The sequence below is a fragment of the Streptomyces sp. SudanB5_2050 genome (genome assembly GCF_964272335.1).
GTDB lineage: Bacteria > Actinomycetota > Actinomycetes > Streptomycetales > Streptomycetaceae > Streptomyces > Streptomyces rochei.
In genome coordinates this window covers 4476589-4702198 of the sequence record NZ_OZ186760.1, presented here as the reverse complement: position 1 = coordinate 4702198, position 225610 = coordinate 4476589, and the positions used below count along the sequence as shown (strand labels likewise).

Sequence of the window (225610 nt, the reverse complement as noted above, 5' to 3'; positions counted from 1 at the left end):
CAGTGCCCTCGATCTCGATGGCACCTTGCTTCTTGGCCACGCTTCGCCCTTCGAATCGACTACCTTGATCGACTCCCGTGCGTTGTAGCGTTCGCACGCGGACATGCGGGTGCACCAGAGCCGACGAGTCAGTCTACGTCAGCGAACCCGGAAAGGCGAAACGGGGAAGTCTGCCCCGGATACCTGATCGTTATGCGAGCGGGTCCGGCGCCGCCGTGATCCCCAGTTCGGCCAGCTTCGCCTTGCCGCCGTCGACCGCCGTCAGGACCAGCGGGCCCTGCTCCGTCAGGGCCACGGAGTGCTCCCAGTGCGAGGACCAGGTGCCGTCGGTCGTCACGACCGTCCACTCGTCCTCGAGGACCTCCGTGCGCGGGGTGCCGAGGGAGACCATCGGCTCGATGGCCAGGCAGAAGCCGGGGACCAGCTTGGGGCCCTTGCCGCGCTTGCGGTCGACGTAGTTCAGCAGGTGCGGGTCCATGTGCATCTCGGTGCCGATGCCGTGGCCGCCGTAGTCCTCGATGATCCCGTACTTGCCGCCGCCGGGCTTGGGCTGGCGGCGGATGTAGGTCTCGATGGCGCGGGAGACGTCCACGAGGCGGTTGCCCTGCTTCATCGCCGCGATGCCCGCCCACATCGACTCCTCGGTCACCCGGGACAGCTCGACCAGCTCCGGGGAGTGACCGGAGCCGACGAAGGCCGTGTACGCGGCGTCGCCGTGCCAGCCGTCGATGATGGCGCCGCAGTCGATGGAGATGACGTCGCCGTCCTTGAGGACCACGTCGTCGGAGGGGATGCCGTGGACCACGACCTCGTTCACCGAGGTGCAGATGGTGGCGGGAAAGCCGCCGTACCCGAGGAAGTTCGGCTTGGCGTCGTGCTCCGCGAGGACCTTGCGGGCGACCTGGTCCAGGTCCCTGGTGGTCGCGCCGGGCACGGCCGCCTCGCGCGTGGCAGCGTGGATGGCCGCGACGACCAGCCCCGCCTCACGCATCTTGGCGATCTGCTCGGGGCTCTTGATCTGCACCATCTGTGCTGCCGCCTCCTGCCGCGGGTTTACGTCGATCCCCTCCACGATACGCGTCCGCGCGCACCGAAGTCGGGGCGGAGGCACCCCGAACGGCCTCGCGCGGCCGGTCTCCGCCCTGCCCGCCGGGGCCGCCGAAGCTGTAGCCACGCCTGCACCCTGGGCAACTAAATTCGTTGACGAGCCTAACTGGCCACTCTAGCCTCGCAGTTGCCATCCGGCGACGCCGGCCGGCAGCACGCACCTCCCTACGTGGGCCGGTCACACGGTCCCCAGAAACAGAGGTACAAGTGATCAGGAAGACTCTGTCCCGCCTGGCCGTGACCGGTGCCGCCGCCGCTCTGGTCGGCATCACCGCCGCCTCGCCCGCCCTGGCCGCCGACGAAGGGCCCCTCTGGTACGGCAACCGGGGCACGGTGACGTTCAAGGACGACGGTGACGACATCACGGTCTGCGACGAACTGGCGGACGGCTACGGCGTCACCGGGTACCTGGAGCGGCTCAACAGCACGGGCACCGGCCTGGTCTACGTCATCAAGGAAGACGACGGCGGGGACGCCGGCTGTGACCGGTCCGACAACGGTTACGACATGATAGGCAACATCTCGCACGGCCTGGCCATCTGCTGGCACGGCACCGGCTCCTGCGTCCGCTCGAACTGGTACTTCGACGAGTAGGCCCACCCGGCACCGAGTGGTGCGAGGTCTCCACGTCTCTACGCGGACACGTAGACCCTGACGCTCCGGCCGGTACGGACGAACGATTCGTCCGTACCGGCCGGAGCTGTTGGTGTGCGCGGTCCCGGGCGCGCGTCCGCCCGGGACCGCGCACACCGTCAGCGCTTGGTGAAGACCGGGTTCCAGCGGCCGGCGTAGTCGGCCTCGGCCTTGCGGAAGCCCGAGAGCGGGGTCACCTCGTCGCTGTCCAGGCCGACCAGGATCAGCTGGTTGCGGAACTCCCCCTTGCCCGGCCGGCACTGGTCCGGGTCGCACCGCCAGGCGATGAGGTGGGTGTCGTCCGCCCACGCGAGCAGCTGCTGTCCGGGGACGACCGCGCTCCGCTCGCCGGTCTTCGCGTCCAGGACCGCCGAGACGATCCGGCCGTCCTTGCCGCCCGCGAAGCCACCGGTCACCAGCTTCCCGTCCGGGGAGGCGACCACCGGCGGGAAGATCGAGTCGGTCTTCTGCCGCTGCAGCGGCTTCGGCCTGCCGTTCAGGTCGTAGTAGTTCCTGCCCGGCTGGTCGAGCCTCTGCTCCCACAGCAGCTCGCCGTCATGGCTCCAGCCGAAGTCCTGACGCCCGGTGCCGGCCATGGCCGCGAGACTGTCCTTCTCGGCCGGGCGCTCGGCGAATTCGGCCCGGCCGGAGTCGACGTCGATGACGTAGAAGCCGGTACGGCTCTGCTTCGGCCCCGGCACCTCCTGAGCATCGACGCCCTTGGACGCGTCGCCTTCCACCCGCACCGGCGCGTCCCGGAAGAGGCCGTCCGGGTGGTGGCTGTACGCCGTCGCCACCAGGCGCTCGCCGTCCGGCGAGAACTGCACGCCGCCCACGCTCTTGTCGACCTCGATCCAGCGCTGGACCTTGCCCGTCGACAGGTTCAGCAGGCCGATGCGGTTGACGGGCAGATCGCCCTCCAGTACCGCGGCCGTCTTCATCCCGGGAGCGACGTCGAGCCAGGCCCAGTCGGTCTTCTCGTACCGCTCGGTCCCGGCGTCGTACAGACTCCACTCCCGCGCGTTCACCGCGTCCCCGCCCGGCTTCTGGACCAGCTTCGTCGTGTAGTACGCCGAGACGGCGACCTCTCCGGCGGCTATCAGCTCGCGCGGCGGGGACTGGTCCGGACGGGCCATGACGTCCGCGACCTCGGGCTGCCGCTCTTCCTCCGGATCACCGCCCGTCACGGCCAGGGACACCCCGATGGCCGCAGCGACCACGACGACCGCGGCGACCGCGAGGGCGCGGCCCCGGCGGCGGAGCGACGACGGCTGCTCCCGCTCGCTGGATTCATCGGGACATGACAACTGTTCGCGCTTGATGGCCGTACCTCCAGAGCACTTCGGGGTCCCCAAGAAGCAAGGCAGCGGCCCCCCGGCGGGGGGCCGCTGCCTTTCTGAGCAAGCTGTTACGAACCGGGCAGTGCCGCCATGGCCCGCTTCGTGACGTCCGCCACCTTCCCCATCGCGGAGACGGTGGTCACCAGGCCCTGGGCCCGGTAGTAGTCGATGATCGGCTCGGTCTGCGTGTGGTAGACCTCCAGGCGCCGGCGCACCGTGGCCTCGCTGTCGTCGTCACGCTGGTAGAGCTCGCCACCGCACACATCGCACACACCCTCCGCCGCGGGCGGGTTGTAGGTGAGGTGGAAGACGTGCGCCGAGTCGTTGCGGCAGATCCGCCGGCCGGCGATCCGCTTGACGACCTCGTCCTCGGGGACCTCCAGGTCCAGCACCGCGTCGATCTTCATGTCCGCTTCACGGAGCATCTCGTCGAGCGCTTCCGCCTGGGCCACGTTCCGCGGGAAGCCGTCGAGGAGGAAGCCCCCGGCGGCGTCCGGCTGCTCCATGCGGTCCTGCGCCATGCCGATGGTGACCTTGTCGGGCACCAGCTGTCCCGCGTCCATGTACGACTTCGCACGCAGCCCGAGCTCTGTGCCCTGGCTGATGTTGGCCCGGAACAGGTCGCCGGTGGAGATGTGCGGGATCTGCAGCGTCTCGGCAAGGCGGGTGGCCTGCGTTCCCTTTCCGGCACCCGGTGGCCCGACGAGGACGATTCGCATCAGCGGAGGAACCCTTCGTAATTGCGCTGCTGGAGCTGGCTCTCGATCTGCTTCACCGTCTCGAGTCCGACACCCACGATGATCAGGATGCTGGTCCCGCCGAACGGGAAGTTCTGGTTTGCCCCGAAACCGGCCAACGCCATTGTCGGTACGAGAGAGATCAGGCCCAGATACAGCGAACCCGGCCAGGTGATCCGGTTGAGTACGTAGCTCAGATACTCAGCGGTCGGTCGGCCAGCCCGGATGCCCGGGATGAACCCACCATACTTCTTCATGTTGTCCGCGACTTCCTCGGGGTTGAACGAGATGGCCACGTAGAAGAAGGCGAAGAAGACGATCAGGAAGAAGTACAGGATGATGTGCGGCGTCGCCCCGGTGTCCGCGAGGTTCTTGTTGATCCAGGTGGCCCAGCCCGACGTCGAGTTCGAGAACTGGACGACCAGCGCCGGGATGTAGAGGAGCGACGAGGCGAAGATGACGGGGATGACGCCCGCCTGGTTCACCTTGAGCGGGATGTAGGTCGAGGTGCCGCCGTAGGAACGCCGGCCGATCATGCGCTTCGCGTACTGCACCGGGATGCGGCGCTGGGCCTGCTCCACGAAGACCACCAGGCCGACCATGACGAAGCCGACCAGCATGACCGTGCCGAACTCGATCCAGCCGTCGGCCAGGGTGCCCTCCTGCTTGATGGCCCACAGCGCGGAGGGGAAGGTCGCGGCGATCGAGATGAACATCAGGATCGACATGCCGTTGCCGATGCCGCGGTCGGTGATCAGCTCGCCGAGCCACATGACGACGGCCGTACCGGCGGTCATGGTGATGACCATGACGATGGTGGTGAAGATGGCCTGGTCGGGCACGATCTGACCGGCGACGGTGCAGTTGGGGAAGAGCGCGCCGCTGCGGGCGGTGGCCACCAGGCCGGTGCCCTGGAGGATGGCCAGGGCGATGGTCAGGTAACGGGTGTACTGCGTGATCTTCGCCGTACCCGCCTGACCCTCCTTCTTCAGGGCCTCCAGACGCGGGATCACGACGGTGAGCAGCTGCAGAATGATGCTCGCCGTGATGTACGGCATGATGCCGAGCGCGAAGACCGTGATCTGCAGCAGCGCGCCACCGCTGAACATGTTGACCAGGCCGAGGGGACCCTGGCTGCCGGACGCCTGGTCCACGCACTCCTGGACGCTCTTGTAGTCGACGCCTGGAATGGGGATGTGGGTACCGAGGCGGTACACCACGATGATGCCGAGCGTGAAGATCAGCTTCTTGCGCAGGTCGGGCGTCTTGAACGCCCGGGCGAACGCGGTGAGCACGGTGCCTCCTGCGACCCCCGCGCTACTGCGTCAAGGGTGACGGTCTTGAGGTTCGACTGACGACAAAGTAAGTAACGGTCAACTGCCGCTCAGGGTGCCTCATGTGACGCACCCGTGAAAGAGGGCAGCGCAGGCCACCTTACCGGCGGGACCTATGCCCTTGGAACGACCAACCGGGGATACCCCTTTTGTGGGGCATCCCCGGTCGGGATCGCTCAAGTCATCGAGACGCCTGATGGGTTCAGACGAGCTCGGTGACGGTACCGCCGGCGGCGGTGATCTTCTCCTTGGCGGAGCCGGAGACGGCGTCGACCGTCACCTGCAGCGCCACGGAGATCTCGCCCTGGCCGAGGACCTTGACGAGGCTGTTCTTGCGAACGGCACCCTTGGCCACCAGGCCCTCGACGGTGACCTCGCCACCCTCGGGGTACAGCGCGGCCAGCTTGTCGAGGTTCACGACCTGGTACTCGGTCTTGAACGGGTTCTTGAAGCCCTTCAGCTTCGGAAGACGCATGTGGAGGGGCATCTGGCCACCCTCGAAGCGCTCCGGAACCTGGTAACGGGCCTTCGTACCCTTCGTACCACGACCGGCCGTCTTACCCTTCGACGCCTCACCACGACCGACACGGGTCTTGGCGGTCTTGGCGCCCGGGGCGGGACGGAGGTTGTGGATCTTGAGCGGGTTCTGCTCACCCATGATCAGTCGACCTCCTCGACCGTCACGAGGTGGCGGACGGTGTGCACCATGCCGCGGAACTCGGGGCGGTCCTCCTTGACGACCTGCGTGTTGATGCCCTTGAGACCAAGGGAGCGCAGGGTGTCACGGTGGTTCTGCTTGCTGCCGATGTAGGACTTGACCTGCGTAATCTTGAGCTGCGCCATGATTACGCACCCGCCCCGGCACGCGCACGGAGAAGAGCCGCGGGGGCGACGTCCTCGAGCGGCAGACCACGGCGGGCCGCGATCTCCTCGGGACGCTGCAGGCCCTTGAGGGCCTCCACGGTCGCGTGCACGATGTTGATCTGGTTGTCGGAGCCGAGCGACTTCGACAGCACGTCGTGGATACCGGCGCACTCGAGCACGGCGCGCACCGGACCACCGGCGATAACACCGGTACCGGGGGACGCGGGCTTGAGCAGCACGACGCCGGCAGCCTTCTCACCCTGGATGGGGTGCGGGATGGTGCCCTGGATGCGGGGGACCTTGAAGAAGTGCTTCTTGGCCTCCTCAACGCCCTTGGCGATGGCGGCCGGCACCTCCTTGGCCTTGCCGTATCCGACACCCACGGTGCCGTCACCGTCGCCCACCACGACCAGCGCGGTGAAGCTGAAGCGACGACCACCCTTCACAACCTTGGCGACACGGTTGATCGCGACGACGCGCTCAACGTAAGCGGTCTTCTCGGCGGCAGCTGCGCCGCCGTCACGGCCCTTCCGGTCCCGCCGCTCGCCGCCACCGGCACCGCCACCGCGGCGCTGGGGTCCAGCCATTGGAATTACCTCTCTCTGTTTCCGCTAGCGATACGGAACCGGCTCAGAACTTCAGTCCGGCTTCGCGGGCGGCGTCCGCCAGGGCGGCGATGCGCCCGGCGTACTGGTTACCACCACGGTCGAACACGACGGCCTCGACACCGGCGGCCTTGGCGCGCTCGGCGACCAGGGCACCGACCTGCTTGGCCTGCGCGGACTTGTCGGCCTCGCCACCGCGGATCGAGGAGTCCAGGGTGGACGCCGACGCGAGGGTGTGACCCTTCAGGTCGTCGATCACCTGGGCCACGATGTGGCGGTTCGAGCGAGTAACGACCAGACGGGGACGCTCCGCCGTACCGGCGATCCGCTTGCGGATCCGGATGTGACGGCGCTTGATCGCGGCGCGCTTGTAGGCGTCGCCCTTGAGGATCTTCTGCCCGTATGCCATGGCTTACTTACCCGCCTTTCCGACCTTGCGGCGGATGACTTCGCCCTCGTACTTGACGCCCTTGGCCTTGTACGGGTCGGGCTTGCGCAGCTTGCGGATGTTGGCCGCAACCTCGCCGACCTTCTGCTTGTCGATGCCCTCGACCGAGAAGCGGGTCGGGGACTCCACCTTGAAGGTGATGCCCTCGGGGGCCTCGACGGTGATCGGGTGGCTGTAACCGAGGGAGAACTCCAGGTTCGAACCCTTGGCGACAACGCGGTAACCGACACCGCTGATCTCGAGCTTCTTCACGTAACCCTGGGTCACGCCGGTGATCATGTTCGCCACCAGCGTGCGGGACAGGCCGTGCAGGGCCTTGCTCTGACGCTCGTCGTTGGGGCGGGTGACGTTCAGAACGCCGTCCTCACCCTTGGCGATGTCGATCGGCGCCACGACGGTGTGAGTCAGCGAACCCTTGGGGCCCTTGACCGAGACCGTACGGCCGTCGATGGTGACGTCCACGCCGGCGGGAACCGCGATGGGGAGCTTGCCGATGCGCGACATAGCTGTTTCCTCCGTTCCCTTCCGCTACCAGACGTAGGCGAGGACTTCCCCACCCACGCCCTTCTTGCCGGCCTGCTTGTCGGTGAGGAGCCCGTGCGACGTGGAGATGATCGCCACGCCGAGGCCGCCCAGCACCTTCGGCAGGTTGGTGGACTTCGCGTACACCCGGAGACCGGGCTTGGAGATCCGCTTGATGCCCGCGATGGAGCGCTCACGGTTCGGGCCGAACTTCAGCTCGAGAACGAGGTTCTTGCCGACCTCGGCGTCCTCGACCTTCCAGCCCGTGATGAAGCCCTCCTGCTGGAGGATCTCCGCGATGTGAGACTTGATCTTGGACGCCGGCATCGTCACGGAGTCGTGGTACGCCGAGTTCGCGTTCCGCAGACGCGTAAGCATGTCTGCGATCGGATCAGTCATGGTCATGAATTGGCCTTCGGCCTCTCTCGCCGGGGTTTCCTGGTGCGCCATCCCTCTCCCCGATCCGAGACGGGACGGGTGCGGCGCGGTGGACCTACGGCGTAGTAAGTCGTACGGGCGGCAGACGCCCAACCCCACAAGCCTAAGGCATGTGAGGACGGGCCTCTGCCGACCCAGATGCTTACCGAGAGTCTGAGTAACCCGGGATTACCGGATTACCAGGAGCTCTTGGTCACGCCCGGCAGCTCGCCGCGGTGAGCCATCTCACGAAGGCACACGCGGCACAGGCCGAACTTGCGGTAGACGGAGTGCGGACGGCCGCAGCGCTGGCAGCGGGTGTAGCCACGCACACCGAACTTGGGCTTGCGAGCAGCCTTAGCGATCAGAGCCTTCTTCGCCATCTCGCTCACGCCTCCTTGAACGGGAAGCCGAGGTGACGAAGGAGCGCGCGGCCCTCAGCGTCGTTGGTCGCCGTGGTGACCACGGTGATGTCCATACCCCGGACGCGGTCGATCTTGTCCTGGTCGATCTCGTGGAACATGACCTGCTCCGTGAGACCGAAGGTGTAGTTGCCACGGCCGTCGAACTGCTTGGGGGACAGGCCGCGGAAGTCGCGGATGCGCGGGAGCGCCAGCGACAGGGTGCGGTCCAGGAACTCCCACATGCGGTCGCCACGGAGCGTGACGTGGGCACCGATCGGCTGACCCTCGCGCAGCTTGAACTGCGCGATGGACTTGCGGGCCTTGGTGACGGCCGGCTTCTGACCGGTGATCGTGGTGAGGTCGCGGATGGCGCCCTCGATCAGCTTGGAGTCGCGGGCGGCGTCGCCCACACCCATGTTGACCACGATCTTGACGAGGCCCGGAACCTGCATGACGTTCTCGTAGGAGAACTCCTCACGCAGCTTGCCGGCGATCTCCTCGCGGTACTTCGTCTTCAGACGCGGAGTCGTGGTGGTAGCCATCAGATGTCCTCACCCGTCCGCTTGGCAACGCGGATCTTGTTGCCCTCGTCGTCGAAGCGGTAACCGACGCGCGTGACGACCTTGTTGCCGTCCTTCTCCACGACCAGCTGGACGTTGGAGACGTGGATCGGGGCCTCGGTGGTCACGATGCCGCCGGCCTGCGAACCGCGAGCGGTCGGCCCGGCCTTGGTGTGCTTCTTGACCCGGTTGACACCCTCGACCAGGACGCGGTCCTCGCGGGGGAAGGCCGCGATGACCTTGCCCTGCTTGCCCTTGTCCTTACCGGTGATGACCTGAACCAGGTCGCCCTTCTTGATCTTCATGCTCACAGCACCTCCGGCGCGAGGGAGATGATCTTCATGAACTTCTTCTCGCGCAGCTCACGGCCGACGGGGCCGAAGATACGGGTGCCGCGGGGGTCGCCGTCGTTCTTCAGAATGACGGCGGCGTTCTCGTCGAAGCGGATGTACGAGCCATCCGGACGGCGACGCTCCTTGACGGTGCGAACGATGACCGCCTTGACGACGTCACCCTTCTTCACGTTGCCACCGGGGATCGCGTCCTTGACGGTGGCGACGATGACGTCACCGATGCCCGCGTAGCGGCGACCGGAGCCACCGAGCACACGGATGCAAAGGATTTCCTTCGCACCAGTGTTGTCGGCGACGCGCAGTCGCGACTCCTGCTGGATCACGTCTATCTCCTGATTGTCTGCCGGTTCCCGGCAGGGGCCTCAGTACGAGGACCCCTGCCGAGCCTGGCGGAACTGACCTGCGTGGGTTTGCCCCGCAGGAATTACTTGGCCTTCTCGAGGATCTCGACGACGCGCCAGCGCTTCGTCGCGGACAGCGGCCGGGTCTCCATCAGGAGGACGCGGTCGCCGACACCGGCGGCGTTCTGCTCGTCGTGGGCCTTGAGCTTCTCGGTACGGCGGATGACCTTGCCGTACAGCGCGTGCTTGACGCGGTCCTCGACGGCGACGACGACGGTCTTGTCCATCTTGTCGCTGACGACCAGACCCTCACGGGTCTTGCGGAAGCCGCGGGCGGCCTTCGTCTCTTCAGTCACGTTGCTCTCGCTCATCAGGCGCTCTCCACCGTCTCGATGCCCAGCTCGCGCTCACGCATCAGGGTGTAGATCCGCGCGATGTCCTTACGGACGGCCTTCAGCCGGCCGTGGTTCTCGAGCTGACCCGTGGCCGCCTGGAAGCGGAGGTTGAACAGCTCTTCCTTGGCCTCGCGGAGCTTCGCGAGAAGCTCCTCGTTGCCCAGCTCGCGCAGCTCGGACGCCTTGGTACCGGCCGACATCACGCTTCACCTGCCTCGCGCTTGACGATCCGGCACTTCATCGGCAGCTTGTGGGCCGCACGGGTCAGCGCCTCACGGGCGATCTTCTCGTTGGGGTAGGACAGCTCGAACATGACCCGACCCGGGTGCACGTTCGCGATCCACCACTCCGGAGAACCCTTACCGGAACCCATGCGGGTCTCGGCCGGCTTCTTCGTGAGCGGGCGGTCCGGGTAGATGTTGATCCAGACCTTGCCGCCACGCTTGATGTGGCGGGTCATCGCGATACGGGCCGCCTCGATCTGGCGGTTGGTCACGTACGCCGGCGTGAGGGCCTGGATGCCGTACTCGCCGAACGCAACCTGCGTACCGCCCTTGGCCAGACCACGGCGCTTCGGGTGGTGCTGCTTGCGGTGCTTGACCCTACGGGGGATCAGCATGACGGTCAGGCCTCCGTTCCGGTGCTCTCAGCCGGAGCGGCAGCGGCGGGCGCCTCGGCCTTGGGGGCCTCGGCGGCCGGAGCCGACTGCTGCTGCGGCTTGCGCCCGCGACGCTCGCCACCGCGGCCACCACGGGCCGGGCGGTCGTTGCCACCACGTGCCGGGCGGTTGCCCGCACGGGCGGCGGCGTTCTCGGCGCGGACCTCGGCGATGTTCTTGACGTCGCCCTTGTAGATCCAGACCTTCACACCGATGCGGCCGAAGGTCGTCTTGGCCTCGAAGAAGCCGTAGTCCACGTTCGCGCGGAGCGTGTGCAGGGGCACACGGCCCTCGCGGTAGAACTCCGAGCGGGACATCTCGGCGCCGCCGAGGCGGCCACCGCACTGGATCTTGATGCCCTTGGCGCCGGCCTTCATCGCCGACTGCATGCTCTTGCGCATGGCACGGCGGAAGGAGACGCGGGAGGAGAGCTGCTCGGCGACGGCCTGGGCGACCAGCTGAGCGTCCGTCTCGGGGTTCTTGACCTCGAGGATGTTCAGCTGGACCTGCTTGCCCGTGAGCTTCTCGAGGTCACCGCGGATGCGGTCGGCCTCGGCGCCGCGGCGGCCGATGACGATGCCCGGACGAGCGGTGTGGATGTCCACACGCACGCGGTCACGGGTGCGCTCGATCTCGACCTTGGAGATGCCGGCGCGCTCCATGCCGGACGTCATCATCCGACGGATGGCGACGTCTTCCTTGACGTAGTCCTTGTACAGCTTGTCGGCGTACCAACGCGACTTGAAGTCGGTCGTGACACCGAGCCGGAACCCGTGCGGGTTTACCTTCTGGCCCATTACCGGGTTCCTTCCTTGCTGCTGACGACCACGGTGATGTGGCTGGTCCGCTTGCGGATCCGGTAGGCACGGCCCTGCGCGCGCGGCCGGAACCGCTTCAGGGTCGGACCCTCGTCGACGTACGCCTCGGAGATGTAGAGGCTGTCGGCGTCGGTGTGGTCGTAGTTGTGCGCGGCGTTGGCGATGGCGCTGTCCAGCACCTTGCCGACCGGCACGCTCGCGGCCTGCGGGGCGAAACGCAGGACCGCCTGAGCCTCCGTGGCATCCATGCCACGGATGAGGTCCACCACGCGGCGGGCCTTCATGGGCGTGACGCGGATGTACCGCGCCTGGGCCCTGGCTTCCATGGTTGTCCCTTCAGTGTTTGTCATGGTCTTTCACACCCCGCTGACTAGCGGCGCTTCGACTTCCGGTCGTCCTTGACGTGACCCCGGAAGGTGCGCGTCGGCGAGAACTCGCCGAGCTTGTGGCCGACCATGGACTCGGTGACAAACACCGGGATGTGGGTCTTGCCGTTGTGCACCGCGATCGTGTGGCCGAGCATCGCCGGGACGATCATCGAGCGACGGGACCAGGTCTTGATGACGTTCTTGGTGCCCGCTTCGTTCTGGGCGTCCACCTTCTTGATCAGGTGGTCGTCGACGAAGGGCCCCTTCTTCAAGCTACGAGGCATCTCAACCCGTCCTTAGCGCTTCTTGTTCGTCTTGCGGCGGCGGACGATGTACTTGTTCGACGCCTTCTTGGGCGAACGAGTACGGCCTTCCTTCTTGCCCCACGGTGACACGGGGTGACGACCACCGGAGGTCCGGCCCTCACCACCACCGTGCGGGTGGTCCACCGGGTTCATGACCACACCACGGACGGTCGGGCGAACGCCCAGCCACCGCTTGCGGCCCGCCTTGCCCCAGTTGATGTTCGACTGCTCGGCGTTGCCGACCTCGCCGACGGTGGCGCGGCAGCGCACGTCGACCAGGCGGATCTCTCCGGACGGCATGCGCAGGTGGGCCATCTGGCCCTCCTTCGCGAGCAGCTGCACGGAGGCGCCGGCGGAGCGGGCGAACTTGGCACCGCCACCGGGACGGAGCTCGATCGCGTGGATCGTGGTACCGACCGGGATGTTGCGGAGGGCCAGGTTGTTGCCCGGCTTGATGTCGGCCCCGGGACCGTTCTCGACGCGGTCACCCTGCTGCAGGTTGCGCGGGGCGAGGATGTAGCGCTTCTCGCCGTCGGCGTAGTGCAGCAGCGCGATGCGCGCGGTGCGGTTGGGGTCGTACTCGATGTGCGCGACCTTCGCCGGCACGCCGTCCTTGTCGTGACGACGGAAGTCGATCACGCGGTAGGCGCGCTTGTGTCCGCCACCCTGGTGGCGAACGGTCACACGACCGGCGTTGTTACGGCCGCCCTTGCTGTGCAGCGGGCGGACCAGCGACTTCTCCGGCGTGGACCGCGTGACCTCGACGAAGTCGGCGACGGAGGAGCCACGGCGGCCCGGCGTCGTCGGCTTGTACTTGCGGATTCCCATTTCTCAGTCCTCGTCCGATATTCGGACGATCCGGACCTCCGTCAGGAGGTCGGACCGCCGAAGATGTCGATACGGTCGCCCTCGGCAAGGGTCACGATCGCGCGCTTGCTGTCGGCACGCTTGCCGAAGCCCGTGCGGGTCCGCTTGCGCTTGCCCTGGCGGTTGATCGTGTTGACCCCGGTGACCTTGACCGAGAAGACCGCCTGGACGGCCTCCTTGATCTCGGTCTTGTTGGAGCCCGGCGCGACGATGAACGTGTACTTGTTCTCGTCGAGGAGCGCGTAGCTCTTCTCGGACACGACCGGCTTCAGCAGCACGTCACGGGGGTCCGTGAACGCCTTGCTCGCCGGGGTGACGACGGTGTTCTTGCCTTCGGCGGCGTGCCGACGCGCCTTCTTGACGCGCGCTTCCTTGGCCTTCTTCGCGGCCTTGGAGGCGATAGCGGGGTGACGGATAGCCATCAGGCCTCGCTCCCTTCGGTGTCATTGGCCTTCGGGCCGGACACGAAGGACTCGAAGGCGGCCTGGGTGAAGACCACGTCGTCCGAGACGAGAACGTCGTACGTGTTCAGCTGGCCCGGCTCCAGGATGTGGACCTGGGGCAGGTTGCGGGCGGACAGCCACGCGGCCTCGTCGGCGCGCTCGACGACCAGGAGCAGGTTCTTGCGCTCGCTGATCTTGCCGAACAGGCCCTTGGCGGCCTTGGTGCTGGGGGTCTCGCCCTCGACCACGCCGGAGACGACGTGGATGCGGTTGTGACGCGCCCGGTCGGTGAGGGCGTGACGCAGAGCGGCAGCCTTCATCTTCTTCGGGGTGCGCTGCGAGTAGTCGCGCGGCACGGGACCGTGCACGACGCCACCACCGGCGAACTGCGGCGCGCGGGTCGAGCCCTGACGGGCGCGGCCGGTGCCCTTCTGGCGGTACGGCTTCTTGCCACCGCCGCGGACTTCGCCACGGGTCTTGGTCTTGTGCGTGCCCTGGCGGGCAGCGGCCAGCTGTGCGACGACGACCTGGTGGATCAGCGGGATGCTGACCTTCTCGACGTCGAAGATCTCCGCGGGGAGCTCGACGGTACCGGCCTTGTCGCCCGCCGGCGAAAGGATGTCAACAGTGCTCATCGGTTACCTCAGGCCCCCTTGGCCGCGGTGCGGACCAGGACGAGGCCGCCGTTCGGACCGGGAACCGCGCCCTTGATGAGCAGCAGACCCTTCTCCGCGTCAACGGCGTGGACGGTCAGGTTCTGGGTGGTGACCCGCTCGTTGCCCATACGGCCGGCCATGCGGAGGCCCTTGAACACGCGGCCCGGGGTGGCGCAGCCACCGATGGAACCGGGCGAGCGGTGCTTGCGCTGGGTGCCGTGTCCGGCGCCGAGGCCCTTGAAGTTGTGACGCTTCATGACACCGGCGAAGCCCTTGCCCTTGCTCTTGCCGGTCACGTCGACCTTGATGCCGGCCTCGAAGACCTCGGCGGTGACTTCCTGGCCGAGCGTGTACTCGGAGGCGTCGGCCGTGCGGATCTCGACGAGGTGGCGGCGGGGGGTGACGTCGGCCTTGGCGAAGTGACCCTTGAGGGGCTTGTTCACCTTGCGCGGGTCGATCTCGCCGAACGCGATCTGGACGGACTCGTAGCCGTCGACGTCGTTCGTACGGACCTGGGTGACGACGTTGGGGCCGGCCTTGACGACGGTGACCGGAACAACACGGTTGTTCTCGTCCCACACCTGCGTCATGCCGAGCTTCTCGCCCAGGATGCCCTTGATCTGCTTGGTCATCTCTCAGATCACCGGCCTCAGAGCTTGATCTCGATGTCGACACCGGCCGGGAGGTCGAGTCGCATCAGAGAGTCAACGGTCTTGGGGGTCGGGTCGAGGATGTCGATCAGGCGCTTGTGCGTGCGCATCTCGAAGTGCTCGCGCGAGTCCTTGTACTTGTGCGGCGACTTGATGACGCAGTACACGTTCTTCTCAGTGGGCAGCGGCACCGGGCCCGCGACCGACGCACCAGTACGGGTCACCGTCTCGACGATCTTCTTCGCCGAGCTGTCGATGACCTCGTGGTCGTAGGCCTTGAGCCGGATGCGGATCTTCTGTCCCGCCATGGCTACTTCGTAGTCCTGTCTCTCGTAACGCTCTGGAACCCGGCAGTTCCTTGCTGCTGCCCTCCCCCTCCGACCCACGCGGTCGGGCGTGTCGCACTCCCGCTGACACAGATGCCCCTTGTTCGAACATCCCTGCTGGGGGAAGTGCGGGCCCTTCCGGAACCGCGGACCGGGAGCGAGAGGCCCACCGGGCGCCTGGCCGGTACCCCGCTGACACTTCCCGGAAGATTCCCGTACGTCCGCCCCTGATCAGGAGCGACGAGTACTGTGGGACTCGCTTCCGGTCCCCCCGGCGGGAGGCGCGCAGCATCGGCACTCGACCGAGCAACCCCGCTAGTCTGCCATACGGGGCGTGCCGCTGGCCAATCGAGCCGGAGAGAATACCCCGGGGGTGACGGAGATCAAACCCGGGCCCTTGCGGATGCGTCCTCCTCCTTCGGCGGCCCCACCGCCGCTACAACCACTCCCCGCCGTCGTCCTCCGCTTCGGCTGAGCTGTCGCGCACCACCACGACCAGTTGCACGGGCGCGTCCGTGTCGTCGTGCTTGACTCCGGCCAGGACGACCTTGCCGGAGATCCGCCACGCGGTGTGGTCGATGTAGTCCGCGCCGTCGGTCAGGTCGTCGTCGACGCGCTGCAGCCGATCTCCGGGTACACCGGCTTCCAACTGGGCGACAAGCCCGGGAAGCTCCGCGGTGGCCGCGTCGTAGAGCTCGTCGATGTAAGTGTCCGGATCCGACCACTCCTCATCGACGTCTCGGTGCCAGACGGTGAACTCCAGCTGCACCACGGGCCCCGGGCCCTGGATCCATGCATGAGCATCGGCTCGCCGCCATGTCGTCGCCCACTCCTTCGCCGGATTCTTGCGCTCACCCGTCCAGCCCGCGGCGTCGAGAACGGCCGCCGCCGCCAGTCCCGTGAGCCGGTCGAGCTCGGCCAGCTGCCGCACTTCCGCGCCTACGTCGAGCATGGGCGCCACTCGGGAAGCGAAGACAGGAAGGACTCCACCTCGTCCCGGACGTAGCGTGAGGGGTCGCCGAGCGCCCCAACGGCCGCCTTCACCTCATGAGCCAGTTCGGGCGACTGTTCCCACACCTGCGGCCTCCGGGTCACGACGGCGTACAGCAAGTCGTCGTCGTACCAGCCTCCGGCGGCCTGCGACGGGTCAGGGCAGCGCTGCCCTTCGAGCTGTTCAAGGGACTGTGCGGGATCAGCTTGCCGGGGCACCGACGGCATCCTCTCGTAGTGATCTGGCGGCGAATCGGTCGACTCAGGGGCGGTGGTGCTCCAGGAAGCCGTCGATCACGCCGGGCGGGTTGACGGCCTCGGTGGCCTCCACCTCCCAGCCGGGGCGGTCCATGTCGAAGAGGACGACGGGCAGCGCCCTGCCGAAGACTCGACGCAGGCAGCCGTCGGCGTGCAGGCTACGGGCGGCGGCGGCACAGGCGATGTCGAACGCGTGTACGAGCCGATCGCCACGTTCCTCGTCCTCCTCCTCGTCCTCCTCGTACCAGAGTCCCTCCGCCTCGGCCTCGGCCAGGTGGAGTGCGCTGCCGGTCCGGTCCTCGGGGACGTGGCCGACCCTCGCGAACCCCTCCAGCGGCCAGTACGCGTACTCCCAGGCGGCCGTTCCCTCGTGCGAGCACTCGTGGGCCAGCACCCGACGGACCTCACGACGCGTGTTGTAACCGACGGCGACGTAGGGAAACCGGGGGTCCTGGTCGACGTGGTCGACGCGGAGGGACACGACGTAGATGTCGGGACGAAGTCCAGCCGGAAACGCTTCGACCAGGTGCCGCACGCCACGGACGACATGCTCCTGGAAGCATGCCGCGGCCGTTTCGGGAGGCATGTCAGAAGCCCCAAGGGTCGGGATGGGGCTTGTGTGAGGGGTCCTCCGACCAGATGAGGCGGGCTTCCAGGTCCGCGCCCAAGATCTCCCGAAGGCGTTCGACGGCCCACCCGTTCCACTGCACGGCTCCTGGGAACTCCGGCACCCGAAAAGCGGGTAGCGCGGCGGGCACGGCTTCGGGCAGGAAGATCGTCGTCTTCATCTGGCCCGTCCCCCTCTTCGGCTTGGACGACCGGCGCCGATCGACACAGTCGATGACCTTCTCCGCCAGGAACAGGAGGTAGTCGGGCTCGGCATCCGGGTCGCTGCCTTCCGGGAAGACCGGAAGGTACCGTCCCGCCGTCGACAACTCGTCCGCGAGGAGCATGGCGACGCGATGGCTGAACACGGGGGCTCCGGGATACGCGCACGGGAACTCCGCCGGCCGCAGCCGCGGATTGCCGACCCACTCCGCGGTGAACGACTCCGGGAGGTCCGCGCGGTCCCCGGTGCGCAGCCAGCGGATCAGCCCGCGGTGGGCGTACTCCTCCAGGGACAGGGCCCGGAAGTCTCCCAGGCTCGGCATCAGACGGTAGACCGCGAGGGGCCCACCGAGGCGGTCAGTGGTCATCACGCCGTCCAAACCGCGCCAGGCCCCGGTGCGCCGGTGGCCAGCTCCCCCTCGACCTGGCGACCGATGCCGCGCAGCTCCCGACGGAGCTGGGCGCGGATGGCACGGACACCCATTCCCTGGTCCACGCCATCACGCACGACCTGTTCGAGGTGTTGGTTGACTCGGCGCAGGAAGGGCTCACGGTGGGTGTAGTTGTGGGGCGACGGGTGACCGAGCGGGATTCCGTTGGCCGCGTCGTTGACATCGACTCCATACCTCTCCAGCAGTGCACGACTGCGGGCTCCGGGTACCCAGTGGCCCGCAGTGCCTCCGGACGGAACGATATGGGCAGCGGCATGGCCGCGCGGAACCTGGCGCCCCTCGAGCCTCATGTTCCTCCGCAGTCTCCGTGCGTTCTGCCGACACGTGAGAAGGCCCAGGTAGTCGATCCAGAGCAGCGGGTTCAGGGCGTAGCGGTACGGATTCGGGCCGGCCTCCGTCCCCAAGGGGTCGGGACTGATATAGGCCCCCGTCGCCGGGTCGTACAGCCGGAAATAGTTGTGGTGGAGCCCTGTCTCCTCGTCGAAGTACTGCCCGGGAAAGCGCAGCGGCGTGTACGCCGTGGCGTCCGGGTCGGGGGCAGTGAGTCCCCAGAGTGTGCCCTTGGAGCGCCACACGAGGTCGCCCTCTTCGGAGACGAGCTCAGTCGGCGTACCGACGAGATCGGTGACGACGGCAAAGAACCGTTCGTCGACGACTTCCTGAGGGGCGTGGGCCAGTGTGACGCGTTCGGTCTGCGCGACGGGGCGCACTCCTTCGCGGTCCCAGGTGAGCGAGTGCTCCTCCGGACCGTCGTGCGTGCGCGTGCTCTGCTCCACCAGGTGCGGGCCGTCCCAGGTGAAGCGGGTCTCCTCCACCACCGTCGTTCCGTCGGTGTCCATGCGGAACTTCGCGACGCGGCGCCCGAGGGAGTCGTATCGGTAGCGCCACAGCGTCCCGTCGGGCGTGACTACGGAGATCAGGCGGTCCTCGGCGTCCCAGGTGTAACGCCAGACGTCGGGTTTGCGGGAGAGACGGATCTTACGGCGAATGGTCACGCGGCCCGCCGCGTCGTACTCGTAGCGGACCGAACCGGCTCGCAAGACCCGGTGACCCGAGTGTTCGCGCTCCCCGCGCTCTTCCGGGACGGGCTGCCCCTCGGGCCACGACGCCCAGGTCTGGTTGCCCGCCTCGTCGTACGCGTAGGTCTCGGTCCAGTCCGGCGCGCGGACGGCGGTGACGCGTCCCATCGTGTCGACGTCGAACGTGCGCCGTCCGGCTCCCTGTTCGTCCAGCGCCGTCACGCAGCCGTCGGCCCGGTAGGTGTACGTCTGCTGCTTGAGGGGCCTGGCCGGCGGCGCGCCGGACACCGTCTGGCCCGTGAGACGGTCCTCGGTGTCCCAGGACTGCGCGAGGACGAGGCCGGACCGTCCCAGCCGCCGCGTGGTCTCCCGTCCGGCGGCGTCGTACGAGGAGACCAGGGCCCGTCCGGAGGCGGTGAGAACGGTGCGGTTGCCCGCCGCGTCGTATGCGTAGCGGGTGGTGACTCCGCTCGGCGTCGTACGGCGCGTCCGCCGGCCGAGCCCGTCGTACTCCGTCGTAGTCGCGCGCCCGTCGATCGATTCGCTCGTGATGCGTCCGGCGGCGTCGTAGACGTAGCCGAGCGTGGCGTCCGCTCCGGTGGCGCCGAGGAGCCGACCGGCGGCGTCGTGGGTGAAGACGGTCGTGGCCGAGTCGTCGACCGTCTTCTCCACCTGGTTGCCCACGCTGTCGTAGCGGAAGGCCGTCGTCTGACCCAGCGGGTTGGTACGGCTGAGCAGTTGCCCGGCCGCGTCGTACACGTACGTCAGCGTCCGGCCCTCGAAGTCCGTCTCCGCGACCAGTCGGCCTGCCGCATCGTGCACGTAGTCCCAGGTGGCTCCTCGCGGACCACCGACCTGGACGAGACGCAGCTCGGTGTCGTGGACGAAGTCGTACCGGGCGCCGTCGGATGTCGTCCGGGACGTCAGCAGGTCGAACGGGCCATAGGTGAAGCGGGTGACCTGGCCCAGCGCGTCGGTGTGGGCGACGCAGTTTCCCTCGCCGTCGTAGGTCCAGTGTTCACCGTTGCCGTCCGGGTCGCGCCGGGATGCCTGATGGCCCTCGATGGTCCAGGTCGTCACGGTGGTCGAACCCAGGGGATCGGTGACGGTGGCACTGCGGCCGAAGGTGTCGTAGGTGTAGTGCCAGACGGATCCGAGCGGGTCCGTCGCGGACAGTGGCTGCCCGGCCGCGTTGTTGGTGAAGGACTGCACCGCTCCCAGTTGGTCGGTGAGAGAGGTGAGGGCACCCGTCCTGTCGTGGGTGAACGTCACGGTCGATCCGTCGGGTTGGGTCACGGCCGTGCAGTTGCCCCGGTCGTCCCACTCCTGGCGGACCACTGACCCGTCGTAGCCGGTCAGCTCGACGAGAAGGTTGAGCTCGTTGAATCGCGCGGTGGAGGTGGAGCCGTCGGGCAGGTGGATGGCTTCGAGATTCCCGGCCGCGTCCCACTCCATCCGGGTGGTCCGGCCCAGCGGGTCGGTACGGGAGACGAGTTGATCGCGCCGGTTCCATTCCTGCCGGACCACGTGCCCCAGCGAATCCGTCTCGGCGACCAGTTGGAAGGCATCGTTGAACTGGTAGACCGTGATGTGGCCCAGCGAGTCGACGGCGGTGGTGCGGTGCGCCTCGTCGTCATAGGTGAACGTGTAGTCCAGGAACCCGTTGGTCCCCTGGCCGGCGGTGCAGCGTCCGGCGTCGTCGTAGGCGAAGCGGTACCAGGCTCCGTTCCGGTCCTCCCAGCGCGTCATGCGGCGACGCTCGTCGTAGTAGAAGCGCAGCGGGAGACCCGAGGAGTTGATGACCGAGGCGAGGTTGCCGACCGTGTCGTAACCGTAGCGGATCAGAACGGGCCGTTCCGGATCGCTGTCCAGGGACAACGCTGTGATCCTGCCGCTTTCACAGGTCACGCCGATGCGGTATCCGCCGTGGTGTGCGATCTCCTCCGGAGTGCCGTCGGCCGTGTACGAGACCCTGATCGTGTTGTCGTTGCGGTCCCTGATGGCCATGAGCGGGAGTTCGGCGGGCGGGCACTGCGGCAGGGGCCGGAAGACCATGGTCCGCCCGTCCTCGGGACGGTGCACGGTGACCTCGCCCTCGGGAGTGCCGTCCCAGGCCATGGGCCACGGCGGGCCCTCGACCGGGAGTACGGGCACGTCGGGCTCCGGAACCGGGTAGGTAAGGATCATTCCGTCCTCGGCCACGTAGCGCACCCCGGACGGGTCCAGGACGAGACGCTGGTCGAGTGTCGTGGTCCAGGTCCGTCCGAGCAGCCGCCCACCCTGAGTGCCGGTGCGGTAGTGCCGTTCGAAGAGCAGCGGCAGCATCCCGTCCAAGGACACATCGGTCGCCGACATGACCATCTCGCCGGTGGCCATGTCGACCGGGTCGCCGCGCGTCAGCAGCTTCTTCATCTGCCGGCCGAGCGACCGAGTGCTCCTGCCCAGCCCCTTCACACCGAGAGCCATGCCTTTGAGCCCGGTCTTGCCCAGTGCCTTCGCGCCCTTGGCGAGTCCGCCCAGCGTGGTCAGGCCCTTCATGCCGGGTATGCAGTCCAGGGCAGCGAGCCCCACGTCCCACAGGGACGCTTGCCCCTTGCTGTATTTGTAGAGCGTGTCGGCCAGGACGACGAGGGCGGCGACCAGCACGATCGCGCCGAGGATCGGGCCGCCGATGATCATCGCGACGATGCCGACGACCGCGACGACGACCTTGCAGACGGCGACGATCTCGTCCCAGTTGTCGGTGAACCAGTCGCCGACCTCCTCCCACCAGGAGCGGTTCTGGATGCCGGCGTCCGACGCCTCGTCGATCTTCGTCTTGGCCTCGCGGGCCGCGTCCTCGCGCATCTTGCGCGCGTCCTCGGCCATCTTCTTCGCCGCGTCCAGCGCGCTCTGCGCGTCGTTCACGGCCGACTGGGCGTTGGTCTGGGCGGTCTTGGCGTGCTGGACGTCGCGGGTGGCGGCGCGGACCTTCGCCTCGTCGGGCTTGTCGGCGTCCGACTTGCTGCCGGTCGGGTCGTCCTTGTACTTGTCGGCCTCCTTCGACGCCCGCGTCACCCAGGACTCGGCCGAGGACAGCCTCGACTGGGCGGAGGTGAGGTCCTCGCGGGCCTCACGCGCCTTGCGCAGCGCCTTGTCCGCCAGGGCCTGCGCCCGCTCCAGCTTCGGCCAGAAGTCGGCGAGGGCGTCGCCGCACATGCCGTAGGACTTCTCGAGCTTCTTCAGGTTCTTCGGTACGCCGGAGAACTCCTCCTTGAAGACGGTGGCCGACTTGCCCGCCCACTCCTCGAGCGCGCCATCCCCCGCCATGCCCTTCACCAGACGCAGCGCCTCGGACACGTCGTCGGCGAAGTCGTGCAACGTCTTCGCGAGCGTGCGCACCCGCTGCGGATCACCGGGGGTCGGGTCCTTGTCCAGGTCCAGGACATGCCAGTCACTCGGCCTGTGGCCCGCCATTCCGCAACCCCCGTCAGCTCACGCCTCTCCGTACGCACAGGTGAACTTACAAGGCACGGACGTTCGATGAGAACGCCGCCGATGCAGGCGCGGCGGAGTCGGTCAGTGCCACACGTCCGGGTTCAGGGCCGCCGCGACCCGGTCGGCTCCCGTGGTGACGGTCAGGTCGGGTCGGCGTACACGGTGCGCGATCCTGTCGGAATCGAAGTCGCGGAACTCGAAGTGGAAGTGCTCGGAGAGGGCGGGGCGGTCCGCAGGGATTCCGTCGAGGTCCGCCGGCGCGTTGGCACGGTCCGCGCCCTGGCAGAGGACCGAGACGAAGAGGGGGAAGTGCTCCGCGTCCAGGATCAGATCGGCGTCGTGGAGGACGACCACGACCCCGACACCACCCGTGACCGCTCCGCACAGGTCGCTCAGGCAGTCGACCAGGGCGTCCCAGTTGGCGCCGTAGTAGCCGGGGAATCCGAGAGTCTCCGCGAAGGATCGGTGGATCCCCTGCTCGGTCACCAGGGTGCCGGAGTCGAGATGGTGGACGCGTCCTCCTGCGGCTTCCAGGTCCGCGGCCCTCGCGCGGAACGAACGTGCGCCGGTGGGGCCGAAGACCACGAAGGGCGCTGGGCGGGACACCGCGGGACGGGTGCGTGGAGTACGCGAGCTCATCGTCTGCGCGCCGCCCGCCGGGCGTCCGTCACCGCGCAGGCGCAGTGATCCGCCGACGTCCAGAACGGCGAGTCCTTCGCGGGGGCCGGGTGGACCGGCAGTCGGGAGAAGTCGATGTGCGCGTCGGCGTCCGGGTCGCCGGTCGGGAGACGGCCGTGCTCGTCCCGGCCGTAGTAGGCGGGCAGGGCCCAGAATTCCGGGTGTTCGTGGCACATGAGGTCCGGGTACGGGCCGATCTCCAGCTTCGCGTACTGCCGGTTGATCCTCGCGACGGCCTCCGCGCGGGAGATGCCGCAGCGTTCGACGAGTACGTCCGCCATCTCCCGGAAGTACCCCAGCATGCCCTCGTCCAGGTCGAGTACGAACTCCTCGGTCACGGGCTTCGCCCCTCTCCTCAGTCCACGAAGCGGAACGTCGACGTGATCGCGTCGAAGATGTCGAAGAAGGAGTCGGCGAGGTCGAGGACCTGGCTGCTGCCGGCGACCAGGGCGACCTTGCCCTCCTGGCCGGGGACGGGGATGTACGTCTGCATCAGGACGGCGCGGACCGTGCGGTTGAGGGCGTCGCCGGGGACGGGGACGTCCTCGATGCCCTGGGTGCGGGCGGCCGGGCCCACGCCGGGGATGTCGACCGTCGTCACCTTGCGCCAGGAGTCGCCGGGCTTCTTCGCCTCCTTGACGGCGAGCCGGGCGGCGATCGCGGCCGGGTCGGTGGGGAGGGGGTCGCCGGTGGACGTGCGGCCGCCGACCAGCGACACCGTCACCGAGCCGGTGATCGGGGTGTCGCCGCCGAAGCTCTCCGCCATGCAGCCGCAGTACAGCGCGCCCGACTTCCACGCGTCGGACGCCGCCTTCTGGAGGAAGGTGACGTAGGCGGAGCGGGAGGGCCGCAGCTCGGGGTGTTGGCGTATGCGGTCGTCGACCATGCGGCGGATCGAGTCGTCGCGGGACTCCGGGCGTACGTCGAACTCCCACCAGGTCTCCGGGACCTTGATCCGGAATCCGCCGCGCTCGACGGTCAGTGCCTCCGTGTAACGGGCCATGCGGGCCATCGTCCCATTGGCCCGGTGCGGCGGGCGCGGGGCCGGTCGCACGGACCCGGTACGGGAGAGGTGAGTACAGACAATCGTTCACCCGGCGGGAGAGAAATCTACAGTGGTCGCTGTAGACATTCGGCGGTCGTCGGGGTTACCGTGGAGATGTAGACGAGAAGTCCGTGAGGCGTGGCAGAGACGGACTGCCCGCATGCAGGAAGGTCGGCCGTGCAGTAGGCCGACGGATGGTGTTAGAAATCCCTCGGGGCCTTGGTGCCGTACGGCACCAAGGCCCCTCGACGCATTCCTCCGACCCGGCTCCCCTACGCAGTTCCCCGACGAAGGTGCAGATGACCGCAGACACACCGCTCGACCGCATCGATGACGACGACTACCCCGCCTACACCATGGGACGGGCGGCCGAGATGCTGGGCACCACCCCGGCCTTCCTGCGGGCGCTCGGCGAAGCCCGGCTGATCACGCCGCTGCGCTCGGAGGGCGGGCACCGCCGCTACTCCCGCTACCAGCTCCGTATCGCCGCCCGCGCCCGGGAGATGGTCGACCAGGGGACCGCCATCGAGGCGGCTTGCCGCATCATCATCCTGGAGGACCAGCTGGAAGAGGCCCGGCGCATCAACGAGGAACTGCGACGCGGGAAGGCAGGGGCCTCGGGGGGCGGGACGGGGAAAGACCGTACCGCCGAGTAGCCCGCCGCCTCTCGGTCGGACCGCGTGGACCGGTACATTGCGGTTTCATGCCGAAGCCTGACGAGCTGATCGTTGACATCGCCGCCCTCGTGGAGTCCGGGCGGAGCAGCCGGATGTCCCTGACCGTGGTCACCGACGGTGCCGTGATCACCGGTCGCCTGGCCCCCGAGGCCGTGTGGCGGCAGCGGGTGTCCGAAGTACTGACGGGCTCCACGGACCTGGCCGAGTTCTCCGCCGTCTTCGACGGTCCCGCGCGCAAGGACGGGCCACCCACCCACCTGCACTTCCACGTCGCCCGCATTCTCCAGGGGACGATGGGCATCCCCGAGACCGGCGGTATGTACCGCGTGGCGATCGAGGACGTCAGCGCCTGGACCGTCGGCGATTTCAGCTACTCCGACCAGTGACCCGTCCCCGCGCCCGATAGCGGCGCGGAACGCGGTGAGGGCCCACCGGCAGACCGGTGGGCCCTCACTGTTTCGTCCTGCCGCTCAGAGGCCGGCGCAGGTCCCGGCGACGTCGCGCAGGCGGAGCCGGTCCGTGTATCCGACACCGGCGCGCACGGCGGTGAGCCGGTCCCGGGTGACCAGGCCGGTGCGCCGGCCGTCCTCGTCACAGACGGCGAGGTGGGCCGTGCGGGCGGCGGCCATGACGGACAGGGCCACCTCGACGGTCATGTCGGCCCAGACCTGTGGCCCGGTCACGTCCACGGTGTCGGCGACCGTCCTGGGCGCGCCGTGGGCGCGCGGGGAGCCGGGGTGCGTCTGGAGCAGCGTCAAGAAGTTCCTCCTGCGGTGAGCGGGTCGGCGGGCCGGTCGGGCGGGCCCTAGGCCGCGGAGTCGGTGGCGGTGCGCCGGGCGGGTACCCGGCGGGCCGCCGCGGGGCCGCGTCGGCCGCGTGAGGCGGCGCGCCGCTTGGGGCGCTCCACGACCGGCGCGGTGATGACGACCGGGACGCCGGAGGGGGTCTGGGCGCCGGTGATGCGGTGCAGGGCCTCCGCGCCGGCGCGGACCTGGGTGATCTGCGGCACGATGCCGGCCGTCGCCATGAGGCGCGTCATGGCGCGGCGCTGGTTCGGGGTGACCAGGGTGACGACGCTCCCCGACTCGCCGGCGCGGGCCGTGCGGCCGCCGCGGTGGAGGTAGTCCTTGTGGTCGGTCGGGGGGTCGACGTTGACGACGAGGTCCAGGCTGTCGACGTGGATGCCGCGCGCCGCGACGTTGGTCGCCACCAGCACGGTGACGTGCCCGGTCTTGAACTGCGTCAGCGTACGGGTGCGCTGCGGCTGCGACTTGCCGCCGTGCAGTGCGGCGGCCCGCACCCCGCTGTTCAGGAGGTGCTCGGTGAGGCGGTCGACCGCGTGCTTGGTGTCCAGGAACATGAGCACCCGGCCGTCGCGGGCGGCGATCTCGGTGGTGGCCGCGTGCTTGTCGGCGCCGTGGACGTGCAGCACATGGTGCTCCATCGTCGTGACCGCGCCCGCCGAGGGGTCGACGGAGTGCACGACGGGGTCGCTCAGGTAGCGGCGCACGAGCAGGTCGACGTTGCGGTCGAGGGTGGCGGAGAACAGCATCCGCTGGCCGTCGCGGCGCACCTGGTCGAGGAGTTCGGTGACCTGCGGCATGAAGCCCATGTCGGCCATCTGGTCGGCCTCGTCCAGGACGGTGACCCGCACCTGGTCCAGTCGGCAGTCGCCGCGCTCGATGAGGTCCTTGAGGCGTCCGGGGGTGGCGACGACGATCTCGGCGCCGCCGCGCAGCGCCGACGCCTGCCGGCCGATCGACATTCCGCCGACCACCGTGGCCAGCCGCAGCCGCACGGAGCGGGCGTACGGGGTGAGCGCGTCGGTGACCTGCTGCGCCAGCTCACGCGTCGGTACGAGGACCAGTCCCAGCGGCTGCCGGGGTTCGGCCCGTCGCCCGGCCGTACGGGCCAGCAGGGCCAGCCCGAAGGCGAGGGTCTTCCCGGATCCGGTGCGGCCCCGGCCGAGGACGTCGCGGCCGGCGAGGGAGTTCGGCAGGGTCGCGGCCTGGATCGGGAACGGCACGGTCACGCCCTGGGCGCCGAGTGCGGCCAGCAGCTCCGCGGGCATGTCCAGCTCGGCGAAGTCCGCCGCGGCGGGCAGCGCCGGGGTGACGGTCTCGGGGAGGGCGAACTCGCCCTGGGGTGCGGGCCGGCGGCCCCGGCCGCCCTGTGCGCGGTTCGGCCCGCCGGTACGGCTCGGGGGCGGGGAGCCGAATCGCCCGCCGTTCCGGCCCGGGACGGCGGCGCCGTTCCGGGTGCGGGCGTAACGGTCGTTCGTGCGTGTGCGGTTCATGCTGAACCTTCCTCGATACGGCACGTATCAAGGAATTCCCGCAGCAGGAGCGCAGGGGGAAACGCAAGAACGAACCGAATGGAACGGGAATCCCTCTTCACGAGTCAATGGATTCCGCGCTGTCGCTCCGCAGTGGGATTCACCACGGAACATGAATACAGCTGGGGCCCGCACCCCGAAGGATGCGGGCCCCAGCTGCGAGGCGCGCCCGGAGGCACGCCGGAAAATCAGGCGACGACGATGTTCTCGGCCGTCGGGCCCTTCTGGCCCTGCGCGATGTCGAAGCTCACCTTCTGGCCTTCGAGCAGCTCGCGGAAGCCCTGGGCGGCGATGTTCGAGTAGTGGGCGAACACATCGGCGCCGCCACCGTCCTGCTCGATGAAGCCGAAGCCCTTTTCCGCGTTGAACCACTTCACGGTGCCAGTAGCCATGTCTTGCTCTCCTTCGGGGCAGTGCATCGGCGCCCGCACTTTACGGACGCCGTGTCGCCGCGATGATTACCCCGACCGGAAAAGAAAGACCGGTGTCAAAAAACTTCGGGAACCACAACTGCAACTGATATCGACAGTAGCACGTTGCGGCGGCCCGTGCATGCTCCGTAATTACACTCCGGTGCGGGCGGCAGGGAAACTGTCCGCCCGTTCCGTGAAATCCTCACCTCGCGGCTGCAGATTTCGGGTCCCGGAATTCGACGGATTCGTCAGATGACACCCTGCGCCAGCATCGCGTCCGCCACGCGCTCGAAGCCCGCGATGTTCGCGCCGGTGACGTAGTCGCCGGGGGCGTCGTAGCGCTCGGCGGTCTCGTGGCAGGTGGTGTGGATGTCGTTCATGATGTGCGTCAGCTCCTCCTCGACGCGCGCCGCCGACCAGGAGGTACGGGCGTGGTTCTGCGCCATCTCCAGGGCGCTGACCGCGACACCGCCCGCGTTGGCCGCCTTGCCGGGGCCGAAGGCGACGCCGGCCTTCTGGAGCAGGTGGACGGCCTCGGGGGTCGCCGGCATGTTGGCGCCCTCGGAGACCGCCTTGACGCCGTTGCGGATCAGGGTGGCGGCGTCGTTCTCGTCGAGTTCGTTCTGCGTGGCGGAGGGGAGGGCGATGTCGGCCGGGACGTCCCAGACGCGGCCGCCGGGCACGAAGCGGGCCGAGGCGCCCCGGCGCTCCGCGTACGCGTCGACCCGACCGCGCTCGACCTCCTTGATCTGCTTGAGCAGGTCGAGGTCGATGCCCTTCTCGTCGACGACGTAGCCCGAGGAGTCCGAGCAGGTGACGGCGTTGGCGCCGAGGGCGGCCAGCTTCTCGATGGTGTAGATCGCCACGTTGCCGGAGCCCGAGACGACCGCGGTCTGGCCCTCCAGGTCCTCACCGCGCTCGCGCAGCATCGCCGCCGCGAAGAGGACGTTGCCGTAGCCCGTCGCCTCGGGGCGGATCAGCGAGCCGCCCCAGCCCTGGCCCTTGCCGGTGAGGACGCCGGCCTCCCAGCGGTTGGTGATGCGGCGGTACTGGCCGAAGAGGTAGCCGATCTCCCGGCCGCCGACGCCGATGTCACCGGCCGGGACGTCGGTGTGCTCGCCGATGTGCCGGTACAGCTCCGTCATGAAGGACTGGCAGAACCGCATGACCTCCGCGTCGCTGCGCCCGTGCGGGTCGAAGTCGCTGCCGCCCTTGCCGCCGCCGATGCCGAGGCCGGTCAGGGCGTTCTTGAAGATCTGCTCGAAGCCCAGGAACTTGATGACGCCCAGGTTCACGGACGGGTGGAAGCGCAGACCGCCCTTGTACGGGCCCAGCGCGCTGTTGAACTCCACCCGGAAGCCCCGGTTGACGTGGACGCGGCCCTGGTCGTCCTGCCACGGCACCCGGAAGATGACCTGGCGCTCGGGCTCGACCAGCCGCTCGATGAGGCCCGGCTCCGCGTACTCGGGGCGGGCCGCGATCACCGGCGCGAGCGTTTCCAGGACCTCGTGGGCGGCCTGGTGGAACTCGGGCTGGGCCGGATTGCGGTGTTCGATCTCGGTGAGCAGGTGGTCGAGCGCGGTCCTGGTCTCGCTACGCGTCGTCACGGGGGCCCTTTCTGGCACGGCTGACACCGGAGACCGGCGATGCCCCCGGAGGAGGGGTGGGGCCTGGATCCGGTCGGTCCGGTGGTGGGCGCTCGGCGCCGTTGCCGCGCGCGGGACACTTCAGTGTTACGCCCATGTAAACGTCCTGGCCAGCACTCGGTGCCCCGCGCGACCACTATGTGAGACCGCGCTTTCGTATATCGGGGGTTTTCATGATGTATGAGACGAAGGTCACCCGGGCGTCCCGGGCGACCCGGGCGGCTCCGTCAGCCGTCGCCGTTGAGCATCGCGGCCGTCAGGACGTTCCCGGCGACACCCCAGCCGCCGTCGGGGATCTCGTCGACGAGGACGACGGTGGTGGGGCGGGCGCGCTCCCCGTAGATCTCGGCGTAGAGGTCGGTGGTGCGTTCGACGATCTTCCGCTTGTCCTCCGGGGTGAGCGTGCCCTCGGGGACCTTGAAGTGGGCGAAGGGCATCTCAGATCATCCCTCCGTTGGCGCGCAGGATCTGGCCGTTCACCCAGTGTCCGGCGGGGCCGCTCAGAAAGGCGACCACCTCGGCGATGTCCTCGGGGGTGCCCAGCCGTTCCAGGGGCGGCGTCTTGGCGAGCCGGTCGATCTCTTCCTCGGTCTTGCCGGTGAGGAACAGGTCCGTGGCCGTGGGGCCGGGGGCGACCGTGTTCACGGTGATGTCCCGTCCGCGCAGCTCCCGGGCGAGGATCAGGGTCATCGCCTCCACCGCTCCCTTGCTCGCCGCGTACGCCCCGTAGGTCGGGAACTGCGTGCCGACGACGGAGGTCGAGAAGCCCACGAAGGAGCCGCCGGTGCGCAGCCGCCGGGCCGCCTCCCGGGCGACCACGAAGGTCCCCCGGATGTTGGTGCGGTGCATGGCGTCCAGGGCGTCCAGGTCCAGGTCGGCGATCGGGGACAGGGCCATGCGCCCGGCCGAGTTCACGACGACGTCGACGCCGCCGTACTCCGCCTCCGCCCGGTCGAACAGGGCGGCGACCTCCTTCTCCTCCGCCACGTCCGCCGGTACGGCGACCGCCCGGCCGCCGGCCCCGGTGATCGCCGCCACGGTCTCCTCGGCCGACGCGGCGTCGCGGGCGTAGTTCACGACGACGGCCAGGCCGTCCCGGGCGAGCTTCTCCGAGACGGCGCGGCCGATGCCGCGTGATCCACCGGTGACGACGGCGACGCGCGGGTCCGCCGGCGCGGGTGTGTCGGGTGTGTTCTGGTGCGTGGTCATGCGTCCACGATGCGCCCGGCCGCCCTGCGCAACCAGGGGATGCCATCCCCTGGGTCACGGCCCCCGCCCGGCACACAATGGACGGCATGAGCGCTGTGAAGTACGCCGAGCTGGGAGCGTTCCTGCGGTCGCGGCGGGAGCGCATCCGCCCGGCCGACGTCGGGCTCCCGGCCGGGCCGCGCCGCCGGGTCCCGGGGCTGCGCCGCGAGGAGGTCGCCCAGCTCGCGGGCGCGTCGGTGGACTACTACAACGAGCTGGAGCGCGGGGCCGGATCGCAGCCCTCCGAGCAGATGATCGCCGCGCTGGCGAGGGCGCTGCGGCTCTCCGCCGACGAGCGGGACTACCTGTACCGGCTCGCGGACCGTCCGGTGCCCGTGCAGGGCGGGGCCGCCTCGCACGTGCACCCGGGCATGCTCGACCTGCTCGGGCGGATGCCCTCGACCCCGGCGCAGGTGATCACCGACCTGCACGTCACGCTGGTGCAGAATCCGCTGGCCGTCGCGCTGGTCGGAGACCAGACCGGGTTCCGGGGGCCGCGGGCCAGCTTCGTCCACCGGTGGTTCACCGAGCCCGACACGCGGCTCCTGTACCCCGAGGCCGACCACGAGGGCCAGTCCCGCGCCTTCGTCGCCGACCTGCGGGCCGCGGCGGCACGGAGGGACGCGAAGGACCCCGAGGCCGGGTCGATGATCCGCACGCTGCTCGCCGTCTCCCCCGAGTTCGCCGCGCTGTGGGCCGACCACGACGTGGCCTTCCGACGGGACGACCGCAAGCGGATCGTCCACCCCACGATCGGTCTCATCGAGGTCAACTGCCTCAACCTCTTCAGCGAGGACGGACGGCAGCGGTTGCTCTGGTTCACACCGGCCGTGGGGACGGAGAGCGCGGGGCTGCTGGAGTTGCTGGGGGTGGTGGGGACGCAGGAGGTGGTCAGTTCTCCGAGGCGTACGGGAGGAAGCTCGCCCACGCGGTCGGGGTGACGGCCAGGCGGGGGCCGCCTTCCACGTGCTTGGAGTCGCGGACGTGAACGGTGCCGGGGGTCGTCGCGATCTCGACGCAGGAGTTGCCGTCCGTGCCGCTGCTGTAGCTGCTCTTGAACCACGCCAGTTCCGAGGCGTCCGTGGTGGAAGCCTTGCGAATCATGTCTCTCCCAGCAGTTGTTCGATGAAGGCGAGCGACGCTCTCGGCGGGAGAGCCTGCGCCCGGATGGTGCCATATCGCAGCTCAAGGATGCGCAGGTCTTTCGGCTCGGTGATCGGCCGCCCGTTGAACGCGCCATCGGACCGCCCGACTGCCGTGCCGTCCGGGAACTTCAGAAGCTCGATCTTGCCGTCCACCCCTGGATGGGCATCGGTGTGGGTCGGCATCACCTGAAGTGTGACGTGGTTCAACCTCCCCACCTCCAGCAGACGTTCGAGCTGGCGCTGCCAGACCATTGTGCCGCCAACCGGCCGACGCAACGGCGCCTCTTCCAGCACGAAGTGGATCGATGGGGCCGGATCACGTTCCAGCACTGTCTGGCGAGCCACGCGGGCGGCCACCATGCGCTCCACGTCACTTGAGGAGTACGGCGGCTGAGCCGCCTCCATCAGTGCGCGCGCGTGGTCCTGTGTCTGCAGCAGCCCATGCACGCTGTTGCACTCATAGATGCCGATCTCGACCGCCTTCGCCTCCAGCTTCCCCAGCTCCCGCACCTTCTTCGGGTACCGGACCTTCTTCGCGTCCTCCCAGGTCGCCGCGATGAGTCCGCCCGCGCCCAGCACCTCGTCGGCCCTGTCCAGATACTCCTGCCGGGGAATCCGCTTGCCTCCCTCGACCTTGTAGACGAGGTCCTCCCCGTACCCGACCGCCACGCCGAAGTCGGCCGCCCGCATGCCCACCGCCTCGCGCCGGAGCTTCAACTGCCGCCCCACCGTGGCGATGACCGCGACGCCCCACTCGTCGTCGGGGTCGACCTCCCACCCCGGCTCGTCCGTCTCGACCGTCATCCCGCGCCCCTTCGTCGCACTCCCACCGTCGCCCCAGCGCCTTACCCCCGGGCCCCTCCCGACAGCACCGACACCGCCGGACAACATCCGGACAGTCACCGTACGTACCCGCTGAGTCACTTCTCACGGTACGCACACGCCGCCACGCTGAGTGACGTGAACCAGAAATCCGCCGAACTCCCCGCCTGCCTGCGCAACTTCAGCGTGCAGCTCTCCCCCACTCCGCGCGGCGCCCGGCTCGCCCGCCTGCTGGCGACGGAACAGCTCCGCGCGTGGGGCCTCCCCCTGGACCCCGCTCGTCAGCTCATCGCCGAGCTGGCGAGCAACGCGGCGGCCCACGGACGCGTCCCCGGCCGCGATTTCCGGCTCACGCTCTACGTCGTCGGCACGACCCTCCGCATCGAGGTCACCGACACCCGAGGTGAAGCCCTCCCCCGCCCGCAGACACCCGCCCCCGACGCCGAACACGGCCGGGGCCTGCTGCTCGTCGAGGCGCTGGCGCACCGCTGGGGCGTGACCGAGGGACGCTTCCCGCGCAAGACGGTGTGGGCGGAACTGCGGTGCGCGCCACCGGGACCCACGATCTGAGGTTCCGGTGGCTCCGGTGCCCTTCCACACAAGAACCCGGGGAGAAAGCACCCCACCGAGCCCCACCCCTCCGCCCGAGGCCGGCGATCACTCACGCGGGTGAACATCACCGCCTCGGCTGGATTTCCGTGCCCCCGGCTCCCCTACGCTCAGCGCACACAACCGAAGAAAGACATCGGCCCCCGCCGGGACGGCAATCCCAGTGCGAGGGCCTGACCACCAAGGAAGAACGCAGCTTCCCGATGGATACCCAAAACCCTAGCGCGCCCTCGCGCGCCCGGTCAGCCTCTGCCGCCAACCCGACCCGTACGCGTCACCACGGCGGCGGCATCGTCCACGAGAACACCCGCCACACCACCCGCTTCGTGGTGATCGGCAACCATCTGGTCCAGCACAAGGAGCTGTCGCTCCTCGCGATCGGCCTCGGCTGCCACCTCCAGTCGCTGCCCACGGGCGCGGGCGCCGACATCAAGTCGCTCACCGCCCGCTTCCCCGAGGGCCCGACCCGTATCGCCGCCGCCCTGCGCGAGCTGGAGGCCCACGGCTACCTGCGCCGCGAACGGGTGCGCACGCCCACCGGCCGCATCATCACCCGCACGATCTCCTGCAACCAGCCGGGCAGCCGACCGGCCAACCGGCCGGGCAACCCGCCGAAGGCACCCCTCCGTGAGGCGGCCGACACCGGGTGCCCCGACCGCCGGCCCGCACGACCGGCGGCGACGGACCGCCCCTCCCGGCCCCGTGAGCCGCGTCCGCGCAAGGCGCTGCCCGCCGTCCCGCAGCCCGACTGCACGCTCCCCGGCCTGCTGCGGACGGCCGTCGACCTCCTGACCGACCTGCGCCGACACGACTCCCGGCTGCTGCTCTCCGCCGCCGACACCGCCCACCTGGCGCCCGGCGTCGCCGCCTGGCTGGAACGGGACGTCCTCCCCTCCGCCGTACGCCGCGTCCTGACCGCCGACCTGCCGGACGAGCCCCTGCGCCGCCCGGCCGCGCTCCTGGCCCACCGCCTGTCCGACCGGCTCCCGCCCCCGGCGCCCTTCCGCGCCCCGGCCCCGCCACCTCCTGTCAGGCTCCCGCTCCACAACTGCGACGGCTGCGACCGCGGCTTCCGCGCCCCGGAGCCGGGCCTGTGCCGCGACTGCCGTCCGACGACGGGCCCGGGCGGGTGCGTCCCCGCCTGATACCCCCCTCTCCTCCTCGCTGACCAGGAGAAACACCTCACGATGTTCGCGTCTCAGTACCCCGACCGCCCCGGACGGCTACCCTGGCCAGTGCACTCCCGGGAGGTCTCCATGAGCACACAGGCCGATCACGGGCACGGGTTGGTCCCCCGCCCCGAGCAGACGCCGGACGCTTTGCGGGCCGCGCTCGCCGCCGTCGACCCGAAGCGCCTTCCGGAGATGCAGCGGACCAAGGACGAAGCCTTCGCCAAGGCCGTGGAGTGGCAGTCGCTCAGCCCCGTGCGGAGCTGGGTGCTGACCTGGGCCCGCGACATCGAGATCGCGCGACGTCCCGACCTCGCCGCCCGACACGCCCATGCCAAGAACAACCTGGAACACGAGGACGCGGACGTTGCCCGGGAGGCGCTGCGAGAGCTGAGTGCCGTACTGGACGAAGCGATGAAGGCTGTTCACGCTTGAGCTGGGCAACGCGTCTACGTCGTGCAGATCACCCACCTGGGCTTCTGAAGCCTCGCGCGGCCTGACCGTCACAGGTCCGGACCAACCTCTTGCCCCTGGCCCTCCCCCGACGCAAGCTCCCCGTATGGAGCTGGAGTTGCGGCATCTCAAGACGGTCCGGGCCATCGCCGACGCCGGCAGCCTCACCAGGGCGGCGACGGTGCTCGGCCTAGCGCAGCCCGCGTTGAGCGCACAGCTCAAGCGGATCGAACGGGCCCTGGGCGGGGCGCTGTTCGAGCGGGGACGGCACGGGGTGCGGGCGACCGCGCTCGGGGAACTGGTGCTGGAACGGAGCAGGATCGTGCTGCCCGCGGTGACCGAGCTGCAGCAGGAGGCGGCACGGTTCGCGCGGGCACCGCGTACGGCGCGGCACCTGCGGCTGGGCGGGACCCACGGGCCCTTGCTGGGCGCCCTGGTGGACCGGCTGGCGGACGTGGCGCCGGACGCCCGGATGACGACCTGCACCTCGTGGTCGGAGCGTGAGCTGGCCGAGCAACTGGCGGACGGGAGACTGGACTTCGCGCTGGCCGGGACGTGCGGATCCGCCGAGCCGCCGGGCGCGGCGGGGCTGGTGTGGCGGGAGGTCGCCGTCGATCCGGTGTTCGTGATGGTGCCCGAGGTCCACCCGGTCGCCCGGCGGGCGGAGGTGGACCTGACGGAGCTGGCGGGAGAGGAGTGGGCCTGCGTGCCCGGCGACGGCTGCTTCGGCGACTGCTTCACCGCCGCCTGCGCCCGCGCCGGGTTCACACCGCGCCGCATGTACGAGACGGACACCGCCTCACTGGTGCACCTCGTGCAGGTGGGGCGGGCGGTGGGGCTGTGCCGGGCGACCTTCCCGACCACGCCCGGCATCGCCACCCGGCCGCTGACCGGGACGCCACTGGCCTGGCGGCACCTGCTGGGCTGGCACGCGCTGACCGGTCGGCCGGACACCGCCGAGACGGTGCTGGCACAGGCCCGCATGGCGCACGCGGGGGTGGCGGCGAGCAGCGACAGCTACACCGAGTGGATGGCCGCGCACCGGGTGCCCTGACACCCCCGCACGCCTCCCATAACGCCGGGGGGAGGGCCGACCGACGTCTTACGGCGCCCGGCCGGCCCTCCCTACGGTTTCGGCACCTCCCCACCGAAACCGAGGAGATCCCCCATGCCCCACCGTCACCGACACACCAGAGCCGTGGCGGCCGCCGCCGCGGCGACGGCCGCCCTGCTCGTGGCCGGGCTCAGCGGCTCCGCGAGCGCCGGGACGGCACCCGCCGACTCCGCCTCCACCGCGGCCGAGACCCTGCGCACCGACGCCGCGCCGCCCGCCCTGCTCCGGGCCATGGAGCGCGACCTCGGCCTCGACCGGCGGCAGGCCGAGCGCCGGCTCGTCAACGAGGCCGACGCGGGTGCCGTCGCGGGCCGGCTCCGCGCCGCGCTGGGCGCCGACTTCGCGGGCGCGTGGGTGCGGGGCGCCGAGTCCGGCACGCTGACGGTGGCGACGACCGACGCGGCCGACGTCGCGGCGATCGAGGCCCAGGGCGCCGTGGCGCAGGTCGTACGGCACTCGCTCGCCGACCTCGACGCGGCCAAGGCCCGCATCGACCGGGCCGCCGCCGAGCGGGGCGCGGACGCCGCCGACGCGGCCGTCCGGTACGTCGACGTACGGACGAACACGGTCACCGTGCAGGCCGTGCGGCCCTCCGTCGCCCGTGCCCTGGTCGCCGCGGCCGGGGTCGACGCCTCAGCCGCGCGCGTCGAGAAGGCGGCCGAGAAGCCGCGCCCGCTGTACGACCTGCGCGGTGGTGAGGCGTACTACATCAACAACAGCGGGCGCTGCTCGATCGGCTTCCCCGTCACCAAGGGCAGCCAGGAGGGCTTCGCCACGGCCGGCCACTGCGGGCGCACCGGGGCGAGCACCACCGGGTACAACCGCGTGGCGCAGGGCACCTTCCAGGGCTCGACCTTCCCGGGCCGGGACATGGCATGGGTGGCGGTGAACTCCAACTGGCGGGCCACCCCGTACGTCAGCGGCGCCGGCGGTCAGAACGTCCAGGTCACCGGGTCCACCCAGGCCCCGGTCGGCGCCTCCGTGTGCCGCTCCGGTTCCACCACCGGCTGGCACTGCGGCACCGTCCAGCAGCACAACACCAGCGTGACCTACCCCGAGGGCACGATCAGCGGCGTCACCCGCACCACGGTGTGCGCCGAGCCCGGCGACTCGGGCGGTTCGTACATCTCCGGCAGCCAGGCGCAGGGCGTCACCTCGGGCGGCTCCGGTGACTGCCGCAGCGGCGGCACGACGTTCTTCCAGCCGATCAACCCGCTGCTGCAGACCTACGGCCTCACCCTGAAGACGACCGGTGACGGCGGCGAGGAGCCGCCGCCCGGCGAGGGCGGCACCTGGGCGGCCGGCACCGTCTACCAGCCGGGCGACACCGTGACCTACGGCGGCGCCACCTACCGCTGCCTCCAGGGCCACCAGGCCCACGCGGGCTGGGAGCCGCCGAACGTTCCGGCGCTGTGGCAGCGCGTGTGAACGGCTGAATGACCCACGGGGGACGGCCCCTGGGACGGCCCGCGGGGGGTACGGCCCACGGGGACGACGGGGACGGGCCCGGGCGCGCGAAGGGAGAGCGCCCGGGCCCGCTCACGTCGTCCGCATGCCGCGGTCGGGCGCGGGCGGCCTCGCCGCGAGCGGTGCTCCCGTACGCGCGGACGGACGCGTCACGCCCGCAGGAAGGCCAGGACCGCCAGCACCCTGCGGTGCGTGTCGTCCGCCGGGGGCAGGTCGAGCTTGGTGAAGATGCTGCCGATGTGCTTGCCCACGGCCGCCTCGGAGACGACGAGCTGGCGGGCGACGGCCCCGTTGGACTTCCCCTCCGCGACCAGCGCCAGCACCTCCCGCTCGCGCGGACTGAGCCGCTCCAGGGGGTCCCGGCGGCGGCGCAGCAACTGGCGTACCACCTCCGGGTCGACGACCGTGCCGCCGTCCGCCACCTCGGCCAGCGCCTCGACGAACTCCTCGACCTGGCCGACGCGGTCCTTGAGCAGGTAGCCGACGCCCGTGCCGTCGCCTGAGTCCAGCAACTCGGCGGCGTAGGAACGCTGCACGTACTGGCTGAGGACGAGCACCGGCAGACCGGGGCTCCGCTCCCGCAGCCCCACCGCGGCGCGCAGACCCTCGTCCTGGAAGCCGGGCGGCATCCGCACATCGGTGACGACGACGTCCGGGGCGTGCTCCGCGACGGCCGCGACCAGCGCCTCCGCGTCGCCCACGGACGCCACGACCTCGTGGCCGAAGCGGGCGAGCAGACCCGTGAGACCGTCCCGCAGCAGGACGCTGTCCTCGGCCAGCACTACGCGAAGCGTTCGGTCCACTCGCAAGGAATCTCCACGCGCAACAGGGTCGGGCCGCCCGGTGGGCTGGACAGCGAGATTCTGCCATCCAGCACCGACACCCGGTCGGCGAGCCCGGTCAGGCCGCTGCCCCCACGAGCCCGCGTGCCGGTACCGGCCTCGGCACCGCCCCGGCCGTCGTCGCGGATCTCCAGGCGCAGCCGTCCGTCGCGGTGCCCGCCGGTCACCTCGGCGCGGTCGGCGCCGCTGTGCCTGGCGACGTTGGCGAGGGCCTCGCAGACCACGAAGTAGGCGGCGGCCTCTACGGCCTGGGGCAGCCGACCGGGCAGCTCCAGGCGCACGTCCACGGGGACGGCGGAACGGTCGGCGGCGTCCTCCACCGCCGCCGCCAGACCGTGGTCGGCGAGCACCTTGGGGTGGATGCCGTGGATCAGCTCGCGCAGCTCCTCCAAGGCCCGGCCCGCCTCCCCGTGGGCCTTGGCCAGCTGGTCGGCGAGCGGGCCGGGCGGCGCGTCGAGGCGGGCCAGGCCCAGGGTCATCGTCAGCGACACCAGGCGCTGCTGGGCGCCGTCGTGCAGGTCGCGTTCGATGCGGCGGCGCTCGGCCTCGAAGGCGTCCACCAACCGGACGCGGGAACGGGTGAGTTCGACGACGCGGGCGTCCAGGTCCGGCTCGCGCCCGGTGCCCAGCAGCACGCGGGCGAGGGCGGCGCGGGCGCCCGCCGCCAGGGCCAGCGCGTAGGCGCCCGCGGCGAGCAGCAGCAGCCCGAGGACCGCCACGCCGAAAGCCGTCGGCCAGGTGGTGACCGTCCACAGCTTGAGGACCTTGGCCTCCTCGCCGCCCCCGGCCGTGGCCATCACCAGGGGCGTGGCGGCGGTGGCCAGCGGGAAGGCGAGGGCGGCGGTGACGAGGAGGGCGTCCAGCGGCCAGAGCACGAAGGCCAGCAGCAGGGCGTGGCCCAGGTCCCGCCAGGTCGCGGGCTCGCGCAGCCGGGTGGTGAGCCAGGGCCAGGGGCCGTAGGCGGTGGGCTGCCGCCGGGGCCGGTCGGGTGCGGGGGCGCGGTCGGCCAGGCGCAGCCGGAGCCTTTCCAGCCGGGCCACCGGCAGGCCCGCGAGGGCGGTGAACAGCAGGAGCGGAAGTCCCACCACGACGACGGAGAGCACCGCCCCGACGGTGACCGCGACCACAAGCCCCACCAGCGTCACCGCCCCGGCGACCGCGCCGGTCAGCAGGTAGGCGACCGCGCGCCAGGGCCACGCCGACCGCAGGAAGCCGGGGGCGGACATGGCCTGCCACACGTTTCGGGGATGCATGGCGATCACCGTAGGACTCCGGTGCGCGGCGCGGCCATCGGCCTGGGCGGAGGAACGGGGGTAGGGCCTGCCCTACCCCCGTTCTCGCCCCTGCCGCACTGCGCCGGGGCGGCCCCGCGCGGTTTCGTGAGGGCACCGATCACGACACCGGGCGGACCGGTGCCCGACGAGTGGGGACAGATGACCGACCACACGAGCCACGCGATCCGACTGCGCTCCGTCAGCAGGCGGTACGGCGCGGGCGACAGCGCCGTCACCGCCCTGGACGGCGTCTCCCTGGACTTCCCGCGGGGCACCTTCACCGCCGTCATGGGCCCCTCCGGCTCGGGCAAGTCGACGCTGCTCCAGTGCGCCGCCGGCCTGGACCGGCCCACCTCGGGGTCGGTCGTCGTCGGCGGCACGGAGCTGACGGGGCTCAGCGAACGGCGGCTGACCCTGCTGCGCCGCGAGCGCGTCGGCTTCGTCTTCCAGGCGTTCAACCTGCTGCCGTCCCTGACCGCAGCGCAGAACGTGGCGCTCCCCCTGCGCCTGGCCGGCCGCCGCCCCTCCCGGTCCCGGGTGCGCGAGGCGCTGGCCCGGGTCGGCCTGGCCGACCGCGCGGGACACCGGCCCACCGAGCTGTCGGGCGGCCAGCAGCAACGCGTCGCCCTGGCCCGCGCCCTGATCACCCGCCCCGAGGTCCTGTTCGGCGACGAACCGACCGGCGCCCTCGACACGCGGACCGGCCGGGAGGTGCTGGCCCTGCTGCGCTCCATGGTCGACGGCGAGGGCCAGACGGTCGTCATGGTCACGCACGACCCGGTGGCCGCCTCCTGCGCCGACCGTGTGGTCTTCCTCGTCGACGGACGGCCGGCCGGCGAGCTGACCGGCGCCGGCGCCGACGCCATCGCCACCCGGGTGACCCGGCTGGAGGCCGCCCCGTGCTGACCGTCACCCTGCAGACCCTGCGCACCCGCTGGGCCACCTTCACCGGCAGCTTCGTCGCCCTGTCCCTGGGGGTCGCGCTGCTCGCGGCGACCGGGCTGGCGCTCGCCTCCTCGCGGGACGCGCCGGACCGGGTGCCGGAGCGGTTCGCCGCCGCGCCGGTCGTGGTCCGGGGACAGGACGCGCTGCGGGTGCCGACACCGGTCGGCGACCGCACGGAGCGGCTCGCCCGTCCGCGCGCCGTGCCCGCCGCGACGGTCGCCGGGCTGAGGCGCCTCGGACGGGTGGTGGAGGACCGTTCCTTCGCGGTCCGCGCCGAGGGCGGTCCCGCCGATCTGGTGGGCCACCCGTGGTCGACCGCGGCCTTCGCCCCGTACCGGATCGACGCGGGCCGGGCGCCGCGCGCCGCCGGCGAGGTCGTCGTCAGCGGCGACTGGGCCGCGCCCGGCCAACGGGTGCGCACGGACCGGGGTGTCGTGCGGGTCGTGGGCACCGTGCCCGACCGGGGCTTCGAGAACGCCGTCTTCTACGCCGACACCGAGGCCGCCCGGCTCTCCCCCGTCAGCGTCCAACTCGCGGTCGACGCGGACGCGTCGGCGGTACGGGACGCGGTGCGCGGCACCACGGGCGTGCGGGTGCTCACCGGCGACGACCGCCGGTACGCCGATGCCGACCCCGAGCGGGACGGCGAGGCGCTGACCGCGATGAACGCCCTGTTCGGCACGGCCGGTGGCGTCTCCGCCTTCGTGTCGGTGTTCGTCGTGGCGTCCACCTTCGCCTTCGCGGTGGCCCAGCGGCGGCGGGAGTTCGGGCTGCTGCGCACCGCCGGGGCGACCCCCGGGCAGGTGCGCCGGACCGTACTGGCCGAAGGGCTGGTGGTGGGCGTGCTCGCCTCCGCGGCCGGGTGCCTGCTCGGCGCGTACGGCGCCCCGCACCTGGCGGCGTGGGTCGTCGACGAGGGCCTGGCACCGGCCTGGTTCACCATCGGCGCCCACACCTGGCCGTACCACCTGGCCTTCTGGACGGGCCTGTGCGTCGCCCTGGCCGGCGTGGTCGCGGCCTCCTGGCGGGCAGGGCGGACCGCCCCGACGCAGGCGCTGCGCGAGGCGTCCGTGGAAACACGGGCCATGACCCCAGGGCGGTGGCTGTGCGGCGGGGGCCTGCTGCTGACCGCGCTGGTGACGCTCGCCGTCGCCCTGGCCGGCGACCCCGGAGACCTCCTGCACCGCAAGACGTACGTGAGCCGTCCGATGCTGCTGATCAGCGCGGCGGCGCTGCTCGCCCCCGTCGCGGTGCGTCCCCTGACCCGGATGCTGACCTGGCTGCCGGCCCGGCTCCCCGGCGCGGCGGGCCTGCTGGTGCGGGAGAACGCCGCCGCCGGGACCCGCCGCACGGCGGCCGTGGCGGCACCGGTCCTGGTGACGGTCGCCCTCGCGGGCTCCCTCCTCGGCGCCACCGCGACACTGAACGAGGCCGGCGCCGCCGAGACCCGTGAGCGGACCGCCTCCGACTTCGTGATCACGGCGGCGGACGAGGGCGGCTTCGACGCGCGGACCGTGGACCGGCTGCGCGCGGTGCCGGGGACGGCGGCCGTCGCCCCGTCCTCCTCCACCGCCGTGTACGTCCTGGAGGAGGGCGTGGCGCTCATCCGGTCCGACGCCCGCGCCGTCACCGACCCCGCCGCCCTCGCGGCCACCACCCGGTTGCCGCTCACGGCGGGCAAGGCGTCCGGCCTCGACGACGGCTCGATCATCGTCAACGAGGAGTGGGAGCGGCACTCCGTCGGCGAGCGCGTACGCGTGTGGCTCGGCGACGGCACGGAGCGGACGCTGCGCATCGCCGCCGTCATGGCCACCGGCACCGGCGACAACGGCGTCTACGTCACCTCCGCCAACGCGCCGGGCGCGCCGGTCGACCGGGTGGACGTCACCGTGGCGGTGGGCGCGGACGCCGGTGCGGTGGCCGAGGCGCTGCGCGCGGCGGCGGGACCGGCCGGCGGTCAGGTGTCGGACCGGGACGCGTGGCTGGCGTCCACGCACCCCGGGACCACGCCCACGAGCCGGGCGGGCATCCTCCTGGTCCTCGGCATCGCCCTGCTCTACACCGGGATCTCCCTGGTCAACACCACGGTGATGGCCGCCTCCGACCGGGTGCGCGACCTGGCGGCGCTGCGGCTGGCGGGCGCCACCAGGGCGCAGATCCTGCGGCTGATCGGCGCGGAGTCGCTGACGGTGGTCGTGGTCGGGGCGGTACTCGGACTGGTCGTGGCCGGCCTCGAACTCGCCGGCCTGGGCTGGGCCCTGCGCCTGCTCTCCGTCCCCACCACCCCCGACGTACCGTGGACGGCCCTCACCGGCATCATCGTCACCTGCGCAGCACTGACGGTGACCACATCCCTGCTGACAACGACCCTGTCCCTACGCCCCCGCGCGGTGGACCAGCCAGGATCACGCAAGTGACCCTCCACTCCCCCACGACGCCTCAGTCCCCTTCGGGCCCGAACACCTCAGCCACCGACGAGGCCGTGACGGCCCGCAGCTGACGCCCGAGCCACCCGAGCGCGGCGTCCCCGGGCATGCGGAAGGGGCCCGCACGACCGAAGTCGTGCGGGCCCCTCCTCAGGCATCAGCCCATGTCAGGTCAGGTGACCGACAAGCAAGCGGAACTTACTTGTTGATCTTGGTGACCTGGCCGGCGCCGACCGTCCGGCCACCCTCGCGGATGGCGAACTTCAGGCCCTCTTCCATGGCGACGGGCTGGATGAGCTCCACCTTCATCTCGGTGTTGTCACCCGGCATGACCATCTCGGTGCCCTCGGGGAGGGTCACGACGCCGGTCACGTCCGTCGTACGGAAGTAGAACTGCGGACGGTAGTTGTTGAAGAACGGCGTGTGGCGGCCACCCTCGTCCTTGGACAGGATGTAGGCCTGGGCCTCGAACTCGGTGTGCGGGGTGACCGAGCCCGGCTTGATGATGACCTGGCCGCGCTCGACGTCCTCGCGCTTGATGCCGCGGAGGAGCAGACCGACGTTCTCACCGGCCTGGCCCTCGTCGAGGAGCTTCCGGAACATCTCGATGCCGGTGACCGTGGTGGTGGTCTTCTCCTGCTTGATGCCGATGATGTCGACGGTCTCGTTGACCTTGAGGACACCACGCTCGATGCGGCCGGTGACGACCGTACCGCGACCGGTGATGGTGAAGACGTCCTCGATCGGCATCAGGAACGGCTTGTCGACGTCGCGCTCGGGCTCCGGGATGGCCTCGTCCACGGCCTTCATGAGCTCGAGGACCGAGTTGCCCCACTCCTTGTCGCCCTCGAGGGCCTTCAGAGCGGAGACCTTGACGACCGGAACGTCGTCGCCCGGGAACTCGTACTCGGAGAGGAGCTCACGCACCTCGAGCTCGACGAGCTCCAGGATCTCCTCGTCGTCCACCATGTCGGCCTTGTTCAGGGCGACGACGATGTACGGAACGCCGACCTGGCGGGCCAGGAGCACGTGCTCCTTGGTCTGCGGCATCGGGCCGTCGGTGGCGGCGACCACGAGGATGGCGCCGTCCATCTGCGCCGCACCCGTGATCATGTTCTTGATGTAGTCCGCGTGACCGGGGCAGTCGACGTGGGCGTAGTGACGCGTCTCCGTCTGGTACTCGACGTGCGCGATGGAGATGGTGATACCGCGCTGGCGCTCCTCGGGAGCCTTGTCGATCTGGTCGAAGGCCGAGGCCTCGTTCAGGTCGGGGTACGCGTCGTGCAGCACCTTGGTAATGGCGGCCGTGAGGGTCGTCTTACCGTGGTCGATGTGACCGATGGTGCCGATGTTGACGTGCGGCTTAGTCCGCTCGAACTTCGCCTTCGCCACTGGGGTCCTCCTGTGGAGTGGTTCTGTACGCCTTACTCATCGGCGCCAGGTGATCTTTGCTGGAAAGCCCGGGTGCCGGGGGCATTCCGCCGGGTTCACGACGGAATGCCCCATGCAGGCTCCGGGGTCAAGCCTAAAGCGTGAGAACGGGGTCCGTTAAACGGAGTAGCCCGTTACTCGCCCTTGGCCTTCGCGATGATCTCCTCGGCGACGTTCCGGGGAACCTCGGCGTAGGAGTCGAACTGCATCGAGTAGCTTGCGCGACCCGACGTCTTGCTGCGGAGGTCGCCGACGTAGCCGAACATCTCCGACAGGGGCACGAGGCCCTTGACGACGCGGGCGCCCGCACGCTCCTCCATGGCCTGGATCTGGCCACGGCGGGAGTTGATGTCGCCGATGACCTCACCCATGTAGTCCTCGGGCGTGGTGACCTCGACGGCCATCATCGGCTCCAGGAGCACGGGCGAAGCCTTGCGCGCGGCCTCCTTGAAGGCCTGCGAACCGGCGATCTTGAAGGCGAGCTCGGAGGAGTCGACCTCGTGGTAGCCACCGTCGATGAGCGTGACGCGGACGCCCGTCATCTCGTAGCCGGCCAGGATGCCGAACTGCATGGCCTCCTGGGCACCGGCGTCCACCGAAGGGATGTACTCCTTCGGGATGCGGCCACCGGTCACCTTGTTCACGAACTCGTACGAGGCGTCGCCGCCCTCGATCGGCTCGATCGCGATCTGCACCTTGGCGAACTGACCGGTACCACCGGTCTGCTTCTTGTGGGTGTAGTCCACGCGCTCGACGGTCTTGCGGATCGTCTCACGGTACGCGACCTGCGGCTTGCCGACGTTGGCCTCGACCTTGAACTCGCGCTTCATCCGGTCGACCAGCACCTCGAGGTGAAGCTCGCCCATACCGCCGATGACGGTCTGGCCGGTCTCCTCGTTGGTGTGCACCTGGAAGGAGGGGTCCTCCTCCGCGAGACGCTGGATGGCGACACCCAGCTTCTCCTGGTCGCCCTTGGACTTGGGCTCGATCGCGACCTCGATGACCGGCGCCGGGAAGTCCATGGACTCCAGGATCACCGGGTTCTTCTCGTCGGACAGCGTCTCACCGGTGGTGGTCTGCTTCAGGCCCATGACGGCGACGATGTCGCCGGCGCCCACCGACTCGATCTCCTCACGCTTGTTGGCGTGCATGCGGTAGATCTTGCCGATGCGCTCCTTCTTGCCCTTGACGGAGTTCAGCACCGCGGTGCCGGACTCCAGGCGGCCCGAGTAGACCCGGACGAAGGTGAGCTTGCCGAGGTGCGGGTCGCTCATGATCTTGAACGCCAGCGCGGCCAGCGGCTCGTCCTCGGACGGCTTGCGCTTGATGACGACCTCGGGGTCCTTGACGTCCTGGCCCTCGATGGCCTCGACGTCGAGCGGGGTCGGCAGGTAGCGCACGACCGCGTCGAGCAGGGGCTGGACGCCCTTGTTCTTGAACGCGGTGCCGCAGAACACCGGGGTGACGGTGGTGTCGTCGGACTTGCCGGAGGCGATGGTGATACGACGGATCGCGGCGTACAGCTGCTCCTCGGTGGGCTCCTGGCCCTCCAGGAACAGCTCCATGATCTCTTCGTCGTTCTCCGCGACGGCCTCGACCAGCTTGCCGCGCCACTCCTCGGCGGCCTCGGTGTGCGTGGCCGGGATGTCGACGGTGTCGTACATCTCGCCCTTGGCCGCGTCGGCGGACCACACGAGCGCCTTCATGCGGACGAGGTCCACGACGCCCTGGAAGTCGGCCTCGGCGCCGATCGGGAGCTGCATCACCAGCGGCTGGGCACCCAGGCGGTCCGAGATCATGTCCACGCAGCGGTGGAACTCGGCGCCGGTGCGGTCCAGCTTGTTGACGAAGCAGATGCGGGGCACGCCGTAACGGTCGGCCTGACGCCACACCGTCTCGGACTGCGGCTCCACACCGGCGACACCGTCGAACACGGTCACGGCACCGTCGAGCACACGCAGGGAACGCTCCACCTCGACGGTGAAGTCGACGTGCCCCGGGGTGTCGATGATGTTGATCGTGTAGTCGTCGTTCTCGAGCGGCCAGTGGCAGGTGGTGGCAGCGGACGTGATCGTGATGCCACGCTCCTGCTCCTGCTCCATCCAGTCCATCGTGGCGGCGCCGTCGTGGACCTCACCGATCTTGTACGACACACCCGTGTAGAACAGGATCCGCTCGGTGGTGGTCGTCTTGCCCGCGTCGATGTGGGCCATGATCCCGATGTTGCGGACCTTGGCCAGGTCAAGTGAAGTGGTAGCCATAAGGCTTCAGTCTTCTCTCGGTCTCGATGTGGGTAGCGACTACCAGCGGTAGTGCGCGAAGGCCTTGTTGGACTCGGCCATCTTGTGCGTGTCCTCGCGCTTCTTCACAGCGGCACCCAGGCCGTTGGAGGCGTCGAGGAGCTCGTTGAGCAGACGCTCGGTCATGGTCTTCTCGCGACGGGCGCGGGAGTAACCGACCAGCCAGCGCAGGGCGAGCGTGTTCGCACGGCCCGGCTTGACCTCGATCGGGACCTGGTAGGTCGCACCACCGACACGGCGGGACTTGACCTCGAGGGTCGGCTTGATGTTCTCGAGAGCGCGCTTGAGCGTGATGACCGGGTCGTTGCCGGTCTTCTCGCGCAGACCCTCCATGGCGCCGTAGACGATGCGCTCGGCGGTGGAGCGCTTGCCGTTCAGCAGCACCTTGTTGATCAGGGAGGTCACCAGAGGAGAACCGTAGACCGGGTCGATGATGACCGGGCGCTTCGGGGCGGGGCCCTTACGAGGCATTCTTACTTCTCCTTCTTGGCGCCGTAGCGGCTGCGAGCCTGCTTGCGGTTCTTCACACCCTGGGTGTCAAGCGAACCGCGGATGATCTTGTAGCGAACACCCGGCAGGTCCTTCACACGGCCGCCGCGCACGAGCACGATGGAGTGCTCCTGCAGGTTGTGCCCCTCACCCGGAATGTAAGCGGTGACCTCGATCCCGCTGGTCAGACGCACACGCGCGACCTTACGCAGGGCCGAGTTCGGCTTCTTCGGGGTAGTCGTGAACACACGCGTGCAGACGCCGCGACGCTGAGGGGAACCCTCGAGTGCGGGCGTCTTGTTCTTCTCGACCTTGTCCTGCCGGCCCTTGCGGACCAGCTGCTGGATCGTAGGCACTACTTCTCCGGTTTCTGTGTGCCGAATGGTGAAGCTAACCTGGAACGTCACCGACCCACGCGGTCGGGTGTGTCGAAGCCGCGAACCCCTGCCGCAAGGCGGAAGAACAGCGCGGATTGCGGTGGCCGGTCACGACCTCCGCTGCGGCTGTAGACACGCGCGGAGGCCAGGGCACACCCCAGGCACAAGGTCTGAGCGTACCTACCGCACTCGCTGCGGTCAAAACAAATGGGCGGGACCGACAGCGGCGCCCGGAATGCGCCTTTCCGCCCGGTCGGCTCCGGCGTCCGGCTCGGGATCTCAGGCCCTCGGAGCAGGGACCCGCGCCTCGCTCCCCGCCCCCTCGCCGGCGTCCCCCGCCGCGGGCGCCCCGGGCGCCGCCGTGTCGTGCCGGACGAAGTACGTCGGCCGGTTCTGCACGGCCGTGTAGATGCGGCCGACGTACTCCCCGAGCAGACCCACGCAGATCAGCTGCACGGCCCCGATGAACACGATGCCGGTGAACAGCGACGTCCACCCGGGCACCGTACGGCCCAGCGCGAAGGCGGTCAGGGTGTAGACCAGCAGGCCCAGGCAGACCACGAAGGCACCGGCGCCCAGCCAGGTGGCGATGCGCAGCGGGGCCGCGGAGAAGCCGGTGACGCTGTCGACCGCGAGGCGGATCATCCGGCCCAGCGGGTACTTGGTGCGGCCGGCGACGCGCGGGGCGCGCTCGTACGTCACCTGCCCGCTGGGGAAGCCCAGCCAGGGCACGAGGAGGCGGTAGACCCGCTGCTGGTCCGGCAGCGCCTTCAGGGCGTCCACGGCGGCGCGGCTGAGTAGCCGGAAGTCCCCGGCCTGCGCGGTGACCGAGGGGCCCGCCAGGCGCCGCATCAGCCGGTAGTAGACGCCGGCCGTCCAGCGCTTGAAACCGGTGTCGCTGCTGCGGTCGACGCGGACCCCGTAGACGATGTCCAGGCCCTCGCCGCGGGCCAGCGCCAGCATCTCGGGGATCTTCTCCGGCGGGTCCTGGAGGTCCGCGTCGAGGCTGACCACGAAGGAACCCACCGCCCGGTCCAGACCGGCGGTCAGCGCCGCCTGGTGGCCGGAATTGCGCCGCAGCGCCACCACCCGCAGCTCCGGCCAGCCCAGCCGGAACGCCGCCAGCAGCTCCGCCGTACGGTCCGTGCTGCCGTCGTCCACGGCGACGACCTCGTGGGCCGCGCCCAGCCCGTCCAGGACCGGCCGCAACCTGCTGACCAGCGCGGGCAGGACCTCTTCCTCGTTGTACATCGGGATGACGACCGACAGCACGACCGTCTCGCGCCGTTCCGCGTCCGGTTCCTCGGGCACCGCGCCTCCCCTCCCCCGAACACTGAGCACAGATGTGCGACTCTTGTGCGATCTTATGGCAGCAATTGACGCTTGAGGGCGGACCGAGGGGGATGACAGCCATGGACACGGCTGCCGACGACACCGTGACCGACGGGTCGCGCGGCGCCCCGGACGGGCCGCCCGACGACTCCCGCACGAAGCGCCCGCCACGGGACCGGTGGACCCGGCTCCCCACCCTCCCGGACGGCGCCCGCCCGTACCTGCCCGCGCTCGCCCTGTACGGCGTCACCAAGCTGGTCGGCCTCGCGGTCTTCGCCTCCCTGCTGGAGTACGCCGGGGACTACAAGGGCAAGAACCCGCGCTTCGGCGGCGGCGCCCACTGGTGGGACGTCCTGGGCACCTGGGACGGCTGGTGGTACCTCCAGGTCGCCGAGCACGGCTACAGCCCCTCCCTGGTGCGGCTCGGCGGCGACGGGCTGTTCACCGTCCAGCAGAACTCGGTCGCCTTCTTCCCGCTCTATCCGGCGCTGATCCGCATGGTCTCGGAGACCACGGGCCTCGGCCTGTACGGCTCGGGCATCCTCGTCTCCGTCGTCTTCTCGTTCGTCGCGGCGGCGGGCATCTTCGCCGTGGTGCGCCTGGTCGCCGGGGCCCGCGCCGGCACCGTCGCGGCCGGCCTGTGGGCCGTGGCCCCCGGCGCCGGCGTCGAGTGGGCGGTCTACTCCGAGTCCCTCTTCGTCGCCATCGCCGCCTGGGCCTGCTACGCCGTGATGACCAAGCGCTGGGTCGCGGCCGGCCTCCTCGCCTTCACCGCGGGCCTGAACCGCCCCACCTCCGCCGTCCTCATCGGCGCCGTGGGCCTCGCCGCCCTGGTGACGCTGGCCCGCCCGGCGTCCCGCCGCGAACACGGGATACGGGGCCCGGTCTACGCCATGGTCGTGGCGCCCCTGGGCCTGCTCTCCTACATCGCCTGGGTCGGCTACAGCACCGGCGAGGCCACCGCCTACTTCACCCTCCAGCGCGAGGGCTGGGCGCACTTCTTCGACTACGGCGCCTACACCCTGGACGTGCTGCGCAACCTCGCGGTGGGCAAGGGCGACTACGTCTTCGCGTTCTCCACCCCGGACCTGCTCTCCGTCCAGCTGGTCCTGGCGCTGCCCTTCCTCATCGCCCTGATGCTGCGCAAGAAGCCCCCGCTGGTCCTGGTCGCCTACACGCTGGCCACGATCATCACGGTCCTCGGCACCCAGCAGATGTTCGGCAACACCATGCGCTATCTGCTGCCGGCCTTCCCGCTGCTCCTCGCCCCGGCCGCGGCCCTGGCCCGGCTGAAGCTCCCGAGCCTGGCGGTCTTCTTCACCACGGCCGCGCTCGCCTCCGGCTGGTACGCGCACTACGTCATCTTCGAGTTGGGCGTGCCGTAGAACCCCCGGTCCGAGAACGCCGAAGGGCGGCCACCCACTCGGGGTGACCGCCCTTCGGTCGTATCAAGCCGCTCGCTTACTGGTTGTACGGACCGTAGTCGTAGTCCTCCAGCGGAACGGCCTGGCCGGAGCCGGTGCCGAACGGCGAGTAGTCGATGTCGTCGTAGCCGACGGCCGAGTACATCGCGGCCTTGGCCTCCTCGGTCGGCTCGACCCGGATGTTGCGGTAGCGGGACAGGCCCGTACCGGCCGGGATGAGCTTACCGATGATGACGTTCTCCTTGAGGCCGATGAGGCTGTCGGACTTGGCGTTGATCGCCGCGTCCGTCAGGACTCGGGTCGTCTCCTGGAAGGAGGCGGCCGACAGCCAGGATTCCGTCGCCAGCGAGGCCTTGGTGATACCCATCAGCTGCGGACGACCGGAGGCCGGGTGACCGCCCTCCTGGACCACACGACGGTTCTCGGTCTCGAACTTCGACCGCTCGACCAGCTCGCCGGGCAGCAGCTCGGCGTCGCCGGACTCGATGATCGTCACGCGGCGCAGCATCTGCCGGATGATGATCTCGATGTGCTTGTCGTGGATCGACACGCCCTGCGAGTTGTAGACCTTCTGGACCTCGCCGACCAGGTGGACCTGGACGGCACGCTGACCCAGGATGCGCAGCACGTCGTGCGGGTTGGTGGCACCCACGGTGAGCTTCTGGCCCACCTCGACGTGGTCGCCCTCGGAGACCAGCAGACGGGCACGCTTCGAGATCGGGAACGCCGTCTCGTCGCTGCCGTCGTCCGGGGTGACGACGATCTTCTTGGTCTTCTCGGTCTCCTCGATCCGGACGCGGCCGGAGGCCTCGGAGATCGGGGCGACACCCTTCGGGGTGCGGGCCTCGAAGAGCTCGACGACACGCGGCAGACCCTGGGTGATGTCGTCACCGGCCACACCACCGGTGTGGAAGGTACGCATCGTCAGCTGGGTGCCGGGCTCACCGATGGACTGGGCGGCGATGATGCCGACCGCCTCACCGATGTCGACCAGCTTGCCGGTGGCCAGCGAGCGGCCGTAGCACATGGCGCAGGTGCCGACCTGGGACTCGCAGGTCAGGATCGAACGGGTCTTGACCTCCTCGACACCGTGGCGCACCAGCTGGTCGATGAGCACGTCACCGAGGTCGACGTTGGCCGGCGCGATGACCTTGCCGTCGATGACGACGTCCTCGGCGAGCATGCGGGCGTAGACGCTGGTCTCGACGTCGTCCGTCTTGCGCAGGACACCGTCCTCGCCGCGCTCGGCGATCCGCAGCCGCAGACCGCGCTCGGTGCCGCAGTCCTCCTCGCGAATGATGACGTCCTGGGAGACGTCGACCAGACGACGCGTGAGGTAACCCGAGTCGGCGGTACGCAGAGCGGTGTCCGCCAGACCCTTACGGGCACCGTGCGTGGAGATGAAGTACTCCAGCACGGACAGGCCCTCACGGAACGACGCCTTGATCGGACGCGGGATCGTCTCGTTCTTCGCGTTCGACACCAGACCACGCATACCGGCGATCTGACGCATCTGCATCATGTTGCCTCGTGCACCCGAGTTCACCATCATGAAGATCGGGTTGGTCTTCGGGAAGTTGTCGTTCATCGCCTCGGCGACCTCGTTGGTCGCCTTGGTCCAGATCGCGATGAGCTCCTGCGTGCGCTCGTCCTTGGTGATCAGACCGCGCTCGTACTGCTTCTGGACCTTCTCGTCCTGCGCCTCGTACCCGCGGACGATCTCCTTCTTCGCCTCGGGAACGACGACGTCGGAGATGGCCACGGTGACGCCGGAACGGGTCGCCCAGTAGAAGCCGGCCGCCTTCAGGTTGTCGAGCGTCGCCGCCACGATGACCTTCGGGTAGCGCTCGGCGAGGTCGTTGACGATCTCGGAGAGCTGCTTCTTGCCGACCTCGTAGTCGACGAAGGGGTAGTCCTCGGGCAGCAGCTCGTTGAAGAGCGCGCGGCCCAGCGTGGTCTTCAGGGTGAAGGTGTCACCCTGCTGCCACTCCGGCTCACCCTCCTCGCGGGCCGGGGGCTCCCAGCCGCGGGGCGGGATGGTGCCCACCGGGAAGCGGATGTCGACCTTCGACTGGAGCGACAGATCGCCCGCGTCGAACGCCATGATCGCCTCGGCGGCGGAACCGAAGGCACGACCCTCGCCCTTGAGGTCGCGGCCCTCGCCGTCGGTGGTGAGGAAGAACAGACCGAGGACCATGTCCTGGGTCGGCATCGTCACCGGACGGCCGTCGGCCGGCTTGAGGATGTTGTTCGAGGACAGCATCAGGATGCGGGCCTCGGCCTGCGCCTCCGCGGAGAGCGGCAGGTGGACGGCCATCTGGTCACCGTCGAAGTCCGCGTTGAACGCGGTGCAGACGAGCGGGTGGATCTGGATGGCCTTGCCCTCGACCAGCTGGGGCTCGAAGGCCTGGATGCCGAGGCGGTGCAGCGTGGGCGCACGGTTCAGCAGAACCGGGTGCTCCGCGATGACCTCTTCCAGCACGTCGTACACGACCGTGCGGCCGCGCTCGACCATGCGCTTGGCGCTCTTGATGTTCTGCGCGTGGTTCAGGTCGACCAGGCGCTTCATCACGAACGGCTTGAAGAGCTCCAGCGCCATGGCCTTGGGCAGACCGCACTGGTGCAGCTTCAGCTGCGGGCCGACGACGATGACGGAACGCGCCGAGTAGTCGACTCGCTTACCGAGCAGGTTCTGACGGAAACGACCCTGCTTGCCCTTGAGCATGTCGCTCAGGGACTTCAGCGGGCGGTTGCCCGGACCGGTCACCGGGCGACCACGACGACCGTTGTCGAAGAGGGCGTCCACGGCCTCCTGGAGCATGCGCTTCTCGTTGTTCACGATGATCTCGGGCGCGCCGAGGTCGAGAAGCCGCTTCAGGCGGTTGTTGCGGTTGATCACACGGCGGTACAGGTCGTTCAGGTCGGAGGTCGCGAAGCGGCCACCGTCCAGCTGCACCATCGGACGCAGGTCCGGCGGGATGACCGGCACGCAGTCCAGCACCATGCCCTTGGGGCTGTTGCTGGTCTGCAGGAACGCGGAGACGACCTTGAGGCGCTTGAGCGCACGGGTCTTCTTCTGGCCCTTGCCGGTGCGGATGATCTCGCGGAGGCGCTCGGCCTCCTCGTCGAGGTCGAAGGACTCCAGGCGCTTCTGCAGCGCGGCGGCGCCCATCGAACCGTCGAAGTAGGTGCCGAAGCGGTCGCGCAGCTCGCGGTAGAGCAGCTCGTCGCCCTCGAGGTCCTGGACCTTGAGGTTCTTGAACCGGTTCCACACCTCGTCGAGGCGGTCGATCTCGCGCTGCGCACGGTCGCGCAGCTGCTTCATCTCACGCTCGGCACCCTCGCGCACCTTGCGGCGCACGTCGGCCTTGGCGCCCTCGGCCTCCAGCTCGGCGAGGTCCGTCTCGAGCTTCTTGGCGCGGGCCTCCAGGTCGGCGTCGCGACGGTTCTCGATCTGCTGACGCTCGACGGAGACGTGGGCCTCCAGCGAGGGCAGGTCACGCGTGCGGCGCTCCTCGTCCACGTACGTGATCATGTACGCGGCGAAGTAGATGACCTTCTCGAGGTCCTTCGGGGCGAGGTCGAGCAGGTAGCCCAGCCGCGACGGAACGCCCTTGAAGTACCAGATGTGGGTGACGGGAGCGGCCAGCTCGATGTGGCCCATCCGCTCACGGCGCACCTTGGCGCGCGTGACCTCGACGCCACAGCGCTCACAGATGATGCCCTTGAAGCGGACGCGCTTGTACTTGCCGCAGTAGCACTCCCAGTCCCGGGTCGGACCGAAGATCTTCTCGCAGAAGAGTCCGTCCTTTTCGGGCTTGAGGGTGCGGTAGTTGATGGTCTCGGGCTTCTTGACCTCGCCGTGGCTCCACTGACGGATGTCGTCAGCGGTGGCCAGACCGATCCGGAGCTCGTCGAAGAAGTTGACGTCGAGCACTATGCGTCAATCCCTCTCAGGGTTGTAAGTCTTGGGGTCTGATACGGGGGTCCTGGGGCCGGCCGGAGGCTCAGGGATCTTCATCGCTGAACCTCCGGACCGGACTCCCGTCAGACCTCTTCGACGCTGCTCGGCTCGCGCCGGGACAGGTCGATGCCGAGCTCCTCCGCTGCGCGGAAGACGTCCTCGTCGGTGTCACGCATCTCGATGGACATACCGTCGCTGGACAGCACCTCCACGTTGAGGCACAGGGACTGCATCTCCTTGATGAGCACCTTGAAGGACTCGGGGATGCCGGGCTCAGGGATGTTCTCGCCCTTGACGATGGCCTCGTAGACCTTCACGCGGCCGGTGACGTCGTCGGACTTGATGGTCAGCAGCTCCTGGAGGGCGTACGCGGCGCCGTAAGCCTCCAGCGCCCACACCTCCATCTCACCGAAGCGCTGGCCACCGAACTGGGCCTTACCACCCAGCGGCTGCTGGGTGATCATCGAGTACGGGCCGGTCGACCGGGCGTGCAGCTTGTCGTCGACCAGGTGGTGCAGCTTGAGGATGTACATGTACCCGACCGAGATCGGGTCCGGGAACGGCTCACCGCTGCGGCCGTCGAACAGCCGGGCCTTGCCGGACGGGAGCACCATGCGCTCGCCGTCGCGGTTCGGGATGGTGTGCTCCAGCAGACCGGCCAGCTCGTCCTCGCGCGCACCGTCGAAGACCGGCGTGGCCACGTTGGTACGCGGCTCCACCTTGTCGGCGCCGATGTTCTGGAGGCGCTGCGCCCACTCGTCCGCGAGGCCGGAGACGTCCCAGCCCTGGCTGGCGAGCCAGCCGAGGTGGATCTCCAGGACCTGTCCCGGGTTCATTCGGGACGGGACACCCAGCGGGTTGAGGATGATGTCGACCGGGGTGCCGTCCTCCAGGAACGGCATGTCCTCGATCGGGTTGATCTTGGAGATGACGCCCTTGTTGCCGTGACGGCCGGCGAGCTTGTCACCGTCGGTGATCTTGCGCTTCTGCGCGACGTAGACGCGGACCAGCTGGTTCACGCCCGGGGGCAGCTCGTCGCCCTCTTCGCGGTCGAAGACGCGGACGCCGATGACCTTGCCGATCTCACCGTGCGGCACCTTCAGGGAGGTGTCGCGCACCTCGCGCGCCTTCTCACCGAAGATCGCGCGGAGCAGGCGCTCCTCCGGGGTCAGCTCGGTCTCACCCTTGGGCGTGACCTTGCCGACGAGGATGTCGCCGGCGACGACCTCGGCACCGATGCGGATGATGCCGCGCTCGTCGAGGTCGGCGAGGACCTCCTCGGAGACGTTCGGGATGTCCCGGGTGATCTCCTCGGGGCCGAGCTTGGTGTCACGGGCGTCGACCTCGTGCTCCTCGATGTGGATCGAGGAGAGGACGTCGTCCTGCACGAGGCGCTGCGACAGGATGATCGCGTCCTCGTAGTTGTGACCCTCCCACGGCATGAAGGCGACCAGCAGGTTCTTGCCGAGCGCCATCTCGCCGTTCTCGGTGGCCGGACCGTCGGCGAGGACCTGGCCCTCGATGACCCGGTCGCCCTCGTTGACGATGACCTTCTGGTTGACCGAGGTGCCCTGGTTGGAGCGGGCGAACTTGGCCAGGCGGTACGTGATGTACGTGCCGTCGTCGTTGGTGGTGGTGATGTAGTCCGCGGAGACCTCCTGGACCACACCCGCCTTCTCGGCCTTGACCACGTCGCCGGCGTCGGCGGCGGAGCGGTACTCCATGCCGGTGCCGACCAGCGGGGACTCGCTCTTGATGAGCGGCACCGCCTGACGCATCATGTTCGCGCCCATGAGGGCACGGTTGGCGTCGTCGTGCTCGAGGAACGGGATCATGGCGGTCGCGACCGACACCATCTGGCGCGGCGAGACGTCCATGTAGTCGACGTCGTCACCGGGGACGTAGTCGACCTCGCCGCCACGACGGCGGACCAGGACGCGGGCCTCGGCGAACCGCATGTCGTCGTTGAGCGTGGCGTTGGCCTGCGCGATGACGAAGCGGTCCTCCTCGTCGGCGGTCAGGTAGTCCACCTCGTCGGTGACCTGGCCGTCGACGACCTTGCGGTAAGGCGTCTCGATGAAACCGAACGGGTTGATCCGGCCGTACGAGGCGAGCGAGCCGATCAGACCGATGTTCGGGCCTTCGGGCGTCTCGATCGGGCACATGCGGCCGTAGTGCGACGGGTGGACGTCACGGACCTCGAAGCCGGCCCGCTCACGGGAGAGACCACCCGGGCCGAGGGCGTTCAGACGACGCTTGTGCGTCAGCCCCGACAGCGGGTTGTTCTGGTCCATGAACTGGGACAGCTGGCTGGTGCCGAAGAACTCCTTGATGGAGGCGACGACCGGCCGGATGTTGATCAGGGTCTGCGGCGTGATCGCCTCGACGTCCTGGGTCGTCATGCGCTCGCGCACGACGCGCTCCATACGGGCGAGACCCGTACGGACCTGGTTCTGGATCAGCTCGCCGACGTTGCGGATGCGGCGGTTGCCGAAGTGGTCGATGTCGTCGGTCTCGACGACGATCTCCCGGCCCGACTCGCCGACCGTCTCGGTCTCACCGGCGTGCAGCTTCACCAGGTACTTGATGGTGGCGATGATGTCGTCGGTGGTGAGCACGCCGGCGTCCAGCGGCTCGTCCGCGCCGAGCTTCTTGTTGACCTTGTAGCGGCCGACCTTGGCCAGGTCGTAGCGCTTCGGGTTGAAGTACAGGTTCTCCAGCAGCGTCTGCGCGGCCTCACGCGTGGGGGGCTCGCCCGGACGCAGCTTGCGGTAGATGTCGAGCAGCGCGTCGTCCTGGCCCTGGGTGTGGTCCTTCTCCAGGGTGGCGCGCATGGACTCGTACTCGCCGAACTCCTCGAGGATCTGCTCGGTGGTCCAGCCGAGCGCCTTGAGGAGGACGGTCACGGACTGCTTGCGCTTGCGGTCGATGCGGACACCGACCATGTCGCGCTTGTCGATCTCCATCTCCAGCCAGGCACCCCGGGACGGGATGATCTTGGCGGAGAAGATGTCCTTGTCGGACGTCTTGTCGATCGAGGAGTCGAAGTAGACGCCCGGCGAGCGGACGAGCTGCGACACGACGATACGCTCGGTGCCGTTGATGACGAAGGTGCCCTTGTTGGTCATGAGCGGGAAGTCGCCCATGAAGACCGTCTGGGACTTGATCTCGCCGGTCTCGTTGTTGGTGAACTCGGCGGTGACGAAGAGCGGCGCCGCGTACGTGAAGTCGCGGTCCTTGCACTCGTCGATGCTGTTCTTGGGGGGCTCGAAGCGGTGGTCGCGGAACGTCAGCGACATCGACCCGGAGAAGTCCTCGATCGGCGAGATCTCCTCGAAGATCTCCTCCAGACCGGACTTGGTGGGGACGTCCTGACCGGACTCCAGAGCCGACTCGACGCGAGCCTTCCAGGCGTCGTTGCCGAGGAGCCAGTCGAAGCTCTCGGTTTGCAGCGCGAGAAGGTTCGGAACCTCGAGGGGCTCCTTGATCTTTGCAAAGGAGATGCGCAGCGGGGCGGTGCTGGCAGCGTTGTTCGTATTCGCGGTCGAGGCATTGCGCGAGGCGGCCAAGAGGGGGTCCTTCCGAGGGCTCGGACTCACTACGCGCGTACCGGCCCCTCTTCCTCACACGGAGACAGGGGGTGTCTGATGTGGCTGAAGTGCCAGGTCAGACATGCTCTGGTCGTCAGTGCTCGGGCGAGGGCAGACCCCTGGTGACGGGCAGGGGGCAGCTAACAGGCAGCGCAAAGGGTCAGTGTAGCCACTTGGCACACTGATGTCCAGTGCGGTTCTCGGGGACCGTGTTCGCTCCTCGTTGTTCTCACCACCTGTGCGGCAAGGCCTCGCCCTCAACGCACCCAGATACTGCCCTCTTCGCCGTCGATCCATGCCTCGGATTCGGATCCTTTGACGACGCCCTGAGAATTGCGCGCTGCGTGCGGTTCGTCAAGGCCCCCCTTGGCCCGAACCGGTTGCCTCCAGCGGCTCTCAGGGCCCCGGAGACGGCACGACGAAGATCACCATACTCTTCGCCGCGACGCGCGCAAGGCAGCCGCCGCCGGACCCCCGGCACGCCGAAGAGCGACCACCCGGATGGATGATCGCTCTTCGGTGCTACGGCGTTACAGACCCCGGAGGATCCGTGGTGCCGGTGCGGTCTTACTTGACCTCGACGGAGGCGCCGGCGCCCTTGAGGGACTCGGCGGCCTTGTCGGCGGTCTCCTTGTTGACCTTCTCGAGGACCGGCTTCGGGGTGCCGTCGACGAGGTCCTTGGCCTCCTTCAGACCCAGGGAGGTCAGCTCACGCACGACCTTGATGACCTGGATCTTCTTGTCGCCGGCGCCGGTGAGGATGACGTCGAACTCGTCCTTCTCCTCGGCGGCCTCGGCGCCACCGGCGGCGGCACCGCCACCGGCGACGACGACCGGCGCGGCAGCGGCGGCGGTGACGTCGAACTTCTCCTCGAAGGCCTTCACGAACTCGGAGAGCTCGATGAGGGTCATCTCCTCGAACTGGGCGAGGAGGTCTTCCTGGCTGAGCTTCGCCATGATGGCGGTCCTTCCACTAATTCGGCAGGTGCCGGATGTACGGGGTGAGGCGGGCGTACGTCGGGCCCGCTGCGACCCGTGCCGCTAGGCGGCGTGGGTCAGAAAGCGAGCCGAATTACTCGGCACCGCCCTGCTCGTCCTGCTTGGCACGGAGCGCGTCCACGGTGCGGACGAGCTTCGACGGCAGCGCCTGGAAGACAGAGGCAGCCTGGGACTGCTTGCCCTTCATGGCACCGGCCAGCTTGGAGAGCAGAACCTCGCGGGACTCGAGGTCCGCAAGCTTCTTGATCTCGTCGGCGGACAGCGCCTTGCCGTCAAGGACACCGCCCTTGATGACGAGGTTCGGGTTTTCCTTGGCGAAGTCGCGCAGACCCTTCGCCGACTCCACCGGGTCACCGGTGACGAAGGCGACGGCCGTCGGACCAGCGAAGAGCTGGTCGTCGAGCGTGATCCCGGCCTCGTTGGCCGCAATCTTGGTCAGCGTGTTCTTCACCACGGCGTACTGGGCGTTCTCACCGAGCGACCGGCGCAGCGTCTTGAGCTGCGCCACGGTGAGACCGCGGTACTCGGTCAGCACGGCGGCGTTGGAGCTGCGGAACTTGTCCGTCAGCTCGGCAACCGCGGCAGCCTTTTCGGGCGTCGCCATAGAGCCTCGGCCTCCTTCCGGGTGATTCGGACCGCGCGGACCCGAAGGAGGACTGGGGAAAACGAAACGCCCCGGCGCAGGCGCACGGGGCGTGACTCGACCGGTCGGCACACGCGTGAGGCGTGCGCTCCGGGAGCTCATCCACAGTCACCTGCGCGGGTCGTCCGCAGTTCAGCGGATCCTTCGGCCACCGTGACTCTTGCGAGCACACGGCAACGACCAGCGGTCTTTGGCTTCGTCGGAGAGCGTACGCGAACGGGTCAGTGTCAAGCAAATCCGCCCGTACGGCGACCCGACCCGGGCGAACCCGGCCCGGGCGGCCCGCGGCTCAGCCCTGCTGGGACTCCATCATCTCGGCCAGGTCCATGGTGTCCTTGGCCGGCGGAGCGGTGACCTTCACGGGCTCGTTGACGCCGAGGAAGGTGATGGTCATGTCCAGCGGGCCCTTCTCGGCGTCACCGCGCATCCGGAACTGCTTGGTCCGGTCGTCGCCGTCGACCCACATGTCCATCGTGAGTTTGTCGACGCCCATCTGCTCGTACTGCTCGATGCTCTTCTGGCGCTTGTCCCGGGTGGCCTTGTCCTCGTCCGCGAGGGACTTCTCCAGGGCGGCGAGGGAGACGGTGCCCTTGTAGTGGGTGGTCTCGACGCCCTCGACGGTCTCGGTGCCGACCTTCTCGACGTCCTCGGCCCCGGTGAGGAAGGTGGACTCGGTCGCCGGGTTCTTGTCGGCCTGGGAGGCGCCGCCGAGCTGGTTCAGCTCGTCGCCGGCGCCCATCGCGGCCAGGTCGAACTTGAGCCAGCTCTTGCCGTCCATCTCCTTGGCCGCTTCGGCTCCCCCGCCGATGTACATGGCCTTGTCGACGATCCGGATCTCCGCCTGGGCGTCGGGACCCTGGTCGAGCGCCGTCATCTTCATGCTCATCGCGAGGGTCGGCTTCATCCGCATCCGGGCCTCGGCCTCGACGCGCCCCTCTTCGGGCGCCCGCCCGGTCAGGCGGTAGTGAAGGGAGTCGATCTCCTCGGTGTTCTTCGCCGCCTCGGCGACGGCCGCCGCCGGCGTCATCTCCGGGGACTCCTCGGCCTTGTCCTCCTTGGAGCAGCCCACCGCTCCGGCGGCGAGCAGCAGGGCGGCCAGGCCGGCGCCGACGGGCATGCGTACGGAAGTCTTCATGCTTTCCCCCCACGGGAATCGATGAGCACAGGAGACCAACGGCTTCTCCACAGCACGGAGATCGCTGCTCCACAGCAAGGACGCGAGCGTATCCGGAATGGTTCGAACGATCTTGTGATTTACGGGATGTGCCGTGACAGGGGTGGCTCAGCCGTGGTCCTCACACGGGTGGCTCAGCCCTGGTCCCTCGTCCGGCCCAGCAGCTCCGTGAAGTCCGCGGTGTCGGCGGCCGGCGGGCGCTCGGCGGAGACCGCGGCCCCGTAGTCGCTGTAGTACGCCGTCTGGGTCAGCTCCCCGCTCTCCGTCCGTCCCCGCTCGACCTTCTTGACCAGCAGGTCCCGGTCGTCGACCCAGATGTCGACGGTCTGCTCGGTCTTCCCGGCCGTTCCGCCCACGGTGCCGGTCCAGTGCGTGGTGCGCCGGCCGCGGGTCGTCGCCTCCCCCACCCTGCGTACGTCGTCGGAGGCCAGGAGCCGCTTCACCGTCCGGTCGGGCGTGGTCTCGCGCATCCCGTCCGCGACGCCGGCCGCGCCGCTGCCGAGGCCCTCCAGGTCGGCGTAGCCGTACTTGATCCAGTGCCTGCCGCCCACCCGGGCGGCGAAGCCGTCGCCCATCCGGGCGTAGTACGCGTCGGGCAGGTACCGGGCCTCCATGGCCGTGGTGCCCAGCTCGCGCATGGTCGCGGCGGTCGTCCCGCCCGTATAGGTGATCTTCAGGGTGCCGGTGAGGCCGTTCTTCCAGCCGAGGGTCCCCGTGGCGTCCAGGGAGAGTTCGTCGCCCATGACGGTCGTGGACTCGACCCTCGCGGACCCCGCCCGCGCGGTGGCCCGCTCCACGGCGCGCAGCGGCTGGGTCGACGGGTCGGCGGACGGCGCGGGGTCGGCGGTCCCGCCCGAGGACGTGCAGGCCGTGCCGCACGCCAGCGCGACCGTCACCGCGATCACCACGACCGTACGGCGTGCTCCGCTGCTCCTCGCGCCCCTCATGCGCCACCCCCTGCCCGCACGTTAACGCAGTGCTGCGACACCTGTACGGGAAAGGGAACGGGCCCCGCACCTCGAAAGGTGCGGGGCCCGTGAACCGGTGGGGCGAGCCGTGGGCTCAGACCGCGGCCGGGTCCTCCTCGACGAGGAGGTTGCGGGTGCGGTTGGAGTCGACCGGGATGCCGGGGCCCATCGTGGTGCTGATGGCGGCCTTCTTGATGTAGCGACCCTTGGCGGCGGACGGCTTCAGGCGGAGGATCTCCTCCAGGGCCGCGCCGTAGTTCTCCACCAGCTTGGTGTCGTCGAACGACGTCTTGCCGATGATGAAGTGCAGGTTCGAGTGCTTGTCGACGCGGAACTCGATCTTGCCGCCCTTGATGTCGTTGACAGCCTTGGCGACGTCCGGGGTCACGGTGCCGGTCTTCGGGTTCGGCATGAGACCACGGGGACCGAGCACGCGGCCGAGGCGGCCGACCTTGCCCATGAGGTCCGGGGTGGCGACGACGGCGTCGAAGTCCAGACGGCCCTTCGACACCTCGTCGATCAGCTCGTCGGCGCCGACGATGTCGGCGCCCGCGGCACGCGCGGCCTCGGCACGGTCACCGGTCGCGAAGACCAGGACCCGGGCGGTCTTGCCGGTGCCGTGCGGGAGGTTCACGGTGCCACGGACCATCTGGTCGGCCTTGCGCGGGTCGACACCCAGGCGGAAGGCGACCTCGACGGTGCCGTCGAACTTGGTCGTGGAGGTCTCCTTGGCGAGACGGACGGCCTCGAGCGGGGCGTAGAGCTTGTCCCGGTCGATCTTGGCGTCCGCAGCGCGGAGAGACTTGCTGCGCTTGCTCACTACTGCTCCTGTTGGCTTCTTAGGAGTCGTGGTCCGGGCCGAGCAGGCCCTGCCACACTGTCCTGACCATGCGGCTACCGCCGCGTGGCGTGCTTACGGGGGTGGAGGTCAGCCCTCGACCGTGACGCCCATGGAACGGGCGGTGCCGGCGATGATCTTCTCGGCGGCGTCCAGGTCGTTGGCGTTGAGGTCGGGCATCTTGGTGGTGGCGATCTCACGGACCTGGTCACGCGTGATCTTCGCGACCTTGGTCTTGTGCGGCTCGCCGGAGCCCTTCTCCACACCCGCGGCCTTGAGGATCATCTTCGCGGCCGGCGGGGTCTTGGTGATGAAGGTGAAGGAGCGGTCCTCGTAGACCGTGATCTCCACCGGGATGACCCAGCCACGCTGCGACTCGGTCGCGGCGTTGTAGGCCTTGCAGAACTCCATGATGTTGACGCCGTGCTGACCCAGCGCGGGGCCGACCGGCGGAGCCGGGTTGGCGGCACCGGCCTGGATCTGGAGCTTGATGAGCCCCGTGACCTTCTTCTTCTTGGGAGGCATAGCTCTCCGGGTCCTTTCGATTCGGGTCCTGCCCACCTCCGGGGAACCACCCGGAGACAGGCATACCGCACAACGATAACGGGTATGGATGCGCGGCCAAAAACCGAGCAGGTCAGGCAGTCCCCGAGGGTCCTGCCTGACCTGCGCGGAAGCGTACGTCCGAGAAGAACTAGTTCTTCTGGATCTGGTCGAAGCTCAGCTCGACCGGGGTCTCGCGGCCGAAGATCTCGACGAGGCCCTTGACCTTCTTCGAGTCGGCGTTGATCTCGTTGATCGTGGCCTGCAGCGTCGCGAACGGGCCGTCGGTGACGGTGACCGAGTCGCCGACCTCGAAGTCCAGCACCTGGACCTCGACCTTGCGCTGCGGAGCCGGCTTGCCCTCGGCCTCGGCGGCCTCGCGGGCGGCCTTCTCCTCGGCCTCCGGGGCGAGCATCTTGACGATCTCGTCCAGCGTCAGCGGGTACGGGTCGTAGGCGTTGCCGACGAAGCCGGTGACGCCGGGGGTGTTGCGGACGACGCCCCACGACTCGTTGGTCAGGTCCATGCGGACCAGGACGTAACCCGGCAGCTTGTTCTGGCGGATCGTCTTGCGGTCGCCGTTCTTGATCTGGACGACCTCTTCCTGCGGCACCTCGGCCTGGAAGATGTAGTCCTCGACGTTGAGCGAGACGGCGCGCTGCTCGAGGTTGGTCTTCACGCGGTTCTCGTAACCGGCGTAGGTGTGGATGACGTACCACTCGCCGGGGAGGACGCGCAGCTCGCGGCGGAGCGCCTCGATCGGGTCCAGCTCGGGCTCCTCGGCCGCGGCCTCCTCCGCCTCGGCGGACTCCCCGGCCTCGCCGTCGGCGGCCTCGTCCTCGCCGGCCTCGTCCTGGTCCTCGGCGCTCTCGTCCTGGTCCTCGGCGCTCTCGTCCGCGTCCGCGGCGGCGTCGTCGGCAGCCTCGGTCTCGGCGGAGACCTGGGTGTCCTCGTTGTCGGCGCCCTCGACGGTGCCGAGCTCGTCCTCGACGGACTCGACCGGCTCGATGGCGTCGTTCACGTTCGGGTCAGACACGGTGGCTGCTTCTTCCTGGATACATAGGGGTGGAACACGCGAAAGGGGCGCCGGGTACCTCGGCGCCCTTCGCTCTCGACTCAGCCGAAGATGTACTTGGCGGCGTGAGAGAAGCCATAGTCAATCAGAGTCACCAGGCCGATCATGATGACCACGAAGATGATCACCACGGTGGTGTACGTCGACAGCTGGCTCCGGCTCGGCCAGACGACCTTGCGGAGTTCCGCGACGATCTGGCGGTAGAAGAGCGCGAGGCGCTTCAGCGGGCCCTTCTTGGCGCGCTTGCCGCCCTTGCGGGACTTCTTCTTGGAGTCCGGAGCCTCGTCCTCGGCATCAGGCATGTCGATGGAGCCCACGGCGTCCGTCACTCGTCCTCACCTGATTCCGGGTCGTGGCCGTGCCGCGCCCGGTCTGAGCCGCACGGCGGTGCATTGCTGTACGTACATGCGCACACATCCTGGCGAAGGTGTGTGTAGCAGGGCCGGAGGGACTTGAACCCCCAACCGCTGGTTTTGGAGACCAGTGCTCTACCAATTGAGCTACGACCCTTTGTGTGTCCCCAACGTACCGCATCCGCCCGAGTGCTCGGTGTGCACCGGATGAGTGCGGGCCGCTGAAGGCCAACGAGGTGAGAGTGTACGTGCTCAACGGCCGGGCGTCGAACAGAAAGCGCGTCCGGACTGATGTTCAGGGCTCCGCCCGGTGCGGTGCCGGGTCGGGGGCGGGGGTGGTGATGGGCCGGGGGCGGGTGCGGTGCCGGGCCGGGGCGGGTGTGGTGACGGGGGTGGTGCGGGGCCCGGTCCAGGGAAGGTGCGGGGTCCGGTCCGGGGGCGGTGCGGGGGCCGGTCCGGTTTGTTCAGTCCGTGAAACCCCTGTGCCCGGGAGGTTTCCGGTCTGGAACGATGGGGGCCATGAGCGCTGCAACCCCTCCCACCGAGCGCCGGGTCTCCGCCCGAGTCGGCGCGATCTCCGAGTCCGCCACCCTCGCCGTGGACGCCAAGGCCAAGGCCCTCAAGGCCGCCGGGCGACCGGTGATCGGCTTCGGCGCCGGTGAGCCCGACTTCCCGACGCCGGACTACATCGTCGAGGCCGCCGTCGAGGCGTGCAAGAACCCGAAGTTCCACCGCTACACGCCGGCCGGCGGTCTGCCGGAGCTGAAGGCCGCGATCGCCGCGAAGACGCTGCGCGACTCCGGCTACGAGGTCGACCCGTCGCAGATCCTGGTCACCAACGGCGGCAAGCAGGCCATCTACGAGGCGTTCGCCGCGATCCTCGACCCGGGCGACGAGGTCATCGTCCCGGCCCCGTACTGGACGACGTACCCGGAGTCGATCCGGCTGGCCGGCGGTGTCCCCGTCGAGGTCGTCGCCGACGAGACCACCGGCTACCGCGTGAGCGTGGAGCAGCTGGAGGCCGCGCGCACCGAGAAGACGAAGGTCGTCCTGTTCGTGTCGCCGTCCAACCCGACGGGCGCCGTGTACAGCGAGTCCGAGACCGAGGCGATCGGCAAGTGGGCCGTCGAGCACGGGCTGTGGGTGCTGACGGACGAGATCTACGAGCACCTCGTCTACGGCGACGCGACCGCGGTCTCCATGCCGGCGGTCCTGCCCGAGCTGCGCGACAAGTGCATCGTGGTCAACGGCGTCGCCAAGACCTACGCGATGACCGGCTGGCGGGTCGGGTGGGTCATCGGCCCGAAGGACGTCGTCAAGGCCGCGACGAACCTCCAGTCGCACGCCACGTCCAACGTGTCCAACGTCGCCCAGGCGGCGGCGCTGGCCGCGGTCTCCGGTGACCTGGACGCCGTGGCGAAGATGCGGGAGGCGTTCGACCGGCGCCGCAGGACGATCGTGCGGATGCTCAACGAGATCGACGGCGTGCTGTGCCCGGAGCCGGAGGGGGCGTTCTACGCCTACCCGTCGGTGAAGGCGCTGCTCGGCAAGGAGATCCGGGGCAAGCGCCCGCAGGACACGGTGGAGCTGGCCGCGCTGATCCTGGAGGAGGCGGAGGTCGCGGTGGTGCCGGGTGAGGCGTTCGGTACGCCCGGGTACCTGCGGCTGTCGTACGCGCTCGGGGACGAGGACCTCGTCGAGGGTGTCTCCCGGATCCAGAAGCTGCTGGCGGAGGCGCGGGACTGATCCCGCCCGCCGCGACAGGGCACCCCGTGACGTCACGGGGTGCCCTGTTTGTTTGTGCGAGCAAGACCACGTACGGGGAAAGTGCTGTCGGGTCGGGCGTGTCGTGCGGCAGGATCACGGAATGGAGCGTGTACGTGATCTCTCTGAACTGCCGAAGGCCCATCTGCACCTGCACTTCACCGGGTCGATGCGGCCCACGACCCTGCTGGAGCTGGCCGACAAGCACGGCGTGCGGCTGCCCGATTCGCTGACCGAGGCGCTGGAGCGCGGGGAGTCGCCGAAGCTGCGGGCGACGGACGAACGGGGCTGGTTCCGTTTCCAGCGGCTGTACGACGCGGCGCGGTCGTGTCTGCAGGAGCCGGAGGACATCCAGCGGCTGGTGCGGGAGGCGGCGGAGGAGGATCTGCGGGACGGGTCGGGGTGGCTGGAGATCCAGGTGGACCCGACGTCGTACGCGCCGCGGCTGGGCGGGCTGATTCCGGCGCTGGAGATCATCCTGGACGCGGTGGAGACGACCGTGCGGGACACCGGGATCGGGATGCGGGTGCTGGTGGCCGCGAACCGGATGAAGCATCCGCTGGACGCGCGGACGCTGGCGCGGCTGGCGGTGCGGTACGCGGACCGGGGGGTGGTGGGGTTCGGGCTGTCCAACGACGAGCGGCGGGGCATGGCCCGGGACTTCGACCGGGCGTTCGCCATCGCGCGGGAGGGCGGGCTGCTGTCGGCTCCGCACGGGGGTGAGCTGACCGGGCCGGCGTCGGTGCGGGACTGTCTGGACGACCTGGAGGCGGACCGGATCGGGCACGGGGTGCGGGCGGCGGAGGACCCGCGGCTGCTGAAGCGGCTTGCCGACCGGCAGGTGACGTGCGAGGTGTGTCCGGCGTCGAACGTCGCGCTGGGGGTGTACGAGAAGCCGGAGGACGTGCCGCTGCGGACGCTGTTCGAGGCGGGGGTGCCGATGGCGCTGGGCGCGGACGATCCGTTGCTGTTCGGGGCGCGGCTGGCGGCGCAGTACGAGATCGCGCGCGAGCACCATGGGTTCACGGACGCGGAACTGGCGGAACTGGCGCGGCAGTCGGTGCGGGGGTCGGCCGCGCCGGAGGACGTGAAGGGGAAGCTGCTGGCCGGGGTGGACGCGTGGCTGGCGGGGTAGGCGCCGCCTACGGGTGCCTCCGGCGGTTGGGCGGGGGTGCCTGCGGGTGCCTCCGGCGGTGGTGCGGGGATGCCTGCGGCGGCCTGTGCGGGTTCGTGGGTGGGATGCCTGCGGCGCCGCTGCGGCTTCGGTGGGGGTACGCGTAGCGCGATCCGTTGTGGGGTGGGACGGGGCCGCGCCGGGGGGTGTCCGTCCTCGGAACGGCGCGAAATCGGTCGGCCACAGATCTGAACGGCGCGGACGCGCCAACCGCTGCGGGCGGACACCCCCCGACACGTCCCCTCCCGCCGTACGCGGCTACCCCGCCATGCCGCCTGAGCTGCGGGCAGTCCTCCCACCCAGCTGCGGGCAGTCGTGCCGCTGGGGCGGCACGGGTGGGCGCAGCGGCACCCCGGTAGCGCCGGGCTGCGCACCCACCCCCCGGCCCGCACCCACGCCGGGCGCGAAGTAGGCGTCGGGTGCCGTCATCCACTCACCCCGCCGATCCCCACCAGCACCGTCCGGACCAGGCGTCGCGCGAACGCGTCGGCGGGCGGCAGCCCACCCTCCCCCAGCACGTCGTACGCGAACGCCCGCTGCGCACACGCCCCCAGCAGCAGCGACGCCGCCGCGAAGGCGTCCGCGTCCTCCCTCACCCGCCCCGCCTCCTGCTCGGCACGGAGATAGGCGGCCAGGCCCTCGATCGGCAGGTGCGGGCCGGTGCCCAGCTCCCGCATGGCCTCGTCGTGCCGTCGCTTCAGTTCCGTCTGGGCGTACAGCGACGCGGCGATCGGGAAGCTCTGTTCGTAGAAGAGCGCGGCCTGGCGGACGATCTCCGTGAGGTTCTCCTCCAGCGGCGCCCGGTCCGGCTCGGCGGCGAGGCTCCGCAGCAGGGGTCCCAGCCGGGGCAGCCGCTCGGAGAGGACCCGGATGAACAGCTCCTCCTTGCTCGCGAAGTGCTTGTACAGCGCCGCCTCGGAGCAGTCCGCCCCCTTGGCGATCTCCTTGGTCGTGGCGCGGGCGAGCCCGACGGTGAGCATCAGCTCGTGGGCGGCGTCCAGGATGCGCTCCCGGGCCGGCTTGGCGGACGGCATGCGTTCTCCAGTCGGGCTTGACCGGCGTGTGAGTACTTACTCACCATAGAGGAGAGAGGGGTGAGTGAGTACTCACCCACCGCAGCTTCGGATGGGGATCGCCATGAAACTGACCGTCTTCGGCGCCACGGGGGGCATAGGCCAGGAGGTCGTCCGGCAGGCGCTCGGCGCGGGTCACCAGGTCACGGCTGTCGTACGGGACCCGGCACGGCTGTCGGTGACCGGCGAGGGCCTGGAGGTGTTCCGTGCGGATCTGAGCGAGCCGGAGTCGGTGCGTCCGGCGGTGGCCGGGCGGGACGCCGTGCTGTCCGGACTCGGCGCCCGCACCCGCAAGGACGCGGGAGTCGCGACCCGGCTGACCCGGACGGTGCTCGCCGCGATGCGGGCGGAGGACGTGCGCCGGCTGCTGGTGGTCAGCGCCGCCCCGGTGGGCCCCGCCCCGCAGGGTGACGGCGCCCTGGACCGCGCGGTGCGCGGCATCGTCTCCGCCGTGCTGAAGGACACCTACGCCGACCTGCGCGCCATGGAGGAGGAGCTGGCCCGCAGCGGCCTGGACTGGACGGTCGTGCGGCCGCCGCGGCTGCAGGACAAGCCGCTCTCCGGCCGCTACCGGACGGTGGTCGGCGGCTCCCCGGCCAAGGGGCGTTTCGTGGGCCGCGCCGACGTCGCCCACGCGATGCTGGCGATGACCGAGGACCCGGCGACCGTGCGGCAGGGGGTCGGCGTCGCCTACTGAGGGGTCACAGGGTCACGCCGACCGTCACCGGCTCGTTGACCAGCGTGACGCCGAAGGCGTCCCGGACCCCGGCGACGACCTCGCGGGCCAGGGCGAGGAGGTCCTCGGTGGTCGCCTCGCCGCGGTTGGTGAGGGCGAGGGTGTGCTTGGTGGAGATGCGGGCGGGGCCGGTGCCGTACCCCTTGGTGAAGCCCGCCTTGTCGATCAGCCAGGCGGCGGAGGTCTTGATGCGGCCCTCGCCCGCGGGGAAGGCGGGCGGTTCCACGGCGTCGCCCAGGCGTTCGGCCACGCGGGCGCGGAACGCGGTGAACTCGGTGTCGGTGAGGATCGGGTTGGTGAAGAACGACCCGGCCGACCAGGTGTCGTGGTCCTCGGGGTCGAGGACCATGCCCTTGCCCGCGCGGAGCTTCAGCACGGTGTCGCGGGCGGCGGCCAGCGGGACCCGGTCGCCGGCTTCGACGCCCAGGGCGCGGGCGGTCTCGGCGTAGCGGAGGGGCGCGGAGAGACCGTCGGCGTCCTCCAGCTCGAAGCGGACGCCGAGGACGACGTACCGCTCGGGCTCCGCCTTGAAGCGGCTGTGGCGGTAGGAGAAGGCGCAGTCGGCGCCGGTGAGCGTGACCGTCTCGCGGTTCCGGCGGTCGTAGGCGGTGACCTCGGTGATCGTCGAGGAGACTTCCTGGCCGTACGCGCCCACGTTCTGGATGGGGGTCGCGCCGGCCGAGCCGGGGATGCCGGCCAGGCACTCGACGCCGGCGAGTCCGGCCTCGACGGTGCGGGCGACGGCGTCGGTCCAGATCTCGCCCGCCGCCACCGTGAGCGTCGTGCCGTCGAGGGAGAGGCCGCGGGTGGCGATGTGCACGGCGGTGCCGTCGAAGCCCTTGTCGCCGATGACCAGATTGGAACCGCCGCCGATGAGCAGCAGCGGCGTGCCGGCGTCGTCGGCCTCGCGGACGGCGGCGATCAGCTCGGCGTCGGTGGTGGCCGTGATCAGCCGGGTCGCTGGGCCGCCCAGCCGGAAGGTGGTCAGCGGGGCGAGGGGCGCGTCGTGGAGTTCCTGCACGCGGTCAAGAGTACGAGACGGCACCGACGGGGTCCGGCAGCGGGAAACGCCCCGGCCGGCGGGCCGGGGCGTTCCTCGGTTCAGGCCAGGCGCTTTCGTACGTCGGTCCAGTCCACGGGCAGGTCGTCGCTCGACGCCGCCCAGGAGGCGAACGCGGAGTCCCGCATCTGTGCGGACAGGCCGCGGGAGGCGGGCGCGTGGGTTCCGGAGCGGGCGAAGTCCCTGAGGGCCGCCGGCGACTCCCAGGCGGACAGGGTCCAGAAGGTGCGTTTGAACGGTTCGGCCTTGAGCGAGGCGCCGTACGCACCGGGCGCGGCCTTGATCTGCCGCCACACGCCCGGCGTGCGGGCCAGGAACTTCAGCGCTCCCCACAGGGTGCGCGTCTCGAAGCGGGAGGCGAAGACGTGGACCTCCGTCCCCGGCGGCGGCTGGTTGGGCACGGTCCAGGGCAGGGTGGGCATGTCGGGCTCCTTTCGCGTCGGGCGGGCGGGTCAGCGGGTGGCCGGCGCGGCGGCGGGGAGGGGCGCCTGTTCGGCGGGCGGCAGGCTCGCGGGGTGGCCCGTGGGCGTGTCCGCGTCGCGTCGGCGGGCCGGGATCAGCAGGGCCGCGACACCGGCGAGGGCCACGACCGCGGCGCCCACCGCCACGGCCGGCCGCAGCCCGTCGACGAAGGTCTGCGCGGACTCGTAGCTGCCCCGGGCGGCGAAGATCGAGGACATGACCGCGATGCCGAGCGCCCCGCCCACCTCCCGCAGGGCGTTGTTGGCGCCCGAGGCGATCCCCTGCTCCTTGGCGACGACGCTGGACATCACCAGGGCGGAGGCCGGGGCGAAGAACAGGGCCATGCCGATGCCGCTGATGATCAGGCCGGGCAGCTGGACGGCGTAGGAGGCGTCGGCCGTGACCACGGAGGCGAGGTAGCCGAGGCCGGCCGCTTGGAGGAAGAGGCCGGTGGCGACGACCGGGCGCCCCCCGATCCGGTCCGAGAGGAGGCCGGCGATCGGTGCGACCAGCATCGGCATGCCGGTCCAGGGCAGCATGCGCAGCCCCGCCTCGGTGGGCGTGTAGCCGAGCACGCCCTGCATGTACTGGGCGAGCAGGAAGATCGAGCCGAACATCCCCAGGAACATCAGCAGGCTCGCCGCGTTGACGCCGGCGAAGGCGCGGGAGCGGAAGAGGCGCATCGGGAGCATGGGGTTCTTCGCCCGGGTGCTGTAGAGGACGAAGCCGACGAGCAGCGCGGCGCCGGCGAACAGGCTGGTCAGCACGACCGGGCCGGTCCAGCCGTCGACCGGCCCGCGGACCAGCCCGTAGACGATGCCGAAGAGTCCGCCGCTGGCGAGCAGGGTGCCGGGCACGTCCAGTGGCGCGCCGGTGCCGTGCGACTCGGCGAGGCGGAGACGGGCGAGCGGCAGCAGGGCCAGGCCCAGCGGAACGTTCAGCCAGAAGATCCACTGCCAGGAGATGTGCTCGGTGAGGCTGCCGCCGACCAGCGGCCCGGAGGCGACGGCGAGCCCGTTGACGGCGCCCCAGATGCCGTACGCCATCCCGCGTCGTTCGGCGGGCACGGCGGCCGTCAGCAGGGTCAGTGTCAGCGGCATCATGATCGCCGCGCCCACGCCCTGCACCGCGCGGGCGGCGATCAGGGAGTCGAGGCCGGGGGCCAGGGCCGCGGCGGCGGAGGCGGCGGTGAAGACGGTGATGCCGACCAGGAAGAGCCTGCGGCGGCCGAAGCGGTCGCCGAGGGCCGCGCCGAACATCAGCAGGACGGCGAAGGTGAGCGTGTAGGCGCTCACGGTCCATTCGAGGTCGTGCAGCGCCCCGCCCAGGTCCTCGCGGATGGAGGGCAGGGCGGTGGTGACGACGAGGTTGTCCAGGGCCGCCATGAATCCGGCGACGCTGGTGATGACGAGGGCCCAGGCCGTTCCCCCACGGCGGGTGCCCGGTCGTGCGCCTTGCTGTGACATCTCTCCCCCAGAGGGTGTGCACTGCTGCGTCGGACGTTCTTCGATGAGTTATTTAGTTATTGCTGACTAACTTTTGCGGGCATACGGAAGGGCCACTCCCGCGCGGCACCGCGGGCCTAGGCTTCGTCGCCCTGGCCCGGCTTCGCCCGCGCCGAGAGGTAGAAGCCCTCCCAGACCCGGTGCCCCGGCGGGAAGCCCATGCCGGCCAGGGCGTTGACGAGCATGCCGTACGCCATGAAGGTCGTCGTCTCGTTCACGTCGCCGCCGAGCGGCACGTGGACGGCGTCGAAGATCTCCATCCAGCCCTTGCGCACCATCTCGCCGAACTCGTGGTCCCCGGCGGCCTCGGCCGCCGACACCGCCACATAGGTCTGCAACTGCATCTGGAGCTTTTCGGGCTGCTCGGCGATCAGCCGCGTGTAGGCGTCCGCCATGGCGTGCAGCGCCTCTTCGCCGTGGAGCCCCTTCGAGGCTTCCAGGAAGACCTCGCGCGTCTCCCGCAGGCATCGCTGCGAGGCCGCCAGGAAGATCGCCTTCTTGCCCGGGAAGAGCCGGAAGAGATACGGCTGGGAGACCCCCACCCGCTTGGCGATGGCCTCCGTGGACGTGCCGTAGTAGCCGCCCCGGGAGAACTCGCTCATCGCCGCGCGGATGACGCTCTCGCGCCGCTCCTCTGCGCTCATCCTGACCATGAAGGTAAGTTAGTACTCAATCACTAACTACGTCAAGGGTCACACCGACGTGGATACGCGTGAGGGGCGCGCCTCCCCCGGAGGGCGCCCCTCTTTCCTCGGGTCCGTCAGGCGAGCCGCACGACCGCGCGGGACATGCCCAGCACCTTCTGCCCGGCGCTGGTGGCCGTGAGGTCGACGCGGACGGTGTTGTCGTCGAGCTTGGCCGCGACCTTGGCGCTCACCTCGATGAGGGCGCCCTTGTCGTCGTCAGGGACGACGACGGGCTTGGTGAAGCGGACGCCGTACTCCACGACCGAGCCGGGGTCGCCGGTCCAGTCGGTGACCACGCGGATCGCCTCGGCCATGGTGAACATGCCGTGCGCGATGACGTCCGGCAGGCCGACCTCCTTGGCGAACCTCTCGTTCCAGTGGATGGGGTTGAAGTCGCCGGAGGCCCCCGCGTACCGGACGAGTGTGGCGCGGTCCACGGGGAAGCTCTGGGCGGGCAGTTCGGTGCCGACCTCGACGTCGGAGTAAGCGATCTTCGCCGTCATCGGAATGCTCACGCCCCCTCGGCCGCTCGGGCCACCAGCTTGATCCAGGTGGTCACGACGTGCTCGCCGGCCTCGTCGTGGACCTCACCGCGGATGTCCAGGATGTCGTTGCCCGCCATCGACTTGATCGCCTCGATGGACGAGGTGACGCTCAGCCGGTCCCCGGCGCGCACGGGGCGCGAGTAGGCGAACTTCTGGTCGCCGTGGACCACCCGGCTGTAGTCCAGACCGAGCTGCGGGTCCGCGATGACCTGCCCGGCCGCCCGGAAGGTGACGGAGAACACGAAGGTCGGCGGCGCGATCACGTCCGGGTGACCGAGCGCCTTCGCGGCTTCCGCGTCCGTGTACGCGGGGTGGGCGTCCCCCACCGCCTCCGCGAATTCGCGGATCTTCTCCCGCCCCACCTCGTAGGGCTCGGTGGGCGGATAGGTCCGCCCGACGAAGGACTGGTCGAGCGCCATGGGCTCGGCACCTCCTGCTGTGTCTGTCGGCCTGCTGCCGTGTGCTGCGGTTGGCGAAACGACGTGAGGCCGCCCCCGGTGTTTCGGGGACGGCCTCACGTACGAGCCTGATTTATCGCGTTTCGCGGTGCGCGGTGTGCGCGTTGCAACGCGGGCAGTGCTTCTTCATCTCCAGTCGGTCCGGGTTGTTACGCCGGTTCTTCTTGGTGATGTAGTTCCGCTCCTTGCACTCCACGCAGGCCAGCGTGATCTTCGGGCGGACGTCGGTGGCAGCCACGTGAGTGCACTCCTTGACGAACGGATTGATGGTATTAACGCAAGAAAGAGTAGCCGACTGAAGGACCGACCCCGCAATCGGCTACTGAGAGTAGCGGTGACCGGACTTGAACCGGTGACACAGCGATTATGAGCCGCTTGCTCTACCGACTGAGCTACACCGCTGCGATGCGATCGGGCCCCGCCTTGCGGCGGGAACCTCTCACACCAGAGCCCCAAAACGGAATCGAACCGTTGACCTTCTCCTTACCATGGAGACGCTCTGCCGACTGAGCTATTGGGGCGAGCGATGAAGACATTACACGGTCGCCCGCCGTTCGCCCAAATCCGTTTCGCCGCCCCTGCCCCGGCCCGTCCCGAGCACCCCCCTGGGGCGGCCGCACCGGTACGACTATTCCGCTCCTCCGCGCCAGGGACTGATCACCGTCCTAGGCTCGACTCACTCTGCGTGATCTTGCGTCCCCCACTGCGCAGTCCCGAGCCCAGAGGAGCGCGATGCCCGACAGCCAGCCGCAGCCGTCCCCCTCGCCCTCCCCTTCGGGCCCGGCGGGCCCCGGCTCGCTGCTGCTGGCCGGGGCCCGCCTGACCGACGGCCGGACCGTGGACGTACGGCTGCGCGGCGGACGCATCGAGGCGGTCGGCACGGCCGGCAGTCTGACGCCGGCCCGTTCCCGCGTCCCCGGCGCCCGCGTCGACCTCGCCGGCTACCTGCTCCTGCCCGCCCCCGCCGACCCCCACGTGCACGGCGACACCGCGCTGACGGCCGACGCGCCCGGCCCCGCCTCCTGTGACCCCCCGGACGTCCAGCGCCGGGCCACCGAGGCCGCCCTGCTCCAGCTGGGGCACGGGGCGACCGCGCTGCGCGCGCACGTGCGCGTGGGCGACGTTCCGGGGCTCGGCGCGCTGACGGGCGTCCTGCGCGCCCGGCGTTCCCTGCACGGGCTGACGGACGTGACCGCGGTGGCGATGCCGCGGGTGCTGACCGGGGCGGCCGGCGCCGAGGGGCTGGCGCTGCTGCGGGACGCGGTCAAGATGGGCGCCGACGTGGTGGGCGGGTGTCCCGACCTGGACCCCGATCCGGCGGGGTACGTGGAGGCGGTCCTCGAGGTCGCCGCCGAGCACGGCCTCCCGGTCGACCTGCACACGGACGCCGCCGACCCGGCGCGGCTGGCCCGGCTGGCGGCGATGGCGGGCGGGCTGCGCCCCGGGGTGACCATCGGCCCCTGCGACGGCCTGGGCCGGCTTCCGTCCGAGGTGGCCGCCCGGACGGCGGACCGTCTCGCGGCGGCCGGGGTGACCGTGGTGTGCCTGCCGCAGGGCGCCTGCGGGGCCGTGGAGGGCGGTGACGGCACCACGCCGGTACGGCTGCTGCGGGCGGCCGGGGTGCCGGTGACCGCCGGGAGCGGCGCCCTGCGGGACGTCTCGAACCCGGTCGGGCGCGGCGACCCCCTGGAGGCGGCGTACCTGCTGGCCTCGCGCCACGGGCTGCGCCCCGAGGACGCCTACGAGGCGGTGAGCGCGGCGGCCCGCAAGGCCCTCGGCCTGCCCGAGGTACGCGTGGAGGCGGGCTTCCCGGCCGAACTCCTCGCGGTGCGCGGGGACCGGCTGGCGGGGGCGCTCTCCCTGGCGTACAGCCGGATCGTGGTGCACCGGGGTCGGGTGGTGGCGCGGACGAGCGCGGTACGCGAGTACGGCGACTCGGCGACCGCGACGGACCTGGGCCTGCCGCGGCAGGGGCGCGGGGAGGCGGGGCGGGGGTGAGGGGCGGCCCCGGGGCTGAAGGGCTCAGCAGCCGACAGGAGGTGCGGGGTTGAGGGTCGCGGGGAGCCGGAGACGGCCGCTCCCGCGACTCTCGGCGCTTCTCGGCTCTTCTCGGCTTCTCTCGGCTTCTCTCGGTGATCGGCAGCGGCTGAAGCGCCCGTGGGGCGAGCGGTGGGAGGCGACGGGAGTCGTGCGGCGCGGGCGGCCGACGGGAGGCGGCGCACGTCGTTCGGCGCGGGCGGCCTGTGCGGCGTACGGTCGAAGGCATGCGCATTGTCATCGCTGGTGGTCATGGTCAGATCGCGCTGCGGCTGGAGCGGTTGCTCGCCGCGCGCGGTGACGAGGTGGCGGGCATCATCCGCAAGGCCGAGCAGGCCGACGATCTGCGGGCGGCCGGCGCCGAACCGGTCGTCCTGGACCTGGAGTCGGCCTCGGTGGACGAGGTCGCGGAGCGGCTGCGGGGCGCGGACGCGGCGGTCTTCGCGGCGGGCGCCGGGCCCGGGAGCGGGGCGGCCCGCAAGGAGACGGTGGACAAGGCGGCGGCGGTCCTCTTCGCGGACGCGGCGGTCCGGGCGGGCGTCCGGCGCTTCGTGGTCGTCTCGTCGATGGGCGCCGATCCGGAACATCGGGGCGACGAGATCTTCGACGCCTATCTGCGCGCCAAGGGCGAGGCCGACGCACACGTGCGCGCGCTGGACGGGCTGGACTGGACGATCCTGCGGCCGGGACAGCTGACGGACGACGCCGGTACCGGCCTGGTCCGCCTGGAGGCCCACACCGGCCGCGGGCCCGTGCCGCGCGACGACGTCGCCGCCGTGCTGGCGGAGCTGGTCGACACCCCGGCCACGGCCGGCCTGACCCTGGAGCTGATCTCGGGCTCGGCGCCGGTGTCGGTGGCGGTGAAGTCGGTGGCAGGCAACTGAGGAGCCGGTGCCCGGGGGTGCGGGGCCCTGGATACGAGGCCCTGGACGCCGGGCCCGTCGTACACCGGTCAGAACAGGGGCAGTTGCCCGGGGAAGTCGGGGACGGCGTACCCGTCCAGGGACGGCTGCACGGCACCGAGTTGGGCCGGCCGACGTGACCCCGGGCAGGAGACCAGCTCCCCGCTCCCCCGCGCGCCGGGAGGATCGTGGCGCGCGTAGCGGCCCGCGACGACGGCGATCTCGCGACGGCACTCGGGGCAGTTTCTGCGGCGGGACGACAGGGCCATGCCCCCAGTCTGCCCCCAACGCACCCGGCGCCGGTCCCCGCACACGACGAAGGGCCCCGTGACCTGCTGTTCGGACAGGTCACGGGGCCCTTCGATCCCGTGTGGCGGCGCCAGGATTCGAACCTGGGAAGGCTGAGCCGGCAGATTTACAGTCTGCTCCCTTTGGCCGCTCGGGCACACCGCCGGGGGTCGCTGCCCTTCGAACCGCTTTTCGGCGGTGCTCCGTGGCAACGACGTAAACAATACCCGATGTGGAGGGGTGCTTCGCCACCCGATTGATCGCCGCCCGGGGGACGGCGGGTGGCTAGGCTTGTCCGGATGCGGCCGGGGACCTCTGCGGAGTTCGGCGGCCGCCGCTGCATGCCGGTACGGAGCCGATACGCGGCCCGACACGCACCCAGATACAAGGAGCCACAGGACATGGCCGACTCCAGTTTCGACATCGTCTCGAAGGTCGAGCGGCAGGAGGTCGACAACGCCCTCAACCAGGCCGCCAAGGAGATCTCGCAGCGCTACGACTTCCGGGGCGTGGGCGCCTCGATCGCGTGGTCCGGGGAGAAGATCCTCATGGAGGCCAACTCCGAGGACCGGGTCAACGCCGTCCTCGACGTCTTCCAGTCCAAGCTGATCAAGCGCGGCATCTCGCTGAAGGCGCTGGACGCGGGCGAGCCCCAGCTCTCCGGCAAGGAGTACAAGATCTTCGCGTCGATCCAGGAGGGCATCTCCCAGGAGAACGCGAAGAAGGTGGCCAAGCTCATCCGTGACGAGGGCCCCAAGGGCGTGAAGGCCCAGGTGCAGGGTGACGAACTGCGGGTCTCCTCCAAGAGCCGGGACGACCTGCAGGCCGTGATCGCCCTGCTGAAGAACCAGGACTTCGACTTCGCGCTGCAGTTCGTGAACTACCGGTAATCCGCGCAGAGGGCGGGTGCCGGTGCGGGCCCGCCCTTCCGTGTGCCGTGGCTCCGTGGCTCCGGTCGTCGTCGGGGGCGCCCGGGCCCTCGTCAGTCGCGCGAGTGGCCGAAGAGGAGCCGGTAGCCGATCAAGAGGACCAGGGAACCGCCGATGGCGGCCGCCCAGGTGGCCCCGTCGTAGAAGTCCTTGCTGATCGGGTGGTCCAGCCAGCGGGCCGATATCCAGCCGCCGATGAAGGCGCCCGCGATGCCGATCAGGGTCGTGCCGACGAGCCCTCCCGGGTCGCGGCCCGGCAGCAGGAACTTGGCGACGGCCCCGGCCAGCAGTCCCAGGATGATCCAGCTGATGACGGTCATGACCCGACCCTGCCCCTTCTCGCTGTGTCCGCGCCGTCCCGGTGCTGTGGGCTCTTTCCTCCGCGCGTGTTCCTGACGTCTTGATCGAGAAGACGCCGCCGAGCCGTCCGGCGGTTGCGCGGCGGCGGCTCCTACCAGCCGGTCCGCTGGGTGCCGGCGGTGGCGGTGAACGGCTGGTCCGTCCGTACGATCTCGCGCCCCATCGGGAGCAGGGAGACCGGGATCAGCTTGAAGTTGGCGATGCCGAGCGGGATGCCGATGATCGTCACGCACAGCGCGAGGCCGGTGACGATGTGGCCGATGGCGAGCCACCAGCCGGCGAGGATCAGCCACAGGACGTTGCCGATGCAGGAGGGGGCTCCCGCGTCCCGCCGCTCGACCGCCGTGTACCCGAAGGGCCACAGGGCGTACACGCCGATGCGGAAGGCGGCTATGCCGAACGGGATGCCGATGATCGTGACGCAGAGCAGCGCGCCCGCGACGACGTAGCCGAGGAACAGCCAGAAGCCGCTGAGCACGAGCCAAATGACGTTCAGAATGGTCTTCACTGCTGACGACCTGCCATCTTTTCGAGTCGGGCGATGCGCTCCGCCATCGGTGGATGGGTGGAGAACATCTTCGAGAGGCCCTGCCCGGGACGGAACGGGTTCGCGATCATCATGTGGCTCGCGGTCTCGATCCGGGGCTCCGGAGGCAGCGGGAGCTGCTTGGTGCCGTGTTCGAGCTTGCGCAGGGCTCCGGCGAGGGCGATCGGGTCTCCGGTGAGCTGGGCCCCGGAGGCGTCGGCCTCGTACTCCCGGGAGCGGCTGATCGCCAGTTGGATGACGGTGGCGGCGAGCGGTCCGAGGAGCATGATGAGGAGCATGCCCAGCAGACCGGGTCCGTCATCGTCGTTGGAGCGGCCGATCGGGATGAGCCAGGCGAAGTTGACCAGGAACATGATCACGGAGGCGAGGGCGCCGGCGACGGACGAGATCAGGATGTCGCGGTTGTAGACGTGGCTCAGCTCGTGGCCGATGACGCCGCGCAGCTCCCGCTCGTCGAGCAGGCGCAGGATGCCCTCGGTGCAGCAGACGGCCGCGTTGCGCGGGTTGCGGCCGGTCGCGAAGGCGTTCGGCGCCTCCGTCGGCGAGATGTACAGGCGGGGCATGGGCTGGCGGGCCTGGGTGGAAAGCTCGCGCACCATGCGGTACAGCGCCGGGGCCTCGAACTCGCTGACCGGGCGGGCGCGCATCGCGCGCAGGGCGAGCTTGTCGCTGTTCCAGTACGCGTACGCGTTCGTCCCGAGCGCGACGAGGACGGCGACGACGAGCCCCGCTCGGCCGAAGAAACTGCCGATGACGATGATGAGCGCGGACAGTCCCCCGAGGAGGATCGCGGTCCTGAGCCCGTTGTGCCGGCGGTGCACGGTACGCCCTCCAAGTGGTGCAGCAGGGGAACCCTTTGCTTGCTGGTGTCGCTCGCTGTGGTTGCTTCCTGGTCTCCGAAGCCACCGGTGCCGTGGCATCACGACCAGTGGACCCTTCCGTACTGGTCAACGCCAGGCGAGGGCGCCCAGTTCCCCGGCGCCCACGGCGGCGCGTGTGGTCCGTACGGGTGACGGGCGCGGCGGGCGGTGCGCGGGCGTGCCGGGGACGCGGCGGCTCAGAAGAGACCGGTGGCGGCGAAGCGCAGGATCAGCTGCGGGGCGCCCGAAACGGCGACGGCGAGGACTGCGGTCACGCCGATCGCGGCGGTGAGGGGCGCCGGGGCGCGGTGCCGGGCGGTCGCGGCCGCCTCCTCGGGCGCCCGGAACAGCAGGGCCGTCCACTGGAGGTAGTAGACGAGCGCGATCACGACGTTGGCCGCCATGACGACGGCCAGCCAGCCGAGCCCGGCGTCCACGGCCGCGGAGAAGACCGTGACCTTGGCGAAGAGGCCGATGACGCCCGGCGGCAGCCCGGCCAGACAGAGCAGGAAGAAGGCCAGGAGCAGCGCGGTGAGCGGGTTGGAGGCGTACAGGCCGCGGTAGTCGGCGACGCGGTTGCGGGCCCGGGTACGGCCCACCAGGGCGGCCACCGCGAAAGCGCCGAGGTTCACGGCGGCGTACATGAGGGCGTAGGCGACGGTGGAGCCGATCGAGCGTTCCGGGTCGTCGGAGTACGCGGCGGCGGCGATCGGCACCAGGAGGTAGCCGGCCTGCCCGACGGACGACCAGGCGAGCAGCCGTACCGCGCTGTACGCGCGCGTCGCCCGCTGGCGCAGGGCGCCGACGTTGCCGACGGTCATGGTGAGGGCGGCCAGGACCGCGAGGGCGGGACCCCAGACGTCGGCGTAGGACGGGAGGGCGATGACGGTGACGAGGATCAGGCCGGAGAAGCCGACCGCCTTGCCGATCACGGACAGGTAGGCGGCGATCGGCAGGGGCGCGCCCACATAGGTGTCGGGCACCCAGAAGTGGAAGGGCACGGCGGCCGTCTTGAAGGCGAAGCCGACGAGGGTGAGGACGACGCCGGTCTGGGCGAGCGTGGCGAGCTGCCCGTCGACGTCCTGGACGCGTTCGGCCACCTGGGTGAGGTAGAGGGTGCCGGTGGAGGCGTAGACGAAGCTGATGCCCATGAGGCTGACCGCGGTCGCGGTGACCGAGGACAGGAAGAACTTCAGGGCCGCTTCGGAGGACCGTCGGTCGCCCTGGCGCAGGCCCACGAGGGCGAAGGCGGGCAGGGAGGCGACCTCCAGGGCGACGATCAGGGTGGCGAGGTCGCGGGAGGCGGGCAGCAGCGCGGCGCCGGCCGCGGAGGAGAGCAGCAGGAACCAGAACTCGCCCTCGGGGAGTCCGCGGTCGGCGTCCTTGACGGCGGTGACCGAGAGCAGGGCGGTCACCAGGGCGCCGCCGAGGACCAGGAACTGGAGGGCGAGGGTGAAGGTGTCGGCGGTGTAGCTGCACACGTCGGCGTCGCCGGTCAGGCAGAACGTCGAGCGGTCGTCGTTCACCAGGGGCAGCAGCGTGAGCGCGGCGGCGGCGAGTCCGGCGACCGAGATCCAGCCGAGCAGGGACTTGCGGGCGTCCGGGACGAACAGGTCGGTGACGAGGACGACGAGTCCGACGACCGCCGTGACGGTCGGCGGCGCGATGGCGAGCCAGTCGACGGACTGGACGAGGTTCTGGGCCAGGGGCTGCGACAGGGCCTCGGCGAGGGGCTGGGCCGGGGTGCTCATCGGGTGCCTCCTGAGAGGAGCTGCTGCACGGCCGGGTCGGTCAGCCCGAGGAGGGTCCTGGGCCAGAGTCCGGCGACGACGGTGAGGGCGACGAGCGGCGTCCAGGCGGCGAACTCGTAGGTGCGTACGTCGGTGAGCTTCGGGGCCTCGCGCGGTACGGCGCCCATGCAGACGCGGCGGACCACGATCAGCATGTACGCGGCGGTCAGCAGCGTGCCGAACGCGGCGATCGCCATGAAGGTGAGGAAGGCGGGGCGGCTGAGGTCCTCGTGCGGGTCGAAGGCGCCGAACAGGGCCAGCATCTCGCCCCAGAAGCCGGCCAGGCCGGGCAGGCCGAGGGAGGCGACCGCGGCGAAGGCGAGGAGGCCGCCGAGGCGGGGCGCCTTGCCGTACAGGGCCGCGCCGGTCTCCTCGGCCAGGGTGTCGAGGTCGGTGGTGCCGGTGCGGTCCTTGAGTGCGCCTACGACGAAGAAGAGCAGGCCGGTGATGAGGCCGTGGGCGATGTTGGCGAACAGGGCGCCGTTGACGCCGGTCGGGGTCATGGTGGCGATGCCCAGCAGGACGAAGCCCATGTGGCCGACGGAGGAGTAGGCGATGAGGCGCTTGAGGTCGCCCCTCGCTCCCTTCTTGGCGAGGGCCAGGCAGGCGAGGGAGCCGTAGACGATGCCGACGACGGCGAAGGCGGCGAGGTAGGGCGCGAAGGTGCGGAAGCCCTCCGGTGCGACGGGGAGGAGGATGCGCACGAACCCGTATGTGCCCATCTTCAGCAGGACGCCGGCCAGCAGGACCGAGCCGACGGTCGGGGCGGCTGTGTGGGCGTCGGGCAGCCAGCTGTGCAGCGGCCACATCGGGGTCTTGACCGCGAGCCCGATCCCGATCGCCAATACGGCGATGACCTGCACGGACGCGGTGAGCGACCGGCCGTTGTCAGTGGCGAGTGCCACCATGTCGAACGTGCCCGCGCTGAGTCCGACCAGGAGCAGGCCGAGCAGCATGACGACGGAGCCGAGGAGGGTGTAGAGGATGAATTTCCAGGCCGCCCCGGCCCGTCCCTCGCCGCCCCAGCGGGCGATGAGGAAGTACATCGGGATCAGGACCATCTCGAAGGCGAGGAAGAACAGGATCAGGTCGAGGACGGCGAAGGTCGCGAGGGTGCCGGACTCGAGGACGAGCAGCAGCGCGACGAAAGCCTTCGGGGACGGGCCCGACGGCATGTTGAAGTACGAGTAGAGCGCGCAGAGGAAGGTCAGCAGCGCGGTCAGGACCAGCAGGGGGAGGGAGATGCCGTCGATGCCGAGGTGGATGCGCACGTCGAGTGCGGGGATCCAGCTGATGTCCGTGCCGGCCTGCATCCTCGACGGGTGGTCGTGGTCGAAGCCGAGCACGAGGACGATCGCGGCGACGAGGACGGCACCGGTGACGGTGACGCCGTGCCGCAGGACGGCCTGGTCGGGTGACTTCCCCTTCAGCCCCGGAGGGGCGGGCAGGAGAGCGGCGGCGGCACCGATGAGCGGGCCGACGACGACCAACGCCAGAAGGAACTGCATCACGGACTCGTTGATATCGATCACGCCTGCTCACGCTCCCGTGGCGACGAGGACGGCGGCGACCGCGAGGACGACGGTGCCGGCGAGCAGCGCGCTCACATAGGTCTGCACATTGCCGGTCTGGGCCCGGCGTACGGCGGTTCCCAGGACCCGCGGCAGGGCTCCCGCCCCGCGGACGTAGGTGTCGACGACCTCCCGGTCGAGGAACCGCACGAGACGCGCGCCGGCCTGGACCGGGCGGACGAAGAGGGTCGTGTACACCGCGTCCAGGTGGAAGCCGACGGCCGCGTGCCGGTGCAGCGGGCCCAGCAGGAGCCGGCCGGGGTCGGACGGGTCGGGGGCGTGGGCGATGTCTCCGTAGGCCGGTTCATGACTGGCGATGGCCTCGGCCTCCACTAGCGCGGCGTCGCCCTCCGGGTGGGCCGCGACCGCGCCGAGCGGCGGGCGGGCGGCGAGCGACGTGGTGTGGCGCCAGGCGGCGTAGGTGACGATGCCGCCGACCAGGGCCACGCCCGTGCCGAGCACGGAGGTGGTGAGGGTCGGCGTGAGGTCGTGGCCGTCGAACCAGTCGGGCAGGAGGCGGAAGGCGAGCCCGCCGAGGGCGAGTGACGGGATCGCGAGGACCCAGAGCACGGCGTTCATGGCCACGGGCTGCCGGCCGTGGTCGGGGGCTTCGGCGCCCCGTCCGCGGAAGGCCAGGAGCCACAGGCGCGTCGCGTAGGCGGCGGTGAGCAGGGCCGTGACCAGGCCGGCCAGGAGGACGGTCCAGCCCGCGGCGCCGGGCGCCTGCCCGGTGTGGCCGGTGGCGGCGTGTTCAGCGGCGACGAGGACGGACTCCTTGGAGAAGAAGCCGCTGAAGGGCGGGATCGCGGCGAGGGCGAGCAGCGCCACGGTCATCGTCCAGTAGGCGTCCGGGACGCGGTCGCGCAGGCCCCGCATGCGGGACATGGCGGCCAGCGAGTTGGTGCCGGCGGCGTGGATGATCACGCCGGCGGCGAGGAACAGCAGGGCCTTGAAGGCGCCGTGGGTGAGGAGGTGGAAGACGGCGGCACCGCGGTCGCCGACGGCGAGGGCGCCGGTCATGTAGCCGAGCTGACCGATGGTCGAGTAGGCGAGGACGCGCTTGATGTCGTCCTGGGCGAGCGCGGCGAGCGCCGAGCCGACCATCGTGACGGCCGCCATCACGGCGAGGACGACCATCGCGGCGTGCGAGGTCTGGAAGAGCGGGAGGAGCCGGGCGACGAAGTAGACGCCGGCGGCGACCATCGTCGCGGCGTGGATGAGCGCGGAGACGGGTGTCGGGCCCGCCATCGCGTCGGGGAGCCAGGTGTGCAGCGGGAACTGCGCCGACTTGCCCGCCACACCGGCCAGGAGCAGCAGCGCGATCAGCGTCGGGTGGTCGAGCGAGCCGCTCGCGACCGCGCCGAGGATCTTGATGATGCGGAAGGAGCCGGCCTCGGTGGCCAGCGCCAGCAGACCGATCAGGAAGGGGACGTCACCGAGCTTGGTCACCAGGAAGGCTTTGAGGGAGGCGGCGCGGGCCTGCGGGGTCTCCCAGTAGTGGCCGACCAGGAAGTACGAGCAGATGCCCATGATCTCCCAGCCGACCAGCAGCACCATGAGGTCGCCCGAGTAGACGACGAGGAACATGGCGGAGGTGAACAGGGAGACGAGAGCGGCGTACGAGGGGTAGCGCGGGTCGTCGCGCAGGTAGCCCGTCGAGTAGATCTGCACGCAGGTGGCGACGGAGCCGACCAGGACGGCGACCAGGGCGGCGAAGCCGTCGATGTGCAGGGCGAGTTCGACGGGGACCGATCCGGTGGGGGTCAGCTCGGTGACGGCGTCCACGGCACGGCCGCCGCCCTGGCGGGCCGCCACGAGTACGGCGAGGACGAGGGACGCCAGGGTCGGCAGTACGGCGAGGGGCCGGACGAAGCCGGGCGCGGCGCGGCCCAGCAGGAGACCGGCGGCTGCCCCGAGGAACGGGAGGACGGGGACGAGTACGGCGAGGGTGGTCGTGGTCACGCGGTGGCCTCAGCCTTCTCGGCGGCCGGCCCGGCCGCGGGAGTACCGGTGCCGGGTCCGTCGTCGTCGGGGCCGTCTTCGTCGGGGCCCTCGGCGGTGTCGCGGAGCTTGTCGATGTCCGAGGTGCCGCGGTTGCGGTGGACGGCGAGCACGATCGCCAGGCCGATGCCGATCTCGGCGGCCGCGATGGCGATGGTGAACAGGGTCAGGGCCTGCCCGGAGTGCAGGGTCTCCTCGGCCGCCTTGCTGAGCCAGACGTCGAAGGCGACCAGGTTGAGATTGACGGCGTTGAGCATCAGCTCGACCGACATCAGGACCAGGATCGCGTTGCGGCGGGCGAGGACGCCGTACAGGCCCGTGCAGAAGAGGAGGACGGAGAGAACGGCGGGATAGGCGAGGTGCATCAGCGGACACCGCCCTTGTCGGAGCCGTTCGGGGTGGTGGGCCGGCCGGTGTCGGTCGCGCGGTCCGCCTTCGCCCTGCGGGAGAGGACGATGGCGCCGACCAGGGCGGCGAGGAGGAGGACCGAGAGGGCCTCGAAGGGGAGGACCCAGTTCTGGAACAGGCTCGCCCCGGTGACGGCGGTGGAGCCCGCCGCCGGGCCGTCCAGGTCGATCCAGGTGGTGCGGAAGGCGTCGACGACGACCCACACGAGGGACGCGGCGGCGGCCACGGCCACCGTGAGGGCGGCCCAGCGGTTGCCGGAGTCGGCGTCAGGGGAGCGGCCGATGGGGGCTCTGGTGAGCATCAGGCCGAACAGGAGGAGGACGACGACGGCGCCGACGTAGATGAGGACCTGCACCCAGGCGATGAACTCGGCGGTGAGGAGGAGGTATTCGACGGCGAGGCCCCCGAGGGCCACCACGAGCCAGAGGGCGGCGTGGACCAGCTGGCGGGTGGTGACGGTGACGACGGCGGCGCCCAGGGTGACCAGGCCGACGAGGACGAAGGCGATCTCCACGCCGGTCGGGGAGAGGAAGCCGTGCGTTGCGGCGGCCAGGGGCGTCGGGCCCGCGGCGAGGTGCCCGGCGGTCGCTGCGAGGGTCATTCCCGGCCCTCCTGCTCGGGGCGGGCCGCGTCCCGCGGGGCGGCTTCCCGCTCTCCGGCCTCCCGCTCTGCGGCCTCCTGCTCTGCGGCCTCCCGCTGGGCGGCCAGCTTGTCGGCGGTCTTGCGGGCGGCGGCGAGTTCCTTCGGCTCCTCCGCCCCGGGGTCCAGGGCGGGCGGGGCCGGCACCGTCCACATCCACTCGCGGAGCTTGTCGCGCTCGTGGGTGAGGTCGCGGATGTCGGTCTCGGAGTACTCGAACTCCGGGGACCAGAACAGGGCGTCGAAAGGACAGACCTCGATGCAGATGCCGCAGTACATGCACAGCGAGAAGTCGATGGCGAAGCGGTCGAGGACGTTGCGGCTGCGCTCGCGCCCGCCGGGGGCGGCCGCCGGGACCGTCTCCTTGTGGGAGTCGATGTAGATGCACCAGTCCGGGCACTCGCGGGCGCACAGCATGCAGACCGTGCAGTTCTCCTCGAACAGGCCGATCACGCCTCGGGTGCGGGGCGGGAGTTCGGGCTGGACGTCGGGGTACTGCTCGGTGACGGTCTTCTTGGTCATCGTGCGCAGGGTGACGGCCAGGCCCTTGGCCAGACCCGAGCCGGGGATGGGGGGCATGGTTACTGGATCACCACCTTGACGATGCCGGTGAGGGCGATCTGGGCGAGGGAGAGGGGGACGAGGAGGGTCCAGGAGAGTTTCTGGAGCTGGTCCTCGCGCAGGCGCGGGTAGGTCACCCGCAGCCAGATCACCACGAAGGCGAGGACGGCCGTCTTCAGCAGGGTCCACACCCAGCCGAGGCCGTCGGCGCCCCAGGGGCCGTGCCAGCCGCCCAGGAACAGGACGGTGGTCAGGCCGCACAGCACGACGATGCCGGCGTACTCCGCGAGGAGGAACAGCGCGAAGCGCAGGCCGGTGTACTCGGTGTAGGCGCCGAAGATGATCTCCGAGTCGGCGACCGGCATGTCGAACGGGGGACGCTGGAGTTCGGCGAGACCGGCGACGAAGAAGACGATCGCGCCCACGATCTGCCAGGGCAGCCACCACCACTCGAAGGCGTCGAGGATGCCGACGAGCGAGACGGTGCCGGCCGCCATGGCCACCGAGGCGGCGGTGAGCAGCATCGGCAGCTCGTAGGCGAGGAGCTGTGCGGCGGTGCGCAGGCCGCCGAGGAGGGAGAACTTGTTGGCGGAGGCCCAGCCGGCCATGAGCGAGCCGAGGACGCCCACGCCCATGACGGCGAGGACGAAGAAGATCCCCGCGTCGACCACCTGGCCGACCGCGCCCTCTCCGGGGCCGACCGGGACGGCCAGGAGGACCAGCAGGTACGGCAGCAGGGCCACGGCGGGGGCGAGCTGGAAGATCCGGCGGTCCGCGTCGGCCGGGACCACGTCCTCCTTCTGCGCGAACTTCACGCCGTCGGCGACGAGCTGGGCCCAGCCGTGGAAGCCACCGGCGTACATCGGGCCGAGACGGCCCTGCATGTGGGCCATCACCTTGTGCTCGGTCTGACCGACGATCAGCGGAAAGGCGAGGAAGACGACGAAGACGATCAGGAGGCGCAGGGTGACGTCGAGCGCGTCGTTCACTGCTCGCCTCCTTGGGGGTCCGGGCGGTTCTGCCGGTTGTCGTGGTCCTCGGCGGCCTCCGTGGTCTCCGTGGACGCCGCGGTCTCGGTGGTCTCGGTGGACGCCGCGGTCTCCGTGGACGCCGCGGTGTCCGTGGTCTCCGGGCTCTCTGTGTCCTGCGTGTCCTTCGTCGTCGGCGTCTCCGAGGGTGTGTCCGGGCCTCGTTCCGTGCCGTCGTCGCGCCGCTCCGGCTCGGTGTCGTCGAAGGCGGGGCGGGCGTGGTGCCACGGGGCGTCCGGGCTGCGCGGTGCGGCCGGGGCCGCCGGCTTCGGCGCCGTTGTCCCGGCGCTCGCGGACGTGCCCGTGTCGCGGTCGGCGGGTCCCTCGGGGCCGGGGGCCCGCGTACCCGTGTCGGGCGCGGGGGTGCCGGAGGCGGCGCGCTGCGACGCCGAGCCCTCACCGGCGGTGCGTGCGCGCCGCGCCGGGGCGTTCGGGGCGGCGGCCGCTCGGCCGCTCCCCGCACCGGTGTCCGTCCCGGCGGTGGGCGCGGCTTCCGCGGCCCCCGTCCGCTGGGACGCGGAGCCCTGGCTCGCGCTGCGCGCCCGCCGGGGCGTGCCCGGCGCCGCGGCGGCCTGACTGGCGGAGCCCTCCGCCGCCGTACGGGAGCGGCGGACCGGGCGGTCGCCGGCCGTGCGGGTCGGGCGCTCCCCCGCCGGGCGTCCCGCTCCGCGCGCCGGACGGGCCGGGGCGGGCGGCAGCTGGCCCTTGAGCGGGCCCCACTCGTTGGGGTCGGGGACGCCGGGCGGCAGCATCTGGCGGCGCCGGGGACCGCCGTGCTCGGACTCGCCCGGCTCCTTCGCGCCGGGCCAGGCCTTGGCGACGCGCGCGGCGAGGACGAAGTCCTTCCGCAGCGGGTGGCCCTCGAAGCCCTCCGGCAGGAGCAGGTGGTCCAGCGCCGGGTGGTTCTCGAAGGCGACGCCGAACATCTCGTGGGTCTCGCGCTCGTGCCAGGCCGCGCCCGCGTAGACCGCGACGGCGGTGGGCAGCACCGGGGACTCGTGCGGGACCGTGGTGCGCAGCAGCAGCCGGCGCACGGGTCCCAGCGCCACGACGTGCGCGGCGACGCGGAAGCCCGTGCCCGGTTCGTCGACCGCGCTCAGCCAGTCGAAGTAGGTGCAGCCCAGCCGGTCCCGCGCGGTCTCCAGGGCGGGGATCCAGGACGCCGGCGGTACGTCCACGGTCAGGACGTCGTACGACTCGTCGGCCGTGGCCTGCGGACCGAAGAGCTCGGTGGGGTCGGCGGGCAGCCACCCGGCGGCGGTCATCGGCCCTCCCCCGCGCCCGGGTCCGAATCCACGCCCGGATTCGACTCCACGCCCGGGTCCGAACCCACGCCCGTGTCCGCCCCCGTGCCGGTGCCCGGGCCGGTGCCCGGGCGGACGTCAGGCGCCGGCGGACGTACCAGGCCGCTCTGCAGTGCCGCCGCCGACGGCCGGTGCGACGTGCCGTACCGCTCCTCCAGCGACTCCCGCGCGATCTTCTCCTGAAGCTTCAGGATGCCCTGGAGCAGCGCCTCGGGCCGGGGCGGGCAGCCGGGGACGTAGACGTCGACGGGGATGATCTGGTCGACGCCCTTCGTCACGGAGTAGGAGTCCCAGTAGGGGCCGCCGCAGTTGGAGCAGGCGCCGAAGGAGATGACGTACTTGGGCTCGGGCATCTGCTCGTAGAGGCGCTTGACGGCCGGCGCCATCTTGTCCGTGACCGTGCCGGACACGACCATCAGGTCGGCCTGGCGCGGGCCGGGCGCGAAGGGGATGACGCCGAGCCTGATGAAGTCGTGGCGGGCCATCGACGCGGCGATGAACTCGATCGCGCAGCAGGCGAGGCCGAAGTTGAAGACCCACAGCGAGTACCGCCGGCCCCAGTTCAGGACGACCTTCATCGGCTCGGGGGCGAGGCGTGCGAGGGCGCCGAGCCGCTTGGGCTCGGGGAGCAGCACCGGCTCCGCGGGGCTTTCGGCGGGGTTCACGTCCACGACAGGACGCCCTTCTTGTATGCGTAGAGCAGGCCCACGGCGAGGAAGCCGAGGAAGACGAACATCTCCACCAGGGTCGTCGCTCCGTAACCAGGATCGGCGAAGACCGTCGCCCAGGGGAAGAGGAAGATCGAGTCGACCGCGAAGATGACGTAGAGGAACGCGTAGACGTAGTAGCGGACCTGGGTGTGGGCCCAGCCCTCGCCGACCGGGTCGACACCGCACTCGTACGTCAGCAGCTTCTCGGGGGTCGGGACCACGGGCCGCAGCAGACGGCCGGCTCCGAAGGCCACGGCGACGAAGAGCACGCCGACGACGGCGAGCAGCCCGACGACCGAGTACGTCTGGAAGTAGTCCGCGGCGAGGCCGACGGTCGCGTCGGCGGCGGTGGGGGCGGTGCCGTGGGCGGCGGGCCCCACGGGCACGTCGCCGGCGCTCACGGCACCGGCGGTCACGGCACCGGCGGTCACGGCACCGGCGGTCGGTTCCGGCACGTCCGTCCCTCGCTCCCTGCGCTGGCCGCGCTCCCGGTCGTGGGCGCCGCGGTTCGACGATCTGTACGCACGGGAGTCTAGGGCCTGATAAAGAGACGGTAAGCAGCCCGTCACACCTTGGGACGCGGGCGGGCCGCGGGGTGGGGTTTTCCTCAGTGCGTCCTGGCGGTCCACCTCATGGCGCGGCGTCGCGCCGCACGGCACGCTGACTCGTATGACCGAACGCCTCTCGACACCGAGCCCCCGCGGGCAGGCCGGCGCAGCGCCCGGCGACCGTCCGCCGCCGGCCCGTTTCGCCTACGACCGGCACACCTGGAAGGAGATCGCCCACCTGCTGGCGAATCTCCCGGCGTCGCTGCTCGGCTTCCTCTACGTGATCACGATGCTGTTCACCGGCGCCATGCTCACGGTCACGGTGATCGGGTTCCCGCTGCTCGCCGCGGGGCTGATGGGCGCGCGGCAGTTGGGCAAGCTGGAGCGGGGCAGGGCCCGGGCGCTGCTCGGGGTGCGGGTGGACGAGCCGAGTCCGCTGCCGTTGCGCGGCCGGGGCGGCTTCTTCGCCCAGTTGTGGATGGCGCTGAAGGACCCGGTGGGCTGGCGCACGGTCCTGTACGACTTCATACGGCTCCCCTGGGGCATCCTGACCTTCGTCGTCACGCTGGTGTCGCTGTTCGTGCTGTGGCCGGTACTGCCGTTCATCGCCCGGGGCCTGGCCAACGCGGACCGGGCGATGGTGCGCGGCCTGCTCTCCCCCTCGGACGAGCTGGAGCGGCGGATCGCGGAGCTGGAGTCGGACCGGGGCGTCGTGGTCGACACGGCGGCCGCCGATCTGCGGCGCATCGAGCGCGACCTGCACGACGGCGCCCAGGCCCGCCTGGTCAACCTGGCGATGGGACTGGGCCTGGCCAAGGAGAAGCTGCTGGAGGACCCGGACGCGGCGGCGGCCATGGTCGACGAGGCGCACGGCGAGGTGAAGCTGGCCCTCCAGGAGCTGCGGGACCTGGCACGCGGCATCCACCCCGCGGTGCTGACCGACCGCGGCCTGGACGCGGCGCTCTCCTCGGTCGCCTCGCGCTGCACCGTGCCGGTCAAGGTGACCGTCGACCTCGCGGAGCGTCCCGCCGCGGCCATCGAGGGCATCGCCTATTTCACCGTCTCCGAGCTGCTGCAGAACGTGAGCAAGCACAGCCGGGCCAAGTCCGCCACCGTGGAGGTGTGGCGGTCCTCCGACCGGCTGCTCATACAGGTGGGCGACGACGGCCGCGGGGGCGCGCGCCTCGACGGCGGTACGGGGATGAAGGGCCTGGCCGACCGGCTGGCCGCCGTCGACGGACTCTTCGTCGTCGACTCGCCGGAGGGCGGCCCGACGGCGATCACCGCCGAGCTGCCCTGGCGCGACCGCACCGCCGCCGACGCCGCCGGCACCTCCCCCGGGCGCTGACCGGCCCGGGCGCGGGGCTCCCCACCCGCCCAGGGGGTGGGGAAAACCCCCCTCTCCAGACGCCGACGGGCTCCATGGCCCGCAGGCGCGCGGTCGAGGAGGGTGGTGTTACGAGAGCACAGCCGTAGGACGAGGAGAAGGACGGCACCGATGGCCACGGATTACGGACACAGCTACGGGTTCGGGAGCGGGCCCGGCTTCCCCGAGGACACCGCCGCGCGCCGCCACCGGCTGCCGGCGGGGCTGCGGGCGCCGTTCGAGGGGCGCAGCTGGCGGGAGTTCGGCTATGTGCTGCTGGGCCTGCCGGTCGGCATCCTCCTGTTCACCTACGCCGTCACGATGGTGTCGCTGGGGGCGGGCCTGCTGGTGACCTTCCTCGGCGTGCCGGTCCTGGCGGCGGCGCTCGCCGGCTGCCGGGGGTTCGGCGCCATGGAGCGGGCGCGGGCCCGCGCGCTGCTGGGTCTGCGGGTGTCCGACCCGGAGCCGCTGCGGGCGAGGAAGCAGGGCGCGATGGGCTGGATGGGGGCCGTCCTGAAGAGCGGCGCGTCCTGGCGGAGCCTGCTGTACGCGGTGCTCCAGTTCCCCTGGTCGGTGTTCTCGTTCGTCGTCGCCGTGAACGTCTGGGCGTTCGGCTGGGCGATGCTGACGTACCCGCTGTGGTTCTGGGTGTTCCCGATGTACGCCGGCCAGGACGGGCTCCAGCTCTACGGCGACGAGACGCACCGGGTCTATCTGGACAACCCCTTCGAGATCACCATGACCGCGCTGGTCGGCCTGTTGTTCACGCTGGCGACGCCGTGGATCGTCCGGGCGCTGACGACGGTGGACCGGGTGATGGTGCACGGGCTGCTGGGTCCGTCGCGGCTGGCCACCCGGGTGGTGGAGCTGGAGTCGGACCGCGGGGTCGTGGTCGACACGGCGGCGGCCGATCTGCGGCGCATCGAGCGCGACCTGCACGACGGCGCCCAGGCCCGCCTGGTCAACCTGGCGATGGATCTCGGGCTGGCCAAGGAGAAGCTGAAGGAGGACCCGCGGGCGGCCGCGATCATGGTGGACGAGGCGCACGGCGAGGTGAAGACGGCGCTGCAGGAGCTGCGGGACCTGGCACGCGGCATCCACCCCGCGGTGCTGACCGACCGCGGCCTGGACGCGGCGCTCTCCTCGGTCGCCTCGCGCTGCACCGTGCCGGTGCGGGTGGAGGTCGATCTGGCGGAGCGCCCGGCGTCGGCGATCGAGGGCATCGCCTACTTCACCGTCTCGGAGCTGCTGCAGAACGTCAGCAAGCACGCGCGGGCCACGTCGGCGTCCGTGGAGGTGTGGCGCGTGGAGAACCGGCTGATGCTCCAGGTCGTGGACAACGGCGTGGGCGGTGCGGACGTGTCGGCCGGGTCGGGTCTGGCCGGGCTGGCGGAGCGGCTCGACGCCGTGGACGGCATCCTCGTGGTGGACTCGCCCGCCGGGGGGCCGACGCGGGTGACGGCGGAACTGCCGTGGCGGAGCGAGCCGGCGGCGGCGGGCCACTGAGGCGCACGCTGCCCGTCGCGGCGGAGCGGGCCCCCGGCGACATCGCGCCGGGGGCCCGTGCTTCGCGTCCTCTTCCCCCGGCCCGAGCGCATTCGGTCTCCGATGCTGGGATGCTGGCCCTGTCACACGGGCGGGTTCGTGGACGCGGCGCGGGCCGCGCGGACCGCTCGGTGGACGGGCTGTGGGGGGCCGAGGATCGTGGAGGACAGGGTGCGGGTGGTCATCGCCGAGGATTCAGTGCTGCTCAGAGAGGGGCTGACCCGGTTGCTGACCGACCGGGGGCACGATGTCGTGGCCGGGGTCGGCGACGGTGAGGCACTGATCAAGACCATCACCGAGCTGGACGCGCAGGGCGAGCTTCCGGACGTGGTGGTGGCGGACGTGCGGATGCCGCCGACGCACACCGACGAGGGCGTGCGGGCCTCCGTGCAACTGCGCAAGGCGCACCCCGGTCTCGGCGTGCTGGTGCTCTCCCAGTACGTGGAGGAGCGGTACGCGACGGAGCTGCTGGCCGGCTCCAGCCGGGGCGTCGGCTATCTGCTCAAGGACCGGGTGGCCGAGGTGCGGGAGTTCGTGGACGCGGTGGTGCGGGTGGCCGAGGGCGGCACGGCCCTGGACCCCGAGGTGGTGGCCCAGTTGCTCGGGCGCAGCCGCAAGCAGGACGTGCTGGCGGGGCTCACCCCGCGCGAGCGGGAGGTCCTGGGGCTCATGGCCGAGGGCCGGACGAACTCGGCGATCGCCAGGCAGCTGGTGGTGAGCGACGGGGCCGTGGAGAAGCACGTCAGCAACATCTTCCTGAAGCTGGGGCTCTCCCCCAGCGACGGGGACCACCGGCGGGTGCTCGCCGTCCTCACCTATCTCAATTCCTGACACCGGAAGGTCACATCCCGGAAGGCCGCGTGCCTCCCGTCCCCGCCGGACCCGCGGCCCGACAGCGCGTCGGCCCGACGGTCCGGCGGCCGCCGCTCATCCGAACGAATGAGAAACCGGAGCGCGGCCCACAGGCGTCCCCACAGGCGGAAGGGGGCGGGAAATCCGTGGGCCGACGGGGCGGCCGGCCGTCTCGAGGTCGTGTCCATCATGCGAATGTCCACCGGAAGCCAACCCTTGCGGACGTAGGGTTGATCTGGGATGGCCGGTGGGAGACCACGGCCGGACAGCCGCCTCGAGGGAGGTCCAGTTCAGTGACCAGCCAGGTCAGCAGCCCAGCGGAGCAGGCCGACGGAACCGTCGTGGGAGAGCAGCGCAAACCGGCCGGGGCGAAGGACGTCCGCCGGCTGAACCGGGTGATCATCCGGTTCGCGGGGGACTCGGGCGACGGGATGCAGCTCACCGGCGACCGCTTCACCTCGGAGACCGCGTCGTTCGGCAACGACCTGTCGACGCTGCCGAACTTCCCGGCCGAGATCCGGGCGCCCGCCGGCACGCTGCCGGGTGTCTCGTCCTTCCAGCTGCACTTCGCCGACCACGACATCCTCACCCCCGGCGACGCCCCGAACGTCCTGGTGGCGATGAACCCGGCGGCGCTGAAGGCGAACATCGGCGACATGCCCCGCGGCACGGAGATCATCGTCAACACGGACGAGTTCACCAAGCGGGCGATGCAGAAGGTCGGCTACGACACCTCCCCCCTGGAGGACGGTTCCCTCGACGGCTACCACCTGCACCCGGTACCGCTGACGACGCTGACCGTCGAGGCCCTCAAGGAGTTCGACCTCACCCGCAAGGAGGCCGAGCGCAGCAAGAACATGTTCGCGCTCGGGCTGCTGAGCTGGATGTACCACCGGCCGACGGAGGGCACGGAGAAGTTCCTGAAGTCGAAGTTCGCGAAGAAGCCGGACATCGCCGCCGCGAACATCGCCGCCTACCGGGCGGGGTGGAACTTCGGCGAGACCACGGAGGACTTCGCGGTCTCCTACGAGGTGGCGCCGGCGGCGAAGGCGTTCCCGCCGGGCACCTACCGCAACATCTCCGGGAACCTGGCCCTGTCGTACGGCCTGGTCGCCGCCTCCCGCCAGGCCGACCTGCCGCTCTTCCTCGGCTCGTACCCGATCACCCCGGCCTCGGACATCCTGCACGAGCTGAGCCGCCACAAGAACTTCGGTGTGCGGACCTTCCAGGCCGAGGACGAGATCGCCGGGATCGGGGCGGCGCTGGGCGCGGCGTTCGGCGGTTCGCTCGCCGTCACCACCACCTCCGGTCCGGGCGTGGCGCTCAAGAGCGAGACGATCGGGCTCGCGGTCTCCCTGGAGCTGCCGCTGCTGGTCGTGGACATCCAGCGCGGCGGCCCGTCCACCGGCCTGCCGACCAAGACCGAGCAGGCGGACCTGCTGCAGGCGATGTACGGGCGCAACGGCGAGGCGCCGGTCCCCGTGGTCGCCCCCCGCACCCCGGCCGACTGCTTCGACGCCGCCCTGGAGGCGGCACGGATCGCGCTCACCTACCGCACCCCGGTCTTCCTGCTCTCCGACGGCTACCTGGCCAACGGCAGCGAGCCGTGGCGCATCCCGGAGACCGGTGAACTTCCGGACCTGACGGTGCAGTTCGCCCAGGGACCCAACCACACCCTGGACGACGGCACCGAGGTGTTCTGGCCCTACAAGCGCGACCCGCACACCCTCGCCCGCCCCTGGGCCGTGCCCGGCACCCCCGGCCTTGAGCACCGCGTCGGCGGCATCGAGAAGCAGGACGGCACCGGGAACATCTCCTACGACCCGGCCAACCACGACTTCATGGTCCGCACCCGCCAGGCCAAGGTCGACGGCATCGACGTCCCGGACCTCGAGGTCGACGACCCCGACGGCGCGAGGACCCTGGTGCTGGGCTGGGGCTCGACCTACGGCCCGATCACCGCCGCGGTGCGCCGGCTGCGCGCGGCCGGGGACGCGATCGCCCAGGCCCATCTGCGCCACCTCAACCCCTTCCCGCACAACCTGGGGGACGTGCTGCGGCGGTACGACAAGGTCGTGATCCCCGAGATGAACCTCGGCCAGCTCGCCACCCTGGTCCGGGCGAAGTTCCTGGTGGACGCCCAGTCCTACAACCAGGTCAACGGCATGCCGTTCAAGGCGGAACAGCTCGCCACCGTGCTGAAGGAGGCCATCGATGGCTGACGCCAACGCACTGCTCCAGCTCGTCCCGAGGGCCGAGGGCAAGCAGTCCATGAAGGACTTCAAGTCCGATCAGGAAGTGCGCTGGTGCCCCGGCTGCGGTGACTACGCCATCCTCGCCGCCGTGCAGGGCTTCATGCCCCAGCTCGGCCTGGCGAAGGAGAACATCGTCTTCGTCTCCGGCATCGGGTGCTCCTCCCGCTTCCCGTACTACATGAACACGTACGGGATGCACTCCATCCACGGCCGCGCCCCCGCCATCGCCACCGGGCTCGCCGCCTCCCGCCGGGACCTGTCCGTCTGGGTCGTCACCGGTGACGGCGACGCCCTGTCCATCGGCGGCAACCACCTCATCCACGCCCTGCGCCGCAACGTCAACCTGAAGATCCTCCTCTTCAACAACCGGATCTACGGCCTGACGAAGGGGCAGTACTCCCCCACCTCCGAGGTCGGCAAGATCACCAAGTCGACGCCGATGGGTTCGCTGGACGCCCCCTTCAACCCGGTCTCCCTCGCCCTGGGAGCCGAGGCGTCCTTCGTCGCCCGGACCGTCGACTCGGACCGCAAGCACCTCACCGAGGTCCTGCGCCAAGCCGCCGACCACCCCGGCACCGCCCTGATCGAGATCTACCAGAACTGCAACATCTTCAACGACGGCGCCTTCGACGCCCTGAAGGACAAGCAGCAGGCCGAGGAGGCGGTGATCCGCCTCGAGCACGGGCAGCCGATCCGTTTCGGCGCGGACGGCGCCAAGGGAGTCGTGCGGGACCGGCAGACCGGCGACCTGAGGATCGTCACCGTGACCGCGGACAACGAGGCGGACGTCCTCGTCCACGACGCCCACGCCGCCTCCCCCACCACCGCCTTCGCGCTCTCCCGTCTCGCCGACCCCGACACGCTGCACCACACCCCCATCGGGGTGCTGCGCTCCGTCGACCGGCCGGTCTACGACACGCTGATGTCCGACCAGCTCGACACCGCCGTCGAGCAGAACGGCAAGGGCGACCTCGCCGCCCTGTTCGCCGGCGGCGACACCTGGACGGTCGTCGGCTGAGTCCGGCCATTGCGACGGCACAGGGAGAGGCCCGGGCAGCGATCTGCCCGGGCCTCTCCCTGTTTCACGACCGCTTCACGACCGCTTCACGCTCGCGACCTGGATACTTACCAAGACGTAAGTACCTTACTCCAAAGTGGGCGCTTTCCAATAGAAAGCGCACGTCCTAGGGTTAGTTGCATCGACCCCCACAAGGAGTGCTGAACCCATGAGCATCGTCGTCACCGGAGCCACCGGACACCTCGGCCGCCACGTCGTGCGGCAGCTGCTGGAGAAGGTGCCGGCCGACCGGGTCACCGCGGTCGTCCGCGACCGCGACCGGGCCGCCGACCTCGCCGCGCTCGGCGTACGCATCGCGGTCGCCGACTACAACGCCCCCGAGTCCTTCGACGGCGTGTTCGCGCCCGGCGACCGGGTGCTGCTGATCTCCGGGAACGAGTTCGACAAGGGCCGCGTCCGACAGCACACCGTCGTCATCGACGCGGCGAAGAAGGCCGGCGCCGCCCTGCTCGCCTACACCAGCGCCCCCAGCAGCCTCACGGCCGCGCTCGCCGACGACCACCGCGCCACCGAGGAGGTGCTGGTCGGCTCGGGCGTGCCGTACGTGCTGCTGCGCAACGGCTGGTACCACGAGAACTACACCGAACAGCTCGCCCCCGTCCTGGAGCACGGCGCCGTGGTCCAGGCGGCGGGCGACGGACGCGTCTCCTCCGCCTCCCGCGCCGACTACGCGGCCGCCGCCGTCGCCGTACTGACCGGTGAGGGCCACGAGAACAAGGCGTACGAGCTGGGCGGCGACGAGGCGTGGAGCTTCGCCGAGTACGCCGCCGAGCTGAGCCGGCAGACCGGCAAGGAGATCGTCTACACCCCCGTCTCGACGGAGGCGTACACCGGCATCCTCACCGGCGCCGGGGTGCCCGGCCCGCTGGCCGACGTCCTCGCGGGCGTGGACACCGCCATCGAGAAGGGCGAGCTGGTCGTCACCACCGGCGACCTCGCACGGCTGGCCGGCCGCCCCACCACGCCGCTCGCCGAGGCCGTCGCCGCGGCACTCGCCGGCTGAGGACCGCGGAGGACGGCTGTCATGACCGTATGCCGATACGGGCATGACAGGGTGCCGGGTACGGCGTTACCTTCGTCCTGGCATGCTTCCGTCCCGCATGCCAGGTGTGAGAAGGAGGTGCCTGTGGCCGGGTCGTCCAGGAGCGAGCAGCGCATAGGTCTGCTGAACGGCTTCGCCGCGTACGGGATGTGGGGCCTGGTCCCGCTGTTCTGGCCGCTGCTCAAGCCCGCGGGCGCCGGGGAGATCCTCGCCCACCGGATGGTCTGGTCGCTCGCCTTCGTCGCCGTCGCCCTGCTCGTCGTACGGCGCTGGGCCTGGGCCGGTCAGCTGCTGCGCCAGCCGCGCAGACTCGCCCTGGTCGCCGTGGCCGCCGCGGTCATCACCGTGAACTGGGGCGTCTACATCTGGGCCGTGAACAGCGGCCACGTCGTCGAAGCCTCGCTCGGGTACTTCATCAACCCGCTGGTCACCATCGCGATGGGCGTACTGCTGCTCAAGGAGCGGCTGCGGCCCGTGCAGTGGGCGGCGGTCGGAACGGGCTTCGCGGCCGTGCTGGTCCTCACCGTCGGCTACGGCCGGCCGCCGTGGATCTCGCTCTGCCTCGCCTTCTCCTTCGCCACGTACGGCCTGGTCAAGAAGAAGGTCAACCTCGGCGGCGTCGAGTCGCTGGCCGCCGAGACCGCCATCCAGTTCCTGCCCGCGCTCGGCTATGTGCTCTGGCTGAGCGCGCAGGGCGAGTCGACCTTCACCACCGAGGGTCTCGGCCACTCGGCGCTGCTGGCCGCCACCGGCCTGGTGACCGCCATCCCCCTGGTCTGCTTCGGCGCGGCGGCGATCCGCGTGCCGCTGTCCACGCTGGGGCTGCTGCAGTACCTGGCCCCGGTCTTCCAGTTCCTGCTCGGCATCCTCTACTTCGGCGAGGCCATGCCGCCCGAGCGCTGGGCCGGCTTCGCCCTGGTCTGGCTGGCGCTCTCGCTGCTGACCTGGGACGCCCTGCGCACGGCCCACCGCAACGCCCGCACGCTGCGGGCCCAGCTGGACCGGGCGGGCGGCGGCGTACCGCCGGCCAAGGACGGCGCCGACCGGGAGAAGGGGATCGTGGCCTCCGGCGTCCCGGCCCAGGACACGACCGGGAGCGAACAGATCGACGCCCCGGCGGCGAAGCCTTAACCCCCTCTTCTCGCCCTCTCCGCGCCCCGGTCGTGCCGCCTCACCCCGTGCCGGGCGCCTGCCGGGCGCGGTGCGCCCTGGCCTTCTCGCGGTTGCCGCAGTGTTCCATCGCGCACCAGCGGCGGCGGCCCGGGCGCGAGGTGTCGACGAAGAGCAGCCGGCAGTCGTCGGCGCCGCATTCCCGCACACGGTCGGCGTACGGTCCGGTGAACAGGTCGATCGCGTCCCGCGCGACCGTCGACAGCAGCCGCGCCCCCGTGGCACCGGGAGCCCAGCCGCGGGTGCCGTCCGCCTCGATGCGGGCGGCGAGCGGCGCTTCGGCGGCCGCCGCGTTGACCACGGCAACGTGCTCGGGGCGCAGCGGGCGCCCGTGGGCCCGGTCGGCGGTGAGCAGGAACAGGGCGTCCCGCAAGGTCCGGGCCCGCCGCACGTCGGCCTGCTCCACGGTCAGCTCCAGCCCGCCCGGCAGCCGGCTGCGGCCGACCCAGTCGACCAGGTCCTCGGGGCGGTGCAGCACCTCCCACCGCGCGTAGGCGCCCGGCCCGCCCGTCGTCAGCAACTCCAGGCACAGCGCACCCGGGTCGAAGCGGTACGGCTTGCCCTCGCGCGTCAGCAGCGTCAGTCCGGGGGACGGTTTCGGCGATTCCATTGCCCGCTCGATCACGTAACCACTATAACTGGTTACATGACATCGACCCCGGGGCACGCACCCCTCCACTTCAAGATCGTCATTGATGCCACCGCGCCGCACGCACAGGCGGACTTCTGGGCCGCCGCCCTGCACTACACGGTGGAGGACCACAGCGCGCTCATCGAGAAGCTGCTGGGCTTCGGGGCCGTGCCGCCCGAGCTGACCGTCGAGTCCCACGGCCGCCGCGCCTGGCGGGACCTGGCCGCCGTACGACACCCCGACGACCCGTACCAGGAGGAGAGCGGCACCGGGCTGGGGCGGCGGCTGCTGTTCCAGCGGGTGCCGGAGGCCAAGACCGGGAAGAACCGCGTCCACCTCGATGTGCACGCGGCCGAGGGGCGGCGCGCGGAGGAGGTGGCCCGGCTGGAGGCCCTGGGGGCGAGCGTGCTGCGCCAGGTGAAGGAGCCCGGCGGGGAGTGGGTCGTGATGGCGGACCCCGAGGGGAACGAGTTCTGCGTGCACTAGGGGGCAGAGGGGGCCCGCGCGTCGGCACAGGTGACCGACCGGGACTTCCGATATGCGCGACACCATGGCCGGATACCGGTCTTGACGCGCAGTCAGTCCCGGCCACACCATCCAGGCACCCCATTCACAGCGGAGTCCCCTCCCCAGGGACCCCCCAGGAATCCGGAGCCCCCCACATGAAGCTCCCCCTTTCCGGGCGTGCGCTGACGGCCGGTGCCGTCGCCGTGGCCACCCTGATGACCGGCGGAGCGGTGGCCGGCGCGGCCCCCGCCACCGCTCCCGCGCCCGCTTCCGCGGCAGCCGCCGCGCCCGACATACCGATAGCCAACGTCAAGGCGCACCTGGCGCGGTTCCAGTCCATCGCCCAGGCGAACGGCGGCAACCGCGCCCACGGCCGCCCCGGCTACCAGGCGTCGCTCGACTACGTGAAGGCCAAGCTGGACGCGGCCGGGTTCACCACCACCGTCCAGCGGTTCACCGCTTCCGGCCGCACCGGCTACAACCTGATAGCCGACTGGCCCGGCGGCGACGCCAATCAGGTTGTCATGGCCGGGTCACATCTGGACAGCGTCTCCTCCGGTCCCGGCATCAACGACAACGGCTCCGGCTCGGCGGCCGTCCTGGAGACCGCCCTCGCCGTGGCCCGCTCGGGCCACCAGCCCGCCAAGCACCTGCGCTTCGCCTGGTGGGGCGCCGAGGAGCTGGGCCTGGTCGGCTCGCGCCACTACGTCAGCAGCCTCGGCTCCACCGGCCGCGCGAAGATCAGCGGCTATCTGAACTTCGACATGATCGGCTCGCCGAACCCCGGCTACTTCGTCTACGACGACGATCCCGTGATCGAGAAGACCTTCAAGGACTACTTCGCCGGGCTCGGCATCGCCACCGAGATCGAGACCGAGGGCGACGGCCGCTCCGACCACGCGCCCTTCAAGAACGCGGGCGTGCCCGTCGGGGGCCTCTTCAGCGGCGCCGACTACCGGAAGACGTCCGCCCAGGCGGCCAAGTGGGGCGGCACGGTGGGCCAGCCGTTCGACCGGTGCTACCACTCGTCGTGCGACACGACGGCCAACATCGACGACACCGCCCTGGACCGCAACAGCGACGCCATCGCCTACGCGATGTGGGAACTGTCGCGGTAGCCGCGCGCGGCGGGTGAGCCCGGGCCGGTCGGCCGTCCCGGCCCCACGTCAGCCGGCCCGGGTGCACTTCGGCCGACCCGGGCGCACGTCAGCCGGCCCGGGCGCACGTCGGCCGGCCCGGACGCGCGTCAGCCGACCTGGGCGCGCGCGGCGCGCTCGGTGAGGCGGCCCATGCGGGTGCGGGCCACCTCCAGTTCCTCGGCGTCCTGGGCGGCCGGACCGTCCTCGGCGGCGAGTTCGTCCCACAGGTCCACCAGGTCCCGCCCGAGTTCCAGTCCGCGGGCCGGATCGCGCACCGCGCGCCAGGCGGTGGCCGCGCTCTGCACGTTGCCGTAGGCGGCCTCCGCGTCGCCCGCCCGGCGGTGTATCCGGGCCAGCTCCAGCGAGAGACGGAACGCCCGGCCGGGGTCGCCGGACAAGTAGGCGATGTAGGCGGTCAGTTCACGGAGCCGGAGTACCTCGGGGTGCTCCGGCCCCAGCGTCCCGGAGGCGTCCGTCACGGTCTGCTCCGCCAGCCGCGCCGCCTCCTGGGTACGTCCCTCCTTGACGGCCTCGTTGATGCGCCCCGTCGGCTCCGCCAGGAGCGCGGGGGCGGTGGCGTCACCGGGGGCGGTGACCGGCCCGTCCCCCAGCACGGCCTCGGCGACGGCGTCGAAGCCGCGCGCGGGGGTGGGCGTCCGCTTGGGGTCGGGCTCGGGGTCCGTGTCGGGTACGACCAGCAGCGGCCTGCGGGCCGCCGGGGTGCCGCCGGCCGTGGTCCCGGTCGCGGCCTCGTCACGGCTCTGGCCCCCGGACGTCTCCGCGGACGTGTCGGCGGCACCGGCCGCAGCCCCGCCCCCGCTCCCGGAGCCCCCGTTCACCACGTCGTCGTTCGCGGCGCCGCCGTCCATCCGGGGCGGTGGCCCGAACTCGCCCGTCGGCGGCGCCACCGTGCCGGGCGCGGCTCCCGGCAGGGTCCGGAGCGTGAAGGTCGGCGCGCCGTCCCCGGCGACCGGCGTCGGCCGGGGCTCGGCCACCGACGACAGGCGGAAGGTGGGGGTGCCGTCCCGTGCCGGTTCCACCGCGCGCAGGACGTGCGTGGCCCGGTCCTGCCGCACGGGGGTCGTGGGCGCCGTGGCCCGGTCCTGCCGCACGGGAGCCGCCGGCGTCGGGTCCCCGGCGAGGTGGCTGGAGCCGTCCGGGTCGATCCGGAGCGGGACCGAGCAGCCGATGCGCTCGTCGTGGATCGTGGCGTGGACGGGGTGACCGGCTGCGACGGCGAGGCGGTGGAGGCGGTCCAGGACGACGTTCTGGATCTCCTCGCCGGGCGCGGCGACGACGAGCGCGCCGTCGACCGAGGCGCTGCGCGCGCCGGACCCGGCCGACGCGTCCGCCGGCACCCGGACGTCGATCGGCGCCGCCGCAGGGCCGGGCGGACGCTCGGCGTCCTCGCGTCCCCGTTGCCTGTCGCGGCCGAGTCGAGACATCGTTCCCCCACTCATCGGCGGCTTCCGTCGGCGGCTTCCGTGCCCGTCCGTCCAGAGCCTGTCATGCCCGTCGTACACCTACCGTCGAGTTTCGCCGCTCCCTGGCGATCCTCGCGTCACCGGGGTGTCACAGGCTCGTTCCAGCTGCTGGGCGGCGCCTTGCGCGCGGCTCGCGCGCCGGCGGAACGCGCCCGCGCGAGCGCCCCGAAGGTACCCTCCACGCAGCCCGGCGCCCCTGCCGGTGGAGGAGGAGACCGCGATGCGCTGGACCGTCCACACCGAACGCGAGATCCACGACACCCCGTGGGTCCGGCTGCGGTCGCTGGACGTGGAGCAGCCGGACGGCACCCGCACGGACTACCACGTCGTGCGGCTGCGCGACGTGGCCGTGACGGCGGCCGTCGACGAGGGGGCCGACGACGGGCGGCGCGTCCTGATGATGTGGCGCCACCGCTTCGTCACGGACACCTGGGCGTGGGAGCTGCCGATGGGGCTGGTCGAGGACGGCGAGGAGCCCGCGCGGGCCGCCGCGCGCGAGCTGGAGGAGGAGACGGGCCGGCGCCCGGGCACGCTGCGTGAACTGGTCTACGCGGAGCCCGCGGCCGGCATCACCGACGCCCGCCACTTCGTCTTCCGCACGGACGACGCCGCACGGGCCGGCGACCCGACCGAGCGCAACGAGTCCGACCGGCTGGAGTGGATCCCCCTCTCCCGGATCGGCGGCATGATCGCCCGCCGGGAGATCGTCAGCAGTGCCACGCTGGTCGGTGTCATGGCGCTGCTGCTGGACGTCGGCCCCGCGGCGGGCTGAGACGGCCGTCGCCCGGGGGGCGGGGGCGGAGGGTGGCGCCCGGGGCAGGGGGTGCCGGCAGGGGGAGCGGATGGCGCCTGGGGCAGCGGGTGCCGAGCGGCGTCAGGCCGTGATGTCCTTCGTCGTGAACCGCGCCCACGCCGCCGAGCCGAAGACCGCCGCGTAGAGGGCCTGGAGGCCGAGGTTCCGGGTCAGGTCGTCCCAGTAGACCGGTTCGCGCATCAGGTCGGCGAAGGACAGCCAGTAGTGCGAGAAGAAGTACGGCTGGACCGCGTCGAGCTGCGGGATCTGGTCGAGGATCTGGACGGTGATCAGCAGTCCCACGGTGGTCGCCATCGCCGCGATGCCGCTGCCGGTCAGCGTGGAGACGAACAGGCCGAGGGCCGCGACCCCGATCAGTGAGGCGGCGACGACGAGGGCGATCAGGAGGGCGCGTCCCAGGCCCTCGGCGTAGGAGATCCGGGTGCCGGAGATGGTGATCAGATCGCCGACCGGGAACAGCAGCGCGCCGACCAGCAGCGCGGAGACGGCGACGACCAGGGTGGCGGCGAGGCAGAAGGCGATCACCGTGGCGTACTTGGTGAGCAGCAGCCGGGTCCGGCCGGCCGGGGCCACGAGCAGATAGCGCAGGGTGCCCGCGCTCGCCTCGCCGGCGATCGCGTCGCCCGCGACGACGCCCACGGCCATCGGCAGGAAGAACGGGAGGGTCGCGGCGAGCGCGGTGAAGACCAGGAACAGGCCGTTGTTGCTGATCTGCGAGATGAAGGCGGGTCCCCCACCACCGCCGCCGCCCCCCGGTCCCAGGGACGAACCGTCGCTGGTCTCGATCCTCACGGCGATGCCCACCAGGACCGGCACGGCGGCCAGCACGCCCAGCAGGGCGAGGGTGCGCCAGCGCCGGAAGGTGACGGACAGTTCGCTGCGGAGCAGCCCGAGGGACCACAGCGGGCCGGGAACCCGCACCGGCAGCCGCGCCTCAGCCCGCGACATCGAAACCCTCCCCGGTCAGCGCCACGAACGCGTCCTCCAGGGACGCCCGTTCCACTCCGAACCCGCGGACCCGGACGCCGGCCGTGACGAGCGCGGCGTTCAGATCGGCCAGGTCCCGGCCGGGTGGCTCGGCGGTCACCCGGTCCTCGGCGACGACCACGTCACCGGCCCCCTGCTCCTTCAGCACCCGGGCCGCCTCCCCCACGTCCGGGGTGGTCACCACCAGCCGGCCGCGGGCACCGGCCGACAGCTCGGCGACCGGGCCCTGGGTGATCAGCCGCCCCCGCGCCATCACGGCGGCGTGGGTGCACACCTGCTCGATCTCGTCCAGCAGGTGGGAGGAGAGGAAGACGGTGGTGCCGTCGGAGGCGAGTTCGCGCACCAGGGTGCGGATCTCCCGCATGCCCTGGGGGTCCAGTCCGTTGGTGGGCTCGTCCAGGACGAGCAGGCGGCGCGGCTGGAGCAGCGCCGCGGCGAGTCCGAGGCGCTGCTTCATGCCGAGCGAGTACGCCCTCGCCTTCTTGCCGGCGGCGGCCGCCAGGCCCACCCGGTCCAGCGCGGCCCCGACCCGCTCGCGCCGGGTGCGCGGGTCGGCGGTCGGGTCGGCCGCGTCGTAGCGCAGCAGGTTGTCCCGGCCGGAGAGGAAGCCGTACAGGGCCGGTCCCTCGATGAGGGCGCCGACCTGGGGCAGTACGGCGCGGGTGTCGCGCGGCACCGGTCTGCCGAGGACGGCGGCGGTGCCCGAGGTCGGCTCGATCAGGCCCATCAGCATGCGGATGGTGGTGGTCTTGCCGGATCCGTTGGGGCCGAGGAAGCCGAAGACGCTGCCCGCCGGGACGGTCAGGTCGAGACCGTCCACGGCGAGCTGTCCGCCGCGGTAGCGCTTGGTGAGCGCGCGGGTGGCGATGACGGCCTCGGCGTCACCTTCCCGCCGCGGGTGCTCCGTGCGCTCCGGCTCCGCGGTGGACGCTTCGGCCATCGGCTCCCTCTCCTCCTCGCTCCCGCTCCACACCGTCCGTACTGCCTCGTGCTGCCTCGGACCGCCTCGGGCTGCCTCGTACTGCGGCGTGCCGCTGCCGTCCGCCGCCGCGGGCGGGGAGGCTACTCGGCCGCGTCGGCCGCCTTCACCAGCGCCTCCTTGGTGACCGCGCCGGCGTAGACCTTGCCGTCGTCCGTGATCAGGGCGTTGACCAGACGGGTCTTGAAGACCGTGCCGGAACCGAAGTCGCCCTTGACCTGGTCGCCGAAGGAGCCGAGGAAGCCGGAGAGGGCACCGGCGTCACCGCCCGCGGAGGCGGTGGGCAGGCCCTGGCCGCCGGTGTCGAAGGCGGCGATCGAGTTCCAGCCCTCGCCGATGACCTTCAGCCCGTCCAGCCCCTCGGCGGCGTCGCCGCCGACCGGCTCGCGCCCGTGCTCCGGGGCACCGGCCGTCTCGTCGGCCTCGGTCACCTTCGCACCCTCGGGCGGGGTGAAGTCGAAGGTCGACGCGTCCGGCTTCGCGAAGCTGACCTGGGTGAAGCCCGCGTCCACGACGGCGGCGCCGCCGCTCGCCGGAGTGAGCGTGAACTTCAGCGGCATGCCCGTCTTCGCGTCCACCGCAATGCTGACCGCGCCGACCGTGGAGTCCTCCTGCTTGGGCTCGATCACCAGCCGGTACGCGTCCCGGCCGGCCACCTGGGCGGTGCCGTCGACGGTGACCGAGGTGGTGTCGTCGACCGCCTTGAGTGCCTGGTCGGCGAAGTCCTTCGGCGTGGCCGGCACGTCCTTCTCCGGCTTCGCCTGCTTCTCCGGCTGCCCGGGCGCCTCGGACGTGGTCGCGTGGTAGACCTCGTTGGACGCGCTGTCGTAGCCCCAGACGTCCTTGCCGTCGTGGATCAGGCTGTACTCGGCGGCGTTCTCCAGCAGCGACAGCTTCTGCCGGTCGGGGCCGTCCGCCGCGACCCGCAGCGTGTGGGTGCCGGAGACCAGCTCGGTGAGCTTGGCCGACGGGTCGGCGGCGGAGCCGTCCTCGCCGCCGGACGCACCCGGCTTTCCGGACATGCCGGACATCAGCCCGCTCTCCAGGCCGCCGAGGTCCGGCAGGCCCAGGTCCGTGCTGATCTTGACCGTGCCGGACAGCTGCTGGACGTCCGACTTGGCGATCTTCTCTATGAGTTGCTCCGCCGTGACCTTCGGGAGGTCGGGGTCCCCGGAGTCGGCGATCGCGGGGACCAGCCCGATCGTCACGGCCGCCACCCCCATCACCGCGACCGGGACGACGTAGCGCGCGGCCTTGCGCCGTCCGGCGCGCAGGCCCTCGCCCTCTTCGGCGGTCCTGTTGTCGTCGGAATCGATCGGTGCCATCTGTGCCCTACCTCCGTCGTCGGCGGCGGCTGTCTCGCGACCTCGCACTCGCTGTCTCACCCGTGAGCCGCCATTCTCACCCGAATCGGTGAGGATTGGTGTTTTCCGTGGTGTCCATCTGACCAAATCGGCCGGGAAGAAGCGTCAGACCGCGGGCTCAACTCCGCGTACTCCTGCGGGATGACACGGAGGGGCCCCGCCTCCCCCCGCCCGTAGGGGGTGGCGCACCCCGGGCGCGCGAACGCACCCGTCGGCCGTGACCCAGGTCACTTCGGCCGCGGGTGCGGTGGGAGGTTCAGCCGGCCCGGTGCACCACGGCGTCGCACAGCTCCACCAGCGCCGACTTCGCCTCGCACTCCCGCAGCGGGGCCAGCGCCGCCCGGGCGTCCTTGGCGTAGCGCACGGTGTCCTTGCGCGCCTGCTCCAGCGCGGGGTGGGCGCGCAGCAGCCGCAGGGCCTCCGCGTGCCGCGCGTCGTCGGACAGGTCGGAGTCCAGCAGCTCGCACAGGGCGACGTCCTCGGCCAGCCCCAGCCGGGCCGCCCGCTCGCGCAGCCGCAGCACCGGGAGGGTCGGGATGCCCTCGCGCAGGTCGGTCCCGGGGGTCTTGCCGGACTCGTGGGAGTCGGAGGCGATGTCCAGGACGTCGTCCGCCAGCTGGAAGGCGACGCCGAGCCGCTCGCCGTACTGGGTGAGGACGTCGACGACCGTCTCGTCGGCGCCGGACATCATCGCGCCGAACCGGCAGGAGACCGCCACCAGCGATCCCGTCTTGCCGCCGAGCACGTCCAGGTAGTGGTCGACCGGGTCCCGCCCGTCCTGGGGGCCCGCCGTCTCCAGGATCTGGCCGGTGACCAGCCGCTCGAAGGCGAGGGCCTGCACGCGGACCGCCTCGGGACCGAGGTCGGCGAGGATCTGGGAGGCGCGGGCGAAGAGGAAGTCGCCGGTGAGGACCGCGACGGAGTTGCCCCAGCGGGTGTTCGCACTGGGCACGCCGCGCCGCACGGACGCCTCGTCCATCACGTCGTCGTGGTACAGCGTGGCGAGGTGGGTCAGCTCCACCACGACCGCCGAGGGCACGATGCCCGGGGCGTAGGGGTCGCCGAACTGGGCCGAGAGCATCACCAGCAGTGGCCGGAACCGTTTGCCGCCGGCCCGCACCAGGTGCTGGGCGGCCTCCGTGATGAAGGGCACCTCGCTTTTGGTTGCCTCAAGCAACCCTTCCTCGACCGCGACCAATCCGGCCTGGACATCGGCTTCCAGAGCCTGGTCCCGCACGCTCAGCCCGAACGGCCCGACGACGGTCACGAGGGGTCTCCTGTCTGCTGGTGTCTACTGGCGATTACCTGGTTTGTCGATAGGTCGCTGCCACCACTCAAGTCAGCGTATCCGGTCACGTTTCGATCACCGCTAGCGCCCACCGTTACAGGCCGGTCGGTATCGGATCATGCGCGGTATGTTTTTGATCAGGAGATATGAGCAGATATTGATCGACATCCTCGGAGCCGAAAGCCGCCACCGAAGATCACATCACCCCTCCCAACGGCCCGCACTCCGAGTACGTCACCCACCCGGCCCTCCCCTCCGTCCCGAACGCATGCCCGCACGGCGCACGGACGAACACGAGACGGGACAACGGCCGATTCCGGAGCCCGCCCGGCGAGACCCCCGGCCCGACACCCCGCTCCGTAAAGCCCTCGCACCCTGCCTCCGTGAAGCCCTCCCGCCCTCCCTCCGTGAAGCCCTCCCGCCCTGCGGCCGATTGACTCACACTTAGCCTGAATGCCCGATTTGGGCGTCTTGTTGGAGCCCGTGAGTTGGCTCACTTCACGCCACCTGTAGGCAACCCGGCCGCCGACTGTGCCCTCCCTTTGCCCCGCAAGCGAGTTGACGCTTGGCAGCCGCAAAGGATCAAGCACCCCAAACCCCCCAGACCAAGGTCAACATGCGCGTTGGGTGATTCCTGCACTTGTTCCGGACATGTGCTCTCGCATACGTTCCCGGCCTGTCGGGCGGACGCCGAATCCTGCCACCGCCCGGACGCACAGTCATCCGCCAACACACTCGCCGGCAGGAGCGGGGGACCCAGGTAAGTCGCCGTACCGGTCACCACCGGAACGGCTAGGGGTGAAGCCGTGCCCGCGAGGGCCCGGCCGGGCACCTCCCCGCCCGAACCCGACAGCTCACCTCGCAGGCGTAAGGAGAGGGACTCAAGCATGTCTGCCAACGGTCAGAACCGTCACGCCCGCACCGCCCGCCTCGCCCGCAAGCTCGCCGTGGCCGGCACCGGCGCCGCCGTGCTCGCCCTGCCGCTCATCGGCGCCACCAGCGCCTCCGCGGCCACCCCGGCCGCCGCGCCGGCCGCCGCCACCGCGACGACCACGTACTCGAACACCCTCGACGGGTGGATCCGGGAGTCGCTCGACATCATGGCGCAGCACGGCATCCCCGGCACGTACGAGGGCATCCACCGCAACATCCTGCGGGAGTCGTCCGGCAACCCGCTCGCCATCAACAACTGGGACATCAACGCCGTCAACGGCACCCCGTCCAAGGGCCTGCTCCAGGTGATCGACCCGACCTTCCAGGCGTACCACGTCGAGGGCACCTCCTGGGACCCGTACGACCCGGTCGCCAACATCACCGCCGCCTGCAACTACGCGGCCGACCGGTACGGCTCGATCGACAACGTCTTCGGCGCTTACTGAGCCGCGGCGCGCCGCGGCGCGCCGCACGGGGACGTAGGGAAGATCCGCTCGAGGACGACGGCCACGCCGTCGTCCTCGTTCGTCGTGGTGACCTCGTCGGCGACCGCCTTCAGCTCGGGGTGGGCGTCGGCCATGGCGACGCCGTGGGCCGCCCACTGGAACATGGGGATGTCGTTGGGCATGTCCCCGAAGGCGATCGTCCGCCGCCGGCTCACCCCCAGGCGCTCGGCGGCCAGCGCCAGCCCGGTCGCCTTGGTGATGCCGCAGGGCTGCAGCTCCACCGTCCCCGGCCCCGACATGGTGACGGTGGCGAGGGAGCCCACCACCGCGCGCGCCGTCGCCGCCAGCTCGTCGTCGGACAGCTCGGGGTGGCGCAGCAGCACCTTGCTGATCGGCGTGGCCCACAACTCGTCGCGCCGGTCGACGCGCACCGCGGGCAGCGTCGGGTGGGGCATCAGGTATCCCGGCTCGATGAGGGTGAGGCCGTCGACGCCGTCCTGGTCGACCGCGGCGTGCACCTGCCCGACCTCCGCCTCGATCTTGCCGAGCGCGGTCTCGGCCAGCTCCCGGTCCAGGGTGACCGACCACAGCATCCGGTGCGCCCCCGCGTCGTACACCTGCGCGCCCTGCCCGCACACCGCGAGCCCGGTGCAGCCGAGGCGTTCCAGCAGGGACCGCACCCGGGGTGCCGGGCGCCCGGTCACCACCAGGTGCCGCGCACCGGCGCCGGCCACCCGGGCCAGCGCGGCCAGCGACCGGTCGGAGACGGTGTCGTCGCCGCGGAGCAGCGTGCCGTCGAGGTCGGTGGCGACGAGTGAATATGCGGTGCGGTCCATGATCAGAGAATACGGACGCGGCACCTGCCCGACTCACCGGCGACCGCTTCCGAACGAGGTGGCGGCGAGTACGTCCGAGTACGCACGACGACGCCCGATCGTGTCCGAAACCTGGCACATCATCGGCTAAAGCCGGTTAAGGGCCTGTGCACCGGTTGGCAACAACATGGCCCGCTACCTACCGGCCGGACGGCCCCGGGGGTACCTTCCTTGTGTCCAGGGGGGACTTGATCGGGGGGTCGGGTTGAACAGCGGACGTGTGCGCGTGCTCAGGCCGGAGGAGCTGGGCGAGGGGGAACGGGAACGCTGGCGCGAGCTGCGCGCCAAGTCGACGGCTCCGCGCAATCCGTTCATGGAACCGGAGTTCACCGACGTCGTGGGCCGGGTGCGGCCCCGCGCGCGGGTGGCGGTGGTCTACGACGGCGGCGAGGCGGCGGGTTTCCTGCCGCACGAACGCGGACCCCTGGGGCAGGGCCGCGCGATCGGGCTCGGGGTGTCCGACTGCCAGGGCGCGGTGCTGCGCCAGGACCTCGCCCCGGACACCCGCCGGCTGCTGCGGGCCTGCTCCCTGTCCAGCTTCGCCTTCGACAACCTGGAGGCGGAGCAGGGGCTGTTCGTGCCGCACGCCGTCGAGGAGCACACCACCTACGTCATCGACGTGGAGCAGGGGTACGAGGCGTACGAGAAGGCGCTGCGCGCGCGGTCGCCGAAGTTCCTGAAGACCACCCTGGCCAAGGAGCGGAGGCTCGGCCGCCAGGTCGGGGACGTGCGCTTCGTCTTCGACGAGCGCGATCCGGCCGCGCTGCGCACGCTCATGGCGTGGAAGTCGGCGCAGTACCGCAGGACGGGGCGCCGGGACCGGTTCGCCCAGGAGTGGATCACCCGGCTCGTCGGACGGCTGGCCGGGACCCGGGCGCCGGAGTGCACCGGCACCCTGTCGGTGCTCTACGCCGGCGGCCGTCCCCTGGCCGCCCACTTCGGGCTGCGCTCGACGACGGTCCTGGCGTGCTGGTTCCCGGCGTACGACCCGGACTTCGCCAAGTACTCGCCGGGGCTGATCCTGCACCTGCGGATGGCCGAGGCCGCCGCCGCCGAGGGCATCGGCATGCTCGACATGGGGCGGGGCCCGGCGGAGTACAAGGACTCGCTGAAGACCGGCGAACTCCCCGTCTACGAGGGCGCGGCGACGCGTCCGGGGGCGGGCGCCGCGCTGCAGTGGCTCGGCCGCGAACCGGTGCGCCGCGCGCACGGCTTCGTGCGCGCGAGGCCGCGGCTGGCGTCGCTGGCGGTACGGACACTGCGGGGCGCGGCCCGGCTGCGCCGGTCCTGACGACGGGCACCACGGAGGGCAACCACGAGGGGGTGGGCGCATGGCCGGTGGGCGGCGTGCGCGGCAGGAGACACGGCGGGAGATCGAGCAGTTCCTGAGCATCGGGCCGGTGCAGGTCGCCGAGCTGGATCTGCCCGGCGCCCGGGGCGCGGAGGGCAGGGGGGCAGCGGACACGGAAGGCGTGGAGCTGAGACCGGGGCCGGGCGGCGCACCGATCACGTCCGGCTCGGTGTTCGTCCTGGTCAGGCGGGCGGGGCGGCCCGTCGGCACCCTCCTCGGGCAGGTGCCCGACGGCGCGGATCCCGTGGCGGTGCTGGCCGGGCTCGCCCGGGAGCTGCCCCCGCAGGCGCCGCCGGAGCCGCTGCCCGTGCCGCCGAGCGCCAGTGTGGTGGTCGCCACCCGGGAACGCGCCGGGCGGCTCGCCCGCGCCCTGGACTCGCTGCTCGCCCAGGACCACCCGGACTTCGAGATCGTCGTCGTCGACAACGCGCCCGTGACCGAGGAGACGCGGGAGCTGGTCGAGCGGAAGTACGGCGAGCGGGTGCGGTACGTGTGCGAACCGGTGCCGGGGCTGGCGATCGCGCACAACCGGGGCCTGGCCGCCGTGCACGGCCGGGTGGTCGCCTTCACCGACGACGACGTGGTCGCCGACCCGCGCTGGCTCACCGAACTGACCGCGCCCTTCGCCGCCGATCCGGGGCTGGGCTGCGCCACGGGCCTGATCCTGCCCGCGCGGCTGCGCACCCCCGCCCAGGTGCTGCTGGAGAGCCACGGCGGCTTCGCGAAGGGCTTCGTCCCGCGCACGTACGACCCGGCGCGTCCGCCCGCCGACGAGCCGCTGTTCCCGTTCACCGCGGGCCGCTTCGGCTCCGGCGCCAACATGGCCTTCCGTACGTCGGTGCTGCGCGCGGTGGGCGGCTTCGACCCGGCGACCGGCGCGGGCACGCGGGCGCGGGGCGGCGACGACCTCTACGGGTTCGTCCGCGTCCTCGCCGAGGGCCGGCGGCTGCGCTACACGCCGAGCGCTCTGGTGTGGCACCACCACCGGGAGACCTGGCACGACCTGGAGACCCAGGCGTACGGCTACGGCGCCGGCCTCACCGCCTACCTCACGGCGATCCTCGTGAACCGGCCCGCGCTGCTGCCTGCCTTCCTCGCCCGGGTGCCGGGCGGGCTGGCGCACGCACGGGGACTGACCGCCGTGCGCGGCCCGGAAGCCGGTGCCGGTGCCGGTGCGGCGGACGGGGGTGCGGGCGCCGGGGTGCCGGGCGGGGGCGCGGGCGCCGGGGTGCCCGGTGGGCACGACTCCCGTACGCATCCCTGGCCACGCCGGCTGTCCCGGCTGCAACGCCGGGGCATGCTGTACGGCCCGGTCGGCTATCTGCGCGCCCGCCGGGCGCTGCGCACGGTCGGGCTGGAGGCGAGATGAACGAGGGCGCCGCGCACACGTCCGACGGGGCGGACGGGCACATACCCGTCTTCCTCTACCACGCGGTGACGGACGACCCGCCCGCGTGGATCGCCGAGTTCACCGTCTCCCCCAAGGAGTTCGCCGCGCATCTCGACGCGATCGTCGACAGCGGGCGCACCCCCGTCACGATCAGTGTGCTCGCCGACCACCTCGCCGGGCGGGCACCGCTGCCGCCCAGGCCGGTGCTGCTCACCTTCGACGACGGCTTCGCCGACCTGCCCGGTCCCACGGCCGAGGCGCTGGCCGAGCGGGCGCTGCCCGCCACCGCCTACCTCACCACCGGGGCCATCGCCCCGGGCGGCCGGAGCCTGTTGCCGCCCGCGCCGATGATGACGCTGGGCGAGGCGGCGGAGCTGGAACGTTCCGGCATGGAGATCGGCAGCCACACCGTCACCCACGCCCAGCTCGACACCCTGTCCGCCAGGGAGCTGACGTACGAACTGCGCGAGTCCAAGGCGGTGCTGGAGGACGCCCTCGGGCACCCGGTGCGCCACCTCGCCTATCCGCACGGCTACAACAGCGCGAAGGTGCGGTCGCTGTCGGCCCGCGCCGGGTACGAGACGGCGACCGCGGTGCGGCACGCGCTCAGCTCGGACCGCGACGAGCGGTACCGCATCGCGCGGCTCATCGTGCGGCAGAGCCACACCCTCGCCGATGTGACGGCGTGGCTGGACGGAGGGGGCGCCCGGATCGCCCCCTACCGCGACGGCCCCCGGACGGTCGCCTGGCGCTGGTACCGGCGGGGCCGGGCGGTGCTCCGGGGGCCCGAGTTCGCGGGGTGAGGGCGCGGGTCAGCGGAGCGGCTGGTTGAGGTGCGGGTCGGCGGCCACCTCGCGCAGGCTGGCCCACGCCCGGTCGCCCGCGACGGCGAGATCGCAGTGCGGTCCCGGGTCGCGGTAGTTCCACTGGAGGGCCGCCTTGACGCCCTCCAGGTCCTTGAGCACCGCGGGCACCTGCGCGTACCACTCCGCCTGCCGGTCCGGCCGCTCCGGGTCGGAGGCGCTGCCGAACTCCGACAGCATCAGGGGCTTGTCGTCGGAGATGTTGGCCCGGACCCAGTCGTGGGTGGCGTACTGGGTCTGCGCGAAGCTGAGCCAGTCCGTCTTGTGGCAGAGGTAGTAGTTGTACTGGTTGTAGCCGATCCAGTCGACGTACTCGTCCCCCGGGTACATCTGCTCGAAGAGGTCGGCGTGGTCCAGGTAGCCGGTGATGATCCAGGTCCACACCACGTTGTCGACGCCCAGCTCGCGGAAGCGGTCGTGGATGTGCCGGTAGGCCCGGACGTAGTCGGCCGGGGAGCCGTTGCCGGGGGTGCGGGTGTCCATCTCCAGGTCGAAGGAGAGGAACACCTTCTTCCCCGTGCGCTCCCCGTACTCCTTGACGCGCCGCGCCTGGACGTCGATCACGGAGTCGTCCAGGTCCCCGGCGGCTATCCGCCTCCAGGTGGGCTGCTGCGCCTTCGTGCCGCCCCACCACTTGCTCTCCCAGGACAGCAGCAGCATCCGGTCCTCGCCCACGCGCTGCTCCTGCTCGGTGAGCAGCTGCCCCTCCAGGCGGGTGTCCGTGACCGCGGACATGTCGTGGTACGTGTACACGATGTCGAGTCTGCGGCCGACGTTCTTCTCGTAGGCCCGCACCTTGTCGGCGAGGTTCGTCTTGTCGTGCGGCACGAAGGCGCCGAACCAGGCCCCGCAGGGCGGCTCCAGCAGTTCGGTGGGGCGGCACTTCGGATCGTCGGCCGGGCCGGCCGGGCCGGAGGCGTCGCGCAGGGCGAGCACCGCGACCAGGACCGCGCAGGTGGCCGTGACGGAGGTGAGCAGCAGCCGGCGCCGGCCCCTGGCCCGGCGTTCCTCCGGGGTCCTGGGCCGGCGGTGCTGTCCGGTCGTCGTCGAGTCCCCGCGTGTACGGCGAGCGGGACGGGCGAACCTCACAGAGCGGAACCCTTCCGTGTCCTCGGCGCCGCGCCCGGCGCCGTGCTGGGCATCGGGGAGGCACGCAGGCGCGGGCAGAACGCGGCCAGCGTGGTGAGCAGGGTGAGCGTCAGCAGGACGCGGTCGCCGCTGAAGGCCCGAGCGGCGATCAGCACCGTGGCGACGAGCATCGCGGCGCACAGGCTCAGCAGGACGGCCAGCATCACGCGTTCCAGCCGATCGGAGTCGCGTGCGAAGTGGTCGTCCCGGTGCTCGACGGGGCCCCGCGCGCGACGGGACCGCAGCGCCGGGCCGCAGACGCCGACCAGGGCCGCGCCCGGGCCGACGGCCAGGAAGGTGGCGACGGCCGCGCCGCGCAACGGCGAACCGCCGGGCAGGGCGAGCGCGGCCAGCGCCAGCCAGCCGCCGAACGGGGGCAGCATGCGGATCACGAGGTCCTGCGGTGTCATGGCTCGCGTCCCTCCTCAGCTCGCCGGTGTCAGGACGTAGAGCACGCCGCCGTCGTTCTCGGCGACCAGCTCGAACGCGGGTGAGGACGCCACGGACTCCCGGATGCGGTCCAACTGGGCCCTGTCGAGCTGGCCGTTCATCTCCGAGTTGGCCGTCTGTCCCCGCGTGAGCAGGAAGTAGGCGCGGGCCGGTGGCTCCACGGCCGCCATGTCGCGGGCCAGGACGGTGGCCGGGTCGCGCACGATCTCGTCGACGTGGCGCCGGTCGTCGTCGAGGAACCAGTAGTGGTCGACCCGCCAGTACTGCTCGTAGGCGAGGGGATAGTTCCGGTTGGCGGCGACGACCAGGGAGTCGTCCGGTGCCTGGTCGAAGAGCTGCTGGACCAGGGCGACCTCACGGGGCGGGAAGTAGTTGACGCGGTCCTTGCCGGAGTAGCTCGGCACGAACGCCAGGGTCCCGGCGAGCAGCACGAGCAACGGCACCCACACGCCGAACCGCGGCCGGGACAGGGCGGGCAGCGGGACGCGGCGCGGCCGGGCCCGCGTGGCCGGCGAAGGCGGGGCCGTGTCCCGCGCCGCGGCGTCGGCGGCCAGGGTGCGGACCTTGGGCAGCAGCGCGGCGGCGGCGAAGAAGGCGGCGCCGGGCAGCATGAACATCAGCACCCGGAAGATCATCTCGCTGCCGTAGCTGCTCGCCGCGAACATCGGCAGCGGCGCCGCGGCGATCAGCAGCAGGGGCAGCGCGCGGTGCCGCAGCACCCGCTGGCGCACCACACCGGCCAGCGCGAGCAGCAGGACCGAACCCGACAGCAGCCGGGCCGCCCAGGAGGTCGCCACCGCACCGGTGCCGGTGGGCGTGGTCCCGTACCCGGTCTCCACGTTGGCGCCGATGTCGCCGATGGAGCGGATCATGTCCGGCATGGCGGCGGACAGGAAGGGCAGCGCGGCCGTGAGGCACCAGGCCAGGAAGATCACCACGGTGGTCACCGCCGGGACCCAGTCCCGGTACCGGCGGGTGAGGGCCAGGGCGACGAGGGTGACGACGAGCATGCCGGGCGTCAGCTGGTGGGAGACGACGATGGCGGTGACCAGCACGCTGAGCAGCACGGTCCACACCGCCTGCCCCTGCCGGCCGTGCGGCCCGCCGGAGCGGCCGTAGCGGCGCAGCACGACCGCGAGGACGCCCAGGTGCAGGGCGAAGGCGACGGACTGCGGGGAGAAGTAGTCCTGGCCGACCCAGTTGCCGACGCAGAACAGCCAGACGGCGGTCCAGATCAGCCGCCGGTCCTCGGTGAAGGTCCGGTAGATCAGCAGCAGCGGGAGCAGCAGCAGGACGCTGGAGACCAGCGGCCACCAGGCCATGTACATCGCCGCGTTGTCCACGCCCAGCAGCCGCACCAGCGCGGCCTGGGCGGCGAAGAAGCCGGGCCACTGGTCGTAGACCGCCATGTCGCCGAGCCGGTCCGCGCCCTGGAGGCCGCCGGAGGTCAGCAGGTGGTCGATGACGGCGTCGTGCTTCCACGCCCACGCGTAGAGCGGGGTCGGGTAGAGGAGGGCCTGGGTGGCCCGTTCCATCACCAGCAGGACCAGGACGTACGCGAGCGACCAGGCGCCCGGGCGGCGCCGGTCGCGGACCGTGAACCAGAAACCCGCGGTGAGGACGGCGAGACCGGCCCAGAAGGTGGGGTGCAGGGCGCTGACCAGGCCGAAGTCGTCCAGGGCGGACACGTCGGTGTGCCGTGTCGCGTAGACCCACAGGGCGAGTGCGACGAGCAGCGGCAGCGCGGGCCAGGCGGCGGCCGCGCGGGCCGGCCAGGCGGCGGGGGCGAGGTCGGACAGATCCGTCACGGACGGCTCGGGGGCGGAGCCGGAGGGCTCCGGGGTGGTGGTGGGTGCCGGGGCGGTGGAGGGCTCCCGGGCGGTGGGGTGGTGGGCGCGCGCGGTGGCCGCCCGGCCGGGCCGGACGGACGCCTCCTCCGAGGCTGTGGCGGCCGACTCCTGCGAGGCCGCGGTGACCGGGTCCGAGGCGGTCGCGGTGGGCGGCTGGGTCGCGGTCGCGGCGGGCGGCTGGGTCGCGGTCGCGGTGGGCGGCTGCGGTGAGCGCCCGGTGGTCGGGTCCGGCGAGGTCGCCGGTGTCGGCGTCTCCTGCGCCGCGCGGGGTGCCGGGTCGCTCGTGGCGCCGGTCCCGTCGGCGGTTTCCGTGGCGTCCGGAGGCGTCGGTGCGGCCCGGTGCGACCCGTCCGTGGCTTCCGGCCCGGGCGCGGGCTCTGGTACGGATCTCTCCCGTGGTGTTGCTGGCGGACGCACGACGGTTCCCCCCTGACGATTCGGCTCTGTGCTCGATCAGTCCCTGGATGTGCCGTTCGGTCTGGTGCGGTGCGGGTGGTGCTCCGTGCCGTCCGGGGTGCCCGCCGGCACCGGGCGGCGCAGCGACAGGAGCAGGGCGGCGAGGCCCAGCAGCAGGAGGAGCGGCGGCGCCAGGGGCGCCAGCTCCGCACGCCAGACCCAGCCCGCCACCGCGGCGAGATACAGAACCCCCCAGCGCCCCTGCCACGACACCCGGTCGCCGGCCGCCTTCGCGAGCAGCGTCCACAGCGGTACGAGACAGAGCAACTGCAGGACGAGCGGCGCCCAGCGCAGCAGGGGGCCGGGACCGTCCAGACCCGCCGCTTCCGCCAGAAAACCGGCCGTCCCGGTGTAGAACGCCCCACCGACTGCCTCCGGTTCCCGGCCGAGGGCGACGGGTGCCGCGTACAGGGTCAGGACGGCGGCCCCCAACGCGGCGCCGGGCAACCGGGCATCGGTCGCGACGCACAGCGTCACGGACGCCACGAACACCACGAGGAGCAGGGCGCCCGCGACCAGTGCCGGCAGGGGCAGCCCCCGCAGCAGTTCCCGTCCGGTCAGCTGGGTCTCGGTCACGCCGCCGCCCAGCCACGGCAGTTCACGCGCGGCCACCAGGAGGACGACCGCGGCGATGCCGAGCAGCAGCCACAGGGCGGGGCGCAGCAGCCGCTCGGGAACCGGGCCGATCCCACCGGCCTCGGCCCCGCCCGCCGCTGCTCCTCCGGCCGGGACGGCGGACTCAGCGGACTCAGTTGGCTCAGCCGGCTCGGAAGGCTCGGCGCGCCGCGCGGCCGTGGCGTCGTCGTGGACCGCGTCGGTCTCCGCCCCGGGCGTCACCCCGGTGTCCCGGTCCCGGGGCCGCCGGACGATCACCGCGAGGGGGTCCGCCTCCAGGGCCTCCCGCTCGTACCCCGGGCGCCCTATGAACAGCGTGACCGTGTCCTCCCGCGCCGCATCCTCCGGGGAGCCGTGCTCGTACGCCGCCCGCCGCGCCCAGCTCGTGCCGTACCCGGCGGTGGCGTTCAACCGGGCCCACCGGGTGCCGTAGGCGGCGTCGGGTCCGCTCTCGTGGCCGGCCCCCACACCGGCGCCCTCGGACGGTCCGGAGCGTGTGGGCCCGGCCCCGGGCCCGCCGCCGTCGCCGCCCCGCAGGACCGCGCGCAGCCCGGGAACGCAGCCGACGGCGACCACGGTCATACCGCCCAGCACCGCCCATCCGGCGCCGGCGATCCCGGCCGGCGTGAACAGCATCGCCGCGCTGCCCAGGACGAGGACGCACATGGTGCCCTGCACCGCGGCGAGCACGCCGGTGCGCCCCTGGACGCGGAGCACGCCGATGTACAGCTCGACCACGATGCGCGGCAGCGCCCCGAGGGCCAGCAGCCGCAGCACCGTGGAACCGTGCTCGGCGTAGTCCTCGTCGAAGGGCGCCAGGATCTGCGGGGCGAGGACGATCAGCACCAGGACGACCGGCACCAGCAGCAGCGTCATGCGGCGCAGCGCCCCGCGGACGCCGTCGGCGAGGCGGCGCGGGTCGTGCGAGGCGTGGGCGGTGAGGGAGGAGGCCATGTTGATGGCCATGAACTCCATGGTGCCGCCGACGGTGTAGGCGACGTAGAAGTAGCCGTTCTCCGCGGCGGTGAAGTTGACCGCGACCATCACCGGCAGCAGGTTGATCATCGCGAGGCTGAAGAGCGCCCCCAGCGAGTCCCCGGCCAGGAAGCGCCCCATCTCGCGGACCTTGGGCGGCTCCACGTCGTGGTCGGCGGCGGCCTGACGCGGGATGAGGCGCCGGAAGATCAGCCAGCCGAGCGGCAGCGTGGAGAAGGCGATGGCCACGGCCCAGGAGACGAAGATGCCGAGCACCGGCAGCGTGGTGGCGAAGACGGCGAGCAGGACCAGCTTGCCGACCGAGAACACCGCGTTCCCGGCGGGCACCCACTCCGCCTTGCGCAGCCCGGTCAGCACACCGTCCTGGAGGGTGAGCAGCGCCCAGGCCACACAGGCCGCGACGAACAGGGCGCCCGCCCCCGCCGAGCCCAGCGGGGCGTACGACGCGCCCCACAGGTCGAGGGTGAGCAGGAAGACGACGGCGGCCAGGGCGACGACCACCGAACTGGCCGCGTACGCGCGCCATACCAGCCCCCCGGTCGCACGGCCGGCCCGCGGCACGAAGCGGACGACGGCGCCGATCATCGTGGTCGCCGTGATGCTGGCCAGCAGCCGCATCGCGGCGATGGCGGCGGAGCCCTGCCCGACGGCCTCCTCCGAGTAGTAGCGGGCGGCCACGAGCCAGAAGCCGAGGCCGAGCACGGCGGACACACCGGTGCTGAGCATGAGGAAGTAGGCGTTCTTGAAGAGCGAGTCACCGCCGCGCCCGTCGGCGGCCGGCGTCGGACCGTCGCTCGCGGGCGCCGCGGCCGTCTCGTGCACCTGGGTCTCAGCCACCGGACGGAACCAGCCCTTCCGGTGCCTCGGCCGGCCCCACCCCGGACTCCTCCAGCGCCGCGATCACCGCACGGGCCCGCAGCGGGTCCACGGGCAGCGCGTGCCGCGCGAACCAGCGCGCCCCCTCGGGCGACGGGGACGGGTCGGTGAAGGCCGCGCCGGCGTAGTCGTCCAGCGGTGGGTCGTAGAGGTAGCCGACGACGATGCCGCGCCGGGCCAGCGCACGCATCGCGGCGTCCCGGTCGGCCACGAGCAGCGGCACCCGGAACAGCGGCTGCGCCGGAGCGTCCGGTCGTCCGCCGGCGGGCTGCCCCCAGCGGGTCGACCGCAGCAGTTGTGTCCCCGACCGGCAGGCGTCGAGGACGTCGTCCAGCCGGTCGAGCCTGCGCTCGATACGCCGCAGCCGCAGCCGGCCGGACCGCAACCGGTAGTCGTGCATGTCGACGCGGACCCAGGGGTCGTGCGCGTCCAGGCCGGGCGCCGAGGCGACCGCGCGGGCCAGCTCCCGCGGCCGCAGCGGCATCCGGATCTCCTCGCGCTCCATCAGTCCCAGCAGCCGCATCGTGGCCCAGGCGGCCCGCCGCAGCCGCAGACCGCGCACGGCGGCCTCCGCGTACGGACGGACCAGATAGGCGAGTTCGGCGGTGGCGCGGCGCGGCAGCAGCAGGTCGTCGCCGGCCTTCTCCAGGGCCTCGCGCAGTCCCGGGTCGGCGACCGCGAGGATGCCCCCGGCCTTGGCCCCGACGTGCTTGGACAGACTGAAGACGGAGGCGTCGCCCCAGGAGCCGACCGGCCGCCCGCCCACCTCGCTGCCGATGGCGTGCGCCGCGTCCTCCAGCAACGGGATGCCCAGCGCGTCGCAGCGGGCCCGCAGGGCGGGCGCAGGGTCCGGATTGCCGTACAGGTTCGTCGTCACCACGGCGGACAGGGAGCCCCACACGTCCTCGGGCACGGCGTCGATGTCGATGGACGCGTCCCGCGGATCCAACGGCGCCTGCACCGGCCGCAGTCCGGCCGCGAGCACGACGAAGAAAATCACGTCGTCGTTGACCGGCGACATCAGCACCCGGCCGCCCGGCGGGCACCAGTGCCGCAGTGCCGCGTACAGCCCGAAACGGCACGACGGTACGTACACGCATTCCCGGCCGAGCCGGCCGCGCATGGTCTCTTCCAGCCGCTTCTCCGGCCGCGAACCATCCCGCGCCGCACCCGGACCGGCCTCCCCAATGGCCATCCGCCCCCCTGGTGTGCCGTCGAAGGCCCCCTCCCCGAGGCCCTCCGGCACCCGCCCAGAGTCGCCCCGTTCGCACCGCTCCGTCAAGATTGCGTACCGGCCTGTGGACAACTTCCCGCACTCGAACGGAAGCGGAGCGCAACGAATCCCCGTCTTCACGCGGGCGTACGCCGACCACGCGGGCACCGTCCCACCGTGCCCTCTCCCCGTCTCCCCCCGTCCCCGCACCGACCGCCGGTCCACTCCCCGCACGTCAGCAGCCCTGCGCGCACCCTCCCCGCCACCCACCGCCCCCACTCGACACACTGCCCAAGACCGGTACGTCACCCGTAACGTGTGGCCGTGCCACGGACCATGTGGCACACCCGGCGCGCACGGCGCACATGGCGAGCACGAAAGCGAGGCAGCACCCGATGCCCCCCTTCGATGTCCCCGAGGGCGACCCCTTCGGCCCGCACAACCTTCCGTACGGCGTGTTCTCGATCCCCGGCACGCAGGACCGGACGGTGGGCGTCCGGCTCGGCGACCACGTCCTCGACGCCGGCGCGGCGGCCCACGCGCTGGGCTCGCCGTACGCCTCCCTGCTCGCACGGCCCACCCTCAACCCGCTGCTGGCGGCCGGCCGCACGGCCTGGTCCGACGTGCGGCGGGCCCTGACCGCCTGGGTGACGGTCCCCTCCCACCGCGCGACGCTCGAACCGCTCTTCCACCCCCTGTCCTCGGTGACCCTGCACCTGCCCTTCGAGGTCGCCGACTACGTCGACTTCTACGCCTCCGAGAACCACGCGCGGAACGTCGGCCGGATCTTCCGCCCCGACGCCGCCGACTCCCTCACCCCGAACTGGAAGCACCTGCCGATCGGCTACCACGGCCGGTCCGGCACGGTCGTGGTGTCCGGGACGGACGTCGTGCGCCCGTGCGGGCAGCGCAAGGGGCCCGCCGACGCCGCTCCCGTCTTCGGCCCGTCCGTCCGCCTGGACATCGAGGCCGAGGTCGGCTTCGTGGTGGGCGTGCCGTCCGAGGCGGGCAGCCCGGTGCCGCTGGGCGACTTCCGCGAGCACGTCTTCGGGCTGTGCCTGCTCAACGACTGGTCCGCGCGCGACGTCCAGGCATGGGAGTACGTCCCCCTCGGCCCGTTCCTCGGCAAGTCGTTCGCCACGTCGGTGTCGGCGTGGATCACGCCGCTGGACGCCCTGGACGAGGCGCGGGTGGCGCCTCCGGAGCGCACCCACGCACTGCTGCCCTACCTCGACGACACGGACCCCGAGCAGGACGAGCCCGGCGGCTACGACCTGCGGATCTCCGTCGCGATCAACGGGCACGTGGTCTCCGAGCCGCCGTTCTCCACCATGTACTGGACGGCCGCCCAGCAACTGGCCCACATGACGGTCAACGGCGCCTCCCTGCGCACCGGTGACCTCTACGGCTCCGGCACGGTGAGCGGGCCGGCCGAGCGCGAACGCGGGTCCCTGCTGGAGCTGACCTGGAACGGCCGCGACCCGCTGGAACTCCCCGACGGCAAGCGGACGTTCCTGGAGGACGGTGACGTGGTGACCCTGTCGGCCTGGGCTCCCGGCCCGGACGGCGTCCGGGTGGGTCTGGGCGAGGTGACCGGCCGGATCACCGCACCGCGCACCGGGCGGTAGCCGACGCGGGCCGCACGACCGGCGGCCCCCGCCGCGCCCGCCGGGAGTGGCGGGGGCGGGACTCGGATCTGCCCGGGGCCGGGATGTGCCGGGGCCGGGATGTGCCGGGGCCCGGCCCCGATGCGCCGGGCCCCGATGCGCCGGGCCCTGATGTGCCGGGCGGCCCGGGCCGCCCGTCACCGGTCCGGATCTGCCGGCGGTCCCGCTCTCCCGCCGGCCGGGAAATCCCCGCCCCGGGGGAACCGGCGCCCGCCAGGGCCTGACTCACGCCGCCCGACACCGTCATACTGGCGTCGGGGGGTGTGCCCGGCACGTCCGCGCCCGCGTCGGGGCGCTCTCGCCGGGCAGCCGCCGGGCCCGTCGACGTCGGCCCGGCACCGCCCACCACAACCGCACCACAGCCAGAGCCGCCCCTTCCGACCAGGATCCGGAGCCCGTGGCATGACCTTCTGCCTGCTCCTGCTGTTCGTCGTCGCCGTGACCGCCGCGGTACCGGTACCGCGCGCGCTGACCCGTTCCGCCTGGCCCGAACGTGATCCGGTGGTCGCGCTGTGGGTGTGGCAGTGCCTGGTCGCCACCGTCCTGCTGTGCTGCCTGACCGCTCTCGTCCTCGGGGCCGCCGCCGTCTTCGGCACCGTCCGCGCCCAGCTCTTCGCCCCGGCGCCGCCCGCGGTGACCGCGGCCTACAACCTCTCCGCCGGCCCGCCGTGGGCCGCCGCCCTCACCCTGCTGCTGGCCGGTGGCGCCGCCTGGACCACCGCCATGCTCGCCCGCGAGCTGGTCGAGGCACGCCGGCGTCGGGCCCGGTCCCGCGCCCACCTGCGCGAGCGCGCCCCCGATCTGCCCGCCGGGCTCCCCGCCGAACGCGGCCCCCTGCTGGTCCTGGAGGACGAGTACCCGGACGCCTGGTGGATGCCCGGCAGTCCCCCGCAGCTGATCGTCACCACCGGCGCCCTGCGACGCCTCACCGACCACCAGCTCGACGCGGTCCTCACCCATGAGCGCGGCCACGCCCGCGCCCGCCACGACTGGCTGCTGCACCTGTCCTCCGCGCTGGCCACCGGCTTCCCCCGGGTCCCGCTCTTCGCGCACTTCTGCGACCAGACCCACCGCCTGGTCGAACTGGCCGCCGACGACACGGCCTCCCGCCGCTGCGGCCACCTGACCACGGCGCTGGCCCTGATCGAGCTGAACCAGCACCGGGGCGTCCTGTCCTGCGCCTCCAGCCACCGCCTCCTCGGCGAGCGGGTCGACCGCCTCCTCGAACCGCCGCCCCGCCTGACGCCGCGTCACCGGGCCCTCACCACGGCGACGGCCGCTCTCGTCCCCCTCGTCCCCCTGCTGATCACCTTCGCTCCGGGACTGACCGCGCTGGCGTAGGGCCTGCCTCCCCGGGTGCGACAAGCCGCCCGGCGTCCGGTCGCGGCCGTCCGCCGCTGTGTGCCGCTGTATACCGCCGTACCGCTATATCCAGTCGTCCGGCTCGGGCTCGGGCTCCATGTCCGGCCAGTCGTCCGCACCCGGGCCGGAGACGGAACCGGCCGACGAGCCGCCCGGGGCGGGGTCCGCCGCGGCGGCCGGTCCCTCCAGCGCGGCCAGCACCGCCAGCACTCCCTCCCCGTACGTCGCCAGCTTCTTCTCGCCGACGCCGCTGATGCCGCCGAGCTGCCCGATCGAGGTGGGCCACGCGGTGGCGATCTCCCGGAGGGTCGCGTCGTGGAAGATGACGTACGCCGGAACGCCCTGCTCCCTGGCCTGCTCGGCGCGCCAGGTGCGCAGCGCCTCGAAGGCGGGGACCAGCTCCGCCGGCAGTTCGGCGGCGGCCGCCTTGGCCTTGCGGTCGCCGCGCCCGCCGCCCGACGCCCGTGTCGAAGCGGGCTTCTTGGGCTCCTTGCGCAGCGGCACCTCGCGCTCCCGGCGCAGGACCTCCCCGCTGGCCTCGGTCAGCACCAGCGTGCCGTACTCGCCCTCGACGGCGAGCAGGCCCTGGGCCAGCAGCTGCCGGGCGACGCCGCGCCACTCGCCCTCGGTCAGCTCCTCGCCGATGCCGAACACGGAGAGCTGGTCGTGGTCGAACTGGATCACCTTGGCGGTGCGCTTGCCCAGCAGGATGTCGATGATCTGACCCGCACCGAACTTCTGCCCGCGCTCCCGCTTCAGCCGCACCACCGTCGACAGCACCTTCTGCGCCGCGACCGTGCCGTCCCAGGTCTCCGGCGGGGTGAGGCAGGTGTCGCAGTTGCCGCAGCCGGCCGGGTCGGGCTCCTGTCCGAAGTAGGCGAGGAGCTGGCCGCGGCGGCACCGGGCGGTCTCGCACAGCGCGAGCATCGCGTCCAGGTGGGACTGCGCCCGGCGCCGGAACGCCTCGTCGCCCTCGCCGGACTGGATCAGCTTGCGCTGCTGGATGACGTCGTTGAGGCCGTACGCCATCCAGGCCGTGGAGGGCAGGCCGTCGCGACCCGCGCGGCCGGTCTCCTGGTAGTAGCCCTCGACCGACTTGGGCAGGTCCAGGTGGGCGACGAACCGCACGTCCGGCTTGTCGATGCCCATGCCGAAGGCGATGGTCGCCACCACCACCAGGCCCTCCTCGCGCAGGAACCTGGACTGGTGCGCCGCGCGGGTGCCCGCGTCCAGGCCCGCGTGGTACGGCACCGCCTCGATGCCGTTGCGGGAGAGGAACTCGGCGGTCTTCTCGACGGAGTTGCGCGAGAGGCAGTAGACGATGCCCGCGTCGCCCGGGTGCTCCTCCCGCAGGAAGCTCAGGAGCTGCTTCTTGGGGTCCGTCTTCGGCACGATCCGGTACTGGATGTTGGGCCGGTCGAAGCTGGCCACGAAGTGCCGGGCCGTCGGCATGTTCAGCCGCTCGGTGATCTCACGGTGTGTGGCGTGCGTGGCCGTCGCCGTGAGCGCGAGGCGGGGCACGTCCGGCCAGCGCTCGCCGAGCAGGGACAGGGCGAGGTAGTCGGGCCGGAAGTCGTGGCCCCACTGCGAGACGCAGTGCGCCTCGTCGATCGCGAAGAGGGAGATCTTGCCCCGGGAGAGCAGGTCGAGGGTGCCCTCCAGCCGCAGCCGCTCCGGCGCCAGGTACAGCAGGTCCAGCTCGCCGGCGAGGAACTCGGCCTCGACCACGCGCCGCTCGTCGAAGTCCTGCGTGGAGTTCATGAACCCGGCCCGCACGCCCAGCGCCCGCAGCGCGTCCACCTGGTCCTGCATCAGCGCGATCAGCGGCGAGACCACGATGCCGGTGCCGGGGCGGACCAGGGACGGAATCTGGTAGCACAGCGACTTGCCGCCGCCGGTCGGCATGAGCACGACGGCGTCGCCGCCCGCGATCACGTGCTCGACGACCGCTTCCTGCTCGCCGCGGAAGGTCTCGTACCCGAAGACCCGGTGCAGCGTGGCCAGCGCCTCGCTGTCCAGCTCCCTCGCCTGTGCTGTCTCTGTCATCTCGCCGATCACGCCCGTCCCGCCCATCGCCTGGTCCCCCGTACGTCCTGCCTTGCCTGCCCGGGCCTTCTCGTCCCGTCCCGTCCGTCTGGTCCGCCCTGCCCCGACCACTGCCTCAACGATAGGGGGCCGCGCCGACAGCCCAGGAGTTGTCCACAGGCTGTCCGACGCGTACCGCGTCAAGGACACGACGATCGTTCACACGTTCGCGGGAGACCCGCCCGTTTCCGGCGGATAGTCTGATTGCACCCGCGAGACTCCGTCCCATGGGAGCACTGATGAGCGTCGCACCGAAGGCGTCCACGCCCGACTGGCCCGTCCCGCCGGAAGGCGGCTGGACCGCGGACGACCTGGACCGGCTTCCGAACCTGCCTCCGCACACGGAGCTGATCGACGGGAGCCTCGTCTTCGTGAGTCCGCAGACCCTCTTCCACTCACGCGCTGTCGACTTCTTCAACTGGCAGTTGCAGTCCCTCGCCCCGGCGGAGTTCGAGGTCATCCGCGAGTTCACCATCGACATCGACCGGCAGAACCGGCCCGAACCGGACGTCATCGTCGTGCGCGGCGACGTCGTCGACGACCCGGAGCAGACTCGCTATCCCGCCGACGCCGTCACCCTGGCCATCGAAGTCGTCTCCGCCGAGTCCGTCTCCCGCGACCGCGAGACCAAGCCCCTGAAGTACGCCCGGGCGGGCATCACCCACTACTGGCGCGTGGAGAACGAGAAGGGGCTCGCCGTCGTCCACGCCTTCGAGCTGGAGCCCGCCACCGGGGCGTATGTCGCCGTCGGCATCTTCCGTGAGCGGATGAAGCTGAGCGCTCCCTTCCCGTTGGACCTGGACCTGACCGCCATCAGGGCCCGCCGCGGCGGCGAGTGACCCGCGCACACCGCAGCGGTGGCCCGGCACCCTCGGGGGGTGCCGGGCCACCGCTCCACACACAGGCGGGCGCCGCGTCAGCGCACGAACACCCCCGCCTGTCCCGCCAGGTCCAGGAAGTACTGCGGCGCCACACCGAGCACCACCGTGACCGCGACGCCGACGCCGATCGCCGTCATCGTCAGCGGTGACGGCACCGCGACGGTCGGGCCCTCCGGACGCGGCTCGCTGAAGAACATCAGCACGATCACGCGGATGTAGAAGAACGCCGCGATCGCCGACGAGATCACGCCGATCACGACCAGCGGGGCCGCCCCGCCCTCCGCCGCCGCCTTGAAGACGGCGAACTTGCCGGAAAATCCCGAGGTCAGCGGGATGCCCGCGAAGGCCAGCAGGAACACCGCGAACACGGCCGCCACCAGCGGCGACCTGCGTCCGAGACCCGCCCACTTCGACAGGTGGGTCGCCTCGCCGCCCGCGTCGCGCACCAGTGTCACGACCGCGAAGGCGCCGATGGTGACGAAGGAGTACGCGGCCAGGTAAAAGAGGACGGACGAGATGCCCTCCGGGGTGGTCGCGATGACACCGGCGAGGATGAAGCCGGCGTGCGCGATCGACGAGTACGCCAGCAGCCGCTTGATGTCGGTCTGCGTGATGGCGACGATGGCGCCGGCCAGCATGGTGACGATCGCCACCGCCCACATCACCGGCCGCCAGTCCCAGCGCAGGCCGGGCAGGACGACGTAGAGGATGCGGAGCAGGGCGCCGAAGGCGGCCACCTTGGTCGCCGCCGCCATGAAGCCGGTCACCGGTGTCGGCGCGCCCTGGTACACGTCCGGCGTCCACATGTGGAACGGCACCGCGCCCACCTTGAAGAGCAGGCCCATGACGATCAGCGCGGACCCGACGAGCAGCAGCGCGTCGTTGCCCATGGTGTCGGCGAGCGCCGGGGTGACGTTCTGCACGGTGCCGTCGACGACCGAGGCGATCGTGCCGTACGACATGGAGCCCGCGTAGCCGTAGAGCAGGGCGATGCCGAACAGGGTGAACGCGGAGGCGAACGCGCCGAGCAGGAAGTACTTGACCGCCGCCTCCTGCGACATCAGCCGCTTGCGGCGGGCCAGCGCGCACAGCAGGTACAGCGGGAGGGAGAAGACCTCGAGGGCCACGAAGAGCGTCAGGAGATCGTTGGCCGCCGGGAAGATCAGCATGCCGGCGACGGCGAAGAGGAGGAGCGGGAAGACCTCCGTCGTGGTGAAGCCGGCCTTGACCGCCTTCTGCTCGCTCTCGCTGCCCGGCACGGCCGCCGCCTGCGCGGCGAAGGAGTCGACGCGGTTGCCGTGCGCCTGAGGGTCGAGCCGCCGCTCGGCGAAGGTGAACAGGCCCACCAGCGCCGCCAGCAGGATCGTGCCCTGGAGGAAGAGGGCCGGGCCGTCGACGGCGATGGCGCCCATCGCCGCGATGCCGGCCTTGGTCGTCCCGTATCCGCCCGCCGCCAGCGCGACGACCGCGGCGAAGGCGGCGACGAGCGCGACGACGGACAGGAACATCTGCACGTAGTAGCGGGACCTGCGCGGCACGAAGGCCTCGATCAGGATGCCGATGATCGCCGCGCCGATGATGATCAGGGTGGGCGACAGCTGCCCGTACTCGATCTTCGGCGCGTCGATCTTCCCGATCGGGTCGGCCGCCGTCGCCGCCGTTGTCCACAGGCTGTGGACGGCTGTTGCGCTCACTTGGCCGCCTCCACCTCAGGCTGGGGGTCCTTCTTCTGTACGTCGGACATGGTCTGCTCCACCGCCGGGTTGACGATGTCCGTGAGGGGCTTCGGGAAGACGCCCAGGAAGATCAACAACGCGACCAGGGGAGCCACCACCACCAGCTCCCGCACCCGCAGGTCGGGCATGGCCGACACCTCCGGCTTCACCGGGCCCGTCATCGTCCGCTGGTAGAGGACGAGGGTGTAGAGCGCGGCGAGCACGATGCCGAAGGTGGCGATGATGCCGATCACCGGATACCGCGTGAAGGTGCCGACCAGGACCAGGAACTCACTGATGAACGGTGCCAGGCCCGGCAGCGAGAGGGTCGCCAGGCCGCCGATCAGGAAGGTGCCGGCGAGCACCGGGGCGACCTTCTGCACTCCCCCGTAGTCGGCGATGAGCCGCGAGCCGCGCCGGGAGATCAGGAAACCGGCGATCAGCATCAGGACGGCGGTCGAGATGCCGTGGTTGACCATGTAGAGCGTCGCGCCGGACTGGCCCTGGCTGGTCATCGCGAAGATGCCCATGATGATGAAGCCGAAGTGCGAGATGGACGCGTAGGCGATCAGCCGCTTGATGTCGCGCTGGCCGACCGCGAGCAGCGCCCCGTAGATGATGCTGACCAGTGCCAGCACCAGGATCACCGGCGTCGCCCACTTGCTGGCCTCCGGGAAGAGCTGGAGGCAGAAGCGGAGCATCGCGAAGGTGCCGACCTTGTCGACGACGGCCGTGATCAGCACGGCGACCGGCGCGGTCGACTCCTGCATGGCGTTGGGCAGCCAGGTGTGCAGCGGCCACAGCGGCGCCTTCACCGCGAAGGCGAAGAAGAAGCCGAGGAACAGCCAGCGCTCGGTGCCGGTCGCCATCTCCAGCTCACCGCTCGCCCGGGCCTCGGCGATCTCGGTGAGGGAGAAGTTCCCGGCGACCACGTAGAGGCCGATCACCGCGGCCAGCATGATCAGACCGCCGGCCAGGTTGTAGAGGAGGAACTTCACCGCGGCGTACGACCGCTGGGTCGCCGCCGTCTTCTCGCCGTGCTGGTGGGCCCGGTCCCCGAAGCCGCCGATGAGGAAGTACATCGGGATGAGCATGGCTTCGAAGAAGATGTAGAACAGGAAGACGTCGGTGGCCTCGAAGGAGAGGATCACCATCGCCTCGACCAGCAGGATCAGGGCGAAGAAGCCCTGGGTCGGCCGCCACCGGCTGCTGCCGGTCTCCAGCGGGTCGGCGTCGTGCCAGCCCGCCAGGATGATGAACGGGATGAGCAGCGCGGTCAGCGCGATCAGCGCCACCGCGATGCCGTCCACGCCCAGCTCGTACCGGACGCCGAAGTCCGCGATCCAGGAGTGCGACTCGGTGAGCTGGTAGCGGTCGCCGCCGGGGTCGAAGCGGACCAGCACCGCGACCGCCAGCGCCAGGGTGGCCAGCGAGAACATCAGCGCCAGCCACTTGGCCGCGGTGCGTTTCGCGGCCGGTACGGCGGCGGTGGCGATGGCCCCGACGGCCGGGAGCACCGCCGTGGCTGTCAGCAGGGGAAAGGACATCGGTATCAGACCGCCCTCATCAGCAGGGTCGCGGCGACGAGGACCGCCGCACCGCCGAACATCGAGACCGCGTAACTGCGCGCGAACCCGTTCTGCAGCTTGCGCATCCGCCCGGACAGGCCGCCGACCGAGGCCGCCGTGCCGTTGACGACGCCGTCGACCAGGGTGTGGTCGACGTAGACCAGGGAGCGCGTCAGGTGCTCGCCGCCGCGGACCAGGACGACGTGGTTGAAGTCGTCCTGGAGCAGGTCGCGCCGGGCGGCCCGGGTGAGCAGCGAACCGCGGGGGGCGACGGCCGGGACCGGGCGCCGTCCGTACTGCGCCCAGGCCACCGCCACGCCGATCACCATCACGGCGACCGTGGAGATCGTGACCGTCAGGGCGCTGATCGGCGGGTGGCCGTGGTCGTGCCCGGTGATGGGCTCCAGCCAGTGCACGAAGCGGTCGCCGATGCTGAAGAACGCACCGCCGAACACCGAGCCGACGGCCAGCACGATCATCGGGATCGTCATGCTCTTCGGCGACTCGTGCGGGTGCGGCGGGGTGTACTCGCCGCGCGTCTCGGCCGCCGGCTCGACATCGGGCTTCGCGGGCGACGGCGTCGGCGCGTTCCGCCAGCGCTCCTCGCCGAAGAAGGTCATCAGCATCACGCGCGTCATGTAGTACGCGGTGATGGCGGCGCCCAGCAGGGCGCAGGCGCCGAGGATCCAGCCCTCGGTGCCGCCCTTGGCGAAGGCCGCCTCGATGATCTTGTCCTTGGAGAAGAAGCCGGACAGACCCGGGAAGCCGATGATGGCGAGGTAGCCGAGGCCGAAGGTGATGAAGGTGACCGGCATGTACTTCCGCAGTCCGCCGTAGCGGCGCATGTCGACCTCGTCGTTCATGCCGTGCATGACGGAGCCGGCGCCGAGGAACAGCCCGGCCTTGAAGAAGCCGTGGGTCACCAGGTGCATGATCGCGAAGACATAGCCGATGGGACCGAGACCGGCCGCCAGCACCATGTAGCCGATCTGCGACATGGTCGAGCCGGCCAGCGCCTTCTTGATGTCGTCCTTGGCGCAACCGACGATCGCACCGAACAGCAGCGTGACCGCGCCGACGATGGTGACGACCAGTTGCGCGTCGGGCGCGCCGTTGAAGACGGCTCCCGACCGGACGATCAGGTACACGCCCGCCGTCACCATGGTCGCCGCGTGGATGAGGGCCGAGACCGGGGTCGGGCCCTCCATCGCGTCCCCGAGCCAGGACTGCAGCGGCACCTGGGCGGACTTGCCGCAGGCGGCGAGGAGCAACATCAGGGCGATCGCGGTGAGCTTGCCCTCGTCGGCCGAGCCCGCGAGCCCGGCCTCCCCGTGGCCGCCGAGCACCGGCCCGAAGGCGAAGGTGCCGAACCACAGGAACATCAGCATGATCGCGATGGACAGGCCCATGTCGCCGACGCGGTTGACCAGGAAGGCCTTCTTCGCTGCGGTGGCGGCGCTGGGCTTGTGCTGCCAGAAGCCGATCAGCAGGTAGGAGGCGAGACCGACGCCCTCCCAGCCGACGTACAGCAGCAGGTAGTTGTCGGCGAGGACGAGGATCAGCATCGCCGCGAGGAACAGGTTCAGATAGCCGAAGAAGCGGCGGCGGCGCTCGTCGTGCTCCATGTACCCGATCGAGTACAGGTGGATGAGCGAGCCGACGCCGGTGATCAGCAGCACGAACGTCATCGACAGCTGGTCGAGCCGGAAGGCGACGTCGGCCTGGAAGCCCTCGACCGGGATCCAGCTGAACAGGTGCTGCGTCAGGGTGCGGTCCTCGGCGCCGGCGCCGAGCATGTCGGCGAAGAGGACCACGCCGATCACGAACGAGGCGGCCGCCAGCACCGTGCCGATCCAGTGGCCGACGGCGTCCAGCCGGCGTCCGCCGCACAGCAGGACCGCCGCTCCGAGCAAGGGCGCCGCCACCAGCAGCGCAATCAGATTCTCTGCGTTAGTCACGGTTCTAGCGACCCCTCACAGCTTCATCAGGCTGGCGTCGTCGACCGAGGCCGAGTGGCGGGAACGGAACAGGGACACGATGATCGCGAGCCCGACCACGACCTCCGCGGCGGCGACGACCATCGTGAAGAAGGCGATGATCTGGCCGTCGAGGTTGCCGTGCATCCGGGAGAAGGCGACGAAGGCGAGGTTGCAGGCGTTGAGCATCAGCTCGACGCACATGAACACCACGATCGCGTTGCGCCGGATCAGCACACCGGTGGCGCCGATCGTGAACAACAGGGCCGCGAGGTAGAGGTAGTTCACGGGGTTCACTTCGACGCCTCCTCGGACCGCTTGAAGGTGGCCGGCTCGACCGCCGCGCGCTCCAGGCGCTCCTCGGCCCGCTGTTCCAGCGCCTTGAGGTCGTTGAGCGCGTCCGTCGACACGTCGCGGATCTGCCCCCGGTCGCGCAGCGTCTTGCTGACGGTCAGCTCGGAGGGGGTGCCGTCGGGCAGCAGGCCCGCGATGTCGACCGCGTTGTGCCGGGCGTAGACACCGGGCGCGGGCAGCGGCGGCAGGTACGTGCCCTCGCGGACGCGCTTCTCGGCCAGCTCCCGCTGGGTCGCCGCCCGCTCGGTGCGCTCGCGGTGGGTGAGGACCATGGCGCCGACGGCGGCCGTGATGAGCAGGGCGCCGGTGATCTCGAAGGCGAAGACGTACTTGGTGAAGATGAGGGAGGCGATGCCCTCCACGTTGCCGTTCGCGTTCGCCTGGCCGAGGCCGGTGAACTCGCTGACCGAGGCGTTGCCGATGCCGCCGATCAGCAGGATGCCGAAGCCGAGCCCGGACGCCAGGGCCAGCCAGCGCTGGCCCTTGATGGTCTCCTTCAGGGAGTCCGCCGCGGTGACGCCGACGAGCATCACCACGAAGAGGAACAGCATCATGACCGCGCCGGTGTAGACGACGATCTGCACGATGCCGAGGAAGTAGGCGCCGTTGGCGAGGTAGAACACCGCCAGGACGATCATGGTCCCGGCGAGGCAGAGGGCGCTGTGCACGGCCTTCTTCATGAAGACGGTGCACAGGGCACCGATCACCGCGACGGTGCCGAGGATCCAGAACTGGACGGCCTCCCCGGTCGAGGTGCCGGCGGACAGCGTCGCCGCGGCGGCCAGCTGCGCGCTCATCGGCGGATCACCTCCTCGGAGGCCGGCTCGGTCCCGCCGAAGGTCGAGTCGCCCTCCTGGACGACCTCGCCCTGGGAGTGGGCGACCTGCTGGACGGTGCCGGGCGCGGCCTCGGTGACCAGGCCCCGGTAGTAGTCCTGCTCGTCCGTGCCCGGGTAGATGGCGTGGGGCGAGTCGACCATCCCCTCCTCCAGGCCGGCGAGGAGCTGGTCCTTGGTGAAGATGAGGTTGGCCCGGCTGGAGTCGGCCAGCTCGAACTCGTTGGTCATCGTCAGCGCGCGCGTGGGGCACGCCTCGATGCACAGGCCGCACAGGATGCAGCGGGCGTAGTTGATCTGGTAGACGCGGCCGTACCGCTCGCCCGGCGAGTAGCGCTCCTCGTCCGTGTTGTCCGCGCCCTCCACGTAGATGGCGTCGGCGGGACACGCCCAGGCGCACAGCTCGCAGCCGACGCACTTCTCCAGGCCGTCCGGATGGCGGTTGAGCTGGTGCCGTCCGTGGAATCGGGGAGCGGTGGTCTTCTGCTGCTCCGGGTACTGCTCGGTGAGCCGCTTCTTGAACATGGCCTTGAAGGTCACGCCGAAGCCGGCCACGGGGTTCAGGAAACCGGGGTCGGTCCCCTTCGGTTCTTCAGCCATCGGACGCCTCCTTTCCATCCGTAGATCCACCCGCGGATCCACCCGTAGATCCGTCACTGTGAGTATCGGGCCCGCCACTGACAATCAGCTCCCGCTCCCGGCGCGGGCGGCGCCTGGGCACCGGAGGCAGCTCCTGCCCGGGCAGCGGCGGTACGGGGAAGCCGCCGGCCATCGGGTCGAAGGCGGCCGGTTCCTCGGCCGGTTCCTCGGCCCGCTTGCCCTTCTCGCGGTACATGTCGACGACGAAGGACAGCACCAGCAGGACCAGGACGCCGCCGCCGATGTAGAGGGCGATGTCGGTGAACTCGTAGTTCTCGTTCCTGAGGGCCCGTACGGTCGCCACGAGCATCAGCCAGACCAGGGAGACCGGGATGAGGACCTTCCAGCCGAGCTTCATCAGCTGGTCGTAGCGGACGCGCGGGAGCGTGCCGCGCAGCCAGATGAAGAAGAACAGCAGCAACTGGACCTTGACCACGAACCAGAGCAGCGGCCACCAGCCGTGGTTGGCGCCCTCCCAGAAGGTGCTGACCGGCCAGGGCGCCCGCCAGCCGCCGAGGAAGAGCGTGGTGGCGACCGCCGAGACCGTCACCATGTTCACGTACTCGGCGAGCATGAACATCGCGAACTTGATCGACGAGTACTCGGTGTTGAAGCCGCCGACCAGGTCGCCCTCGGACTCCGGCATGTCGAAGGGGGCGCGGTTGGTCTCGCCGACCATGGTGACGATGTAGAGGATGAAGGAGACCGGCAGCAGCACGATGTACCAGCGGTCGGTCTGCTGGGCGACGATCTCCGAGGTCGACATCGACCCCGAGTAGAGGAAGACCGAGGCGAACGCGGCGCCCATGGCGATCTCGTAGGAGATCATCTGCGCGCAGGAGCGCAGACCGCCCAGGAGCGGGTACGTCGATCCGGAGCTCCACCCGGCGAGGACGATGCCGTAGATGCCGACCGAGGCGACCGCCAGGATGAACAGCATCGCGATCGGCAGGTCGGTGAGCTGCATCGCGGTGCGGTGGCCGAAGATCGACACCTCGTTGCCGGCCGGGCCGAAGGGGATCACCGCGATCGCCATGAAGGCGGGGATGGCCGCGACGATCGGCGCGAGGACGTACACCGCCTTGTCGGCGCGCTTGACGACGACGTCTTCCTTGAGCATCAGCTTGATGCCGTCGGCGAGCGACTGGAGCATGCCCCAGGGGCCGTGCCGGTTGGGGCCGATGCGCAGCTGCATCCAGGCGACGACCTTGCGCTCCCACACGATGGAGAACAGCACGGTCACCATCAGGAAGGCGAAGCAGAAGACCGCCTTGACGACGACCAGCCACCAGGGATCGGTGCCGAACATCGAGAGGTCTTCAGCGGCGAGGTACGGGCTCATGCCTCCACCTCCTTGGGGGCCTCGCCCGCGAGCGTGGCCGGGCCGATGCGGACGAGGGTTCCGGGCAGCACCCCGGCGTCGGAGGCGACGCCGGTGCCGGCCGAGTTCAGCGGGAGCCAGACCACCCGGTCGGGCATCTCGGTGACCTGGAGCGGGAATTCGACGGCACCGCAGGGCCCGGTGACGGCCAGGAGGTCGCCGTCCTTGACGCCCGCCTCGGCGGCGGTCGCGGCCGACAGGCGTGCCCGTGCGGCGTGCCGGGTGCCGGCCAGCGCCTCGTCGCCCTGCTGGAGCAGCCCCTGGTCGAGCAGCAGCCGGTGTCCGGCCAGCACCGCCTCACCGGCGGCCGGCCGGGGCAGCGCGCCCGCGGTGTACAGCGGTTCGCCGGCCCGCGGCCCGTCCCAGGCGCCGAGCCGGTCGATCTCCGCACGGGTGGTGCGCAGGTCCGGCAGCCCCAGGTGGACGTCCATGGCGTCGGCCAGCATCTGCAGGACACGGGCGTCGGCGGGCGCGAGGCGGCGGGTCATCTGGTCGGGCTTGAGCGCGGCCTCGAAGGAACGCGCCCGGCCCTCCCAGTTGAGGAAGGTGCCGGCCTTCTCGGCGACCGCGGCGACCGGCAGGACGACGTCGGCCAGTGCGGTGACCTCGCTGGGCCGCAGCTCCAGGGAGACCACGAAACCCGCCTCGGCGAGTGCCGCCCGCGCACGCGCCGGGTCGGGCAGGTCGGCGACCTCCACCCCGGCCACCAGCAGCGCCTGCAACTCGCCCCGGGCGGCGGCCTCGACGATCTCACCGGTGTCGCGGCCGTAGCGGTGCGGGAGGTCGGCCAGGCCCCAGACCGCGGCGACCTCCTCACGCGCGCGCGGGTCGGTCGCCGGGCGTCCGCCGGGCAGCAGCGAGGGCAGCGCCCCCGCCTCGATCGCGCCGCGCTCCCCGGCCCGCCGCGGGATCCACACCAGCCGGGCGCCGGTCGCGGAGGCGGTCCGTACGGCGGCGGTGAGGCCGCCGGCCACGGACGCGAGCCGCTCGCCGACGACGATCACGGCGCCCTCGGCGCGCAGGGCCTCGGCGGCCCGGGCCCCGTCGGTCTCCAGGCCGACGCCGCTCGCCAGGGCGTCCAGCCACTCGGTCTCGGTGCCGGGGGCGGCCGGCAGCAGGGTGCCGCCGGCCTTCTCCAGGCCCCGCGTGGCGTGCGTGGCCAGCGAGAAGACGCGCTGTCCGTGCTTGCGCCACGCCTTGCGCAGCCTGAGGAAGACGCCGGGCGCCTCCTCCTCGGCCTCGAACCCGACCAGCAGGACGGCGGGCGCCTTCTCCAGCGACGTGTACGTGACGCCGCTGCCGTCGAGGTCACGGCCGCGACCGGCGACGTGGGAGGCCAGGAAGTCGGCCTCCTCGGTGCTGTGCACGCGCGCCCGGAAGTCGATGTCGTTGGTGCCGAGCGCCACGCGCGCGAACTTGCTGTACGCGTAGGCGTCCTCCACGGTGAGCCGTCCGCCGGCCAGGACGCCGGTGCGGCCCCTGGAGGCGAGCAGCCCCTGCGCGGCGATCTGCAGCGCCTCCGGCCAGGAGGCGGGCTGCAGCTCGCCCTCGGCGTCCCGCACCAGGGGTGTGGTGAGCCGGTCGCGCTGCTGGGCGTACCGGAAGCCGAAGCGGCCCTTGTCGCAGATCCACTCCTCGTTGACCTCGGGGTCGTCGGCCGCCAGGCGCCGCATGACCTTGCCGCGCCGGTGGTCGGTGCGGGTGGCGCAGCCGCCGGAGCAGTGCTCGCACACCGACGGTGAGGAGATCAGGTCGAAGGGGCGGGAGCGGAACCGGTACGCCGCCGAGGTGAGCGCGCCGACCGGGCAGATCTGGATGGTGTTGCCGGAGAAGTACGACTCGAAGGGGTCGCCCTCGCCGGTGCCGACCTGCTGGAGCGCGCCCCGCTCGATCAGCTCGATCATCGGGTCGCCCGCGACCTGGTTGGAGAACCGGGTGCAGCGGGCGCACAGCACGCACCGCTCGCGGTCGAGCAGCACCTGCGTGGAGATCGGCACGGGCTTCTCGTAGGTCCGCTTCCTGCCCTCGAAGCGGGACTCCGCCTGGCCGTGCGACATCGCCTGGTTCTGCAGCGGGCACTCGCCGCCCTTGTCGCAGACCGGGCAGTCCAGGGGGTGGTTGATGAGCAGCAGCTCCATCACACCGTGCTGGGCCTTCTCGGCGACGGGCGAGGTGAGGTGGGTCTTCACCACCATCCCGTCCGTGCAGGTGATGGTGCAGGAGGCCATGGGCTTGCGCTGGCCCTCGACCTCGACGATGCACTGGCGGCAGGCGCCGGCCGGGTCGAGGAGGGGGTGGTCGCAGAACCGGGGGATCTCGATGCCCAGCTGTTCGGCGGCCCGGATGACCAGGGTGCCCTTGGGCACGCTGATCTCGGCGCCGTCGATCGTCAGCGATACGAGGTCCTCCGGCGGGACCGCCGCCTCTCCCCCTCCCGAGGGAGCATTGGTGGTCACGGTCATGCCTTCACCTCCGTGCGGTCGGCCCAGGCCGTCGACTTGGCCGGGTCGAAGGGACAGCCGCGGCCCGTGATGTGCTCCTCGTACTCCTCGCGGAAGTACTTGAGCGAGGAGAAGATCGGCGAGGCGGCGCCGTCGCCGAGGGCGCAGAAGGACTTGCCGTTGATGTTGTCGGCGATGTCGTTCAGCTTGTCGAGGTCGGACAGGACGCCCTTGCCGGCCTCGATGTCGCGCAGCAGCTGCACGAGCCAGTAGGTGCCCTCGCGGCAGGGCGTGCACTTGCCGCAGGACTCGTGGGCGTAGAACTCGGTCCAGCGGGTGACGGCGCGTACGACGCAGGTCGTCTCGTCGAAGCACTGGAGCGCCTTGGTGCCCAGCATGGAACCGGCGGCGCCCACTCCCTCGTAGTCGAGGGGCACGTCTAGGTGCTCGTCGGTGAACATCGGCGTCGAGGAGCCGCCCGGCGTCCAGAACTTCAGACGGTGGCCGGGACGCATCCCGCCGCTCATGTCGAGGAGCTGGCGCAGCGTGATGCCGAGCGGCGCCTCGTACTGGCCGGGGCTCGCGACGTGGCCGCTGAGCGAGTAGAGCGTGAAGCCCGGGGACTTCTCGCTGCCCATCGACCTGAACCAGTCCTTGCCCTTGTTCAGGATCGCGGGAACCGACGCGATGGATTCGACGTTGTTCACCACAGTGGGGCAGGCGTAGAGGCCGGCCACAGCGGGGAAGGGGGGTCGGAGCCGCGGTTGACCCCGGCGGCCTTCGAGCGAGTCGAGCAGCGCGGTCTCCTCACCGCAGATGTACGCGCCCGCGCCCGCGTGCACGGTGAGTTCGAGGTCGAGTCCGCTGCCCAGGATGTTCTCGCCGAGGAAGCCGGCCGCGTAGGCCTCGCGCACGGCCTCGTGCAACCGCCGCAGCACCGGGACGACTTCACCCCGCAGGTAGATGAAGGCGTGCGAGGACCTGATGGCGTAGCACGCGATGACGATGCCCTCGATGAGGCTGTGCGGGTTGGCGAAGAGGAGCGGGATGTCCTTGCAGGTCCCCGGCTCCGACTCGTCGGCGTTGACAACAAGATAGTGAGGCTTGCCGTCCCCCTGGGGGATGAACTGCCACTTCATCCCCGTCGGGAAGCCGGCGCCGCCGCGTCCGCGCAGACCGGAGTCCTTGACGTACGCGATCAGGTCGTCCGGCGACATCGCCAGCGCCTTGCGGAGCCCTTCGTACCCCTCGTGCCTCCGGTAGACGTCGAGAGTCCAGGACTCGTCCTCGTCCCAGAAGGCCGACAGCACGGGTGCGAGCAGCTTCTCCGGGCTGCTGCCCTTGATCTCGGCTGCCACGGTCATCACTCCCCCTCCTCGGCGGTAGGCCCTGCCGGGTGGGAAGGGTCGGATGCCGATGTGTCCTGCGGCGCGTCGTGCGAGCTGAGGTGCTGCGTCGGGGACGGGTCGTGCACGGCCCGGTCCTGCGGCGCGTCGTGCGGTCCGCCGTCCCGGGGGTGCACCACGCGCGCGGGCGCGGTCTCCCCCTTGGCCAGGCGCAGACCCACCAGCGAGGCGGGGCCCGCGCTGCCGCCGGCCGCGACCGCGCCGTCCCGCTCGTCGGGGAAGCCGGCCAGGATGCGGGCGGTCTCCTTGAAGGTGCACAGCGGCGCACCGCGCGTGGGCGTCACCGGCCGTCCCGCGCGCAGGTCGTCGACGAGGGCCTTGGCGCTCCCCGGGGTCTGGTTGTCGAAGAACTCCCAGTTGACCATCACGACCGGCGCGAAGTCGCAGGCCGCGTTGCACTCGATGTGCTCCAGGGTGACCTTGCCGTCCTCGGTGGTCTCGCCGTTGCCGACGCCCAGGTGCTCCTGGAGGGACTCGAAGATGGCGTCGCCGCCCATGACCGCGCAGAGCGTGTTGGTGCACACGCCCACCTGGTAGTCGCCGCTCGGCCGGCGCCGGTACATGGTGTAGAAGGTCGCGACCGCGGTCACCTCGGCCGTGGTGAGGCCCAGCACGTCCGCGCAGAACTGCATCCCGGTGCGCGTGACGTGTCCCTCCTCCGACTGCACGAGGTGCAGCAGGGGCAGGAGGGCGGACCGGGAGTCCGGGTAGCGGGCGATGACCTCGCGCGCGTCGGTCTCCAGCCGGGCCCGGACGTCGTCCGGGTAGGCGGGCGCGGGCAGTTCCGGCATGCCCAGGCTGACGCCCCGCTCCGAAGAAGAGGTGGTCACCGGTCGACGCCTCCCATCACGGGGTCGATGGACGCCACAGCCACGATGACGTCGGCGACCTGGCCGCCCTCGCACATCGCCGCCATGGCCTGAAGGTTGGTGAAGGACGGGTCGCGGAAGTGGACCCGGTAGGGGCGGGTGCCGCCGTCGGACACCACGTGCACGCCCAGCTCGCCCTTGGGCGACTCGACCGCCGTGTACGCCTGGCCCGGCGGTACCCGGAAGCCCTCGGTGACCAGCTTGAAGTGGTGGATCAGGGCCTCCATGGAGGTGCCCATGATCTTCTTGATGTGGTCGAGGGAGTTGCCCAGTCCGTCCGGTCCCAGGGCGAGCTGGGCGGGCCAGGCGATCTTCTTGTCGGCGACCATGACCGGGCCGGGCTCCAGCCGGTCCAGACACTGCTCGACGATCCGCAGCGACTGGCGCATCTCCTCCAGCCGGATCAGGAAGCGGCCGTAGGAGTCGCAGGTGTCGGCGGTCGGGACGTCGAAGTCGTACGTCTCGTAGCCGCAGTACGGCTGGGTCTTGCGCAGGTCGTGCGGGAGGCCGGTGGAGCGCAGGACCGGGCCGGTGGCGCCCAGCGCCATGCAGCCGGCCAGGTCGAGGTAGCCGACGTCCTGCATGCGGGCCTTGAAGATGGGGTTCCCGGTGAAGAGCTTGTCGTACTCCGGGAGGTTCTTCTTCAGCTTCTTCACCAGCTCGCGGATCTGGTCCACCGCGCCCGGCGGCAGGTCCTGGGCGAGTCCGCCCGGGCGGATGTACGCGTGGTTCATCCGCAGGCCGGTGATCAGCTCGTAGACGTCGAGAATCAGTTCACGATCGCGGAAGCCGTAGATCATGACGGTGGTGGCGCCCAGCTCCATGCCGCCGGTGGCGACGCACACCAGGTGCGAGGAGAGCCGGTTCAGCTCCATCAGCAGGACCCGGATGACCGAGGCCCGGTCCGGGATCTGGTCCTCGATGCCGAGGAGCTTCTCGACGCCCAGGCAGTACGCCGTCTCGTTGAAGAACGGCGTCAGGTAGTCCATGCGCGTCACGAAGGTGGTGCCCTGCGTCCACGTCCGGTACTCGAGGTTCTTCTCGATGCCGGTGTGCAGGTAGCCGATGCCGCAGCGGGCCTCGGTGACGGTCTCGCCGTCGATCTCCAGGATCAGCCGGAGCACACCGTGGGTGGACGGGTGCTGCGGGCCCATGTTGACGACGATGCGCTCGTCGTCGGCGCGGGCCGCGGCCTGGACGACCTCGTCCCAGTCCCCGCCGGTGACCGTGTAGACGGTGCCCTCGGTGGTCTCGCGAGGGGAGGCGTGCGAAGTGCTCATGAGTACGACCTCCGCTGGTCCGGAGCCGGGATCTGGGCGCCCTTGTACTCGACGGGGATGCCGCCGAGGGGGTAGTCCTTGCGCTGCGGAAAGCCCTGCCAGTCGTCCGGCATCATGATCCGCGTCAGCGCCGGGTGGCCGTCGAAGACGATGCCGAAGAAGTCGTACGTCTCGCGCTCGTGCCAGTCGTTGGTCGGGTAGACCGAGAAGAGCGACGGGATGTGCGGGTCGCTGTCGGGGGCGCTGACCTCCAGGCGGATCAGCCGGTTGTGGGTGATCGAGCGCAGGTGGTAGACGGCGTGCAGCTCGCGGCCCTTGTCGTTCGGGTAGTGGACGCCGCTGACGCCGGTGCACAGTTCGAAGCGCAGGGCCGGGTCGTCGCGCAGGGTGCGGGCGACGCGGACCAGGTGCTCGCGCTCGATGTGGAAGGTCAGCTCGTCGCGGTCGACGACCGTCTTCTCGATGGCGTTCTCCGGCAGGAGCCCCTGCTCCTCCAGCGCGCCCTCGAGTTCGTCGGCGACCTCGTCGAACCAGCCGCCGTAGGGCCGGGCCGCCGGGCCGGGGAGCCGGACGGAGCGGACCAGGCCGCCGTATCCGGAGGTGTCGCCGCCGTTGTTCGCGCCGAACATGCCGCGCTGGACGCGGATCTCCTCGCCGCCCCGGCCGCGCTGGCCGGGGAGGTTCTCCGCGGACAGGTCCTTCTCGGGGTTCACCCCGTTCGCGTCGCCCGCGGCGTTGTTCTTGTCACCCGCGGTGTTGTTCGCGTCGCTCACCGCAGCAGCCCCTTCATCTCGATCGTGGGCAGGGCCTTGAGCGCCGCCTCCTCCGCCTCGCGGGCGGCCTCCTCGGCGTTCACGCCGAGCTTGGAGGTCTGGATCTTCTGGTGGAGCTTGAGGATGGCGTCCATCAGCATCTCGGGCCGCGGCGGACAGCCGGGGAGGTAGATGTCGACCGGGACGATGTGGTCGACGCCCTGGACGATCGCGTAGTTGTTGAACATGCCGCCCGAGGAGGCGCAGACCCCCATGGAGATCACCCATTTCGGGTTCGGCATCTGGTCGTAGACCTGCCGCAGCACCGGCGCCATCTTCTGGCTCACCCGGCCCGCGACGATCATCAGGTCCGCCTGCCGCGGCGATCCGCGGAAGACCTCCATGCCGAAGCGCGCCAGGTCGTAGCGGCCCGCGCCGGTGGTCATCATCTCGATGGCACAGCAGGCGAGGCCGAACGTGGCGGGGAAGACGGACGACTTGCGCACCCAGCCCGCGGCCTGCTCGACGGTGGTCAGCAGGAAGCCGCTCGGCAGTTTTTCTTCGAGTCCCATGTCAAAGGCCCCTCAGTCCCATTCCAGGCCGCCGCGCCGCCATACGTACGCGTACGCGACGAAGACGGTGAGCACGAAGAGCAGCATCTCCACGAGCCCGAAAATCCCCAGGGCGTCGAAGGTGACGGCCCAGGGGTAGAGGAAGACGATCTCGATATCGAAGATGATGAAGAGCATCGCCGTCAGGTAGTACTTGATGGGGAAGCGCCCGCCGCCGGCCGGCGTGGGGGTCGGCTCGATGCCGCACTCGTAGGCCTCGAGCTTCGCCCGGTTGTACCGCTTCGGACCGATCAGCGTGGCCATCACCACGGAGAAGATCGCAAAGCCTGCCCCGAGGGCTCCCAGTACGAGGATGGGCGCATACGCGTTCACCGCTCCTCGCTCCTCTCAGTCGGCACTGACTGCTGGCGGTTGCACTGGGCTCACTTCCGCCCCGGCAGTCCCACGAACCCCGCTCGTCCCGGCGAAGATCGCGAACATGTGAAGCAGGTCACAAGCCCAACTGCCTCGCATCTTATGCCCGCCGCTCTGTGATCTGCGACACGGGGTATTGCACAAGCTTTGTGATCTCCACCACCTGACGAAGGATCATGAAGTCGGATGAGCGGTGATCTTCACACAAGAAGCGTTCAGCTGATCACCAGAGGTGACAATTTCGATCGTCACCGCTGGCCAGAGGGGGTGCTCGGCGGGCGTCTCCATATCAAGATGCTTCCCCTGCATGCAAACTGGCGCTGGACGCGATCACTTGATAGAGGGCCCGTTCACACCTCGGAGGGAGGGGCGGGGCGCGATGTGGACACGTGCGCGCGTTCACGAACGTCCGCCGACGGCCGCCGGCGCCGGACACGCGTCGCGGACGCGCCCCGCGGGGCAACCGTTCCGTGACCTGCGCCACATCGATGAGAGGCGTCTGAGAACCGGGCTTGGCCAACTGCCCCAACAAGTGGTAAGCGCGGGGCAATTCGGGCGTAACGATCAAAGTCCGTGATCACAGGGTGGTTACGGCCCGCCCGCAATGTCCGTTAGGGCGTCAATAAGGAGCGACACGCCCGGGATTCGGGGCCCGATTGAACAACTGTGGCGCAGCACACGTTTCTTGAAGGTATGGAGGAGCTCCTGATACCGGTTGTCCCTATGTCCCACACCGCTCACATACGCAGCCACCGGAAGCCCCGCCGCAGCGCGTCGACCATCGCGATGCGGGCCGGAGTTGCCGGTGGCGTCCTCAGCACCCTGGCAGTGGCCGGGGCGTCGGGTTCGGCCGTCGCGGCCGAGCCGGTGACGCAGACCCTCGAACTGCCCACCCTGACGGCCGACCTGGCCGCTCAGGTCGCCCAGTCCGCGGACGTCACGCAGCAGGCGGCCGCGAGCTACGAGCTGCAGGCGGAGCGTGACGCTGCCGCCGCCAAGGCCGCGAAGCAGGCCAAGGCGGACCTCGCCGAGGCCAAGAAGAAGGCCGCGGAGGAGAAGAAGAAGGCCGAGGAGGCCGCGCGCAAGGCGGCCGCCGAGCGTGCCTCGCGCACCGCCGAGCGCGCCACCCTGAGCGCCTCCGCGGACACCGGGTCCTCCGAGGGCTCGGGCAGCGTCAGCAGCTCCTCCTCGTCGTCGTCCTCGTCGTCGTCGGCCACCGGTTCGGCCGCCGCGGTCATCGCCTTCGTGCAGGCCCAGGTGGGCGACGCCTACGTCTCCGGCGGCACCGGCCCCAACTCCTGGGACTGCTCCGGTCTCGTCCAGGCGGCCTTCAAGCAGGTCAACATCGACCTGCCGCGCGTCTCCCAGGCCCAGTCGACCGCCGGCACCCAGGTGGGCCTCGACAACCTCCAGCCGGGCGACATCCTGTACTGGGGCGGCGCGGGAAGCGCGTACCACGTGGGCGTCTACGTCGGCGACGGCATGTTCGTCGGCGCGCAGAACTCCTCCACCGGTGTCGTCCAGGCGCCGCTGTCCTACGACCCGCCGAGCGGCGCGGTGCGCGTGCTGTAACTCCGGCACATCACGAGAACGAACGACGCGGACACGTCCGCGCGCGGGGCCGCAGCCACTCGAGGGCTGCGGCCCCGCACTCGCTCCTGGCATGCTCGGCGCGGGCCGGACCTCCACCGGCCCGTCCACGAGCCGAAGGAGAGACCATGCCCAGCGTGTTCGTACAGGGGCGGCCCACCGCCGCCTACCCCCCGCTCGCACCCGAGGCCCGGCGCGGGTCGGTGCGGCGGGTCACCGAGGCCGGCGAAGAGGTGCTGCACAAGCCCTGCCGGGACGTCACCGAGTTCGGGCCCGACCTCGCCGCGCTCATCGACGACATGTTCCGCACGATGTACGTCGCCGAGGGCTGCGGCCTGGCGGCCAATCAGGTGGGGGTCGACCTCCGCCTGTTCGTGTACGACTGCCCCGACGACGACGGTGTCCGACATGTCGGGCACATTGTGAACCCGGTGCTGGACGCCCTCGACCCCGCCGGGCGCCGTCTGCTGGACGAGGGCGAGGGGTGTCTGTCGGTGCCGGGGGCCGTCATGGCCGTGCCGCGGCCCGACCGGGCCGTCGTACGCGGCCTCGACAAGGACGGCGAGCCGCTCGTCGTCGAGGGCACCGGCTACTTCGCGCGCTGCCTCGCCCACGAGACCGACCACGTGAACGGTCAGGTGTACCTGGACCGGCTCTCCGCGCGCGACCGCAAGCGGGCGCTGCGGCAGTCGGCCGACCGGCGCGACGAGGTGTTCGCGCGCCGGGCGGCCAACGCCGAGGCGCTCGCCGAGGCGCTCGCGGAGACCGGGACCGGGACCGGGACCGGGTCCGACACCGGAACCGGGACCGCGACCGGGGCGGGGACCGGAACCGCGACCGGCACCGGGACCGCGACCGGGAGCTGATCAGGCCTTCGGCGCGACCTTGCTCAGTCCGTTGATGATGCGGTCCATCGCGTCGCCGCCCGTCGGGTCCGTGAGGTTGGCGAGCATCTTCAGGGTGAACTTCATCAGCAGCGGGTGGGTGAGGCCGCGCTGGGTCGCGATCTGCATGACCTTCGGGTTGCCGATGAGCTTCACGAAGGCGCGGCCCAGCGTGTAGTAGCCGCCGTAGGTGTCCTTCAGGACGCGCGGGTAGCGCTGGAGCGCGGTCTCCCGCTGGGCCGGCGTGGCCCGCGCGTGGGCCTGGACGATGACGTCGGCGGCGATCTGGCCGGACTCCATGGCGTAGGCGATGCCCTCGCCGTTGAAGGGGTTGACCAGGCCGCCGGCGTCGCCGACCAGCAGCAGGCCCTTGGTGTAGTGGGGCTGGCGGTTGAAGGCCATGGGCAGGGCGGCGCCGCGGATCGGGCCGGTCATGTTGTCGGGGGTGTAGCCCCAGTCCTCCGGCATGGAGGCGCACCAGGCCTTCAGCACCTCGCGCCAGTCCAGCTCCTTGAAGGAGTCCGAGGTGTTCAGCACCCCGAGCCCGACGTTCGAGGTGCCGTCGCCCATGCCGAAGATCCAGCCGTAGCCCGGCAGCAGGCGGTCCTGGGCGCCGCGGCGGTCCCACAGCTCCAGCCAGGACTCCAGGTAGTCGTCGTCGTGGCGGGGCGAGGTGAAGTACGTGCGGACCGCGACGCCCATCGGGCGGTCCTCGCGGCGGTGCAGGCCCATCGCCAGGGACAGCCGCGTGGAGTTGCCGTCGGCGGCCACCACCAGCGGGGCGTGGAAGGTGACCTCGCGCTTGTCCTCGCCCAGCTTGGCGTGGACGCCGGTGATGCGGCCGGTGCGGTCGTCGACGATCGGCGCGCCGACGTTGCAGCGCTCGTACAGGCGGGCGCCCGCCTTCTGGGCCTGCCGGGCGAGCTGCTCGTCGAAGTCGTCGCGCTTGCGGACGAGTCCGTAGTCGGGGAAGGAGGCGAGATCCGGCCAGTCGAGCTGGAGGCGGGAGCCGCCGCCGATGATCCGCAGGCCCTTGTTGCGCAGCCAGCCGGCTTCCTCGGAGATGTCGATGCCCATGGCGACGAGCTGCTTGACCGCGCGGGGCGTCAGGCCGTCGCCGCAGACCTTCTCCCGGGGAAAGGCGGTCTTCTCCAGCAGCAGGACGTCGAGCCCGGCCTTGGCCAGGTGGTACGCGGTCGTGGAGCCGGCCGGCCCCGCGCCCACGACGATCACGTCGGCGGTGTTCTCGGAGAGTGGCTCAGTCTCGACGGTCACGGCGGGATCTCCCCAAGTTCGAAATCTGCGTGCCGACCGGCACTGGTCATGGGCAGTCTATTCAGCGACACCGATCACCCGGCTGAAGGGCTGCCCCGTGAACCGAGCTCTGCCCGTTGTACGGTTGCGCGTTCCCACCGACGAGGACGCGGTCGCCTGGCACCGGATCTTCGACGACCCGGACGTCATGGAGTTCCACGGCGGGAGGTCCGCGGAGCTGTCCGTCTACGAGGAGCTGACCGCCCGCCAGCGCCGGCACGACGCGGAGCGCGGCTTCTGTCTGTGGACCATGGTGGACGAGGCGGGCACGGTCATCGGCTTCACCGGCGCCCAGCCGTGGCCGCAGGACTGGGGGCCCAAGGGCGAGATCGAGATCGGCTGGCGCCTGGGACGGGCGTACTGGGGCAAGGGGTACGTCACGGCGGCGGCCCGGCAGACGCTGGAGCGGGTCCGTGCCGCCGGGGTCGCGGAGGTGGTCGCGATGGTCAACGCCCGCAACACGCGCTCCATCGCGGTGACGGAGCGGCTGGGCATGCGCCTCGCCGAGGTCTTCACCACCCCGGCCTCGCGACAGCAGGGGCACTGCTACCGCCTCCCGCTGCACGCACGGTGACGCTCCGCGGGCGCCCGTCGCGGTGAGCCGCCCGTCGCGCGGGGCCGACCTGCGCGACGGGGCCGACCGGGCGCTCAGCCCTCCTTGAAGCCCCGGTGCAGCGCGACGACGCCGCCCGTCAGGTTCCGCCACGCCACCCTGGTCCAGCCGGCCTTGCCCAGCCGCTCCGCGAGCGCCGGCTGGTCGGGCCAGGCGCGGATGGACTCCGCGAGGTACACGTAGGCGTCGGGGTTGGACGACACCGCGCGGGCCACCGGCGGCAGGGCGCGCATCAGGTACTCGGTGTAGACGGTGCGGAACGGCGCCCAGGTCGGGTGCGAGAACTCGCAGATGACGACCCGGCCGCCGGGCCGCGTCACCCGGTACATCTCGCGCAGCGCGGCGTCGGTGTCCTGCACGTTGCGCAGCCCGAAGGAGATGGTGACGGCGTCGAAGGTGTCGTCCCGGAACGGCAGCCGGGTCGCGTCGCCCGCGGTGAACGGCAGCCAGGAGTGCCGCTCCTTGCCGACCTGGAGCATGCCGAGGGAGAAGTCGCAGGGGACGACGTAGGCGCCGGTGCGGGCGAAGGGCAGGGAGGAGGTCGCCGTGCCCGCCGCGAGGTCCAGGACCTTCTGCGCCGGGCGGGCGTCGACGGCCCGGGCGACCGCCTTGCGCCACGCCCGGTCCTGGCCGAGCGAGAGCACGGCGTTCGTCAGGTCGTACCGTTCCGCGACGTGGTCGAACATCGAGGCGACTTCGTGCGGCTGCTTGTTCAGGGAAGCGCGGGTCACGGGCCCATTGTTGCAGCACGTGTCCCTTCCGGCGCGGACGGGCTCACGGCAGCAGGCGCGGCCTCCTGCGCGCGGCCACGTCCTCCACCCACCCGAAGAGCACCACGGCCACCGCGACCAGGGCCCAGCCGACCGCCAGCAGGAACCACTGGCTGTCCAGCGGCAGGTACGCCTCGAAGGCGGGCACCTCCCAGAACCGGTCGATCAGCACCACGGCCAGGACGAGGGCGACCTCGTGCCAGAGGTAGACGGTCACCGCTCGGGCGTTGAGGACGGTCACCAGCCGGTCCAGCCGCCGCCGGCGGGCGAGCCACGGCAGGCGGAGGCCGAACCGCGCCTTGGCGTACATCAGCGGCGTCACGAACCCGGCCGACCAGAACGCCTGGGCGAGCGGGATGTCGTCGAGGTCGTAGGTCCCGTACTCGCCCCGGTGCGCGCACGCGTACCAGGCTCCGTACGCGAGGGCCGCGAGCGACAGGGCGACGACCGGTGCCGCCGTGAGGCGGGCCAGAACGCCGTCGCGGTGGGCGAAGCCGAGCATCCAGCAGAAGAGGTACGTCGCCAGGTCCAGCAGCCCGGTCCCGAAGCGGTCGTCCGGCGGCTGCCAGACGTGGCTCAGGACCACGACCGGGGCCAGGGACAGCAGCAGCACCGGCACCGGGGCGCGCCGGAAGACCCGCAGCAGCAGCGGCGAGAGCAGGACGAACCACAGGTACGTCCGCAGGTACCAGAGGATCTCCCACGCCTGCTCGCCCCACGCACTGCCCGGCGGATCACCGAGCGGCACGATCCAGAAGACGAGCTGCCAGCCCGGCATCCAGCCGCGCACCAGCATCGCGCCCACCACGAACAGACCCCAGCACCACAGCGGCGGGAGCAGGCGCCGCAGCCGGCCCCGGACCACCGCGAGGGCCGGCCGGCTGTCGAGCGACTTGGCCATCAGCGTCCCGGCGAGGCCGAACATGATGCCCATGGACGGGAAGACCAGCCCGGCCCAGGGCCAGCCGAAGGCGTGGTACGCGACGACCCGGACCAGGGCGAGGGCGCGGAGGGCGTCGAAGTAGCGGTCCCGGCCGCCCGCCGCGGCGCCCGGCGTCGAGTCGGTGCCCGGAGCCGAGACAGATCCCGCAGCCGAGACCGAGCCCGCAGCCGAGACGGAGCCCGCCCCCGGCGCCGACGCCCGGGCCGGCGGCGGGCCCCCCTTGCGGTGCGCCCCCATCACCCGGCCCCCGCCGGCGTCCCCACCTCGCCCGTCCGCTTCAGCTTCTGCCAGCGCAGCCGGCCGCCGGTGAGGGCGGTGACGCAGGAGTGGATGAGGACGAGGTACATCATCTGCCGGTACGCGAGCTGCTGGAGCGGCATCATCAGCAGGTACCGGTACTTCTCCCGGTCGAGCCGGAAGGCGTACGCCGCGCACAGCAGCTGCACGCCGAGCACCGCCAGCCAGGCCAGCAGCGCCGAGCGGAAGTCGATGAAGATCATCGAGTAGAGGGTGAACACGTCGATCAGCGGCGCGAAGAGCGGCGTCACGACCTGGAAGAGCACCACCAGCGGCATGCCGACCCGCCCGAAGCGTCCCGAGGGCCCCTTGTCCTTCAGGGAGCCGCGGTGCTTCCACAGCGCCTGCATGGTGCCGTAGGACCAGCGGTAGCGCTGCGACCAGAGCTGCTTGAGCGAACCCGGCGCCTCCGTCCAGGCCCGCGCGTGCTCCTGGTAGACCACCCGCCATCCGGCGCGGTGCAGGGCGATGGTGATGTCGGTGTCCTCGGCGAGGGTGTCGTCGCTCATGCCGCCGACCTGGAGGACCGCCTCGCGACGGAACGCCCCGATCGCGCCGGGGATGGTCGGCATGCAGCGCAGCAGGTCGTACATGCGCCGGTCGAGGTTGAAGCCCATCACGTACTCGATGTGCTGCCAGGCGCCGATCAGGGTGCGCCGGTTGCCGACCTTGGCGTTGCCCGCGACCGCGCCGACGGCGGGGTCGGCGAAGGGCTGCACCAGGTGCCGTACGGTGTCGGGCTCGAAGACGGTGTCGCCGTCCATCATCACGACGATGTCGTACCGGGCGTGCCGGACGCCGTTGTCGAGGGCGGCGGGCTTGCCCGCGTTGGCCTGCCGGATCACGCGGACGCCGGGCAGGCCCAGCGACTCGGCGATCTCGGCCGTGCCGTCCGTCGAACCGTCGTCCACGACGATGATCTCGATCGGGTGGGTGCTGCGCGCCAGCGACCGCAGCGTGTTGGCGATGCACTCCTTCTCGTTGTACGCCGGGACGACCACGCTCACCGGGCCGGTGACGGGCGGCCCCCAGCCGAAGCGGCGTCTGTTGCGCTGCCGGTGGTGGCGGCGGGCGAGGATCAGCATCAGGCCGAACCGCCCCATCACGGCCACGCCCACGACCAGCAGCCCGACGGAGAGCGCGGGCACCGTCCACTCGGCGACGGCGACGGCCGCGACGAGCGCCCTGCCCTCCCAGAGGGTGGCGCCGGTCGCCCGGTGGTGGGCGGCCTGGAGGGCGTCGTCGGAGTCCGCCGCCCGGGCGGCGGTCCCCTCGGCACCGGACGTCCGGGCGGCGGCCGGTCCGCCGGTGGGCTGCTGGGCGGCCATGGCGCCGCTGACGGTGGTGAAGGTGTAGCCCTTCGCCTTCATCTTCTCGATGTACTTCGGCAGCGCCTCGATCGTCTGGGAGCGCTCGCCGCCCGCGTCGTGGAACAGCACGGAGGCGCCTTCGCCGTCCTCCGGCGTCGCCCACTCGACGATCTTCGAGACGCCGGGCCGCTTCCAGTCGTCGCTGTCGGTGTCGATGAAGACGCTGGTGTAGCCCTCCTCGCCGAGCTTCTTGTACACGGGCCAGCTGTAGTCGTCGATGGCGTCGGTCTCGGAGGAGTACGGCGCCCGGAACAGCGTGGTGGTGATGCCGGCCGCCCCGGCGAGGGCGAGCTGGGTCTGCTCGATCTCCCGGGTGACGCGGGCCTCGCTCTGGTAGGAGAGGTCGACGTGCGTGAAGGTGTGGACACCCACCTCGTTGCCCTGCTCCACCAGGTCCCGGACGATGTCCGGGTGGCGCGCGACCATCGACCCGACCAGGAAGAACGTGCCGGGCACGTCGTACTCCTCCAGGATCTCCAGCACCTGTGGCGTCCAGGTGGCGTCCGGGCCGTCGTCGAAGGTCAGGGCGATGGTCTTGTCCGGGACGGAGACCGTGGTGGCCCGACCGCCGGGGAAGGTGAGGATCGGCCCACCGTCGAGGACGTCCTCGGGCACGTCGTTCGCGCTCGCGCCGGTGCGCACGCGCTGGTCGCCGCCGACCTCCGCGCGCAGGTAGCCGTCGAGGAGCATCACGCAGGTCAGGGCGAGCAGGAGCAGGAGGGCGAGCAGCACCCGGGGGCGCTGGAGCGCGGCGGCCCGGCCGGCGGCCCGCTCGATGCGGGTGGGCGCGCGACGGCGTCCGCGGGCGGGTGGGGAGGGGGGCGGGGGCGTGGTCATGGCGGTGGGGGTGTCCCGGGTCAGTCGGCGGCGGGGGCGGTGGGGGTGGAGGCGCCCGAGGGGGCGGTGAGGGTGGAGGACGCGGTGGGGCCGGGTGCCGTGGGGGCGCCGGAGGGCGGGGCGCCGGTGGGCGGGGCACCGGTGGGCGCGGCACCCGTGGGCGGGGCACCAGTGGGCAGGGCGCCGCCCTGGGGGCCCGTGCCGCCTCCGGGCGCCGGGCCGCCGCCGTCCTGTCCGCCGCCGAAGGGCAGCAGCGACGACGGGTTGAGCGAGGTGCCGATGCCCAGGAAGGCGAGGCCGAGGACGGCCGCGTAGCCGACGCAGACCGCCCCGAGCAGGAGGCCCAGCCGGCGCAGCAGCCGGGCCCGGCGGCCGGAGTTGTCGACGAACACGGGCCCTTCCCCGGACCCGTGGCCGCGTGTGCGACGGCGTCCGCGCGGGGGCCTCTCGCCGACGGCGGCGCGGGATTCGAAGGCAGGCTCGGAATGCATTCCCCGGACGTTAGGGAGCCTTGCCTGCCGCGAACTCGGACCTCGGTATGAGATTCCGGTGAAACGCGGCGCAGCCTGTCCGCGCCCTGTGAGACGGCGGTATCCCGGCCCCTTTCCTCAGGAAAGACCCAGCAACGCGTGACAGGTTCACTCGTCCGACGACGAGAACGGGAGCGTGTCGCACATGAGGGCATACCGGAAGGCGGCGGCCGGGTGCGCCCTGTTGCTCGCCCTGACCACCGCGGGCTGTGCCGGGCAGGACCACGGCGGCACGGTGGACGAGACCGCCTCCCCGCCGTCCGGGTCGTCCGGGTCGTCCGCGCCGGCCACCGCCTACGCCCCCTACGTCAGCGCCACCACCGCCTCCGCGACCGACGCGGCCGGCTCCCCGGCGACGTACAACCTGGCGTTCGTCATCTCCTCCGGCGAGGACTGCGTCCCCCGCTGGAACGGCGTCCAGGACATCGACGACGCCTCCGTCGCCTCGCGCCTCACCGAGCTGAGGGCGTCGGGTGCCGAGGTCCGCGTGTCCTTCGGCGGGGCCTCCGGCACGGAGCTGGCGGCGGTCTGCGACAGCGCCTCCTCCCTGGCGGACGCGTACGGCGCGGCCCTGGACGCGGCCGGTGCCACCCGGGCCGACTTCGACATCGAGGGCGACGACCTGACCGACTCGGACTCCGTCGCCCTGCGCTCGGAGGCGATCGCGCTGCTGCGGGAGGAGCGCGACGACCTGGAGGTCTCCTTCACCCTGCCGGTGATGCCGACGGGCCTGGACGCCGACTCCCTGTCCCTCCTGGCGTCCGCCAACGACCACGGCGTGCACGTCTCCACGGTCAACCTCATGACCATGAACTACGGCGAGTCCTACGACGGTGACATGGGCGCGTACGCCCTCGCCTCGGCCGAAGCGGCGCACACGCAGCTCATGGACGTCTTCGGCACCTCGGACGCGGACGCCTGGCGGGGCATGGCGCTCACCTCGATGCTCGGCGTCAACGACGTCGCCGGCGAGACCTTCACCCTCGCGGACGCCGCCGAGGTCCGGGCCTTCGCCGACGAGAAGGGCATCGCGTGGGTGTCGGTGTGGGCGGCCTTCCGGGACCGGCAGTGCGATGACGACGCCGCGGCCGGGGACGAACTCACCACGTGCAGCGGCGTGGAGCAGGAGGACGGGGCGTTCGGGGAGGCGTTCGGTTCCTAGCCTCCGGGCGGCGTCCCGTCCTAGCGTCCCGGCGGCCTCCGGGCGGCGTCCCGGCGGCGTCCGGGGAGAGCCGGCCGGACCGGGCCGCGTCCTGCGTGCGCGCTCAGCGCCCCCGGTACACCAGACGACCGCCCACGACGGTGGCCACGCACGTGGCCGCGCCGTCCCGGACGAGCGCGGCCCGGTCGGGTACGTCGAACACCGCGAACCGGGCGGGACTTCCCGCAGCGAGCCCGGGCAGCAGCACCAGCGGCACCGGCGAGAAGGACGCGGGCCCGGGCAGCGCGGCCGGACGCGCCGCCAGGGCGAGCCCCGCCCCGCGCACCGCGTCCAGCGCCGCGCGCCCGCGCAGCTCACCGGCGACGGCGACCGTTCCGTGCGCCAGCAGGCGCTGTACCCCTCGGCGCGCGCTGGCGCCCCGCGCGGACGGGTTCGCACCGAGGAGGGCGAGCGCGCGCTCCCCGAAGATCGGCTCGGTGCCCAGCCGGTCCGCCTCGCGCGGGTCCGGGTGGTACGCCCGCTCCAGCAGTTCCGGGCCGTACGGGTTGAGCAGTCCGGGCGTCAGGATGCCGGGCCACCGGCGCACCCGCGCCCGCGGGTGGTCGGCGGCCAGTGCCTCGTACGGGCCGACGGCGGCGAGCAGCGCGCCGTCGACCAGCACGGCCGTCTCGGGCGAGGCGTCACAGACGTGGATCGTCAGCACGACGGCCTCAGTTGGAGGCGAGCAGCTTCAGCTCGGGATGCGCCGTGCCGCCCGCGATGGCCGTGGACGAGATGTGGGAGACGACGCGCTCGTCGACGGGGTCGTTCGCCGGGTCGTCGTGCACGACCAGGTGCTCGTACGTCGTCGCCCGCTGCGCCGGGACGCGCCCCGCCTTGCGGATCAGGTCGATGATCTCCAGCCGGTTGGACCGGTGCTTGGCGCCCGCGGAGGAGACGACGTTCTCCTCCAGCATGATCGAGCCGAGGTCGTCGGCACCGTAGTGCAGGGAGAGCTGGCCGACCTCCTTGCCGGTAGTGAGCCAGGAACCCTGGATGTGGGCGACGTTGTCGAGGAAGATCCGGGCGATGGCGATCATCCGCAGGTACTCGAAGAGCGTGGCCTGCGTGCGGCCCTTCAGGTGGTTGTTCTCCGGCTGGTACGTGTACGGGATGAAGGCGCGGAAGCCGCCGGTGCGGTCCTGCACGTCCCGGATCATGCGCAGGTGCTCGATGCGCTCGGCGTTGGTCTCGCCGGTACCCATGAGCATGGTCGACGTGGACTCCACGCCCAGGTTGTGGGCGATCTCCATGATCTCCAGCCAGCGCTCGCCGGACTCCTTGAGCGGCGCGATGGCCTTGCGCGGACGCTCGGGCAGCAGCTCCGCCCCGGCCCCGGCGAAGGAGTCCAGCCCGGCCGCGTGGATGCGCTGGATCGCCTCCTCGACCGACACCTTCGAGATCCGCGCCATGTGCTCGACCTCGCTCGCCCCCAGGCTGTGGATGACCAGCTCGGGGAACTCCTTCTTGATGGCGGCGAAGTGCTTCTCGTAGTACTCGACGCCGTAGTCCGGGTGGTGGCCGCCCTGGAACATGATCTGCGTGCCGCCCAGCTCGACCGTCTCCGCGCAGCGGCGCAGGATGTCGTCGAGGTCGCGGGTCCAGCCCTTCTTGGTGTCCTTGGGGGCCGCGTAGAAGGCGCAGAACTTGCACGCCGTGACGCACACGTTCGTGTAGTTGATGTTGCGCTCGATGATGTACGTCGCGATGTGCTCGGTACCGGCGTACCTGCGCCGGCGTACGGCGTCGGCGGCGGCGCCCAGCGCGTGCAGCGGGGCGTCCCGGTAGAGGTCGAGCGCCTCTTCGGGGGTGATCCGCCCACCGGCGGCGGCGCGGTCGAGGATGGGCTGAAGGTCGGCCTTCTCGGTCACCGGCGTCCCTTTCGCAAGGTTCGTAAGGGTTGTGGACGGACCAGGCCAGCCTACGCCAGCCCTTCCCGGCGCTGATCCTCAGGCCGCGTAGGCCCCCGCGAGGATGCCGAGGAAGGCGCCCGCGATCAGGAACGGCCCGAACGGGATGGCCGTCTTGCGCCCCGCCCGGCGGGCCACGACGAGGGCACCACCGTAAAGCGCTCCGAGCAGGAACCCGGCGAAGGTGCCGAGCATCAGCGTCGGCCAGCCGTACCAGCCGAGGGCGGCACCGGCGCCGAGGGCCAGCTTCACGTCGCCGAAGCCCATGCCGGCCGGGTTGATGAGGAACAGCACGCCGTAGCCGCCGCCGAGGGCGAGGGCGCCCAGCAGGGCGGTGGTCCACTCCCCCGCGTGCTCGGGCACCAGCGCGGTGAGGCCGAGGAGGACGAGCGCGGCGCCGGCGAGCGGCAGGGTGAGGGGGTCGGGCAGCCGCCGTACGCGCAGGTCGACGACGGCGAGCAGCACGCCGACCGGGGCGAGCAGCAGCCAGACCGCCACCTCCGGACGGGTGCCGGTGGCGGCGGCGAGGGCGGCGCAGACGAGGGCGGTGACGGCGGCGAGGGAGACGGCGCGGGGGCCGTAGGGCGCCTGTCCGGCCGGGCACTGCCCGCACCGGGCCCGCCCGAGCCAGCCCGGGACCGCGTGGTCCCGTGGACACCGGTCACGCCACGCCTCCCCCGAAGGGGCGGAGAAGCGGTACGCGGCCCGCGGCAGCAGCGCCCCCGTCACCGCGCCCCAGACCACGGCGACGAGGACGACCAGGAGGTCGAGACTCATCCCGCCGCCGCGACGCCGTCGCGCCAGGTGGGCAGCAGTTCGTCCAGCAGCGCCTCGGTGCGCGGCGGCACGCCGCGCGCTCCGCTGCGGCCGACGAGGTCGGCGGCGAGGGCGCGCAGCCGGTCGGGGTCGCCGGTGGCGTGCGTGGCGCGCAGCAGCTCGTGCCACAGGCGCTCGTCGGCGGGGGCGGTGCGCAGGGCCGCGTTCAACGCCTCGATGGCCTTCTCCGCGCGGTCCTTCTCCAGGTGGAACTCGGAGAGCGCGAGGCCGGTGTCCGCGACGAGCAGCGGGAGCTGGGCGTCGATGATCTCGTGGGTGAGCCAGCGGTAACGCCCCTCGGGCCGGTCGGCGAGCAGCGGCCCGCGCACCAGGACCAGCGCGTCGGTGAGCAGCCGCCCGCGCACCTGCCGGCTGCCGACGCCCCGCCCTTGCGTGGCCTCGTAGTAGAGGGAGCGCAGGACGTCGAGGTCGGAGACGACGGACTTGGCGAGGGTGAGCCGTCCGGTGGCGTCGGTGGTGAGCCGCGGGGTGCCGTCGGGGTCGGTGCCGAGCCAGGCCCGCAGCCGCTCCAGCAGGGCGTCGCGCACGTCCGCCGTCACGCCGCGCGGCCACAGCGCGGAGGACAGCACGCGCGGGTGGACGCCCTCGCGGTGGAGCAGCAGCAGCGCCAGCGCCTCGTGGAGCAGGGCGCTGCGGTCGTCGTCGGGCGCGTCCAGACCGATGATCTCGTACGACCCGACGAGGCGGGCGTACACCGCGGGCCGTCCCTGCTCGCTGATGTCGACGAGGAAGGGCGGGGTGTTGGCCGTCCCGGACGCACCGCCGGGCCCGTCGGACCCACCCGGCCCGTGCTCCGGGTCGGCGTCCGTGAACAGCTCGACGACGGCCCGCCGCTGGGCGGCCGGCAGCGTCTGGGCCTCCAGCTCCAGTCCGAGGAGCGGCGCGAGCAGTTTGCCCTCGCCGGTGATCCGCATCTCCCAGGCGGCACCCGGCAGGTCGGTGCCCTCGGTGCCGACGAGGTAGCCGATGCCGAGCCGACCGGCGTCGGCGGCGAGTTCGGCGAGGCGCAGGGCGTCCTCGTCGGAGGGCTGGGTCGCGAGCAGGACCAGGTGCGGGGCCCACCGCGTGTGCTGGGCGGGCCCGGTGCGGCCGGTGAGCACGGAGTCGTGGCCGGCGGCGCCGAGCGCGCCGCGCCGCTGCCGGGTCTCGGCCGACATGGTCTCGAAGAGGTCCTCGAAGCCGTCGAGGTGGCGGATGCGGTTGGGCGCGAGCGGCGTCAGGTCCTCCCCGAAGCCGACGAGCGTGATGGTCATGCGGTCCGACCAGCCGTTGGTGGCCAGTTCGGCGGCGACCGACGCGAAGACGGCGGTCCGGTCGGCCTCGGTGCCGCCGAGCGAGACGATGCCGGGCACCGACTCCAGGTTCAGCAGCAGGCGCGAGTCGTCCATGGTGCCGAGGCTGACGAGCCCGGGGTACGGGGCGGCGGTGTCGGCGTCCTCGTACCGCTCGGCGTCGGCGCGGGCCAGCATCCAGAAGGTCTGGTCCTGCCCGAGCTGCCAGGGCGCCGGCGGCTTCCCGGCGGGCTGGGCGAGCTGGAGGTGCAGATCGCCGTTGCCGCCCATCCAGGCCGCGTACACGACGGGCAGGGGCCGCGACTCGGCGGTGAGCGCGGCGGCGAGCCCGCGCAGCGCCCGGTCCAGCAGGCGTACGCCCTCCGGGTCGGCGCCGACGAGCAGCGCGTCCTGCACGTCCTGGGCGTCCCCGGTCGGTGTGGGCGGCTCCATGCCGCGCCGCCCGCCGACGCTGCCGAGCGCCGACTGCCACAGCGCCTGCCGGCGCCGGCGTCCGAGGGCGCCGAGGAGGCCGGCGGCGAGGAGCGGGGCGGTGAGGAGGGCCTCGGGGAGACCGAAGGAGTGGTCGGCCGCCGCCGGGGCGGCGTGCTCCTGCCCGGCACTGGGGGCGGGCGTCGCGGGAGTGGCGGGAGTGGCGGGCGCGGGTCGCTGATCGGGGAGGGAGACCTGGGCGTTGTCGCCGCCGCCTCCGTGGGCACCGGAACCGCCGCCCTGGGCCCCGGAACCGCCACCGCCCTGCGCGTGGTCGCCGGTCCGGGCGTAGTCGCTGATCTGCTGCCGCACCTGCTCGGAGACGTTCGGCGCCTCGTCGGGCATCTCGACCAGCTCGCCGCCGCGGGCGTCGCCGGGCATCTCCATGATCCAGCCGGGCCGGATGAGGCTGGCCTCGGACAGCTTGGAGCCGTCCGGCTGCACGCGGTCCTTGTTGAGCTCGAAGATCTCCTTGTACCGGCGCCCGTCGCCGAGGTGCCGGTCGGCGATCTCCCAGAGGGAGTCGTGGTGACGGCCTTCGGGAGGCTGGATCCGGTAGTACTTCGTGTCGCCGTGCGCGGCCGAGCCGCCGTCGGCGCGGGCGGCTGCCTGACCGGCCTGCTCGGCGAGGGCGCTCGCCGTCCCGGCGGCCTGCTCCTGCTGCTGGGCGAAGATCCCCGGCGTCTGCTGCGCCGCCGCCACAGAGGGCTTCTGGTTCCCCTCCATGCTCTGCCCGAGCTGCGACAGCCCGGGCGTGAGGCTGGCCGCGGTGGCGCCGACCAGCAGCAGCGCGGCGACGAGTTGCCGGGCGAGCAGCTGACTGGGCCCGGACCCCGGCACCCGCCCCGGCACCCCGACGCCGGACAGCGCGGCCTTGACCTCGACGAGCACGCAGGCGGTGAACTGCGCCCAGGCGAACCAGACGACGACGGTCAGGATGTTGAGGAAGGTCTTGACGGTGATCTCACGCTGCAGCCAGTCCAGACCCGGCGCCCCGTCCGGCAGCGGCCAGCCGATCTGCGTGGCCAGCGCGAGGGGCACCCCGACGACCAGGACGAGCAGCACGACGAAGGCGAGGAACGCCTTGACGAAGTCCCCGAACGACCGCCGCCGCACCCGCACCGGCTGCGGCGTCCGGTTCCTCGGTGCCGCCGAGGGAGCCGTCGAGCTTGCGGAGCTTGAGGTGCGGCGTCGCGGCATGGGCGGTGTCCTGGGTCGTGGGCCGTGTCGGGGAGGACGCGGAAGCGTCCGGTATGAGGGATGTGCTGAGCCTACAGAGATCTTATGGACTACCGCCGACACCGTCGAAGGCCCGCGTGAGCAGGCCACCGCGACATCCATCCCCTTAACACCTTTTGCCCCGTAACGCCGTTGCCCCCTTCACCGCCCCCACACAATCCCCAGAATCCGCCCAGGTCCCCTGCACCGCCCCCTGATAGCTTCGTTCCCTCTCGCAACGCCGTACCCCGGGGGGAACAACCGTGGCCCGCAGCGCCCTCACCATCACCGCAGCCACCTTCACCGCGACGGCGGCACTGCTCCTGACCGCGTGCGGCGGGGGTGGGGGCGACTCGTCGTCGGAGGACATCAAGGGGGCGGACACGGGGGCGGGCAGTTCCTCGCCGTCGGCGTCCGCGTCTGCGGCGGCAGGCGCCGGGCGTCCGGAAATCACGCTTCCGAGCAGCTTCCGGCTCACCTTCGAGAACTGGACGGCCGACGACCCCGCCCGGCAGGCAGTCCTGAACGATGGCAAGGAACAACTCCGGGCGGGCTACGCGGCCATCATCGCCGACAACCCGGACAGCGAGGCGCTCGCCTTCTACGACACCGAAGCCGGCCTCTCCCAGGACCGCGAGTGGATCAAGTCGTACACGGACAAGGGACTGACCGTCATCGGTGAGCTGCCGGTGTTCGAACCGGAGGCGACGCTCTTCGCGAAGGAGACCAAGGCGCAGCTGAGGTACTGCACGGACGAGAGCGAAGCACGCACCAAGAACCGCAAGACGGGCAAGGTCGAAGCCAACCCTCCCGGCACCGACCCGAAGGTCGCCTACACGGTGACGATGCAGAAGAACGACCAGGGCGTGTGGCAGGCGGTGTCCACGGAGTCGAAGAGGGGCGGGTGCTCCTGATGCGGTGGCAGACGAAGTTCCTGGCGGGAACGCTGGCTCCGGTCATCACCCTCGTTCTCACCAGTACGTCTGCGCAGGCCTTCGGTGGCGGCGGCACCAAGGACGAGACCAGCGGCAATACGGACGGCAAGGGGTCGCTGTCGTCCTCCGTCTCCAGCATTCGCATCACGTACGTCAGCGGTGGGGACGGCGGCGGCGAGCAGGGCAACCTCACCGCCATCGATCCCGACTGGGAGCCTCCCGCTTGCTGGTACGAACCCGCATTCACGCCCGAGCAGCTCAAGAAGTTCGTCGAAACGGACGGTGGGGGCGACGTCGGTATCCATGAATCGTGGTTCGGCGAGGAGTTGTGGACCGACCACTATCGCGACGGCAAGCCGGCGGACAACTTCGACCTGCACAAGCCCACGAACAGCGTCGCCGACGGCTACAAGGACTACAACCTCGGCAAGAAGGGCTACTTCTGGCGAGGCGTCGCGCCCGACGACTCGGACCCTGAGTCCTGGGACTGCGGCCGCATCATGTTCTGGGTCGACGCGAATCAGATCCCGGACGACCCGCACGCACCCACCCCGGAGATGCTCGCCGACTACGCGTACAACAAGGTGAAGATCCCGAAGACAGAGGTGGATCTGAAACCTCAAACCAAGTCCACCGTGAACCTCCCCACCTGGGTGTGGCTCGACAAGGGCACCTTCAAGGAGGTCAAGGTCCGCGCCGAACTCCCGAACACGGGCCTGTGGGCCGAGACCACCGCCAAGCCGGTCGCCCTCCACCTGGAGCCCGGCACGGACGACGCGCAGACCTTCCCCGCCTCCGGCGACTGCGAGATCAACGCCGACGGCTCCATCGGCACGCCGTACACGAAGGGCAAGGCCGACCAGACCCCGCCCTGCGGCATCCGCTACCTCCGTGCCTCGAACGGCGAGCCGTACCAGCTGAAGGCATCGGTCACCTGGGAGATCTCCTGGGAGGGTTCCGGCGGCACCGCGGGCGACCTCCCGGATGGCACCTTCGAGACGACGCAGGACATGCAGGTCCAGGAGATCCAGTCCATCAACCGCTGAACGGCTCCTCGGCCCGCTCCGCGGTCATCCCCTTGGCCCGGGAATCCGCCAGGCACGATTCGATGAGCTGCCCGAACACCGCCGCACTCTCGGCATCGACAGTCCACAGAGCGAAAGCCAACGGCTCAACGCCCTACGCCGCGACGAGGTCACACCACACGTACTTGCCCCGGTTGGCTCCCCTGGCCAGCGGCTGCCACCCCCATACGTCGGCGCACGCCCGCACCAGCGCGAGCCCCCGCCCCTCCTCCGCCTCCGCGAGCGACGCCCACTTCCCCGGCGGCTCGGGCGGTTCGGGGTCGGCGTCCCACGCCCCCACTCGCAGCACGCCGGCCGCCCACCGCACCCGCAGCGCGGCGGGTCCCTTGGTGTGGCGTACGGCGTTGGAGACCAGCTCGGCGGCGATCAGTTCGGCGGTGTCCACGAGGCGGATGAGACCGTGCATGGTGAGGATGAGCCGGAGGGTGCGGCGGGAGACGGTGACTGCGCGCAGGTCGTTCGGGATGTAGAGGGTGTACTCCCAGGGGGCGACTGGGTCGGCCGGTCGGGTTTCGGGCATGGGTGAACTCCGGTCGGGTGGGGGGAAGGTGGGCCGGTGGCATCGCCGCATCGTCCAGGCATGACGACGCGGTGCACTTCCGACACCGGGTGACGTCGCACCGCGCACGGTGCGTCACTGACGGTATTTCCTAGTTTTAGGAAACCGCAAGCGGCTGCCGTATCCTCACCCTCGAACGAGGGACGTGGGTCAGGTCGTTGAACTCAGGAGGCATCGCTTGCCACCCAAAAGGCACCTCACGGCCCGCCGGGTGCGTCTGGGCGCTGAGTTGCGCAAACTGCGCGAGGCAATGGGCATGAAGTCCAAGGAAGCCGCAGAACTACTGGGCGCCGACTCGGTTCAGATGAGTCAGATCGAGTCCGGCGTCGCGGGTGTGAGCGCCAATCGCGTGCGCAGGCTCGCCGCTCACTACGCCTGCACGGACGAGGGGTTGGTCGAAGCCCTGGTGGCCATGGCGACCGACCGCACCCGTGGATGGTGGGAGGAGTACCGGGGCGTACTGCCTCCGGTGTTCATGGACACCGCTGAGGTCGAACACCACGCGACGGCCCTGCGCGAGATTGTGATCACGCACGTTCCCGGCCTACTCCAGACTGCCGACTACGCTCGCGCGGTCTACACGTACATGATGCCGGGGCTACCCGAAAGCGAAGTGAGTCCCCGAGTGGAACACCGGTTGCGTCGGCGCGCGGTCATCGAGGGTGACAACCCGACACCGTACGAGACGATCATTCATGAATTCGCCCTTCGCGTCCGCGTGGCCGACCGACGTGTGACTCAGGCCCAGCTCCGGCGGATTTTGGAGCAGATCGAGGACGGTCACGCGAGCGTGCGCGTCATCCCGATCGACCAGGACGACTTCGCCGGCGCGGACGCCTCGATGGTGCACGCCTGTGGACCCGTGCCCCAACTGGACACGGTTCTGCGCGACTTCCCCACCGGCACTGCGTTCATCGACGCCGAACCGCAGTTGAATCAGCTTCGAACACTGTTCCGTAGGGTGGAGAAGGCGTCGCTGGCACCCCCGGCGTCGCGGGACTTCATCCACCGCTTGGCAAAGGAACTGTGAGACGAACCATGACCGAAACCCTGCGTTGGCGGAAGTCCTCGTTCTCCGGCGGCGGCGACGGCAACACCTGCGTGGAGATAGCCCCACTCGCCACCCGCGTCGCGATACGTGACTCCAAGGACCCCTCCCAGGGCACAGTGACCGTCCCGCTCGAAGCCTTCACCGCGCTCGTCCGGAGCTTCAGGACAGCCGCTCCCTGACCCCCTGTCCGCCTACTCCACGACGATCCTCTCGTGCGATAGGTTCATACGCGCGTTCTAAGCGATAGGCATTCGCACGTGTACGGGGGAGAACACGGTGTCCCACAGGCCGACGGACTGGCACGTACTCGACCTGGAGAAGGACCCGACCCCGGGCGACCCGCAACGCATACGCAAACTCGCCGGCACGCTGCACGACTTCGCCGACGACGTGGCGGAGGCCCTCCGCGGCCTCAAGGGCATAGCCAAGGAGGACGAGATCCTCTCTTGGGCGGGCAAGACGGCGGACGTGTTCGCCGAGGAGTTCGAGGACCTCCCGAAGAAGCTCCGGAAACTGAAGAAGTCGTACGACCTGGCAGGCGACGCGCTGGCGAGCTTCTGGCCCGACCTCCAGGACGCCCAGGAGAAGGCCGACAAGGCCCTGCGCGACGGCCGCAAGGCGCGCGACGAACTCACCACCGCCCAGACGGCGTTGTCGGGAGCGAACGACTGGGTCCGCACCGCTACCGAGAAGGTGGACTCCTACGACCCCGCCAAGAACGGCGGCAAGGACATTCCCAAGCCCGACGAGGCCGACGTACGGCGTGCCACCCGCGACGCCCAGCACGCGAAGGCCCGACAGGCGACGGCCGAGCGGAACGTCGAGAGCGCGAAGGACGCCCTGGACGCTGCCAGGAAGCTCGCCGCCCAGGCCAAGGGGCTGCGCGAGGACGCCGCGCGCCGGACGGTGACCAAGCTCCAGGAGGCGTCGGACGCCGGTATCCCGAACCGGCACTGGTGGGAGGAGATCGGCGACTGGGTCTCCGACCACTGGGACGAGATCGTCACCGTCTGCAAGTGGGTCGTCGCCGTCGTCGGGATCATCGTGATGATCGTGGGCGGCCCGCTGGGGTGGCTGGTGTTCGCGGCGGCCCTGGTCGTGATGGCCGACACGATAAGAAAAGTCATCAAAGGCGAGGCTGGCTGGGGCGACCTCCTATGGGCAGCACTGGACTGCATACCCGCGACCAAGGGCATCACGAGCCTGGCGAAGCTCGGCAAGCTGTGGAAGGCGGGCGGGCTGAAGGCGCTCGGCGCCGGAGCGGTGAGCGGCATCGGGGGTGGCCTCAAAGACCTTGCCAACGGCGTCCGTGATCTCAAGAACGTCGCAAACAAGGTACGAGGCGTGACCGATTGGGTGAAGGGCCTGGGCCGTAGAAGTGTCAGGGATTCCCCCACCGGAACTAGCCGCACCAAGGACAGCGTCTGCTCGAACGGGACTGACCCCATCGACCTGGCCACCGGTCGTATGTACCTCCCTCAGACGGACGTGACCCTACCGGCCACGCTACCGCTGGTATTCCGGCGTCGCGCCGAGTCCGGTTACCGGATGGGCCGTTGGTTCGGTCCATCCTGGTCATCAACCATCGACCAGCGACTCGAGTTCGACGCCGAAGGCATCGTGTTCGTTGATGACGAAGGGTTGATACTGGCCTACCCGATGTGCGAGCCGGGAGAGCCTGTCCTGCCGGCACAGGGCCCACTGTGGCCACTGGAGCAGGTGGACGACGTCACATACACAGTCAGGGACCGCAAGAGCGGCCACGCTCGCACGTTCATCCGTGACGGCGACACGGCGAGCCTGCACCGGCTGGAAGACCGTAATGGCAACACCATCTCCTTCCTCTACGACGAGAACGGCAGGCCGGAGTCGATCGTTCACAGCGGCGGGTACCGGCTGCGGGTCTCCACCTGGGAAGAACGCATCGTGGCGCTACACCTGGTCGGCGCCACCGCAGACGGTGGCGACCAGGAGCTGCTCCGGTACTCGTACTCACGAGGTCACCTGACGGCCGTAATCAACTCTTCTGGACGGCCACTGCGTTTCACGTACGACGCGGCAGGTCGAGTCACTTCCTGGAGCGACACGAACGACCGTAGTTATGCCTATTCCTACGACCATCGTCACCGCTGCATCAGCGAGGGAAGCCCTGACGGGCACCTGGCCCTGAGCCTGACCTACGACAACGTCGACGAAGCCACCGGGTACAGAGTCACCGCCGCTACCACCGGCGAGGGACATACCAGCCGTTACCTGATCAATGACGCTCATCAGGTTGTCGCCGAGATCGATCCACTGGGCAACACCACGCGTTACGAGCGAGACCGTCGCAATCGCCTGCTCTCCCGTACCGACCCGTTGGGTCACAAGACCTGCTTTGCCTATGACGTGGACGGCAACCTGTCATCGATCACTCAACCGGACGGACACCAGGTCACCGCGGTCTACGACGGGCTCGGTCAGCCGGTCCAGGTCACCAATCCGGACGGTGGCACGTGGCACCAGATGTATGACGACCGAGGTAACCGCACTACCGTGGTCACCCCCGGCGGAGGCACCTCCCACTTCCACTACGACGATCGCGGTGCCCTTGTATCGGTGACCAACGCTCTCGGTCACACAACCACGATTCAGCCAAATGCCGCCGGGCTGCCCGTCGTGGTCACCAACCCTTTGGGCCACCGCACCCGATACGAACGGGATATGTTCGGCCGCACCACTCGCATCACCGATCCGCTCGGCGCTACCACTCGCTTGGCGTGGAGTGTGGAGGGCCAGTTGGTGGGACGCACCGACGCCGACGGCTCTGAGGAGTCGTGGGTCTACGACGGTGAAGGAAACTGCACCCGATACACCGGCGCGACCGGCGCGGTCACCACCTTCGAGTACACCCACTTCGATCAGCTGGCTGCGCGCACCGGCCCGGATGGCGCACGCTACGAATTCACTCACGATACTGAGCTCCGCCTCGTCAGCGTCACCAACCCGCAAGGACTGACCTGGAGGTATCGCTACGACGCCGCGGGCAGACTCACGTCCGAGACCGATTTCGATGACCGCACGCAGACCTACACCTACGACGCCGCGGGCCGTCTGACCAGCCGTACGAACGCCCTCGGCCAGAGCGTGCGCTACGAACGCAATGCGCTCGGACAGATGGTCAGCAAAGACGCTGACGGGCGCGTCACCACCTACGAATACGCTCCATCCGGCCAGTTGGTACACGCGGCCGGACCGGAGACCTCCGTTTCGGTGAGCCTGGACGAGAACGGCTTGCGCCGGTCCGAGACGGTCAATGGCCGCACCATGACTTACGCATACGACGAGTTGGGGCGTAGGTCACGACGTACCACTCCGACCGGCGCAACAAGTACGTGGTGTTACGACGCCGCAGGGCAACTGGCCAACCGGCTCGCGGCCGGTCACCCACTCGTCTACGAGCGGGACGACACCGGCAGGGAAATCGTTCGCAGGGTGGCCGGAACCCTCACATTGGAGAACACCTTCGATGCGATGGGACGACTGGCCCGGCAGGACGTGTTGGGTCCGAATTCAGTAGCGATCCAGACCCGAGAATATGCCTATCGCCGGGACGGACTCCTGACTGCTGTGACGGATCCCTACGGTGACACCCGTCGATTCACGTTGGACGCCGTCGGCCGCGTCACCGCCGTCCGAGCCAGGGGGTGGACGGAAAATTACGCCTATGACGAGTCCGGTAACCAGACGGAGGCATCATGGCCCGTCTCCCACGCCGGGCACGAAGCCACGGGCGACCGCGTCTACCAGGGGACCCGCATCTCCCGAGCGGGACGTGTTCAGTACCGACATGATGACCAGGGTCGAGTCATCGAGCGCCGAAAGAGGCATCTGTCCGGGAAGTCCGCAAGTTGGAAGTACACCTGGGATGCAGAAGACCGTTTGACGGAGGTGACTCTCCCTGACGGCACACGATGGTGCTACCAGTACGACCCCCTCGGTCGCCGCACCGCCAAGCGGCAACTGGCGATCGATGGTCGCAGCGTCATGGAGGAGGTTCTCTTCACATGGGACGGCCACACACTCTGCGAACAAACGTCGGCGGCAGCGACACGCGCCCACTCCGTGAGTATCACCTGGGACTATGACGGCCGGCGCCCCATCACCCAAGCGGAACGCATCCTCGCCACGGGCTCTGACACGCCGCAAGAGGTGGTGGACGAACGCTTCTTCGCCATCGTCACCGATCTGGTCGGTACTCCGACCGAGCTGATCGACCAAAAAGGCGAGATTGCTTGGCGTACACGAACAACACTGTGGGGCGCCACTACCTGGAACCGCGACGCCACCGCTTACACCCCCCTCCGCTTCCCCGGCCAGTACTACGACCAAGAATCAGGCCTTCACCACAACTACTTCCGGAACTACGATCCCGAAACCGCTCGCTACCTAACCCCCGACCCGCTGGGCCTTGCGCCCTCACCAAACCCTGTCACCTATGTACACAACCCTCACACGTGGATTGATCCGCTCGGCCTCACGCCGGGCTGCGGCGAGCCCGTCGGCCGAACCCTGGACGAGGCCAAAGCGAAAGCGCTCAAGGATGCCGGCATCCCGGAAGGCGCAGAGCCACTTGAAGTGAATACTCATGTACCTGCGACGACGCCTGAGTGGCAGGGATCCAAGCAGCTCATGACCGATGACTACAAGCCGATCACTTACAGGGAGGAAGTTTACGAACACCCGAACGGCCAGGATCTAGTAGTCTTCCAGGACCATTGGTTCGGCCATCAAAAGCCCGGCGAAGCTGGATACCAAGGACCACACGTCCATGTACGCCCCTTCGACGACACGAGAAATGGCCAGATACCGGGATGCGAGGAGCATTACTACTATGACCTATAGCCGATATCTGATGAACCCGGAAAAAATCTCGGCCTTGTTTGGTGAAATCCCCGAAGTAACGGAGACTCGCCTACGGTCGATCAACCTCAATTGGCGCGGCCCCACGGTCACACTGCGAGTCGATCTCCCTGGATTTCCGCAGCGCGCCCCCCAGGAATGGATTGACGCCGGGATGGATACTGTGCAGTGTCACTTCCAATTCCTGGCAGTACACAATCTGTCACTTCGACGATGGGATCCTCCGACCGACGCACGGTTCGAAACCGAACGCCTGACAGTGCGACAGGGCATGCACGTCAGCGCCGTCGGGACCGGAGTCGATCTGTCCTTCGACAGCAGCGACTCCGTACTGGTCGGCCATCTGAGCGCCTTCCGCAGTCACCCCGACGGCTCGGACGACGGGCCTCACATGTATGTGAGCAGGGTCGATTCCCGTCGACACACCTCACTCCCCCAGACTGACGAAAAGACCTTTTATGAGCGACTCTGACTGGCACCGTTGTCTCCACAGCGTCGACAAGCTGGCGGCGTTGTACAGCCACCTCCCCGCACTGGAGCAGTGCAAGCTCATGTACGTGCACATTGACGAGAGGGAGGACTCGGTGACCCTGGGGTTCAGCACACAAGCCATGCCGACCAATCCCCCCCCAGAGTGGATGGGCACAGAATTCAATACCGTCGAATTTTACGTACGCTGCTCGCAGGTAGCCGAGCTCAAGGTTGCAGGCTGGGACTCCACGCAGGCCATGCATGTCGAGTTCAGTAGGGACGCACAGGGCTGGACCAGGATCGGGCTCGGAGCTTCCGGCTCCGGCATCGCATTTCGGTCTCCTTCAGTCATCGTCACCAAAACACGTAGTTACCTAGCGACGGCCGCCCCCTGATGAGCAAACAGATACGAACTCGAGATCAACTGGAGCACTAGCTCGTGGACGTCAACCCTGTCGGCTTCTCGCTATCCGTTCCCGAATCTTGGTGGGAGTTCGGCATTCGCCCTGAAGGCCGGGAGGCAACCGTTCGTGGCTTGGTGGACGAACGCGTCAAGAGACACCGGAGATCGCACCATACCGCGCAGAGTTGAGCACCATGCTCCGCAAGATGGCCAAGGACGCCTACGACTCCGGTGCGATCTACCTGGGCTGCATGGCCGAGAACTTCGACGGCGTCCCGCTCTCCGCCACCGTCACCGTCACCGTGCTCGGCGCGAAGAACAAGCAGGGCGTCGCCCTGTCCACCGACCCCCGCGCCATAGCCGAGAACCTGCGCACGATCACCCCTCGCCGCGACGGAGACGCCTGGCGCAAGGTCACCACTGTGGACATCCCGGACGTGGGCGCGGCCGCGCGGACGTACGGCGTCGAGGACGTGCCCGTGGCCCAAGGCGACAGTCGTACGCTGCGCATGGTGCTGACCCAGACGTACATTCCCGTCCCGGGAACCAGCGACCAGGTCGTCCTCGTCTCCGGGGCCAGCCCGGTGCTGGATCTCGCCGAGGCGTTCCACGACATCTTCGACGCGGTCACCAGCACCTTCCGTTTCGTCTGACAGTTGGGGGCTTCGGGCCATGGGCAAGGGCAAGAGCGACCTCGCGCTGCCGCTCTCCGAGATGGAGGACTACGGGCGCCGGCTGCGGTCGCTGAAGACGCGGCTGAACCACACCAAGAAGCTCTTCGAGTCGTACAAGGACGACATCGGCGACGGCAGCGTCAACGACGCCCTCGGCGACTTCGAGTCCAACTGGGAGGACGGCCGCGAGGACATCACCCAGCAGCTCGACGCCCTCGCCGACATGTCGGACGCCGTGGTCCGGGAGTTCAAGAAGCTCGACGACGACCTCACCAAGAAGGTCAGCGGCTCCGTCAAGACGGAGGACGAGCGGGGAGGGAAGAGTGGCAAGGGCGGTGGCGAGAAGTAGGTCCGTTCGCGTACATCGGCTGACGAACTGAACTGACCTGAGGAGCCCTCAGTGGCCATGGAACTCGCCCGGGGCGGACGGACGGTCCGCTCTGTCGGCTTCTTCACCGAACTCGCGCCCGGTTGGGGGTTTCCGGCCGAGGGCTCCCTCGCGGAAGCGGTGAGGGAGTTCGGGGAAGCGGACGACAGCCGAGTCGTCTCGTACCTTCGGGGAGGTACCTGGATCTGGGCCGAGATGGGGGCGGAACGCGACGTGCTGGACCCCGAGGGCCCGACGCTGGTCAGCGCCGGGTCGCTCTGCACGGACGGGGCCTGGGTCTGGCGGGAGGACCTGTCGTACTACCTGGCCACGTAACACCTGGCGCTGCCCGACGCCTTCGTCGCTCGGGTCCGGGAGCTGGCCTATTCGCCTCCGGTGGTCCCGGAGAGCCGGCTCTTCGAGATAGCGACCCGGAATCTCGGGATATCCATGGACCAGGCGTAGTCGCTCGGCTTGATGGCCTGACCCCTCAGCGGTTCACGGACTGGATCTCCTGCACCGTCACGTCCTGCGTGGCGCCGAACGTGCCGTCCGGGAGGTCGCCGCCCTCGCCCGTGGTGCTGGTCCACGAGATCTTCCAGGTGACGGTCGCCTGCAAGGCGTACGCGCCGTCGGAGCCGGAGGCTCGGAGGTAGGTGACGCCGCAGGGCGGGGTGTCGTTCGCCTTGCCGTCCGCGTACGGCTCGCCGATGCTGCCGTCGGCGTTGATCTGGCAGTCCCCGGAGGCTGGATACGTCTGGGCGTCGCTCGTGCCCGGGTCGATGTGGAGGGAGACGGGCTCGGCGGTGGTGGTGGCGGACAGTCCCGTACCGGGGAGGCTCGCGGTGACGGAGATCTTCTTGAACTTGGCCTTGTCGAGCCAGATCCAGGTGGGGAGGTTCACCTTCGTGGCTCCGGCCGGCTTCATTTCGATTTCCGTGCCGGGGACCGGGAGTTCGTCGTAGGCGTACTCGGCGAGGACTTGGGGAGTCACAGCGAGGGGCTCGTCGGGTGTTGCGCCGTTGTCCACCCAGAACGGGGGCTTGTCGCAGGCGCTGGCCTCGGGATCGTCCTTGCGATTGGGGTTGACCGCGGCTGCCCAGAACATACCCTCACCCTGCTTGTCGAGGTTGTAGTCCTTGTACGGGTGGCCGTTCTTGTACCGCTGGTCCAGCAGGTCGCCGACGAGTTCCCCGACGCCGCCGATGAGCGGCAGTCCGTCCAGGCCACGCCACAACTTGACGGTCTCCTGGATCTCCTTGGGAGAGAAGGCGGGTTCATACCAGCAAGCGGGGGGCGTCCAGTTCGTGTCGGCGGACGAGAGCGTGCCGGTCTCGGTGGTGTTACTGCTGCCGTTGACCGTTGTCTGCACCTTGGTCTGGACGTACATGGTGCGGCCGCTGCGGCCGCCGTCGGCGTCCTTGCTCTCACCGCTCGTGGTGGTGCGGTCGGCCCAGGCGAGGGGCGCAGCCTGCAAGGTGAGCAGCAGTGCGACGGCCGTGCTCAGAATGGTCGACCTTGCGATGCGGTTCACGGCTGGCAGACCTCGCTTCCGCGCTCGGAGGTGCTCTTGGTCGTCTGCCAGACCCCCTTGTCGTTCTTCCTCAGGCGGTCGTTGTAGAGGACGTACGAGTCCTTGCTCGCCTCGGTCACGTTGACCTTGCCGGTCTTGACGTCCTTGGTGTAGCCCTTGGACTCGTCCGCGCAGTAGACCAGCCCGGCCGAGCCGTCCTTGCTGAAGCTCACCTTGCGATCGAAATAGCGGACCGTCCCCGTGACCGTGACACCGTCCTTGACGAAGCCACTGATCCACTCCACGGAGCCGAGGTAGGCCGAGTCCTTGCTGTAGAAGGCCACCGCCTCGGACTTGGGGTCCTGCTTACCGATCGCCTCGTCGATGGAACGTAGGTACTCCGCGTTGTCCTTCAGTACGGCGTCCGCCTTGGCGTCCCCTGTCGTCTCCGGTGCGAAGACCAGGCTGTCGCCCTCCGGCAGGCTCACCTCCGGACGGTCGACGCCGTCCTCGCTCGCCGACGGCGACGGTGACGCGGACGCCGAAGCCCCCGTGTCCGCCCCCGCGATCTCGTCCTTGCCGGAGTCCTCGGAGTCCGAGCCTCCGCAGCCGGAGAGGAGCAGGGTGACCGCTGCCGTCAGGGCGGCGGCGGCGATGGTCGGGCGTGTGCGCATGGGAGTCGTACCTCCGTTGGTGGGGGGATGGAAGCGAGGGGCGGAAGCGGGAGCGGCGTGCGGTCAGCCCACCTCGTTCTCCGCCACCGCCTGCCCGTGGACGACCACGTCGCCGCCGTAGAACAGCCCCGTGAAGACCGGGGAGTAGGTGAGCTGGACCTCGACCTGCACCTGCGCGGCGTCGGCCACCACGCAGTGCGTCCCGGCGATGTCCGCGCCGGTCATGTTCATCTCGGCGGCGAAGGCTTTGACCCTCGCGTCGCAGTTCTCGTAGTTGATGGGGGCGGGGCCGCCCACGTCGTCGTAGAGCGCCTCGCGGTCGATGTCCTGGGCGGCGTAGCGGGCGGCCTGCTCGGCGATGTCCGCGGCGCGCTCCCGCTTGGAGATGGACATGCCGCCGTCGATGACGAAGGCCGAGAGGGCGAGGAAGACCAGTGCGAAGATGATCACCGCGCCGGCGCCCGAGCCGCGGTCGTCCAGGCGGGCGCGCAGGTGTGTCAGCCGGTCGCGTACGAGGGATCTCACGCCGTCCTCCGGTACGGATCCAGCGGGGAGCTGAAGGTCGCCGAGAGGGTGGTGGGGATGTCGAGGCCGATCATCGCCAGGCCGCGCACCTCGCAGCTGACCTCCACCGTGAAGAGGGTGTCGGGCTCGAAGCCCGCGCTCTTCTGGACGACGGAGACCGGGCCGGAGCAGACGTCCGCGAGGTTGGCCTCGGCGGCCCGCTTCGCCTCGGCGATCGCCGTGCCGTGGTCCTTCTGGATCGAGCCCGCGCGGGCCGCGTCCCGGGCCGCGCCGTCGAGCGCGCCGCGACCGTCGACCAGCTGGCCGAAACCGACCAGGACGAGGATGAACAGGATCATCACCGGGGCGAGGATGACCACCTCGATGGTGGACAGGCCGGCATCGTCCGCCGACGCCGGACGTCCGCCGTCCGTCGACACCGGACGGCGGTCTTCGAGCGCCGTCGGTACGAGGGTCCGCAGGGAGGCCCGCATCTAGTTCCCCCCGTCCTCGACGAAGCGCTCCACCGGGCCCATCGACTCCGCGTGCACCGTCAGGTCCAGCCCCGGGAACACCGTCGGGATGCGGGCCGTGATCTCCACGCCGACCGTGTCCTGTTCCGGCTGGAGCATCTTCACGTCGGGCGCGATGACGAGCTGCGGGCCCAGTTGGCTGATGTAGCTGTCGACCACGTTCCGCGCCTCGCCGCGCCAGCCGCCGGGCTGGGCGTCGGCCGTCGCGCGGGCCTTGCGGGCACCGGCCTGGGCCGCCGCCTGTGCCACGTGGTCGGCGAAGAAGTACAGCCCGAACTGCACCGTCGCGAAGATCATGAAGAACAGGACCGGGGTGAGCAGGACGAACTCGATCGCGGTCATGCCGGAATCGCCGCGGGTGGCCGCCGCCTCACGCGCGGCCGACACCCTGTGGCGCACCCGTCTCAGCATGCCTCCCGGCATCCCCCGCCCCGGCATCCCCGGCATCCCGTCATCCCCGTTCGTCGCGTCGTGCGATCAGCAGGTGCTGCCCGCGTCCGCGCCCTTGATGCAGTCGCCGACCTTGTTGGCGCCCTCGCTCAGGGCGGCGTTGATGATGGCGGCCACCACGCCGACGATCGCCACGACGACCGCCGAGATGATGACCCACTCGACGGCGGACGCGCCGCGGTCCAGTTCGCCGGAGCGAGCGCGGTCCACGCGGGCCCGCAGGAAGGTGATCAGGAAGTCCACGGGCACGATGCCCGTTGTGCCGGTGCGGAAGTTCCGTCCGTTCATGGTGGGTTCTGTCCTCTCGTATCAGTTTCTGGAAGCGAAGCCGCTCGGGGGCCTCTGGAGCGTTGTGCAGCCCCTGGAGCCTCCGGAGCCGATAAGCCGCGTCACACCTGAAACACCCGCATCGCCGCCGGGTAGATCAGGAACACCAGGAACCCGGCGCACAGCAGGAGCTGGGCCACGAGCATCGACTGGGACTTCTCGCCCGCGCTGCCCTCGATCTCGGCGAGTTCGCGGTGCCGCATGGTCTCGGCGCGGGAGGCGAGGGACTCGCGGACCTTGGCGCCGTCGTCGGCCACCAGGGCGAGGGAGGCGGAGAGGTCCTTCAGCTCCTCGACGCCCAGGTCCTCGCCGAGCTGCCCCAGCGCCTGCCACTGGCTGATGCCGGTGATGCGGGCGTCGGCCAGGGCGTTGCGGATGCGGTGGGTGGCCCAGCCGTCGGACACCTCCGCCGCCGCCATCAGCGCCTCGGGCAGACCCCGGCCGCCGGCCAGGCTCATCGAGACCAGGTCCAGGTACGCGCCGATCACGCGCCGTAGGTCACGGCGCTTCTCGGCGGCGTCCCGGCGTACCTCCAGGTCGGGGAGGAAGAAGAAGATCACGGCGCAGAGCAGGGCCAGCCAGACGGGGATGACGGGGCTGTCGCCGAAGCCGAGGGTCCACACGATCGCGAACAGGAACGGCCCGAAGAACAGGCCGCCCACCGCCAGCAGCGCCTTGGTCGCCAGGAACTTCTCCCAGCTGCGGTCCAGCACCGCCAGGTCCGCGCGCAGCGAGCGCTGCTCCCAGCCCTGCTGCAGGTACAGCTCCGCGACGCGGGCGCCGACCTGGGCGCGCAGGGTGCCGAAGCGGCCGGTGTCGTTCGCCGTGCGCGACGACGAGGCGTACGCCGTCCCGCGGGCCCGCATCGCGTCGATGCGGGCGACCTGCTGGATCGGGCTGCGCCTGCTCGGCATCAGGGCGCGGACCAGGGCGTAGATGCCCAGGCCGATGACCGCGCCGACCAGGACCGGCATCGTCAGGTTCATCGTCGTACCCCCTCGTCCCCAGACGCCTGCGACGGCTGGGACGGTTGCGGCAGGCGCTGCGCGGTCTGGGCCATCGGGTGAGCGGTGCCCTGCGCCGGCTGGCCCGGCGTGCGGGGGCGCACGAACTGGACGTCCGAGCCGTCCCGGACCAGGAAGCGCTCCGGGGTCTCGATGGTCGACAGCTTGCGCAGCCACCAGAAGCCCAGCGCGAACAGCCCGCACACGCAGGCCAGGACGAGCTGGCCGACGGGCGAGCCGTACGGCTCGACGAAGTCCCGGTTGAAGATGGACAGACCGAGGACGAACAGCACCGACACCGCCACGACGATCTGCACCGAGCGGCGGGTCGAGGCGCGCTGGGCCATCACGCGCTGGCGCATGTCGACCTCCTCGCGCGCCGACTTGGCGAGCGCGCCGAGAACCTGCCGCAGACCCGGGCCGCGCAGCCGCGCGTTGAGGATCAGGGCGGCGACGATGATGTCCGCGGACGCGTCGTCGATCTCGTCGGCGAGGTGCTGGAGCGCGTCGGGCAGCGGGGTGCGCGAGCGCAGCCGGTCGACCAGGGCGTCCAGGTGCGGGCGGAGCACGGGCGCGGCGGCGCGGGCGGAGGCGGGGATGGCCTGCTCGAGGCCGACGGCGCCGGCGATGGTGTCGCGCAGGGACTCGGTCCAGGAGGCCAGGGCCTCCACCCGCTTCATGGCGGCGCGTTCCTCGGCGGCACCGCCGAAGAGGCGGTCCCAGAAGAAGACGAGGACGCCGGCGGCGATGCCCAGCACCGCCCAGCGGGTGACGAGGAGGACGACGAGGCCGACGATGGCCGCGAGGGAACCGCGCTGACCCGCCCAGCGGATCAGCTCGTTGGCCCGCTCGGTGGCCTGGCGCTTCTCGTGCTCGGGCTTGGCGGGCAGGCCGCGTACGGCGAGCAGGAGCAGCGCGATGCCGCCGCCGACGGCGACGCCGCAGCCGAGCGCGTACAGGACGGTGGTGGAGAACAGGCCGCCCATGGAGCCGAGGGAGTCGAGCGCGGCGAGCGTGGTGCCCGCGGTGTCTGTGGTGACTGTGGTGCCTGTGGTCTGCGTGGCCATGTCCCTCACCCCCACGTTCCGTTGGGCCGGTAGCCGTAGGCGATGAGTTCCTCCAGGCAGGCTATGGGGGCGTGCGGGACGACCCGGCCGTCGGGGGCCTCGGCGAAGACCTCGCTGGAGAGCACGCGTCCGTCGACGCCGTTCACCTCGCGGACGGAGGTGACCATGCGCTGGAGTCGCCCGCCGCTGAGGAAGTTGTTGCGCCGCTGGATGAAGACGACGAAGTTGACGGCGCCGGCCACCAGCATCTGGCTGGCCTCGATCGGCAGCCGTTCGGCGGCCTGGAGGGCGTACGTCGAGATGCGGTTGAAGACCTCGTGCGAGCTGTTGGCGTGGATCGTGGAGAGGGAGCCGTCGTTGCCCTGCGACATCGCGTTGAGCATGGTCACGATCTCGTCGCCGAGCACCTCACCGACGATGACGCGGGAGGGGTTCATACGGAGGGACCGGCGGACCAGCTCCGCCATGCTGATGGCGCCCTGACCCTCGGAGTTCGGCAGCCGCTCCTCGAAGGCGACGACGTTGGGGTGCAGGTCGGGGAAGGTGTCGAGGCCCAGCTCCAGCGCCCGCTCCACGGTGATCAGACGCTCGTTGGGCGGGATCTCGTTGGCGAGGGCACGCAGCAGCGTCGTCTTTCCGGCGTTGGTCGCGCCCGCGATCATGATGTTCTTGCGGGCCCGGACCGCGCAGGCCAGGAAGTGGCCCAGCTCGGGGGTGAGGGTGCCGTTGCCGACCAGGTCGGAGATGAAGACCTTGCCCATGCGGGCGCGGCGGATGGAGAGCGCGGGGCGCCGGGCGACGTCCATGACCGCCGACAGACGCGAACCGTCCGGCAGCCGCAGGTCCAGCTGCGGGTTGGCGGAGTCGAACGGGCGGGACGACAGACCCGAGTAGGCACCGAGGATCTGGATCAGCTCGATCAGCTCCTCGTCGGTCTCGGCGACCGGCTCGCCGCGCTCCTCCCGTCCGTCGGAGTAGCCGACGAAGACCTGGTCGCAGCCGTTGATGTCGATGTTCTCGACCTCGGGGTCGTCCAGCAGCGGCTGGAGCCGCCCGACGCCGAACAGCGCGGCGTGCACGGCGGCGGCGTACGCCTCCTCCGTCTCCGCGTCCAGCGGTGTGCGCCCGGCGTTGATCTCGGCGCGGGCGTACTCCTCCAGGATCTGCGCGATCACGGCGCGCGCGTACTGCCGCTCGTCCTCGGTGGACATCGGCGTGACGCCGCTGATCTGGTCCTGGCGGCGCTGCTCGGCGATGCGGTCGCCGGCGTCCTGCCGGAACCGCTTGACCAACGAGTGGTCGACAGCGGTCATCGGCCGGCCCCCGCGTGGCCGTTCATGTCGGTGCCGGCGGGGCCGGTGGGCATGGACCAGGCGGCGCCGAACTGCTGGTACAGGTCCGAGGTGACCTTGCGGGCGGAGCGGATGAGCAGCGACTTCTCCAGCCGGCCGCGCCGGCGTCCGGCCAGTTGCTCGGCGCCGGCCGGGTCGTCGGCGATGGTGCCGACCACGCGGGCGCCGGTCTGGGCGGCCACCAGCATGTCGTTCACCTGGCCCGACAGCTTGGCGGCGTTGTTGGTGTCGGCGACCAAGACGACGCCGATCAGCGGCATGCCGAGGCTCGCGGCGCCGCGCGGGCCGCCGTGCAGCTTGTTGCCGAGGGCGGCGGCGCGGTCGCGGACGCGGGCGATGGCCTCCGGCTCGGTGCGGGAGAGCAGGAGGACCAACGCGGCGTGCGGGAACAGCTCGGTCGCCGGGGAGTCGCCGCTGATGCGGCCGCAGTCGGCGATGACGTCGGCGGGCGCGTTCGGGGAGTCGCCGAGGGAGGCGAAGGCCCGGCCCAGGGTCGGCCACAGGCCCGCGAGACCGGCGGCCTGCTCGGAGATGCCGAGACCGACGAGGACCTCGAGGCCGCCGCTGAGGGGCTGTACGTGGTCCCAGAGCTGGTCGGGGACGAGGCCGCGGCGCGCGGTCGCGGCGATCGACAGCATGCCGGTGTTGGGGTTGAGCGGCCCGCCGTGCGCGGCGGCGGACCGGTACACCAGATCGCCGCCGGCCGGGTCGGTCTCGGCCAGCAGGACGCGGCGCGGCCAGACCGCCGCGAGGGCGACGGCCGCGGTGGTGACGCCGGGGGAACCCTTGTCGGCGGCGAGGGCGATGAGGGCCATGGGTGGTGTGGTCGCCTTCTACTTGCCGGGGACCAGAACGAGGGCCACCTCGCCCGCGGACGCGGCCTGCGCCACGGCGGGGGCGTCGGCGGCGTCGACGGTCAGGGTGTAGGCCTTGTTGGTGCCGCTGATGCCGTCGCCGCCGCTCGCCGGGGCGGACTCGACCACGGCGCGCTCGACCAGCAGGGAGTTGTCGGCACCGGAGGAGCCGGACGACCCGGACGAGCTGCCCTGGTCGGTGCTGGATGCCCTGGTGCCGACCCGGTAGACGGCGACGTTGTCGCCCTCGCCCAGCCCGGCCGGGTACTGGCCCTCCTTGAGGGACACGCCGACCGTCGCCTTGCCCTGCTCCATGGCGGACTTCTTGGCGAACATCTGGCCGACCACGACGGTGCCCTTGTAGATGGTGGACTTGGCCTGGAGCTTCATGAGACCCGCGCGCTGTTCCCACGGCACGAAGTCCGCACCGGAGTCGTCGTTCACCATGACGACCTTGATGTTGTCCTCGCTGATCGAGTCACCGGCCTTGACGTCCGCCGTCACCTGGATCGCCTCGACCCGGTCCCCGGCCCTGAGCACCAGCATGGTCGCGCCCAACGCGCCCAGCAGGATGAGCAGGACCGCCAGCGCGGCCAGCGCGGGTTTACGCTCGCGAGGAGGGCTGGGAAGCCGGTCGCCGACCGACTGCTGAGCCGGAGCCGCGGAACGTCCCGCGCCCGCCCCCGTACGCTCCTGGATCTTCACGCAACCGCTCCCCGTACACCCAAGAAATTGTCTGCCGCGTACTCGCTCGAGCAGCGTCCACCGCTCAAGTAAGCGCGATCGTCTCCAAATTCGGACACTTCACGCGTGTCCGCCCGACCGGTGGCGTCCCGGGACAACCCCTGACGCACCCGCCTGACCTGGGCGAATAGCCAGCAGCGAGGCGGGTGTCAAGCCATCGCACCGTATCAGCCGCACATAAGCCCCTCAAGGCACGCCCGCCCCCTCACCCCTCACCCCCACCACCGTTACCCGTCTGCAACTTCGCGCCGCCACAGCCCCGTTGAAAGCCGCCCCACAGTCACCCGTCCCGACTGTGCGCGCGCGAATCCCCACCCGTCCCGGACGAACACCGTCCGCGTGCTGTTCGTCACGCTGCGGCCATGATGCCTGCACGATTCACTCACGAGAGCCCACCCGGCCCGTGCCATGATCTTCGCTCGGACTGATGAAGGACTGGACGGCACAGGGGGGAAGACCATGGACCTGCTTCCGGTGAACGGAGCGGCGCTGGCCGACGACCCACGGGCCCTGGAGGCGGTCCGCGCCGTCGGCCTGCGGTACGGCTTCGACTACACCGACGACGCGGCGGTGACCGCGCTCCTCGCCGAGCGGAAGCGCGCCCTGGAGGCGGAGCAGCGGCAGCCGGCGGCGTGGTTGGGGGTGCTGGCGCTGACGGCCGGCCTGCTCCTGCCGTTCGTCGTTCCGATGGTCCCGGCGCTGACCGACCGTCTCTTCGCCGCACTCGGCGCCGCCGGGTGCCTGCTCGTTGTCGGCGTGGCGTTGGTCGTACACGCGCGCACCCGCTGGAAGCGCGCGCTGACCCGGGGGCCGCTCGCCGGCTACCGCGAGGTGCTCGGCCTGGCCCGCGCGCACGGCGTTCCGCTGACCCACGTACCGGCGTGGCTGGAGGGCCGGTCGTCGACCGGAGGCGGCAAGGGCGCGGCGCCGATTCCGACGTACGCGACGGTCGAGCCGCTGCCGGATACGCCCCCGTCCCACGCGACGGGCGCCCCCTCCACCACACCGGTCGCCGCGTCCGCCAGCGCGCCGAGTGCCGCGTCCGCCGCCGCACCCGTGGCGGTGCCGCCGAAGCCCGAGGCCGTCAGGTCGTACGAGACGATGGCGGACGTCGGCGGCTGGCACGACGAGACGGGCTGCCTGCTGTTCCTGGCCGGCGGGGGTGGCGCGATATGGGCCGCGACCTCGGCCGAACCCGTCGGCTACGGCGCCCTCCTCCTGGTCCCCCTCGCCGGTTACGTCTGGTTGATCGGCCGTCGGCAGGGCCGGGAGAAGGAGCGGTTGCGGGAGGCGGCGCTGGCCTACGTCCGCGAGGTCGCGGCAGCGCAGGCGGCCGGGGCCAAGGTGCCCGAACTCTCCCCCGAGCTGCGGAAACTCGCAGAGACACAAGACGTCTGACCAACAGTCTCTCCCCCACTCACAAGACGTCTGCCCCCCACATCGAGGAGCCCCCCATGAAGCGTGCCGCCCCGGCCGCCCTCGCCGTCCTGTCCACTCTCTGCCTCGCCTCGCTCACCGCCTGCGGCGGGGACTCCGGTTCGGAGGCGGACTCGGCGGGCGAACCGGCGGCGACCGCCTCGGAGCAGGCCCGGGAGAAGCAGCAGTCGCCGGAGGACCGGCTGAAGCAGATGGTGATCACCGAGGCGGACGTCTCCGGCATGAACGTGTCCGACGCGGACGTGGTGAGTTCCGACAACAGCGAGTTCGCCTTCGCCAAGTCCCCGCAAGAGGTCACGGTCGAGAAGCCCGTCTGCGCCCCGCTGGCCTACGCCATGAACCAGCTCCCCCTCGGCGAGCCGCAAGCCGACGTCACGCGTTCCCTCAGCTCGTCGCCCAGCGAGCCCTTCACCTACGTGATGCTCACGGCGTACGAGCCCGGCAAGGCCGCCTCCGCCCTGGCCGGCCTGTCCGAGGCCGTGGACGCCTGCACCGGCGGTTTCACCGCCAAGGCCAACGGCAACACCAGCGCCTACGACTCCGTGACCGCCGAGCAGCCCGTGGCGGAGGCCGGTGACCAGTCGCTCGCCTTCCGGTCGACCCTGACCTTCCGGGGCGCCACTCACACCGTGCACGGCCAGGCGGTTCGCAGCGGTGACGTCGTCGCCGTGTACTTCTCCGTCGACGGCCTGGCCATCGCGAACGCGCGGCCGAGCGACGCGAAGCTGCCCGCCGCGGTCGTGAAGGCCCAGAACGCCAAGCTCGGCTGAGAAACGCCGGTTTCGCAGCGGCGAAGCCGTCAGTACAGTGCCGCGGGCGGATGCACGAACGAGGACGGGGGCACGGGGCAGTGCGAGCGGTGAGCACACTCATGACGGACGAACGACCGCCGGCCACCGGCGCCGAAGTCGGCGTGCTCCGCCTGCTGCTCACCCTCTGCGGCCTCACCGCGCTGCTCCTCACCTCCGCGACCCTGGCACCCGCCCCGGCCCGAGCCGCCGACGCCCCCGCAGCGAACCGGCCGCCCGCCCAGGCCGCCTACCTGGCCGACCGCCTCCGCGAGAACCCGGTCCACATCACCGACCAGCTCCCCCGCGAGGTCCCGCGCTCCATGGCGCCCGACTTCGCCCGGCTCGCCGAGCGCACCGGCGTACCGACGTACGTGCTGGTGCTGCCGCACCAGGGCGGCTCCGACGAGGATCTGCTGGGCGCGGTGCACGACCGGCTCGGACGTGACGGGCTCTTCGTGCTCCTCGACGAATCGGGAGTGAGCCAGGCGGCGGCCTACGGCGTGAGCGCCCCCGCGGAGGCGGCCCGGACGACCACCACCTTCGAACTTCCCTATGACGCGGGCCCGCTGCGCAGCTTCGAACTCTTCGTGGACGTCGTGGCGCAAGGCACCGGGAGGGCCGAGGCGCGGGCGGACGCGGCCCGCGAGAAGTACCGGGACGGCAACGAGCCGGAGGACATGTACATCGGCCCGTCCGACCGCCGGAACCAGTCCTTCGTCACGGGCATCGCGCTCACCGGCGTACCGCTGACGATCCTGCTGGTGGCGTGGTACGTGCGTCGGGCGCGGCGCCGCTTCCCGCGCGCGGCGCCGCCTCGCCGGACGGCCGGCCGCACCACCCCGTCCGCGACCCGCCGCCACCCGACCGCCGCGACCCGACCGATGTGGCGGCGTCTGCTCGCCCCGGGTCTCGCCCTCGCCACCGCGGCCGCGATCGCCCTCACCGCTCCGCTCATCTTCGACCAGACGAAACGCGGCCCCGCTCCGTTGCCCACCAGCGGCGACATGACGGCTCGGGTCGAACGGGTCGCCAAGGGCCTGACCCAGGATCCGGTCTACGTCGACCCGGAAAGCCCACGAGTGCTGGACGAGGCCCGGCTGACCCGGCTGCACGACCGCATCGAGCGGTTCGCGCGCTCGGAGGGCGGCGGCCCGGTGTACGTCACCGTCGTGCCGCACCTGCCGGAGGACGAGTCCGCCGGGGACGAGGAACTGTTCGCGGCCGCGGTGCGGGCGCAGCTGAGCAAGGCGGACGGGTTCGGCGAAGCGAACGGCGTGTACGTCGTCGCCGATCCGCTGGACGGCTACCTCGACGTCTTCAACCACGGCCTGCGCCTGGAGAGCCTCCGCCTCCTCTTCGACCTCCCCGAATCCATCTCCTACGGCGACGACCGGGCGGACGAGGCCGACGACCACCTCCTGGGCGAGCGCCTCGACGCGCTCATGACCTACCTCGACAAGTCCCCGCGCACCGAGGAGCCGACCACCACCGGCGAGCCCGCGCGCGCCCTCAGCCCCGAGGCGGAGAACAGCCTCCCGCCGCTCTTCGCCACCGACTTCTGGCCGGGCCTGTTCGTCGGCGGCGTGGCCGCCCTGCTGCTGCTCGGCCTGGTGGCGGGCGTCCTGGGGATCGTCGCTGCGGTCCTGCGTCGGCGCACCCCGCCGGTGCTGCGGACGCAGGCGCTGAAGCTTGCGGCACCGAGCAAGCCGTCCGAGGCGTACCTGCGCCGTACAGCTGGTACGGAACTCTCGGCGGCGGCGGACGCCCTCGCAGAGACCAACGACGCCGGGTGGCAGGCTCTCGCCCTCGCCTGGGAACGCTTCGACGCCGCGATGTTCCTCGTCGACGGTGACATCGAAGGCCTGGGATCACCGGGTGGGCCGCGTACCGACCCGGCCACGCTCCTGGCCGTCATCGTCCTCGCCCGCGCGTCCCGCAACGCCCTCGACGGCGACACCAACGACCGCTGCTGCTCCGTCAACCCGCTCCACGGCCCCGCGGCCGGCCGCCGCCACGTCCGCGTCTCCGCCCAGGGCAACCGCAGGCGCATGCTCTCGCTCTGCCCCCTCTGCCTGGACGCGGCCACCGCCGCCCCGCACGAACTGCGCGAGCGCAAGCTGACCCTGCCGGGCAGCCCGGCGGGCACCCGGGTGCCGTACGACGAGGCGGAGGGCATTCCCCTGTCCGCGCTTCGCGACGGGATCAACCGCCTGGCGGACAAGGTCAGGGAGAATGCGCCTGCCGAGTGAGCTCCGGACCGCTGCCCCGCATCGCGTCTGACGCCGATCCGAGGAGAGACGAGAGCCCGGAGCCGATCACCGCTTACCGCCCGGCGGCAGCGCGGCGGCTCTTTCCCTTGCCCTTCTTGCGCAGCTTCCGCAGACGATCCCGCTCCCGCGCACGGCGCTCGTCGAGGACGGCGCGCCGCCGACGGTAGAAGAGCCAGCCCAGTCCACCCGTGACGGCGACGTACACGAGCACTGCCGGACCGGTCCCGGAGATGTACGCGCAACCTGACTCGTACGACCGGCAGTTCCTCCCCTGGAGGCCACTGACCAGAAACACGATCGGCGCCACCGCGGCCGCGCCGCACCCCACTCGGGCCACGACATCGGCCGCCCGCGACGCCCCACTCGTGCCGACCGCGTCGCCGAACCGGTCCGCGAGAAGACCGGCCCACCCGACGAGGCTGAGCAGCCCCAGCCCCGCCCCGACCGTCCAGGAGCCACCGGGCAGGTCATACACAACCGGCGCGATGTGCCGCGAGTACCACCGCGTGCCCCCGATGGCGAAGACCAGCACCGCTCCGCCCACCACGAGGCACCCCAGCAGCCCGACCACGTCCCGCTTCCGCAGCCGGACGACGTCGCCCTCTGTCTCTCCCGACACCCGCTCACCTCCCGTCATACGCCCGGTCCCATCGACTCTGCCGCACCCCGCCCCAGGTGCCCATCACCACGGCCACGGCGAACAGGGTCCCGAGGAACGCTCCGTCCGAGCCGCCGTGCGGATCGTCCGTCGGACTTGCGATGCCTGCGGGGTCGTACCGCACGCGCAGCCGGTCGCCCTTCGACACCCAGTCATGACAACCGTCGCCCTCGGAAAGCGAGGGTGTGATCTCACCGCCGTCGACCGCACGCAGGTCGCAATGGTTGGTGCCGCTGTCGTCCATGCGGACGACCACCGCCTCGGTCCACACACCCCGGTCCGCCAGCGCCACCTCATCACCCGCGGCCTTCCCGAAGATCCCCATGGCCACCCCGGCCATGAGCGGCACGATCAGCTGCCACGCCATCTTGCGCTGCCTGCGCGGCACCCGCCGCAGAAACAGCACCGGCACCAGCGACGAGGCCAGCGGCAGCACGAGGAACGCCAGGAGCAGCGCTGTCCCCCTCAAGGGAGCCGGCAGCGGAACAACCGGCCCCACCCAGGACAAGCCCAACGAGCCACCGGCGCATACGAGGCTGAACAGCAACCAGCGGACGACATCGGTACGCCACCAGACCGGCGCGGTCGGCTCATCCCTGGCTGTGCCCACTGCCACGTGCCCTCGCCCCTCCGTCACACCACCTGACCCGGGACACCCTAACGAGCGTGCTGCCGACGCCACTTTCTGTTGATGGCCGTGACCGGCCACAGATCCGGACACGGACCGGGCACGGACCGGGCACGGCAGACCGACCGATCGGCGATACGCCCGGCAATGTCCAGGTTCTCGACGAAGTTCGCGCTGGCGAAACCAGTGACCCCACTACTACCGTCAGACCTCTTGACCCACACTTTGTCTCACGGGGAGTCCACTGTGAAGCGCCGTTCCTTGCCCGTTGCCACCACGGTCGCTGCAACGGCAGCGCTGCTCCTGACCGCCTGCGGCGGCGGGGACGACGCATCCAAGGACGAGAAAATCGCCGGTGCGGACACCGGAAGCTCGTCCTCTGCCGCAGCGCCGAGCCCTACGGCGTCGGACCCGGCGAACCGTCCTGAGATCACTCTCCCGAAGGGCGTCGAGGACGTCTTCGAGAAGTGGGAGACGGGTGACACGGCCAAGGACGCCGTTCTCTCCGACGCCGCACGAGCGCAGACCGCGATGAACGACGCCATCACGCAGGGCAAGACGGACACGCCCGGTCTGACGTTCTACTACGAGGGCAAGGCGCTCACCACGTCCGTGAAGTGGGTGCAGAAGTGGCTCGACGCCGGGATCACCTACACCGGCACGACCCGGTACTTCGACCCCAAGGTCGAGCTCTTCGACGACAAGTCGGCCGGCGTCTCCTTCTGCGCCGATGAGACCAAGGCCTACAACAAGGATCGCAAGACCGGAAAGGTCGACAAGAGTCCGGCCTCGGCCGATTCCTACGTGCTGTACAACACCAGGCTGGAGAAGAACGAACAGGGTGTCTGGCAGACCACCGACGGCACCTCCGTCCGGGGGAGTGAGACATGCGTTCAGTGAGGAAGGGCGGCTTCCTGACGTCGGTGGCGGTGCTCGCCTGCGCCTGCGTCCTCGCCACGGCCGGCGATGCGGCCGCCAAGGACCCCGGCGGCTCCCAGTTCGATGTCGAAGGAAACAACGACAAGGACGGCGGCCGGACACTGGAGTCGCGCATCGTCTTCACCGGTGCCACCGGAGGGAGCGGAGGAGAAGCCTCCGGCACCTTCACGCCGGCTGCTGACTGGTCCCCACCCGCCTGCTGGTACGAGCCCAAGTGGACTCCGGACCAATTCGCCGACGAGTTCCGTGAACGCTGGGACATACCGCACGCGAGTGGAGTGGGAGAGGCGTACCGGCTCTCCCAGGACCACTACATCAACGGAAAGCCGTACGAGGACTTCAACAAGAAGGAAGCCGGCAAGGGCCTCTGGTGGGACGCGGTCCGGGACGAGACACGCGCCGAAGCAGGCGACCCGGCGGCCTTCGCCTGTGACACCAAGACGTTCTGGGTCGAGAACGGTGAGCCGCCGAACGTGGAGAACGCCGTCACCCCGGAGGTTCTCGCTCAACTCGCCTACGCACGGATCAAGGTCCCCGACACCGCGGTCACCCTGGCCCCCGCGAACGCGACGAAGGTCAACCTGCCCACCTGGGCATGGCTCGACAAGGCGAAGTTCGACGAGGTGTCGGTCACGGCCTCGCTCGACGTCGGAGGCGTGCACATCCAGGCGACCACCACCGCCAAGCCGGTCTCCCTCAAGATCGAACCCGGCACGCCCGACGCCGAGCTGTACCCCGCCTCCGGCGAGTGCACGATCAACGACGACGGTTCCATCGGAGAGCCCTACGCCACGGGCAAGGCGAACCAGGACCCGCCTTGTGGCATCAAGTACCTCCGCTCCTCCGGAGACAGCACCTTCGACCTGCAGGCCACGGTCACCTGGGAGGTCGCCTGGACCGGTTCCGGCGGCACGGGGGGTGACCTGCCGGACGGGACCTTCGGCACCACGCAGGCCGTCACTGTCCAAGAAATCCAGGCAGTCAATCGCTGATGAGCTGCACCTGCCTCGCGAAGCACCCCACAGTGACGACTCGTACCTGAGGCCGGCTGTGCCATCTGGAGCATGGCCAGCCGCATCCCGGAACCGTCCGCAGACGTATGCACGGCTGCGGACGGCGAAACCCCACGCCCCGCCCCCCCATGAGTCCGGCCGCTCGGCATGCCGACGCGGTGCAGGGCTCAGATGTCCACTGCCAACGTCTCCGCAATACTGTCTGCGGCTGTCTCCATCTCCTCCGACAATCCCGGCAGAGTCCACGACATGAGCATCATCAGCGCAGACTCGGCACCGGTCGGCAGAACCCCGTATGTCAGTGTTTCCATAAGGATCCCCGGGCGGCGCCGTGAACGAGTACCGGAGGCGAAGTTCTGTCTGATGCGCACGGCAGGGCCGATCGGCAGGTCAGCGCGGGAGATCTCCGGGGGACCGAAATCGTCGGCGCTGAAGGTCTCTGCCAGCCAGTCCAGAGTGATCTCAGGGACTGTGTCGTCGGGATAGATCAGGGAGACCTCCAGGATCGCGAGGGCAAAGTCGAAACCGTCGGGGTAAAGAGCGAAGGCGTGGACGGGTTCGCGACTTCGGCTGTCCTCGGCCCGGGACCGCAGATCCTTCCGCAGAGTCGCCTTGTCGATGTCGTAACCCGCTGCCCTGCTTCGATCCCGAAGCTCCACCGCAGTGGTCTTCGACCAGCCCCGGACATCGTCCGACGGCTCGACCGGGAGCGACACCCAGTCGGCCGGGAGCACGATGCCACAGCCGCTGATATCAGTCGCCATTGCCCTCACCGCCCATCCATGTCCAAGTCAGCCTCGGTCCCTGGACCGGAAATCGGTAGTCGAGGGTGAGCGGAGGCAGCGCTTGACAGGCCGACCCCCACGGTCACCGACCTGGGACCCATCTCAGAGAATGAGCCATGGCGTCACAGAGATTGCCCATGGGGCTTTCCGTACCACTCAGCGGGATGGAGAAGGCCAGGTGCAGGAAGCCCGCTTCGCCAGGGATCTGAACGTGATAGTCGATAGTGGTCACGGTTCGGATGCGTACCGTACGTCCTGCCGACATGTCGATCACGTCGACATCACACCCTGGACCCTTGCGTTCACTGAAGACGCTTGCGAATTCCTCCGCCGTCGGAGCCGCACCGCGACGAACCGGCGGCCACGAAATCAACAGGGATGCTGGTTCGAGGCCCGCTCCCCCGGGAACTTCTGTGCAGAGAAAGAACTCTAGCGCTCCGCGCGCCAGACCTTTCTCGACCATGTTGCGAAGACTGACCCAGACATTGCGGGACACATCAGAGGCAGTGCGGCTCCCGGCGAACTCTCGGTCCACATAGGTTTTCAACTGTCCCCGCCAGCGATCCTGCGTGAGGTCGACATGAAACCACTCGCGAGGAACAAGAATGCGGTAGTCCGACGGCGGGGTTTCGGGTGCGGACGCGGTCATGCCGCCACCTTGGGGGTTACGAGCATCACTCCGCCGGCATGGAACAGGTGGACACCCTCGAACCTGGGCTTCATCCAGGCATCACCATAGGGTTACCTGCATCGTCAAAGAACCGGACGCTCTTTACAACACCGGCGAACATGGACGAGAAGACGTCCCAGCCCTCTCGGTTCGGGGTGCTCATTTCCAGCGTCAACAGAGTGCCGTTGCTCAAGGGAACCTGAACCTGAATGAAGGACGTCCATACAGGCTCACCCTGCCCGGAAAGCGTCAGACTCCCGTCGAGGTTGGCCTTGCGTGTGCCGATGCAGGAGACCGCAGGACCGCAGGGCAGCTCTATCTCGCTGACTTGACCGATGTCGAGATGCCGCATTGCCGACCCGATAAAACCGACAGGCCTCAGGCCCGCACTTTCGTCGAGGTCAGAAAGGCACACGGTCACCGTGGCGGTGCATCGGGCACCCTCCACGTCCGTGATGACGAAGCCTGAATACTGGACCCCGGCCTCTACAAAGGAATCGTAATGAGCGGCCACCATCAGCGCCCACTCGAGCTGCATCTCAAAACTCGCCTCCGGCATGACCGTGCGGGCCAGCTCGACCAGGCGCTCGGCGGTCTCGTCCAGGTCCTCAGCGTCTACCGGAAATTCAAACATCCCTTCCGGCATGATCCATCGGACGTTGATCCCACTACCCACATTCGACGCCCCAATCTCTCTCTCCAACTCGGCAGCGGTCAACGCTCCCCCTCTTCGTCTGATTCAGCAAGAGCCGTTTGTCGATGAAAGTTGGCCGCGAAAGGATACGGTCCGTAGTGTGGATAATGGCTGGGCAGATCCACTCCGGCCCTACGCGCAGCGTGCGTCAACTCGCGATACTTGTGGGCACGGGCTCGCAAGTTCTGGCGAGACCTGTCCCCCCAGATCTTGACCGCACCGCGAACGAAGAAGAAGGCCAGGAGGAGAATAAGAAGCGATGCGACTGCGAGATATCCGCTTCTTGCCGCACTCGATTCCCAATATCTGGCCACTCCAGCCCAGTAAATGACCGCGAACAGGCCGATCACCGCGAGCGGGACCCCCCACCTCGCCCCGGTGGCAAACATCGCCTCTTCGTCGTCGTGCCGAGATCGGAGCATGCTCAGCACAGCCCGGTCATCAGTGAAGTCGAACAGGAGTTCCTGCGCCGCTGTCTGGGCACGCACCTTGACCTGTGGGTCCGCATAGAGAACCTCACCTGGTACGAGCCGCGAGACTGCCCCTCCTCGCCGGCCGATGAACTCCCACTCACCAAGCTCAGTGGAATCGTCCACAGATCCTCCCTGCGATCGCGTGATTCAATTGCAGCATTTTCGTTCATGCAGCCAAGGCTGCATGAAACGGCCCGGGGGAGGGAGCAGGTGGCGTCGTGACGGGCGACTCCGGCTGCTTGGGAGGCGCTGAGGGAGTGGGCCCCGGAGTGGGAGTGGGCGATTTCTCTCCCGCCGGAGGCACATACCCAGTTCTTTCGCCATTCTCCCCATCGAGAAACCGATTCAACGCGCTGGCGAAACCAATACCCTTCACGATTCCGGTGATCCGTCTGCCCTCGATGGGGATCATAGCGGCCGGAAGGCTGGGTACCTTGAGCTTGTTGCCCAGCTTGAGACCATAATCGAGGGTCTTATTAGTCAGCTTGACGCTGAACCCGTTAAGGAAGTTGTCTCCCACTCCACGTAGCGCTGCGCCTCCCTCAAAACCCTTTCCGAACCCCTTGAGCTTCGAGAGGCCTTTAAGTCCCTTGAGGGCCGTGAACCCCTTAAGGGCTCCCAGACCTGGAAGAACCCCGAGGAGGTCAGTTCCAAGCCTGAGCCAATCCACCTTCCCTCCACGAACTTTCATGTCATACGCGTGCCCTGCCAATGCCAATGCACTGGTAATCACCGCGAGAGTCGCAAGCGCGGGTACGAGGACCTGCAGAGGAGGAACGAAAGCGCAAATTACTGTCAGAATTGACAACGCCGCCGACAGGTTGGAAAGGCCGTCCGCCCAGTCGGCAAGGAGATTCATAAAACCCCCCGGGTCTCGGACGTCGTCATGATGCGCCACGTATCTGATCCGACGGGCCGCACGATCACCGGCGTCGTCATATATATCTCGCGCATCTTTCACATCTTTTCGTGCGCCGCCAATCCGCGAGAGGGCGTCAGCGCGTTTCTCTTTCCACCTTTCATATTCCGCACGATCCTTCTCCGGTATGTCACTGACCAGAGGGTATTTTTCGGTGAATTTCTTCACCTCACGATCAGCGATGTCGTGATCGGATTCTGCTTCTCTGTAGTCCTTCAGCGCTTTGTCGGCCTTGCGCTGAGCCCTGTAGAGCTCACCGGCGTATTCATTTGATTCACCATCGGCAACTTTAGTGCCCAGCGCCTTGGCCGCTTCGTCATAACGCTCAAAGGCTTTTTTGAGGCGATCGCCCGCTCCGTCGGCGATCTCATTGAACGCGCGTCCTGCGTCACTGTCCCAGCCGTCGACGGAAGACAGCGCTTTGATGGCACCAGCCTGCTCATCAATCATGTCTGCCATCTTCCGCAACTTCCTGCCCAGAGCCGCGACCTCCTCGGGATCTCCCGGTGTCGGGTCGTTGTCCCACAGGGGCGGCCAGTCACTGGAGCGCCTGCTCACTTCTTCCCCTTCCCTCGGGCCTCGGCGAGGGCCTTGGCCAGTTCGTGGTCGATGTCTTCGTAGCTCTTGGCTGCTGCGGCCGTGTACTCGGCGAGCTTCTCAAGTTCCTTCGCGAGCTTCTTGCGCGTCTTCTTCCAAGTACTGCCGAATTCGTCAAAAGCGTCCTTCAGGCCGCTATGACCCAGTTCATCCTCGTACTCATCGGCCGGGTTTCCGTGTTCTTCGAACTCGCGATGAATCTTTTTCAGACTCCGAGAGCAGTCCTTGATTATGTCCAGGTCGAATGCTGTTCTGTCGGCCATTGCTACCTCCAGCGTGAGACATGAGAGAATATGGCAGGGCACGGCCACGTACACAGCGCGGAGGGAAGTGACTTGTCCAGCAGCAAGGACCACCTGCTCCAGAGCCGCCTCGGCATCACCCCGGACGCCGGATCTTGGTGCGAGATCGGCAAAATTCCCAAGCCTCCCCCGGATGTCCATCGCAACGCCGGAAACGGAGCGCTCAGGCCGGGCTTCATCCGACCCCTGAGGTTGCTCACTCTCGTACTTGCTTCCCCGTTCCTACTCATTCTTGGTTTCCTGCTCCTGCTCGCTTCCGGTGAGGAGGTACTCAAGAAGTGGCTGGCCACTGGGGAGGAACGCGAACGTCTGCGTACCGAAGACCTCGACGCCAAGCGGCGAGACACCGCCATAGTCGAACTCGGCTTGAACCAGACCTTCGACGGAGACTGGAACGGCGCAGCCGGCCAGTTCCTACTGCGGTGGTATGGCCATTCCTCCCATCACAAGCGGTATGTCGCGCTCTCCGAGGGCCGGGTCCTACTGGCCGCTCCGCCCAAGCGGGTCTCCTTCCGCGCGGAAAGCCGCATGGTAGTCGTCGCCGAGATCCCTGGTGACGTAGGCGAACTGACAGATCCGCTCCCCGAGTTCGAGAGCAACAAGCTGCTCCTCCGCTTCAAGGACGGCTCATGGATCGTCCTGACGACCGAGGAAATGGGCAGCAGCCTCCACAAGCACCTGGCGCTCGATGCTGCGAACCACGAGACGAAGAGCACCGGATCTTGAAGACGGGGGTGCGAGCGAAGCTGATGCTTACCTCGCACCCCCGACTCACTCGGCGGGCTGGTACCGGAAGTTCAGCCCTTGGCGCTCTTCGCCAGCTGGTCGTCCAGGTCCTCGTACGCCTTCTTCGCGTTGGTGAGGAACTTGGACAGGCCCTCGAGGCCCTTCACGGTCTTGGCCGCGCCCTTGGTGAAGTCCTTGATGGACTCGTCGTAGGCGCCGGAGGCCTTCTGCGTGGTGAAGCCGTTGGCCACCAGCTCCTCGACGCCCTTCTCGATGGCCTTCAACATGTCTTCCATGTCGCCCATCGCCTTGATGAGGTCGGTGGCCTTCTTCTCCATCTCGGCGTATGTAAGGTCTGCGTCCTTGGCCATGACGGCTCTCCCTCCCGTTGGTCGCCGCAGGGCCTTCCCCCGTGGCTTGACTGACGCGATCCGTCCGGACGTCCGCCGACGGTCCGCATGAGCAAAGATCTTACGGGTGGGGCTGTTGGGATGACAGGGATGCCCGGCAAGGGAAGCGTGAACCAGTGCGCGTCCCGGACGGGTCCGCGACGGCGGTGACGGTGTGCATCCCGTTGCACAGGGGAAAGGTGCGGCGGCTAAGGTCGCTGCACTGTGTTCAGCGTTCCGGGGGCGGCCTCAGCCCAGCGAGGAGGACGAACGTGCGCCTGAGTCTGACCGTCGTCGACCCGGTCGGCGGAGCCAGCGCCGATGTGGTGCTCGACGCCGATCCGGAGTCGTCGGTCGGCGACATCACTCGGGAGTTGGCACGCCATGTCGGTGTCGCCGGTGGTGCGGAGATCATCCCCATCGGCGGGCGTACCGGCCCCGGCGGCGCACCGCAGGCGTTCGTCGACGGCTACGCCCTCGATCCCGACGCCAACATCGTCGGCTCGCCGCTGCGCGAGGGCGCCGTCGTCAGCCTGCACGATCCGGCCGGCTGCGTGCCCGGGGAGCCGACCGGTGTCGTGGAGTTCCGGGTGGCGGGGGGTCCCGCCGCCGGGGTCGTACACCGGCTGGGTGTCGGTCGGTACGACATCGGCAGCGGCCCCGCCGCTCACATCCGCATCGACGACCCCGAACTCGCCGCACGGGCCGCCACGTTGTCCATCGCCATGGACGGCACCTGCGACGTCACCCTCCACGGCGTCGAGAAGAAGAGCACCGGGGACAGGGAGAAGGAAAAGGAGAGAGAGAAGGAGAAGGGGAAGGGGAAGAAGGGGCGTCAGCGGAAGGGGAGCGAAGGGGGGAAGGAGAGGGAGCAGAAGGAAGGGGGCGACCGTGGTCACCCTCGGCTCGACGGGGAGGACTTCGACGGCGGGTCCTGGCCCCTCGGGTCCCAACTGGCCCTCGGGAACACGTTGCTGGAGATCGACGGCTACACCCCTCCCAACGCCGCACTGAAGTGGTCGGAGGACGGGGTCGGGCTCGACTACAACCGGCCTCCGCGCCTGCGGCCGGCGGAGCGCGAGACGCACTTTCGGCTGCCCTCTCCGCCCAACGAGTACGAAGCCCGGCCGCTGCCCTGGCTGATGGCCCTGTTCCCGCTGGTCGGCGCGGTCGTGTCCGTGATGATCTTCGGGCGCTGGTACTACATGATCATGGCTCTGCTGAGCCCGGTCATGCTCTTCGGCAACTACTTCATGGACAAGAAGCACGGGCGCAAGTCCCATGCCAAGCAGGTCAAGGAGTACAAGGAGACCAAGGAGCGGATCGAGAAGGACGCCCAGGACGCGCTGCGCCTGGAGCGGCTCGACCGGCGCAGCGCCATCCCCGACCCCGCCTCGGTGCTCGCCTTCGGCACCGGCCCCCGTACCCGGTTGTGGGAGAGGCGGCGCACGGACGCCGACCACCTGCTCCTGCGGGTCGGCACCGGACGCGTACCGTCCGAAGTCGTCCTCGACGACCCCGAGCAGGACGATCACAAGCGCCAGGTCACCTGGGAGATCGAGGACTCGCCCGTCGCGCTGCCCCTGAAGGACCTGGGCGTCGTCGGTATCGCGGGTCCCGGCGACTCGGCACAGGCCCTCGCCCGGTGGGCCGTGGCGCAGACCGCGGTGCTGCACAGCCCGATGGACGTGCAGTTCTACGTGCTCACCGAGAACCACGCACAGCCGCGCTGGGACTGGGTCCGCTGGCTGCCGCACGCCCGCCCGGTGAGCGGCCAGGACGTCAACGTGCTGGTCGGGACGGACTCCGAGACCGTGAGCGCCCGGATCGGCGAGCTGACGCAACTGCTCGACGCCCGGCAGAAGGCCCTCAAGGAGAACAACCGCGGCGGCGCCGGTCCCGCCTTCTCCGACCCGGACATCGTCGTCGTCTGGGACGGGTCGCGTCGGCTGAGGTCGCTGCCGGGTGTCGTCCGACTGCTGCGGGAAGGGCCGGCGGTCGCCATGTACGCGATCTGCCTGGACGAGGAGGAGCGCTTCCTGCCCGGCGAGTGCCAGGCCTTCGTCGTCGCCGAGCCGCTGCGCCGCGACGACACCGTCGCCGCGCGGCCGAGCGAGTCCGGGCCGCAGGCCGCCGCCGGCGGTTTTCCCTCCTTCCATGCCTGGCACCAGGGCGCCCAGCAGACCCAGCAGGCCGCCGAGCGGGCACTGGAGCTGCGGCTGCGCGTCGAGCAGACCGGCGCCCGGCGCAGGTCCGGGGTGCGGCCCGACCTCGTCTCCCCCGCCTGGTGCGCCCGGCTGTCCCGGGCGCTGTCGCCGCTGCGCGACATCAGCGGCGAGACCGAGGACTCCGCGCTCCCGTCCTCGAGCCGGCTCCTCGACGTGCTCCAGCTGGAGCCCCCGACGCGGGACGACGTCGCCGCGCGCTGGCGCATGGGCGGTCAGTCGACCATGGCGGTCATCGGTGAGTCGTACGACGGTCCCTTCGGCATCGACCTGCGGCGCGACGGCCCGCACGGTCTGATCGCCGGTACGACCGGTTCGGGTAAGTCGGAACTGCTCCAGACCATCGTGGCGGCGCTGGCCGTCGCCAACACGCCCGAGAACATGACGTTCGTCCTCGTCGACTACAAGGGCGGTTCCGCCTTCAAGGACTGCGTCAAACTCCCGCACACCGTCGGCATGGTCACCGACCTCGACGCGCACCTGGTCGAGCGCGCCCTGGAGTCGCTGGGCGCGGAGCTGAAGCGGCGCGAGCACATCCTCGCCGCCGCCGACGCCAAGGACATCGAGGACTATCAGGATCTGGTGCGCCGGGACCCCTCGCACGCGCCCATGCCACGGCTGCTCATCGTCATCGACGAGTTCGCGTCCATGGTGCGCGACCTGCCCGACTTCGTGACGGGTCTCGTCAACATCGCCCAGCGGGGCCGCTCCCTCGGCATCCACCTGCTGCTGGCCACGCAGCGGCCGAGCGGTGTCGTGTCGCCCGAGATCCGCGCCAACACCAACCTCCGGATCGCGCTGCGCGTGACCGACGCCGGTGAGTCGACCGACGTCATCGACGCCCCCGACGCCGGTCACATCGCCAAGAGCACGCCGGGCCGCGCCTACGTCCGTCTCGGCCACGCCTCCCTCATCCCCTTCCAGTCCGGCCGCGTGGGTGGCCGCAGGCCCGGTGCCGCCGATCCGGCGGCGCTCGCCCCGTGGGCGGGGCCGCTCTCCTGGACGGACCTGGGACGGGCCGGTCTCGCCAAGCCCAAGTCCGAGGCGCGGGAGGACGACGAGATCACCGACCTCAAGGTCCTGGTGGACGCCATCCGGGAGGCCAACACGGCCCTCGGCATTCCCGCCCAGCACTCCCCGTGGCTGCCCGCCCTGGACGAGTCGCTGCTGCTGGACGACGTCCCGCCGGTGCGCGGCCAAGGGGCGCTGCCGGCGGCTCCGTACGGCGTCGCGGACCTGCCGGCCGACCAGGCCCGCCGCCCGGTCGCCGTCGACTTCGCCACCTTCGGGCACCTGCTCATCGCCGGTGCCCCGCGCAGCGGCCGCTCCCAGGTGCTGCGCACCATCGCGGGCTCCCTGGCCCGCACCCTGTCGAGCGCCGACGTCCATCTGTACGGCATCGACTGCGGCAACGGCGCCCTGAACGCGCTGACCCGGCTGCCGCACTGCGGCGCGGTCGTCAGCCGTAACCAGCAGGAGCGGGTCATCCGGCTCTTCAACCGGCTCACCGGCGAACTCAACCGGCGCCAGGACCTGCTGGCGGAGAAGGGCTATGCCGACATCGGGGAGCAGCGGGCCGCCGCGGCCGAGGACGAGCGGCTGCCCCACCTCGTGGTCCTCCTGGACCGGTGGGAGGGCTGGCTGCCCACGCTCGGCGAGTACAACCACGGTGACCTCACCGACCAGGTGATGGCGATGATGCGCGAGGGCGCGAGCGTCGGCCTGCACCTGGTGATCACCGGTGACCGTCAGCTGCTGACGGGGCGGATCTCCTCCCTCACCGAGGACAAGTACGGTCTGCGCCTCGCGGACCGCGGCGACTTCTCGTTGCTGGACATCAACGCGCGCAAGATCCCCGAGGAGATCCCGCCCGGCCGCGGTTTCGCGAGCGGCACGGCGACCGAGACGCAGTTCGCCGTGCTCGCCGAGGACACCACCGGTCAGGGTCAGGCCGCCGCGCTCGGCGCGATCGGCGAGGCGGCGACCGCCCGGGACGCCGGGCTGCCGCGCTCCCGGCGCCCCTTCCGCGTCGACGTCCTGCCCAGCCGGATCTCCTTCGCCGATGCCTGGGCCATGCGCGACCCGGTGGCGAGCGCCTCCCCGCTGTGGGCGCTGGTGGGCGTCGGCGGCGACGAGTTGACCGCCTTCGGTCCCGACCTCGCCCAGGGTGTCCCGGCGTTCGTGATCGGCGGACCCGCGAAGTCCGGTCGCAGCACGGTGCTGCTGAACATCGCGCGCTCCTGCCTCGCGCAGGGCGTGCGGCTGATCCTGGCGGCGCCCCGCCCGTCCCCCCTGCGCGAGCTGGAGGGGACGGAAGGCGTCCTGAAGGTCTTCACCGGCCGGGACATCGACGAGGACGAGATGGAGGAGCTGATCGAGTCGGCCGCTCCCGAGCAGCCGATCGTCGTCCTGGTCGACGACGCCGAGGTGCACGACGACTGCGACGCCGAGGACATCTTCAAGCGCATCGTCGAGCGCGGTGTGGAGGAGGGCCTGGCCGTCGTCATCGCCGGTGACGAGGAGGAGATCTGTGACGGCTTCTCCGGCTGGCAGGTCGACATGAAGAAGGCCCGCCGCGGCATCCTGCTGTCTCCGCAGGACAGCTCCGCGGGCGAGCTGATCGGCATCCGCACCAACCGGAGCATGGTCGGCGGCCAGATCACCCCGGGCAAGGGCATGCTGCACCTGGGCAGTGGGGAGCACATGACGGTCACGACGCCGATGTGACGGGCGCCGGCCGCCCGGGAGCGACGACGGGCCGCGGGAACGAGGGTTCCCGCGGCCCGTCGTCGTCGCTACACCGCCGGCAGCGCGTAGATCTCGTGGCCGTGCGTCGCCATCAGCCGGTTGCCCGCGACGGCGAGCCGCCAGGGCTCGCCGACGGCCTTGCTGTCGGTGTACGTCCAGCGGAGCCTGCCCGTCCGTGTCTCCAGGGCCACGATGCCGCCGTCGAGGGAGCCGGTGGCGCCGTACAGGGTCGAGCCCACGCGCAGGAACGACTCGGGGCCCGCGACGTCGAGTTCGTCGCAGAGCCAGTTCCGCTTGCCGGTCTTGACGCCGACGGCCCATACGCCGTCGTCGTGGTCGCTGACGTAGAGCACGCCGTCGACGGCCGTCGGGTTGTCGAAGCCGCGGCGGCCGGCCGGGGCGAGTGTCCAGACGGTGCTGCCGTTCTCCACGTCGAGGGCCTGGAGTTCGTCGCCCGGGAGGAAGACGAGGCCGCCGGCGACGGTGGGCCGCCAGGACCACTCCTCGCCGATCTTCCGGGTCCACACCTGGCCGCCGGTGGCGGTGTCGCGGACGGTCAGGTTGAGGTTCGAGTCGGCGTAGACCAGGTACGTGCCCGAGGCGGTGCCCTGGACGTCGTAGTCCCTGGTGCCCCAGTCCCGGTGCTGGACCCACGCGGTCCTTCCCGTGGTGTGGCTGACGGCCGCGACGGCCGTGCGGTACTCGGTGGCGCTCTTCGACTGACCGTGGTCCTTCGCCGTGACGTAGACGTTCCTGTCGTCGATGGCGATCGTGTCCTCGACGGACAGTTGCTTGCCGAGACGGCTGCGCCAGGTCTCTTCGCCGGTCCTGACGTCGTAGGCGACCAGGGCGCCCTCGTAGTCGCCGTCGGCGAGGAACACCTTGCCGTCGTGGAAGAGGAGCTGGGCTCCGGGCCGGCAGATGCCCGGCTTGCTCCAGCGGGCCTTGCCGGTGCGGACGTCGTAGGCGACGAGCGGGTCGCCGCTGACCAGGAGCAGTCCGTCGTGGGTGAGCAGCGGTACGCCCGGGCTGGTGCCGTCCTCCTTCGCCGACTTGTGCCACAGCGGCTGCGGGGCCACCCCGGCGGGCGGCGTCGTGAACGTCCCGTCCACGGGCTCGGCCGAACGGCCCTTGCCCGGGGCGCCCGTCGCCCCGTCCGAGCCGCCGTCCCCGGAGGCGAGCATCCACGCGGTGCCGCCTCCGGCCACCGCGACGGCCGCCGCGCCGCCGAGCGCCATGGCGAGCACCCGGCGCCGGGAGCGGACCGGCGCGGGTGGGCCGCCCGCCCCGACCCGCACCGTGCCGGGGAGGGGGGTGCCGTGTCCGGGCGCCGGTGCCGGCGTTCCCGCGGGCGGCGTGCCGTACCCGGCGTGGGGCGTCCCGGCCGGCGGTGCCCCGTGCGGCGGCGTACCGGCGGACGGCGTACCGGCGGACGGCGTACCGGTCATCGTCGGCGCCGGGCCGAACGCGGCCCGCGTCGGCGGGGTGTCCGGGGAGGTCTCGGGCGCCTCCAGGTCCAGGATGCCCGCGGCGTGGGTCGCGATCGTCGAGGCCACCGCCGACGGCAGCCAGTCGTGCAGGGCGGCGTCGATGCCCTGCCCGGCCAGCGCGGTCACGATCTCGGCGGGCGCCGGACGCCGCGCCGGGTCCTTGATGAGACAGGCGCGGATCAGCCCCAGCAGGGACGTGGGTACGCCGGTCAGGTCGGCCTCGCCGTGCACGACCCGGTAGAGCAGCGCGGCGTGCGAGGCCGTGCCGTCCCCGAAGACGCTGCGCCCGGTCGCCGCGAAGGCGAGCACGGAGCCCAGCGAGAACACGTCGCCCGCCGTGCCGACGTCCTTGCCCGTCGCCTGCTCCGGCGACATGTAACCGGGAGAGCCGACCACCACGCCGGTCTGCGTCATCCGGCTGCCGTCCACGGCCCGCGCGATGCCGAAGTCGATGAGGCGCGGTCCGTCGGCCGCCAGCAGGACGTTGGACGGCTTGAGGTCGCGGTGGATCAGGCCCGCCGCGTGAATGTCTCGGAGGGCGGCGGCGAGGCCGGCGGCCAGCGCGCGGACCGTGCGCTCCGGCAGCGCTCCGTGGGCGGCGACCACGTCCGTCAGGTCGGGCCCGAGGACGTACGAGGTGGCGAGCCACGGCAGCGGCGCGTCCGGGTCGGCGTCCACGACGGGCGCGGTGAACCGGCCGGAGACCGCCCTCGCGATCTCGACCTCGTGCCGGAAGCGGGCCCGGAAGTCGCCGTCCGCCGCGAGGTCGGGGCGGACCACCTTCACGGCGACGGTGCGGCCGCCGGGCGACCGGGCGAGGTAGACGCGGCCCATGCCACCGGCGCCCAGCCTGCGCAGGAGGCGGTAGGGACCCAACTCCCGCGGGTCGTCCGCTCGCAGTGTGTCCATGGCCGGCCTTCCCCGTCGTGACGCCTCGGCGAACACCTCTCTCCTTCGCCGGTGTTCGCTGTCGCAGACACAGTAGTGACAGGGGTGTCCGAGGCGGTCGCTGGGGACGACCGGCGGACCGGCCCGGGACGACCGGCGACCGGGGCCGGGGACGGCCGGCGGACCGTGCGCGGGCGGCCCGCTACTCCCCGCTACTCGACCTTCGACAACCGCGCCCTCGGCCGCCCCGAGTCCTCGCTGTCGGAGGCGTACCGGAGGTCGTCGCCGACCGGGGTGAGGCGGACGGTGTGGAGGGCCTGGTTGCAGACCTTCCGGTTGCCCTCGGCGCCCACGGCACCGGTGACGATCTCCTTCTCCGTCACCTTCTTCAGGGTCAGTACGTCGTCGCAGGTGCCGCCGAAGAGGTCGGTGTGGCGCAGCGTGCCCACCTGCTCGCCCACCGCGGCCTCGCGGACGGTCAGGCGGAAGGTGCCCAGGGGCAGGTTGCCCTCGACGGCGACGGCCTGGCCCTCCCAGGTGCCGACGTAGCGGTCGGGGACGGACTCGGCGCCCCCGCCGGCTCCCGGGTCGGACGGCGCGGTCGCCGAGGGGGTGCGGCCCCCGTCGCCGGCGTTGTCGCCGCGTTCCCCGCCCGGCAGCAGGTCGAACACGAGCACCGAGCCGACCGTCACCGCCGCCATCGCCCCGGCCACCGCCAGCGCCACCGTGCAGCTGAGCCGGCGGCCCCGGCCGCCCTCGCCGGCCCGGGTGGAGGTGGCCGCGACCGAGACGGAGAGCCGGCCGGGAGGACGGTCGCCCTCGCGCGGGGCCGGTACTCCGGTGCCGGGCGCCGTCGGTATCGGTGTCGGCGCGGACAGCGGCGCGGGCGGCGGCGCGGACAGCGGTACGGGCGGCGGCGTGGACGCGGGCGCGGGCATCACCGGCGGCGGCCCGAAGACACCGGGGGCCGGAGCACCGGGGGCCGGGGCACCGGGCGCATCGGCCCCGTCCGCCCCCTCGGCCGCACCGCCCGCCTCCGCCGCCTCCGCCGTGACCGACGGCCTGCTGAACCCCACCGGGCCCGACGTCCCGCCCGGCGGCTCCCCGGCCGCCTCCAGGTTCAGCAGCCGTACGGCGCCCCGGCTGACCCGTTCCACCAGCGGTCCCGGCAGCCACCCGCCGGAGACCAGGCGGGCCGCGCCCTCGGGGGCGAGGCGCCGGGCGACCTCGCCGGGGGCCGGGCGGGCGGACGGGTCCTTGGCCAGGCACGCGGCGACCAGCTCCCGCAGCTCCCCGTCGAGGGTGCCGAGCGACGGCTCCTCGTGGACGACCTTGTAGAGCAGGGCGGCCGAGGAGTCCCCGGGGAAGGGCGGCTCGCCCGTGGCCGCGTACGCCAGGACCGCGCCCAGCGAGAAGACGTCCGCCGCGCCCGTGACGCCCTTGCCGAGGATCTGCTCCGGGGACATGTAGCCGGGGGAGCCGATCGAGACGCCCGTCGAGGTCAGGGACGCGGTGCCGTCCGTGGCGCGGGCGATGCCGAAGTCGATGAGGAGGGGCCCGTCGAGGGTGAGCAGGACGTTGGACGGTTTCACGTCCCGGTGGACGAGGCCCAGGTCGTGCACGGCCGCCAGCGCCTCGCCCAGACCGGCGCCGAGCGCGCGTACCGAGCGGTCCGGCAGCGGGCCGCCGTCCGTGACCGCGGCGGTGAGGGAGGGGCCGGCGGCGTAGGCCGTGGCGACCCACGGGACGCGGGCGTCCGGGTCCGCGTCGAGCACGGGGGCCGTCCAGGCGCCGCCGACCCGCCGGGCGGCGTCGACCTCGCGCCGGAAGCGGGCGCGGAACTCCTCGTCCAGCGCGAAGTGCGGGTGCACGATCTTCACGGCGACCGTGCGGCCGCCGGCGCTGCGGCCGAGGTAGACCCGGCCCATGCCGCCGGAGCCCAGCCGGCCGAGCAGCCGGTAGGGCCCCACGGCCGTGGGCTCGTCGACGTCGAGCGGCTGCATGGCGTCCACCCCTCCCCCGTACGCCGGTACCTGCCAGCAGGGTAGTGGGCCGCCCGGGGAACGCCCCCCGGGCGGAGGGCGGGCGGGTCAGGGCTGGAGCAGCTCCACCCGTACGTCCGCCGGGAAGCCGGTCGTCGGGCCCACCCGGCGGGCGAACTCGGTGACCGCCTCGAGCTGCGGGCCGCCGAAGCGGAAGTCGAGGGTGGTGAAGTACTTCGCGAGGGTCTCCTCGTCGAAGGCCTCCCAGCGGGCGGCCTGCTCGGCGACCTTGTCGACCTCCTCCAGGGAGAGGTTGCGGGAGGCGAGGAAGGCCTCGTGGACCTTGCGGGTGAGCTGCGGCTCGCGCTCCGCGTACTCCTTGCGCGCCGCCCAGACCGCGAAGACGAACGGCAGGCCCGTCCACTCCTTCCACAGCGCGCCCAGGTCGTGCACGGCCAGGCCGTAGCGCGGGCCGTCGATCATGTTCGCGCGCAGCGCCGCGTCGCCGATGAGGACGGCCGCGTCGGCCTCCTGCATCATCAGGCTCAGGTCGGGCGGGCAGGTGTAGTAGTCGGGCCGGACCCCGAAGCGCTCGGCGAGCAGGAGCTGGGCGAGGCGGACGGAGGTGCGCGAGGTGGAGCCGAGGGCGACGCGGGCGCCGTCCAGCTTCTCCAGCGGCACCTGCGAGACGATCACGCAGGACATCACCGGGCCGTCGCAGCCGACGGCGATGTCGGGGAAGGCGACGAGATCGTCGGCGTTCTTGAGGAATTCGACCAGGGTGACGGGACCGATGTCGAGGTCGCCCTGCACCAGCTGCTCGCTGAGCTTCTCCGGGGTGTCCTTCGTGAGCTCGAAGTCGAGGAGCGTGCCTGTTCTCGCGAGCCCCCAGTACAGGGGCAGGCAGTTCAGGAACTGGATGTGGCCGACGCGCGGCCGGGTGCGAGAATTGTCCACATCGCGAGGCTAGCCCTCCCCCGGTTTCCGCCCGTCGCCGCCCCCCGGCGTCAGCCGAACGGCGGTTCGGTTCAAACATTCGGGTGAAGTGATCTTGGCCTCTGTTGCGTCGGGGGGCCTGCGTGCTAGGCTCACAGCAAGTTGCAGTTTGGTTTCCCTTGCAGTACAGAGCCTGCGGAGCATGTGACCGCGGGCTCTCGTCGTTCTCAGACGTATGCAGTTGTGCGGCATTCAAAGTCTTCACATTTGCTGGTTCTGGAGCAGGGCAACCCTTTGGGCCCAAGGAGGGCTTATGGCTACCGGAACCGTGAAGTGGTTCAACGCCGAAAAGGGCTTTGGTTTCATCGCCCAGGAAGGCGGCGGCCCCGACGTCTTCGTCCACTACTCCGCGATCAACGCGACCGGCTTCCGGTCCCTCGAGGAGAACCAGCAGGTGTCCTTCGACGTCACGCAGGGTCCGAAGGGCCCGCAGGCGGAGAATGTCACTCCTGTCTGATCGACAGCAGTACCCAAGGAGCCCCGCGCCGGTTTCGGCGACGGGGCTCCTGCCCTTTCCGGCACCCCCGTGAATTCCCGGTGAATTCCCGTGACCGCCGCCCGTGGCCGCCCCTGGCCGTCGGCGGCTGTCGGCGGCTGCCGACGACGGTTCGGCGGATGCCGCCGGCTGCCGGCGTTGTCGGTGGCAGGCCCTAGGGTCCCGCCATGACCCACGACACCCACGACAGCCGCGACGCGCACGGCACCGGTTTCCTGGACACCACCCGCACCTTCTACGACGCCATCGCCGAGGACTACGCCGACCTGCACCGCTCCACGGGCGCCGGCACCCCGCTCGACCGGGCCCTGATGGGCGCCTTCGCCGAGCTGGTGGGGCCGCGGGGGGAGGTGGCCGACCTGGGCTGCGGGCCCGGCCGGGTCACCGCGCACCTCGCCTCGCTCGGCCTGCGCGTCTTCGGCCTGGACCTCTCCGCCTCGATGCTGGAGATCGCGCGCCGGGAGCACCCGGGGCTGCGGTTCGAGCAGGGCTCCATGCTGGAGCTGGACCTGCCCGACGGCTCGCTCGCCGGGGCCGTCTCCTGGTACTCGTCGATCCACACGCCGTGGGAGCGGCTGCCGGACCTCTTCGGGGAGGTGCGGCGGGTGCTGGCCCCGGGCGGGCACTTCCTCCTCGGCTTCCAGGTCGGCGACGAGCCGGTGCGCCTCGACCGCCCCTTCGGCCGTCCGGTCGCCCTGGACTTCGAGCGGCGGCGGCCCGAACCGGTGGCGCGGCTGCTGGAGGAGGCCGGTTTCACGGTGCTGTCGCGGACCGTGCGGATCCAGGAGGAGGACACCTCCGCCAAGGTGCCGCAGGCCTGTCTGATCGCCCGCCGCTGAGCACCCGCGCGTGACCTAGCCCTCGTAGAGCCCCTCCACCGCGGCCGCGAAGTCCCGCATGATCACGTCGCGGCGCAGCTTCATCGAGGGGGTCAGATGGCCCTCCCACTCCGTGAAGTCCCTCGGCAGGACGGCGAAGCGGCGGATGGACTCGGGGCGGGAGACGAGTTTGTTCGCCTCGTCGACGGCGCGCTGGAGGACGGCGTGCAACTCCTCGTCGTCGACGAGCAGCTCCGGCGGCACCGGGTGCTTGCCGTTCATCCGGCGCCAGTGGTCGACGCCCTGGGGGTCGAGCGTGAAGAGGGCGGAGACGTAGGGGCGGCGGTCGCCCAGCACGAGGCACTGGGAGATCAGGGGGTGGGAGCGCAGCCAGTTCTCCAGGGGAGCCGGGGCCACGCTCTTGCCGCCCGCGGTGATCAGCAGCTCCTTCTTGCGGCCGGTGATGGTCAGGTAGCCCTCGTCGTCCAGGCTGCCGAGGTCGCCGGTGGCGAACCAGCCGTCGGGGGCGGCCGGGACGACGCCGCCCGCCCCGGGGTCCCAGTAGCCGTGCAGGACCTGCTCGCCGGCGACCAGGATCTCGCCGTCGGCGGCTATCCGGACGCGGGTGCCGGGCAACGGCCAGCCGACCGTGCCGAGGCGCGGCTTGAGCGGCGGCGTCACCGTCGCCGCGGCGGTGGTCTCGGTGAGCCCGTAGCCCTCGAAGATCTCGATGCCGGCCCCGGCGTAGAAGGCGGCCAGGCGACGGCCGAGCGGGGAGCCGCCGCAGATGGCGTACTTGACCCGGCCGCCCATGGCGTTGCGGATCTTGCGGTAGACGAGCGGGTCGTAGAAGGAGCGGGCGGTCCTCAGACCGCGGCCGGGGCCGCCGCCCTCGCCGGTCTGCCGGGCCTCCATGGCCTCCCCGTACCGCACCGCCACCGAGACGGCGCGGTCGAAGGCGGTGGCCCGGCCGCCGGACTCGGCCTTGGCGCGGGCGCTGTTGAAGACCTTCTCCAGCATGTACGGGATGGTCAGCAGGCAGGTCGGGCGGAAGGCGGCCAGGTCCGGGAGCAGGTCCTCGGGCTTCAGGCTCGGGGCGTGGCCGAGGCGGACCCGGGCGCGGACGCAGGCCACGGCGACCATGCGGCCGAAGACGTGGGACATCGGCAGGAAGAGCAGGATCGAGGGCTCCTCGCCCGTCTTGGCCTTGAAGACGGGGTAGAGCAGCTCGATGGCGTTGTCGACCTCGGCGAAGAAGTTGCCGTGGGTGAGCGCGCAGCCCTTGGGGCGGCCGGTGGTGCCCGAGGTGTAGATCAGGGTGGCGAGGGTGGACGGGCCGAGCATGCCGCGGCGTACGTCGACCTCCGCGTCCGGCACCCGCTCGCCCAGCTCCGCCAGCCGCTCCACATGCCCCTTGTCCATGGTCCACAGGTGCTTGAGGTCGGGGATGCGGTCCAGTTCGGGGCCGAGGGCCGCGGCCTGCGCGGTGGTCTCGGTGACCAGGGTGACCGCGCCGGAGTCCTGGAGGATCCAGCGGGTCTGGAAGAGGGAGGAGGTCGGGTAGACGGGGACGGTGACCAGGCCGGCCGCCCAGGCGGCGAAGTCCAGCAGTGTCCACTCGTACGTGGTCCGGGCCATGATCGCGATGCGGTCGCCCGGCGTCAGGCCCTCGGAGATCATGCCCTTGGCCACCGCCAGCACCTGGGCGGCGAACTCGGCCGCCGTCACCTCGGACCACTCCCCCTGCGGCGACCTGCGGCTGAGGACCACCTGGTCCGGGACGGCCGCCGCGTTGTCGAAGGGCAGGTCGGCCAGGGAGCCGCGCCGCACCGGCGGTGCGAAGGGAGGGACGTACGCCTCCCGTACCGCCCCGTCCAGCCGCCGTGTCTCGGGCGCCACCAGGGTGGGGCCGGGCGAGTCGGCGTAGGCGGCGGACGCGGCGAAGGAGGGAAGCGGGGTGGACACGGGCGGCTCCTGGAACGTGCAGCGGCGACACTGCGTTGCGGGCGACCGCGCGGTCGGCGGTGCTCTGCTGCATGACGTACGCGCCTCGCCCTCCGAGGCGTTCATCGCCGGTCCGCGGACTGGGTCACCGGCGGTCAGGATGGGGATCGTACGGTTCTCGCGTGGGGAGTTGGTGCGGGTTCCGGGACGGCTCTGCGCCGGAGGTGTGCAGTCTTGGGGGTTACCTGCCAGTAGGGCACGGTCCGCCCCGGGGTGTCAGGTTCGCTCCAGTATGGCCGTGACGCCCTGACCGCCCGCCGCGCAGACCGAGATCAGTCCGCGTCCCGGCCCCCCGCGTTCGGCGAGCAGCTTGGCCAGCGTGGCGACGACGCGGGCGCCGGTCGCCGCGAAGGGGTGGCCGGTGGCCAGGGAGGAGCCGGCCGTGTTCAGGCGGGCCCGGTCCACCGGGGCCAGGCCCCGCTTCTCCCAGGCGGCGAGCGTGGCCAGCACCTGCGAGGCGAACGCCTCGTGGATCTCGACCAGGTCGAAGTCCTCGATGCCGAGCCCGGCACGCTCCAGCATGCGCGGGACCGCGTACGCCGGTGCCATCAGCAGGCCGTCCTCGCCGCCCGCGACATCACCGCCGACGAAGTCCACGGCCGCCGTCTCGTACGCCGTCAGGTACGCCAGCGGCTCCAGCCCGCGCGCCTCGGCCCACTCCTCGCTCGCCAGCAGGACCGTCGCCGCGCCGTCCGTCAGCGGCGTCGAGTTGCCGGCCGTCATCGTCGGGTCGGGGGCGTCGAGGCCGAACACCGGCTGCAGCGCGGCCAGTTTCTCCACCGTCGAGCCCGGCCGCAGGTTCTGGTCGCGGGCGAGCCCCCGGAAGGGGACCACCAGGTCCTGGAAGAAGCCCCGTTCGTAGGCCGCCGCCAGCCGCTGATGGCTGGTGGCCGCCAGCTCGTCCTGGGCCTCGCGGGTGATGCCCCAGGCGCGGGCGGTCACGGCCGCGTGCTCGCCCATCGACAGGCCGGTGCGGGGCTCGGCGTTGCGCGGGATGTCGGGGACGAGGTGGGCCGGGCGGATCTTCGCCAGCGCCTTGACCCGGGCGCCCGGGGACTTCGCCCGGCGGGCCTCCAGGAGGATGCGGCGCAGCCGGTCGTTGACGCCGAGCGGCGCGTCGCTGGCGGTGTCGGCGCCGCCCGCGACCGCCGACTCGGTCTGGCCGAGGGCGATCTTGTTGGCGGCGGCGATCACGGCCTGGAGTCCCGTGCCGCAGGCCTGCTGGACGTCGTAGGCGGGGGTGCGCGGGTCGAGCGTCGAGCCGAGGACCGTCTCGCGGGCGAGGTTGAAGTCGCGGCTGTGCTTGAGGACCGCGCCGGCCACGAACTCGCCGACCGCGCCGGGCCCCTGGAGCCCGTGCCGCTCGACCAGGCCGTCGAGGGCCGCGGTGAGCATCTCCTGGTTGGAGGCGGTGGCGTACGGCCCGTCGGAGCGGGCGAAGGGGACGCGTGCGCCGCCGACGACCGCGACGCGGCGCGCCCGGGGCGGCTTCAGGGGGCTCATCTCGACCTGCTCCTCACCCGTGACATAGGCTTACCTCCGGTAACCTTACTCCAGAGTAAGCACAGTGACACGCTCACCGCCGTTGGACTCCGTCGGACTCGTTGGGGAGACAAGGACATGGCCGACCGCTATCTCAGCTTCACCGGCACCGCACCCGGCCGCTTCCTCACCCGCCGCCTCGGGCTGCCGCAGCCCGCGAAGCTGCGGCGCGACGCGCTCGACGGCGGCCTGCTGCACCTCACGGCCGGCAAGACGGACCTCGACCTGGCCCCCGTACTGGAGCGCACGGGACTCGCCCCCGACACGGACGGCCGCCCCGCCGCCGTCGTCCTCGACGCCACCGGCGTCCGCGACGTCGACGCGCTGGCCGAGGTGCACGCCGCCCTGCACCCCGTCGTACGGTCCGTCGCCACGAGCGGCCGGGTCGTGGTGCTCGGCGCCCCGCTCGACGCCGACGACCACCACCAGGCCGCCGCGCAGCAGGCGTTGGAGGGCTTCACCCGCTCGCTCGGCAAGGAGATCGGAGGCGGCAGGACGGTCAACCTGGTGCGGCTCACCGACGCGGCCGCCGCCGGGTCCACCCTGTGCTTCCTCCTCTCCCCCGCCTCCGCCTACGTCAGCGGCCAGGTGATCGAGGTCGGGCCCGCGGACGGCTCCGCCGCCCCGCCCGACGCCCCCGAACTGCCCCTCGCCGGACGCACCGCGCTGGTCACCGGCGCCGCGCGCGGCATCGGTGCGGCGGTCGCCGAGACCCTGGCCGGGCAGGGCGCCCGGGTCGTCGTCCTCGACGTGCCGCAGGCCGAGCAGGAGGCACGCCGGCTCGCCGAACGCCTCGGCGGCACCGCCCTCGCCCTGGACATCACGGCCGCCGACGCGGGCGAGCGCATCGCCGCGGCCGTGCCCGGCGGGCTGGACGTCCTCATCCACAACGCGGGCGTCACCCGCGACCGGCGCCTGGCCAACATGCCCGCCGAGCGCTGGAGTTCCGTCCTCGACGTCAACCTCGCCAGCGTCCTGCGCACCACGGACGCGCTGCTCGGGTCGGGGGCGGTCAACCGGGGCGGCCGGATCGTGGCGACGGCCTCGATCGCGGGCCTCGCGGGCAACGCGGGTCAGACCAACTACGGCGCGAGCAAGGCGGGGATCGCCGGGCTGGTCCGCTCCCTCGCGCCCCGCGCGCTCGCCGAGCACGGGGTGACGGTGAACGCGGTGGCGCCGGGCTTCATCGAGACGAGGATGACGGCGGCGGTCCCGCTGTTCATCCGCGAGGCCGGCCGCCGCATGAACTCCCTCGCCCAGGGCGGCCTCCCGGTGGACGTCGCCCGGACCACCGCCTGGCTCGCCCACCCGGCCTCCGGCGCGGTCAACGGCCAGGTCGTCCGGGTCTGCGGCCAGAGCCTGCTGGGGGCGTGATGACCACCCCGGCCGCCCCGACCGGCACCCTCACCGGCCTGCCCTCCCTCCCGCCGCTCCTCCTGCGCGGCGCCCTGCGCTCCCCGCTCAAGCGTCCCCGCCCGGACGCGGACTTCCCCCGCACCCGGCTGGTGCTGCCCGGCCTGCGCGTGGACCTGGCGCGGCTGGCGGCGTACGAGAGAGTGTGCGGCTTCCCGACGGGCGCGGACGCGCTGCCCGTGACGTATCCGCACGTGCTGGGCTTCCCCGTGGCGATGCGGCTGATGAGCGGCCGGGACTTCCCGCTGCCGCTGCTCGGGCTCGTCCACACCTCCATCGGCGTCACCCGGCGGGCCGCCACGCCCGCGACCGCCGCCTACGAACTCACCGTGTACGTGGAGGGCCTGGCCCGGCACCGGCGCGGCACGGAGGCCGCGGTGGTGACGGAGCTGCGGGCCGACGGCGGGGCCGAGCCCGTCTGGGAGTCGCGCAGCACCTACCTGGCGCGGCACCGGGTGGACGGCGGCGCGGCACCGCGACAGGAGGGCGGGCCGGCCGCGGCGGAGGCCGAGCCGCTGCCCGTGCGGGCCCAGTGGCGCCTCGCCGGTGACGTCGGACGGCGCTACGGTGCCGCCTCCGGCGACCGCAACCCGATCCACCTGCACCCGCTCACCGCCCGCCTGTTCGGCTTCCCGCGGGCCATCGCGCACGGCATGTGGACCGTGGCCCGCTGCCTCGCCGCGCACGGGACGCCGGACGCGGCGGTGGTGCGAGCGGAGTTCCGCGCGCCGGTGCCGCTGCCCGGGACGGTGGCGTACGGGGCGGCGGACGGGCGCTTCGAACTGCGCGGCCGGGACGGGCGGCGCCTGCACCTGTCCGGGACGGTGGACCCCTACCCGGCCTGAACCGGCACCGCCGCGCCCTCCGGCGCCGGCGCGGGCTCCGGGTCGGGCTCCTCCGGCGGCACCCAGGGCCGGCCCGTCATCAGGTCGCCCAGGCCCGCCCAGGCGAAGTTCATCAGGGTCGCCGCCGCCTGCTTGGCCGTGACGCCCTCGGTGGCGCCCGCCCAGTCGGCGAGCGACTCGGCGGCGCCGACCAGTGCCTCGGCCAGCCCGGCGACCTCCTCCTCGGGCAGGTGCGGGCGGCGGTGCGCGTCCCGCGCCGCGGCCGCGATCAGCTGGGTCACGAACGCGACGATGTCCGCCCGCATCGCCGCGACCTCGGCGGCGAACCGCTCGCCGTGGGTGCGGGCGTGCAGGTGCAGCACCCGCCAGGCGTCCGGGTTGCGCGCGGTGTGCGTGAAGAAGGCCCGCAGCCCGGACCAGAGTTGCCCGTCGGGCGGCAGTCCCGGCCGCACACCCGCCCGCACGGCCTGGGTGAGGGCCCGGGCCTCGCGGCGGACGCAGGCGCTGAAGAGGTCGTCCTTGGAGTTCAGGTAGAGGTACACCAGCGGCTTGGAGACACCCGCCAGTTCGGCGATCTCGTCCATCGACGCCGCCATGTACCCGCGTTGCCCGAAGATCCGCACGGCGGCGTCCAGCATCTGCTGCTCACGGACCGCCCTCGGCATCCGCTTGGTCTTCCCAGCACCCATACGCATCAGCGTACGGTCCGCGCGGCGGCGATCAGTCCGTCCGCGCCCCGGGCGGGCGCGTGTGGACCGGCCGGGGTGCCCGGGTCGAGCGGGGGCACGTGAACGGGCCGGCCCCCTCCCGATGTGCTCGGGAGGGGGCCGGCCCGTCGGTGTGCCGAGGGGTGGTCAGGCGGCGGCCGGAACCGGCTCCGACGTCTGCTTCTCCTGCTCACGCTCCGGCTCGTCGATCGGCGAGCTGTGCGCCTCGTCGTAGGCCTTGCGGTCGAGCAGTCCCTCGCGGGCCGCGACGATGACCGGGACGAGGGCCTGGCCGGCGACGTTCGTCGCCGTGCGCATCATGTCCAGGATCGGGTCGATCGCGAGGAGCAGGCCGACGCCCTCCATGGGCAGGCCCAGCGTGGACAGGGTCAGGGTCAGCATCACCGTGGCGCCGGTGAGACCGGCCGTGGCGGCGGAGCCGACCACCGAGACGAAGGCGATCAGCAGGTAGTCGCCGACCCCGAGGTCGATGCCGAAGATCTGCGCGACGAAGATCGCGGCGATCGCCGGGTAGATCGCGGCGCAGCCGTCCATCTTGGTCGTCGCGCCGAACGGCACGGCGAAGGACGCGTACTCCTTCGGGACGCCGAGGCGCTCGGTGACCTTCTGGGTCAGCGGCATGGTGCCGACGGACGAGCGGGAGACGAAGGCCAGCTGGATCGCGGGCCAGGCGCCCTTGAAGAACTGCAGCGGGTTGGCCTTGGCGACGGTGGCGAGCAGCACCGGGTAGACCACGAACATCACGATGGCGCAGCCGACGTAGATGTCCGCGGTGAAGGTGGCGTACTTGCCGATCAGGTCCCAGCCGTAGGTGGCGATGGCGTTGCCGATGAGGCCGACGGTGCCGAGCGGGGCGAGGCGGATGACCCACCACAGGGCCTTCTGGAGGAGTTCGAGGACGGACTCGCTCAGCTGGAGGATGGGCTGGGCCTTCTCGCCGAGCTGGAGGGCGGCGATACCGGCGACGGCGGCCATGAAGACGATCTGGAGCACGTTCAGCTCGGTGAACGGCGTGATGACGTCGGTCGGCACGATGCCGGTCAGGAAGTCGATCCAGGACCCGGTGTTCTCGGGCTTCGCGCCGTCGGCCGGGGTGAGGCCGGTGCCGGCGCCCGGGTTGGTGACCAGGCCGATGACGAGGCCGATGGCCACCGCGATCAGCGAGGTGATCATGAACCAGAGAAGGGTGCGGGACGCCAGGCGGGCCGCGTTGTTGACCTTCCGCAGGTTGGTGATCGACACCAGGATGGCGAAGAAGACGAGCGGTGCGACGGCCAGCTTCAGCAGGCCGATGAAGATGTCACCGACCTTCTCCAGGGTGGTGACCAGCCAGGATATGTCCTGGCTGCGGGCCAGCCAGCCCAGCAGGACACCGAGGACGAGACCGGCGAGTATCTGGGCCCAGAAGGGCGCCTTGAACGACTTCTTGGCCGGGGACTCGGCAGAAGACTTCGTCAGGGAGGACACGGACATGCTCCGTAGGGGGACGGGACGCGAGGACGGACGCGCGGGGCTGACGTGGAGAACGACGGGATGAGGGGGAACGTCAGGAGCGACAGTTCGCGGACGCGCACCGACAGAGGTCCACGTGCAGGCGCGCCACGAGCGCGAGGCTCGGGGGTGTGGGGGGCGCGGCTGCGTGCTTCATGCACACGACTTTAACACCCGTACTTTGAGACCCCCAAAGCCTTTCTTTGAGAGGCGGGAGGCGACTACTGCCCGCAAAACGCAGATCGCCCCGGTTTCCTGGGAAATGAGGAAACCGGGGCGTACGCGGGTGTGACGGACGTTACGCCGGAACGGGGCTAGGAAGTCTGGCCCTGCGCCCGTGCCGTGTCGTCGGCGAGGTCCTCCTGGCCGCGGTTGGCCTCGAGGTTGGCCTTCATGCGGTCCACGCGGCCGACGACCTGCTCCGAGGCGCGGTCCCGCTCCTTGCGCAGCGCCACATAGCTGATGGGGGCGGAGATCAGCAGGGCGAGCAGGATGATCCACATGCCGTTGGAGTCGCCGAGTCCGCGCGGGAACACGCCGACGTAGACGAGCCCCCAGACGGCCACGAGGCAGCCCACGAAGATCCCGAGGCGCATCAGCGTGTAGCGGAGCATCTCAATCCACTCTTCCGTTTCTGGCACAAAGAGGCACTGTCCAGTGAAGCATGCCGCCTCGTCGCGTCCGCGGCGGGGTGGGGTCCGGCCGTCGGCTCAGGTCAGCGGCAGCAGCATGAAGACGTCGTCCCGGTCGTCGCCGGGCGCCACCCGGATCGCGCCGGGCACCCGGCCGACCTCCTTGTAGCCGCAGGACTCGTAGAACCGCTCCAGACCGAGGCCGCCCCGGCAGGTGAGGCGGATCGCCTCGATGCCGTCGAGGCCGCGGGCCGCGTCCGCCGCGGCGGCCATCAGGTCCCGGCCGTAGCCCCGGCCCTGGTGGCTGGGGTGGACCATCACCGTGTAGAGCCACAGCCAGTGGGTCATCAGACGGTGGGTGTTCAGCGTGAGGAACGCGGTGGCGGCCACCCTGCCGCTCCCGTCCCGCCCGACGAGGAGCCGGGTACGGCCCTCGGCCATCGCGACCATGTGCTTGACCAGCTCGGGGCGGATGTCCTCCCTCGTCACCGGCGGGACGAAGCCCACGGAACCGCCCGCGTTGCTGACGTCGGTCCACAGGTCGAGTACGCCGTCGCGCAGGTCCGGGGTGAGGGCGGGGTCGAGTGTGAAAGTAAGGGACACCACCCCATCGTAACCATTACCCGAGGGCTTGGGCCGCCACCCGCAGATCCGAGACCAGCCCCCGGAACGCGCCGTCCCGGTCCTCGGCCCGCAGCACCGACGAGGGGTGCACGGTGGGCACCAGGCGCTCGGGGCGGCCGTGGATCTCCTCCTCCAGCACGGTGCCGCGCACCTGAGTGACCCGGAACGAGGAGCCGAGCAGCGCCTTGCCCGCCGTGGCGCCGAGCACCACGATCAGCTCGGGTTCCACCCGGGCCAGTTCGGCTGCCAGCCAGGGACCGCACGCGGTCGTCTCGCGCAGGGTGGGCGACTTGTGGATACGGCGCTTGCGGGGCTCGGCCCGCGTGAACTTGAAGTGCTTGACGGCGTTGGTCACGTACGTGTCCGCCGGGTCGAGGCCGGCCTCCGCCAGCGCCCGGTCGAGGAGCCTGCCGGCGGGGCCGACGAAGGGCTCGCCCTGCCGGTCCTCCTGGTCGCCGGGCTGTTCGCCGACGAGCATGAGGCGGGCGGTCGCCTCGCCGGCGCCGAAGACGGTCTGGGTGGCCTCCCTGTGCAGGGGGCAGCCGCGGCAGTCGGCCGCCGCCCGGCGCAGGGCGGGGAGGCCGCCGCGCTTCGGCACGAAGGGCTCCGCCGTGTAGGCGTCTTCGGGTGCACGGGTGCCGGACATGCGGGTCGGGTACCCGCCGTGGGGGCGCGGACCCCTGCCGGGTGCGGGTGGGTGGGTGGCCGCTCGCGCGGCTCCCACCGGCTCGCACCCGGCGGACGGACGAACCGCCCCGTCACACCCGCATCGGCTGCGGCGACTCCCGGCGCGCCGGGTCGGGACCGTCGTACTCCCGGATGATCTCGTACCGCGTGTTCCGCTCCACCGGCCGGAACCCGGCGTCGCGGATCAGGTCGAGCAGATCCTCCCGCGTCAGCTTGTTCGGCGTGCCGAAGTCGTCCGCGTCGTGCGTGATCTTGTACTCGACCACCGAGCCGTCCATGTCGTCGGCGCCGTGCTGGAGGGCGAGCTGCGCGGTCTGGACGCCGTGCATGACCCAGAAGACCTTGACGTGCGGGACGTTGTCGAACAGCAGCCGGGAGACCGCGAAGGTCTTCAGGGCCTCGGCACCGGTCGCCATCTGCGTCCGCGCCTGGAGCCGGTTCCTGACCTTGCCGTCCTTCATGTCCACGAAGTCGTGCTGGTAGCGCAGCGGGATGAAGACCTGGAAGCCGTCGGTCTCGTCCTGCAGCTCACGCAGGCGCAGCACGTGGTCCACGCGGTGGCGGGGCTCCTCGATGTGGCCGTAGAGCATGGTGCACGGGGTCTTCAGGCCCTTCTCGTGCGCCAGGCGGTGGATGCGCGACCAGTCCTCCCAGTGGGTGCGGTGGTCGACGATGTGCTGACGCACCTCCCAGTCGAAGATCTCGGCGCCGCCGCCGGTCAGGGACTCCAGACCGGCGTCGATCAGCTCGTCGAGGATGTCGGAGGCGGACATCCCGGAGATGGTCTCGAAGTGGTGGATCTCGGTGGCGGTGAACGCCTTGAGCGACACGTCCGGCAGCGCGGCCTTCAGCTCCCGCAGCGAGCGCGGGTAGTAGCGCCAGGGCAGGTTGGGGTGCAGGCCGTTGACGATGTGCAGCTCGGTGAGGTTCTCGCCCTCCATCTCCTTGGCGAGCCTCACCGCCTCCTCGATGCGCATCGTGTACGCGTCCTTCTCCCCCGGCTTGCGCTGGAAGGAGCAGTACGCGCAGGACGCGGTGCACACGTTGGTCATGTTGAGGTGGCGGTTGACGTTGAAGTGGACGACGTCGCCGTTCTTGCGCGTCCGCACCTCGTGCGCGAGGCCGCCGAGCCAGGCCAGGTCGTCCGACTCGTACAGCGCGATGCCGTCCTCGCGGGTCAGCCGCTCACCGGAGCGGACCTTCTGCTCCAGCTCCCGCTTGAGCCCGGCGTCCATGCGTTACCTCTTTCTCCGACAGGGTCCGTCAGACCCCGTAAACCGTACGCCCCGCGCCCTACACCTCTTCGGGCAGCTCGCCCACCCGGTTCTCCCACTTGGTGGACAGGACGATGGTGGTACGGGTCCGGGAGACGCCCTTCGTCCCCGACAGGCGCCGGATGATGCTCTCCAGGCCGTCCACGTCGGCCGCGCGCACCTTGAGCATGTAGGAGTCGTCGCCGGCGATGAACCAGCAGTCCTCGATCTCCTGGAGGTCCCGCAGCCGCTGCGCCACGTCCTCGTGGTCGGCGGCGTCGGAGAGCGAGACGCCGATCAGCGCGGTGACGCCGAGGCCGAGCGAGGCGGAGTCCACGGTGGCGCGGTACCCGGTGATGACTCCGGCCGCCTCCAGCCGGTTGATGCGGTCGGTGACGCTGGGTCCCGACAGTCCGACGAGGCGCCCCAGCTCCGCGTACGAGGCCCGGCCGTTCTCCCTCAGGGCCTGGATGAGCTGCCTGTCCACCGCGTCCATGCGATCGAAGCCTTCCACTGAAGAGGTCTGACGATGTGGGTAACAAACGTGTGGGGGGAGGTGGTGCTCAGCCGGCGGGGCGCGCCCCGCCGAGGTCGCCGCTCCAGCGGCGGTACAGGCCGTGCCCGACACCGGCCGCGTCGAGGACGCGTCCGGCGACGAAGTCGACCAGGTCCTGGATGTGCGTCGCCCCCGCGTAGAAGGCCGGCGAGGCGGGCACCACGGTCGCGCCCGCGTCGTCCAGGGTCACCAGGTGCCTGAGGGTCCGGCCGTCCAGCGGGGTCTCCCGGACGGCCACGACCAGCTTGCGGCGCTCCTTCAGGGTCACGCTCGCCGACCGCTGCAGCAGGTCCTTCGACAGCCCGAGGGCGACGCCCGCCACGCAGGCCGTCGACGCGGGCACGATCAGCATGCCCTTGACCGGGTACGACCCGGAGGACGGCCCGGCCGCGAGGTCGCCCGCGCTCCAGTGCCGCACCCGGTCGCCGGAGAGGTCCACGTCGAAGGTGTCCGGCTTCCCGTCGGCCCCGCGCGCCAGCCAGGCGCGCAGGTCGTCCCGCCAGTGGGCGTCGCGGAAGGAGATGCCGGTCTCGTCGAGCAGGGTGAGCCGCGAGGCCCGGCTGACCACCAGGTCGACGCTCTCGCCGGCGGCGAGCAGCGCGCGCAGCACCGCTGCCGCGTAAGGCGTACCGGATGCCCCCGACACCCCCACGATCCAAGGCGTGCGCTGGGTCTGTCCTGGCTTCATGATGCTGAGCCTAGTCGCAGGCTCAGGGTTTTCAGACGGTGAGCCCCCGCACCAGCAGGTCGAGCAGCGCGCACACGAAGAGCGCGATGCCGATGAAGCCGTTGACGCTGAAGAACGCCCTGTTCAGACGGGTCAGGTCGTGGGGGCGCACGAGGGTGTGCTCGTAGACGAAGGCGCCGGCGACGATCAGCAGGCCCAGCCAGAAGAAGACACCGGCGTCGGTGGCGACGGCGTACCAGACGAACAGGGCCGTGGTGACGGTGTGGCAGGCGCGGGCGCCCCAGATCGCGGCCGGGATGCCGAAGCGGGCCGGGACGGACTTCACGCCGACCTGCCGGTCGGTCTCGACGTCCTGGCAGGCGTAGATCAGGTCGAAGCCGCCGATCCAGACGCCGACGGCGAGGCCGAGGATCACGGCCTCCCAGGACCACTCGCCGCTGATCGCCAGCCAGCCGCCGATCGGGCCCATCGCCTGGGCGAGACCGAGGATGGCCTGCGGGAAGTTCGTGAACCGCTTGCCGTAGGGGTAGACCACCATCGGGATCACGGCGACGGGGGCGAGGGCCAGGCAGAGCGGGTTGAGCAGGGCCGCGGCGCCCAGGAAGACGACCAGGGCGATCAGCGCGCCGGTCCAGGCGTGCTTGACCGACATCGCGCCGGTGACCAGCTCGCGGTGGGCGGTGCGCGGATTGCGGGCGTCGATCTCGCGGTCGATGATCCGGTTGACCGCCATGGCGAAGGTGCGCAGGCCCACCATCGCGACGGTGACCAGGAGCAGCCGGCCCCAGTGGATGTTCTCGTCCCACTCGTACATCGCGGTCAGCGCGGCGATGTACGCGAAGGGCAGGGCGAAGACCGAGTGCTCGATCATCACCAGGCGCAGGAACGCCTTGGTGCGCCCCGGCTGCTGCGGCAGCGCGGCGGAAGCCGACGTCACAGTCCGTACTCCTTCCAGCGGCGGTCGACCTTCGCCGCCGTCTCCGGGTCGGACAGCACCATGTCCGGCCAGCCCCCGTCTCGCGTGTACCCCTCCTCGGGCAGCTTCTTCGTGGCGTCGATGCCGGCCTTGCCGCCCCAGAACTGCTGGTAGGAGGCGTGGTCGAGGTGGTCGACCGGGCCTTCGACGACGGTGAGGTCGCGGGCGTAGTCGGTGTTGCCGAGCGCCCGCCAGGCGACCTCGTGCAGGTCGTGGACGTCGCAGTCGGAGTCGACGACCACGATCAGCTTGGTCAGGGACATCATGTGGGCGCCCCAGATGGCGTGCATCACCTTCTGGGCGTGCTTGGGGTACTTCTTGTCGATCGAGACGATCGCGCAGTTGTGGAAGCCGCCGGCCTCGGGGAGGTGGTAGTCCACGATGTCCGGGACGATGATCTTGAGGAGCGGCAGGAAGAAGCGCTCCGTGGCCCTCCCCAGCGGGCCGTCCTCCGTCGGGGGCCGCCCGACCACGATCGACTGGAGCAGCGGACGCTTCCGCATCGTCACGCAGTCGATCTTCAGGGCGGGGAAGGGCTCCTGCGGGGTGTAGAAGCCGGTGTGGTCGCCGAAGGGGCCCTCGGGAAGCATCTCGCCGGGCTCCAGCCAGCCCTCGATGACGACCTCCGCCTGCGCGGGGACCTGGAGCGGGACCGTCTTGCAGTCGACCATCTCGATCCGCTTGCCCTGGAGGAACCCGGCGAACAGGTACTCGTCGATGTCGCCGGGCAGGGGGGCGGTGGAGGCGTACGTCACGGCGGGCGGGCAGCCGAAGGCGATGGCGACCGGCAGGCGCTCCCCGCGCCGGGCCGCGACCTGGTAGTGGTTGCGGCTGTCCTTGTGGATCTGCCAGTGCATGCCGATGGTGCGCTTGTCGTGGCGCTGGAGGCGGTACAGGCCCAGGTTGCGGACGCCCGTCTCCGGGTCCTTGGTGTGGGTGAGGCCCAGGTTGAAGAAGGAGCCGCCGTCGTCGGGCCAGGTGAAGAGCGCGGGGAGGCGGTCGAGGTCCACGTCGTCCCCGTGCAGGACGACCTCCTGGACGGGCGCGGTGCCCGGCTTCACCTTCTTCGGCGGCACGTGCGTCATCGCGCCGAGCTTCCCGAAGGCCTCGCGGATGCCGACGAAGCCCTGGGGCAGCTCGGGCTTGAGCAGCCCGCCGATCTTCTCCGAGATCTCGGAGTACGACTTCAGGCCGAGGGCCTTGAGCAGGCGCCGGTCGGTGCCGAACACGTTCATCGCGAGGGGCATGTCGGAGCCCTTCACGTTCTCGAAGAGCAGGGCGGGGCCGCCGGCCTTGTTCACCCGGTCGACGATCTCCCCGACCTCCAGGTACGGGTCCACCTCGGCCTTGATGCGCTTGAGGTCGCCCTCGCGCTCCAGCGCCCTGAGCAGGGAGCGAAGATCGTCGTAAGCCATGCGGTCCAGTATCCCCGAGCGGCTACCCTGGCCCTGTACCGACCCTGTACTCCCACCGCTTTCGCTGGAGAGGCTCCATGCTTCGGGTGCTGATGTTCCTGATCCCACTGGCATTGAGCGTCTATGCGTTCATCGACTGCATCAGCACCAAGGACGACGACATCCGGCACATGCCCAAGCCGCTGTGGGCGATCCTCGTGCTGCTCTTCCCGCTGGTCGGGTCGATCTCCTGGATCATCGCGGGCAAGAAGCGGCAGCCGGCCGGCTCGTCGCCGTGGCAGGGCGGCGGCGGACGCCGGCAGTGGGTCGCGCCGGACGACAATCCCGACTTCCTGAAGTCGCTGGGCGACCGGCCCGGTGCCGCGGACGAGGACCGGGCCGAGGACGGTCCCCGGGACACCGGCCGCGGCGGTCCCGAGGACGACGAGGACCGCAGGGGCGGCAAGCGCGACGGGGCCTGACCCTCGCCGCGCCCCCCTCCGTCAGATCCTGGTCCAGCGCTGGGAGGCGGAGCCGGTGCAGGTCGTGGTGGTCAGGCCGATCCTGGACGCCCGGCGGTTGAGGTCGAGGCAGCCGCCGGTGTTGAGGTTCTTGAGCGAGCCGTTCGCCCCCTGCTGCCACTCCCCGCCGAACGAGCCGCAGGTGTCCTTGACCAGCCAGGCGTTCGCGGTCCTGGAGTGGAGGCACTCGGCCGTGCCCACGTTGAGGATTCTGAAGGCCCCGCCCGAGGTGCCCTGGAAGCGGAAGACGGCGATGTCGCCCCCGCAGGTGCCGTCGTCGACGGGGGTGCCCATGTACACGCACTTCCCGCTCGACCCGTTCTTCAGCATGAAGGTGTCCGGCACGGACCCGCCGCCGTCCGAACCGCCCTCCTCGGAACCGCCCGCGCCGGACCCGCTCCCGGAGCCCGCACCCGAACCGGACGAACCGCCGGCACCCGACGATCCGTCCGCACCGGAGGACCCGCCCGACGCCGAGGAGCCGCCGGAGCCGGAGCCCTCGCCCAGCGCTCCTCCGGAGGTCCCCGCGTCCCCGTCGCCGGCGGGCGCGGCGCCGCCGTCACCCGCGCCCTTCTCGCCGCCCCCGCCCTTGTCCGCCTTCTCCTTCTCCCCGCCCTCGGGACTGCCGGAAGCGGAAGCGCTCGGACTGGACGTGGCGGTGGCGGAGCCCTCGGGACCCGGGACCGCGGAACCGGTCGCCGTGGGCGGCGCGCCCGCGTTCGCGCCCTGGTCCCCGTCGTCCATCGCGTACGGCAGCAAGGTGACGCCGAGCGTCGTCCCGGTGACGACGACCGGGATCACGAACGCCAGGACCTTGGTACGGCCGCGCCGCTCGCGCGGGGCGGGCCGTCCGTCCGGGACCACGGCCGGCAGGGACGGTTCCCGCTCCTGCGGCTCGGGCGGTTCCCCGGGCTCCGGGACCGTCGAGGCGAAGGCCGCCCGCTCGGCCAGCGGGCCGTTCACCGCCTCGGGCCACAGCGGCTCGGTGAACGGCCCGTGCCGCTGCGCGGTCTCCACCAGCTCGGCCGCCGTCGGCCGGCCCTCGTGGTCCTTGTCCAGGCAGGCGGCGACGACGTCGGCGAGTTCGGCGTCCAGCTCGCGCAGCGGCTGGAGGTCGGGCTCCTCGTGCACGATGCGGTAGAGCACCGCGTGCCCCGACTCGTCCCCGAAGGGGGGCCGGCCGGAGGCGGCGTAGGCGAGGACCGAGCCCAGCGCGAAGACGTCGACCACGCCGCTGGACGCCCGTTTCCCGGACGCCTGCTCGGGCGACATGTAGGCGGGCGTGCCCACCACCATGCCGGTCCGGGTCAGCTGGCTCTGCTCGGCGGCCCGGGCCACACCGAAGTCGATGAGGGTGGCACCGTCGAGCGTGAGCATCACGTTGGACGGCTTCAGGTCCCGGTGCACCATGTCCAGCGCGTGCACGGCCGCCAGCCCGGCGGCGGCCTCGCGCAGCAGCAGCCACAGTGCCCCGGCGGGCAGCGGACCGTGCAGGTCGACGGCCTCGCGCAGGGTGATGCCGGGGACGTAGGCGGTGGCGAACCACGGGGGACGGGCGTCCCGGTCCCCCGCGAGCAGCGGCGCGGTCGCCTCCTCGGGCAGGCGCGCGAGGTTGTCCAGCTCGTGCCCGAAGCGGCGCAGGAAGTCCTTGTCCTCGGCGACGACCGAGGGCAGCACCTGCTTGACGGCCGCGTAGCGGCCCTCGTGGACGCCGAGGTAGACCCGGCCCATGCCACCGGCCCCGAGCCGGCCCAGCAGCGGGATCGGCCCGATCCGGCGCGGGTCCTCGTCCTCCAACGGCTCGGCGCCACTGCCCGTGAGGCCGGATACGGCTTCCCCGCTCAACTCTGTCCCCGTTCACCTGTCGCCGCGAGCGCCCGTGGGGCCGCCACGGCGCTCACGGGAAGCTACATCTTTAGCACGACGCCCCCCAAGTACGGTGCCGTATACGTCTGGTGAGACTCCGTCAGCGAAGATCGTCACCCGGCCCGCTCGACGGCTTCCGGTGTCACCGGGGTGAAGAAGTTGACCAGATTGCCGTCCGGGTCGCGGAAGAGGAAGGCGCGGTTGCCCCAGGGCATCGTCGTGGGTTCCTTGACGATGTCGTCCACGGAGCCGGCCAGGTCGCGGTGGACGGCGTCCACGTCGTCGACGCGGAACTCGATGACGGCGCTGCGGTTGTCGGCCGGGCGGGCGGAGCCGGGGGCGAAGAGCGGCACCGTCCGGGTGCTGCCGATCGCGAGGGTGCCGGAGCCGGTGCGGATCTCGGCGAAGTCCTCGGTGGCCCAGGTCGCGCGGAGCGAGGTGACGCGTTCGTAGAACTCGACGAGGCGGGCGACGTCGGCCGTGATGACGCGGATCGAGACGAGGTTCATGGGCGGGCTCCTGGTGATCGGGGCTGTCGTGCCCGGACCCTAGGAGCCATGTAGGTCACCGGAGGGCCGCGATGAACACCGTCCAGGCGGAACGGCCGACGACCAGGACCGGGCCGTCGGGGTCCTTGCTGTCACGCACGGGGACGGCGCCGGGGAAACGGGGGGCCACTTCTACGCAGTTGCCGCCGTTGTCGCCGCTGTAGCTGCTCTTGATCCAGGTCGCCGCGCCGAACTCGTGCTTGTCCATCCTGCTGGAACCCCTCCAACGCGTCACTGATCAGAGCGGCGGAATCAGGAGCCGACGGAGCATCCGCCCTGAGCACATCGTACGTCTGGCTGTGTCGCCTGAAGAGGGCCGGATCGTCGCTGAAGTGGCCTCGGTCCAGCGACTCCGAGTACACCCACCGCTGCCCGTCGGGAAGTTCGATCAACGACATGGAGGCGTTGGGCCGGATCAGAACCGCGAGGCCCGCGGGAGCGATCTGGACGCGGATGTTCGGGCGGCGTCCGACGTCCAGCAGGTGTGCGCACTGACCGCGCATGACCGCCGGACCTCCGACGACCGTGCGCAGACAACTCTCGTCCAGCACCACGTGGTAGGCCGGACCGCCTGCGTCCAGGAACCGCCGCTGACGACTCATGCGGGCCCGCACGCGTTCCTCCGCCTCATCGGGATCGGCCACCCGCGAGAACAACGCCCGCGCGTACTCCTCCGTCTGCAACAACCCCGGGATCACGCGCTCCTGGTACTCCCGCAGCGCCACCGCGACCGCGTCCATCTCCGCCCGCCGCCGGAACCAGTCCGGATGCTCCACCTCCGGATACCAGTCGATCCGGCCCCACAACCGCCCCAGCACCCCGCCCGTGCCCAGCAGTTCGTCGCACGACTTCGCGAACGTGTCCTGCGGCACCCGCGACCCCGCCTCCACCCGCGCCACGTGCGAGCGGTCGCACGGGATGCGGACCGCGAGCCCTTCCTGGGTGAGCCCGGCGGCCTCCCTGAAGTGGCGCAACACCTCCCCGAACACGGCGGCCGTACTCGCCCCCGGCCCCTCGGCGTTGCGTCGCCCCACGATCGCGCCTCCCCTTCGTGACAGTGCGCGAGTGTCACGCGTCGAGCATTGCTCCCGACGATTCCCCTGGGCGACGCTCGATACACCCACAGTCACGGAGGTTGCACGATGGATCGTGAGGGACGACTGAGCGCGGCGGTGCGCGCGGCCAACGACCGGTCGTTCGCGGACGCGTCGACGGCACGGGCGCTGGTCGCCCTGCCGCCGCCGCCCGAACCGGTCGCCGGCTGCGCCGCCTGCGCGCAGTTGGCCGCGCTGCGCTCCCACGCCCGGGCCGTCGGTGACGGCAGCGCCGAGACCGACGCCGACGTACTGCTCGCCCGGCACCGGCGGCAGGCGCACGAGCGGACGCGCCGCGTCTTCCGGTACGTGCCGTTCGTGATCGCCCAGGACCCGTCCGCGCTGCCCGAGTACGAGGCGCGCTGCGTCTCCGGGGACGAGGCCGACTGCGGCGCCTCCTCCGGGCCGTGCCGTGGCCCGGAGGAGGTGGAGGAGTGGCAGCGCGGGCACACCCGGGAGACCCGGCACCTGCGCTACCGGCGCCTCTTCGCGGACTACGCCGTGCTGGAGCCGGTCATGAGCCGGACGGGCTCTGCCGGAGCCACAGATCGCACCGGTGGTCCCGGGGGAACGTGGGCGGGGGTGCCCGACACGCCGCCGAGGACGTAGCGGATCTCGGAGCCGTGCGGGGCGCCCATCGGGAAGCTCCGGTCCCGGGCGCGGGCCATACCCTCGACGCGATGACGAACGACCGCCGTCTGCGCACCGTCGACCTGGCCCGCCTCGCCGGCCTCTCGACCCAGCAGATCCGCAACTACGAGGACGCCGGTGTCCTGCCGCCGGCCGGGCGCACCGACTCCGGCCACCGGGTCTTCGGCGAACGGCACCGCCGGGCGCTGCTGACGTACCGGCGGCTGCTCCAGGGGTACGGGCCGGTGGTGGCCACGGCGGTCATGCGGACCGTGCACGCCGGGGACGTGCCCGGCGCGCTCGCCCGCGTGGACGCCGCGCACGCCGCGCTGCACGAGGAGCGGGTCTCGCTGCGGGCGGCGAAGGAGGCGCTGGCCGCGCTCGCCGGGCGGGAGACCGGGCCGCCGCCCGGCTCCGGGGGGCTGCGCATCGGCGAGGTGGCCGCGCTGATCGGCGTACGGACGTCCGCGCTGCGGGTGTGGGAGGCGGCGGGGCTGCTCGCGCCCGACCGGGAACGGGGCACCGGGTACCGCGTGTACCGGCCCGCCGACGTGCGCGACGCCCGGGTGGTGCACACGCTGCGCCGCAGCCACTACCTGTTCGACCAGATCCGTCCCGTCCTGGACGGCCTGCGGCGGGAGGGGGGCAGTGCGGCGCTGCGCGCGGCGGTCGAGGAGCGCGGGCGGCTCCTCACCGCGCGGACCCGGGCGATGCTGGCGGGAGCGGGCGCGCTCCACGCCTACCTGGAGGATGTGGAGGACCCGTGACGGCGGCCCGGCGGCGAGGGCGTACCGCCGTTCGAGGGGCCATCCGTTCCGTTGAAGAGTGCCGACACACCGTGTACGCGGTCGCGGGCACGGCATTCCCTTGGTCGGGTCTGTTACATCTGCGAACGGAGACCCCTCGTGCGACTGACCGACATCCACCGCTGCGAGATCCGGCCCGGGCGCCTCGTCGAGTGGACGCTCAGTCCGGCGACCGTCGAGGTCGCGGCGGCGCTGCCGGAGGACGCGCGGCCACCGGCGTACATCCAGGAGTCGCACATCCGGACGGCCCGGTCGGTGCGCGACGACGGCCTGTTCGTGCCGACCTGGCTGGGCGCGGCCTTCGACCTCCCGGGCCCCGTCGACCTCGACGTGCTCCAGGAGGCGCTGCGCACCTGGACCCTGCGGCACGAGACGCTGCGCAGCGGCTTCCGCTGGGACGGCGTCCCCGGCGCCCCCATGCGCAGGTTCACCCTCGACGCGGACGCCGTCTCCCTGCACCGCGAGGACGTCGGCGACTTCCCGGACGCGACGGAACTGGCGCGCCACCTCCAGGACCGCTTCGACCGGGTCGCCGACGCCCTGCGCTGGCCCAACCTCATCTACACGGCGGTCGTCCGCGACGACGGGGTCAGCGTCTACATGGCCTTCGACCACAGCAACGTCGACGCCTACTCCATCTACCGCATCCCCGCCGAGGTCGAGGAGCTGTACGCGGCCGGTGTCGCGGGCCGGAGCGTGCCGCGGCCCCGGGTCGGCAGCTACGTCGACTTCTGCGAGGCCGAACGGGCCGACGCCGACCGGA

The 225610-nt window shown here is 70.9% G+C and carries 220 protein-coding genes, 4 tRNA genes, 1 pseudogene and 1 riboswitch (2 of these 226 running past the window's edge); of the genes and pseudogenes, 64 read left to right on the top strand and 161 right to left on the bottom strand.

Going from position 1 to position 225610, the window contains the following annotated elements; translation table 11 throughout:
• Together infA and map are read right to left on the bottom strand one after the other, a co-directional pair.
• Positions 1 to 40, bottom strand: partial view of a translation initiation factor IF-1 gene (gene infA, locus ACFZP7_RS21090; RefSeq protein WP_003948620.1) — the start only. 182 nt of this gene lie to the left of the window's left edge; 40 of the gene's 222 nt are visible here — the first part of the coding sequence; its start codon is at positions 38 to 40; its stop codon lies off the left edge, out of view.
• Positions 41 to 190: 150 nt separating this feature from the next.
• The gene (gene map / locus ACFZP7_RS21085; RefSeq protein ID WP_385635211.1) at positions 191 to 1027 is read right to left on the bottom strand and encodes a type I methionyl aminopeptidase; all 837 of its coding nucleotides are present in this window, start codon (positions 1025 to 1027) and stop codon (positions 191 to 193) included.
• A 287-nt stretch (positions 1028 to 1314) separates the two neighbouring features.
• Here map and ACFZP7_RS21080 point away from each other — a divergent pair, with 287 nt between their 5' ends.
• Positions 1315 to 1701, top strand: coding sequence for a hypothetical protein (locus ACFZP7_RS21080; RefSeq protein ID WP_127438372.1), 387 nt, complete (start codon positions 1315 to 1317; stop codon positions 1699 to 1701).
• Between the two features lie 158 nt (positions 1702 to 1859).
• On the opposite strand, the gene ACFZP7_RS21075 is transcribed toward ACFZP7_RS21080, so the two are convergent.
• The 31 genes from ACFZP7_RS21075 to ACFZP7_RS20925 all read right to left on the bottom strand — a co-directional run bounded on the left by ACFZP7_RS21075 (position 1860) and on the right by ACFZP7_RS20925 (position 23856).
• Entirely contained in the window at positions 1860 to 3095 is a 1236-nt protein-coding gene (locus ACFZP7_RS21075) for a hypothetical protein (protein WP_385635209.1), read from the bottom strand.
• A 53-nt stretch (positions 3096 to 3148) separates the two neighbouring features.
• Positions 3149 to 3799 (bottom strand): adenylate kinase, encoded by a 651-nt coding sequence (locus tag ACFZP7_RS21070; protein WP_030970269.1) that lies wholly within the window; start codon positions 3797 to 3799, stop codon positions 3149 to 3151.
• Positions 3799 to 5112 carry a preprotein translocase subunit SecY gene (gene secY / locus ACFZP7_RS21065; protein ID WP_019329627.1) on the bottom strand — a complete coding sequence of 438 codons (1314 nt, stop codon included), beginning with the start codon at positions 5110 to 5112 and terminating at the stop codon, positions 3799 to 3801. Before secY ends, ACFZP7_RS21070 begins: the two co-directional genes overlap by 1 nt.
• Positions 5113 to 5353: 241 nt before the next feature.
• Positions 5354 to 5809: a 50S ribosomal protein L15 gene (gene rplO / locus ACFZP7_RS21060; RefSeq protein WP_019329628.1), complete on the bottom strand. Its 456-nt coding sequence runs from the start codon at positions 5807 to 5809 to the stop codon at positions 5354 to 5356.
• Between the two features lie 2 nt (positions 5810 to 5811).
• A complete protein-coding gene (gene rpmD / locus ACFZP7_RS21055; RefSeq protein ID WP_003974250.1) occupies positions 5812 to 5994 on the bottom strand; it encodes a 50S ribosomal protein L30 in 183 nt (60 codons plus the stop codon).
• A gap of 2 nt (positions 5995 to 5996) precedes the next feature.
• The gene (gene rpsE / locus ACFZP7_RS21050) at positions 5997 to 6602 is read right to left on the bottom strand and encodes a 30S ribosomal protein S5 (protein WP_004927232.1); all 606 of its coding nucleotides are present in this window, start codon (positions 6600 to 6602) and stop codon (positions 5997 to 5999) included.
• 43 nt (positions 6603 to 6645) lie between these two features.
• The gene (gene rplR, locus ACFZP7_RS21045) at positions 6646 to 7029 is read right to left on the bottom strand and encodes a 50S ribosomal protein L18 (RefSeq protein ID WP_019329629.1); all 384 of its coding nucleotides are present in this window, start codon (positions 7027 to 7029) and stop codon (positions 6646 to 6648) included.
• Positions 7030 to 7032: 3 nt separating this feature from the next.
• A complete protein-coding gene (rplF, locus tag ACFZP7_RS21040) occupies positions 7033 to 7572 on the bottom strand; it encodes a 50S ribosomal protein L6 (RefSeq protein WP_019329630.1) in 540 nt (179 codons plus the stop codon).
• Between the two features lie 24 nt (positions 7573 to 7596).
• Positions 7597 to 7995 carry a 30S ribosomal protein S8 gene (gene rpsH, locus ACFZP7_RS21035; protein ID WP_007384075.1) on the bottom strand — a complete coding sequence of 133 codons (399 nt, stop codon included), beginning with the start codon at positions 7993 to 7995 and terminating at the stop codon, positions 7597 to 7599.
• A gap of 209 nt (positions 7996 to 8204) precedes the next feature.
• Positions 8205 to 8390, bottom strand: coding sequence for a type Z 30S ribosomal protein S14 (locus ACFZP7_RS21030; RefSeq protein WP_003948630.1), 186 nt, complete (start codon positions 8388 to 8390; stop codon positions 8205 to 8207).
• 5 nt (positions 8391 to 8395) lie between these two features.
• On the bottom strand, positions 8396 to 8953 hold the full coding sequence (gene rplE, locus ACFZP7_RS21025) for a 50S ribosomal protein L5 (protein WP_019329632.1): 558 nt from the start codon (positions 8951 to 8953) through the stop codon (positions 8396 to 8398).
• The gene (gene rplX, locus ACFZP7_RS21020) at positions 8953 to 9276 is read right to left on the bottom strand and encodes a 50S ribosomal protein L24 (RefSeq protein ID WP_003992365.1); all 324 of its coding nucleotides are present in this window, start codon (positions 9274 to 9276) and stop codon (positions 8953 to 8955) included. The genes rplE and rplX overlap by 1 nt, the downstream gene beginning before the upstream one ends.
• A gap of 2 nt (positions 9277 to 9278) precedes the next feature.
• A complete protein-coding gene (rplN, locus tag ACFZP7_RS21015) occupies positions 9279 to 9647 on the bottom strand; it encodes a 50S ribosomal protein L14 (protein WP_003998823.1) in 369 nt (122 codons plus the stop codon).
• Between the two features lie 101 nt (positions 9648 to 9748).
• Positions 9749 to 10036: a 30S ribosomal protein S17 gene (rpsQ, locus tag ACFZP7_RS21010; RefSeq protein WP_019329634.1), complete on the bottom strand. Its 288-nt coding sequence runs from the start codon at positions 10034 to 10036 to the stop codon at positions 9749 to 9751.
• The gene (rpmC, locus tag ACFZP7_RS21005; RefSeq protein WP_003974259.1) at positions 10036 to 10260 is read right to left on the bottom strand and encodes a 50S ribosomal protein L29; all 225 of its coding nucleotides are present in this window, start codon (positions 10258 to 10260) and stop codon (positions 10036 to 10038) included. The genes rpsQ and rpmC overlap by 1 nt, the downstream gene beginning before the upstream one ends.
• Positions 10260 to 10679, bottom strand: a complete 420-nt coding sequence (gene rplP, locus ACFZP7_RS21000) for a 50S ribosomal protein L16 (protein WP_019329635.1) — start codon at positions 10677 to 10679, stop codon at positions 10260 to 10262. The genes rpmC and rplP overlap by 1 nt, the downstream gene beginning before the upstream one ends.
• A 5-nt stretch (positions 10680 to 10684) precedes the next feature.
• A complete protein-coding gene (rpsC, locus tag ACFZP7_RS20995; RefSeq protein WP_019329636.1) occupies positions 10685 to 11515 on the bottom strand; it encodes a 30S ribosomal protein S3 in 831 nt (276 codons plus the stop codon).
• Complete coding sequence (rplV, locus tag ACFZP7_RS20990) at positions 11515 to 11862, bottom strand: 50S ribosomal protein L22 (protein WP_019329637.1); 348 nt, start codon at positions 11860 to 11862, stop codon at positions 11515 to 11517. Before rplV ends, rpsC begins: the two co-directional genes overlap by 1 nt.
• Positions 11863 to 11906: 44 nt before the next feature.
• Positions 11907 to 12188, bottom strand: a complete 282-nt coding sequence (rpsS, locus tag ACFZP7_RS20985; RefSeq protein ID WP_010036728.1) for a 30S ribosomal protein S19 — start codon at positions 12186 to 12188, stop codon at positions 11907 to 11909.
• Positions 12189 to 12200: 12 nt separating this feature from the next.
• Complete coding sequence (gene rplB / locus ACFZP7_RS20980) at positions 12201 to 13037, bottom strand: 50S ribosomal protein L2 (RefSeq protein ID WP_019329639.1); 837 nt, start codon at positions 13035 to 13037, stop codon at positions 12201 to 12203.
• Positions 13038 to 13078: 41 nt separating this feature from the next.
• Positions 13079 to 13498, bottom strand: coding sequence for a 50S ribosomal protein L23 (gene rplW, locus ACFZP7_RS20975; RefSeq protein WP_019329640.1), 420 nt, complete (start codon positions 13496 to 13498; stop codon positions 13079 to 13081).
• Positions 13498 to 14154 carry a 50S ribosomal protein L4 gene (rplD, locus tag ACFZP7_RS20970; protein WP_019329641.1) on the bottom strand — a complete coding sequence of 219 codons (657 nt, stop codon included), beginning with the start codon at positions 14152 to 14154 and terminating at the stop codon, positions 13498 to 13500. Before rplD ends, rplW begins: the two co-directional genes overlap by 1 nt.
• A gap of 8 nt (positions 14155 to 14162) precedes the next feature.
• Positions 14163 to 14807 carry a 50S ribosomal protein L3 gene (rplC, locus tag ACFZP7_RS20965; RefSeq protein WP_019329642.1) on the bottom strand — a complete coding sequence of 215 codons (645 nt, stop codon included), beginning with the start codon at positions 14805 to 14807 and terminating at the stop codon, positions 14163 to 14165.
• Between the two features lie 17 nt (positions 14808 to 14824).
• The gene (gene rpsJ, locus ACFZP7_RS20960; protein ID WP_003948644.1) at positions 14825 to 15133 is read right to left on the bottom strand and encodes a 30S ribosomal protein S10; all 309 of its coding nucleotides are present in this window, start codon (positions 15131 to 15133) and stop codon (positions 14825 to 14827) included.
• A gap of 454 nt (positions 15134 to 15587) precedes the next feature.
• Positions 15588 to 16112 (bottom strand): hypothetical protein, encoded by a 525-nt coding sequence (locus ACFZP7_RS20955; protein WP_385635207.1) that lies wholly within the window; start codon positions 16110 to 16112, stop codon positions 15588 to 15590.
• 291 nt (positions 16113 to 16403) lie between these two features.
• Positions 16404 to 16880 (bottom strand): hypothetical protein, encoded by a 477-nt coding sequence (locus tag ACFZP7_RS20950; RefSeq protein ID WP_385635205.1) that lies wholly within the window; start codon positions 16878 to 16880, stop codon positions 16404 to 16406.
• A 106-nt stretch (positions 16881 to 16986) separates the two neighbouring features.
• Positions 16987 to 17595, bottom strand: a complete 609-nt coding sequence (locus tag ACFZP7_RS20945) for a hypothetical protein (RefSeq protein WP_385635203.1) — start codon at positions 17593 to 17595, stop codon at positions 16987 to 16989.
• A complete protein-coding gene (locus ACFZP7_RS20940; RefSeq protein ID WP_385635201.1) occupies positions 17595 to 22154 on the bottom strand; it encodes a DUF6531 domain-containing protein in 4560 nt (1519 codons plus the stop codon). The genes ACFZP7_RS20945 and ACFZP7_RS20940 overlap by 1 nt, the downstream gene beginning before the upstream one ends.
• 102 nt (positions 22155 to 22256) lie before the next feature.
• The gene (locus ACFZP7_RS20935; protein ID WP_385635199.1) at positions 22257 to 22781 is read right to left on the bottom strand and encodes a barstar family protein; all 525 of its coding nucleotides are present in this window, start codon (positions 22779 to 22781) and stop codon (positions 22257 to 22259) included.
• A 29-nt stretch (positions 22782 to 22810) separates the two neighbouring features.
• The gene (locus tag ACFZP7_RS20930; protein ID WP_125772312.1) at positions 22811 to 23191 is read right to left on the bottom strand and encodes a hypothetical protein; all 381 of its coding nucleotides are present in this window, start codon (positions 23189 to 23191) and stop codon (positions 22811 to 22813) included.
• A gap of 17 nt (positions 23192 to 23208) precedes the next feature.
• Positions 23209 to 23856 carry a hypothetical protein gene (locus ACFZP7_RS20925; protein ID WP_019329648.1) on the bottom strand — a complete coding sequence of 216 codons (648 nt, stop codon included), beginning with the start codon at positions 23854 to 23856 and terminating at the stop codon, positions 23209 to 23211.
• A gap of 341 nt (positions 23857 to 24197) precedes the next feature.
• Here ACFZP7_RS20925 and ACFZP7_RS20920 point away from each other — a divergent pair, with 341 nt between their 5' ends.
• Complete coding sequence (locus ACFZP7_RS20920; protein WP_019329649.1) at positions 24198 to 24554, top strand: MerR family transcriptional regulator; 357 nt, start codon at positions 24198 to 24200, stop codon at positions 24552 to 24554.
• Positions 24555 to 24601: 47 nt separating this feature from the next.
• Complete coding sequence (locus ACFZP7_RS20915; protein WP_019329650.1) at positions 24602 to 24961, top strand: hypothetical protein; 360 nt, start codon at positions 24602 to 24604, stop codon at positions 24959 to 24961.
• 84 nt (positions 24962 to 25045) lie between these two features.
• Here the strand turns inward: ACFZP7_RS20915 and ACFZP7_RS20910 are convergent, their stop codons facing one another.
• The 6 genes from ACFZP7_RS20910 to ACFZP7_RS20885 form a co-directional block, all read right to left on the bottom strand.
• Positions 25046 to 25333, bottom strand: coding sequence for a CBS domain-containing protein (locus ACFZP7_RS20910; protein ID WP_385635196.1), 288 nt, complete (start codon positions 25331 to 25333; stop codon positions 25046 to 25048).
• A gap of 47 nt (positions 25334 to 25380) precedes the next feature.
• Positions 25381 to 26871, bottom strand: coding sequence for a DEAD/DEAH box helicase (locus tag ACFZP7_RS20905; RefSeq protein ID WP_385635194.1), 1491 nt, complete (start codon positions 26869 to 26871; stop codon positions 25381 to 25383).
• Positions 26872 to 27098: 227 nt separating this feature from the next.
• Complete coding sequence (locus ACFZP7_RS20900; protein WP_019329653.1) at positions 27099 to 27302, bottom strand: cold-shock protein; 204 nt, start codon at positions 27300 to 27302, stop codon at positions 27099 to 27101.
• Positions 27303 to 27571: 269 nt separating this feature from the next.
• Positions 27572 to 28930: an NADP-specific glutamate dehydrogenase gene (gdhA, locus tag ACFZP7_RS20895; RefSeq protein ID WP_030970253.1), complete on the bottom strand. Its 1359-nt coding sequence runs from the start codon at positions 28928 to 28930 to the stop codon at positions 27572 to 27574.
• A gap of 266 nt (positions 28931 to 29196) precedes the next feature.
• Positions 29197 to 29406: a 4-oxalocrotonate tautomerase family protein gene (locus ACFZP7_RS20890; protein WP_019329655.1), complete on the bottom strand. Its 210-nt coding sequence runs from the start codon at positions 29404 to 29406 to the stop codon at positions 29197 to 29199.
• Between the two features lies 1 nt (position 29407).
• A complete protein-coding gene (locus ACFZP7_RS20885) occupies positions 29408 to 30178 on the bottom strand; it encodes an SDR family oxidoreductase (protein ID WP_046249094.1) in 771 nt (256 codons plus the stop codon).
• Positions 30179 to 30255: 77 nt separating this feature from the next.
• Between ACFZP7_RS20885 and ACFZP7_RS20880 the strand changes: the two genes are divergently transcribed.
• A complete protein-coding gene (locus ACFZP7_RS20880; RefSeq protein WP_175438056.1) occupies positions 30256 to 31158 on the top strand; it encodes a helix-turn-helix transcriptional regulator in 903 nt (300 codons plus the stop codon).
• Here ACFZP7_RS20880 and ACFZP7_RS20875 read toward each other — a convergent pair.
• Both ACFZP7_RS20875 and ACFZP7_RS20870 read right to left on the bottom strand, forming a co-directional pair.
• Positions 31109 to 31321, bottom strand: coding sequence for a DUF397 domain-containing protein (locus ACFZP7_RS20875; protein WP_385635191.1), 213 nt, complete (start codon positions 31319 to 31321; stop codon positions 31109 to 31111). The genes ACFZP7_RS20880 and ACFZP7_RS20875 overlap by 50 nt on opposite strands.
• Positions 31318 to 32166: a helix-turn-helix domain-containing protein gene (locus ACFZP7_RS20870; protein ID WP_385635189.1), complete on the bottom strand. Its 849-nt coding sequence runs from the start codon at positions 32164 to 32166 to the stop codon at positions 31318 to 31320. The genes ACFZP7_RS20875 and ACFZP7_RS20870 overlap by 4 nt, the downstream gene beginning before the upstream one ends.
• Before the next feature lie 156 nt (positions 32167 to 32322).
• Between ACFZP7_RS20870 and ACFZP7_RS20865 the strand changes: the two genes are divergently transcribed.
• The 5 genes from ACFZP7_RS20865 to ACFZP7_RS20845 all read left to right on the top strand — a co-directional run bounded on the left by ACFZP7_RS20865 (position 32323) and on the right by ACFZP7_RS20845 (position 36957).
• Positions 32323 to 32754 carry an ATP-binding protein gene (locus tag ACFZP7_RS20865; protein ID WP_355518379.1) on the top strand — a complete coding sequence of 144 codons (432 nt, stop codon included), beginning with the start codon at positions 32323 to 32325 and terminating at the stop codon, positions 32752 to 32754.
• A 242-nt stretch (positions 32755 to 32996) separates the two neighbouring features.
• Positions 32997 to 33938 carry a helix-turn-helix domain-containing protein gene (locus tag ACFZP7_RS20860; RefSeq protein ID WP_385635187.1) on the top strand — a complete coding sequence of 314 codons (942 nt, stop codon included), beginning with the start codon at positions 32997 to 32999 and terminating at the stop codon, positions 33936 to 33938.
• Between the two features lie 111 nt (positions 33939 to 34049).
• The gene (locus ACFZP7_RS20855; protein ID WP_029394273.1) at positions 34050 to 34397 is read left to right on the top strand and encodes a hypothetical protein; all 348 of its coding nucleotides are present in this window, start codon (positions 34050 to 34052) and stop codon (positions 34395 to 34397) included.
• 124 nt (positions 34398 to 34521) lie between these two features.
• Positions 34522 to 35469 (top strand): LysR family transcriptional regulator, encoded by a 948-nt coding sequence (locus ACFZP7_RS20850; RefSeq protein WP_019329664.1) that lies wholly within the window; start codon positions 34522 to 34524, stop codon positions 35467 to 35469.
• Positions 35470 to 35583: 114 nt separating this feature from the next.
• Positions 35584 to 36957, top strand: coding sequence for a carbohydrate-binding protein (locus tag ACFZP7_RS20845; RefSeq protein ID WP_385635185.1), 1374 nt, complete (start codon positions 35584 to 35586; stop codon positions 36955 to 36957).
• 188 nt (positions 36958 to 37145) lie between these two features.
• Here ACFZP7_RS20845 and ACFZP7_RS20840 read toward each other — a convergent pair whose 3' ends face one another.
• A complete protein-coding gene (locus tag ACFZP7_RS20840) occupies positions 37146 to 37778 on the bottom strand; it encodes a response regulator (protein WP_385635183.1) in 633 nt (210 codons plus the stop codon).
• Positions 37778 to 39091, bottom strand: a complete 1314-nt coding sequence (locus ACFZP7_RS20835) for a sensor histidine kinase (protein WP_385635181.1) — start codon at positions 39089 to 39091, stop codon at positions 37778 to 37780. The genes ACFZP7_RS20840 and ACFZP7_RS20835 overlap by 1 nt, the downstream gene beginning before the upstream one ends.
• A 180-nt stretch (positions 39092 to 39271) precedes the next feature.
• Here ACFZP7_RS20835 and ACFZP7_RS20830 point away from each other — a divergent pair, with 180 nt between their 5' ends.
• Both ACFZP7_RS20830 and ACFZP7_RS20825 read left to right on the top strand, forming a co-directional pair.
• Positions 39272 to 40018: an ABC transporter ATP-binding protein gene (locus tag ACFZP7_RS20830; protein WP_019329668.1), complete on the top strand. Its 747-nt coding sequence runs from the start codon at positions 39272 to 39274 to the stop codon at positions 40016 to 40018.
• Positions 40012 to 42474: an FtsX-like permease family protein gene (locus ACFZP7_RS20825; protein WP_385635179.1), complete on the top strand. Its 2463-nt coding sequence runs from the start codon at positions 40012 to 40014 to the stop codon at positions 42472 to 42474. The genes ACFZP7_RS20830 and ACFZP7_RS20825 overlap by 7 nt, the downstream gene beginning before the upstream one ends.
• 207 nt (positions 42475 to 42681) lie before the next feature.
• On the opposite strand, the gene tuf is transcribed toward ACFZP7_RS20825, so the two are convergent.
• The 5 genes from tuf to ACFZP7_RS20800 form a co-directional block, all read right to left on the bottom strand.
• Positions 42682 to 43875 carry an elongation factor Tu gene (tuf, locus tag ACFZP7_RS20820; RefSeq protein ID WP_019329672.1) on the bottom strand — a complete coding sequence of 398 codons (1194 nt, stop codon included), beginning with the start codon at positions 43873 to 43875 and terminating at the stop codon, positions 42682 to 42684.
• A gap of 173 nt (positions 43876 to 44048) precedes the next feature.
• The gene (fusA, locus tag ACFZP7_RS20815; RefSeq protein WP_019329673.1) at positions 44049 to 46175 is read right to left on the bottom strand and encodes an elongation factor G; all 2127 of its coding nucleotides are present in this window, start codon (positions 46173 to 46175) and stop codon (positions 44049 to 44051) included.
• Between the two features lie 39 nt (positions 46176 to 46214).
• Positions 46215 to 46685, bottom strand: coding sequence for a 30S ribosomal protein S7 (gene rpsG, locus ACFZP7_RS20810; protein ID WP_003974303.1), 471 nt, complete (start codon positions 46683 to 46685; stop codon positions 46215 to 46217).
• Positions 46686 to 46687: 2 nt separating this feature from the next.
• Positions 46688 to 47059, bottom strand: coding sequence for a 30S ribosomal protein S12 (gene rpsL, locus ACFZP7_RS20805; protein WP_003948652.1), 372 nt, complete (start codon positions 47057 to 47059; stop codon positions 46688 to 46690).
• A 300-nt stretch (positions 47060 to 47359) separates the two neighbouring features.
• A complete protein-coding gene (locus ACFZP7_RS20800) occupies positions 47360 to 48391 on the bottom strand; it encodes a glycosyltransferase family 2 protein (protein ID WP_030970228.1) in 1032 nt (343 codons plus the stop codon).
• Positions 48392 to 48492: 101 nt separating this feature from the next.
• On the opposite strand from ACFZP7_RS20800, the gene ACFZP7_RS20795 reads away from it, so the two are divergent.
• A complete protein-coding gene (locus ACFZP7_RS20795; protein WP_019329675.1) occupies positions 48493 to 49797 on the top strand; it encodes a glycosyltransferase family 39 protein in 1305 nt (434 codons plus the stop codon).
• Positions 49798 to 49873: 76 nt separating this feature from the next.
• On the opposite strand, the gene ACFZP7_RS20790 is transcribed toward ACFZP7_RS20795, so the two are convergent.
• The 11 genes from ACFZP7_RS20790 to ACFZP7_RS20740 form a co-directional block, all read right to left on the bottom strand.
• On the bottom strand, positions 49874 to 53773 hold the full coding sequence (locus tag ACFZP7_RS20790; protein WP_127444911.1) for a DNA-directed RNA polymerase subunit beta': 3900 nt from the start codon (positions 53771 to 53773) through the stop codon (positions 49874 to 49876).
• Between the two features lie 110 nt (positions 53774 to 53883).
• Positions 53884 to 57369 (bottom strand): DNA-directed RNA polymerase subunit beta, encoded by a 3486-nt coding sequence (gene rpoB, locus ACFZP7_RS20785; protein WP_385635176.1) that lies wholly within the window; start codon positions 57367 to 57369, stop codon positions 53884 to 53886.
• Between the two features lie 588 nt (positions 57370 to 57957).
• Complete coding sequence (gene rplL, locus ACFZP7_RS20780; protein WP_019329678.1) at positions 57958 to 58347, bottom strand: 50S ribosomal protein L7/L12; 390 nt, start codon at positions 58345 to 58347, stop codon at positions 57958 to 57960.
• Between the two features lie 115 nt (positions 58348 to 58462).
• Positions 58463 to 58993: a 50S ribosomal protein L10 gene (gene rplJ, locus ACFZP7_RS20775; RefSeq protein ID WP_019329679.1), complete on the bottom strand. Its 531-nt coding sequence runs from the start codon at positions 58991 to 58993 to the stop codon at positions 58463 to 58465.
• A 328-nt stretch (positions 58994 to 59321) separates the two neighbouring features.
• Positions 59322 to 60167: a hypothetical protein gene (locus tag ACFZP7_RS20770; protein WP_029394277.1), complete on the bottom strand. Its 846-nt coding sequence runs from the start codon at positions 60165 to 60167 to the stop codon at positions 59322 to 59324.
• Between the two features lie 173 nt (positions 60168 to 60340).
• Positions 60341 to 61153: a hypothetical protein gene (locus ACFZP7_RS20765; protein WP_385635174.1), complete on the bottom strand. Its 813-nt coding sequence runs from the start codon at positions 61151 to 61153 to the stop codon at positions 60341 to 60343.
• Positions 61154 to 61268: 115 nt separating this feature from the next.
• Positions 61269 to 61994 (bottom strand): 50S ribosomal protein L1, encoded by a 726-nt coding sequence (gene rplA, locus ACFZP7_RS20760; RefSeq protein WP_019329683.1) that lies wholly within the window; start codon positions 61992 to 61994, stop codon positions 61269 to 61271.
• 108 nt (positions 61995 to 62102) lie between these two features.
• Positions 62103 to 62537, bottom strand: a complete 435-nt coding sequence (gene rplK, locus ACFZP7_RS20755) for a 50S ribosomal protein L11 (RefSeq protein WP_006130605.1) — start codon at positions 62535 to 62537, stop codon at positions 62103 to 62105.
• 169 nt (positions 62538 to 62706) lie between these two features.
• Positions 62707 to 63591 (bottom strand): transcription termination/antitermination protein NusG, encoded by an 885-nt coding sequence (gene nusG, locus ACFZP7_RS20750; RefSeq protein ID WP_385635172.1) that lies wholly within the window; start codon positions 63589 to 63591, stop codon positions 62707 to 62709.
• 80 nt (positions 63592 to 63671) lie between these two features.
• The gene (secE, locus tag ACFZP7_RS20745; protein WP_030970218.1) at positions 63672 to 63959 is read right to left on the bottom strand and encodes a preprotein translocase subunit SecE; all 288 of its coding nucleotides are present in this window, start codon (positions 63957 to 63959) and stop codon (positions 63672 to 63674) included.
• A 108-nt stretch (positions 63960 to 64067) separates the two neighbouring features.
• Positions 64068 to 64140, bottom strand: a tRNA-Trp gene (locus tag ACFZP7_RS20740).
• Between the two features lie 362 nt (positions 64141 to 64502).
• On the opposite strand from ACFZP7_RS20740, the gene ACFZP7_RS20735 reads away from it, so the two are divergent.
• Positions 64503 to 65729: a pyridoxal phosphate-dependent aminotransferase gene (locus ACFZP7_RS20735; protein ID WP_019329686.1), complete on the top strand. Its 1227-nt coding sequence runs from the start codon at positions 64503 to 64505 to the stop codon at positions 65727 to 65729.
• Between the two features lie 121 nt (positions 65730 to 65850).
• A complete protein-coding gene (locus ACFZP7_RS20730; protein WP_031022000.1) occupies positions 65851 to 66882 on the top strand; it encodes an adenosine deaminase in 1032 nt (343 codons plus the stop codon).
• A gap of 464 nt (positions 66883 to 67346) precedes the next feature.
• Here the strand turns inward: ACFZP7_RS20730 and ACFZP7_RS20725 are convergent, their stop codons facing one another.
• Entirely contained in the window at positions 67347 to 67955 is a 609-nt protein-coding gene (locus tag ACFZP7_RS20725) for a TetR/AcrR family transcriptional regulator (RefSeq protein ID WP_385635170.1), read from the bottom strand.
• Between the two features lie 103 nt (positions 67956 to 68058).
• Between ACFZP7_RS20725 and ACFZP7_RS20720 the strand changes: the two genes are divergently transcribed.
• The gene (locus ACFZP7_RS20720; protein ID WP_031020889.1) at positions 68059 to 68691 is read left to right on the top strand and encodes an NAD(P)-dependent oxidoreductase; all 633 of its coding nucleotides are present in this window, start codon (positions 68059 to 68061) and stop codon (positions 68689 to 68691) included.
• Positions 68692 to 68695: 4 nt separating this feature from the next.
• Here the strand turns inward: ACFZP7_RS20720 and ACFZP7_RS20715 are convergent, their stop codons facing one another.
• The 9 genes from ACFZP7_RS20715 to ACFZP7_RS20675 form a co-directional block, all read right to left on the bottom strand.
• Positions 68696 to 69751, bottom strand: a complete 1056-nt coding sequence (locus ACFZP7_RS20715) for a UDP-N-acetylmuramate dehydrogenase (protein WP_220671933.1) — start codon at positions 69749 to 69751, stop codon at positions 68696 to 68698.
• An 80-nt stretch (positions 69752 to 69831) separates the two neighbouring features.
• Positions 69832 to 70212, bottom strand: a complete 381-nt coding sequence (locus ACFZP7_RS20710; RefSeq protein ID WP_127444915.1) for a DUF3291 domain-containing protein — start codon at positions 70210 to 70212, stop codon at positions 69832 to 69834.
• Between the two features lie 30 nt (positions 70213 to 70242).
• Positions 70243 to 71718 (bottom strand): MFS transporter, encoded by a 1476-nt coding sequence (locus ACFZP7_RS20705; protein ID WP_223780406.1) that lies wholly within the window; start codon positions 71716 to 71718, stop codon positions 70243 to 70245.
• A 116-nt stretch (positions 71719 to 71834) separates the two neighbouring features.
• Positions 71835 to 72410 carry a TetR/AcrR family transcriptional regulator gene (locus ACFZP7_RS20700; RefSeq protein ID WP_030977193.1) on the bottom strand — a complete coding sequence of 192 codons (576 nt, stop codon included), beginning with the start codon at positions 72408 to 72410 and terminating at the stop codon, positions 71835 to 71837.
• Positions 72411 to 72517: 107 nt separating this feature from the next.
• Entirely contained in the window at positions 72518 to 72946 is a 429-nt protein-coding gene (locus tag ACFZP7_RS20695) for a MaoC family dehydratase (RefSeq protein ID WP_019328344.1), read from the bottom strand.
• Between the two features lie 8 nt (positions 72947 to 72954).
• On the bottom strand, positions 72955 to 73407 hold the full coding sequence (locus ACFZP7_RS20690) for a MaoC family dehydratase N-terminal domain-containing protein (protein ID WP_019328345.1): 453 nt from the start codon (positions 73405 to 73407) through the stop codon (positions 72955 to 72957).
• Between the two features lie 112 nt (positions 73408 to 73519).
• On the bottom strand, positions 73520 to 73684 hold the full coding sequence (gene rpmG, locus ACFZP7_RS20685) for a 50S ribosomal protein L33 (protein ID WP_003948671.1): 165 nt from the start codon (positions 73682 to 73684) through the stop codon (positions 73520 to 73522).
• A gap of 91 nt (positions 73685 to 73775) precedes the next feature.
• Positions 73776 to 73848: transfer RNA gene (locus ACFZP7_RS20680), tRNA-Met, on the bottom strand.
• A 46-nt stretch (positions 73849 to 73894) separates the two neighbouring features.
• Positions 73895 to 73967: transfer RNA gene (locus tag ACFZP7_RS20675), tRNA-Thr, on the bottom strand.
• A 211-nt stretch (positions 73968 to 74178) separates the two neighbouring features.
• On the opposite strand from ACFZP7_RS20675, the gene ACFZP7_RS20670 reads away from it, so the two are divergent.
• Entirely contained in the window at positions 74179 to 75444 is a 1266-nt protein-coding gene (locus tag ACFZP7_RS20670; RefSeq protein WP_031020903.1) for an amidohydrolase family protein, read from the top strand.
• Between the two features lie 266 nt (positions 75445 to 75710).
• On the top strand, positions 75711 to 76367 hold the full coding sequence (locus ACFZP7_RS20665; RefSeq protein ID WP_029393951.1) for an SDR family oxidoreductase: 657 nt from the start codon (positions 75711 to 75713) through the stop codon (positions 76365 to 76367).
• A 68-nt stretch (positions 76368 to 76435) separates the two neighbouring features.
• On the opposite strand, the gene ACFZP7_RS20660 is transcribed toward ACFZP7_RS20665, so the two are convergent.
• Positions 76436 to 76648: a hypothetical protein gene (locus tag ACFZP7_RS20660; RefSeq protein ID WP_030977197.1), complete on the bottom strand. Its 213-nt coding sequence runs from the start codon at positions 76646 to 76648 to the stop codon at positions 76436 to 76438.
• A 108-nt stretch (positions 76649 to 76756) separates the two neighbouring features.
• Positions 76757 to 76838, bottom strand: a tRNA-Tyr gene (locus ACFZP7_RS20655).
• A gap of 236 nt (positions 76839 to 77074) precedes the next feature.
• On the opposite strand from ACFZP7_RS20655, the gene ACFZP7_RS20650 reads away from it, so the two are divergent.
• Positions 77075 to 77563, top strand: a complete 489-nt coding sequence (locus tag ACFZP7_RS20650; RefSeq protein ID WP_019328366.1) for a YajQ family cyclic di-GMP-binding protein — start codon at positions 77075 to 77077, stop codon at positions 77561 to 77563.
• 92 nt (positions 77564 to 77655) lie between these two features.
• On the opposite strand, the gene ACFZP7_RS20645 is transcribed toward ACFZP7_RS20650, so the two are convergent.
• The 13 genes from ACFZP7_RS20645 to ACFZP7_RS20585 all read right to left on the bottom strand — a co-directional run bounded on the left by ACFZP7_RS20645 (position 77656) and on the right by ACFZP7_RS20585 (position 89761).
• Complete coding sequence (locus tag ACFZP7_RS20645; RefSeq protein ID WP_019328367.1) at positions 77656 to 77922, bottom strand: GlsB/YeaQ/YmgE family stress response membrane protein; 267 nt, start codon at positions 77920 to 77922, stop codon at positions 77656 to 77658.
• Between the two features lie 131 nt (positions 77923 to 78053).
• Complete coding sequence (locus tag ACFZP7_RS20640) at positions 78054 to 78470, bottom strand: YccF domain-containing protein (protein WP_086877438.1); 417 nt, start codon at positions 78468 to 78470, stop codon at positions 78054 to 78056.
• On the bottom strand, positions 78467 to 79330 hold the full coding sequence (gene htpX, locus ACFZP7_RS20635) for a zinc metalloprotease HtpX (RefSeq protein WP_030977206.1): 864 nt from the start codon (positions 79328 to 79330) through the stop codon (positions 78467 to 78469). The genes ACFZP7_RS20640 and htpX overlap by 4 nt, the downstream gene beginning before the upstream one ends.
• A 236-nt stretch (positions 79331 to 79566) precedes the next feature.
• Positions 79567 to 81120 carry an NADH-quinone oxidoreductase subunit N gene (locus tag ACFZP7_RS20630; RefSeq protein WP_385635167.1) on the bottom strand — a complete coding sequence of 518 codons (1554 nt, stop codon included), beginning with the start codon at positions 81118 to 81120 and terminating at the stop codon, positions 79567 to 79569.
• On the bottom strand, positions 81117 to 82691 hold the full coding sequence (locus ACFZP7_RS20625; RefSeq protein ID WP_385635165.1) for a NuoM family protein: 1575 nt from the start codon (positions 82689 to 82691) through the stop codon (positions 81117 to 81119). The genes ACFZP7_RS20630 and ACFZP7_RS20625 overlap by 4 nt, the downstream gene beginning before the upstream one ends.
• 6 nt (positions 82692 to 82697) lie before the next feature.
• On the bottom strand, positions 82698 to 84692 hold the full coding sequence (locus ACFZP7_RS20620; RefSeq protein WP_385635163.1) for an NADH-quinone oxidoreductase subunit L: 1995 nt from the start codon (positions 84690 to 84692) through the stop codon (positions 82698 to 82700).
• A complete protein-coding gene (gene nuoK, locus ACFZP7_RS20615; protein WP_127441203.1) occupies positions 84689 to 85096 on the bottom strand; it encodes an NADH-quinone oxidoreductase subunit NuoK in 408 nt (135 codons plus the stop codon). Before nuoK (ACFZP7_RS20615) ends, ACFZP7_RS20620 begins: the two co-directional genes overlap by 4 nt.
• On the bottom strand, positions 85096 to 85740 hold the full coding sequence (locus tag ACFZP7_RS20610; RefSeq protein ID WP_031020925.1) for an NADH-quinone oxidoreductase subunit J: 645 nt from the start codon (positions 85738 to 85740) through the stop codon (positions 85096 to 85098). The genes nuoK (ACFZP7_RS20615) and ACFZP7_RS20610 overlap by 1 nt, the downstream gene beginning before the upstream one ends.
• Positions 85737 to 86357 carry a NuoI/complex I 23 kDa subunit family protein gene (locus ACFZP7_RS20605; protein WP_385635160.1) on the bottom strand — a complete coding sequence of 207 codons (621 nt, stop codon included), beginning with the start codon at positions 86355 to 86357 and terminating at the stop codon, positions 85737 to 85739. The genes ACFZP7_RS20610 and ACFZP7_RS20605 overlap by 4 nt, the downstream gene beginning before the upstream one ends.
• Positions 86358 to 86359: 2 nt before the next feature.
• Positions 86360 to 87328, bottom strand: coding sequence for a complex I subunit 1 family protein (locus ACFZP7_RS20600; RefSeq protein ID WP_019328376.1), 969 nt, complete (start codon positions 87326 to 87328; stop codon positions 86360 to 86362).
• Positions 87325 to 88632, bottom strand: coding sequence for an NADH-quinone oxidoreductase subunit C (locus tag ACFZP7_RS20595; protein ID WP_385635157.1), 1308 nt, complete (start codon positions 88630 to 88632; stop codon positions 87325 to 87327). The genes ACFZP7_RS20600 and ACFZP7_RS20595 overlap by 4 nt, the downstream gene beginning before the upstream one ends.
• Positions 88629 to 89342 carry an NADH-quinone oxidoreductase subunit B gene (locus ACFZP7_RS20590; protein ID WP_385635155.1) on the bottom strand — a complete coding sequence of 238 codons (714 nt, stop codon included), beginning with the start codon at positions 89340 to 89342 and terminating at the stop codon, positions 88629 to 88631. The genes ACFZP7_RS20595 and ACFZP7_RS20590 overlap by 4 nt, the downstream gene beginning before the upstream one ends.
• Positions 89333 to 89761, bottom strand: coding sequence for an NADH-quinone oxidoreductase subunit A (locus ACFZP7_RS20585; RefSeq protein ID WP_029393960.1), 429 nt, complete (start codon positions 89759 to 89761; stop codon positions 89333 to 89335). Before ACFZP7_RS20585 ends, ACFZP7_RS20590 begins: the two co-directional genes overlap by 10 nt.
• Before the next feature lie 289 nt (positions 89762 to 90050).
• On the opposite strand from ACFZP7_RS20585, the gene ACFZP7_RS20580 reads away from it, so the two are divergent.
• The 7 genes from ACFZP7_RS20580 to rarD all read left to right on the top strand — a co-directional run bounded on the left by ACFZP7_RS20580 (position 90051) and on the right by rarD (position 99198).
• Complete coding sequence (locus ACFZP7_RS20580; protein ID WP_031020932.1) at positions 90051 to 91277, top strand: sensor domain-containing protein; 1227 nt, start codon at positions 90051 to 90053, stop codon at positions 91275 to 91277.
• A 150-nt stretch (positions 91278 to 91427) separates the two neighbouring features.
• Positions 91428 to 92801, top strand: a complete 1374-nt coding sequence (locus tag ACFZP7_RS20575; RefSeq protein WP_385635153.1) for a sensor histidine kinase — start codon at positions 91428 to 91430, stop codon at positions 92799 to 92801.
• A gap of 210 nt (positions 92802 to 93011) precedes the next feature.
• Complete coding sequence (locus ACFZP7_RS20570; RefSeq protein ID WP_281403198.1) at positions 93012 to 93671, top strand: response regulator transcription factor; 660 nt, start codon at positions 93012 to 93014, stop codon at positions 93669 to 93671.
• Positions 93672 to 93985: 314 nt separating this feature from the next.
• Positions 93986 to 95914, top strand: a complete 1929-nt coding sequence (locus ACFZP7_RS20565; protein ID WP_086877455.1) for a 2-oxoacid:acceptor oxidoreductase subunit alpha — start codon at positions 93986 to 93988, stop codon at positions 95912 to 95914.
• Complete coding sequence (locus ACFZP7_RS20560; protein ID WP_019328384.1) at positions 95907 to 96965, top strand: 2-oxoacid:ferredoxin oxidoreductase subunit beta; 1059 nt, start codon at positions 95907 to 95909, stop codon at positions 96963 to 96965. The genes ACFZP7_RS20565 and ACFZP7_RS20560 overlap by 8 nt, the downstream gene beginning before the upstream one ends.
• 208 nt (positions 96966 to 97173) lie before the next feature.
• Positions 97174 to 98028 carry an SDR family oxidoreductase gene (locus ACFZP7_RS20555; RefSeq protein WP_385635150.1) on the top strand — a complete coding sequence of 285 codons (855 nt, stop codon included), beginning with the start codon at positions 97174 to 97176 and terminating at the stop codon, positions 98026 to 98028.
• A 123-nt stretch (positions 98029 to 98151) separates the two neighbouring features.
• The gene (rarD, locus tag ACFZP7_RS20550; protein WP_031020938.1) at positions 98152 to 99198 is read left to right on the top strand and encodes an EamA family transporter RarD; all 1047 of its coding nucleotides are present in this window, start codon (positions 98152 to 98154) and stop codon (positions 99196 to 99198) included.
• Between the two features lie 40 nt (positions 99199 to 99238).
• Here rarD and ACFZP7_RS20545 read toward each other — a convergent pair whose 3' ends face one another.
• Positions 99239 to 99847 carry an ABATE domain-containing protein gene (locus ACFZP7_RS20545; protein WP_175461776.1) on the bottom strand — a complete coding sequence of 203 codons (609 nt, stop codon included), beginning with the start codon at positions 99845 to 99847 and terminating at the stop codon, positions 99239 to 99241.
• Positions 99848 to 99883: 36 nt separating this feature from the next.
• Here ACFZP7_RS20545 and ACFZP7_RS20540 point away from each other — a divergent pair, with 36 nt between their 5' ends.
• Positions 99884 to 100354 (top strand): VOC family protein, encoded by a 471-nt coding sequence (locus ACFZP7_RS20540; protein WP_125770174.1) that lies wholly within the window; start codon positions 99884 to 99886, stop codon positions 100352 to 100354.
• Between the two features lie 176 nt (positions 100355 to 100530).
• Positions 100531 to 101493, top strand: coding sequence for a M28 family metallopeptidase (locus ACFZP7_RS20535; RefSeq protein WP_019328389.1), 963 nt, complete (start codon positions 100531 to 100533; stop codon positions 101491 to 101493).
• A gap of 128 nt (positions 101494 to 101621) precedes the next feature.
• On the opposite strand, the gene ACFZP7_RS20530 is transcribed toward ACFZP7_RS20535, so the two are convergent.
• Complete coding sequence (locus tag ACFZP7_RS20530) at positions 101622 to 102959, bottom strand: tetratricopeptide repeat protein (protein WP_385635148.1); 1338 nt, start codon at positions 102957 to 102959, stop codon at positions 101622 to 101624.
• A gap of 259 nt (positions 102960 to 103218) precedes the next feature.
• Here ACFZP7_RS20530 and ACFZP7_RS20525 point away from each other — a divergent pair, with 259 nt between their 5' ends.
• A complete protein-coding gene (locus ACFZP7_RS20525; protein WP_385635146.1) occupies positions 103219 to 103770 on the top strand; it encodes an NUDIX hydrolase in 552 nt (183 codons plus the stop codon).
• A gap of 102 nt (positions 103771 to 103872) precedes the next feature.
• On the opposite strand, the gene ACFZP7_RS20520 is transcribed toward ACFZP7_RS20525, so the two are convergent.
• The 4 genes from ACFZP7_RS20520 to ACFZP7_RS20505 form a co-directional block, all read right to left on the bottom strand.
• A complete protein-coding gene (locus ACFZP7_RS20520) occupies positions 103873 to 104760 on the bottom strand; it encodes an ABC transporter permease (RefSeq protein WP_030977246.1) in 888 nt (295 codons plus the stop codon).
• Positions 104747 to 105739, bottom strand: a complete 993-nt coding sequence (locus ACFZP7_RS20515) for an ABC transporter ATP-binding protein (RefSeq protein WP_031020945.1) — start codon at positions 105737 to 105739, stop codon at positions 104747 to 104749. The genes ACFZP7_RS20520 and ACFZP7_RS20515 overlap by 14 nt, the downstream gene beginning before the upstream one ends.
• Before the next feature lie 122 nt (positions 105740 to 105861).
• Positions 105862 to 107103 carry an outer membrane lipoprotein carrier protein LolA gene (locus tag ACFZP7_RS20510; RefSeq protein WP_385635143.1) on the bottom strand — a complete coding sequence of 414 codons (1242 nt, stop codon included), beginning with the start codon at positions 107101 to 107103 and terminating at the stop codon, positions 105862 to 105864.
• Positions 107104 to 107398: 295 nt separating this feature from the next.
• Positions 107399 to 108409, bottom strand: a complete 1011-nt coding sequence (locus ACFZP7_RS20505; protein WP_030977254.1) for a polyprenyl synthetase family protein — start codon at positions 108407 to 108409, stop codon at positions 107399 to 107401.
• Positions 108410 to 109144: 735 nt separating this feature from the next.
• Positions 109145 to 109312, top strand: a riboswitch (cyclic di-AMP (ydaO/yuaA leader).
• Between the two features lie 5 nt (positions 109313 to 109317).
• On the opposite strand from ACFZP7_RS20505, the gene ACFZP7_RS20500 reads away from it, so the two are divergent.
• Positions 109318 to 109809: a transglycosylase SLT domain-containing protein gene (locus ACFZP7_RS20500; RefSeq protein WP_030977256.1), complete on the top strand. Its 492-nt coding sequence runs from the start codon at positions 109318 to 109320 to the stop codon at positions 109807 to 109809.
• Here the strand turns inward: ACFZP7_RS20500 and ACFZP7_RS20495 are convergent.
• Positions 109803 to 110645, bottom strand: coding sequence for an HAD family hydrolase (locus ACFZP7_RS20495; RefSeq protein ID WP_385635141.1), 843 nt, complete (start codon positions 110643 to 110645; stop codon positions 109803 to 109805). The genes ACFZP7_RS20500 and ACFZP7_RS20495 overlap by 7 nt on opposite strands.
• A 265-nt stretch (positions 110646 to 110910) precedes the next feature.
• On the opposite strand from ACFZP7_RS20495, the gene ACFZP7_RS20490 reads away from it, so the two are divergent.
• Genes ACFZP7_RS20490 through ACFZP7_RS20480 form a run of 3 tightly spaced genes read left to right on the top strand, consistent with a single transcriptional unit; the run spans position 110911 to position 114228 of the window.
• On the top strand, positions 110911 to 111975 hold the full coding sequence (locus ACFZP7_RS20490) for a GNAT family N-acetyltransferase (protein ID WP_199807778.1): 1065 nt from the start codon (positions 110911 to 110913) through the stop codon (positions 111973 to 111975).
• A gap of 40 nt (positions 111976 to 112015) precedes the next feature.
• On the top strand, positions 112016 to 113404 hold the full coding sequence (locus tag ACFZP7_RS20485; RefSeq protein WP_385635139.1) for a glycosyltransferase: 1389 nt from the start codon (positions 112016 to 112018) through the stop codon (positions 113402 to 113404).
• A complete protein-coding gene (locus tag ACFZP7_RS20480) occupies positions 113401 to 114228 on the top strand; it encodes a polysaccharide deacetylase family protein (RefSeq protein ID WP_046250984.1) in 828 nt (275 codons plus the stop codon). Before ACFZP7_RS20485 ends, ACFZP7_RS20480 begins: the two co-directional genes overlap by 4 nt.
• A gap of 9 nt (positions 114229 to 114237) precedes the next feature.
• Here ACFZP7_RS20480 and ACFZP7_RS20475 read toward each other — a convergent pair whose 3' ends face one another.
• The 5 genes from ACFZP7_RS20475 to ACFZP7_RS20455 are packed head-to-tail and all read right to left on the bottom strand — an operon-like array spanning position 114238 to position 121782.
• Positions 114238 to 115377: a glycosyl hydrolase gene (locus ACFZP7_RS20475; RefSeq protein ID WP_385635137.1), complete on the bottom strand. Its 1140-nt coding sequence runs from the start codon at positions 115375 to 115377 to the stop codon at positions 114238 to 114240.
• A complete protein-coding gene (locus ACFZP7_RS20470; protein WP_385635135.1) occupies positions 115374 to 115826 on the bottom strand; it encodes a hypothetical protein in 453 nt (150 codons plus the stop codon). Before ACFZP7_RS20470 ends, ACFZP7_RS20475 begins: the two co-directional genes overlap by 4 nt.
• A 15-nt stretch (positions 115827 to 115841) precedes the next feature.
• Positions 115842 to 118133 carry a glycosyltransferase gene (locus ACFZP7_RS20465; protein ID WP_385635134.1) on the bottom strand — a complete coding sequence of 764 codons (2292 nt, stop codon included), beginning with the start codon at positions 118131 to 118133 and terminating at the stop codon, positions 115842 to 115844.
• Positions 118134 to 118169: 36 nt separating this feature from the next.
• A complete protein-coding gene (locus tag ACFZP7_RS20460; RefSeq protein WP_385635132.1) occupies positions 118170 to 120620 on the bottom strand; it encodes a lipopolysaccharide biosynthesis protein in 2451 nt (816 codons plus the stop codon).
• A complete protein-coding gene (locus ACFZP7_RS20455) occupies positions 120613 to 121782 on the bottom strand; it encodes a DegT/DnrJ/EryC1/StrS family aminotransferase (RefSeq protein ID WP_046250979.1) in 1170 nt (389 codons plus the stop codon). Before ACFZP7_RS20455 ends, ACFZP7_RS20460 begins: the two co-directional genes overlap by 8 nt.
• Positions 121783 to 122267: 485 nt before the next feature.
• Here ACFZP7_RS20455 and fahA point away from each other — a divergent pair, with 485 nt between their 5' ends.
• Both fahA and ACFZP7_RS20445 read left to right on the top strand, forming a co-directional pair.
• The gene (gene fahA, locus ACFZP7_RS20450) at positions 122268 to 123500 is read left to right on the top strand and encodes a fumarylacetoacetase (RefSeq protein ID WP_062130497.1); all 1233 of its coding nucleotides are present in this window, start codon (positions 122268 to 122270) and stop codon (positions 123498 to 123500) included.
• A gap of 441 nt (positions 123501 to 123941) precedes the next feature.
• Positions 123942 to 124880 (top strand): M56 family metallopeptidase, encoded by a 939-nt coding sequence (locus tag ACFZP7_RS20445; RefSeq protein ID WP_019328405.1) that lies wholly within the window; start codon positions 123942 to 123944, stop codon positions 124878 to 124880.
• A gap of 84 nt (positions 124881 to 124964) precedes the next feature.
• Here the strand turns inward: ACFZP7_RS20445 and recQ are convergent, their stop codons facing one another.
• Positions 124965 to 126974 (bottom strand): DNA helicase RecQ, encoded by a 2010-nt coding sequence (gene recQ, locus ACFZP7_RS20440; RefSeq protein ID WP_385635130.1) that lies wholly within the window; start codon positions 126972 to 126974, stop codon positions 124965 to 124967.
• Positions 126975 to 127225: 251 nt separating this feature from the next.
• Here recQ and ACFZP7_RS20435 point away from each other — a divergent pair, with 251 nt between their 5' ends.
• The gene (locus tag ACFZP7_RS20435; protein WP_019328407.1) at positions 127226 to 127825 is read left to right on the top strand and encodes a Uma2 family endonuclease; all 600 of its coding nucleotides are present in this window, start codon (positions 127226 to 127228) and stop codon (positions 127823 to 127825) included.
• Between the two features lie 77 nt (positions 127826 to 127902).
• Here the strand turns inward: ACFZP7_RS20435 and nuoN are convergent, their stop codons facing one another.
• From nuoN to ACFZP7_RS20365, 14 genes are read right to left on the bottom strand one after another with little or no spacing between them, the layout of a single operon-like run.
• Positions 127903 to 129561 carry an NADH-quinone oxidoreductase subunit NuoN gene (gene nuoN, locus ACFZP7_RS20430; RefSeq protein ID WP_109202524.1) on the bottom strand — a complete coding sequence of 553 codons (1659 nt, stop codon included), beginning with the start codon at positions 129559 to 129561 and terminating at the stop codon, positions 127903 to 127905.
• Positions 129558 to 131129 carry an NADH-quinone oxidoreductase subunit M gene (locus ACFZP7_RS20425; protein WP_385635127.1) on the bottom strand — a complete coding sequence of 524 codons (1572 nt, stop codon included), beginning with the start codon at positions 131127 to 131129 and terminating at the stop codon, positions 129558 to 129560. The genes nuoN and ACFZP7_RS20425 overlap by 4 nt, the downstream gene beginning before the upstream one ends.
• Positions 131130 to 131134: 5 nt before the next feature.
• A complete protein-coding gene (gene nuoL / locus ACFZP7_RS20420) occupies positions 131135 to 133108 on the bottom strand; it encodes an NADH-quinone oxidoreductase subunit L (RefSeq protein WP_385635125.1) in 1974 nt (657 codons plus the stop codon).
• 15 nt (positions 133109 to 133123) lie between these two features.
• Complete coding sequence (nuoK, locus tag ACFZP7_RS20415) at positions 133124 to 133423, bottom strand: NADH-quinone oxidoreductase subunit NuoK (RefSeq protein WP_004927567.1); 300 nt, start codon at positions 133421 to 133423, stop codon at positions 133124 to 133126.
• Complete coding sequence (locus ACFZP7_RS20410) at positions 133420 to 134277, bottom strand: NADH-quinone oxidoreductase subunit J (RefSeq protein WP_030977294.1); 858 nt, start codon at positions 134275 to 134277, stop codon at positions 133420 to 133422. Before ACFZP7_RS20410 ends, nuoK (ACFZP7_RS20415) begins: the two co-directional genes overlap by 4 nt.
• Entirely contained in the window at positions 134274 to 134915 is a 642-nt protein-coding gene (gene nuoI / locus ACFZP7_RS20405; protein ID WP_019328412.1) for an NADH-quinone oxidoreductase subunit NuoI, read from the bottom strand. The genes ACFZP7_RS20410 and nuoI overlap by 4 nt, the downstream gene beginning before the upstream one ends.
• Complete coding sequence (gene nuoH, locus ACFZP7_RS20400; protein ID WP_046249443.1) at positions 134908 to 136296, bottom strand: NADH-quinone oxidoreductase subunit NuoH; 1389 nt, start codon at positions 136294 to 136296, stop codon at positions 134908 to 134910. Before nuoH ends, nuoI begins: the two co-directional genes overlap by 8 nt.
• The gene (locus tag ACFZP7_RS20395; RefSeq protein WP_019328415.1) at positions 136293 to 138797 is read right to left on the bottom strand and encodes an NADH-quinone oxidoreductase subunit G; all 2505 of its coding nucleotides are present in this window, start codon (positions 138795 to 138797) and stop codon (positions 136293 to 136295) included. Before ACFZP7_RS20395 ends, nuoH begins: the two co-directional genes overlap by 4 nt.
• Positions 138794 to 140143, bottom strand: coding sequence for an NADH-quinone oxidoreductase subunit NuoF (nuoF, locus tag ACFZP7_RS20390; RefSeq protein ID WP_175438054.1), 1350 nt, complete (start codon positions 140141 to 140143; stop codon positions 138794 to 138796). Before nuoF ends, ACFZP7_RS20395 begins: the two co-directional genes overlap by 4 nt.
• Positions 140140 to 141012, bottom strand: a complete 873-nt coding sequence (gene nuoE, locus ACFZP7_RS20385) for an NADH-quinone oxidoreductase subunit NuoE (RefSeq protein WP_019328417.1) — start codon at positions 141010 to 141012, stop codon at positions 140140 to 140142. Before nuoE ends, nuoF begins: the two co-directional genes overlap by 4 nt.
• Complete coding sequence (locus tag ACFZP7_RS20380) at positions 141009 to 142331, bottom strand: NADH-quinone oxidoreductase subunit D (protein ID WP_019328418.1); 1323 nt, start codon at positions 142329 to 142331, stop codon at positions 141009 to 141011. Before ACFZP7_RS20380 ends, nuoE begins: the two co-directional genes overlap by 4 nt.
• Positions 142328 to 143104, bottom strand: coding sequence for an NADH-quinone oxidoreductase subunit C (locus tag ACFZP7_RS20375; protein WP_019328419.1), 777 nt, complete (start codon positions 143102 to 143104; stop codon positions 142328 to 142330). The genes ACFZP7_RS20380 and ACFZP7_RS20375 overlap by 4 nt, the downstream gene beginning before the upstream one ends.
• On the bottom strand, positions 143101 to 143655 hold the full coding sequence (locus ACFZP7_RS20370) for an NADH-quinone oxidoreductase subunit B family protein (protein ID WP_010041554.1): 555 nt from the start codon (positions 143653 to 143655) through the stop codon (positions 143101 to 143103). Before ACFZP7_RS20370 ends, ACFZP7_RS20375 begins: the two co-directional genes overlap by 4 nt.
• Before the next feature lie 12 nt (positions 143656 to 143667).
• On the bottom strand, positions 143668 to 144027 hold the full coding sequence (locus ACFZP7_RS20365) for an NADH-quinone oxidoreductase subunit A (protein WP_003974383.1): 360 nt from the start codon (positions 144025 to 144027) through the stop codon (positions 143668 to 143670).
• Positions 144028 to 144792: 765 nt separating this feature from the next.
• Here ACFZP7_RS20365 and ACFZP7_RS20360 point away from each other — a divergent pair.
• The gene (locus ACFZP7_RS20360) at positions 144793 to 145641 is read left to right on the top strand and encodes a C40 family peptidase (protein WP_031020979.1); all 849 of its coding nucleotides are present in this window, start codon (positions 144793 to 144795) and stop codon (positions 145639 to 145641) included.
• Positions 145642 to 145787: 146 nt separating this feature from the next.
• Positions 145788 to 146525, top strand: coding sequence for a peptide deformylase (def, locus tag ACFZP7_RS20355; protein WP_385635122.1), 738 nt, complete (start codon positions 145788 to 145790; stop codon positions 146523 to 146525).
• Here the strand turns inward: def and ACFZP7_RS20350 are convergent, their stop codons facing one another.
• On the bottom strand, positions 146526 to 147818 hold the full coding sequence (locus ACFZP7_RS20350) for a geranylgeranyl reductase family protein (protein WP_019328422.1): 1293 nt from the start codon (positions 147816 to 147818) through the stop codon (positions 146526 to 146528).
• A gap of 97 nt (positions 147819 to 147915) precedes the next feature.
• On the opposite strand from ACFZP7_RS20350, the gene ACFZP7_RS20345 reads away from it, so the two are divergent.
• Positions 147916 to 148431, top strand: coding sequence for a GNAT family N-acetyltransferase (locus ACFZP7_RS20345; RefSeq protein ID WP_029393972.1), 516 nt, complete (start codon positions 147916 to 147918; stop codon positions 148429 to 148431).
• A gap of 74 nt (positions 148432 to 148505) precedes the next feature.
• Here ACFZP7_RS20345 and ACFZP7_RS20340 read toward each other — a convergent pair whose 3' ends face one another.
• From ACFZP7_RS20340 to ACFZP7_RS20325, 4 genes are read right to left on the bottom strand one after another with little or no spacing between them, the layout of a single operon-like run.
• Positions 148506 to 149201 carry a demethylmenaquinone methyltransferase gene (locus ACFZP7_RS20340; RefSeq protein WP_109202521.1) on the bottom strand — a complete coding sequence of 232 codons (696 nt, stop codon included), beginning with the start codon at positions 149199 to 149201 and terminating at the stop codon, positions 148506 to 148508.
• A 43-nt stretch (positions 149202 to 149244) separates the two neighbouring features.
• Positions 149245 to 150420, bottom strand: coding sequence for an acyltransferase (locus ACFZP7_RS20335; RefSeq protein ID WP_385635120.1), 1176 nt, complete (start codon positions 150418 to 150420; stop codon positions 149245 to 149247).
• Complete coding sequence (locus tag ACFZP7_RS20330) at positions 150420 to 152687, bottom strand: bifunctional polysaccharide deacetylase/glycosyltransferase family 2 protein (RefSeq protein WP_137961384.1); 2268 nt, start codon at positions 152685 to 152687, stop codon at positions 150420 to 150422. The genes ACFZP7_RS20335 and ACFZP7_RS20330 overlap by 1 nt, the downstream gene beginning before the upstream one ends.
• A gap of 20 nt (positions 152688 to 152707) precedes the next feature.
• Entirely contained in the window at positions 152708 to 153079 is a 372-nt protein-coding gene (locus ACFZP7_RS20325; RefSeq protein ID WP_385635118.1) for a hypothetical protein, read from the bottom strand.
• Between the two features lie 283 nt (positions 153080 to 153362).
• Here ACFZP7_RS20325 and ACFZP7_RS20320 point away from each other — a divergent pair, with 283 nt between their 5' ends.
• Positions 153363 to 154379 carry a chitinase gene (locus ACFZP7_RS20320; protein WP_385635117.1) on the top strand — a complete coding sequence of 339 codons (1017 nt, stop codon included), beginning with the start codon at positions 153363 to 153365 and terminating at the stop codon, positions 154377 to 154379.
• Positions 154380 to 154482: 103 nt separating this feature from the next.
• Here the strand turns inward: ACFZP7_RS20320 and ACFZP7_RS20315 are convergent, their stop codons facing one another.
• The 4 genes from ACFZP7_RS20315 to ACFZP7_RS20300 all read right to left on the bottom strand — a co-directional run bounded on the left by ACFZP7_RS20315 (position 154483) and on the right by ACFZP7_RS20300 (position 160128).
• Entirely contained in the window at positions 154483 to 155082 is a 600-nt protein-coding gene (locus ACFZP7_RS20315; RefSeq protein ID WP_019328429.1) for a hypothetical protein, read from the bottom strand.
• A 7-nt stretch (positions 155083 to 155089) separates the two neighbouring features.
• Complete coding sequence (mqnC, locus tag ACFZP7_RS20310; RefSeq protein WP_175461732.1) at positions 155090 to 156289, bottom strand: cyclic dehypoxanthinyl futalosine synthase; 1200 nt, start codon at positions 156287 to 156289, stop codon at positions 155090 to 155092.
• Positions 156290 to 156367: 78 nt separating this feature from the next.
• Entirely contained in the window at positions 156368 to 157105 is a 738-nt protein-coding gene (locus ACFZP7_RS20305; protein WP_385635114.1) for a prepilin peptidase, read from the bottom strand.
• Positions 157102 to 160128: a BTAD domain-containing putative transcriptional regulator gene (locus ACFZP7_RS20300; protein ID WP_385635112.1), complete on the bottom strand. Its 3027-nt coding sequence runs from the start codon at positions 160126 to 160128 to the stop codon at positions 157102 to 157104. Before ACFZP7_RS20300 ends, ACFZP7_RS20305 begins: the two co-directional genes overlap by 4 nt.
• 281 nt (positions 160129 to 160409) lie before the next feature.
• Here ACFZP7_RS20300 and ACFZP7_RS20295 point away from each other — a divergent pair, with 281 nt between their 5' ends.
• Both ACFZP7_RS20295 and ACFZP7_RS20290 read left to right on the top strand, forming a co-directional pair.
• The gene (locus ACFZP7_RS20295; RefSeq protein ID WP_030968017.1) at positions 160410 to 161060 is read left to right on the top strand and encodes a hypothetical protein; all 651 of its coding nucleotides are present in this window, start codon (positions 160410 to 160412) and stop codon (positions 161058 to 161060) included.
• Positions 161060 to 162127, top strand: a complete 1068-nt coding sequence (locus ACFZP7_RS20290; protein WP_385635110.1) for a hypothetical protein — start codon at positions 161060 to 161062, stop codon at positions 162125 to 162127. Before ACFZP7_RS20295 ends, ACFZP7_RS20290 begins: the two co-directional genes overlap by 1 nt.
• Positions 162128 to 162260: 133 nt before the next feature.
• Here ACFZP7_RS20290 and ACFZP7_RS20285 read toward each other — a convergent pair whose 3' ends face one another.
• Positions 162261 to 162686, bottom strand: a complete 426-nt coding sequence (locus ACFZP7_RS20285; RefSeq protein WP_385635108.1) for an ATP-binding protein — start codon at positions 162684 to 162686, stop codon at positions 162261 to 162263.
• A gap of 295 nt (positions 162687 to 162981) precedes the next feature.
• Here ACFZP7_RS20285 and ACFZP7_RS20280 point away from each other — a divergent pair, with 295 nt between their 5' ends.
• The 8 genes and pseudogenes from ACFZP7_RS20280 (at position 162982) to ACFZP7_RS20245 (ending at position 170929) form a co-directional block, all read left to right on the top strand.
• The gene (locus ACFZP7_RS20280; protein WP_228897951.1) at positions 162982 to 163755 is read left to right on the top strand and encodes a DUF5753 domain-containing protein; all 774 of its coding nucleotides are present in this window, start codon (positions 162982 to 162984) and stop codon (positions 163753 to 163755) included.
• Between the two features lie 8 nt (positions 163756 to 163763).
• Entirely contained in the window at positions 163764 to 163955 is a 192-nt protein-coding gene (locus ACFZP7_RS20275) for a DUF397 domain-containing protein (protein ID WP_100045598.1), read from the top strand.
• Between the two features lie 97 nt (positions 163956 to 164052).
• Positions 164053 to 168660 carry an RHS repeat-associated core domain-containing protein gene (locus ACFZP7_RS20270; RefSeq protein ID WP_385635106.1) on the top strand — a complete coding sequence of 1536 codons (4608 nt, stop codon included), beginning with the start codon at positions 164053 to 164055 and terminating at the stop codon, positions 168658 to 168660.
• A complete protein-coding gene (locus ACFZP7_RS20265) occupies positions 168650 to 169150 on the top strand; it encodes an Imm50 family immunity protein (RefSeq protein WP_046251444.1) in 501 nt (166 codons plus the stop codon). Before ACFZP7_RS20270 ends, ACFZP7_RS20265 begins: the two co-directional genes overlap by 11 nt.
• Complete coding sequence (locus ACFZP7_RS20260) at positions 169137 to 169544, top strand: Imm50 family immunity protein (protein WP_136236001.1); 408 nt, start codon at positions 169137 to 169139, stop codon at positions 169542 to 169544. The genes ACFZP7_RS20265 and ACFZP7_RS20260 overlap by 14 nt, the downstream gene beginning before the upstream one ends.
• 104 nt (positions 169545 to 169648) lie before the next feature.
• Positions 169649 to 170205 (top strand): annotated as a pseudogene (locus ACFZP7_RS20255) (hypothetical protein).
• A gap of 19 nt (positions 170206 to 170224) precedes the next feature.
• A complete protein-coding gene (locus ACFZP7_RS20250; protein WP_019328435.1) occupies positions 170225 to 170575 on the top strand; it encodes a hypothetical protein in 351 nt (116 codons plus the stop codon).
• A 57-nt stretch (positions 170576 to 170632) separates the two neighbouring features.
• Entirely contained in the window at positions 170633 to 170929 is a 297-nt protein-coding gene (locus ACFZP7_RS20245; protein WP_385635104.1) for a hypothetical protein, read from the top strand.
• A gap of 154 nt (positions 170930 to 171083) precedes the next feature.
• On the opposite strand, the gene ACFZP7_RS20240 is transcribed toward ACFZP7_RS20245, so the two are convergent.
• The 11 genes from ACFZP7_RS20240 to ACFZP7_RS20190 form a co-directional block, all read right to left on the bottom strand.
• A complete protein-coding gene (locus ACFZP7_RS20240) occupies positions 171084 to 172127 on the bottom strand; it encodes a hypothetical protein (protein WP_385635102.1) in 1044 nt (347 codons plus the stop codon).
• Positions 172124 to 172780 carry a hypothetical protein gene (locus ACFZP7_RS20235; RefSeq protein WP_210903589.1) on the bottom strand — a complete coding sequence of 219 codons (657 nt, stop codon included), beginning with the start codon at positions 172778 to 172780 and terminating at the stop codon, positions 172124 to 172126. The genes ACFZP7_RS20240 and ACFZP7_RS20235 overlap by 4 nt, the downstream gene beginning before the upstream one ends.
• Positions 172781 to 172843: 63 nt before the next feature.
• Complete coding sequence (locus ACFZP7_RS20230; RefSeq protein WP_127444946.1) at positions 172844 to 173305, bottom strand: TadE/TadG family type IV pilus assembly protein; 462 nt, start codon at positions 173303 to 173305, stop codon at positions 172844 to 172846.
• A complete protein-coding gene (locus ACFZP7_RS20225; RefSeq protein WP_385635099.1) occupies positions 173302 to 173778 on the bottom strand; it encodes a TadE/TadG family type IV pilus assembly protein in 477 nt (158 codons plus the stop codon). Before ACFZP7_RS20225 ends, ACFZP7_RS20230 begins: the two co-directional genes overlap by 4 nt.
• Positions 173779 to 174228, bottom strand: coding sequence for a TadE family protein (locus ACFZP7_RS20220; RefSeq protein ID WP_029393977.1), 450 nt, complete (start codon positions 174226 to 174228; stop codon positions 173779 to 173781).
• A 66-nt stretch (positions 174229 to 174294) separates the two neighbouring features.
• A complete protein-coding gene (locus ACFZP7_RS20215; RefSeq protein WP_019328443.1) occupies positions 174295 to 174555 on the bottom strand; it encodes a hypothetical protein in 261 nt (86 codons plus the stop codon).
• A 101-nt stretch (positions 174556 to 174656) separates the two neighbouring features.
• A complete protein-coding gene (locus ACFZP7_RS20210) occupies positions 174657 to 175580 on the bottom strand; it encodes a type II secretion system F family protein (RefSeq protein ID WP_210903590.1) in 924 nt (307 codons plus the stop codon).
• A complete protein-coding gene (locus tag ACFZP7_RS20205; RefSeq protein WP_037900167.1) occupies positions 175577 to 176584 on the bottom strand; it encodes a type II secretion system F family protein in 1008 nt (335 codons plus the stop codon). Before ACFZP7_RS20205 ends, ACFZP7_RS20210 begins: the two co-directional genes overlap by 4 nt.
• Positions 176585 to 176670: 86 nt before the next feature.
• Positions 176671 to 177978, bottom strand: coding sequence for a CpaF family protein (locus ACFZP7_RS20200; RefSeq protein WP_019328446.1), 1308 nt, complete (start codon positions 177976 to 177978; stop codon positions 176671 to 176673).
• On the bottom strand, positions 177975 to 178832 hold the full coding sequence (locus tag ACFZP7_RS20195; protein ID WP_046251448.1) for a hypothetical protein: 858 nt from the start codon (positions 178830 to 178832) through the stop codon (positions 177975 to 177977). Before ACFZP7_RS20195 ends, ACFZP7_RS20200 begins: the two co-directional genes overlap by 4 nt.
• 18 nt (positions 178833 to 178850) lie before the next feature.
• Positions 178851 to 179576, bottom strand: coding sequence for a hypothetical protein (locus ACFZP7_RS20190; RefSeq protein ID WP_062130530.1), 726 nt, complete (start codon positions 179574 to 179576; stop codon positions 178851 to 178853).
• A 498-nt stretch (positions 179577 to 180074) separates the two neighbouring features.
• Here ACFZP7_RS20190 and ACFZP7_RS20185 point away from each other — a divergent pair, with 498 nt between their 5' ends.
• The 3 genes from ACFZP7_RS20185 (at position 180075) to ACFZP7_RS20175 (ending at position 184092) form a co-directional block, all read left to right on the top strand.
• Positions 180075 to 181013, top strand: a complete 939-nt coding sequence (locus ACFZP7_RS20185) for a hypothetical protein (protein ID WP_385635096.1) — start codon at positions 180075 to 180077, stop codon at positions 181011 to 181013.
• A 56-nt stretch (positions 181014 to 181069) separates the two neighbouring features.
• Positions 181070 to 181822 carry a hypothetical protein gene (locus ACFZP7_RS20180; protein WP_385635094.1) on the top strand — a complete coding sequence of 251 codons (753 nt, stop codon included), beginning with the start codon at positions 181070 to 181072 and terminating at the stop codon, positions 181820 to 181822.
• A gap of 101 nt (positions 181823 to 181923) precedes the next feature.
• Positions 181924 to 184092 (top strand): hypothetical protein, encoded by a 2169-nt coding sequence (locus tag ACFZP7_RS20175; RefSeq protein ID WP_385635092.1) that lies wholly within the window; start codon positions 181924 to 181926, stop codon positions 184090 to 184092.
• 73 nt (positions 184093 to 184165) lie between these two features.
• Here ACFZP7_RS20175 and ACFZP7_RS20170 read toward each other — a convergent pair whose 3' ends face one another.
• Together ACFZP7_RS20170 and ACFZP7_RS20165 are read right to left on the bottom strand one after the other, a co-directional pair.
• Positions 184166 to 184732, bottom strand: coding sequence for a hypothetical protein (locus ACFZP7_RS20170; RefSeq protein WP_385635090.1), 567 nt, complete (start codon positions 184730 to 184732; stop codon positions 184166 to 184168).
• Between the two features lie 4 nt (positions 184733 to 184736).
• Positions 184737 to 185387: a hypothetical protein gene (locus ACFZP7_RS20165; RefSeq protein WP_385635088.1), complete on the bottom strand. Its 651-nt coding sequence runs from the start codon at positions 185385 to 185387 to the stop codon at positions 184737 to 184739.
• Positions 185388 to 185645: 258 nt separating this feature from the next.
• Between ACFZP7_RS20165 and ACFZP7_RS20160 the strand changes: the two genes are divergently transcribed.
• Entirely contained in the window at positions 185646 to 186299 is a 654-nt protein-coding gene (locus ACFZP7_RS20160) for a hypothetical protein (protein WP_307852387.1), read from the top strand.
• Entirely contained in the window at positions 186287 to 187330 is a 1044-nt protein-coding gene (locus ACFZP7_RS20155) for a hypothetical protein (RefSeq protein ID WP_385635086.1), read from the top strand. The genes ACFZP7_RS20160 and ACFZP7_RS20155 overlap by 13 nt, the downstream gene beginning before the upstream one ends.
• A 188-nt stretch (positions 187331 to 187518) precedes the next feature.
• Here the strand turns inward: ACFZP7_RS20155 and ACFZP7_RS20150 are convergent, their stop codons facing one another.
• The 6 genes from ACFZP7_RS20150 to ACFZP7_RS20125 form a co-directional block, all read right to left on the bottom strand.
• Entirely contained in the window at positions 187519 to 188115 is a 597-nt protein-coding gene (locus ACFZP7_RS20150) for a hypothetical protein (RefSeq protein ID WP_210903596.1), read from the bottom strand.
• Between the two features lie 103 nt (positions 188116 to 188218).
• On the bottom strand, positions 188219 to 188785 hold the full coding sequence (locus tag ACFZP7_RS20145) for a hypothetical protein (protein ID WP_385635084.1): 567 nt from the start codon (positions 188783 to 188785) through the stop codon (positions 188219 to 188221).
• A 70-nt stretch (positions 188786 to 188855) separates the two neighbouring features.
• Positions 188856 to 189524, bottom strand: a complete 669-nt coding sequence (locus ACFZP7_RS20140) for a hypothetical protein (RefSeq protein WP_385635082.1) — start codon at positions 189522 to 189524, stop codon at positions 188856 to 188858.
• Positions 189521 to 190096 (bottom strand): hypothetical protein, encoded by a 576-nt coding sequence (locus ACFZP7_RS20135; RefSeq protein ID WP_385635080.1) that lies wholly within the window; start codon positions 190094 to 190096, stop codon positions 189521 to 189523. The genes ACFZP7_RS20140 and ACFZP7_RS20135 overlap by 4 nt, the downstream gene beginning before the upstream one ends.
• A gap of 43 nt (positions 190097 to 190139) precedes the next feature.
• On the bottom strand, positions 190140 to 191450 hold the full coding sequence (locus ACFZP7_RS20130; protein ID WP_385635078.1) for a putative T7SS-secreted protein: 1311 nt from the start codon (positions 191448 to 191450) through the stop codon (positions 190140 to 190142).
• Positions 191447 to 191752, bottom strand: a complete 306-nt coding sequence (locus tag ACFZP7_RS20125; RefSeq protein ID WP_127438450.1) for a hypothetical protein — start codon at positions 191750 to 191752, stop codon at positions 191447 to 191449. The genes ACFZP7_RS20130 and ACFZP7_RS20125 overlap by 4 nt, the downstream gene beginning before the upstream one ends.
• 72 nt (positions 191753 to 191824) lie before the next feature.
• On the opposite strand from ACFZP7_RS20125, the gene ACFZP7_RS20120 reads away from it, so the two are divergent.
• On the top strand, positions 191825 to 192517 hold the full coding sequence (locus ACFZP7_RS20120; protein ID WP_127438451.1) for a hypothetical protein: 693 nt from the start codon (positions 191825 to 191827) through the stop codon (positions 192515 to 192517).
• A gap of 71 nt (positions 192518 to 192588) precedes the next feature.
• Here the strand turns inward: ACFZP7_RS20120 and ACFZP7_RS20115 are convergent, their stop codons facing one another.
• Positions 192589 to 192888 carry a WXG100 family type VII secretion target gene (locus ACFZP7_RS20115; protein ID WP_259446648.1) on the bottom strand — a complete coding sequence of 100 codons (300 nt, stop codon included), beginning with the start codon at positions 192886 to 192888 and terminating at the stop codon, positions 192589 to 192591.
• A 290-nt stretch (positions 192889 to 193178) separates the two neighbouring features.
• Here ACFZP7_RS20115 and ACFZP7_RS20110 point away from each other — a divergent pair, with 290 nt between their 5' ends.
• Positions 193179 to 197858 carry an FtsK/SpoIIIE domain-containing protein gene (locus ACFZP7_RS20110; RefSeq protein ID WP_385635075.1) on the top strand — a complete coding sequence of 1560 codons (4680 nt, stop codon included), beginning with the start codon at positions 193179 to 193181 and terminating at the stop codon, positions 197856 to 197858.
• A 68-nt stretch (positions 197859 to 197926) separates the two neighbouring features.
• On the opposite strand, the gene ACFZP7_RS20105 is transcribed toward ACFZP7_RS20110, so the two are convergent.
• The 3 genes from ACFZP7_RS20105 to ACFZP7_RS20095 form a co-directional block, all read right to left on the bottom strand.
• On the bottom strand, positions 197927 to 200278 hold the full coding sequence (locus ACFZP7_RS20105) for a protein kinase domain-containing protein (protein ID WP_385635073.1): 2352 nt from the start codon (positions 200276 to 200278) through the stop codon (positions 197927 to 197929).
• A gap of 191 nt (positions 200279 to 200469) precedes the next feature.
• Positions 200470 to 202260 (bottom strand): serine/threonine-protein kinase, encoded by a 1791-nt coding sequence (locus tag ACFZP7_RS20100; RefSeq protein ID WP_385635071.1) that lies wholly within the window; start codon positions 202258 to 202260, stop codon positions 200470 to 200472.
• An 87-nt stretch (positions 202261 to 202347) separates the two neighbouring features.
• Positions 202348 to 203196, bottom strand: a complete 849-nt coding sequence (locus tag ACFZP7_RS20095) for a menaquinone biosynthetic enzyme MqnA/MqnD family protein (RefSeq protein WP_019328467.1) — start codon at positions 203194 to 203196, stop codon at positions 202348 to 202350.
• Between the two features lie 292 nt (positions 203197 to 203488).
• Between ACFZP7_RS20095 and ACFZP7_RS20090 the strand changes: the two genes are divergently transcribed.
• A complete protein-coding gene (locus tag ACFZP7_RS20090; RefSeq protein ID WP_004984723.1) occupies positions 203489 to 203692 on the top strand; it encodes a cold-shock protein in 204 nt (67 codons plus the stop codon).
• Positions 203693 to 203898: 206 nt separating this feature from the next.
• Positions 203899 to 204570, top strand: coding sequence for a class I SAM-dependent methyltransferase (locus ACFZP7_RS20085; RefSeq protein WP_385635069.1), 672 nt, complete (start codon positions 203899 to 203901; stop codon positions 204568 to 204570).
• 15 nt (positions 204571 to 204585) lie between these two features.
• Here ACFZP7_RS20085 and ACFZP7_RS20080 read toward each other — a convergent pair whose 3' ends face one another.
• Positions 204586 to 206514 (bottom strand): AMP-dependent synthetase/ligase, encoded by a 1929-nt coding sequence (locus ACFZP7_RS20080; protein WP_385635067.1) that lies wholly within the window; start codon positions 206512 to 206514, stop codon positions 204586 to 204588.
• A 255-nt stretch (positions 206515 to 206769) separates the two neighbouring features.
• The gene (locus ACFZP7_RS20075) at positions 206770 to 208056 is read right to left on the bottom strand and encodes an acetyl-CoA C-acetyltransferase (protein WP_371848455.1); all 1287 of its coding nucleotides are present in this window, start codon (positions 208054 to 208056) and stop codon (positions 206770 to 206772) included.
• Positions 208057 to 208173: 117 nt separating this feature from the next.
• Here ACFZP7_RS20075 and ACFZP7_RS20070 point away from each other — a divergent pair, with 117 nt between their 5' ends.
• Both ACFZP7_RS20070 and ACFZP7_RS20065 read left to right on the top strand, forming a co-directional pair.
• Positions 208174 to 209469, top strand: a complete 1296-nt coding sequence (locus ACFZP7_RS20070) for a 3-oxoacyl-ACP reductase (protein WP_019328471.1) — start codon at positions 208174 to 208176, stop codon at positions 209467 to 209469.
• On the top strand, positions 209469 to 210353 hold the full coding sequence (locus ACFZP7_RS20065) for a MaoC family dehydratase (RefSeq protein WP_385638490.1): 885 nt from the start codon (positions 209469 to 209471) through the stop codon (positions 210351 to 210353). The genes ACFZP7_RS20070 and ACFZP7_RS20065 overlap by 1 nt, the downstream gene beginning before the upstream one ends.
• Here the strand turns inward: ACFZP7_RS20065 and ACFZP7_RS20060 are convergent.
• The 11 genes from ACFZP7_RS20060 to ACFZP7_RS20010 form a co-directional block, all read right to left on the bottom strand.
• Positions 210341 to 211042, bottom strand: coding sequence for a TetR/AcrR family transcriptional regulator (locus ACFZP7_RS20060; RefSeq protein ID WP_385635065.1), 702 nt, complete (start codon positions 211040 to 211042; stop codon positions 210341 to 210343). The two genes, ACFZP7_RS20065 and ACFZP7_RS20060, sit on opposite strands and share 13 nt — an antisense overlap.
• A 165-nt stretch (positions 211043 to 211207) precedes the next feature.
• Positions 211208 to 212554 carry a dicarboxylate/amino acid:cation symporter gene (locus ACFZP7_RS20055; RefSeq protein ID WP_030968054.1) on the bottom strand — a complete coding sequence of 449 codons (1347 nt, stop codon included), beginning with the start codon at positions 212552 to 212554 and terminating at the stop codon, positions 211208 to 211210.
• Between the two features lie 73 nt (positions 212555 to 212627).
• Positions 212628 to 212729 (bottom strand): putative leader peptide, encoded by a 102-nt coding sequence (locus tag ACFZP7_RS20050; RefSeq protein WP_312846234.1) that lies wholly within the window; start codon positions 212727 to 212729, stop codon positions 212628 to 212630.
• 157 nt (positions 212730 to 212886) lie between these two features.
• On the bottom strand, positions 212887 to 213186 hold the full coding sequence (locus ACFZP7_RS20045) for a DUF4229 domain-containing protein (RefSeq protein ID WP_019328477.1): 300 nt from the start codon (positions 213184 to 213186) through the stop codon (positions 212887 to 212889).
• A gap of 96 nt (positions 213187 to 213282) precedes the next feature.
• Positions 213283 to 213807 carry a GNAT family N-acetyltransferase gene (locus ACFZP7_RS20040; protein ID WP_385635062.1) on the bottom strand — a complete coding sequence of 175 codons (525 nt, stop codon included), beginning with the start codon at positions 213805 to 213807 and terminating at the stop codon, positions 213283 to 213285.
• A gap of 16 nt (positions 213808 to 213823) precedes the next feature.
• A complete protein-coding gene (locus tag ACFZP7_RS20035; protein ID WP_030968055.1) occupies positions 213824 to 214474 on the bottom strand; it encodes a UdgX family uracil-DNA binding protein in 651 nt (216 codons plus the stop codon).
• 112 nt (positions 214475 to 214586) lie between these two features.
• Positions 214587 to 215750: an aminofutalosine synthase MqnE gene (mqnE, locus tag ACFZP7_RS20030; protein ID WP_019328480.1), complete on the bottom strand. Its 1164-nt coding sequence runs from the start codon at positions 215748 to 215750 to the stop codon at positions 214587 to 214589.
• A 58-nt stretch (positions 215751 to 215808) separates the two neighbouring features.
• Positions 215809 to 216264, bottom strand: a complete 456-nt coding sequence (locus ACFZP7_RS20025) for an Lrp/AsnC family transcriptional regulator (protein WP_019328481.1) — start codon at positions 216262 to 216264, stop codon at positions 215809 to 215811.
• 67 nt (positions 216265 to 216331) lie between these two features.
• The gene (locus tag ACFZP7_RS20020) at positions 216332 to 217012 is read right to left on the bottom strand and encodes a UbiX family flavin prenyltransferase (protein ID WP_031019358.1); all 681 of its coding nucleotides are present in this window, start codon (positions 217010 to 217012) and stop codon (positions 216332 to 216334) included.
• A gap of 31 nt (positions 217013 to 217043) precedes the next feature.
• Positions 217044 to 217949 carry a menaquinone biosynthesis prenyltransferase MqnP gene (mqnP, locus tag ACFZP7_RS20015; protein WP_385635060.1) on the bottom strand — a complete coding sequence of 302 codons (906 nt, stop codon included), beginning with the start codon at positions 217947 to 217949 and terminating at the stop codon, positions 217044 to 217046.
• A complete protein-coding gene (locus tag ACFZP7_RS20010; protein WP_019328484.1) occupies positions 217946 to 219403 on the bottom strand; it encodes a menaquinone biosynthesis decarboxylase in 1458 nt (485 codons plus the stop codon). Before ACFZP7_RS20010 ends, mqnP begins: the two co-directional genes overlap by 4 nt.
• A 77-nt stretch (positions 219404 to 219480) precedes the next feature.
• On the opposite strand from ACFZP7_RS20010, the gene ACFZP7_RS20005 reads away from it, so the two are divergent.
• Positions 219481 to 219864, top strand: a complete 384-nt coding sequence (locus ACFZP7_RS20005) for a PLD nuclease N-terminal domain-containing protein (protein WP_220672163.1) — start codon at positions 219481 to 219483, stop codon at positions 219862 to 219864.
• Between the two features lie 21 nt (positions 219865 to 219885).
• Here ACFZP7_RS20005 and ACFZP7_RS20000 read toward each other — a convergent pair whose 3' ends face one another.
• The 4 genes from ACFZP7_RS20000 to ACFZP7_RS19985 form a co-directional block, all read right to left on the bottom strand.
• Positions 219886 to 221748, bottom strand: coding sequence for a protein kinase domain-containing protein (locus ACFZP7_RS20000; RefSeq protein ID WP_385635057.1), 1863 nt, complete (start codon positions 221746 to 221748; stop codon positions 219886 to 219888).
• Between the two features lie 134 nt (positions 221749 to 221882).
• On the bottom strand, positions 221883 to 222278 hold the full coding sequence (locus ACFZP7_RS19995) for a VOC family protein (protein ID WP_355518557.1): 396 nt from the start codon (positions 222276 to 222278) through the stop codon (positions 221883 to 221885).
• 55 nt (positions 222279 to 222333) lie between these two features.
• Positions 222334 to 222447 carry a DUF397 domain-containing protein gene (locus ACFZP7_RS19990; RefSeq protein WP_223780374.1) on the bottom strand — a complete coding sequence of 38 codons (114 nt, stop codon included), beginning with the start codon at positions 222445 to 222447 and terminating at the stop codon, positions 222334 to 222336.
• The gene (locus ACFZP7_RS19985) at positions 222410 to 223306 is read right to left on the bottom strand and encodes a helix-turn-helix transcriptional regulator (RefSeq protein WP_355100284.1); all 897 of its coding nucleotides are present in this window, start codon (positions 223304 to 223306) and stop codon (positions 222410 to 222412) included. The genes ACFZP7_RS19990 and ACFZP7_RS19985 overlap by 38 nt, the downstream gene beginning before the upstream one ends.
• Positions 223307 to 223459: 153 nt before the next feature.
• Here ACFZP7_RS19985 and ACFZP7_RS19980 point away from each other — a divergent pair, with 153 nt between their 5' ends.
• From ACFZP7_RS19980 to ACFZP7_RS19970, 3 genes are all read left to right on the top strand, one after another.
• Positions 223460 to 224020: a hypothetical protein gene (locus ACFZP7_RS19980; protein WP_246534219.1), complete on the top strand. Its 561-nt coding sequence runs from the start codon at positions 223460 to 223462 to the stop codon at positions 224018 to 224020.
• Between the two features lie 71 nt (positions 224021 to 224091).
• Complete coding sequence (locus ACFZP7_RS19975; RefSeq protein WP_385635054.1) at positions 224092 to 224808, top strand: TioE family transcriptional regulator; 717 nt, start codon at positions 224092 to 224094, stop codon at positions 224806 to 224808.
• Positions 224809 to 224946: 138 nt separating this feature from the next.
• Positions 224947 to 225610 carry the start of a condensation domain-containing protein gene (locus ACFZP7_RS19970; RefSeq protein ID WP_031019366.1) on the top strand. Its footprint extends 737 nt past the window's final position, so only the first 664 of its 1401 coding nucleotides appear in the window; the start codon lies at positions 224947 to 224949; its stop codon lies off the right edge, out of view.

Coding starts and splice junctions, on each gene's coding strand:
- ACFZP7_RS20470 (WP_385635135.1), bottom strand. CDS start 115,826: ATGACACCGCAGGACCTCGTGATCCGCATGCTGCCCCCGTTCGGCGGC.
- ACFZP7_RS20500 (WP_030977256.1), top strand. CDS start 109,318: ATGTCTGCCAACGGTCAGAACCGTCACGCCCGCACCGCCCGCCTCGCC.
- ACFZP7_RS20370 (WP_010041554.1), bottom strand. CDS start 143,655: ATGGGACTCGAAGAAAAACTGCCGAGCGGCTTCCTGCTGACCACCGTC.
- rpsG (WP_003974303.1), bottom strand. CDS start 46,685: ATGCCTCGTAAGGGCCCCGCCCCGAAGCGCCCGGTCATCATCGACCCG.
- rpmD (WP_003974250.1), bottom strand. CDS start 5,994: ATGGCGCAGCTCAAGATTACGCAGGTCAAGTCCTACATCGGCAGCAAG.
- nuoI (WP_019328412.1), bottom strand. CDS start 134,915: ATGGCTGAAGAACCGAAGGGGACCGACCCCGGTTTCCTGAACCCCGTG.
- rplC (WP_019329642.1), bottom strand. CDS start 14,807: ATGACCAAGCAGATCAAGGGCATCCTGGGCGAGAAGCTCGGCATGACG.
- ACFZP7_RS20610 (WP_031020925.1), bottom strand. CDS start 85,740: ATGACCCTCGCAGCGACCGCCGGGCACCTCGCCGCGGGCCCGACGCCC.
- rplV (WP_019329637.1), bottom strand. CDS start 11,862: ATGGAAGCCAGGGCCCAGGCGCGGTACATCCGCGTCACGCCCATGAAG.
- rplB (WP_019329639.1), bottom strand. CDS start 13,037: ATGGGAATCCGCAAGTACAAGCCGACGACGCCGGGCCGCCGTGGCTCC.
- ACFZP7_RS20070 (WP_019328471.1), top strand. CDS start 208,174: ATGGCCGACCGCTATCTCAGCTTCACCGGCACCGCACCCGGCCGCTTC.
- ACFZP7_RS20125 (WP_127438450.1), bottom strand. CDS start 191,752: ATGGCCGACAGAACAGCATTCGACCTGGACATAATCAAGGACTGCTCT.
- ACFZP7_RS20540 (WP_125770174.1), top strand. CDS start 99,884: ATGACATCGACCCCGGGGCACGCACCCCTCCACTTCAAGATCGTCATT.
- ACFZP7_RS20305 (WP_385635114.1), bottom strand. CDS start 157,105: ATGAGTCTCGACCTCCTGGTCGTCCTCGTCGCCGTGGTCTGGGGCGCG.
- ACFZP7_RS20705 (WP_223780406.1), bottom strand. CDS start 71,718: ATGTCACAGCAAGGCGCACGACCGGGCACCCGCCGTGGGGGAACGGCC.
- ACFZP7_RS20085 (WP_385635069.1), top strand. CDS start 203,899: ATGACCCACGACACCCACGACAGCCGCGACGCGCACGGCACCGGTTTC.
- ACFZP7_RS20380 (WP_019328418.1), bottom strand. CDS start 142,331: ATGAGCACTTCGCACGCCTCCCCTCGCGAGACCACCGAGGGCACCGTC.
- def (WP_385635122.1), top strand. CDS start 145,788: ATGCCCAGCGTGTTCGTACAGGGGCGGCCCACCGCCGCCTACCCCCCG.
- ACFZP7_RS20725 (WP_385635170.1), bottom strand. CDS start 67,955: ATGCCGTCCGCCAAGCCGGCCCGGGAGCGCATCCTGGACGCCGCCCAC.
- ACFZP7_RS20795 (WP_019329675.1), top strand. CDS start 48,493: ATGGACACGGCTGCCGACGACACCGTGACCGACGGGTCGCGCGGCGCC.
- ACFZP7_RS20735 (WP_019329686.1), top strand. CDS start 64,503: ATGAGCGCTGCAACCCCTCCCACCGAGCGCCGGGTCTCCGCCCGAGTC.
- ACFZP7_RS20520 (WP_030977246.1), bottom strand. CDS start 104,760: ATGTCGCGGGCTGAGGCGCGGCTGCCGGTGCGGGTTCCCGGCCCGCTG.
- ACFZP7_RS20285 (WP_385635108.1), bottom strand. CDS start 162,686: ATGCCCGAAACCCGACCGGCCGACCCAGTCGCCCCCTGGGAGTACACC.
- ACFZP7_RS20700 (WP_030977193.1), bottom strand. CDS start 72,410: ATGGTCAGGATGAGCGCAGAGGAGCGGCGCGAGAGCGTCATCCGCGCG.
- rpsQ (WP_019329634.1), bottom strand. CDS start 10,036: ATGAGCGAGAGCAACGTGACTGAAGAGACGAAGGCCGCCCGCGGCTTC.
- ACFZP7_RS20360 (WP_031020979.1), top strand. CDS start 144,793: ATGTCCCACACCGCTCACATACGCAGCCACCGGAAGCCCCGCCGCAGC.
- ACFZP7_RS20035 (WP_030968055.1), bottom strand. CDS start 214,474: ATGTCCGGCACCCGTGCACCCGAAGACGCCTACACGGCGGAGCCCTTC.
- ACFZP7_RS20645 (WP_019328367.1), bottom strand. CDS start 77,922: ATGACCGTCATCAGCTGGATCATCCTGGGACTGCTGGCCGGGGCCGTC.
- ACFZP7_RS20115 (WP_259446648.1), bottom strand. CDS start 192,888: ATGGCCAAGGACGCAGACCTTACATACGCCGAGATGGAGAAGAAGGCC.
- ACFZP7_RS20545 (WP_175461776.1), bottom strand. CDS start 99,847: ATGGAATCGCCGAAACCGTCCCCCGGACTGACGCTGCTGACGCGCGAG.
- ACFZP7_RS20045 (WP_019328477.1), bottom strand. CDS start 213,186: ATGCTCCGCTACACGCTGATGCGCCTCGGGATCTTCGTGGGCTGCCTC.
- ACFZP7_RS20210 (WP_210903590.1), bottom strand. CDS start 175,580: ATGAACCTGACGATGCCGGTCCTGGTCGGCGCGGTCATCGGCCTGGGC.
- ACFZP7_RS20260 (WP_136236001.1), top strand. CDS start 169,137: ATGAGCGACTCTGACTGGCACCGTTGTCTCCACAGCGTCGACAAGCTG.
- ACFZP7_RS20235 (WP_210903589.1), bottom strand. CDS start 172,780: ATGCGCACACGCCCGACCATCGCCGCCGCCGCCCTGACGGCAGCGGTC.
- ACFZP7_RS20155 (WP_385635086.1), top strand. CDS start 186,287: ATGCGTTCAGTGAGGAAGGGCGGCTTCCTGACGTCGGTGGCGGTGCTC.
- ACFZP7_RS20455 (WP_046250979.1), bottom strand. CDS start 121,782: ATGCGCGGCCGGCTCGGCCGGGAATGCGTGTACGTACCGTCGTGCCGT.
- nuoK (WP_127441203.1), bottom strand. CDS start 85,096: ATGCACCTCGCCTATCCCGCCGTTCTCTCCGTCCTCCTCTTCTGCACG.
- ACFZP7_RS20650 (WP_019328366.1), top strand. CDS start 77,075: ATGGCCGACTCCAGTTTCGACATCGTCTCGAAGGTCGAGCGGCAGGAG.
- rplO (WP_019329628.1), bottom strand. CDS start 5,809: ATGGGTGAGCAGAACCCGCTCAAGATCCACAACCTCCGTCCCGCCCCG.
- fahA (WP_062130497.1), top strand. CDS start 122,268: ATGCCCCCCTTCGATGTCCCCGAGGGCGACCCCTTCGGCCCGCACAAC.
- rpsS (WP_010036728.1), bottom strand. CDS start 12,188: ATGCCTCGTAGCTTGAAGAAGGGGCCCTTCGTCGACGACCACCTGATC.
- ACFZP7_RS20905 (WP_385635194.1), bottom strand. CDS start 26,871: ATGAACCGCACACGCACGAACGACCGTTACGCCCGCACCCGGAACGGC.
- ACFZP7_RS20225 (WP_385635099.1), bottom strand. CDS start 173,778: ATGCGGGCCTCCCTGCGGACCCTCGTACCGACGGCGCTCGAAGACCGC.
- ACFZP7_RS20065 (WP_385638490.1), top strand. CDS start 209,469: ATGACCACCCCGGCCGCCCCGACCGGCACCCTCACCGGCCTGCCCTCC.
- ACFZP7_RS19975 (WP_385635054.1), top strand. CDS start 224,092: ATGACGAACGACCGCCGTCTGCGCACCGTCGACCTGGCCCGCCTCGCC.
- ACFZP7_RS20870 (WP_385635189.1), bottom strand. CDS start 32,166: ATGACGGTCGAGACGGACGAGCCGGGGTGGGAGGTCGACCCCGACGAC.
- fusA (WP_019329673.1), bottom strand. CDS start 46,175: ATGGCTACCACTTCACTTGACCTGGCCAAGGTCCGCAACATCGGGATC.
- ACFZP7_RS20855 (WP_029394273.1), top strand. CDS start 34,050: ATGAGCACACAGGCCGATCACGGGCACGGGTTGGTCCCCCGCCCCGAG.
- rplD (WP_019329641.1), bottom strand. CDS start 14,154: ATGAGCACTGTTGACATCCTTTCGCCGGCGGGCGACAAGGCCGGTACC.
- ACFZP7_RS20290 (WP_385635110.1), top strand. CDS start 161,060: ATGCGGTGGCAGACGAAGTTCCTGGCGGGAACGCTGGCTCCGGTCATC.
- ACFZP7_RS20245 (WP_385635104.1), top strand. CDS start 170,633: ATGGAACTCGCCCGGGGCGGACGGACGGTCCGCTCTGTCGGCTTCTTC.
- ACFZP7_RS20900 (WP_019329653.1), bottom strand. CDS start 27,302: ATGGCTACTGGCACCGTGAAGTGGTTCAACGCGGAAAAGGGCTTCGGC.
- ACFZP7_RS20075 (WP_371848455.1), bottom strand. CDS start 208,056: ATGAGCCCCCTGAAGCCGCCCCGGGCGCGCCGCGTCGCGGTCGTCGGC.
- ACFZP7_RS21070 (WP_030970269.1), bottom strand. CDS start 3,799: ATGCGAATCGTCCTCGTCGGGCCACCGGGTGCCGGAAAGGGAACGCAG.
- ACFZP7_RS20005 (WP_220672163.1), top strand. CDS start 219,481: ATGCTTCGGGTGCTGATGTTCCTGATCCCACTGGCATTGAGCGTCTAT.
- ACFZP7_RS20330 (WP_137961384.1), bottom strand. CDS start 152,687: ATGACCACGCCCCCGCCCCCCTCCCCACCCGCCCGCGGACGCCGTCGC.
- ACFZP7_RS20880 (WP_175438056.1), top strand. CDS start 30,256: ATGGACGGCATGAGCGCTGTGAAGTACGCCGAGCTGGGAGCGTTCCTG.
- rpsH (WP_007384075.1), bottom strand. CDS start 7,995: ATGACCATGACTGATCCGATCGCAGACATGCTTACGCGTCTGCGGAAC.
- ACFZP7_RS20055 (WP_030968054.1), bottom strand. CDS start 212,554: ATGTCCGTGTCCTCCCTGACGAAGTCTTCTGCCGAGTCCCCGGCCAAG.
- rplF (WP_019329630.1), bottom strand. CDS start 7,572: ATGTCGCGCATCGGCAAGCTCCCCATCGCGGTTCCCGCCGGCGTGGAC.
- ACFZP7_RS20770 (WP_029394277.1), bottom strand. CDS start 60,167: ATGAAGACTTCCGTACGCATGCCCGTCGGCGCCGGCCTGGCCGCCCTG.
- ACFZP7_RS20885 (WP_046249094.1), bottom strand. CDS start 30,178: ATGACCACGCACCAGAACACACCCGACACACCCGCGCCGGCGGACCCG.
- ACFZP7_RS20265 (WP_046251444.1), top strand. CDS start 168,650: ATGACCTATAGCCGATATCTGATGAACCCGGAAAAAATCTCGGCCTTG.
- rplK (WP_006130605.1), bottom strand. CDS start 62,537: ATGCCTCCCAAGAAGAAGAAGGTCACGGGGCTCATCAAGCTCCAGATC.
- ACFZP7_RS20195 (WP_046251448.1), bottom strand. CDS start 178,832: ATGGCCCTCATCGCCCTCGCCGCCGACAAGGGTTCCCCCGGCGTCACC.
- ACFZP7_RS20710 (WP_127444915.1), bottom strand. CDS start 70,212: ATGCCCACCCTGCCCTGGACCGTGCCCAACCAGCCGCCGCCGGGGACG.
- ACFZP7_RS20730 (WP_031022000.1), top strand. CDS start 65,851: ATGGAGCGTGTACGTGATCTCTCTGAACTGCCGAAGGCCCATCTGCAC.
- ACFZP7_RS20020 (WP_031019358.1), bottom strand. CDS start 217,012: ATGAAGCCAGGACAGACCCAGCGCACGCCTTGGATCGTGGGGGTGTCG.
- rplJ (WP_019329679.1), bottom strand. CDS start 58,993: ATGGCGACGCCCGAAAAGGCTGCCGCGGTTGCCGAGCTGACGGACAAG.
- nuoH (WP_046249443.1), bottom strand. CDS start 136,296: ATGAGCCCGTACCTCGCCGCTGAAGACCTCTCGATGTTCGGCACCGAT.
- ACFZP7_RS20180 (WP_385635094.1), top strand. CDS start 181,070: ATGAAGCGTGCCGCCCCGGCCGCCCTCGCCGTCCTGTCCACTCTCTGC.
- ACFZP7_RS20630 (WP_385635167.1), bottom strand. CDS start 81,120: ATGAGCACCCCGGCCCAGCCCCTCGCCGAGGCCCTGTCGCAGCCCCTG.
- ACFZP7_RS20890 (WP_019329655.1), bottom strand. CDS start 29,406: ATGCCCTTCGCCCACTTCAAGGTCCCCGAGGGCACGCTCACCCCGGAG.
- ACFZP7_RS20535 (WP_019328389.1), top strand. CDS start 100,531: ATGAAGCTCCCCCTTTCCGGGCGTGCGCTGACGGCCGGTGCCGTCGCC.
- ACFZP7_RS20525 (WP_385635146.1), top strand. CDS start 103,219: ATGCGCTGGACCGTCCACACCGAACGCGAGATCCACGACACCCCGTGG.
- ACFZP7_RS20690 (WP_019328345.1), bottom strand. CDS start 73,407: ATGGCGCTCGACCAGTCCTTCGTCGGGCGGACCTATCCGCCCACCGAG.
- ACFZP7_RS20425 (WP_385635127.1), bottom strand. CDS start 131,129: ATGTCCTTTCCCCTGCTGACAGCCACGGCGGTGCTCCCGGCCGTCGGG.
- ACFZP7_RS20940 (WP_385635201.1), bottom strand. CDS start 22,154: ATGGCGGGCCACAGGCCGAGTGACTGGCATGTCCTGGACCTGGACAAG.
- ACFZP7_RS20605 (WP_385635160.1), bottom strand. CDS start 86,357: ATGCCCCCCATCCCCGGCTCGGGTCTGGCCAAGGGCCTGGCCGTCACC.
- ACFZP7_RS20595 (WP_385635157.1), bottom strand. CDS start 88,632: ATGACCGCCGCCGGGTGGCTGCCCGCCGACCCCACCGAGCTCTTCGGT.
- ACFZP7_RS20205 (WP_037900167.1), bottom strand. CDS start 176,584: ATGGGCGGCCTGTTCTCCACCACCGTCCTGTACGCGCTCGGCTGCGGC.
- ACFZP7_RS20695 (WP_019328344.1), bottom strand. CDS start 72,946: ATGACGGCGAAGATCGCTTACTCCGACGTCGAGGTCGGCACCGAACTG.
- ACFZP7_RS20280 (WP_228897951.1), top strand. CDS start 162,982: ATGAAGTCCAAGGAAGCCGCAGAACTACTGGGCGCCGACTCGGTTCAG.
- ACFZP7_RS20670 (WP_031020903.1), top strand. CDS start 74,179: ATGCCCGACAGCCAGCCGCAGCCGTCCCCCTCGCCCTCCCCTTCGGGC.
- ACFZP7_RS20495 (WP_385635141.1), bottom strand. CDS start 110,645: ATGGACCGCACCGCATATTCACTCGTCGCCACCGACCTCGACGGCACG.
- ACFZP7_RS20530 (WP_385635148.1), bottom strand. CDS start 102,959: ATGTCTCGACTCGGCCGCGACAGGCAACGGGGACGCGAGGACGCCGAG.
- ACFZP7_RS20665 (WP_029393951.1), top strand. CDS start 75,711: ATGCGCATTGTCATCGCTGGTGGTCATGGTCAGATCGCGCTGCGGCTG.
- mqnE (WP_019328480.1), bottom strand. CDS start 215,750: ATGGACGCCGGGCTCAAGCGGGAGCTGGAGCAGAAGGTCCGCTCCGGT.
- ACFZP7_RS20480 (WP_046250984.1), top strand. CDS start 113,401: ATGAACGAGGGCGCCGCGCACACGTCCGACGGGGCGGACGGGCACATA.
- ACFZP7_RS20555 (WP_385635150.1), top strand. CDS start 97,174: ATGAGCATCGTCGTCACCGGAGCCACCGGACACCTCGGCCGCCACGTC.
- ACFZP7_RS20050 (WP_312846234.1), bottom strand. CDS start 212,729: ATGAAGCACGCAGCCGCGCCCCCCACACCCCCGAGCCTCGCGCTCGTG.
- ACFZP7_RS20410 (WP_030977294.1), bottom strand. CDS start 134,277: ATGAGCGCGCAGCTGGCCGCCGCGGCGACGCTGTCCGCCGGCACCTCG.
- ACFZP7_RS20145 (WP_385635084.1), bottom strand. CDS start 188,785: ATGACCGCGTCCGCACCCGAAACCCCGCCGTCGGACTACCGCATTCTT.
- recQ (WP_385635130.1), bottom strand. CDS start 126,974: ATGGGCGGGACGGGCGTGATCGGCGAGATGACAGAGACAGCACAGGCG.
- rplR (WP_019329629.1), bottom strand. CDS start 7,029: ATGGCATACGGGCAGAAGATCCTCAAGGGCGACGCCTACAAGCGCGCC.
- rplX (WP_003992365.1), bottom strand. CDS start 9,276: ATGAAGATCAAGAAGGGCGACCTGGTTCAGGTCATCACCGGTAAGGAC.
- ACFZP7_RS20575 (WP_385635153.1), top strand. CDS start 91,428: ATGGCCACGGATTACGGACACAGCTACGGGTTCGGGAGCGGGCCCGGC.
- ACFZP7_RS20200 (WP_019328446.1), bottom strand. CDS start 177,978: ATGACCGCTGTCGACCACTCGTTGGTCAAGCGGTTCCGGCAGGACGCC.
- ACFZP7_RS19995 (WP_355518557.1), bottom strand. CDS start 222,278: ATGAACCTCGTCTCGATCCGCGTCATCACGGCCGACGTCGCCCGCCTC.
- ACFZP7_RS20830 (WP_019329668.1), top strand. CDS start 39,272: ATGACCGACCACACGAGCCACGCGATCCGACTGCGCTCCGTCAGCAGG.
- ACFZP7_RS20300 (WP_385635112.1), bottom strand. CDS start 160,128: ATGCCGCGACGCCGCACCTCAAGCTCCGCAAGCTCGACGGCTCCCTCG.
- ACFZP7_RS20025 (WP_019328481.1), bottom strand. CDS start 216,264: ATGGACGCGGTGGACAGGCAGCTCATCCAGGCCCTGAGGGAGAACGGC.
- ACFZP7_RS20320 (WP_385635117.1), top strand. CDS start 153,363: ATGAGGGCATACCGGAAGGCGGCGGCCGGGTGCGCCCTGTTGCTCGCC.
- ACFZP7_RS20395 (WP_019328415.1), bottom strand. CDS start 138,797: ATGACCGTGACCACCAATGCTCCCTCGGGAGGGGGAGAGGCGGCGGTC.
- ACFZP7_RS20560 (WP_019328384.1), top strand. CDS start 95,907: ATGGCTGACGCCAACGCACTGCTCCAGCTCGTCCCGAGGGCCGAGGGC.
- ACFZP7_RS20925 (WP_019329648.1), bottom strand. CDS start 23,856: ATGGCCCGTTACACGGAGGCACTGACCGTCGAGCGCGGCGGATTCCGG.
- ACFZP7_RS20445 (WP_019328405.1), top strand. CDS start 123,942: ATGACCTTCTGCCTGCTCCTGCTGTTCGTCGTCGCCGTGACCGCCGCG.
- ACFZP7_RS19980 (WP_246534219.1), top strand. CDS start 223,460: ATGGATCGTGAGGGACGACTGAGCGCGGCGGTGCGCGCGGCCAACGAC.
- rpsE (WP_004927232.1), bottom strand. CDS start 6,602: ATGGCTGGACCCCAGCGCCGCGGTGGCGGTGCCGGTGGCGGCGAGCGG.
- ACFZP7_RS20860 (WP_385635187.1), top strand. CDS start 32,997: ATGGATACCCAAAACCCTAGCGCGCCCTCGCGCGCCCGGTCAGCCTCT.
- rplL (WP_019329678.1), bottom strand. CDS start 58,347: ATGGCGAAGCTCAGCCAGGAAGACCTCCTCGCCCAGTTCGAGGAGATG.
- ACFZP7_RS20275 (WP_100045598.1), top strand. CDS start 163,764: ATGACCGAAACCCTGCGTTGGCGGAAGTCCTCGTTCTCCGGCGGCGGC.
- ACFZP7_RS20580 (WP_031020932.1), top strand. CDS start 90,051: ATGACCGAACGCCTCTCGACACCGAGCCCCCGCGGGCAGGCCGGCGCA.
- rpsC (WP_019329636.1), bottom strand. CDS start 11,515: ATGGGCCAGAAGGTAAACCCGCACGGGTTCCGGCTCGGTGTCACGACC.
- ACFZP7_RS20250 (WP_019328435.1), top strand. CDS start 170,225: ATGGGCAAGGGCAAGAGCGACCTCGCGCTGCCGCTCTCCGAGATGGAG.
- ACFZP7_RS20515 (WP_031020945.1), bottom strand. CDS start 105,739: ATGGCCGAAGCGTCCACCGCGGAGCCGGAGCGCACGGAGCACCCGCGG.
- ACFZP7_RS20105 (WP_385635073.1), bottom strand. CDS start 200,278: ATGGACACACTGCGAGCGGACGACCCGCGGGAGTTGGGTCCCTACCGC.
- ACFZP7_RS20175 (WP_385635092.1), top strand. CDS start 181,924: ATGACGGACGAACGACCGCCGGCCACCGGCGCCGAAGTCGGCGTGCTC.
- ACFZP7_RS20185 (WP_385635096.1), top strand. CDS start 180,075: ATGGACCTGCTTCCGGTGAACGGAGCGGCGCTGGCCGACGACCCACGG.
- ACFZP7_RS20220 (WP_029393977.1), bottom strand. CDS start 174,228: ATGCTGAGACGGGTGCGCCACAGGGTGTCGGCCGCGCGTGAGGCGGCG.
- map (WP_385635211.1), bottom strand. CDS start 1,027: ATGGTGCAGATCAAGAGCCCCGAGCAGATCGCCAAGATGCGTGAGGCG.
- rplP (WP_019329635.1), bottom strand. CDS start 10,679: ATGCTGATCCCCCGTAGGGTCAAGCACCGCAAGCAGCACCACCCGAAG.
- rpsJ (WP_003948644.1), bottom strand. CDS start 15,133: ATGGCGGGACAGAAGATCCGCATCCGGCTCAAGGCCTACGACCACGAG.
- ACFZP7_RS20845 (WP_385635185.1), top strand. CDS start 35,584: ATGCCCCACCGTCACCGACACACCAGAGCCGTGGCGGCCGCCGCCGCG.
- ACFZP7_RS20945 (WP_385635203.1), bottom strand. CDS start 17,595: ATGACCACTGACCGCCTCGGTGGGCCCCTCGCGGTCTACCGTCTGATG.
- ACFZP7_RS20010 (WP_019328484.1), bottom strand. CDS start 219,403: ATGGCTTACGACGATCTTCGCTCCCTGCTCAGGGCGCTGGAGCGCGAG.
- ACFZP7_RS20835 (WP_385635181.1), bottom strand. CDS start 39,091: ATGCATCCCCGAAACGTGTGGCAGGCCATGTCCGCCCCCGGCTTCCTG.
- ACFZP7_RS20510 (WP_385635143.1), bottom strand. CDS start 107,103: ATGGCACCGATCGATTCCGACGACAACAGGACCGCCGAAGAGGGCGAG.
- ACFZP7_RS20215 (WP_019328443.1), bottom strand. CDS start 174,555: ATGAACGGACGGAACTTCCGCACCGGCACAACGGGCATCGTGCCCGTG.
- ACFZP7_RS20915 (WP_019329650.1), top strand. CDS start 24,602: ATGCCGAAGCCTGACGAGCTGATCGTTGACATCGCCGCCCTCGTGGAG.
- ACFZP7_RS20090 (WP_004984723.1), top strand. CDS start 203,489: ATGGCTACCGGAACCGTGAAGTGGTTCAACGCCGAAAAGGGCTTTGGT.
- ACFZP7_RS20765 (WP_385635174.1), bottom strand. CDS start 61,153: ATGAGGGGCGCGAGGAGCAGCGGAGCACGCCGTACGGTCGTGGTGATC.
- ACFZP7_RS20335 (WP_385635120.1), bottom strand. CDS start 150,420: ATGGGGGCGCACCGCAAGGGGGGCCCGCCGCCGGCCCGGGCGTCGGCG.
- ACFZP7_RS20920 (WP_019329649.1), top strand. CDS start 24,198: ATGACCGCAGACACACCGCTCGACCGCATCGATGACGACGACTACCCC.
- ACFZP7_RS20720 (WP_031020889.1), top strand. CDS start 68,059: ATGAAACTGACCGTCTTCGGCGCCACGGGGGGCATAGGCCAGGAGGTC.
- ACFZP7_RS20100 (WP_385635071.1), bottom strand. CDS start 202,260: ATGCAGCCGCTCGACGTCGACGAGCCCACGGCCGTGGGGCCCTACCGG.
- ACFZP7_RS20060 (WP_385635065.1), bottom strand. CDS start 211,042: ATGGGTGCTGGGAAGACCAAGCGGATGCCGAGGGCGGTCCGTGAGCAG.
- rplW (WP_019329640.1), bottom strand. CDS start 13,498: ATGGCTATCCGTCACCCCGCTATCGCCTCCAAGGCCGCGAAGAAGGCC.
- ACFZP7_RS20150 (WP_210903596.1), bottom strand. CDS start 188,115: ATGGCGACTGATATCAGCGGCTGTGGCATCGTGCTCCCGGCCGACTGG.
- ACFZP7_RS20875 (WP_385635191.1), bottom strand. CDS start 31,321: ATGATTCGCAAGGCTTCCACCACGGACGCCTCGGAACTGGCGTGGTTC.
- ACFZP7_RS20485 (WP_385635139.1), top strand. CDS start 112,016: ATGGCCGGTGGGCGGCGTGCGCGGCAGGAGACACGGCGGGAGATCGAG.
- rpmC (WP_003974259.1), bottom strand. CDS start 10,260: ATGTCGGCCGGTACCAAGGCGTCCGAGCTGCGCGAGCTGGGCAACGAG.
- ACFZP7_RS20435 (WP_019328407.1), top strand. CDS start 127,226: ATGAGCGTCGCACCGAAGGCGTCCACGCCCGACTGGCCCGTCCCGCCG.
- ACFZP7_RS21030 (WP_003948630.1), bottom strand. CDS start 8,390: ATGGCGAAGAAGGCTCTGATCGCTAAGGCTGCTCGCAAGCCCAAGTTC.
- rplE (WP_019329632.1), bottom strand. CDS start 8,953: ATGGCTACCACCACGACTCCGCGTCTGAAGACGAAGTACCGCGAGGAG.
- ACFZP7_RS20850 (WP_019329664.1), top strand. CDS start 34,522: ATGGAGCTGGAGTTGCGGCATCTCAAGACGGTCCGGGCCATCGCCGAC.